The following is a 230,686-nucleotide window of genomic DNA, read 5'->3' on the forward strand; positions in this document are numbered from 1 at the left end:
TAAAAATCGCACCACCAAAAACACTGAGTACAATTGCAAGTGCTACCAGTATTAATACCACCACGACCAACGCCGACATACTAATGGCCTGCAGTGGAGCTAACTGTTCATCATCGACCATCACACTGAGATCAAAAAACTCAAGAAAGCTCATGCCTAGCGCATAAGTCAAAAACATCGTCGCTAGAATGGCCAGTAATAATGATTTGAAAAAAGACATTTTTGACTCCTACGGGTTATCTGTTTGGTATTAAAATCGCTGCGCCAATATAGGCAATCAGCATAGCAACGGGAAACATCAAAAATAAACACACTGCCGCCGCTCTAACAGCGAGTCTTGGTGTATTGTAATGTTTAGCGATACCACCACATACACCCGAAATTTTCTTGTGAACTAAGTCTTTGGTTAAGACACGCTTAATTCGATATGATTTTCGATAATCCATTTTAATCTCCTTAATAGTGGTAGCTCATGTACATCGGTGCTACCACAATAAACTAGGGGTAAGCGCATAGGCTCGTGAATAAATGACGGCTATCTAACAATTAGCCGTTGGCAACTTTAGCTTTTAAGGCTTCAAGCTCGTTGTCAATCTGCTCATCGTTTTCAAGCGCCTGAATTTGGCTTGCTAAGTCGTTGGTCTGAGTTAGGTCATAGGCTTCAACCTGTGCTTCAATGTCATCAATTTTTTGTTGATAACGCTCAAACTTGTTTAGCGCTTCATCTATGTTGTGTACTGTGGCTTTTTCTCTTACTTTTAAACGAACTTGCGCAGATTGCTGGCGCATTAAGAAGCTTTCTTGCTTGCGTTTTGCTTCGGTCAACTTCTCTTGCAAACGCTCTGCATCAGCCTGAATATCAACTAATACCTCATCAATGGTTTGCATTTGATTTTCAAGCGCTTCAAATGTTTGGCTAACCTTTTGTTTCTCAACTAAGGCTTGCTTTGCTAGATCGTCGCGACCTTTTTCTACCGCCAATTGTGCTTTTTGCTGCCAGCTTGTCACTTGACGTTTAGCAAAAGCTAACTCTCTTGCTAGCGATTTTTTTTCAGCGATATTTTTTGCTGCGCTTGCGCGCACTTCAACAAGCGTTTCTTCCATTTCTTGGATAATAAGCTTAAGCATCTTTTCTGGATTTTCGGCTTTATCCAATAAGCTGTTGATATTGGCATTAATGATATCTGCAAATCGTGTAAACATTCCCATGTTCATATCCTCTTGATTGTTTAATTAATTTGATCAAGCTGCATATTGTTGCGCTTGTTGTGTTTACTAATTCAATCGCTGTGCCAACTCACAAAAAAACACGTAAACCACTGAATAGTATAGACTTTATAAAAAACACAAAAACAAAAGCAAACAAAGACATAATATGTCAGACCACTAAAAAGTGTAATACACAAAAATATGGCGAATTTAACCACGCAAATAAATATAGAGAAAAATAAACGGAAAAAACCAAAGCACTATGTTGCTTTGCTTAGTGCTTTGGCTTATTCAACGAGTAGATAAAAAATAATAATTGATGAGTCATTGTGAGTTAGTTTGAGGGCTCGGACTCTTTATCGCGTTGCTCATTATCAACGGGTAACAAGACTTTAATAGACTTAACGGCATCAGAAATATTTCTTGACACTTGCTCGGTTATGTCGAGTTTAACCTGGTCTTTATCTGCGCTGAGATAGTCGTTAACCGTTGATTTTATATCATCGTATGACGGAGCTGCCACGCTCGAAAACGAGAAACTAGCCACACATAAAATAGACAGTATTGATTTCATCATATTTCTCCGAAAAAAATTATCGACATAGATTACGATAGCGATGATGAGACAGATGAGTTATTAAAAGAACAAACAGATGTAGTTAAGATCGAAGCGGAATAATAGGAAGCAATAAAAAAGAAGTAATAAAAAAGCTTGAACAGTGAAAACAGTTCAAGCTTATTTTGAGGTTGGTATGAGTACTTCTTTATCTTCATACCAACTGATTAAAAAAGACAGTGCAATGAGCAAGGCTGAAGGCAATAGTGTGATAATAAAAATACTTGATACACTAATCATACAACCACCTACTCGATATCAGCTTGCTCTGCGACTTCTTCAACGTCGATCTTGTTGTTAGCTAACATATCAACTGATGTTGTTAATAGTGGGACTCTAAAGTTGCTAACAGCAGTTAGAATATCTTTACTAATTTGCATACGCATTGCACTTTGAACATCAACACTATGTTGTTGAACATAAACATCGGTAACATCTTTAACATTGTCTGTTTCAGTTGCCGCAAAAGCAGGTAAAGTCATCATTGCCGATAAAGTGATAGCAGTTAAGGTTTTCATTTTTTACTCTCCAATAATTAAATTTTAATTTACTACACCTTCCCTATTACAAGGCCTGTGCCAACATTCAAAATAAACATAACCCATTGAATTTAAAAAACAAAAATAAAAACCGCAAAAACACCACAATAGCACGACATAATATGTCTTACTATTTATTGTTGATATTCGTTAAAACTTGGTAAATTTAACTAACAAAGATATAACATTTAAAATATTGCCGATTTTTCGTTGATATTAGCTAATGACGAGAATTGTACTAACCGATTGGTTAACGTTTGGGAATAAAGCAAATGAGTACTAGCGGGAATTATAAAGACAAAAAAAAGCCTGATATCAAATCGATTATCAGGCCTTATTGTTGGTGTGGTAAAGACAGTGCTTTATCTTCATACCAACTGATTAAGCAAGAACATATTAACAATATGAACGACGGCAATAGTGTGAGTAGAAATATACTGATAACACTGATCATAGGCCACCTATTCGATATCTACTTGCTCGCTCAACTCATCAAGCGCTTTGCTGTTCTGCGCGACTAACTCAACGCGACTAGCAGCTTGCGGTCGATAAAAGCTACTTAGTGCTTTTTGAATATCTTGTTTGACACTTTTATTCAACGCTTGTTGTACATCATAGCTATGTTGCTGAATATAAGCGTCTGTTACATCTTTAACATCTTCCGTTTTACTGTTTGCAAAGGCAGGCAAGGCCACCATGCTCGTTACCGCTAAAAAAAATAATGTTTTCATTGCGACTCTCCATTTAGGTTCTTTAGTTAAGACGCAATAACAGTTACAAAGGTTGTGCCAATGCCGAAGAAAAATGCTAACACTCTGTTAACAATAAGAATATAGTAATTATTGATAGGTCTGACCGCAGCGTTCACTTTAGTACAGGTAAAAAAATAGTGGTTAAAAAAACCACTATTTAGGAAAAAAGTTAGGCGGTTAATCTCGTTGCAGCTGAACCACCTTATCATAAGCTTGCTTTAATAAGTCACCGTTAGCATTTGCTTGAGAAGAGTTCTCACTCAAAAATCGTCTAAACTGCTTAGCACCTGCTAAGCCGTTACACAATCCGAGCATATGCCGAGCGACGTGCCACATCTTACCACCTTGCGCAACGTGCTGATCGATATAGCTGGCCATTTCATCAATAATTTGCTGACGAGATTTAATGACGGTGTCAATGCCGTATAGTTGTTGATCCGCTTGGGCCAGAATATAAGGATTTTGATACACTTCTCGGCCAATCATTACACCATCAATATGTGCTAAGTGTGCTTGTGCTTGTTCAAATGAGGTTATACCGCCATTAATAGAAATAGCTAACTGACTAAAATCTCGTTTTATTTGATAGACTCGCTGATAATCAAGTGGCGGTATCTCGCGATTTTGCTTAGGACTTAAACCTGACAACCACGCCTTACGAGCATGCACAATGAAGTGTTCACAGCCAGCATCTTTTACGACATCAATAAAGCGATGGAGAAATTCATAACTGTCTTGATCATCAATGCCAATTCGAGATTTAACGGTTACCGGAATATCAACCTGTGCTTTCATCGCATCAACACACTGCGCAACCAACGCTGGCTCAGCCATTAAGCAAGCACCAAACTTACCGTTTTGGACGCGATCTGACGGACAGCCAACATTAATATTAATCTCGTCATAGCCTTTATCTTGCGCAATTTTAGCACATTGGGCCATCGCTTTAGGATCGCTGCCACCGAGCTGCAGGACAACGGGATGCTCTTCTTCGTTATACCCTAGGTAGTCTCCCTTGCCAAAAATAATCGCACCTGTTGTCACCATTTCTGTATAAAGTACGGTTTGCTTACTCATTAAACGGTAAAAATAACGACAGTGTCGATCCGTCCAGTCAAGCATTGGAGCGATTGAGAGTTTGTGAGAAATAGCTTGTTTACTCAATTTCATTCTAACCTTAGTAACTAAATCTACCTTGTGCAATTAGCCAGTTGAACAACACTCATGCACGGTATTAATTACGGAGATTATATCATCATTACAATAACTAAAAAGCGGATAATTACCGCGAGTCAACTAACGCAAGGCTTTGGGTAAGCGACATGACAAACGCTAGATCATTAAAAGAGGTGTGTTAAACTTGCTCTAACTCAATGAATTAAGAATACAAATGAATATTGAACATCAGCTTGCTCAAGCTAAAAAAGTGTGTGATAAACGAGGCGCTCGATTTACCGCCTTACGAGAACAGGTTTTTACGCTACTTGCTAAACACAGTAGCGCCGTTGGTGCTTACGATCTGCTTTCAGAATTGCAAGCCATTGATCCATCGGCCAAACCTGCGACTATTTATCGCGCCTTAGATTTTTTAAACCAGCAGGGCTTTGTCCACAAAATAGAGTCTATTAACGCCTTTGTGATGTGTGATCACTTTAGTGAGTGTAATCACCCTGTTCAGTTACTTATTTGTGATGAATGCGGTAATGTCGAAGAAATTCAATCGGAGAATCTAGATTTAGCCATTCGCTCAATGGCCGATGCCAGTGGTTTTAAAATCAAACATCAAGTCGTGGAGGCACACGGTTCTTGCTCCGCCTGTCATCAAACCGATATATAAATAACAACATCAGATACTTGCACTACAGTAATGCACTGTGTGAAATTGTTTGAATGCAAATCTTTTGTGGTTTTCACATTTACCGATTGCGGGTGAGTTGCTACAATGATTTTTATTGATTTATTAGTTTTTTACACTTTTTGCCGAAAAATAGCGCATAATAAGTAAATAAGCACGACCATCGTAAAGGTTATCGAATTTTCATGAATGTAGAATTTATTAATCCGTTTCTATCTTCCATGTTAAATGTCATGTCGACAATGGCACAAATGGAATTGACACCAGAAAAGCCGAAATTAAAAGATGGTGATATCGCCAAAGGTGACGTTTCTGGTTTGATTGGTATGGTAAGCGATCAAGCCAAAGGCTCTCTGTCTATCACCTTTGAAGCGTCATTAGCCATTGCCACGATGAAAAAAATGGTTGGAGAAGGCCCTGACAAAGTCGATGAAGAAGTCATTGATTTAGTTGGTGAGATCACCAATATGGTAACGGGTGGTGCCAAGCGTATTCTAAGTGAAAAAGGTTTCGAATTTGATATGGCTACCCCAATGGTGGTATCAGGTAAAGATCACACCATTAACCACAAGGCCGATGGGCCAGTGGTTATTATTCCGTTAAAGTCTGAATTTGGCCGTGCTTACATTGAGTTTAGCTTTGATTAACAAATGCAAGTTAAGCTAAATTCGAAAGAAAAAAACCTCCAATAGGAGGTTTTTTTATGACTAAACTAGCAACTTATTAAGTTTTATTAGCGCCACTCTTGATAACGTGCTCATGCAATTCGTTGATCCACGCTTCTAGTTGCATTTTAATATCACCGTTGATGATCACGGCATTAGCATTTTGAAATGACTTACGATGCTCACCTAACAATTTAGTTTCTGCCATTTTGGCTAGTACTTCACCAGTTACACTGTTGTATAACTCAAAGTAAACCGTTGCACTACCCGATTGTTTGATTTGGTTTTTAGCACCTGAGGCGTTGTTTAAGTCAGGTTGGTAAATATCTAAGTTGATCAGCGCCGGCAATAAAACTAGCACGTCAGCGCCACTTTCTTGAACAACGGGCATGCCCATTTTAGCAAATTCAGTTTCCAACACGTTTTGGTATATTTCTTTAACATTCTCTTCAATGCCAGTGACGTCAGCCTCAGACGCCCTGCTTGCTAAGGATTTTTGCGAGCGATTGTAGTCACGACGCCAATTCTTTTTCATCTTTACATGAGGCTCAACAAATTTTACCTTAGTAAACTGACTAAAATCATACCCTTCACGAATATAAGCCAAAGAGAAATTTCCGCTTTTCACTTCTGTTAAACCGTCTTCGGTTTTTTTACCTGCATCTGCTGTGTTCGACATCAGCAACATACTTGTTGATACGGCAACAAGCGCCGCACTCTTTAAAAACTTTAACATGGTAGTACCCTATTTCCTTGTTCTCTTTACAATCGATGTCAACTAGTGATTTGAGAATTAATACACTAGCTACGAATTTTGTAGTAGTTATAGTCCTTATTACGCAGCCAATCTACACTTAGATGTGTCATAATTGTTAATATTTATTACAGGATACATATTTATTTTTATGGGAATAAGCAGTTAGCTATGATGTGGTACCAAAGAGAAATTTTAATACCTCACAAGCCTCGAGGCTTTCATTTGATCACCAATGAGATTATTCACCAAATCCCTGAAATTGGTGAGTTGAACCTTGGTATTTTACAGTTATTTATTCAACATACTTCAGCGTCACTCACCATTAACGAAAATGCCGATCCTACGGTAAGGCAAGATTTAGAAGCTCACTTTAATCACTATGTCCCTGAAAATTCGCCGTATTATCAACATACCTATGAAGGCAGCGATGATATGCCGGCACATATTAAAGCCAGTATTTTAGGTTCGAATGTGACGATTCCTATCAGCCAGGGCAGATTAGCCCTCGGTACATGGCAGGGTATTTATTTGGGTGAACATAGAAATCACGGAGGCAGCCGACGCATTGTGGCAACGCTGTATGGCGAGCGTTAATTACTGCGCAATAAAAGATAAAAAAGCACCAGCTTGATAACACTGGTGCTCGAGTTTTAGTTACATTTGATAGGTTAACCCAAGGTAAAGCGCGCGATCTTGCGTGTTGTAATTAACCGCGGTTTGATATTCCTCATCAAGCACATTCAATAACTTTACTTGCGCCGATAACGTTGAGCTTAACGCGTAATTCGCACTGAGGTTTACTAAGTGATAACTATCGAGTGTCACGGCTCCCTCTTCTCGTTTACCGTTAAACTGATAATCGACAAACAGGTCGATGCCTGCAACTGACGTTTGAAATTGATAACCGATTAATTCCTTAGCACGTCGGGCAAGCTGTTCACCGGTTGCCTTATCTTCGGTATCAATATAACTTGCGTTGAGTTGATGTGAGCCACCAAAACCTTGATAACGAGCGGTAAACTCGACACCATTAATATCAACTTCGTTAACATTGACCGGTTGATAGAAATAATTTTCATCCGGCTGCCAGTCAATGAGGTTATCAATTGTTGAACTAAAAATACTGGCTGATAAATCAAATTGCTTAATGCCAGTAGTGTATATAAGCTCAGCGGTTTGCGAGGTTTCTGGCACTAAATCAGGGTTGCCTGATGAATACGGATCGGCTGGCCAATACAAATCATTAAACGTTGGTGCTTTGAATCCCGTACCTAAATTAAGCGTTACTTTTGAGCTTTGCGTCAGCTGATAAGCCACACCAGCGTTATAGGTTGTTTCACTATCGACATGCTCAATATCGTCATAACGCATGGCTAACTCAAACGTGAGGCTATCTTTTTGATACAACCCTTGAGCAAACACACCGTAGATATCACGTGCTGAAATCGTAAATTCTGTTGTACTAGCGAGTGACTCTTGATAAAAATCAGCCCCAAAATTCACCTGAAAATGAGGCCACACTTGCGCGTTATTAACAATAGATAATTGATCTCTACGAGTTTCAAAGTAATTCCCATCGTTTTTTTCCACACCATTACCAAAATTCTTTGCGTAATCTCGGTTTTGACCAAGCGTCACATTTAGCGTATTTTGCACATGCCCTACTTGCCAGTTATAGCCGCTTTTGACATACCACAAATGTTGCTTAATATCGGTTTGATCTGCCCCCCAAGCATTATCAAATTCATTTTCACCTTGAGTCGCCTGAGCTAACCATTCAAGAGTCAAATCGGTAGTTAACTGCTGCTGCCCGCGATACACTAAAGTGTCGTATTCATAGCCGTCGTTGTCGTCTTGTACGCCCTGAAAAACATCAAAGCCTTCACTTTGTTCATGGTTAAAGCTCAATGAACTATGACCATCACCGTGGCTAAAACCAATGCCCGCTTTAACCTGACGATAACTATCAGCGCCTAAACTGCCACCGACATAACCTTCGCCTTGCTTAAGTTCACGGGTAAAAATATTAACGACACCGCCAATCGCATCTGAGCCCCAAAACGCAGCTCTTGGTCCTTTGATAATTTCTATGCGCTCAATTAGCTCAGGCGCAATCGTTTGAATATCAGTTAACCCCAAACTTGCCGAGTTAACTCGCATGCCGTTGATTAAAAATAAAGTGTGACTAGCGTTTGCTCCACGCAAATACAAAGACGCATTTTGACCTCGTCCACCTTGACTTGAAATATCAATACCGGCAACCGTCGACAATAATTCACTCATTGATTTTGGTTGAATTTTGGCAATATCAGCTTGGCTGATCACCACTTGATTAGCTAACTGCTCAATTAATGGATTGTCACTGCGGCTCGCCGTCACCGTGATAATTTCGTCGTCAGCCATCGCTGGCGTGCTCAGTAGCGTCGTTACAGCGAGTGCTATTGGTGATAATAAAATAGATCTTGATTTGTTATTTTGATAATTCATGTTACCTCTTCCTTGGGCACCCTCCGTACCCTGAAATACATTTGAGTTGATGTTAATAAACACGCAGGCATTCGGACTTATGCATAGCAAATACCGCTGCGGGGGCAGTGTTGAATTCTCATCAACTTCCCCTGCATGTTCAGCGTTTAATGTTAGCGATGATTAGCTAACGATATTGATCAATGTCGTGACACAATTGTGTTACGCCAGCCAATACTCTTTTTGTAAACCGATGCAATAAATCAGCATCGGCGTGGACAAATTGTTGTTGTTTTACGGCAGGAATTTGAGACCACGGCTGCCACATTAATTGAGCTGGTATTTGATGAGTTTGCTGCTCACCTTGCCCTGTTTTGCTATGTTGCCATGGTAAAACAATCACCTCTGGCTGTTTGGCAATAACGTGCTCAATACTAATTTGTGGATAAGCGGCTAGCTGTGTCGCAAACACATTACTCGCACCACATAGCGACAATAACTGATGGGTCCATGTCGATTGATTTATTGTCATTAGCGGCTCAGGCCACATTTGATAAAACACATTAACCGGCGTTTTGTCTTGATATTGCGCCTTTAACTGACGAAACGATAGCTCTATAGTTTGAGCAATGGCATCGCCCTGCGCTGCTCGGTTAAGTTGCTGGCCGATTCGGCGATAATCTTGGGCAACCTCAGTAATATTTTGTGGGCTACTATCAATAATTGCGATACCCAATTGCTCGAGTTTGGCTAAGTCTGCCGCTTTATTACCACCACGCCAAGCGATGACATAGTCAGGGCGCAATGCCAACACTTTCTCGATTGATAAACCATAGGCGCCACCTATGCGAGGAATAGCTTTGGCCTGCTCAGGGTAATCAGCGTGTTCAACTGTGGCAACGATATTATCACCAAGCCCTAAATCATAAAGCATTTCAACAGTGTGTGGTGACAAGGCAACGAGTTTAAACGGTTTTGCTTGCAAAGAGCCGTGTAACAAGCCACAGAGTAACGTTATACATAAAACGCAGTGCTTCATTAGTAATCAAAGCCCAATTGCGCTTTGATCCCTGCATCAAACGCGTGCTTTACATTTCTCACTTCACTGACGGTGTCGGCAATCTCGATAAGTTTTCGATGAGCACCTCGCCCCGTAACAACAACATGCTGCATCGGTGGGCGATTTTGCAATACGCTGATCACCTCATCTACGTCAAGGTAGTCATAACTGAGCATGTAAGTTAACTCATCGAGTAACACCAAATCGAGATCAGGATTAGTTAGCATGGCTTTGGCTTGCTGCCAAGTTTGTTGGGCCGCTAGCGTATCGGCCGCTTTATTTTGAGTCTCCCAGGTAAAACCGGTTTCCATCACCGCAAAAGGCACACCGATGTTACTCAATAGGTTTTTCTCACCGTTATCCCACTGGCCTTTAATAAACTGCACTACACCCGCTTGCATACCATGGCCTAAGCAACGCACTACCATACCAAAGCCCGAGGTAGTTTTGCCTTTACCGTTACCGGTGATCACCTGCAAAATACCTTTCTCTTCTTGCGCTGCGGCAATGCGCTCATCAACCTTTTCTTTGAGCTTTTGCTGACGTTGTTGATGTCTTGCTTGCTGTTGGTTTTGTTCTGTCATCTCACTACCTAAAATAAGCTACTTTAAAAATGCACTGTGGTGGCGGTTATTGCGCACCAATAAAAGTAAAAAGAAGATACTGCCAATCGCCGCAGTAATAATGCCAATCGGCAATTCTTGATTAGCGATAACAACTCTTGAAAGGGTATCAACTAATATCATAAATATACCACCAACCATGGCGACAACTATGGGGTGTAAGCTAGCGCCTTGCGAGAGAAACCTTCTCACGATGTGCGGAATAATTAAGCCAACAAACCCAATACCGCCACAATTCGCGACTAGGACAGCGGTCATTAATGCGCTTAGCGCTAACATCAGCGAGCGAATTTTACTTGGATTAACGCCTAATGTTACTGCGGTTTCATCGCCTAATATCAGGCTATTTAATCGACGATAATAACCTAGCACAATCAAGACCGTGATTAGAAAAACCGCAAAACAAAGCCCAACACTGGCCAAATTTGCCCGAGTAAAACTACCGAGTGTCCAAAACAATATCGCACTGATCGCCTGAGGATCACTAAAGTAAAGTAAAAATGAGGTCAGTGCGCTAAATAGAAACGATAACGCCACCCCAGCAAGCACTAACGTGTGCATATTAGCTTGATACCGAGTGAGTGCTACTAAAATAGCAATGACTGATAAACTCCCGATAAATGCGGCAATAGACATTACACTCAGTTCAACTGTTGCTAATTGACGATACAAATCGATATCAAATATCACCATGGCCAATACCACCGCAAACGAAGCGCCAGATGAAACGCCAAACAAATAAGGGTCAGCTAATGGATTTCGAGTAACGGTTTGTAACACCATACCTGACAGCGCCAGCCCTGCACCGGCAATAAAAGCCATTAACGTGCGCGGTAAGCGCAATTGCCAAATGACTTGTGAATACATACCGGCCTGTGTGTTATCGCTAGTATCCGCAAACAAAATCGCCAATACCTCATCAAGCGGAATGTCAATTGCGCCAATAGATAAGCCTGCCAGTAATGACATCAACGAACAAACAACAAGGCCACTAACGGTGATTTTTGCTGATATACTCATCTACTTAATGCTCTCCATAGTCATAGGTAACTAATGGTCTAGCATTTGCGTTAAGTTCAACATGTGCTTGTGCATCAAAAAATCGGGCAATATTGGCTTTAGTAATCACTTTATTGGGTTCGCCCTGTGCAACCAGTTGGCCTTGATGAAGCAACAACAGCTTATCTGATATTGCCGCCGCCAGATTTAAATCGTGAAACGAAGCGAGTACCGTCATATCTAATGATTTAGCCAAGCGCATAATGTCGATTTGATATTTGATATCCAAATGGCTGGTCGGCTCATCCATAATCAACAGCTTTGGCTGCTGAACAATGGCTTTAGCGATCAGCGCTCGCTGCTTTTCTCCGCCTGATAACGACTCAAAACCTTGATTCGTTTTGTCCGTTAAACCAACCTGCTCAATAGCCTGAGCTATTTGCTGATGCTGTGCTTTAGAGGTGCGAGAAAACGCTGATAAATAAGGCACGACACCTAATGCAACGACATCAAAAACCGTTAAATTAAACTCGTTAGGGGTTTCTTGTACCACCACGGCTACATCTTGGGCAAACGCTTTGGTACAAATGCTGTCAATGGGTTGTTGCTGAAAGCTAATAACACCTGCACAAGGGGTTAAATAGCGATATAAACAGCGAAGTAGAGTTGATTTACCTGCGCCATTGCCGCCAATTAAACCAACGAATTGACCCGGCTCAATAGCAAACGAGATATCGCGTAGAATGTTTTTTTGTTGATAAGCAAACGAGAGGTGTTGGCAACTTAGTATTGCAGTATTTGAAGATGTCGTACTTGAAAGTGCCATTTTTTGCCTGTAATTCGCGGCCATACGACACTCCACAGCTAGCTGTGTAGGTCAGTATAGAGTATTCCCGCTCAACCTGTTTCTATTGCTATAGTAACGCCCTGGTATCCTGACTTACAGCTTCTAGATATAACCCTTCCAAGTCGTTGGTCAGCCAAATGACTCGTGGTTGTGATATCGCTCTGTTTACAGTTGCGGGTACAGTTGCGAATTCTCATCGCATTCCCAGTGTGCAGCGCTACGTTGTTGCCTGTATTATCTTACCTTGGCAAAATAATACAAGCATAGAACTGGCATTATGTCAGAGTTTTTTTATCTAGCTCATAACCTGAGCGTTAACTCGCTTGCTGAACTAAATGCACATCGCGCTGCGGGAAAGGAATGGTAATATTGTGTTGTTCCAGCGCTAAATAAATCGCCTTATTCGCTTTGTACTTAAACGCGAATAACTCAGTGGTGGGTACCCAAACCCTCACTTCGATGTTGATCGCACTATCAGCAAATTCACTGATCCCAACTTGGCATTTACTCTCATCTTCTAGACCTTCAATACCAACAATAGTCGCCTTCACTAAATCAGCCACGGCAACGGGGTTATCATCGTATGAAATACCGACGTTAAGCTCTAGTAAGGACTTCTCTTTTGAATTGTGCAAGATTTCCCCGACAATGTGCTTATTAGGAATAGTGATATCAACATCGTCTTCGTCAGCCAAAACGGTGTAGGCGAGTAACACCTCTTTAACCACACCTTTGACCCCTTGTACTTCAATCGTGTCTCCGACCACAAACGGACGAGTTAAAATAATATTGAAACCAGCCGCGTAGTTTGACAACAAGCCCTGAAACGCCAAACTAGCACCTAGGGAAATTGCACCAATGGCAGCAACAAATGGGGTTACACTGATACCGAGTTTACTCAACGCAACAATCAACACCATTATCACAACGATCATTTTTGCTGTGCTTGCTAAAAATTTACTCAAGGTAATATCTAGCTTTTGGTTTAGACACAGCTTGAGTACGAGCTTAGCGACTTTCCCCGCGATGTAATAACCTAAAAGAAAAATCAGTAATGCACCAACAATCTGAAAACTGTAGTTGGCAAAGAATTCAACAATTAACTGATAAAAATACGTCACTTGATTGAGCTCTTCCTTTAATAACTCTGACGGCGCTAAACTTGTTACCGACGCTGTTTCATTTTGATTTGACTGAAGCATATGAATTCCATCACTTTTTCTTAAATTAAACTCATTATTACTGTTCTGGTTACATTTTTCTACATAGTTAACCATAGATAATTACATGAAAAACAACGATAGTAGAGAGATAAACAACAGGTTAACAACTTGTAAACGGAATAATATAAACTGGAGAGCTATTATGAAGCGACTAATCATTTCACTTACTGCAATTTTTCTTTCAACAACAGCCTTAGCAGCATCGACAGTGCAAGAAGGTGTTATTGAACAATCTAATGCAATTAGTACCAAGGTAGGCAAAGATGGTAAGCCGCTATTAGGCGCTGCAGTTGGTGTCGGCATTGGTTCACAAATTGGTGGCGGCAGTGGCAATGATGCGGCAAAAGTTGTCGGTGGCGTAATGGGCGCAAAACGCGCTGCAGCTAAGCAACAAAAGACAATGTACGGCTGGCGATATATTATCAAAATCAATAATCAGTTACAGGCGGTTGACGTTTGGTGTGATAAGCCGCAGTCTCAATGCCCTGGTTATGCACCCGGCGAAGAGGTTTACCTGATCAATGGCAGTGAAGTGGCTGCCAAAGCAAAATAATGAATCAGGCATAAAAAAAGCGACATAACGTCGCTTTTTCTATTGTTCGATTTTAACCCAACGACTTTCGTCGTATTGGTCCGTTGGCAATATTGTAATGCCGTCCTTGACAACTTTTTGCTGCATATCAACCTCTTTACCCATCGCCCAGCGCGGGATGAAGGTTTGCGACGAAGCGACAACAACATGCGACATCATGCCTATCATTCTTGCATTGACAATATAACCATTGGCTTGCTCAACCATAGTGCCAGTGACAACATAGTCGATAATTTGACGTTGTGATAACTCTTCATAGTTGCGGCTAAACACAAAGTCACCCTCAGGCGTTACCCGAAAGAACCCAGTTGACTTAAAATCAACCACGATCAAACCATTTTGTTGCAAGTGATGCATAAAGCTTTCGGCTAATTGATTACCCAACCAATTCGTTGACTCAAGATCCGATAAATTAACAAATGACGCTACAGCCACAGGTGTACTCGCTGTAACAAAACTACTTTTTTCAAGCATTTGCTCGGTTAAGCCAGCCACAATAGTATTAAGTTGGTGGCTCGGCAACTCATCTTGGTCGATGGTCTGTTCAATAGTTGATGTCGAGTTATCATTGGCTTTCTGGTCAAAATAACTGTAATCGTCTTGATTGCCTTCGAGCGAAGTGCATGAGACCAACCCAGTTAAAACCACTATTGAAATTAAAATTCTCATTCCGCTGCCTTATTTGTATCGTAATGCAAAAAACTAATGCATTTTTTACGCCAACACATGAGATTATTCGATCACCGATCAAGAATAAGCTTGATTAGTCCTTAGCTCGGATCTTTAACAAACCACTTCAGCATATCCAACAATTTAGGCTCTTTACCATACATCGTCATACACATTTTAAATAACCTAGCTGCCGCAGTTCGAATATAAAAGCATGTAAGTAGTGTTAAGCTTAAGGCAATGATGGGCTGCCAAATTGGCACATCAATTAACGACATTTTTACCGGCATTGCGGCAAACGCGGTCAGCGGGAATAAACTTAAAAAGGTAAGCGCCCAACCGGAAGGGCTTTCCAGGGTAATAAACGTCAGCAGTAATGGCAATAACGGCAGTAGCATCATCGCCGACTTGCCACTGTGATTAGGGTCATCAATCGCCGCGGCAATAGCCGCCATAATGCAGGTACAAAAATAGACACCAGTAACAGCAAACACCACCAACCAAGGGAGCAGACGCCAGTCGATAAACGAAAAATCAACGCTCGTATTATTGAGCACAACCGAGGTAAACGCCATCACCAATAAAATAGTAATAACGACTGAAGCCATTGCTTTAATAGCATGCAACACTTGCCCTAGAATCTTGCCATCAACCCATGTTTGAGGGCTAATACAAGAATATAATTGTTCCGTAACTCGTTGCTGTTTTTCACCCGTCACACTAACAAATAATTGACCAAAACAAGTGAACACACCAACGCCGATCATTATTAACATACCTAATGCAATCGTTTCATTTGACGATTCTTGAGTTTTCACACTCTCATCAAGGTATTCGATGTCGATGTCAGCACCTTGGCGAATAGCTTCAAGTTGCTCATTGTTGAGACCGAGTGTTTGACTGTATTGCTCTTTGTAATGCTCGCGTAAAACAGCGTGTAAATCGTTAAGCCAACTGTGTTTATCACGGCTTAAAATCAACAGTTTTGGCATCACTTCTTGCTTGCTTTGCTCAACGACAATCGCATCCCAGCGTTCATCCTTTAGTGCTTGGGTCAACTCTGCCAAGTCACTTTGTAGTGCAGTAAAGCTAAATTTCTCATGAGTTAATGCAAACGAGCTCAAGGGCTTAACCGCAACGCGGTATTCTTCGGTGTAATCATGTTTTACGGTCTGCCATAAAAAAACAACGACACCAACCGCTAGCATGATCAACTTAGAAATAATTTCCTGTTTCCACTTAAAAAAGTGCATAAACTCCCAGCTCGCAACTAACCAAGTTTTTCTCCATTGCTGATTAAGCATATTGTCGCTCCTGTGCCGCTTGTTGGTATTGCGTTTTGTGCTGTGAAATGGCTTTGAGGTAGAGTTGATGTAAATCCAGTGATTGACTTTGAACTGCTGTAATTTCGCCAACTTGCGCTAACATCTCCAATGCTTGATTGATCGATTGTTCGGGCTGCAAATACACTTGTAGTTTGTTGTCTTCAAAAGGCGCTAGTTGCCAAGTTTGTTGAGCTGTTAATAACCCCGCTTGGTCGATAGCACGATAAGTAAGGGTCAATACCTTATTCGACTGCGCTTGTGCTCGAATATCTGCTAAGTTGCCGTAAAAAACCGCTTCACCAAGGTTCATTAGCAACATGCGATCAGCGAGCTTTTCAACCATTGCCATTTGGTGAGCACTGAGAATCACCGTCATCCCCTGTGCTTTAAGCTGAGTTAAAAAATCGACCACTTTTTCTTGATTGACGGGATCTAAGCCAGAAAACGGCTCATCTAAAATCACCCATTTAGGTCGATGAATCACCGCACTAATCAGTTGGACTTTTTGCTGATTACCTTTCGACAAGGACTTAAGTTGCTCGTCTGCGCGATCACTTAAATCGAACTTATCTAGCCAACCAAGGGCTTCCTGCTCGGCAATGGCTTTAGTTAAGCCATGTAAACGCGCAAAATAAACGAGATTTTTAAGCACCGACTTTTCCGGATAAAGGCCGCGATCTTCGGGTAGGTAACCCAGCGCATGAGCAGGTATATGACTAAAAAACTGACCGTCGAGTTTTAACGATATCTGCCCGCTATCAGGTTTGGTAAAGCCCGTGAGCATTCGCACTAAAGACGACTTACCCGCGCCATTAGGACCAAGCAAGGCAAAGATTTCACCCTGCTTAACGTGAAATGATAATTGATTAACCGCGGTCACATTGCCGTAAGACTTTATGACCTCGTTAACACTGAGTTCCATATCAATCCCTTGATTTTTAAATTTACAAATAATTTACATTTATCCATCCTGGATTACTAGTATTAAATCCTCAATTTACAGCTCTATGCCTAACGAAATAAACGTCTTATAGTCGTTTTTCTCTGGGGTATTGTTGGCATCATCGGCCTGAGGATTAGACTGCCTGTCCCAAATAAACGAGAGGTCTAAGTCAATATTTTCAAATAAATCGTATTCAAAGGTTAAAAACAGTTCATGACGCAAGCCACCACTTTCTTTGTCACCATAATTGACATTGTAAGACGCCTTAATATCGAGATCTTTGTTAATTTCATGCTGATAGTGGGTTTCCAAGAAGCCACCAAAAGATTTTTCTTTATTCGACGCCCCTTCCTGAACATTAACATAGTAAGTTGTTCGATAACTCGGACCTATCGAGACATCCCATTCGGTTTTTCGGGTATCAATTAAGTAATAACCAACACCAGCACCAATGGTGTATTCTTTTTTCAGGTTCTTAAATGGATCTTTTACGGCGTTGAGTAAAACGGGCCTAAAAAACAGCTTTTCGGTGTAGAAAATGTCATAGGTAGCTGACAGTGACGTGTTGTTTTCCGTTTCTATTTTATCGGTTTCGGCCCGCGTATTAAAATAATCGAGTATTAAGCGAGAATCGACCGTTCGGCGCTTACCGTTAAGTCGTGCCGTCCATTCTGAGCGATCAATATTACCCGAGCTCAAGCTAAAACCCACATTTACCTTGATATCCCAAATATCTAAACCGGCTTCTTTATCACTGGCGATGGTTAACACTTCATAAAAAGTGAAGGCGTCAGGATTGCCAAATAAACTACCTCGGCGATCGATAATTTCAATTGGCGCTTTGATAACACTGCCATCACGCAACTTTAAACTGTGTACTCTGGCAGAGATAACCGAATGAATATCATCATTATCTAAAGTTAACTTACCAAGCACATCGCTATCAAATGCCATCTCATCTTCATAATAGCCTTCAATTTCGCCCTTAAGCCACTCACCCGATGTCAGCCTAACCCAGTCAAAAATAGGATCGGTTTTGGCAAGTGCAACCAAGGCTCGCTCTTCATCGAGTATTTCACTCGCCCAAACGGGTGTTAACGACGTGGCCAACACGAAACACAATGTAAAATATAAAACGCTTACTTTCTTTAGATAACTCATTACTTTGAAATTAATAGATTCTTTGTTCAAGCCTAAGTGTAGCTAAAATACTATTTCTCTCAATTGATTGCGATCAGAAAATTGCTAAATTTATCAGTTGGTTTATCACCTCAACATAGCGAATACCAACGAGTGACTAACGACATTACTGCAAGATTAGCTAACATGTATGATTTTCGCGCTAAAACGCGACCAAGCGGCTTTACTAATAACCGCTGTACGGGCATTATGTGATGTTAAATTGTTATAGCTTTTTTGTAATTTTGCTGTATTTGTTTTTTATCCTAAAAATAAAGCTCGGCAAGCAAAATTGCTGGAGGTGATAAGAGGGGTAAGCCGCTCTTATGCAAGCGCCTGCATCGTATATAAAAACAAACGTCTCGAGCGAACCATACGATGATAACTACACACAAGCCGTCAGCTACTTTAACACTGAACTGACACGCTAAGATTGATTCTTAAACCCACAACAAAAACTGAAGAAACATGAGAGTAAAAAACTACATTTCATTGGCTTTATTGTTACCGCTTACCTTTGCAAGTGCAGTTAACGCATCGGCAATTAAGCAAACCAAAGGTGACTTTGAAGACAAGTTTCGTCAATTAGACGAAGTATTACCAACGCCAAACGTATATCGCAATGCCGCTGGTGAGCCTGGTGAGAATTACTGGCAGCAAAAAGTCGACTATAAGATCAAAGTCTCATTAGACGAAGAGAAACGCCGCTTAACCGGTAGTGAAAAAATCACCTACCAAAACAATTCACCGTACAAATTAAAGTACCTTTGGGTTCAGCTTGATCAGAATATTTTTAAGCCTGACTCAATCGCTAATATGACCAATAACTTTGGCGGCATTGGCAATCGCGGGCCGGCAGCTTCCGCGGGCGATGCTAACAAACCAGCCAAGTTAAGCTTAGGCACCTTGCGCCGCCATCAGTTTTTAGCTGATAACGAAGTAGGTTACGAAATCAGTGCAGTAAAAGACGGCAAAGGTAAAGCACTCGCGTTTACCGTTGTTGGCACACAAATGCGAATTGACCTACCTAAGCCATTAAAATCAGGCGATAGCGTTAAGTTTTCAATCGACTTTGCATTTAACATTGTTGAAGAAAATGCGGTTTCAGCACGCTCTGGTTACGAAAAATTTGAAGATGGCAACGACATTTTCTTATTAGCACAGTGGTTCCCACGTTTACACGCCTACACTGACTACGAAGGTTGGAACAACAAAGAGTTCTTAGGCCGTGGTGAATTCACCCTAGAATTTGGTGACTACGAAGTAGAAATTGACGTGCCGGCTGACCACATTGTTTCTTCAACGGGTGTTTTAACCAACCCGAAAGACGTACTAACAAAAACACAACGCAAGCGTTTAGAGCAAGCGAAAACAGCTAAGCGCCCGGTGTTTATCGTGACCGAAGAAGAAGCGTTAGAAAACGAAAAAGAAGGTACTGACCAACGCAAAACGTGGAAGTTTAAAGCCGACAACGTGCGCGACTTTGCATGGGCGTCTTCACGCACATTCATGTGGGATGCCAAAGGTTACAAACAAGGTGGCGACGTACAAGATTTCGTAATGGCGATGTCGTTCTACCCAGTAGAAGGTGGCGACTTATGGAAAAAATACTCTACTGAGTCAGTTATCCACACCATGGAAGTATACTCTCGCTACTCATTTGATTACCCATACCCAACAGCGCAGTCAGTTAATGGCCCTGTAGGCGGCATGGAATATCCAATGATCACCTTTAACGGCCCTCGTACCGAATTACGCGATGACGGTTCGCGCACGTACTCACAAGCTGAGAAACGTTTCCTAATTGGTGTGGTTATTCACGAAATTGGCCACATCTACTTCCCAATGATCGTTAACTCTGACGAGCGCCAATGGACGTGGATGGACGAAGGTTTAAACAGTTTCTTAGACGGTGTTGCTGGCCGCGAATGGGATCCAAACATTCCATGGGGTGTAGAACCACGCGATATTACGGGTTACATGAAGTCGCAAAACCAAGTGCCAATTATGACGCAATCAGACAGTGTTTTACGCCTTGGCCCGAACGCATACACCAAGCCGGCAGCGGCACTTAACATTTTACGTGAAGTGATTTTAGGCCGCGATTTGTTCGATTTCGCTTTCAAAGAATACTCTGAGCGTTGGATGTTCAAACGCCCTACACCGTCTGATTTCTTCCGCACCATGGAAGAAGCCTCTGGTGTTGATTTAGATTGGTTCTGGCGCGGTTGGTTCTACTCAACAGATCACGTAGATATTTCAATCGACAAAGTATACAAAATGCGTATGGATACTAAAAATCCAGACATCGATTACGCCCGCCTGCGCGACATTGAAAACGACAAACCATCGTCATTATTCGTTGAGCGCAACAAAGCTGAAGGCAAAGAATTATGGATTGATCGCAACCCAGACGTTCGTGACTTTTACGACGAAAACGACCGTTTTACCGTGACCAACAAAGAGCGTAACGCCTATAACAAATTCCTTAAGAGCTTAAAGCCTTGGGAACGCGAAGTATTCGACCGCGCCGTTGCTGAAGACAAAAACTACTACGTGTTAGAGTTTTCAAACAAAGGCGGCCTAGTGATGCCAATTTTATTACAGCTAACTTATGCCGACGGCTCAACAGAAGATCAGTACATTCCAGCTGAAATTTGGCGTCGTACACCGAAAAACGTACGCAAATTAATTGTTACTGACAAAGAAAAAGAACTGGTTAGCGTAGCTGTTGATCCAGGTTGGGAAACAGCAGACGTAGACGTAGAAAACAACTACTACCCACGTCGTATTATCCCTTCACGTGTTGAAGCTTACAAAGCTAAGAAGAGCACACAAAAAGTTCGCCGTGACATTATGCATGATATCAAAACCGAACTAAAAGAAGACAAAGAAGATAAAGACGACAACGAAGAAGAGAAGAAGGACCAATAATGCCTAAAGGCTTATTTGTTTTATTCACCGCGATAAGTGCAGTAGTAGCCAGTTTATTGGCTACTAATACCGCCTTTGCTCATCAGCAAAAAGCAGCTGAAACCACGGTATTGTTTAACAAACGTTCTGGTCACTTAGAGATCATGCACCGTTTTTACTTACACGATACCGAACACGCGGTGCAAGATTTGTTTAACGACAAACACGCTGATATTTTGGACTCAGAGAAAACCCAGCAGCAATTTGCTGATTATGTTTCGCAGCAGTTTTATGCCAAAACACTCACTGACCAAACAATTACATTAAACACGGTAGGGTTTGAGGTAGACGGTAAGTTTTTTTGGGTATACCAAGACGCGCCCCTACCAAAAACAGAAAAGGGGCTAAAGCTTTATAACGGCGCTTTACGCGACTTATGGCCAACCCAAATCAACATGGTAAATGTTGAAGGCCAAGGCCCAGTGAAAACCCTCTATTTTCAAGATAATAAAGACTGGTTAGCAGTGTACTTTTAGCCAACACTATCCGTTTTTTCACACGCTAAAAACCGAAGTATATGTTTACCTAATAGCGGTAAATGTCACTTCGGTTTTTTATTGCCGATCAGTGTAGTGGCAGAGTATATTCAACACCTTATGAATACACATGCAACATAGCTCTCACATAGCAGATAACCGCAAGATTATTGCCAACCGTAAAAATTACGCTGAATTCTCAGTAATATCCTTAAACACCATCAAGCAAACATTAACACATTAATTTAATTAGTATTTATCAGAAGATTACAGACCAGAATTACTGAGAATTCTCAGTAATATCCTACCTCCGAGTAAAATCGACTGCGAACACAGTGATAAGTTGTTGAATTAAAGGTAAGTTCTGGTAGTTTAGAAAAGAAAGAAGTAGACGAACATTACTAAGACGTCTACATAATATACTGTTAGGTGCACAAGGAGCCTCGTCAAATGGAATCAGACTTATCTTTCGCAATATTCTTAGCTTGGTTACCCGCTCTTCTAGTATTTTTAATTTGGTTAACACCGTTAGTTTTGATTGGTCGTTCAGATAAAGTAGTTCCAAAGGAGAAAGCAGCTTGGATTGTTGCTACTATTTTTATTAGCTGGTTTTCATGGATTCTGTTCATGCTTCTAGCTCCAATCAAAGATAAAGAATAGAGTTCACCTAACAAGAGAATAAATAGTGATTCACAGTAGTTTGTCACTTTTAGTTGCAAACAACGCAATAAAATTGCCAAACTAGGCTCACACATTATTCAGGCGTTAGTTTGAAAGGTTGCCATGAGCGCATTTGTCTTTTTGTATTTATTACTAATAATTTACGCTCTTGTCATTAGGTTTGCGTCGAGAAGTGAAATTGCTTCAGGTCATGTTGGGTGGGCATATAAGTTTCAAGCTCTGACTTGCGTGGTTATTACTGCATTAACAAGCGCATCAATTGCGTTTCTTTTTGCTAAAGATTTAGCTCAATGGCTCTTTCAATTTATACCAGCATTTATTGTCGCCTCGATAGTTGCAGTTAATAAGCCGGTTGATTACAGTAAATTTCAAACTAACAAGTCATTCAAGCGGGACTGCTAAAGCTTGGCTCAGTTCCACTTCGTTACACAGTTTAGCCAAGCATTATCAGCCCCTTAATGGGGCGTTATGCAGATAAGGAAGTTTAGATGTTGTCCGCACTATTGATTGCTATAGTTCTATTTTTCACGATTCAATTGCTCGAGAAAGATAAAGATGCAGTGGATTTTAGCAATGTATTTATTATCGCTTTAGTTCCAATTGTAGTAGTAAGCTTACTTAATTTTGGAATTAGCCTAGCTGATCTAAGCCCTGCTTTTTATCTATTAAATTTTGTTATTGGTGTTGCTTGTATGTTTTTCTTATCTAAGTACTTCTTTGATTGGAAAAATGGTAAAGCAGGTGTTTTAGCTACAGTTTATGTGGTTTCAAGTATCGGTTTAGAAATTGGTATGGCATCAATATCTGCATAACAAGGCAATAAAGCATGGGACTGCGAAAGCTTGGCTCGGTTCCGCTTCGCTTCACAATTTTAGCGAGCTATTTTCAGGCCTTAGTGGGCGTTATATTTTTCCTAGAGCTCGATTCACATCCATACTTTTGTGTAAAATTCTCACTATCAGTATTTGATTCTCTCTGAACTCTTTATAATAAATTATGTGGCTTCCTTGAGGGTGTTTACGGTAACCTTCTCTTATGTAATCGCAGCTAGTCCCTAACATAGGCTCTTCGGCTAGTTGATGAAAAGCATTATCTAACAGTTTTAAATAATCATTTCTTTGTTTGGTTCCCCATGTTAACTGAGTATATTTGGCTATTTTAATTAAGTCACTTTTAGCTTTAACCGATAATTCAAATCTAGACATTAGTGGTTATCTTTGTCCAACTCTGAAATTAACGAGTCATACGAGTAATCAGCAACACCGCTGTTTTCACCTTCAACTAACATACTACGTAAGATCATTAATTGTGTTTCTTGATCTTCTAAAGCTCTTAAGCCTGCTCGCACAACCTCACTTGCCGAACCGTATCTGCCAGAGCTAACCTGTTGATTTATAAATTGATCAAAATGTTCGCCTAATGTTACGCTTGTATTCTTTGCCATAATACAAAAACCTTAATACCAATATATATTGGATTATGGTACATAAAATATAGTAAGGCAACTAAAGCGGAACTGCTAACGCTTGGCTAGGTTCCGCTTCGCTTCACAATTATAGCCAAGCATTATGCGGGCGTTGGTAATTTCGTAAATGGTTAAATCAATAGATCAAGCTCTGAATTTTATTGCAAAGAAAAAACTATCCGTAATTAAAGTAGAGTTAGAGAATATGCCTATTTTTTATAAAGTAGATACTATTAACTATGAGGAATATGATTTCTTTGCATATTCTTTTGAGGATAGCCGTATTTTCGGTGCGTGTAGGTATGTTGCAATCCCTCGAAACTCTAACGATCAAATTATCGACTTAGGTTTTCTAGGAGAGTAATTATCCATACAAGCAGTTAAAGGGTTGAACGGCTAAAGCTTGGCTCAACATCAAGTATTGGCTAATATAAACTCGTTCACCTCTGAGTTTGAAAATCAGTCGCAAAGGAAAATGCATATGAAAAATATCAATGAAAAACTGGCAAGCCCAATCACCTTCTGGGGTTCAATTGGCGTAGCTATTAGCGCGTCGCTAACGGTATCATTGAAACTTAGCGTTCAAAGCACGGTTTTAACGATCCTTGGTGGTTTAGCTATTGGTTGTATTATCGGGTTTCTAACTAAGCGAAATCAGAACAACTGCAACTAACCAAAAAATAAAAACAAAGATAATGGAACACATCATGAAAGGACATAAAATATTTTTTACCACTATACTATCAGCAACGGTTTTGGGCAGTTGCGCAAGTACTCAGAGCCAAATAATTGCTGAAAATAATGGAGTAATTCAATACCAATCTCGCTGCGCAAATCACTCGGCTACCAAAGAAGAAAACTTGGCAAATTCGAGCCATGACATGTTGCTTTCAACAAAAGCGCCAAAATATCCAATTAAAGCGGCGCGCAAAAGAATTGAAGGCTACACTAAACTTGAATACGACATTTCACCTGAAGGAAAACCTATCAATATTAATGTCATCGAAGCTTACCCTTCAGATGTTTTTAACGCCGCTGCTATCGAGTCATTCTCGGGTTGGCGCTATAAACCTCAAGCAAGTAGCTGCCAAAGTATTCAACTCGACTTTAAACTCGAATAATCAGGTTTTAGTGGTTAACTGCAGCATAAAAAACGAACCCACTATACCTTTCAATACGTAACTTGGAGCCGATGTGCCTTGTAAACTTGCTCGTTATTATCTTGTCTTATGCTGGTTTTTCTTGCTCGGTTGCAGCCAAACTCATGTCGTCGAGCAAGCAGAGCAACCGTGCACGCCGGCTTGGTATCAAGCCGTTGAAGCAAAAGTAACAACGGGGGATGGGCTCGGCCATGGGCCCGATGTTGGTTCTGATGAGTGGAAGTCGGTTATCGAGTTCAAATTAGGTATTCGAGGAGATCCGTCCATACCTGAGCGCAATACTCCTCAGTGGTGTGAATATATCGATAACCTAGTTTTAAAATAACTCGGCTAAAGTCATATAGTTAACTTACACTGAGCACTCACTAACCTACCTTAGCTACATTTGTGACTGCAAGTAATTACTTAGGCCAATTTTATCAATTAAGCCAAGTTGTTGCTCGAGCCAAAACGCGTGATCAGACTCCGTATCATTGATTAATGTTTGCAACATATCGCGTGTTACATAGTCTTGCTCTTTTTCACATAGCGTCACACGTCTTTGAGCTTATTATCAACTGCGTATTCTACATTTAAGTCACTTTCGAGCATTTCAGGTACCGTTTGGCCGATTGAAATATCTGCACGTGATGTCATATCAGGTACGCCTTCTAAAAATAAGATACGCTCTATCAGCAATGATGCGTGCCCTTTTTCATCATCAAATTCGTGATCGATTCGCTCGAACAATTTACTCAGCCCCCAATCGTGATACATTCTAGAGTGAATAAAGTATTGATCCATCGCGGCAAGTTCGAAGGCGAGTAGCTCATTTAACGACGCTATAATATGTTGATTACCTTTCATCGCTTATTCCTCTATAGCTGGGCTTGTAGGTATTTTTCAATACCCATTTGTTCAATTTGATACTGCTGCGTTTCTAGCCAATCTATGTGCTCTTCTTCACCTTCTAGTATCTCGGTGAGCATATCTCGGCTAACAAAGTCTTGCTGATTTTCACAAAGCGCAATGGCTTGCTGCAGTGTTGAGCGCTGGGCTAATTCAAACTTGTAGTCACACTCGAGCATTTCAGGGGTTTCTTCACCAATAGAGAGTTGACCAAGTTGTTGAAGATTGGGTAACCCCTCCAGGAACAAGATACGTTCAATTAGCTTATCTGCCTGCTTCATATCCAAAATAGATTTTTTATAGCACTTGTCGTTAAGTTGAGAAAAACCCCAATTTTTATAAATACGGGCATGTAAAAAATATTGATTTATTGAGGTAAGTTCTGAGGTGAGCACTTTATTTAAAGTTGCTATGATCTCAGTGTTTGTTTTCATGATATTGCCTCGGTGAGTGAGTCGACAATATCAGTATAGAAGGGATTGTAAATTTAGCAAAAACACTAATAACTTCAATCAGATATAATGATAATGATTAGTAATTAGGTTTAGTTTAACAAGCTTAACGCTTGATTTTAACCAACATTTTTAAATAGTGTTTCATCAACGATGGTATCGTCGATCACTTGTTGGGTTAGTTTTACGCAAGTGCCGCATTGCGAAGCAATATCAAGCTTTGCTTTCAATTCACGAATAGAGCCTACGCCCTGCTCTACCACTAATTTTTTAATCTGTTTATCTGTAATACCTTTGCAGATACAAACGTACATAACAACCTCACCACTACGTAAACGCAAGTGATAATAATTATTATTTATAAGTAGATCAAGCTTAGATGTTCAAGAAATTGTTAACTATCTAGAATATAAGCACTTAAATTTTAATCGTTACAGGTTCTCGTGTTGACTAGCTCAGCCTTGCGTATCTACCCGCATTTCTGTCGAGACTTGGTACTTTTCCATCGCCGCCGTGTAAAGACCTTTATTCATGCCGAGCTCAATGGCCTGATCGACCAGTTTAAGTATTTGAACACTTTCAGCATTGTCTTTAGCAAAAGCAATATGAAGACTTCTTAACTCCGCTCGATTTGGATCAAAAATTATTGACGGTTTTATCTCTGTAAGTTCACTATCAAGTAAATATTTGCCGTAACCTTTTGCCATAATAAAGCGATCGATGCGTTTGTTATTTAACAGCATGAGCCCATCTTGGGCAGTAGCAACATTGAGCAGCTTTTCAGGGTGTAGGTAAGACAAAATACGATCATTACCACCCAGTCGAACTGCGCCAATAATTTTATCACCGTCGGGGTTATCCTTATGTAGGAAACAGCCAAACACCTCGTAGCCAAGTGGTACCGATAACACCGCCCACTCGTTGCGTTCGGCAAAATTCGCCGCGAGAAATAAACCGTGATGCGTGCCAGATTGCACCATAGCTTTGGCTCGCGCCCATGGCATGGGTTTCGCGACCAATTTAGCACCAAGTAAATCTAGGCTTTTTTCCATAAACTCCCAATTAGCGCGATAAATAGAGTAGTTGTTGTCCATCATTTCTTGGTGATCAGGGCCTACTGCAAAGCGAACCGTTGTTGCACAAACAGGCGCAACAAAACAGCTAATTAATAACGCGACGAGAAAATATTTCATAAAAAACCTATCAACAGATACCTTTACAGTTTATGCCAAAGTAATAAAAGAATCGAATTTAGTCTAGTTGTTCGTCGCCGGTATAAGGCAAAATTAATTTAGGCGTACAGTGCTATGATTACAATATCCGCACCTCTTGATGTTAACAGTTTGTTATTATAAATTACGGAAGGTAAATAAAACCTTAATGGACGAGGAAGTTAGCCATAATATTATAAAAACAAAAGTAGGAATTCGCTTGCCACTACGTACCAATATCTCCATTGTCGCGCTCATTTGCCTGTTGGTTTTTGTTCCTTATACGCATGTTGCATCACTTGCACGTGTAGAGCTATCTGTGATAGCTAGCTTCGCACTTATCGCCTGCCAACTGTGTTGTTTATTGCTGATATTATTTTGTTATACAAAAACAACGTTAAAACCGTTTAAGCTATTTTGGCAATACATGCTACTCGCGCTCGTTACGGCGTTGTTCAGCCACGCCAACCAACTGATTACCAGCGAAATAAACCAGCTACTTTTTGAAGATTTCGCTTACCTATTAACTTACTTTTTTATCATTCTAGCGATAGAAAGTACGCCACACTTAAGCAAAGCAGCAGATAACAAGTACATCAGCGGCCGCATACCTTCGATCTTTTTTACCCTAGCTTGCTTTTGTTACTTCATTCTCTTAACCGCTCAATTTAAGCCGGAAGTGTACCTCACGGGGCAACCATCAAATGTCTTCCATATTTTACTCAGTGGCTTAATCACCTATCGAGTAACACTGAGCGTGCTCGATAGTAAGGTCAGGTTCTGGCGCATTTTCTTTGCAGTGCTGTTAGTGGGCGCGGCTATCTTGTTATTGGCAAATATCAATAATTTTTATCGCGTGTTCACTAACCAAAATGAACAACTTACCTATAGCTGCCAGTTACTCGCGACATTGCCTTATTTGTCGCTCGCGCTCACTTGTTTAGTCGCTTTATCGACTAACACGCAACTTCAAACGAGTAACAAAGAAATCATTGCCGAGCCATATATTCTGCTCTTGATGCTACTGCCGATAAGTTTTCATTTGTTCGGTCAAGAACATCAGCTGTTTTATATTATTCATACCAATTTACAAACCTTTATTGTGCTTGCATGGGCCATTACCTGCGCAATTTTACTAACGACCAATACGTTAGCAAGAAGAGCAAGTGCTCAGGAAAAAGACCACAAAGCCACTAAATTAATGGCAACAAATAACGAGTTGTATCAGCAAAACCACAACTTACAAGAAGCCTTAACAAACAGTGAATTTAAAGCAATAGTCAACGCATCAAACAATGCCATTTTAACCACCACTACTGCGGGTAGCATTTTGTCTGCTAACCCCGCTGCGGTTCAAATGTTTCAAAGCCTTGAGCATGAATTACGCGGTACATCAGTGAGTGAGTTATTTGCCGAAAAAGATGAAATGCATTACTTTTTTGACTTTCAAAGTAATGTTTACTCACTACAGCGCAAGGAACTAGGTATTTCTGTTGAGTGTACCTCGCTGCGCTCCGATGGTACTGAGTTTCCTGCCCAAGCCGAGCTGCAATGGGCAGAGCGCGCCAACACGCCGCTGATCGTTATCACCTTCATCAACCTATCAGCGCGTAAGCACGCTGAAAAGCTTGCACTAGAGTCAAAAGATAAGTTCATTGCCAATATTTCTCATGAATTTAGAACACCATTAACGATTATCAACGGCGTACTCGATCGCTATATTGCCCAATCAAACAGCCAACAAGCCAATGAAGATCTAACAACGGCAAAACGAAACGGCTTGCGCCTTGTTAGAATGGTAGAGCAACTGCTTGAGTTATCGCGTTTAGCTGACAACCCAAGCTTCACCTTTACAACCTACCGGCTTAACACACTTATGGCTATGCCGATTGACTCATTTAGCCAGCTCGCAAGTCAAAGTGGACTGAATTTTAGTAGCTCAATAGACGATGATTTATGGTTAGAGTGTGACGCACAAGCTTTTGAAAAAATTATTTTTAACCTGCTTGCCAACGCCATTAAATACACGCCTAAAGGTGGTAGTGTTCAAGTACTTGCTTATTGTCAAAACGAGACCATTTTCCTCGATATTATTGACTCGGGAATAGGCATAAATAAGAGCTCTCAGGCGACGATTTTCGAGCGATTTCAACGCGCTGAAGATGTTGAAAACCAGGCGACTTTTGGTGTTGGCATTGGCCTATCACTGGTCAGTGAATTAGTTAAGGCACACGACTGGCGCATTGGTTTAACAAGCGAATATGGTCAAGGGAGTAAATTTACCTTGTCGATCCCGTTAGCTCAGCCCGTTGAGAGCGAAACCAACCTCGGCTTTAGCCTATCTGAAAACGAAGTAAGTTCATTATTGACGGAGCAGCGCACAGCCTCAAGTACGCAAGTGAATCACTCACATCAGGTGGTACTAGTTATTGAAGACAACCTTGACATGCAAAGCCACATTAAACAAGTTATCGAGCAACACCACCATTGTATTTTGGCGGGTAGTGGTGAGTTAGGCCTTGAACTCGCGCAGGCCTACATTCCAGATCTGATTGTTTGCGACCTGATGTTAACCGGTATTGATGGCTTTGAAGTGCTTGCCGAGCTAAAAAATAATGACATTACCGCGCATATCCCAGTCATTTTACTCACCGCACGCTCTGATTTAGAAAGCCGCCTGCACGGTTTGAATTTAAACGCCGACGAGTATTTAAGTAAGCCGTTCAATCAACACGAGCTGTTATCGCGCATCCAAAGCCTAATAGACAATCGAATGCGGTTGCAAAAGCGTTATATCGCAAGATACCTTGATGGCCAAAAAGCTGAACGCAAAACAACCAGCCAGCAAAACGCCAACTTACTGACCGAGCAAGACAGCCAAAGTGATAATATTGACGAGAAGTTTTTATTGAAACTAGAGTCGCTCATCGCTAAGCACTATGCAGAGCAAGACTTAGATATCGCATTTTTAGCCGACAATATGGCGATGAGTGAACGCCAACTACAACGCAAAATCAAAGTTATTTTAGGCACAACGCCGAATAATTTTATCAAGGAATTTCGCATCAACAAAGCCAAAACACTGTTGGCCAACGGCTCACAAATTGGCCGTATTGCGCTTGATGTTGGGTTCTCCTCGCAAACTTATTTTGGTCGCTGTTTTAAAGAGAGTACCGGCATGACACCGAAGCAATATCAACAAGATATCAAGCCTTCTGAGAGCTAACCTTGTTTGAGGTTTACAACGTTAGCTAGCTCGGCAATCGACGGCTGTTGGATCACATCTAAATAATTAAATGGCTGTACTTTAGGGCTATATAGGCCAAGCCAGGCACCGTTTTCTTTTTGCGATAACACCAACGCGTGCTCAGTCATCGCACTTACATGATCCCAACTTAACGCCATCGGCTGCTCGAAATTAAACGGATAAAAGGAAAATGCAACATCCGCCTTGAGGTTTTTACCAATGGCTTGCTCACACCGTGTTGTTAATCGCTCAGCAAGTTCACGGGCGTTGTTTTCTTTTTCAAACCCGATAATGACAAAGGCATCTTCAGACCAACGAATCACTAGATCGTCATTATTGCGGCTATAGAGCAAGAAATCAGACAAATTAACCAATTGGCTATTCGATACAGACTCGCCAGACACTTTGACCATTAACAAGTATAAACGGGGTAAGAGGTGACGCTGAACGGGTAATAAGTTTTCGTGTATTTGCGACATTAACTGGGTCGCTTGCTCAATGTAAATATCGAGGTAGCGACGGCTTTTTACCCCAGTGACTTTATCGGTTGTCGCTGCTTCCTCAAGTAACTGATTGGCTTGCTCCAACTCAACATTTTTCGACATAAACTCTTGGGTTTTTTCTTGTACCTGTTGCTTTAAGTACGCTTTTTGTTCTTGTTCAATGAGTAATTTGCGATTTAAAAATCTCGAATACGACAATAAAACTATCGCAACGATCACGGCATACAACAAGTAAGCCCACCAAGTATGCCAAGGTGCCGGTAAAACTTGAATGGCAAGTGATAGCCCTGGGGTGCTCCAAGCGCTTTCATTGACACTAGCAATAATTTCGAGTTGATAATTACCTGCGGGTAAATTGGTGTAAGTTGCCCTTCTCGACTTACCAGCATCAATCCATGCTTCATCAAACCCTTTGAGTCGGTAGCGATAGCGTGTTGACTCGGGTGATGCGTAATTCAGACCAACATATTCGAATGAAACCAGTTGATCGGTGTAATCCAAAACCAGTGATTCGAGCTCAGCTATTGGTACCTCAAGCGTCATCGCTTCATTTAACTTTAAAATATTGGTCAACCTGACCTCTGGCGGGGTGACAAAAGAATCGACATTTTCAGGCTCGATACTATTAAACCCTTTGCCCGAGCCAAAAAACAAAATGTTATTCGCACTTTTAAATGCCGAGCCATGGGTAAACTCTAAGTCGACCAAGCCGTGATTTAAACCGAAGTGTTTGAAGCTTTTATGTTGTTGTGAATACCGCGAAATGCCCTTGCTGGTAGTAAACCAAATATCGCGATTTAAATCTTGCAAAATACCGTAAATCGTCATGCTTTTCATACCATCGCTTGAGTCGAGTTGGTCAAATGAAAAGTCGTTATTTAAACGGCGCTGCTTAGTTAAAATATTTAAACCTGTGGTTTGTGTACCGACCCACAATTTACCTTCGTCGTCGAGCAGCATAATCCACGTAAAGTCATCAGATAAACTGTTGGGCTTAGCGTCGTCATGGCGAAGATGAAGAAACTGTTGGGTCGTTGGCGAGAATCGACTTAACCCGCCACCAAAGGTTGCCGCCCAGATAAAGCCTTGATCATCTTCAAGTAACTGTAAAATATGATTGCTTGACGGCCCAAGCTCTGGCGTTGTTTCATTTTTCGTATAGCGAGTAAATCGACCGTCGTTATTGAGCCTGTTTAAGCCAAAATGAAAGGTCGATACCCAAATACTGCCATTAGCATCTTTGATAATGTCAGTTACGCTGTTTGCCGAGAGTGACTGAGGATCTTTAGCATCGTGCTGATAACTCGTTATTTTACCAGAAGGTAAATCAACGGCGTGTAAACCCGATGCACGGCTGCCAACCCACAAGGTATTGCCATCAACAAATAAGCTCATCACCCGCAAGGCGTCAAAGTAGCCATTAAAGTCGAGTTTTTCGATGCGCTGATCATAAATCGACATTTGATAAATACCACCAGCATAGGTACTAAAGAGCAACGTATTTTGGTCGAGTTGGGCAAAACTGGTGATGTTGTTATTGCTCATAACAGGATTAGTATGAGAGGAAAACTGACTAAAGGTTGCGATATTTGGGTCCCAGCGATTAACCCCTGTAAACGTACCCACCCACATCATTTTATTGTTATCTTCAAAAAACGTTAATATGTAATCATTACTCAAACTATAGGGGTTTTGCGGTGAGTGGCGGTGATGGCTAAAACGTTGCTCGCGATGCTGATATATCGACAAGCCATTATCGGTTGCTATCCAAATATTGCTGTTAGTATCTTGATAAATATGATTAATCGTATTACTCGTTAACTGGCTTTGCTCGTTTTCACTGTACTGATAATGGTCGAATTTGTCGGTACTCACGCTGTAACGCAATAAGCCTTTGTCTTCAGTACCTATCCATACTTGTCCTTGATTGTCGGCATAAAGTGCACTGACAAATTTATTGAGGTATTGGCTTTTGTTGCTGTCGCCATATTTAACCGCTTTAACAAAATTGCCATTTAAATCAAATACAGAGATACCGCCACCATTGGTACCAACCCAAATTTCATTTTCAAAGGTTTGGGTGATGGCATGAATGGTATTGTGAGTTAAGCTGTTGGGGTTACCTAATTGTTGGCGTATTTGCTTTACTTGCCACTGTTCATCGACATAAGTTATCACGTTTAAGCCGTTTGCCGTTCCCACCCAAATATTGCCATTGGTATCTTCAAACAGCGCATTGACGGTATCATTACTCAGGGCTTGTTGCTTTTGTTTCGCAGAGAAGTGAATAAAATCATTACTTGAGGGGCGGTATAAATTTAAGCCACCGCCAAAGGTACCCACCCACATTCGATCTTGTTGATCGATTAACAGTCGACTAATGACATTCGAACTGAGTGAATGAGGGTCGTTTTTGTCGTGATAAAAGCTGACGGTTTGATGACCGTCAAAGCGATCTAGGCCTTCCGACGAGCCAAACCAAATGAAGCCATATTGGTCTTGTGCTATCGCTCTGACAAAGCTGTAAGACATCGGATTATCGACGCCGAAATTTTTAAAATGCTTAACTTCTTGCGCACTCGTTTTTGCTAATACAGATAGCAAAACCAAAAATAAAGTAACAAGATAAGATAAGCGATACATAGGCTTGGTTCCTATTACAACAATGCTTTTACATTAATATAAACGAAAAAAGCCATTGCTTCTCGCAATGGCTTTTAGATCTTATTACTGAGGATCAACCCAATTATTAATACTGATTGGCGCCGCTTCGTGATCATCTAGATTTAGTCGCCAAATTACGGCATCGGTTTCTAAATTGAGTCGCCAGATCACCGCATCGGTTTCAAAGTTTAAGCGCCAAATAACCGCGTTAGTTTCGAAATCTAAACGCCAGATAACAGCATCGGTAGACGCCATGTTTTTCCAATCCATCGGATTATCGTCGTAGTTCAAACGCCAGATAACCGCGTCATTAGATAATTCACTCTCATCAATTTTCCAAACGTACTCGTCACCCAAGCCCTCAACGTAAAAATGACCATTTTCATTGATATTGGCAGGGCCATAAAAATGCTGTTCGCCAGCTAAATCTTTGGCAATGTCGAGTGATTGGTTAGCACAATTTGAGGCACTGCTATTTAACGCATCTTTGGCGTTAACCACACCTGAGCCTTGTTGAAATACGCTATAAGCAAGCTTGCCTTCGTTAGTTAACGCCGTGTGAGCACTATCAATTAAACGACACTTAACATCGTCAGGCGTTAGGCTTGGATCTTGAGCAATCATCAAGGCAGCGACGCCTGAAACTACCGCTGCCGCTTGCGATGTGCCTGACATTTCAAAGTACTTACCACCATCGTGATATTCAGGATGCTCTGCAACAATTTGAGTATTGTAAGCCATTAAACCTGCGACATGACCACCAGGCGCAACCAAATCGGGTTTAACAAAGCCTGCTGGTGTTGGGCCGGCGGCACTAAAGGTGGCAATTTTATCGTCATTGAAATCAAGTTCAGTAAAGTTATCGGTCATTGCACCCACGGTAATGATATAAGGGACATTACCAGGGACACCTATGGTCATAGGATCAGGACCATTGTTACCCGCTGAAGCAACCACAACAATACCTTGCTGCCAGGCTTTCATTACTGCTTGGTTTAATGGGTCTTCCCAATAGTATGAACGCTGATCACCACCAAAAGACATGTTTAAGACACGTAGATTAATTTGGTCTTTGACTTGCAGTGCCCAATCAATCCCGCGAATAACATCAGCATACGTTGCTTTACCGTCAGCATCGAAGGCTTTAATACCAACAATTGCAGCATTAGGTGCAACGCCGTAAATTTTGCCATAAACATCATAATCAGCATTAGCGGCAACACTAGCAACATGGGTACCATGGCCACTTTCTTCATTGCTGTAATTACTCACGGTATTGTTAATGGCATCGTAAGTTCCCCAGAATTTATCACGGCCATATAAATCCGTTGATAAACCTAAACCTGACGACGTACCTGGCAGAGAGTCGATGCCGGTATCAAGAAACCCTATCGTGACGCCCTCGCCAAAATTTCTTGCTGAGTGGGCATAATCTGCATCAATATAACTCGGCACAACCGCTTTAGGTTGCCACTTACGCTTACCCCAAGCGTTACCGCCAGATAGCTCAACTTGGTAATTTTCGGTAATGGTCAAACCATCAGTGACTTTTAATGCAGCAAGTTGCTCTGGTGTTAGGGAAACGGCAACCGCGTCGATAATAGACAAATCATGCGTGGGTGAAAGGCCTAACTCGGCAATAAGTGTTTTCGCATGTTCAGCACTTGTTGACTTTACGATGTAAGAGGTCGATTTTTGCTTATTTGATGGTTTATCAGCACTTGGTGTAAACCACAAGACTGAGGCAATAATTGCAACAAAGGACAATAACCCCGTTTGTTTCAATTTAGCGTTGTTTTTCATATTCACTCCCCTATGCCCAATACTTCATTAAAAATAATCACATATTTTTGATAAACATTAGGGTACTTAGTTTACAGCTCAGTTTGATGGCCATTTTCACGACAAAAGCCACTTGCCCTTGTTAAAAAAATGTAACCACCAAGACAGAAAACATAAACTAATCACCCTGCTAGCTCAATAGTTTTTTCGACCTCTTGGCATTATTTGAGGCTAAAAATAAAACATCCAGCCCACGGTGTGGGCTGGACAAAAAGTACTTTCGGGAACTACTTCAAGTACTTATTAACTTTACCCGTTAAAAGTTAACGGTAACTTCAGGCGAGCAATTATTTGTATCTTGATCACACACTTGATACGTAAAGCTACCAGAGGTTCTGAAGCTATCACGGTATGCGCCATCATTAGCCGTGGTCGTTCTTAATGCGCCATTGCGGTAGATATCAACACTCGACGTTGATGCGCCGGTCCAGCTTAAATCAACATAGTTTTTACCTTTCGCTCGGCCAGTTGCCGTATCTAAGGTAATATCGCCTGATGGTGGTGGTGTAACGCCACCGCCACAACCGTTTTGAGTTAAGTAATCATGTGCCGCTTTGGCTTGAACAATACCATGACCGAAGTAAACGTCGTGACCTTGCGCACCGCTATCTTGTGCCGTCGCTTTTAACGCTTCACGGATTTCAGTACCAGTACAACCATTGTGATTAGACCAAACGAGTGCTGCAACACCTGATACTGCCGGTGTCGCCATTGATGTACCACTCATGTAGCCATAGTCACTGGTACCAATTGTTACCGTTGCTGAATTAGCCGCCATTAATGCATTGCGATCTTCCAGTGCAGCACCAACGGCAGGGATGCTTGTGGCATTAGTATCACCTAGTGTGCCGTATAACATACCCGCTTCATTATTGACGATAATAGCGCCGATACCGCCCGAATTTTCACAGTTTTGCACTTTATCGTGGAACGAGATTGCACCGCGATCAATTAAACAAATATTACCGTTGGCGCCGGCATCGGTTGCTTCTGCGGTGCCCATAAAATAAAGATTACCACTGGCATTGCCTGAGTTTTCCATTGAAGACGATGCATATGCTTGACCATCAGCACTCATTGAAGCGCTTGTTGCCATACCAGCTGGGTACGTTGATAGGGTATCAACGCCACCGGCAGTCACTTCGACACAAACAGTTTCATCTGTAGTCGTTGTTTGGCGTTTACCTCGACCCGTCGTAATGGTACAACTTGGGTGTTGTGAAAAGTCTGCAATCTGGTTGTTATTGTCGTTTGCACCAATCATCATAACTGACGAGTAACCCGCAGGATATGAACGGACTGTATTACCGTCGTTACCTGCCGCAGCTAACACTAAACCACCCGCTTCGGTAAATGATTTAAATGCGTTTTCTTCTGTGCTATTGGCACCACCGCCACCTAAACTCATGCTAATAATATTAGCGCCAGCTTGAGCACATTTATCAGCGGCATAAGCTAAATCAGATGAATAGCCCCAACCACTGGCATTGAATACTTTGATAATGTGCATATCAACGCCTGGTGCCATACCAACAACACCAACATTATTGTCAGCAGCGCCAATTGTACCTGCTACATGGGTACCGTGCGGGCCACCGTGCTCATCCCAGTTACCTGTGCCTGAGTCGTTATCACCGGTAATATTATTCCAATTAAAATCTTGGTTTGAACGGTCTAAACCTGAGTCAATAACACACACTTTCATACCAGCATTGGCAACAAACGACACTTGATTTGCTTGCGATTGATAAACAGCATAAGGCGTTAGCTGCTCAGTCATTGCATTACCTAAATCATCGCTAAAGGCAGCAAATGGCACACGGCGATGATCTTCTTCAATCAGTTGAATATGTGGGTTGTTCATTAACCCCTTAACGTCCTCAAGGCTTTTACCAGCGAACGAAGCAGCAAAGAAACCGTTACCATCTACCTTAAACTCGGCACCTAGCTGTTTGGCAAGCGCTTTGACTACGCCTTTTTTGCTTTCATCTACTTTAATAATAAATCGATCGTCTGCCGCCTGTGCAGAGAATGCTACTGATAAGGCTGCAGCTAAGGCCGTAGTGGTGAATTTAGTCATTTTCATTGGATACCTACCTCTTGTATTTGACGTGCATTTTTGGACTTATCGCGTCTCTTTTAATTGTATTGCACTTTCAAATATTGACATGTTTTTGTTATGTATTTGTTCGATAAACTGATACTTGTTCGCGTATCTTTTGCTGGCTTTTCGCCTTCCTTTCTCTCGATACTAACAAGTAAGCCAAAGCCCTCTAGCAATTTCCCGACAAGTTTTCGTACATTTGCGACAAACCAAGAGCAACACCTTTAAAAACAACAACATAAGATATCAAGGACAAAACAAACTGGTCGTTAATTTGACAATTATTGTCCTAATTTTGCTAGGAAGGGTGGGCGCAAAAACTCAATACTCTTAAGTGTTGTTTTTATCAACGAAAGTCAACATTAGAACAATAAAAAGAGTGACGACACAACATGAATAGTTGAGTCGATAACCTCGATAAACGATGGAGTTACTGTCAAATGAGAAAGAACCAAAAGCTGATGTTAAGCGCATTAGCCACCTCAATAGCCCTTGCAAGTATGTCTGCTCAGTCAGCACCGCAAGCCCAAATCAATAAAGTAAATAAAGACGATAGTGCGGTTCAAAGCTTTGCCGAATGGCGAGCACAACAAAAGCAAAACCGTCAAGACTTCACGGATAGATTAATCATCACCTTTAAGGATAAAAACCAAGGAAAAACTGTGCCTCCTGGATTAGCCAAAAAAATTGGCTTGAACATGAAGCACGTTAAGATTTTAAAAAACAACAGCCATGTTATCGCCTTAGATGAAATGCACTCACTTAAGGATATTGAAAAATTCATTGAGAAGTTGCGCAAGCATCCTGCTGTTGAATCGATTGAGCCTGACTATCAGCGTTACCTCATGGCGCAAAACCAGCCTTGGGGTATCGCAAGGACCCAATCAGATCAGCTATCAGACAACGATGCTGCCAATATGACGGTCTGTATTATTGATTCAGGTTACCAACAGTCTAATCCTGACTTGATCGCTAACAATGCCTCGGGCACTAATAACGCGGGGACGGGTAACTGGTATCAAGCGGGTGGCTCTCATGGCACCCACGTAGCAGGGACAATTGCTGGCGTAAATAACAGTGAAGGGGTTGTCGGTGTGTTACCTAACACCAACGTTAACCTTCACATTATCAAAGTATTCAATGAAAGCGGCTGGGGTTATTCAGGTGACTTAACCGATGCTGTTGATACCTGTGTTAACAATGGCGCTAAAGTGATCAACATGAGCTTAGGTGGCGCAGGCTCATCTAACGCCGAGCGCAATGCTCTGCAGGCGGCTGCCGACTCAGATGTACTATTAATTGCCGCCTCAGGTAATGATGGCAACACCACGCTTTCATACCCTGCCTCTTATGATTCAGTGATGGCGGTAGGCGCATTAGATAGCAATAATCAGCATGCTGAATTTTCACAATATACTAGCCAAGTCGAAATTTCAGCGCCGGGTGAAGCGGTACTTTCAACCGTTGCTGGCGATGGTCGCTTAGGTTATATCTCTGTTGGCTCAACTACTTATGGTAATGATTTTGTGGTTCCGCAAACGCGTTATATTCAAAGTGGTGGCAGTTACTCGGTTAGTAACGTCAATGGCAGTGCTAGTGGTGTGTTAGCAAGTTGTACGATATCTGGCAGCAGTTATAGCTGTAGCAATGTCAACGGCAACATTTGTTTAGCTGAGCGTAACGATAACCAAAAAGGCAGTAATTATCCTGAAATCAACCCTGCCAAAGCTTGTGCTGATGCCGGCGCTTCAGCGGTTATCGTATATGGTAATAACGACCGCCCCGGGCTACAAAATCCATTTTTAGTTGATGCTAATGCTGATGTTGCGGTACCGACAGTGTCGGTTGATCGCGCGTTAGGACAGCAACTTATGGGACAGTTAGGCTCAAGTGCTTCAGTTACCGTTAATAGTGGTCAAGATTATGCCTACTATAATGGCACCTCTATGGCGACACCGCATGTTGCAGGAGTTGCAGCGCTAGTTTGGAGCAATAATATCAATTGTACCGCCGAGCAAGTACGTACTGCACTTAAAAATACCGCGCTAGATATTGATGTTGCGGGTCGCGATGATAAAACAGGCTATGGTTTAGTGCAGGCAAAAGCGGCTTCTGACGCATTAGCTTCGTCTTGCAGTGGAACAACTCCACCACCGCCACCGCCATCTGGTAATGTCCTTGAAAATGGCATAGCGCAAACGAACTTATCATCGAGCAGTGAAATTAGCTTTACAATGGAAGTTCCTGCCGGTGCAACCAACCTCTCATTTGATATGAGCGGTGGTTCAGGTGATGCTGATTTATACGTCAAGTTTGGCTCTGCACCGACATTAAGCAGCTACGATTGTCGTCCATACAAAAATGGCAATAGCGAAAGCTGCCCAATTACTAATGTGCAAGCAGGTACTTACTACGTGAAGGTTGTTGCTTACTCTGCCTTTAGCGGTGTTACGCTAACGGGTTCATATACTGAACCTAGTTCTGGCGGTGGCGTGACGGGTGGTAGTGCATCGGTAACCGACATTAGTGTTTCTCGTCGTCAATGGCAATATTACACCATCGAGATTCCTGCAGGTATGGCAACATTAGACTTTGTCATGAGCGGTGGTAGCGGTGATGCCGACTTATATATTCGACAAGGCGCTCAGCCAACCTCATCTCAATACGACTGTCGCCCATATAAAAGTGGCAACAATGAGACTTGCTCATTTACCAACCCAACGTCTGGTACATGGCACATCGGGATATACGGATATAGTGCAGCCAGTGGTGTTGATTTAAACGTCACTTACAACCCATAAAAAGCCCCGAGTAAATGAGTTTTTGTTAAACTCAAATCTTTCCTGAACCAATAAAAAACGGCCTAAACGGCCGTTTTTTATTGGTCAATTTCGAGTGTCTACCAAATACGGACGCGCTGATCTTCTGGTAAATAAAGCGCATCGCCTGGTTGAACATCAAACGCTTTGTACCAAGCATCGTGGTTGCGCGGTGCTAATGCGCGGAATTGACCCGGCGCGTGAGTACCTGCTCGCAATTGATTGAGCATGCTTTGCTCGGTGCGCTTTTCTTTCCAAACTTGCGCCCAAGCCAAGAAGAAGCGTTGGTCGCCAGTCACACCATCAATTACCGGCGCTTCTTTGCCGTTTAAGCTAAGTTTGTATGCATGATAGGCCATCGCCAAACCACCAACATCACCAATGTTCTCACCTAAACTATTGCGACCATTAACAAAGTTATCTGGGATCGGCTCATATTTGCTGTACTGATCAGCTAACATATCAGCTTTAGCTTCAAACGCTGCGCGGTCTTCATCTGTCCACCAGTTGCGCTGAATACCATTGGCATCAGATTTAGAGCCTTGATCGTCAAAGCCGTGGCCCATTTCATGACCAATAACCGCACCAATAGCGCCGTAATTTACTGCGGCATCAGCATTTGGATCGAAAAACGGTGGTTGTAAAATCGCAGCAGGGAAAACGATCTCGTTAAACGACGAATTGTAGTAGGCGTTTACTCGTTGCGGTGTCATACCCCAGCGGTTGCGATCGGTTTTTTGTAACTCTTTAGCAACGCTATCTGCGCGGAAAAACTCACGCATATTTTTGACGTTACCGACTAAATCACTCTTGTTAATTGTTAAACCATCAAACTCTTGCCAAACATCTGGGTAACCTATTTTAGGGTTAAACGCGGCGAGTTTTGCACGGGCGTTCACTTTCGTTTCTTCACCCATCCAGTCTAAACCGTCAATTCGCTCACCTAACGCTTTGCGCAAGTTCTCAACAAGCTCAGCCATTTGTACCTTTGACGACTCAGGGAAGTAACGTTCAACATACACTTTACCGATTGCAAACCCTAACGATTGTGTACCAGACATTTGTGAAATAGCGCGCTTCCAGCGTGGACGAGGCTCTTGCTGGCCACTTAACTCTGTGCCGTAAAAGGCAAAATTAGTATTGAAGATATCTTCTGAAAGTAAACCGGCATTACCGCTGATAGCGTGATAGGTTAAGTAGTCTTTCCAGACATTGATATCTTCACTGTTAATAAGCGAAATCATCGCTTTGATTGGCTCAGGTTGTGACATGTTTAACTGAGGAACTTGGTAGCCAGTTTGTTCGAAATATAAATCCCAATCAAAGCCAGGATATTGACTCGCTAAATCACTACGTTTGATTTGGTTCAAGGTTAAATCGCGGTCACGACGCTTTTCACGTGGCCAATGGCCTTCGGCAATTTTTGTTTCTAATGCTAAAATAGCTTGTGCTCTGTCGGCACCATTTTCAATACCGGCAAATGCCAACATCTCGGCAATATGAGCTACGTACGCGGCACGTGTTTTTTCAAAGCGCTCACTTTGCTCAAGGTAATATGAACGATCCGGTAAACCTAAGCCACTGGCACCTAACGACATTTCATATTTGTTAGGATCAAGGCGGTTAAACCACATACCCCCGCTTAACGGTGAAGATACACCGGTAAGCCAAGCCTGACCAAAAATTTTAGTTAAATCACTGACTGATTTTGCCGCTGAAATTTCATCTAGGGTTGGTTGAATTGGGCTAATCCCCTTTTTGTTGATAGTTTCTACATCCATATAAGCATGATAGAAATCAGCAACCATTTTCTCTTCAGCGTTTAAATCTTTACGACTAGTAATATCATCAATAATTTCTTTGACTTGCTTTTCACTGCGCTCAGCTAAAGCAGTAAAAGCGCCATAACGCGTTTTGTCGGCAGGCATTTCAAAGTTGTCATACCAAGTACCGCTGGCGTACATAAAAAAATCATCGCCAGGCTTGATGGCTAAATTACGCGCGGCTAGGTCGACGCCGAAGCTACCTAATTCTGCTTTGCCCGCGCTAGATGCTGTCGTTTGTTTTTGCTGTGCAACCTCAGGCGCTTGTGCTTGTTTTTCGCCACAACCTGCTAACAATGCTGTACCCAGTGCCACAGCAATCAATGACTTTTTCATATTTATTATCCTATTTAGGTGTCGTCAAACGAATGTTTAACTCGTTGTTTTATCGAAGCTCAGCCAAAATAGCAATAACTTACTCAGATTAAACTAGTAATAAAGTCCACAAAACTTTACATATAATTAACATTTAACGAGCCTTGATAACTCAGATCGGTGGTAGATGTTGCTGGTATTCTCACGTATAACTAACCTAAACTCTGGATAACAAATTGCTTTCTAGCGGTTATTTTTCCTTATTACGTCGTTAAATTTGTGTGCAATAGCTGGCTATTCCAAACAAATTTGTCTAGTACTAAGAAAAAATCCCTCGCTAGAAGTGTTAACAGTGGTCGTAAGTTGTTACTTTCAATAGATTAGCTAAGTTCTTATCCAGAGTTTAGGTTAACTAGATAAAAACTCGACAATTGAGATTTATGTGTATTTTATTTATCGCGGTAAATTCGCATCCAAACTATCCATTGATCATTGCCGCTAATCGCGATGAGTTTCACACGCGGCCTACGCAAGCGATGAGTTGGTGGCAAGAGCGAGAATTACTCGCCGGTAAAGACTTGCAAGCAGATGGCACTTGGTTGGCCATTAGAGCCAATGGTTTCCTATCTGCACTGACCAACTTTCGCGAACTCCCGCTCAAAACGGGCGAGTTTAAAAGTCGAGGGGAATTACCATTACTCGCACTAGAAAAAACCGAGCAAGAGGTTAAAGCGCATTTAATCAAACATTCAAATGCCTACCAAGGTTTTAACCTGTTATTTGGCAATCATCAAAACCTCATCTGCTTCGACAGCAGCAAAAAACAATTCACTCCTTTAAGCCAAGGATTTCACAGTATTTGTAATGGTTCGTTAGATGATAAATGGCCTAAAATGGCACGTGGTGAACAAGCATTAGAAGCGTATGTCAATCAGCATCAGGAAATAAACCATCAAGCCTTATTCGACCTATTAACAGATCAACAACAAGCCCCTGACGAACTGCTACCAGAAACGGGCATCGGGCTTGAGTGGGAGCGCACGCTCAGTTCTATTATGATCATCGGTAAAGAATATGGAACGCGTTCTTCTTGTGTTTATACTTTGTCTCGTCAAGGCCACATAGCCGTATCTGAAAGAACATTTTCACCAACTGGCGAGTGCCTAAACAGCCTAACGTTTAACTGGCAGATTGACATTAACAATAGCTAAAAGGACAGACGTTAAGTGCTAAAACCTGCTTTACATCAAGTTTTGAATGGATTTTAAATGACAAAAATCATTATCGAGCGTAGTGTAGTTAACTTATTAATATCTTGTAAACTTGGCAACATATGACGCTTTCGTTAAGTCGTTCACTCAAGAATCTTTCAGGTCAACTCGAACGTTTTATTAACGGGCGACTTTGGCTCAAAGTGTTAATTGCATTGGCTCTCGGCGTATTAGCGGGCATTTTGTTAGGGCCGGATTTAGGCTTAGTATCAAGTGAAACCGCTCAGGTGATCACTGCTTGGTTAGCCCTACCTGGGCAAGTATTTCTTGCGGTCATTCAAATGATCGTTGTTCCTTTAGTTATCGCCTCGATTGTGCGCGGTTTAGCCGCTAATAATAACCCCGTTGCTTTGCGACAAAATGGGATTATCGCGGTTGCCTTTATTTTTGTCTCTACTGCAATCGCTGCCGCGATTGGTATTGTGCTAGCCCTTTATATTCAGCCCGGAAACTATGTAGATGCCACCGATTTAGTCGCTTCTGCCTCTGCTACAGCGCCAGTTGCGAATAACATCCAAGGGTTTCCCGGCATTTCAGAGCTGCCCAATAAATTATCGGCATTAATTCCCAAAAATCCACTCGCATCAATGGCATCAGGCGAGATGTTGCAAGTCATATTATTCTCTGCATTGCTCGGCATAGCGATGCTGTCGATTTCAGCGGCCCAAGCAAAGCCGTTGTATGATTTATTGGGCGCATTGCAAGAAATTAGCTTACGCATTGTCTCTTGGGCAATGCAACTAGCTCCTCTGGCTGTTTTTGGCTTGATAACTCGGCTCGTTGCTAACCTTGGTGTCGAAGTATTGATGAGTATGCTGATCTATGTACTTACGGTTATTTTAGGCCTACTGTTAATCTCTGCGCTCTATTTCTTGGTTGCTAAAATGACCTTAAAGATGCCGTTCTATTCGTTCTTCCAACATGTCCGCGAATTGCTTTTGTTAGCTTTTTCAACGAGTAGCTCTGCCGCCATTATGCCAGTGTCGTTACAAGTGGTTGAAGATAAGTTAAAAATAAGGCCAGATATCGCTCGATTTTTAATTCCGCTTGGGGCCACTATTAACATGACAGGGACCGCGCTTTACCAAGGCGTTGCGACGGTATTTTTAGCGCAAGTTTTTAACGTGGATTTGAGTCTAGCTAGCTATGTTTTTATTGTTACTATGGCTGTTGCTGCATCAGTCGGCTCACCTGCTACGCCTGGCGCGGGTATCATAATTTTGAGTATGGTTTTAGAGGGCGTAGGTATACCGGCAGCAGGAATTGCGCTTATCTTAGGCGTGGATCGGATTTTAGATATGTGTCGAACGTCGGTCAACGTGCTTGGTGATGTGGTCACCTGTGGTGTTGTTCAGTATGTGAATAAAGATGCGTTGCCCGAAAATCAAGTAGCCGAAGTCTAATGGATTATTTTCTTGTTACACATTCTTTTATGGTGTAGCTACCAGAGAGCCAAACAAGTGCCATACTTATCATATCAGTTCAGCATAAATACGAGTAAAAAAGCATAGGGATTTAAGTGGAAACATTACAACTCATCGGCACCATTTTGGGTGGCTTAGGGCTCTTCTTATTAGCAATAAGTTTAATGACTGATGGCCTCAAGTTGGCTGCGGGCCCAGCGCTAAGATCAATATTAGCGACATGGAGTAAAACGCCAATGCGCGGGATAATGGCGGGTTACTTGATGACTGCTATCGTCCAATCATCAAGCGCGGTTACCGTAGCCTCGTTGGGTTTCGTTAACGCCGGTTTAATGACGATGCGCCAAGCACTCGGCATTGTTTATGGTGCCAATGTCGGTACAACAATGACGGGCTGGTTAGTTGCAATCGTCGGATTTAAATTCAATATCCAAACATTTGCCCTACCGCTTATTGGTATTGGTATGTTGATAAAAATGGTTAAGCCCAATACCCGTTTAGCCTATGCTGGTATGGCTCTGGTCGGTTTTGGCTTGTTCTTTATCGGTATTGATATCTTAAAACTCGCCTTTGAAGGCGTTGTTGAGACATTCGATATAAGTCAGTTCAAAGCGGAGGGCGTCGGGGGTATTTTGACCTTTGTACTTGTCGGTGCAGTCATGACAATCCTAACCCAATCATCGAGTGCTGCAATAGCCCTGACGATTACCGCAGCGACAAGTGAGATGGTGGGTATGTACGCGGCTGGCGCAATGGTTATTGGCGCCAATATCGGCACAACATCAACCGCGCTACTGGCGACCATTGGTGCAACATCTAACGCTAAACGAGTAGCCGCCGCTCAAACAATCTTCAACTTAGTTACCGCGATTGTGGCGCTAATCCTTTTACCTGTGTTGTTTTGGCTAATCGACGAAATAACCACTTTATTAGAGATCACGGCAAACCCTGCTATTTCATTAGCTATTTTCCATACTTTATTCAATATCTTGGGGGTCTTGATTGTTTATCCACACAACAATCGAATCGCAGGATTTTTAGAAAAACGCTTTCGAACTTGGGAGGAAAAAGCATCGCATCCAAAATATATCGACAATACGGTAGCGCAAACACCAGTGCTCGCTGTTAACGCGATACTGCTTGAGCTGTTGTCAATTTCAGACAAAATCATCGCCCTCTATAACAACGTTATTCCCAAACGGAAAATCCCAGTTAAACAAGCGACTGAACAACTACATGTTATTCAAGCATTGTCTAAAGAGGTATCTAATTTTATTGTTAGGGTTGAGGGCTCAGCCTTGCAAGATAAAACTTCAACGGCACTTGCCACCCTACTACGGATAGAGCATTACTTGATTACCTGTACCAAATCAGTAGAGCATTTGAGCAATAAACTCGACAACCGACAAAACCTGATGAGTGCTCATTTTGAAGATCAATTACTCGAGTTTTTTCACAACACCGACAATTTTATGATACTGGCAAGGGGTGAAAGCGATGAAGAATTACCTGACTTAAACCACCAATTTGAGGGCTTGCAAATTCAACATAACGCCCTTAAAGCTGAGTTGATCAGTGGTGCAACAAAAGCGCAAATTAATGTAGAACAGATGTCGAGCGCAATAGATTGTATCGCAGAAAATTTAATGTTGGCAGAAAATTGGTGTAAAGCGTTTGTTCGTCTTCATTCACTTGAAACGGATATTGAAAAAGAAAATCAAACAGAAGAACAAGAACAAGCAACGATTATTGATGCAGAATAACTTCAACGAGGTGAGGATTAAACATGGCTAGTTTAACGTTTTATGGCGCTATTGAGGGCGTTACCGGCTCTAATTATTTACTTGAGGTTGGCAACAGTAAAATCGTGCTCGATTGCGGCTTATTCCAAGGCCGTCGAGAAGAAGAAGCCAAAAACCACGAGCCATTTCCTTATTCACCTCAAGATATTGATGCCGTCATCGTATCTCACGCCCACCTTGATCATTCAGGTCGTCTGCCGGTCCTGACTAAACAAGGTTATGGTGGCCCAATCTATATGACTTCGCCAACGCTTGAGCTAATTGCGGTATTATTAAAAGATGCAGCGTCATTGCAAGAGCGAGATGTCGAGTGGGAAAATAAGCGCCGTAAGCGTGCTGGTAAAAAGCTACTTGAACCTATTTATACCGAAGATGATGTTGAAGAAACACTCTACCAATGCGAAGGAATTAACTACCACCAAACACTCAAAGTAACACCAGAAGTGTGTGTGAAATTTCTAGAAGCTGGCCATATTCTCGGCTCCTCTATTTTAGAAATCACGATAAGCGAACACGGTAAGCAAAAAACACTCGTTTTTTCAGGTGACCTGGGTAACTCTCAGGCGGCTTTGTTGCGCGACCCCGATATTGTTGAACGCGCCGATATCGTGCTTTTAGAATCGACTTATGGCGATCGAGAGCACAAATCAATCGACGACACCCTCACAGAGTTTGAGCAGGTTATTGAACAAGCCTCAGAAAATGGCGGCAACATTCTCATTCCATCGTTTGCTGTTGGCAGAACTCAAGAAATTATTTTTCGCCTAGGCGAACTTTACCAACAAGGCAAACTCAAACAACAGGCTATTTACCTAGATAGCCCTATGGCAATTGCAGTAACAGAGATATATCACCGCTATCAGGATGTCTTTAACGTTGAAGATAAAAGTGCGATTAACCAAAGTAACTCAACAGCTGCTTGGCACAAAAAGAGCTTGCATACCTTTTTACCAATCCTGCGATATTCAACAACCACTGAAGAATCGATGTTACTCAATAAAATAAAAAGTGGTGCGATTATCATTGCGGGTAGCGGTATGTGTAACGGCGGACGAATCAGACACCACTTGAAACACAACTTATGGCAAAAACAAGCTCATGTTATCTTTGTCGGTTACCAAGCAATTGGCACCCCTGGACGATCAATTGTTGATGGTATTCAAAACATTAAACTCGCTGGTGAAAATATTGCCGTAAAAGCGCAAATTCATACCTTGGGGGGATTTTCTGCCCACGCTAGCCAATCACAGTTACTTGACTGGCTGTCACATTTTAGTGATAAAACAGCCAAGTTATTTTTAGTTCACGGCGAAGAAGCAGCCAAACAAAGCTTACTTGAACAAGTGAAAAGTAGAGGTTGGCAAGCGACAATCCCAACTTTCGATCAAACCATTACCTTTTAGAACGAGATAAATGAATAAAAACAACAATAAGAAGTCAATTTTTCCAAGTGCGCACGACGACTTACAAGAAGCAAAACTCAATCAGCTGACCCATTCGTCTTATTCATTAGCCTACGCCGATGATGACTTTTTACTGCGCGATGAATTAAGAGCAGTCAGGCTACAGCTCGAATGGCTTAAGCCAGATATGATTTTACAAGAGCACGATATTCACTCTACTGTTGTCATCTTCGGGGGCGCACGGTTTTCAGATCCCGAAAAGTGTCATGAATCAGATCCTAGCAAACAAGCAAAGTGCTTAGAAAACTCTCGTTACTACCCAATAGCACGCACGCTCGCTCAGCGTATCACTGAGCTATCACTTGAGCACAAAGGTCAAGAATATGTCATCGTGACCGGTGGTGGCCCGGGGATCATGGAAGCGGCAAATAGAGGGGCAACAGATGTTGGCGGTAAAAGTGTTGGCTTAAATATCGTATTACCGAAAGAGCAACAACCCAACCCCTACATCACACCTGAGTTGTGTTTTCAGTTTCACTACTTTGCCATGAGAAAAATGCATTTTCTTAAACGCGCATGTGGTTTAGTCGCCTTCCCCGGTGGTTTCGGCACGTTAGATGAGTTATTTGAAACCTTGACCCTGATCCAAACCAAAAAAATCAAACCTGTACCGGTAATTTTAATCAATAAAAGCTACTGGCAAAACCTGATAAACTTTGATTTTTTAGTCGAACAAGGCGCTATTTGCCCAGAAGATGCAAAGCTCATTAGTTGGGCTGAAACCGCTGAAGAAGCCTATGGATTACTCGATCAGCACTGGCGGGAGCAGCACTAGCCGCTAGTAAAGTCGCCGTTTGACGAGCCTAAACGACTAAATCACCTAACTATGGGCATGACCTTTAACACCGATATGTTAAACTGGCGACTTATTATCGCCAATTTTAAAATTAATATGAGGCCACTGTGGAAAAATACGAAGAACTTTTAGTATCCATTCGCAAAGTTATTCGCGCTATTGATCTCCACTCAAAACAGCTAAACAAATCCTCTGGCTTAACGGGGCCTCAGCTACTTATTATGCAAGAAATCGCACGTGTTAAAGGTGTAACAGCTAGTCAAATAGCTAAGCAAATTAACTTAAGCGCAGCGACCGTCACCAATATTCTAGATCGGCTAGAAAACAGAGCGCTAATCGCTCGCGTACGAAACGATCAAGACAAGCGCCGAGTCGGTTTATTTCTTACCGAACAGGGGCGCGCTGCATTAATTGATGCTCCACAACCGCTACAAGAGCACTTTATTCAAAACTTTTGTAGTTTAGCGCAGTGGGAACAATCACTCTTACTGTCATCAATGCAACGCATTGCATCAATGATGGATGCTACAGAGCTCGATGCAGCGCCCGTTTTAGAAATAGAGTCGATGCAAAAAAGTACTGAGCACAACGATCAAGGCACAGATTAGCCCAAAAACAAATCAGCAATTCACTTGAGAACACTCTCTCTAGCATATTTATTACTGCCCCTTGATTGCCTCTTCTTTCGTGCCTAGCCGCTACCACCTCCCAAAAACCAACAAAATTAATTACAACTCAACTAGTTTCAACTGTAATTAAAATAAGAAGTAAAGTAGCTACAGCCCCTTAAGAAGCAAGAAAAATAACTCAAAACTTAGCTTTTGATCATTTAAACACCATTTGTTATAGTTAGACCTCTAAGCATTTTACAAAAATATGAAGGAGGATGTTATTTGTAAACAATTAGAGCAACTCAGCAATGAAGTTGGCGCGGTTTTTGTCGAAGATCGCAACACCAAGACACTGAGGTTTGATAGTATGGGCTCAGCGAGTCTGTCCTCTTTTGTCCCGTCGATAAAGCAACTGGCCAAGCAGCAAGGGTTTAAAAAACTCACCGTAAAAGCTCCCGACAGCCAAGCCATTTATTTCTTTCAACACGGCTTTAAAATTGAAGCATCAATACTTGCCTATTACGGTTTACAAGACGCTATATATCTTGCCTATTACTTTGACCCAGCCCCTAATGCGCTGTCAGCGCCACAGGCTGAAATATTAGACAAAGCACTATCGCCACAGACTAATACACACTCGCAAAACAATACCAACGAGCAACCCATTGTTGTTGTCGCTCAAGCAAGTAGCGATCAATCATCGGTATTGAGTACACCTGTAGAAACGTTTTCCGGCCAAATAAAATGCGTTAGCAATGATCAAGTTGACACCTTTAATGGGTTTATTGGTGAACAAGCCATTGCTCGTGTCAATACACTCTTTCATCAACACGACAAAGCAGTAGAGTTATTGGATTTTACGGTTGATCTAAAGACAGATCCTTGTGTTGTACTAAAATCTCTACTGCCGTTTATTGAATTGCACTACAAAGAGCATGGCTGTGAAACTATCTTCACCATAGTTTCAGCCAACAGCTTAGCAGTCAACAAAGGGTTTGCAGATGCCGATTTCGAATTTGGCGGGACGCTAAAAAACGAGTCGACATTTCAGGGCCAGCTCAGTCACTTAAACACATGGTTTAAGAGGCTTTAAAATGACATTACCGCATATTTTAGACACCAAAGCAGTTAAATCGTACATCCAACAATGCGAATATCAGCACAACGATGAGTTTTTTGATACCAAAATTGACGACCTTCAGCGCCAACGAGCTGAGCTATTTAGCCAAATATTAATTGCACTTTGGCAGGCTTTCGATTTAACCAAATACCAAGATTTATCATTAAATGCAGTTGGTGGTTTTGGCCGTCAAACACTCCACCCAAGGTCTGACATCGATATTTGTATTTTATCTGATAAACCGTTGACCATCGAGCAGGAGCACGCACTCTCTAGCTTTTTAACTAAACTATGGGATCTCGGTGTCGATATTGGGTATGCCGTGAGAACAGAGCAAGAGAATATCAAGGCTGCGGCTCAGGATGTCACAATAGCGACTAATCTGCTGGATATCACAACACTTTGTGGCAAGTCATCACATGCGCAAAATATTTTAGAGCGACTCTATGCTAACGACATTTCAACGAGTAAACAGTTTTTTCACGATAAAGTTTCTGAGCAACAAAGTCGTCATAACAAAGCAAAAAATACAGCGCTCTACTTAGAGCCTAATATGAAAAACAACCCCGGTGGTATGCGTGATGTGCAAACCATCATTTGGATTGCTCGCAAGCACTTTCATGTGGACGATGCTAAATCTCTTCGTACACTTGGCTTTTTAACACCAGATGAATATCAAGAATTGATGGAAGCATATCAATTTGTTTGCCGCGTTCGTTGGGCACTGCACGTTGTCGCTAAACGAGCTAGTGAAGACCTATTGTTTGAACATCAAGCCGATGTCGCCAAGTTTATGGGCTTTGGTCACGGCGAAAACGCACAACTTGCCGTTGAAAAAATGATGCGTCAATTGTTCAGAGCGATGACAAGAATTCGCGAACTTAATCAAATGATGCTCAGCATGATCGAACGAACCATTTTTGCCGATACTCAACCAACGATTGAAGAGCAAAACCTAGATGAGCACTTCGTTGTTCGCAACAACATGATACAAGCGAAATACGACGAAGTATTTTTCAACAAAGCCAATGTATTAAAATTATTTAGACTCATTGCCGAACACCAAGAGACCATTCATATTGCCCCAGAAACTTTGCGGTTGTTAAGGCAGACTCGCCGCAGCCTGTTAGGTGAATTACAAGATTATCAAGCTTGTAGAAAAGAGTTCTTAACTATTTTACGTGCTGACAATGGCTTAAAACACGCCTTTAGCTTAATGCATCGCTACGGAGTACTCGCCTCGTACTTTCCTGAATGGAAAGCCATTGAGGGGCAAATGCAGTTTGATATGCACAACGCCTACACTGTTGACGAGCACGCCTTTAAGTTGCTGCAACACCTCGATAGCTTTAGTGATAAAGGCCAAACCAACAAACTCGCTGCCAGTGTATTCAATAAGAATAAATTTAAACATATTCTCGCCATTGCAGGTCTGTGCCACGATTTAAGTGGTAAGCAAACTCACGAAGCTAATGATTTTAGTGCATTACATGCGAAAGAATTTGCCCTACTTCACGGCTTAAAAAACTCAGAAGTAGAGTTGATTTATTGGCTTGTCACCCATCAAAATTTATTAACCAGCACCGCTCAAACACGCGATATTAATGAGCCCGAAGTTATTCAAACAATTGCCAAACGCATCGGCACTGAAACCAAATTAAATGCCCTGTATTGCTTTACCGTCGCCGATTTAATGGCAACAAACGATCAAAGTTGGAACGAGTGGCAAGAAAGCTTACTCAATGAGCTCTATTTTTCATTGCGAGAAGCCCTGAAAAATGGCGTTGAGAATATCTTTGAGCAGCGCGTGGTCATTAGAGAAAACAAAGCCGAAGCAACCAGCCAATTGATCAGTTGTGGTTTTACAGAAAGCGATATTAACGAGCTGTGGTCGAATATTCCTTCAACGTTTTTCAGTTCGAATCAGGTGCAAGAGATTATCGATTTTAGCCATCAAATATTGGTTAATAAGCAACACCAACATATCGTTTCCCTGATGGAAAACCCCAATTTAGAGTGCAACAACTTACTCGTATACTCGCAAGATAGAAACATGTTATTCGTCGATTTATTTAATAATCTATCGGCGCTCAAAATCAGAGTAAAAGAGGCGCAATTATACAAAACCAAAAATGGTAATGTGCTCGAGGTAATCAAAATTCTCGATCACAATAACGAGCCAATCACCGATAATGAGCGAGAGCACCAAGTACTTAATCGCATTGAGCAAGTATTAGAAGATAACAATATTAATCACAAGCCCAAGCAACCTAGGCATGTCGGTAACTTCGATAATACGCCTGATATTAGCTTTTTGCCGAGCCACAAGAAAAACCGCGCCTTACTAAAAGTGAATGCCTTGAATAACCCATTATTCATCGAAAAAATTTGTGAAGTCTTTCGCAAAAAGCAGCTAACGGTTCACTCGGCACGGATCAGTACGTTGGGTGAAAGCGCTGAAAATGTTTTTTCGATATCGACACCAAGTAAAGATGGGATGACCAAACAAGAACAACATGAGTTAGTTGAAATGTTATTAAATAAAATAGCTTAATCACTCCCACAACCTATAAAACTGCAGGCTTTGACAAAAATATCAGGGTCTGCAGCTTACTTCGAGTTCTCAATAACAATGTCTTAATCACCTTGCCGAGTGCATGTAATCACTAGCACATCGCTATCGCGTTATTAATTATTCTCTTTTTACACTTTATTTTAGACGTCTAAACACCTATACTGCCAACCAGCAAAAAGAAATCTGTAAAAGGTGTGACTTTGAATAACGGCTCAGAGCTCAAAGCTCGATATAACGACAACAACCGCGGTGTATATTTTATTGGGACTACGCCTCCAAAAAGCGACACGCCGGTAGATCAAGTAGACACTATAGCCCAGAAGCTACTCGAAAGGGTTAGTGATATCGACGTTGATGGTTTTATCGTTTATGACATTCAAGATGAAGGCTCAAGAACAAATGCGCCAAGACCATTCCCATTCAAAAGTACCCATGATCCTCGATTGTATGCATCTTTACTTAATCAGAAATCAACGCGTCCAGTCATTACCTATAAAAGCGTTGGTCAATCGTCAGTTGAAGATATTCAACAATGGGCTGACGAAGCATGGCGCGACTATAACGTTCGTGACTTAGTACTCGTTGGCAGCCCGTCACACAAAAACCGAGTATCTTTATCATTAGAAGATGCATACAAAGCGGTTAAAGAAAGTAGCCACGAGTTTTTTACAGGCGGTGTGACAATTGCCGAGCGTCATGCGAGCAAAGGCAACGAGCATCAACGATTAATTGAAAAATACCAACAAGGTTGTAATTTTTTCATCTCTCAGGCGATCTACAACCCGCAAGCGACCATAGATCAGCTCACTCGTTACGCGATCGAATGTAAAAACTTAGGCTTAAAACCTCAACGAATCATTTTAACCTTTTCACCTTGCGGTAGTGAAAAAACCTTAGCGTTTATCGAATGGTTAGGCGTTAGTGTGCCCGAGGCTACTAGCTTGCGCATTTTAAACGCCGACAAACCGCTTTACGAATCGATTCGCATCTGCAGCAACAGCTTACAACAAATCTTAGACGCGGTTATCCCCTACAACCTGCCACTGGGTTTAAACATAGAAAGTTTAACCAACCGCAAAGAGGAAATTGATGGCTCGATATTACTCTACAAATTATTGCGCTCGATGATGGATAACTACTTAGCTAAAAACGAATTGCTCACACTGAGCCGAAGTTAACTCTTTGGTTATTATATAAAAAGCCCCGACACTGCGATCAGGGCTTAAGAATGTGTTGAGTTGGTCGATAAGTCACCTCAGCAACTCCAACAACTTTATTTGTTTATCATGAATTTACGAAATTCTTGCTCTTGTCGCATAACATATAAAATAAAGATCGTATCATTTTCTATTTTGTAAAATATTCGACATGGCGGCACCACAACTTCTCTAAACGAAAACCCTTGCAGTTCAGCAGGCACTTTACCCGAGTTAGGGTGCTCACTTAACCTATCAACTTTAGTAAATACTTTTTGAACTAAGGCTTTAGCTGCTTGCTCATTGTGGAGCGCAATATATTCGGCAATGTCATTAACATTGTTTAGCGCAGGCTCTGTCCAAATTATTTCAGCCACTTAGACATCTTCTCTTTCGCTTGGCTATGTGAAAAGACCTTGCCTTCATTTATCGCTTTTTCACCTTTAGCAATCTCCTCAAGAATAGTCATACGCTGCTGCATAAACTCATAATCTTTAACATCAACCAAGTAAGCTGATGGCTGGCCGTGCTCGGTAATTAAAACAGGCTCTTTAGATTCATGTAGCTCTGCTAAAATTTTAGTCGCTTGTCGTTTTAGTGTGGTAACAAGTTCAACTCGCATAATAAAATCCAACAATAGAAAAGTATCACTATAGTAGCACTTGATGTTAAGTTGGTCTAATTTCTTAATCAAGCTCAAGCAACCTACTCGGTTTCAACGCGAGCCACGGGCCAATATGGCAATAACAAACCCTATTGGTCTTGCTCCGAGTGCCAGAGGTTTTAGCACCCTTGCAACCCACTGAGTCTGGTGATCAATTACCTCATCACCAGATGAAAAAAGCCCCGGCAAAAATGCCGAGGCTTTGTGAATGTGTTGAGTTAGTCGATAAGCCGGGTTCTGTACTTTTCCTAAGAAAAGGGACAATCATTCGTCTAGGCCTTAAATCACTCTAAGGCTCAAGCAACCTACCCGGTTTCAACGCGAGCCACGCGCCAATATAGCAATAACAAACCCTATTTGGTCTTGCTCCGAGTGCCTGAGGTTTTCGCACCCTTGCAACCAACTGTTACTCGTGATCAATTACCTCATCACCAGATGAAAAAAGCCCCGGCAAAAATGCCGAGACTTTGTGAATGTGTTGAGTTGGTCGATAAGCCGGGTTCTGTACTTTTCCACTTACCGAAGTAAATAAAAAAGGGACAATCATTCGTCTAGGCCTTAAATCACTCTAAGGCTCAAGCAACCTACCCGGTTTCAACGCGAGCCACGCGCCAATATCGCAATAACAAACCCTATTTGGTCTTGCTCCGAGTGCCTGAGGTTTTCGCACCCTTGCAACCAACTGTTACTCGTGATCAATTACCTCATCACCATATGAAAAAAGCCCCGGCAAAAATGCCGAGGCTTTGTGAATGTGTTGAGTTGGTCGATAAGCCGGGTTCTGTACTTTTCCTAAGAAAAGGGACAATCATTCGTCTAGGCCTTAAATCACTCTAAGGCTCAAGCAACCTACCCGGTTTCAACGCGAGCCACGCGCCAATATCGCAATAACAACCCCTATTTGGTCTTGCTCCGAGTGCCTGAGGTTTTAGCACCCTTGCAACCAACTGTTACTCGTGATCAATTACCTCATCACCAGATGAAAAAAGCCCCAGCAAAAATGCCGAGGCTTTGTGAATGTGTTGAGTTGGTCGATAAGCCGGGTTCTGTACTTTTCCTAAGAAAAGGGACAATCATTCGTCTAGGCCTTAAATCACTCTAAGGCTCAAGCAACCTACCCGGTTTCAACGCGAGCCACGCGCCAATATCGCAATAACAACCCCTATTTGGTCTTGCTCCGAGTGCCTGAGGTTTTAGCACCCTTGCAACCAACTGTTACTCGTGATCAATTACCTCATCACCAGATGAAAAAAGCCCCAGCAAAAATGCCGAGGCTTTGTGAATGTGTTGAGTTGGTCGATAAGCCGGGTTCTGTACTTTTCCTAAGAAAAGGGACAATCATTCGTCTAGGCCTTAAATCACTCTAAGGCTCAAGCAACCTACCCGGTTTCAACGCGAGCCACGCCATACGAAACCCTATTTGGTCTTGCTCCGAGTGGAGTTTACCTTGCAACCAACTGTTACCAGTGGCCCGGTGCGCTCTTACCGCACCCTTTCACCCTTACCGGTACCGAAGTACTTAGGCGGTCTTCTCTCTGCTGCACTTGTCGTAGGCTTTCGCCCCCCAGACGTTATCTGGCACTCTGCTCTATGGAGCCCGGACTTTCCTCCCCTTTACCTGTCTACTTGATTACTCAAATACAACGATAAAGCAGCGATTGTCTGACCAACTCGGCGCTCATTGTAACTGATCGCCGCGCAATACGCTATCGCTTAAACCAACAACCTAGAATAAAGCAATCAAGTCAGGATCCAACAGATGACATTTGTCATATCACATTGATGACATTCGTCTCTCATCAAACCTCGCCGTGTGAGTAACAATGAAATCCGTAAACAACACAACGACAAGGAACTATCCAATGAAAAAGTTATTACTAGTAGGTTTATTGATTACCTCAACTTCAGCATTAGCTAACCAATCACAAATCGACGCGATTGAGCTGGCTTCAATGCAACTTAATACCAAGCAACTCGTTGCTTTAACTGAGCAAAATGAAAGCTACGACCAGGGTTTGGCACTCTATCGCTTAGCGATAGCACAAAATATAACGGCAGATACTGAAAACGCGATAGCCTCACTCGACAAAGCGATGTCTGTTATGGAATCACATGTCGAGCAGCAACCCAATGATGGCGAAGCATGGGCGCTGCTTGCGCAAATTTACGGACTAAAAGTGAGTTATGAGCCAATGAAAGGTGCACTTTATGGGCCTAAATCTGGTCATGCATTAGCAAAAGCCTGTGAGCTTGCCCCAAACAGCCCTCGCACCTACCTCGTAAAAGGCGTCGGTGAATACAATACACCCGCTATGTTTGGTGGTAGTAAAACCGCGGCACTATCATCACTCGATAAAGCAATTAAGCTTTTTTCTTCTGATAGCAGTGAAAATCAGTGGGGTGAAGCCGAAGCGTATGTTTGGCGAGGATTAACCCATCTAGCGCAAAACAATCAGCAGCAGGCGATAAATGACTGGCAACACGCCCTTGAGATAGCACCGAGCTACGGTTGGGCGAAAATGTTGATTAAACAAAACCAATAGAAATTTCGCCATTAAGCTGAAGCCGCACAAGCGGCTTCAGTATCCATAAACGTAAAATACAACCTGACGCTTGCAAATCGCTCAAATCAAAGTAACGTATTAAATACTAAGGAGAAAGCATGAACAATCAATTTAATATTGCACTGGCAGATGATAGAAAGCCATACTGGATTTGGGGACCTTTAGCTTTTTCTATTTTTTATTTTCTGCCACTCATTTTTAATTTTGAGGCCTTTACTCCCTTACGACTGATTGGTGTTTTTATTATCTATGGAATTTTTGTTTATTGTTACAAAACGGCAACTTGCACGCGAGGTGACCAGGCATTAAAACCCATTATCGCAATTGTTCTCCTTTCAACATTTGGTACTTATATCACCCCAGGCACGCAAGCGCTGTTTGGTTATGCCGCTTTTTTTACTGGCTTTTACTACGCCTTCAACAAAGGGATCTTAGGTCTACTCACTATCCTAGCAGCAATATTTTTCGCTGCACAATTGTTCAACTTTACCGACGTTTATTTTCTTGCGCCTGCCATTATTGTTTCAGTAGGCTTATATTTCTTCGGTCAAGCAGAGCGCCGTGATCGCATTCACAATCAAAAGGAACAAAAAAGCCAGCAACAAATCGAACAACTCGCCACTATCGCTGAGCGCGAGCGAATTGCAAGAGATTTGCATGATCTCGTTGGTCATTCGCTCTCGTCAATTGCATTAAAAGCGGAACTAGCAGAAAAATTAATGGCCAAACAAAATACTGAACAGGCTAAAATCCAAATCAATGAAGTTGCCGAGCTTTCAAGAACTACCTTAGCTGAGATTCGCCATGCAGTATCAGGCTTGAAGCAAGTTAATCTCCAAGGCCAAGTAACCAAGCTAAAGAAAGAGCTAGAATCGCAGGGCTTTACCGTTAAAGATGATATCCAAATCAAACAACTTTCACCGCAAATGGAGTCGCAATTAACCCTCATTACAACTGAGTTAATTACGAATATCTTGCGCCACAGCCAAGGTGATGAAGTAGAAATAGTCATCAAGCAAACGGATATCATCACGTTAACGATTTTTGACAATGGTAATAACGTTCACTATCAGGCAGGTAATGGCCTGACCGGCGTGTACGAGCGCTGCCAACAACTTCACACTGAACCCCAAATAACAACAAACGATGGTTTTCGCGTCACTATCGTAATTAAGGAACAATGACATGATCAAAGTACTGGTGGTTGAAGACCAAGCTATGGTTAGAGGCGCAATTTCCGCACTGTTGTCGTTAGAAGATAATATTGATGTGGTGGCGGAAGCAGAGCATGGCCAGCAAGCCAAGAAAATTTTAGCCGCTGAGCCCGTCGATATCGTCCTGACAGATATTGAAATGCCAGAAATGACAGGGATTGAGCTCGCTGAATTTATTGCTCAACATCACCCTAATATTAAAACCGTGATAATGACAACGTTTAGTAAAGTTGGCTATATCAAACGTGCCATGCAAGCTGGGGTTAAAGGCTTTATCTTAAAAGAAGCACCTTCAGATGAGCTTATTCATACCGTCAACCAAGTGTTCAATGGCCGAAAAGTGATCGATCCCGAGCTCGCTATTAGTGCACTTGATGATGCTGATCCACTAAACGACAAAGAGCGCAAAGCTCTGCGCCTTGCCAGTGAAGGGTTAAAAACCGGCGAAATTGCGGCAAAATTGTTTTTATCGGAAGGTACTGTAAGAAACTATTTATCTGAATGTATTGCTAAATTAAATGCAAGTAACCGGGTTGATGCTGCCCGTATTGCTAAGCAAAAGGGCTGGCTCTAAGTGTAGCGCCTGTGAGCCTTCTATTTGCAAACAGCTTATAAAACGCAATTTCCAACCAAAACCAACACGGAAAGACGATTTTCTCTTACCGCCTTACAGCCTTTTAGCCTTATAGTTACAAACAGCTCTTTAAAATGAGATTCCCGACAAAAACACCACGGGAAAGACGATTTTCTATTACCGCCTTACAGCCTTTTAGCCTTATAGCTACAAACAGCTGTTAAAAATGAGATTCCCGACAAAAACACCACGGGAAAGACGATTTTCTCTTACCGCCTTATCGCCATACAGCCTTACTTATCGCCTCACCACCTTACCGCTTTAACGAAAGCGCAAAGTCATACAAGGTATTCTTTTTAACCCCATAAATTTTAGCAGCTACGGCACACGCTTTTTTCGGTGGTAGCTCTTCTAACAAAATTTCTAATGCTTTCGTGATTTCAGGAGAAATACCCGTGGTGTTTTTCGGTTTACCAGCGATCATCAACACCATTTCACCTTTGAGCTGGTTTGGATCTTCACTAAGCCATTGATGCAAGTTTTCGGCACTATCGCTATAAACCGTTTCAAAGGTTTTGGTTAATTCACGAGCCATAACCACATGACGATCGCCACCGAGCACTTCGACAATATCGGCAACGGTATCAATGGCTCGCCTTGGTGCGTCATAAAACACCATAGTGCGGCTTTCATCTGCTAATTCAGCGAGTATTTTTTGGCGAGCGCCAGATTTTGATGGTAAAAAACCTTCAAATGTAAAACGATCGGTAGGTAAACCCGCGACACTTAATGCGCTAATAGCCGCACACGCGCCTGGTACAGGAACAATAACAATATCATGCTCACGCAAAAAGCTAACGATATGAAAACCAGGATCACTGATAAGTGGCGTACCGGCATCCGACACCAAGGCAATTGACTGACCAGAACGCAGTAACTCTAAAAAGTAGTCTTGGCGTTGTCTCTCATTGTGATCATGTAATGAAATCGTTTTGTTGCTTATCGCTAAATGATTGAGTAATCGCTGGGTGTGGCGAGTGTCTTCACAGGCAATCAAATCCACTTGAGATAACACGCCAATTGCGCGCTCTGTAATATCGGCTAAATTACCAATTGGCGTCGCTACAATGTATAACTGACCTGCTTCAACAAAATTTTGTGACATAATACCTTCTTCCTCGCCACAAAAGTTGTGACTACCTGCGTTGGCGTTTATTATAAACCGACTACTGTAAATACGGATATATAACTCGTGCATTTCAATTGCTTTTTTTCAAAAAATCGTCAGCTTATACTCGCCACACTGGTTGCTGTCACTATTGCAAGTTGTTCTTCCGCGCCTAAAAAAGCGCCCGAACAACCCAAAAGCGTACCAAAAGAGGAAGTAAAGCCAAAAGAAATCGTAGAAGATGCGCAATACTATTTAACAATGGCAGAGCAGTCTCTGGCCACCAATCCTGACCAAACAAGTTACTTATTAATTAATGCGGCTCAGAGCTATTTAAGCGAGGAAAAGCCGAATAATGCACTTTGGTTAGCCAAGCAACTTGAGCAAAATAAAACAGAGCTGACAAGTGAACAACAATATCGCGTTACCCTGATCAAAGCTCAAGCTACAGATATACTTGTGCCCGAGACCAACCTTAAACCAATGCTCGATGAAGCCAACGAGATAGTCACTGAAAATAAATTGCCACACGACCTCGCATATTATCAATTATTGGTTATGCACGCAGAAAGAACGAGTCAATTAGTGCTTGGGCTTGACGCCAAACTTCGCGCCTTTACTTATAATCAACAAGCAACTGATCAAGACATTACAGCACTTTGGCAGGACTTTGTTTTACTGACCCAATGGCAACAACAACAATTGCAGCAAAAGCGTGCGCCAATGGTAACGCCTTGGTTAAAACTGGCAAAACTTGCCAATGAATACGGCCATAATAATCAAGTATTTAATAACAAACTGAGCAATTGGCAAAAACAAAATCCAACCCACCCTGCTAACGTGATTGTCAACCAGCTACTTGAAGAAATAACACTTGAGCAGTTAAATCAACAACCGTCGATAGCGCCTGAACAAAAGGTCATCGCGATTATTTTACCGTTGACAGGTAAGCAAGCAAGAGCGGGGCAAGTTGCGCAGCAAGGTATTCTAGCGGCTTACCAAAATAATACCGATTTGGTGCTTAACTTTATCGACGCCAACCAACTCGACTTTACAACCTTAAACGATACGCTAATCAAGATAAACGCATCACGCGTGATAGGCCCGCTACTGAAAGAGCATGTAGAACAGTTTTTAGCACAAAACATCCCCTTGCCGACATTGTTATTGAATCTGCCGACCCAAACGGCCCTCAAAGACAATCAAATCGCAATTTCAATGCGTCCAGAAGATGAAGCGGTTCAAGCCGCCGCTCAGTTAAGTGACAAACATTACCGCAAACCTTTATTGCTAAGTCATAACGACCCTGTCAGTCAGCGCATTGCGCAAACCTTTGCCAATCAATGGTTGTCAATTACTGATTCACCCATTGAAACCATGACCTACAGCCAAGGAAAGGATATGCAAAATCAATTGAAGCAAAGCCTTGGCGTAGATGATAGCGAACGCAGAATAAAAGATTTACGCGTTCGATTAGATCAAATTCTAAAAATAGAAGAGCGCAATCGCCGTGATATCGATATGATTTACATTGTCGGCAATAATCAACAAACGCGCTTGATCAAACCTTATATTGACGTCAATATCGCCACCTTTGCAGATGTTATTCCCGTATATGCAAGCTCTAGAAGCCATAGTTTAAATCACGATGACAGTGCATTAGTTGATTTAAATGGTATGACGTTTACCGAAATGCCTTGGTTACTAAGCTCCGAGCAACAAAATACCCCACTAGCTAAACAAGCTCACAATTTATGGCCGAATAGAAGTGATTCACTCCAACGCATTTTCGCCATGGGTTATGACGCTATCGAGTTGGTCAATAAGTTAGAAGCGTTTAAAGCTCGACCTTATGTGCGTCATTTTGGTCAAACAGGTGTCCTCAAACTCAACGAGTCAAATGTGCTCACTCGCTCACTGTTATGGGGCCAATATAGTCGTAGCCAAGTCAAGCAACTAGCTCAACTCAACTAACACCATGGCAATTAAAAGCGCGTTAAAACACTGGCTAAAAACGAAATCCTCGGCACAAGAGATAAGTCAGACCACGCGCTCAATTGGCCAAGAAATGGAAGCTGTTGCGATAAATCACCTTAAAGCTCATGGTTTAACACTAGTTAAACAAAATTTTAGTAGTAAATTTGGTGAAATAGATTTGATTTTCCAAACTCAAGACACTCTCATTTTTGTCGAGGTTAAGTACAGAAAATCAAATGCTTATGGTGGTGCCATTCATGCTATTCCCACACAAAAACAGCAAAAAATAGTAAAAACAGCACAATTTTACATGCAACAAGCAAAACTAAATGAATATAATACCAGCTGCAGATTTGATGTCGTGGCGATCCAAGGTTCTGCCGCACATCCAGAAATTACATGGCTGAAAAATGCCTTTTAACGGAGTCTTTGATGCAAGACCTTATTAATAGTAACTTTACCGAAAGCATTCAAACGAAAATTGCGGCAAGTGAAGCGATCGCTGGCTCAATTGAGCAAGCAGGTATGATTCTCGTGCAAAGTTTACTTGCCGGTAACAAGATTTTATCTTGCGGTAACGGTGGCAGCGCAGGTGATGCCCAGCACTTTAGTTCAACGCTATTAAACCGGTTTGAAATTGATCGACCAAGCCTACCAGCAATTGCCTTAACCACTGATAACTCAACGTTAACCTCAATTGCCAATGATTACAGCTATGACGAGATCTTTTCAAAACAAGTACGCGCTCTCGGTGCAAAAGGTGATGTACTTTTAGCTATCTCGACCAGCGGTAACTCACGCAATGTTATCAAGGCGATTGAGGCTGCGGTGGCACGAGATATGCCAATTATAGCCTTAACGGGGAACGATGGTGGTGATATCGCCGGGTTATTAGGTGAAAATGATGTAGAAATTCGCGTGCCTTCGTCACGTACTGCCCGTATTCAAGAAGTTCATTTACTGGTGATCCACTGTCTATGCGAAATTATTGATACGACACTTTTTCCTCAAGGTGACAACTAAGCTATGAAATACAACCAACTTATTATTGTATGTACATTATTAACACTACTACAAGGCTGTGTTGCCGCTACGGTGGCAGGTGTAGTGGGCGGTGTCATGGTTGCCAAAGACAACCGAACTGTTGGCCAACAAATTGACGATCAAAATATCGAAATCAAAGCCATGAGCGAGATTTCAAAACAAGACGCGTTAAGTAATGGCAGTCGGATTAAAGTCGTTAGCGTCAATGGCCGTATTTTAGTGGTTGGCCAAGCGAAAAATGAGTACGTACGCGACTTAGCTATTAAAACGATAAATAACATCACTGGCGTCAAGCAAGTATATAATCAGTTGCGTATTGGTAACGAAATTTCCATGACCACACGATCAAACGATGCATGGCTAACGTCCAAAGTAAAAACGAACATATTCTCAGACAAAAATATCGATGCGACAAAAGTGAAAGTCGTTACTGAAAATGGCGAAGTATTTTTAATGGGGCTAATCCATCAAGAACAAGCTGATATTGCCGTCGAGATTGCACGCAATGTCAGCGGTGTGAATCGCGTTTTTAAAGCGTTTGAGTATTTGTAATAATTACCCTGCTTTGCTTAAGCCCTAAGATCAATAAAGCCGCTCATTTTTAGCGGCTTTATTGATCTTAGCTTAGCATTATTGTTGTTTTCTTAAATACGCAATAAACTCTTTACCTGGCATGGGTTTGGCGTAGTAAAAGCCCTGTACTTCATCACAACCGTGTTTGATTAGGTGCTCTTGTTGCTCTAACTCTTCGATACCTTCAGCGATAACTTTTAAATCGAGCTGTTTACCTAAGCTAATAATCGTTTCTGCAATAAATGAGTGCTCTTTTTCACCAATCGATTTTACAAATGAACGATCGACCTTTAAACGGTCTAGTGGCAACTTCTGTAAGTAGCTCATTGATGAGTAACCCGTACCAAAATCGTCAAGTGCGATACTAATGCGCTCTTGTTTGAGTCGAGTGAGACAATCAATCACCACTTGCGGGTCGTCCATCAAGATATTTTCTGTGATTTCAAGCTCTAGCTTACTCGCTTTTACTTGGTGCGTTTTGGTTGCCTCAATAATTGAGTCAACAAAGTCCGTTCGCTTAAACTGAGGAATTGAGACATTAACCGAAATACCGACATCATCGAAACCATTTTTCTCAAGCTCTTTAATTTGCAAGCAGGCTTGGTTAATTACCCAATCGCCTATATCTAAAATGAGCCCTGAGTATTCAGCGAGTGGCACAAACACCGCAGGCGAGATAAATTGCCCATCTTCCGTTTGCCAACGCAATAATGCTTCAGCACCGATCACTCGCCCGGTCGATAAATCTAGTTGCGGCTGGTACCACAACTGTAACCGATTAGCATTAAAGTCATGACGCAACTGACGAATCATGCCCAAGCGCCATAAGGTTTGCTCTTCCATTTCTTTGGCGTAATACATGTAGTGAACATGCCGGTCTTTTTTGGCCAAGTTTAGCGCAATATTTATCTGGTTAAGTACTTCAACACCCCTACCACCAGCGTCTTCTTGCCGACAAAAGCCAAAACAGGCACTGACAGGTAAAAACTGATCACCCGCAGAAAAAGGATTAATAAAAGTTTTCGACAGTTTTTCTGGTGTTAATATTGAGCTCAAACCTATTAACCCGAAAACGTCCGCGCCAACACGCGCGATTTTAACGCCATTGCCATATCCTTTTAGGCGAGTAGCAACCGCTTTCAAGAGCTGGTTACCAATATCTTGACCTAAACCATCATTAATATCACTGAAATGGCTAATATCTATTAACACTGCAACAAAATCGTTTTGATCGTTACGCGTAAAGTACTCAAGTTCATTTACAAAAGCCAAACGGTTGGGCAGATCAGTTAACCAATCTTTATATGCGGCATTGTTGAGTTTTTGAAAGAGATGAACATTTTCATAGCCAGTTACTACGTTAGTCAGAAAAACCTCAAGTAACGGCTTGACCATCTCTGGCATCGGAGAACTAAGCTCCAGGTAAATAACTGTTCTAAAATCGCCTCTCGACAAATACAAGACTACATAACTTTCATCAAAGTAATGCTGTTTCTGAGTGAAGCATCGATTCAATGCCTCAGTAACTGCAGGCTCTAGCACTTGGCTACACTTTTGGTTAACAAATGCGGCCTGCAAACCACATTGCGCTAATACGTATAAACTTAAATCGTCAGCGCCATCGATAACACCTTGTCCTCGAGCACTAAATACACTTGAAGTTACATTATCGAGTAAACTGTGGAATTGCTCTAAAACACCATGAGCATAGTCAGTGAAGTTATGTAACTCCAAAAGCTCAGACGTAGCACCGATAACTTTCTCTAAACCTTGTTGGCTCTGATTAATGGTGTAAATTTGTTGATAGGAGCGAATAGCGGCATAGACAGTTGTCACCAACTTTCGACGGGTTAATTCAGTTTTTGTTTTGTAGTCATTGATATCGTAATCTTTAATTACGCTTTCTTCCGGCGCGTAACCAGGTTGGCCCGTTCTCAAAACAATCCGAATATCTTGACGGTCCAATTCATCTCTGATGTATTTGACCACATTAAGGCCTGCATCATCAGTTTCCATGACGACATCTAACAACACTAAAACAATGTCATCGCGCGATTCAATTAATTGACACGCATCTTGTCCTGAATAAGCATGTAAGTATTCTAGCGAACGTCCTAAAACAATAACATCAGACAAGGCGAGTTGAGTTACTGAATGAATTTCAGGATCATCGTCTACGATTAACACTTTCCATGTATCTTCACTTTTCTCATCTACGACATCATCTTCATAGAAGTCATCAGAAAATAAGAATTCTTCTTCGGCTCGCTCTGTAACTTGCATATGCCCCTCAAAAAACTGAACATGCTATTCAGTTTAGATACAACTAAAAAAAGATAACTAGTTCCCTTCTTTACATTCTAGTACATAATAAAAGTCAGGATCGCATTATTCAATAAATTATAGACGCAATAATTAAACTTATAACAATTGCAATTAAATAATTAACACTACAAACTTATCATACGCAAAAATTATTAGTAGACAATAACATGACAAATAAACACGCTTCCACTGATAATATCATTACGGTTAACGAGTCTGCTAATACGGCAATTGCGTCGAGTGTTGAAGACACTGCTTCTGAGCGCAAAACTAAAACGGGTCATTCTTCTGCCAAACAACTACTCACCTTGGCCAAATCTTTTGCCATCGACGGCAGTTTGCTGCCTCCAGAAAAGCAAATGCCATTGCAAGATAGGGTAGCTAAACGCGCATTAACTAGCGCACAGCGCCAACAACTCAATCTAGAGGGTATTATTGTCAAAGCTGTGAATTATTGCTCAACAAGTAAAATTGTCGAGCAGGTTGATGCCGATTGGTTTGCTCAATTTATGGAACTTGCTCAAGGTGTTAGTAACAAAACAATGCAAGATCTTTGGGCTAAAATATTAGCGAAAGAAATCAGCTACCCAGGCGCCTTTGCGATTAAAACATTAAAAGTATTTAAAGATTTAAGTATTCACGATGCCAAGCTGTTTGCCAAAGCTACTGCGATCGCATTGAGAGATAACGCTGGCAGGCACTATCGTATTTTATCGGGCAGCTACCAAGTACCAAGTTTGTGGAATAGCTTTGATAAGTCACGCACTGCAACCATTGATCTAGCAAAGTTCGGTTTAAGTTATAGTGATTTACTCGCACTCGCCAATAACGGATTGTTATTCGCTCAGGAAACCGAGACGACAACCTTTGACAAACACCAAGAGTTAGCGCTGATTTTCCAAGGCCAGCCTTTAATCTTACAAAGTGTAAAAAAACAAACCGTATTAAAATATTACAAATATAGTGAAGTGGGTTGTGAACTTGCGCGCTTGATCACCGACAAACCAGACGAGTCGATTAAGCAATCGTTAACTCACTATATTGGCCATCACTTTACCTGCAAGTAAGTGCCAACCAACGTTCAGTAAAAACAACCGCTAAAAAGCAATTTGTTATCACTAGCTCAGGTGACTAAATACCGTCACCATCTGTATGCAAGCCACATTCTCTTGCCCGACCATTAAAGCGAGTGTCACTCTCATCCATACCAAAACTCAACGGTGATGAACTATGCGTATCACCAACCGAGACATAACCTTGCTCCCACAAAGGATGATATGGTAGCTTGTGCTTGGTAAGGTATTGGTGCACCTCTTTGTTCGACCAGTCGATAATCGGATGAATTTTAAAGCGCCCGCGTAAAATGGAGACAACCGACAACCCTTGTCGATGCTCCGACTGTTGACGTCGGATCCCTGAAAACCAAGAGCTCGCGTTTAGCTCAGTTAAGCCACGCTCTAACGGCTCTACTTTATTACGGCGATTATAGCGCTTCAACTCATCATCACCTAAACACCACTCTTCACCGTACTTAGCCAATTGCCACGCTGTGCTTTCCTTCGCACTATAAACTTGTAAATTCAAGTTCATTTGCTCAGTTAACTGATCAATAAATTGATAAGTTTCTGGAAACAAGTGCCCGGTATCGGTGAGCAAGACTGGAATATCAGGATAGACCTGAGTCACTAAATGCAACATCACCGCCGACTGAATACCAAAGCTCGATGACAAGACAAACTCACCGGGCAAGTGCTCTAAAGCCCATGCAACTCGCTCTTGCGGTGTCATCTTTTCAAGTGCGCTATTCCACTGCGCTAGCCAAGACTCAGGCAGCGACGCTGGAAAGCGGCTGTCTATGGCTCGACTAGGCATGAAAATCCCTCGCGCTAACGATCACCTCATCAACAACACCCACGCGAATAACGAAATCACCAAAACACTCATTAGCTTGTTTTTCTCTAGCCCAACGGCCAACTAAGGCATCTATTTCAGCTAAAATTGTCGCTTCATCAATGCCGTCTTTGTACAGTTTAGGAATGCGCGTACCTTCAACATTACCACCCAAATACATGTTGTATTTACCTGGTCCTTTACCGACTAAGCCAATTTCGGCGAGCATCGCACGGCCACAACCATTCGGGCAGCCAGTTACGCGTAAAATAATGCTGTCATCTGCTACATTGTGTTTCGCTAAAATCGCATCGACATCATCGATTAAGCCTGGTAAATAGCGCTCAGCTTCGGCCATAGCTAATGGACAGGTTGGAAACGCAACACAAGCCATTGAATCTTTTCGCTGCTGCGAAACGCTGTCGTCAATTAAGCCGTGGCTACGAGCAATATCTTCAATTTTAGCTTTATCAGCTTGCGCTACACCTGCGATAATTAAGTTTTGATTCGCCGTCATACGAAAATCACCTTGGTGAATTTCAGCAATTTTGGCAACACCTGATTTCAATGGTTTACCTGGGTAATCGAGGATCCGACCATTTTCGATAAATACTGTTAAATGGTGCTTACCATCAACACCTTCAACCCAACCAAAGCGGTCGCCACGACCAGTAAACTTATACTCGCGCGAAGGCTCAAAAGTGTGCTCGGCACGCTTTTCAACTTCAGCTTTAAAGGTGTCAATACCCACGCGATCTAGCGTGTATTTAGTTTTCGCGTTTTTACGGTTTACGCGGTTACCCCAGTCACGCTGTGTGGTAACAACTGCGGCAGCAACATCTAGCGTTTTTTCCAGTGGCACGAAACCGAAATCATCAGCGCGGCGCGGATAGGTAGAGGTGTCGCCATGCGTCATCGCTAGGCCGCCACCAACAAGTACGTTAAAGCCGACGAGCTTGCCATTCTCGGCAATAGCGACAAAGTTTAAGTCGTTGGCATGTACATCAACATCATTTTGCGGCGGAATAACCACAGTCGTTTTAAACTTACGCGGTAAGTATTGGCTACCTAAAATTGGCTCCTCGGTTGACTCTACCTTCTCACCATCTAACCAAATCTCGGCGTATGCCTTTGTTTTTGGCAGCAAGTGCTCACTTATTTTTTTCGCCCACTCGTAGGCTTCTTGATGAACTTGTGACTCAACAGGGTTTGAAGTACACAAAACATTGCGGTTAACATCGCCCGCTGTTGCTATCGAATCAATACCAATGCTGTTAAGCGTTTGATGCATCAACTTAATGTTTGGTTTTAGTACACCGTGAAACTGAAAGGTTTGACGCGTCGTTAAGCGAATCGAGCCGTATAGCGTGTGCTCTTCGGCGAATTTGTCGATTGCCAACCACTGCGTTGGCGTAATAATACCACCGGGCATACGAGCACGTAGCATTACGTTATGCATTGGCTCAAGTTTCTGTTTTTGACGCTCAGCGCGAATATCGCGATCGTCTTGCTGATACATACCGTGAAAACGAATCAACTGGAAATTGTCAGCGGTAAAGCCGCCGGTGATACGATCGTTTAAATCGTCAGCAATCGTGCCACGAAGAAAGTTACTTTCGCCTTTAATACGCTCATTGTCAGCCTTTTTACCTTCAACAATAATCGGGCCCTGACCTAAAATTTGCTTGTTTGTTTCTGTATTTGACATTAGTAAACATCTCTTTGATAGCGCTTATCACTGCGTAACGCTTTTAAATAATCTTCTGCTTGCTCAAGGCTTTTACCACCTTGCTCAGCCACAACTTCAATCAAGGCTTGATGAACATCTTTCGCCATGCGATTAGCATCACCGCAAATGTATAGGTGAGCGCCGGCTTCTAGCCACTGATAAACCTCGGCTGCGTTTTCTTTAATGCGATGTTGAACGTAGACTTTTTCCGCTTGATCGCGTGAGAAAGCGACATCCATTTTGGTTAGCAAGCCTGATTTGAGGTAGTTTTGCCATTCCACTTGATATAAAAAGTCTTGCGTAAAAGTTTGATCGCCAAAAAACATCCAGTTACGTCCTTCGGCATCTCTTGCTTCACGCTCTTGCATAAAGGCTCTAAACGGTGCAACACCTGTACCTGGACCAATCATGATGACATCGGTAGAATCGTCTTGCGGTAAACGGAAATTATTGTTCTCTTCAACGAATACTTTAACTTTGCCACCTTCCGCTAAACGGTGAGATAAAAACCCTGAAGCGCCCCCTAAGCGCGCTTCACCAGCTTTATCAAAGGCAACAACACCTAGCGTTAAATGCACTTCTTCGTCGACTTCTGCTTGGCTTGAGGCAATTGAATATAACCTCGGGGTAATTTTGCGTAAGTTATCAACCAAGGTTTGCGCATCAACCGCTGTTGGCGCTAATTTTACAATGTCGATAATTTGATTTTCTAACGCGAACTCACGCAATGCGTTTTTATCGTCGAGTTTATCAATTAACACAGCGTTACCACTGTGATTCGCCCAAAACTCAACAAACTTTGGATTGGATTGGGTTAACTCAAATTGCTCAACTAAGGCTTGTTTTAAAGCTAGCTTTTGCTCGCCCACGGCAACAGTTTCTTCACCTGTTAAGCTTAATAGCGCAAGTAAGCGATCAACTAACACCGGATCATTTTCAAACCAAACCCCTAACGCATCACCTACTTGGTAAGTTAAGCCTGAATCTGATAAATCGATTTCGATATGACGAACGTCTTTATTTGAATCTCGCCCCGTGATCTTTTGATTAACTAACAACTCAGCCTCAAATGGCGATTCTTTTGAGTATTGTTTTTGGCTCGTGGTATCGGCGATTGGCAACGAAACCACATCAGCACCTGTTGAGGCTGTTAACTCATCTTTGAGAGATTCAACAATCGACGTTGACCACTGTGCCGCTTCATCTTGATAATCGACATCACAATCAACACGCGGCGCGACTTGCGTTGCACCCAGCTTAGCGAGTTGTTGGTCGAAGTCTTTACCAGTTTGACAGAAGAACTCATAGCTGCTGTCACCGAGCGATAAGACACTGTATTTTAAGTTGTCTAATTTAGGCGCTTTTTTAGAGAATAAAAACTCGTGGAAAGACAGTGCATCATCTGGCGGCTCGCCTTCACCATTAGTACTGGCAACAATTAACACATGTGTTTCTGACTTCAAAGCTTTCGCTTTGTAATCAGCAACGTTTTTTAAGTTAACTTCAATACCCGCTGCTTTTGCTTGATCGGCAAGCTTGTTGGCCACGCCTTTAGCATTACCGGTTTGAGATGCATACAAAATCGTTAAAGTTGCACTCGCTTGTGCACTTGGCGCGATAGTAGCAACAGTACCCGGCTGTTCGCTTTTAGCAGCCAAATAGCCACTCGCCCAGGCAAGTTGTAGTGCCGAAAAACCACTGGTAGCTTGTTGCAAATTCGCTAATTGGCCAGCATCAAGTGCTGCATTGCCGAGATTATTTGTTTGATCTTGTTGTTTAGACAACATAACGTTCATTTCGCCCATTTCAATAATTAGGCAAATGATAGCGAGGCTTAAACAACATTAAAAAGAATAGAAAACGATTTTTTATTCCAAATATGAATATTGGTTTTGGATATGATTAAAAATGAGTGACTTGGGGTAGTTTTCAGCACCTAACATGCTATCAAATATTGTTGACAGTTAATGTCGTGAGCCAATAGCTTAAAGCCGGTTAGTCGCTCATTGCTAGAGTTTGTCTTAGATTGAGTGATGACAATAAGGTAACTAGCAACGAAGAGCCGTCATCCCCTGATGCTTTTACAGGGGATCTCCAAAAATTTATAGTGGAATAAATACTATGAGCTCACTTTGAATTTATGAGGTTCCCGCCTCCGCGGGAAAGACGGTTAATCGTTTAAAAGTTTAGTTTCACTACTTAAAGCCAATAATCGCTCATCATATCGATGCGCTATTTCAAAGCTCGCTAATCAAGGATAATCGTTTTATTGATTAGCTTTGAGCCATTGCCAAGCGTTATCGAGCTCATTAGGTGAAAAGTGTTTTTCATCTATGTTCATTAAGGCAGCGAAGAAACTATCTATGGTTATGAGCCAATGCCAAGCGGCGCTTGAAGACACTATCGCAACTTTGTCGAAATGGCGCATATGAGCAAAGAGCCACTTAATATCTTGCCACGCGTTATCGACGCCCCAATGAACACCTTCAGATAAGACAATCAATAAACTGACTTTATTGTGGGTTGATATGGCCTGCTCTATCTCTTCGTTCCAAGCCTGCTCTTCAGCTAACCCGGCTTTGCCCGATACGACAAAGCCAAGATATGGCCCCGAGCTTTGTGCTAATTTTTTGATCATAGTTTATCTCACGCATTATCAATCACGCTCTGTTTTAGCTCTTGGAATAAAATCAACAACCTCCCCCTTTGCCGTCAACAATTGCGTACCTATTTCTTGCTCACTCTCGATATTCAACAGACCAATCCCGCTTTGATTTACTAACCTACCATCACTTTTAACCGACGGCTTACGAGCGAGAATTTTCATTCTTCGGCGCTTGGTAAACCAGTTTAGCGGTGAGTAAGCGGCATATAGTACTGTGTTAAGTTTAGCCAAGATTGACAAAGGTCGAGCGGGAAATTCATTTTTAATGCCACTACAAGTGACTTGTAAAATACTCGATTGCGTGCGAATAAAGCGATGCTCTACTTCGTAAACAAATGAATAATGGACATCGCCAGATAAAATAATAAAGTTCGGCGGTGTTTTGTAGTGCCGAAAAATATTGAGCATCACATTAGCCGTGCCTGAATGAGCCATCCAGTTTTCTGCATCAACCATCAGGGGTTTGCCAAAGAAGGTGAAAATGCGCTGGATCGTTTCAATCAGTTTGACGCCATAAATTGGTGCAGCTGACACCAAAATGACACTCGGCTGATCAATCAACTCTTGTTGCATTTCACACAACGATTCCCAGTCCATTAAGCCAGAGGGTTTACCAGCAAAGCTTTCGGATCGCCAACGACTCGTGCGAGTGTCAAGCACCACCATTTTGGGTACGCTATTTAAATGGTAATGCCACTGATCGAAATCAAGGAGCGCATCAATGAGCTCGTCGTGAGTATTAACCCCATCACCGAAGTGTTCGGGGATCTGCTCAATAAGCAACTTAACGTTATCAGGCGCATTACCCCAGCCTTGAAACAACAAATAGCCAAATAAAGCATTGCCAATTATTCGTTTTGAAAACGCGTTTTGATAGGCAGACTCTTCCCAAGCTCTCGTTAAGTTCCAATCGTCGGTAACATCGTGATCATCAAAAATCATGTAGGTTGGAATATGAGCTAGCGCCCGCTGCACTTTGCCTAAGCCACTAATAAAACGCTCTAGAACAGCCTTTTCATCGTGATAAACCGATAAAAACTGTGTTGGTATATGATCGGTTTTATCTAAATCGACGCTTTGCCACAGCGCTGGCGACCAGGTCAGTAAATACTGAGCAAAGACTTCGGCTGCCGTCACTAAGTGGTTCTTTGCGTTAACCGAAGTAAATATTGGTTGTTTTGATGCGCCAAAAAGTTTCGCCCATAAACCGTGATTAACCTGATCTTGTGGTAAGAATAAGTGACGTTGGTAATAGCCCTGCTCACTGGCGAATAGTTGTGAAGAATCTTTGATTGCTTGCTCGGCGTTATTCGTTGTAGATTGGCAAACTTGCCAACTTTCTTGATATAAACCTAGCAAATCAATAACTTGGTGAACAGCATTAAGCATAGGACCACAAACATCATCGCAATATACTTGGTCACCAGACATCATCAACAGTGCAGGACGACTTTCAGGCTCGTCAAGGCTCGCCTTAATTTGCTCATCAACTTGTATTAAGGCGTCTTCACTATCAAAGTGTGGCTTGCGACAAGAACCGTGCAACACCTTATTGAGTCTAGTTTTAACAACAAAACTTAGCGGCTTGTCACCGTAGTGAAGCGTTGTAATATCCGATAACGAAAACTGCTTATCATCACCTAGATAAAAACTCAGTTGATAATTCAAGTTTTGCTCCAAGACAATATACTCAAGCGGTGGTGTCAATAAATGAACAAAGGCTCGTTCACCAATTTGAATCGTTTGCTGACTATCAGGCGTTAAGACTTGGCAAAACTGAAAATCTTGATCGTTATCGCAGGTAATCGTCAGCTCAATTTGGTAATTGCGATCGGTGACCAACCAAAAATTGAGTTGGTCATCAGTGCAGCGCCTTACAATCGGGCCGGCAAGCAGTTTGGCTAACTTTTGTTGAGTCATAATCGCGGATCAGTTTGTGCTACCAGAGGTTGTTGCAGTGCTTTTTGATAGAAAGCCTGCAATGCCCGAAAGTGTTGCCACTTGACCAGATCGCGAAAACTTGCCCAATCTAGCAAGCAGAACAAACAGATACTTGGATAATGCCAACTACCAAATTCACCATGTTGTGCTGCTTGTTCAAGTACCGGAAAAATACTGGCCAAGCGTTGATTTTGCAGATTAAAAAACAACTTATCTGATTGCGTATCAAACCCTGAACGTTGACACAACAAAATAGAGACTAAAGAGTCGTTAGCAGCGTCAATAACCGTGAGTAAATTTTGTTGTGGCCAACTCAATGGCTCGAGTTGCAACTTTTGGCTTAAATAATTAAAGATTATCCTCGAATCGTATATTTGAGTATCGCCATCGACTAACACAGGCACTTTCTTGGCCGGGTTATTTTGGCTGAGGATTTGCGCACCTTGCTCTGAAAAAATATCAATATTGATAAATTCGACGTCGTTATCTTGAGTTAGCAAGCGAATACGACGAACAAAAGGCGAAGTAGTCGAGCCGATTAATTTCATTTTATTCTCTATTTTATCGATGATTAGTTGATCCTTTTTAGCCAGTTTAGCATTGTTTATAAAATCAATTTATCTTATGAAAAGAAAAACTTAAAAAAAGTTAATGGCTTGTAGCAAGATTGTAATTCTTTGGCTATATTGGATCTGCAAGACTTTAAACATAAGGAAGAAAAAATGAGACTTAGCATAGGTTTAGGGCTATTAACCGCAGGGCTATTAGCTTTTTCCGGAGTATCACACGCTACGACTGATAAATCTCGTCCCAATATTCTCGCGATCTGGGGTGATGATATCGGTGTTCATAACATTAGTGCATACAACCACGGTATTATGGGCTATCAAACGCCGAATATTGACCGTATCGCCAATGAAGGCGCGATGTTTACTGACTCATACGCACAAAACAGTTGTACAGCAGGCCGTGCTGCCTTCATGATGGGACAACACCCATTTAGAACGGGTATGTTAACCATCGGTATGCCAGGTTCAGATCACGGTATCCCTGATTGGACACCAACTATCGCCGATTTGTTAAAAAACAAAGGTTACATGACGGCACAGCATGGTAAAAACCACTTTGGTGATCAAGACAAGCACCTGCCAACAGCACATGGTTTTGATCAGTTCTACGGCAACCTTTACCACTTAAATGCGGAAGAAGAGCCAGAAACCTATTACTATCCTAAAGACCCTGAGTTTAAAGCCAAATTTGGTCCTCGTGGGGTTATTAAATCATACTCAGACGGTCGATTAGAAGATACTGGCCCTATGACTCGTAAGCGCATGGAAACTGCCGATGAAGAGTTCCTTGCTGCAACATTACAATTTATTGATAAAGCCCATAAAGAAAAGAAACCTTTCTTTATTTGGCACAACACCACGCGTATGCACATTTGGACGCGTTTAAAACCAGAAGCAGTTGGTCGTACAGGTATTGGTCTATACCCTGATGGTATGGTTGAGCACGACGATCAAGTGGGTATTCTTTTAGATAAGCTTGATGAGTTAAAGATTGCTGACAACACCATTGTACTTTACAGCACAGATAACGGTGCAGAAACTATATCGTGGCCAGATGGCGGTATTACACCATTCCACGGTGAAAAAGGTACAACATGGGAAGGTGGCTTCCGCGTCCCAGCAATAATTCGTTGGCCAGGCAAGATCAAAGCGGGTACGAAATTTAATGGCATGATTTCACACGAAGACTGGATGCCAACATTTTTGTCAGCGGCGGGTATTAAAGATTTACCAGAGAAGCTGAAAAAAGGCTACAAGGCTAATGGTAAAACGTTCAAAGTACATTTAGACGGTTATGACTATGTGCCGTACCTAACAGGTGAAACGGATAAAGTGCCACGAGATGCTATTTACTACTTCTCTTCTGAAGGGCAATTAAATGCTGTACGTTGGAATGATTGGAAAGTCCACTTTGCCAAGCAAGTTGGCGCTATCAACACAGCGTATAGATTCACACCACAGTGGCCGATCGTCGTTAACCTGAAAGCTGACCCATATGAAGTGATGTGGGAAGAGTCTGAAATGTACGTTCGCTGGTATGCCGATAACATGTGGTTATTTGTACCAGTTCAACAAAAAGTACAACAGTTCTTAGCCACTATTCCAGGTTATCCATTCCAGCCTGGTTCAACACTTTCAGCATCAGGTATCGATTATAAGTTCTTCGCTGAGCAGAAAATGAAAGCAAGCATAGAAGCACTTAGTAAAGCAAAGAATCGTTAATTCGTAATTTGTAACCATCAAAAAACGCCCTCAACGGGCGTTTTTTTTATTTTTCTCATTATATAGTTTGAGCGCGCAGCGCTAAATATATTTCACTCGCCGAGTAATGTTACACAGTAGCTCATAGGCAATCGTAGTTGAATGCTTGGCAATTTCTTCCACGGGTAATTCACTGCCCCAAAGCGTAGCGATATCACCGATTTTATCTGTGCTTTTAGGTCCTAAATCAACCGTAATCATATCCATAGAAACGCGGCCAGCTAATGGCACTCGCCGATCGTTTAGCCATACTGGCGTACCATTTTGCGCATGACGAGGGTAGCCATCGCCATAGCCGATCGCAATAACCCCGATATTGGTGTCTTCACTTGCTTGCCAAGCATTGCCATAGCCAACCGTTTCGCCTTTTTTAACGCGTTGAATCGCTATCACGCTCGACTGTAACGTCATCACAGGTTTTAGCCCAAAGCTTGCAGACGATTTATCAATTAATGGTGATACACCATAGAGCATTAAGCCTGGGCGAATCCAGTCACATTGCGTGTTTTGCCAACCACAAATGCCGGCAGAATTAGCAATAGAGCGAGCATTAGGCAATTGCTCGGTTAGCTGATTAAACAGTGAAAATTGAGCTTGTGTCGACGAACTTTGTAGATCATCAGCACAACTAAAATGACTCATTAATACCAAATCAGAATGGACATTTTCAGACTCGGTTAACGCGTAATAAAACGCGTTAAACTGCTCCGGTTCAATACCTAAACGATGCATGCCAGTATCAATTTTCAGCCATACTTTTAATGGTCGATCTAAATCGGCGGTTAAAATCGCGTGCAGTTGCTCTTTGGTATGCACGATGGTTTGCAGATTATTCGCTGCTAATATCGCTAAATCACCCGTATTAAACACCCCTTCTAGCAAGACAATTGGCTTTATCACGCCTGCAGTTCGCAACTCTAACGCTTCTTCAATACGCGCAACGCCAAATGCATCGGCTTGTGGTAGTGCTTTTGCGATAGTCACTAAGCCATGACCATAGCCATTAGCTTTTAGCACCGCTAGTACTTTAGCCTTCGGCGCCATGGTTTTTATTACCTGATAGTTATCAACTAACGCAGGTAAATTAATGTGAACTGTAGCAGTGCGAATCGACATAAACCGCTTAGTCTTCTTCTAATACATGCGGGCCAGCATAATTGTCAAAGCGCGAGAATTGCCCTTGGAAAGTTAATGGCACACGTCCGATTGGACCATTACGCTGCTTACCAATAATAATTTCAGCCATGCCTTTAAACTCTGAGTTATCGTGATAGACCTCATCGCGATAAATAAACATGATCAAATCGGCGTCTTGCTCAATCGAGCCTGATTCACGTAAGTCAGAGTTTACTGGGCGTTTATCAGCACGTTGCTCCAAACTACGGTTTAGCTGAGATAGTGCAACCACAGGTACCTCAAGCTCTTTAGCCAGTGCTTTAAGTGAACGTGAAATTTCCGCTATCTCTAAAGTACGGTTATCAGAAAACTGCGGTGCTCGCATCAGCTGAAGGTAATCGACCATGATCAAACTTAAACCACCGTGATCACGAGCAATTCGGCGTGCTCTTGAGCGCACTTCCGTAGGTGTTAGGCCTGCGGCATCATCGATATACATTTTGCCTTTTTCGATCAATAAGCCCATGGTTGATGACAGGCGCGCCCAATCTTCATCACCTAATTGACCAGTACGAATTTTGGTTTGATCAATGCGCCCTAACGAGGCCAACATCCTCATCATAATTTGTTCTGACGGCATCTCTAATGAGAAGATTAGCGCAGGTTTATCTTCTGTCATTGCAGCGCTTTCAACCAAGTTCATCGCAAAGGTTGTTTTACCCATTGATGGACGCGCAGCGACAATAATAAGATCTGAAGGTTGTAAACCTGCGGTCATTTTATCGAGGTCGGCAAAACCCGTTGTCACCCCTGTAACACCATCATGTGGCTGTTGGTATAGTTTTTCGATTCTATCAACGGTTTTTTCAAGCACTGAGTTAATATTTTCAGGCCCTTCTGATTTATTGGCGCGTGCTTCGGCAATTTGAAAGACTTTAGTCTCGGCAAAATCGAGTAATTCGGCACTTGAACGGCCTTGGGTATCAAAGCCCGCTTCGGCGATTTCGTTAGCAACACTGATCATTTCACGCGTTACAGCGCGCTCACGGACGATTTCTGCATAAGCAACAATATTAGCAGCACTTGGCGTGTTTTTGATGAGTTCAGCTAAATAAGCAAAGCCACCGGCATCTTCTAACTTTTGTGCATTTTCTAACGCTTCGGTGAGGGTAATGAGATCGACTGGCTCACCTTTTTCGATCATCTCACCAATGGTTTCAAAAACGATACGATGAGCACGTGAATAAAAGTCTTGTGCTACAACAGCTTCACCAACGCGGTCAAAGGTCTCATTATCAAGCAATAAACCACCGATAACCGACTGCTCTGCCTCTAATGAATGCGGAGGAACGCGCAATTGCTCGACTTGTCGATCTTTCTCTTTAAACGACTTTTTGTTTGTATTTGAGAATTTTTGCTCTGCCATTAATGACTTCCTACTACACTATACGATTTAATCGCGACCGTGATGGTTTGCGAAAGAAGAGTAATTTAACAGATATTGACCATATACAAAATGAAAAAAGCGCGGTTTACTAAACAAACCACGCTACTTAATTGTTACAGGGTTGCGATATTTATTTTCGTTTCAACACCACATTACCACTTACCGTACTACCATTTACTCGAGCACTGGCGTTACCAGTTTCAAATGCTAAGCGCGAGCTCGGGCCGTATTTATCTTCAATCGCTTTGTCATTGGTTAGCCGATTAATTAAATCGCCGCCAGCACTAGCTCGTAGACGAAATATAGCATCGACATCATTGAGAAAATTTAAGGTAAAATCGCCGCTAACACTCGAAAGCTTTACTTTGCCGTTATCTAGTAAAGTCAAATCGGCATCAACATCACCACTCACGGTAGACATACTTAACTCTTCAACACTGGCAAGTACTAGCTCAATTTCACCGGAGACATTCTTGACCTCAACATGGCTAGCAGTTGATGTTATGTTTAAATCACCGCTTACCGCTTTAGCATATAAATTGCCACTAGCGCCTGAGGTCACAATATTGCCACTGACATTCGAGAGGTGGCTCGATTTACCGAGTTGTTTTGCAGAAATATCACCGCTAACTGAAGTCACTTCAACACGTTGGCTGATATTTTCCAAATTAACGTTACCGCTAACGCTATTGGCATTGACATCTGCGTCGATGTCTTTAATAACCACATCGGTAGACACACCTGAAAAACTAACATTAAGTGCACTTGGTAAGCTAATTTCTAGATTAGTTTCTTTTCTCGACCAACTGCTTTCTAAGTGACGAGGCATTTCAACTTTGATCAAAACAATGCTGCCAGATTGTTTAAAGGTAAAACCCTCAGCTTCTTCATCAAGCTGACCAACCACGCGAATGGCTTTTGTATTTTGACCAATAATTTTTACCTTGCCGCGCAGGTTTTCAATTTCAACACTTTTTACGCCATCTGCCGGCAGTGACTGATCAATGTTCTCACCAGCAAAAACCAAGAAACTTGTTGAAGCTAAAAGTACAAGACAATGTTTTAGAATATTCATCTGCTTTATCCTTAAATAGTTTGCCACTGCGGGCGATATATGTGCTCAAGCAAAGCAAGCTCTTGCTGCTGAGTAAATTTTAATAAATGGATTAAATCGGCATTTGTCGGATCTTTTTCCAATGCGTTAATAATACTGGCTCGCGCCTTGACCAACTCATCTAGCTGCATTTGTAAATCCGCAGGAATTTGTCGTTGAGTTTGCGCCGCACCGTAGCTGACTAACATTGCTTGACGCTCGCTCTCAAAGGCTTGATTGATGGTTGCCACTAAATTGGGATTCGTGGTTTGCTCAGGTAAGCCCTTAACATTTACCAAGGTGATCACTAAAGCACAAACAGAAGCCGCTAGTGCCAAGTTGACACGCCAACTATGACGACTGTGCTGCTCGACTTGCTGAGGTTGTTGTGAAATTGCTTTTTCAATCCCCGGCCACAAGTCACGTGTTGGTGCTATCTCCTGTTCAAGTACCTCAACAGACTGCTCCAATGTTGCTCGGGATAATTTTGACGACTTATTCATTAGCCAAGCTCTCCTGTAATAATTTTCTCGCACGATGGAATTGAGCTTTGCTTGAACCCACAGCCATCTTTAACATACTGGCTATCTCTTCATGGCGATAACCTTCTACAGCGAACAAGATAAAGACCATCCGAGCACGCTCAGGTAATTGCATAATATGCTTATCTAAGGTGCTAATTTCCGGCATGTCGATACTATCTTCTTGTATACCTTGATCTTCAACACTAAAGACCTTTTGCAGCCAAGTTTTATGCTTGCGGATATGGCTAAGCACAATATGAGTTGCAACGCTGTGTAACCAAGTTGAGAACTTGCTTTCACCGCGAAAATTAGTAATTTTTTGCCACACTTGTACGAATACATCTTGGCAAACATCTTCAGCACTCGATACATCGGCAAGCATTCGCAAACACAGCGCAAACACTTTTTTATGATGTAGCAAATAAAGCTGATGAAACGCCTGCTGGTCGCCTTGCTGTGCTTTTGCTATCCATATCGATTCATCATGGCCAAATTTATCTTCAGCCTGAATAACGGGGTTATTCTGCACTTATCCATTCTCACAAAAGTTTTGTTATTAGGTTAGATGCAGTATGTCTGAAAAGGGTTTAAACGAGGAGAAAATTTTTTAATACTTGGGGTCAGAGTCAATTGACTCTGACCCTAAACGAGCGTGTACAAAATATGAATTACACCATCCGTGGCAATTCATTAATAATGTTCATCCATGAACAAAAAAAGCGCCACATAGGCGCTTTTTACAAATAAGCTCAATGGCTTATTTTTTGCCAAGCATACCGAAACGCTTGTTGAATTTGTCAACACGACCACCAGTTTCAGCAGCTTTCTGCTTACCAGTGTAGAATGGGTGACATTCTGAACATACGTCTAAGTGTAAGTCTTTTGCTACAGTTGAACGTGTGTTGATAACATTACCACAAGAACAAGTTGCCTTGATCTCAACGTAATTTGGGTGAATACCTTCTTTCATGGGATAACCTCTGTTAAGGCCGTATCGCCACTTGGTCTTTGCCAAGCACCATACGAGTTAAAATTAATGGTGGCGAATAATACTTGATCGACGCCTTCGATACAACATTTAAACGCATTAATTTGAATATTTTTTCTGCAATCAATATTCATCGATTCAAACTTGATTTATTGAGTAAAAAGACAAATCAAACAAGTAGCCGCTCAAATTCCATGTTCGATGGTAAAATTACTTGGCAGCTTGATTGATAAACGTCACAATATGAAGAAAAAACAAGAGTTCCAACGTGGCCGATTTATATATACAAGTAGCAATTCCAGTCCCTTTGAGGCAATTGTTCACGTATATAGTGCCTGATGCCATGCATCAACACGATGTTTGCCTTGGTGAACGCGTTATCGTGCCGTTTGGATCGCGAAAAGTTGTCGGGATTGTGCTTGCCTTAGTCGAACAAGCAAGTATTGAAACAGACAAATTAAAACCTATTTTATCGCGCTTAGACGACAAATACCGCTTTGATGCTTCTTTACTCAAGCTTCTCAATACCGCGGCTAATTACTACCACCATCCGATTGGTGAAGTCATGCAACAAGCATTGCCATTAGCGCTGCGTGATATTAATCAATCAACCATCACGCCGGAATTAGCGTATCTACCTGAGGCGGATAAGCCATCAGAAGAAACGCAGGTAAAGATGGAAAAGAAGTCGCCCAAGCAAGCCTCGCTGTATCAAATAATAAGTAAAAGTCACGGCATTAGTTGGCCTGAGCTTCGTACGTTAGGTTTTAGTAAAGCGCAGCTAAATGGCTTACTTACCAAGCAACTTATCTACGCTAAACCACGCTCTGATGAGCGCTTTGCTTGGTCTGACGATAAACTTAACCCAGAGAGTAAACTCGCCTTAAACGACCAACAAGCCGTGGTAGTCTCTGCTATAAATCAGCAACAGGGGTTCGCTTGCCACTTAATTGAAGGCATCACAGGCAGTGGTAAAACCGAAGTTTATTTGCAAATAATTGAGCAAGTTCTCAAAAAGCATCAACAAGTGTTAGTACTGGTCCCTGAAATTGGCCTTACACCGCAAACGTTATCGCGATTTGAACAGCGTTTTAATGTGCCGATATACTTGCACCACAGTGCGCTAAATAACACCGAAAAGCTTTCTACTTGGCTAGCGGCACAAAACGGCAGTGCGGCTATTGTTATTGGTACTCGTAGTGCCATATTTACGCCATTAAAGCAACTTGGCTTGATTATTATTGATGAAGAGCATGACAGTTCACTTAAACAGCAAGACAGTTTTAGATATCACGGGCGAGACATTGCTATTTTGCGGGCAAAACAGCTCAACATTCCAATAGTACTGGGCACCGCAACACCGAGTTTGGAAACCCTGCAAAATGCACTGACGGGGAAATATCATCACCACCAATTGACCAAACGCGCTGGTAATAGCCAATTAGCTAAAATTGAGCTTATTGATATCGCACAGCAGCAAGTTGATAAAGGTTTATCTGGTACCTTGGTACATGAAATAAAAGCCACTATTGCTCGAGGTGAACAGGTATTGGTGTTTATCAATCGGCGCGGGTTTGCCCAAGCGCTAACATGTAAAGAGTGTCATTGGGTGGCAACGTGCGAGCGCTGTTTAAAGCCGTTCACCCTGCATAAAAACGACCAACAACTAGTTTGTCACCACTGCGGTAATCAACATTCAACACCGCATCAATGTCATCCATGTGGCAGTGTTAGGCTTGAAGGGATAGGTTTAGGAACAGAGCAAGTTGAGGACAATTTAGCTCAGCTCTTTGATCAAGCGAGTATTATTCGCATCGACCGTGATAGCACTCGCAAAAAAGGTGAACTAACAAAAATGCTCGAAGCAATTAACAATAACGAGCACAATATTTTAGTTGGCACACAAATGCTAGCTAAAGGTCACCACTTTCCCAACGTAACCCTAGTTGCCATTATTGGCGCAGATGGCGCCTTGTTTTCCCATGATTTCAGAGCACCTGAGTATTTAGCTCAACTGCTGGTTCAAGTCGCTGGTCGAGCAGGTCGCGCTAGCAAACCAGGTAAGGTTTTAGTACAGACAAACTTTCCACAGCACCCACTATTACAAGATTTAGTGAACAACGGCTACCATCACTTTGCCAAATATGCTTTAGTTGAACGTCAACAAGCCCTATTGCCACCTTTTACCTTTCAGGCATTAGTGCGGGCTGAAGCTAACTACCCGAGTTACCCGTTACAGTTTCTATCAGACCTATCCACCTTTGCCAGTGCTGATTGTATGCTCGCTGGCCCAATGCCGGCACCAATGGAAAAGCGCGCCGGTAAATTTCGCTTTCACTTAATGATCCAAAGTAAAACCCGTAATGCGCTGCATCGAATGCTACAACAACTCATTGTTAATATTCCAACGATAACGAGTAGCAAAAAAGTGCGTTGGTCGATTGATATCGACCCGCAAGATTTAACTTGGTAATGGTCAATATCAATCTTTGTCCTGTCGCGCTGAAAAGGCTTTTTTTTTATCGCGACTTGGTTAAAATAACTGTTTTCTGATGTAGGTATTCTCGATGGCTCCCCAAGATTACGTTTCCCGCAAACCTAACAATAAAAAAAAATCACCCTATAAAAAAGACGTTGCTCAAGTATCAGCAATGCCGCTAAAAACCAAAGTGATCCTCGCTATTACCGTATTTTTTAGCGCGGCCTTTGGTTATGGCTTGTGGAAGTTAAATCAAACACCAGCCCAGCCACCGATCACGATCGAACCAACCAAGTCGACCTCCAGTAAAGAGGAAGTCACCCTACCCGAGCCACCGAAAGAGAAGTGGGATTATATGAAAGAGCTCGAAACCAAAGAAGTAGAAGTCGGCGAATACGAAGTGACCAATAAAGGCCCTTATCAAATGCAATGTGGCTCGTTTAGAACGCGTGAACAGGCCGAAGTTTTAAAGGCTAAAATAGCCTTTGCGGGTATCACCTCTCAAGTACGAGAGACAACAGGAACAAACGGCACTTGGTATAAAGTTATTCTCGGCCCATATGAACGAAAACGCTTGGCTGAAAAAGACAAACACCTACTAAAAAACAATGACGTTAATCGTTGCCAGATCTGGTTGTGGCGATAATCCAACGCTTGCCCTTGAAAAAATAGAATTACCCCTTATTTAAATCTCATAGCACTTGCCGAGCACACAAGCTCGGCCACAACTTTGAGGTTTAATGTGACTACAATAGTTTCAGTAAGACGTAACGGTAAGGTTGCCATTGGTGGTGACGGCCAAGTTTCATTAGGTAACACCGTAATGAAAGGCAACGCAAAAAAAGTACGCCGTTTATATCACGATAAAGTTCTAGCTGGCTTTGCCGGTGGGACTGCCGATGCCTTCACCTTATTTGAGCGCTTTGAAAGCAAGCTTGAAATGCACCAGGGTCACCTTACCAAAGCCGCTGTTGAGCTAGCTAAGGATTGGCGAAGTGACAGGGCATTGCGTAAATTGGAAGCCTTACTAGCTGTTGCTGATGAAGAAACATCGCTGATCATTACTGGTAATGGCGACGTGGTTCAACCAGAGCATGACTTAATAGCTATTGGTAGTGGCGGTAATTACGCACAAGCCTCTGCCCTTGCCTTACTTGAAAATACCGAGCTTAGCGCCAAAGAAATCGTCGAAAAATCACTAAAAATTGCCGGTGATATTTGTGTTTTCACTAATCAACATCACACCATTGATGAGCTGTAAATCACCGCATTGAAAGATTAAGGATCCTCCATGTCGAACATGACTCCAAGAGAAATTGTCAGTGAGCTTGATCGCCACATTATTGGTCAAGACTCAGCAAAACGCGCCGTTGCTATTGCCCTGCGTAACCGTTGGCGCCGTATGCAACTCAACGAAGAGTTGCGCACCGAAGTAACCCCAAAAAATATCTTAATGATTGGCCCAACCGGTGTCGGTAAAACAGAAATTGCTCGCCGATTAGCTAAATTAGCCAACGCACCATTTATCAAAGTTGAAGCGACTAAGTTCACTGAAGTGGGCTATGTTGGTAAAGAAGTAGAAACGATTATTCGCGATCTTGCAGATATGTCGATCAAAATGACCAAAGAGCAAGAAGTTGAACGAGTTAAACACCTCGCTCAAGAAGCTGCCGAAGAGCGTATCTTAGATATTTTACTTCCGCCACCACGCGATGGCTTTGGCAACGAAGAAAAGCCAGAAAATAGCTCAACGCGCCAAATATTCCGCAAAAAATTACGCGAAGGCCAATTAGATGATAAAGAAATAGAGCTTGATCTATCCGCTCAACCGATGGGCGTTGAAATTATGGCGCCACCAGGTATGGAAGATATGACCTCGCAATTACAGAGCATGTTCCAAAATTTATCGAGTGAGAAAACACAAAAGCGCAAACTAAAAATCAAAGATGCCTTCAAAGCGCTGCAAGAAGAAGAAGCAGCAAAGATGGTTAACCCAGATGAAGTTAAGCAAAAAGCCATCGAAGCGGTTGAGCAAAATGGCATAGTGTTTATCGATGAAATCGATAAAATTTGTAAGCGCGGAGAAAGCTCTGGCCCTGATGTATCACGCGAAGGTGTGCAGCGCGATCTTCTACCACTCGTTGAAGGCTCAACGGTTAGTACCAAGCACGGTATGGTAAAAACCGACCACATTCTCTTTATTGCCTCTGGTGCTTTCCAAATGGCAAAACCGTCAGATTTAATTCCTGAATTGCAAGGTCGTCTGCCGATCCGAGTTGAATTGGAAGCCTTACGCGCTGAAGACTTTGTTCGGATTTTAACTGAACCCAATGCTAGTTTAACGCAGCAATACGAAGCATTAATGGCCACCGAAGGCGTTAGCTTATCGTTTACCGAATGTGGCGTAAAAGCCATTGCTAATGCCGCATGGCAAGTTAACGAAAGTACTGAAAATATTGGTGCTCGCCGTTTACATACGATGATGGAGCGTTTAGTTGAAGATATTTCTTTCCACGCTAACGATAAGTCGGGGCAATCAATAGAGATAGATCAAGCTTACGTCAACCAAACACTCAATGACGTAGTCCAAGACGAAGATTTAAGTCGTTTTATCTTATAAAAACAACATTAACGCTATAGAAAAAAGGCAAGAGATTTTACGCTCTTGCCTTTTTCAATACGTCCAGTTGAGCATATAATACCAAGTGAATTACACGTGGAATCGACTGACCTCAGCGTGCAAGACTTTAGCTTGCTGCGAAAGCTCTTCGCTCATATGCTCATTTTGTTTCGCTGAATGCGCAGCTTGTTCAGTTACATCGCGGATCATCACGACGTGCTCATTGACTTCAGACGCTACCGTGCTTTGCTCTTGAATCGCGGTGGCAATTGCCGTGCTCATGTCCATAATCAGCGACACGTCATTAGTAATTTCTTCGAGCATTTTACCTGCTGAACTTGCTTGTTCTGCACTGTCGTCACCTTGTTTTCGGCAAGTCCCCATATGTTCGACTATTTCTTTAGTACGTGATTGCAATGAACTAATAATACCTTCAATTTCCTGGGTAGAATCTTGGGTTCTCGAGGCAAGTGTTCTTACTTCGTCAGCGACAACGGCAAAGCCACGCCCCTGTTCACCTGCCCTTGCTGCCTCAATCGCCGCATTGAGCGCTAACAAATTAGTTTGTTCTGCAATACCACGGATAACATCCAGCACAGAACCTATGGTATGGCTATCTTTAGCGAGTTCGGTAACAATCTGCTCTGATTCTTCAAGCGCAGCTGACAACATAGATATTTGCTCAATGGTACTACTAACGCCATTTCTACCTCGCTCAGCATTTTCTGTAGTAACTTGGGCTTTGTGTGCTGCTTCGTTTGTGTTTTTAGCAATTTCATCAACTGTGGCGACCATTTCGGTGACAGCGGTTGCCACAAGATCTGTTTGTTGCATTTGCGTGTCAACACCGGCATTGGCAATACTGATATTCTCTGCAAGTGATTGGGTAGCAACGTTGACGGTTTCAACGGATTGATTACATTCAACAATCAAATGGCGGAAGGCGGCAAGCATCTCGTTAAAGACTTTCGACATCTCAGTAATTTCGTCGTTGCCTTGCAGGTTAGCAGAGAGCGTTAAGTCATTAGTTGATGAAACTTTTTGCATAATATCGCGCATTTCACTCACTTTATTAATGATGCTGCGGCTGATGTACAAGCTCAAGAAAACGGCTGCACCGATAATGATCACTAAAATAAACACCGCCAGCTGTTTAAGTGACTGAACACTTTGCTCTACATATTGCTTGGTGTCGACCAATATTACTGCTAAGCGCTTTTGAATATCGTCTGCCACCTTATTCATATCACCTAACATGCCCTGATCATAGGCGTAACCCAAGACTCGTTGAGCGTCGACCAAATTGAGGAAATCGCGTTGATAGGCCGCGAGTAAGTTAACTAAGTCATCTTTTGCGGTAGCACTTTGATCACTTGCTCTTATTTTATCAGAAAGTAGCTGGGTGTTATTTTGTAAACGCGTGACATATTTATCGTCGAGGCGCAGCATAAAGTCTTTTTCGTTTCTGCGCAGCTGTAACATGCCCGCTAGCAACTCGTAATCACTCGAGCCGAGCATTTCTTCTACCGAGTGAACACTTGCTCTTAAGCTACCGTACAGGCCATCTTTAGGATTTAGCCCAATCAACTTTTGCTGTGTCACAACGTTGTTAAAAAGTAGCTCGTAATCTTTGAGTTGACCTTCGATACCACCAATGGCTGATGTTTCAACATCAAAGCTTGCAATATCGGCCTTCAATACCGCAAGCGTTTGCTTAACTTTTTTAATCGTTTGTAAGAACTGTTCGGCATAGGCTTCATCTTTCAATGCCAAAAAGTTTTTCTGCTGAAGCTCTAGCTGAGACATCTCATTCTCAACCAAAGCGAGTTGGCGAGTAACTTTTACCTCTAATGACGTTTTGTATAAGGCGTAAAACAATATGCCTAACATTATCACTAACGCACAGATAAAAGTGGCAATATTTAATAATAGTTTTTGCTTTATGGTCATTAAAAAACCTCAGAAAATGGATTAGCTCTCTACTCAGTATAGACACTATTTAGAAAACACACTTTTTCTAGGTTAAATAATTTTATCAACAACTTGCTCGTTGGTTAAATCAGTCCCTTCGGCTCAAAAATTTCGTTAATTCTTCTTCTGGCAATGGCTTAGCAATGTAGTAGCCTTGAACGGCATCACAACCGAGCTTTCTCAGTAATTGAAGCTGGTTAGCATCTTCAACACCTTCAGCAAGTACTCGCTTGCCCAAACCATGTGAAAGTTTGATCATCGACTTAACAATTGTCACATCAGAATCATTGTTGGCAACTTCTTGAATGAAACTGCGATCTATTTTTATTTTGTCAATGGGCAGTTTTCTCAAGTAGGCTAGTGAAGAATAGCCTGTACCAAAATCATCAATTGACACGCGAATACCTAAATTTTGCAGTTTTATGATGGTATCCATCACACTCTCAATATCGTTGATCACAACATTTTCGGTAATTTCAAGCTCGATACTGCTCGGTGGAATTTGATATTGATACAGCAATGATTGAATGTAGCCAACAAATTGCGGATCTTGGAATTCTACCGACGTCACGTTCACAGCAATCGTTACACGGCGTTTAAACTCTTTTAACCAGTGCTGGATTTTTTGGGCGGAAAGCTCAAGCACATAGTGATCAAGTTCGCGGTTCATCGACAACTGTTCAATTTTATCTAAGAATTGTCCCGGTGCTAATAGCCCTTTTTCAGGGTGTTGCCATCGCACGAGTGCCTCAACCCCTTCAAGCTTATTTGAATAAAGATTCAACTGAGGCTGAAAATACAAAATAAACTCATTGTTTTCAAAAGCGTGATTGAGCTCTTTTTCAATCGCCATCAACTCTCTGCCTTTGGCTTGCATACCCTCGATATATTGAACGCTAGCAATACTTTCAGTTTCAGCGTGGAATAGTGCTAGATTGGCTTTTTTTAACAAATCCTCTTCGTCATCGCCGTGATCAGGATACAAGCTATAGCCAACACTCGCCTTGAGCTCAATGTTATGCTCTTGATACTCATATGGCGCTGAGATGATGTCGTGAATGTGATCGGCCGCTTTTGACAGTTGTGATAATTCGTGTATTTCAATCGCAAAAACAAATGAGTCGCCACTTAGACGGCCAACGACATCCGGCAACAAAACACTTTGCGATAAACGAATAGCTACTTGAGCTAAAATATAATCACCAGCGCTCAAGCCATAGGTGTCATTGATAAATTTAAACCTTTTTATATCGATCAGGTAAATAGCTAATCTAGCACCACTTTGTTGACTTTTTTCCATAGCAAAAGGCAGTTTTTCAAGTACTTGCTCACGGTTTAATGCACCGGTTAACTGGTCGTGCTTACCTAAATATTGCGCACGATTTATCGCTGTTATCGCAATATTGCGCTCTGCGCCCTGCATCCAAATAAGCATTGCATAACCAAGTACCGCATAAGCGCCACTATCAAAAACCAATATCGCACGCACAATATCGCCAAAATAATCAGTGCCTAATAGCATTACTGATGCCAAAGAGTAAGAAACAAAACGGAAGCCAAGTGCCAAAAATAGCCACATAAATATTCGGCTAGCAAAAAACGATTTGGGTTGATTAAACAACCAGAAACTCGACGCTAAAAAGCCACAGCCAACGATAAATGCATTCAAGCTTTCTCTTAAATATAATCGATTAAAAGTGGCGTAATCATCAAAGGCAAACAAGATCACCGAAAAGAAAGTAAACAAAGTTACCAGGAAAATAGTCCCCCAGAGGCGCCTGGGAATAATGTCGCTACCGCTCACCGCTTTGTATATTGCCCAAAACAGCATAAGCGTAGATAAGTTAAAACTCAGCTTATTTAGAAAAGTTAAACCGATTAGTATTGGATCAGTTGCCTTGGTGATATCAAGGAAAATCATCAGCAGAAGGACCAATCGGTTTACCACCAACCACCCTAAAGCGATTACCCATAACTTAACGTAAGTACGACCGAAGCCTCGATAAAACATGAACAGAAAAAAAGCCAAAATCATCAACACCATGGTTTCGACGAAATACAAAAGTGGGCTGGTAAAAAACTGTTCTGCCATTAAATCGATTCTTATAGTAGTTATACAAGACTAGAATATCTTATTGTTATTGTAATACAAATTGTATAACTGCGGAATCAATTGCTATCAATTAGCTTATTTGATAACCAATCACACGTAATAGCCTAACCGCACAACCACTCAATAACCAATGAGGTTAAATTCTCTCGAGATAACTATTGTAGAAGCCCACTAACTCGTTATACTGATAGCGACTATTCTAGCCTCAAAGAGCATATTTTATGGAATATAATACTTCTGAACTTTGCGACATTTATGCCGATTTAATTGATGTTGTTGATCCGATATTTAGTAACTACGGTGGCCGATTTTCGTTTGGCGGTAAAGTCGTGACGCTCAAGTGTTTTGAAAACAATGGTCTGATCAAAGAAGTATTATCTCAAGATGGCACGGGGCAAGTATTGGTTATCGATGGCGGCGGCTCAACGCGTCGAGCACTATTAGATGCCGCGATTGTTGCTGTTGCTCAAGAAAATCAGTGGGAAGGGATCATCTGCTTCGGTAGTGTTCGCGATGTTGATGCTTTAGAAGATTTTGATATTGGCATCCAAGCGTTAGTGTCTATTCCTGTTGGTGCAAACGATGACGACACAGGAGAAGCTGATGTTGCCATTAACTTCGGCGGTGTTACGTTCTTACCGGATGACCATGTTTATGCTGATAATACCGGCATCATTTTATCGCCAGATCCACTCGACATCGAATAATTAATCTGCCTGCTGCTCTTGGTAAGCTATCCACTTAGCTAACCATTGTGGTGCCTCGGTTGATAACACCGCAGGGGCAATAATTTCTCCTTGTGCATTTTCACCATCGAGTTCCCTAAATAACAATTCAACCGCAGCACTGTTCACATGAGTACCAACTAGCGGTAAATTGATCACATTAGCAAGGTGAATTAACGCTTGCACAATGGCTTTTTCAGGCTCTCTATCATCTTTAAACGTTAATGTCGCACAACTAATTCTCACTTGATCAACCGCTAAACGGCGAACATATCTCAGTGCCTCATAGCTCCCCGAGAACTCGTTAATTGAAATTCTAACACCGACTTGTCGCAGTTGATCAAAAGCCAGCTTCACTCTATCTCCAGCAGAAAGCAATAAATGTTCAGAAATAGAAATCATCAAGTTCCTCGGCGACAATTGTGCAGCCTTTAATTCAACTTCTATGTACTCTACCGTGACTTCATCAAGTAGTTCTAAGCTTTCGAGATTAATCGACACCGGCTTTGCGAGGCCTTTATCATCAAGCTCAGCAAGCCAAGTAAGTGCTCGCTTAAACAATAATTGAAAAACCGTAAAAGCATCGCCGCTTTGCGCCGCTAACGACTGGACTTCATTTTGCTCGAGTACTAGATCCTTGTCGTAAGACCAACGAATTAACACTTCATAACCAATGACGTCCTTGGTTTTTAAGTTGATTTGTGGCTGAATAAAATAGGTAAAGTCGTCGACTTCTATCGAAGACTTTAATCGTTCCATTCTGACGAGTTGGGCTTGAGATATTTGGCTTAGTGATTGGTCAAAAAAGTAAATTGGCTGATGCAATTGTTCAGCTTTAAGCAGGGCATCTTCTGCTAGTGCTATCGCTTGTTTGACTGAGCTATCCCCTTTACTGAGCATCGAAATGCCAAAAGCCAATTCGAAATTCATCGTATAACTCTTAAACGTCATAGCTTGCGGTAATGCACCAATAAGCTGCTGGCAAACATGTTCAACAACCTGGCGATCTTCGTGTTTGTTGTTTGTCAGATCTAAGACAATTAGAAAGTGCAAACTATGTAAACGAGCAACATAAAAAGGGATATTAGCAAAAGATAGATTAATCAATCCATCAATCGTCAGTGACTGTTTTTGCATACTAAAGGCAAGTTGTAATAACAGTGCGTCTGAGTTCTCATAGCCGAGTATTTTATTAGCCTGAGCAAAGTTAACCGGTTTAAACGCTATGGCGGCAACCCTATTGTAGTCGCCGGATAACAGTGAATATTCTAGTTTTTTGATCGCTTGACCTTGCAGTGGAAAGTTAGTGACGGCATCGCGAGCATAAAGTTGCCAGTCTTCATGATCCAAAGTATGCGAAGAGTGCTTACCACTACTTGGTTGGTACTTCACTAGCGCCCAGCTAAAGTGTAAGAGAACAATAAGGTAACCTAGACCAATGACTTGATAGATATGTTGCTCATCAACGAGCTCATTGAGCCAGAGCCAGAAAGTGGCACCGCTAATTAAGGTTACGAGAAATGCTACTAATAACCAGAAAAAGCTGCTTTGTTGCTCTCTAATAACCAAGTAGCCTCGCCAGTATGCCAAAATACCGGCGATTAAAAACCATACCAACCACGTCACTTTGTGATCTAACTCAGGAAAAACGAACAAGCTAAGTTCAAATAGCACAAAAAACGCCAACAATAATAAGGTTAGCCAGCGCAACTTAGGCATGGTTAATTCTTCAAACCAATCCGCTTTGTTAGGCACTAATAAGAGCAGTCCTAAGTATGCATTTGCTGCTGAACAGAGCCAAATATGATTATCTTTTAAGGAAGACAGATGGATGTTTTGACCGACACAGCCAATGAAAAATAACAAAGCAATAAACAACAAACTCGGGAAAACAAAAATCGTAGGCTTTTCGACGGAACGAGCAATGGATAACGCTAATACAGGTAACGAGAGGCCAATAATAAAGCCATATGACAGCTGAGTCAGCGTATAGCCAGCGGTTTGAGCACTAGCGGAAAAAGAAACAGTGAAGGTGAGTAGCAATAAAATTCGAATATATGACATGCAGTACGACTAATCCTTGGTTAAGCATTAATTCAATGCTCGATACCAAATAGCCTTTCTACCCTATTCCCTAGCTATTTGGTATCTCATTTAGCCTATGCAATAAAACAATTTTTGTACAGTTTTTTGAAGAAAACGTACGAAAATATTATTACTTAGAAAACTCGACGGGCGCATTCTCAATCACTCGCTCGCCATCTTTAAACAACATCGTTAAGGGATTTACGCCAAACTGGTAGCATAATTCCGCTGGTTGGGTGATATCCCAAAGCGCAAGGTCAGCATCCATACCTATTTTTATTTGACCTTTATCCTCTGACAACCCTAGTGCTTTAGCTGCATGACAAGTAACGCCCGCTAATGCTTCACTCGGTGTTAATCGAAATAATGTACATGCCATATTGAGCATCAACTGAAGCGAGTTAATCGGTGATGAACCGGGGTTGGCATCACTGGCAATAGCCATAGCGACACCGTGTTTGCGCAACAAGTCAATTGGCGGTAATTGAGTTTCTCTCAAAAAATAAAAAGCGCCAGGTAAGATTACCGCTGTCATATCTGATTTCGCCATCGCTTGCACACCCGCTTCGTCTAGGTACTCAATATGATCTGACGACAGTGCCTGATATTGCGCGGCTAATGCTGTACCGCCAATATTCGATAACTGTTCGGCGTGAACCTTGACTCGAATCCCTAGCGCTTTTGCAGCTTCAAATACTTGCTTAGTTTGCTTGGCATCAAATGCGATCCCCTCACAAAAAACATCGACAGCGTCAACCAGTTGCGCTGACGCCACTTGGGGTAGCATCTCTTGGCAGACCAGATCGATATAGCCTTGGCTATTGCCTTTATATTCCGGCGGCAAAGCGTGTGCCCCTAAAAATGTTCGTCGAATGGTTAATGGCAGGTATTGGGCTACTTGCGTCGCAACCTTAAGCATTTTGAGTTCATTTTCACTGTTCAAACCGTAACCAGATTTAATTTCAAGCGTCGTTACGCCTTGTTGATGCATGGCATGAGCGCGCTTTAATGCACCATCTAATAGCTCTTGCTCTGTTGCTGCTCGTGTTGCATTAACCGTTGAAACAATACCACCGCCAGCCTTTGCGATTTCTTCATAACTTTTGCCTTGCAAGCGCATTTCAAATTCATTGGCTCGATTACCACCAAAGACAATATGCGTGTGACAGTCGATAAGGCCAGGCGTTAACCATTGTCCTTGGCCGTCAATGACTTTTTCAACCTGATGTGTGGGTAACTGAGAATATTCGCCAAGCCAAGCAATTTTGCCGTTGGCTATCGCAACAGCACCATCGATAAGTTCGCCATAGCTGTCGCCTCCTTGTGTCATAGTTGCAATATTGACGCGAGTAATTAACGTTTGCCATTGATGGCAAGAGGAGGCTTGAACATTCATAAAGTGACTTCTCGGAACATAGAAACAAAGTAATAGAATCAGCCGATTATAAGCCAAAAACACTTCGAGTTAAGGTATTTTGTTCAAAACACCACGTTGAAATACCTAAATATCACCATAAGTGTCACCTTATCCTTACAATTATTCAATTCATAAAAACTTTTACATTGACATATTATGTCATCAGATATATGGTTAAAGAATCGTCATAAAAAGGAGCGTGGATGATGAACAGAGTTTTGCGTTATATATTTATTTTATCGCTACTCGTAGCCGCTGTTGTAATGTACAGCTTAGGTAGTATTCACGAATTGTTTATTCTTCTGGTGTTAGGTTTCGGCTTTGAGATCGCCTTTTGGTTATTCGCCTTCAAAGATCACAAAAAAGCCAAACAAAAAGCAAGTATGAAACAGCAAGACGCTAATTGTTAAGGAGTAACGATGGAATTATTATTGTCATTTGAAACTTGGATCGTACTGGCCATTTTGTTAGCGAGTGCTGAAATATTTGTCCCCGGTGGTATTCTGCTCAACTTAGGCATTGCCTCGTTGATAGTCGCCATTGGTATCAAAACAGCCCTACTAACCAATGGTGTCGCAATATTTACCACTTGGTTTATTAGCGCGACCATTTTGTTGTTCGTGGGCTATTTTGTCACCAACAAGTTTTTTCCATCGAAACAGCGCGTTGACAACACCGATGAGGAGCTCGATGTCTTTGGCCAAGAAGTCTTGGTAACTCACACCATTGGCCCTGGCCACAATAAAGGCAGAGTTGACTTCCAGGGCACTTCTTGGACGGCACTCGGCGATGGTTCAACGATTGAGCAAGGCAGCAAAGCCACCATTATTTGCAAAGAAAACATTTCATTAGTTGTTGAACCTAAAAACAACTAATCCACAAAACATAGCAAAGGAGTTAACTATGTTAGTAACCTTGACCTTTGGTCTATTATTTGTCCTGTTTATTTTACTTAAACTTATCCTAATCGTTGAAATGCGCGAAGTGTGTATTATTGAGCGATTAGGCAAATTTAGAGCAGTAATGCAGCCAGGTGTTCACTTTTTGATCCCGTTTATCGACAGGGTCGCCTACCGCCATGAAACGCGCGAGCAAGTGCTAGATATTCCAGCACAAAGCTGCATTTCAAAAGACAACATTCAAATTAATGTTGACGGCTTAGTGTATATCAAAGTGATGGACGGCATGAAAGCAAGTTACGGTATTGAAGATTACCGCAACGCCAGCGTTAACTTAGCACAAACTACGATGCGAAGTGAGATCGGTAAACTCAACTTGAGTGAAACCTTTTCTGAGCGCGATAAATTAAATGAAACGATCGTCACCGAAATCGACAAAGCCTCTGATCCGTGGGGCATCAAAGTGCTTCGTTACGAGGTAAAAAACATCACGCCATCGCCTAATGTCATTCACACCCTCGAAAAACAAATGGAAGCAGAACGAGAAAAACGCGCCGAAATTACACTCGCCGAAGCCGAGCGTGAATCGACAATTAACCTATCGGAAGGTCAGCGACAAGAAGCTATAAACCTTTCAGAAGGCGACAAACAACGCCAAATCAACGAAGCCGAAGGACGCGCTAGAGAAATTGAAATTCTCACCCAAGCCTCTGCTGAAGGCGTAAATATGATCGCTAAAGCTGCGTTAAAAGAAGGCGGAGATAAAGCGATTAAAATGCGCCTGCTAGAGCAATATATCCAGCAAACGGGTGACATTCTCGCAACGGCGGATGTATCAGTACTCCCTGCTGAAATCGCTAAGTTAGAAGGTTTTTTCGATGGCATGGAAAAAGTTACTGCCACAACTCAAGGAGGGCAAGCCTAATGCCATTTTCACAAGAACAGCTCGATATTTTTGTCCTAGCCGTGTGGGGCGCTATCTTTTTCTACGTCGCTTTCAAGTTCGTTAAATCAATTTGTCTAGTGCCAACCAAAAAAGCTTATGTGGTAGAGCGCCTGGGTAAATATCGCTCAACTTTAGAAGCGGGTTTTCACCTGTTACTGCCATTTATTGATCGCGTTGCCTATATTCACGATTTAAAAGAAGAAACCATCAATGTACCACCGCAAGAGTGTTTCTCTCGCGATGAAGTTAACGTTGAAGTTGATGGCGTAATATACATACAAGTCGTTGATCCGATAAAAGCGAGCTACGGCATTACCGATTATCGCTTCGCCGCGATGCAACTAGCCCAGACAACAACACGTTCAGTTATTGGGACATTAGATCTTGACCGAACCTTTGAAGAACGTGATGTGATCAGTGCCAAAGTTGTTGAAGTACTCGATAAGGCCGGTGAAAGTTGGGGAATTCGGGTACATAGGTATGAAATAAAGAATATTGCGCCACCACTGACAGTAAAAAACGCAATGGAATTACAAGTGAATGCCGAGCGTGAGCGCCGCGCTATTTTGGCTAAATCACTTGGCGATAAAACCAGTAGGATTAATCGTTCAGAAGGTTTAATGCGTGAAATGGTCAATATATCAGAAGGTGAAAAGCAGCGCCGTATAAACTCAGCTGAGGGTAAAGCAGCAGAAATTTCTGCGATAGCCAAAGCCACTAGCCAAGCAATAGAAAAAATGGCGAGTGTTATATCACAAGAAGGTGGACAACAAGCGATTGAAATGCAGCTTTCAGAGCAGTATTTACAAAAAATGAAAGGGTTAAGTCAAGAAAATAGAAAAGTTATCTTGCCTGCCAACCTGTTAAATTTTGAACAATGGCTCGCCACGGTCGGGCTAAATAACAGTAAATGATATGACGAGTAACACTCTCGGGTTAGCTATCTACCCCAGAGAGTGTTGCACTGTTACATCAACGTTAATTACCGAGTAACGGTAAAAACTATCGAAAAAGCCAACGCCACTGAACAAATAATTAATACCTTATCAGATAAGAACAATCGCCCTTTACTGACATCTAATCGTATATAAGCAAATAGTTTATAGCTCAATGTTGCTAATAAAACGCAAAAAAGGTGCACTAATACTGTTCTTACTTGCAAATTTTCGTCCCACAAAAACACGGGACCAGAATAACTAACATAGAATAAATCCATGATAGAAAGATGGGCGAACAAGGCAACGAATAAAAAAATTAAGGGGTATTTTGAGCGCAACGACATAAAGAGAAACAGGAACCAGTTATGAAGACATCTTACCTTAAGATAGAATTAACAAGCAAAAAAATGATTGTTTTCTATCAATATCGAAATATCTTAGCTTTACCGTTATAATCTTTATCTATTAAATTGGCACACCTTGTGATGTGAACGTGCGATCAGCAAGGCTCAAATAAGTGGTAATGTGAATGGGTTATAGACATATTTCAGTGTTCTTTGTTCTATTGTGCTTGAGTATGAGCTCATCGGCTAAAGAGCTGATCTATTTGTACACCTACCACAACAAGCCGCCTTTTATCGTCAGTATAGAAAAACAGCAAGGTTTCTACTTTGATCTGGCAAGCGAGCTATCAAAACAAAGCGCTGATTATCAGTTCCAAACCCTTTACATACCAAGAAAACGCCTCAATCATATTATTTCTGAAGCGCAATTAGACGGTATCGTCTTGGGCGTAACGCCCAAATGGTTCAAAGATCCTGAAGAAACCAAATATTTGTGGAGTGACAGTTTTTATCGCGATCGAGATGAATTTGTCTCGCTCAAATCAAGCCCCTTCAACTATTTAACGCCAGACTCATTCAACGATAAAACGGTCGCCGCAGTTGCCGGGTTTTACTATTTTGGGGTTAATGAGGCCGTTGCTCAATCGAGTATGTCGCGAATAGATACCGTTGGTGAGCTACAAGTTTTGAAGCTTATAGAAAAGCGCAGAGTAGACTTTGGTATCGTCAGTTACTCGGTATTTAAGTACCTGTTAAAACATGGCGATGTAGTTGACAATTTTTACACTTCGCCAATACCACATGATGAATTTAAACGCCGAGCGTTTACTAGTTTGGCCTTGTCAAAAGAAATGGGCGCTTTCAACCAGTTGCTTGACAAACTAAAGCGCCAAGGCCAGTTACAACAATTACTTACGCCTTATCAATAAATATTAACCGTTAGCGCTTCGTTTAAGCCACAATACTAAGTCCGGCTCTTGAAACTCGTAATCAAGCCGTTGGCAGGTATTGCGACCTACTATTCGTTTTTGCCGTTGATCACGCTCAGTAACGATAAAACTGGGTGTTGGTTGACCCAGTGCGATAGCAGCCTGTGCGTAAAACTCGGCCTTAGTTACGTCAGTTTCGCTAACGCCGTGATAAATCCCTGAGATTACTTCAACGTTAACTAACGCTTTGAGCAAACCCACAGCATCGCATTGGTGGATCAAGTTAACAGGCGCTTTGCCTTGTGAGTAGCTTTTTCCAGCGCGAAAAAATCGCCCGGGATGTCGATCTTCGCCCACCAAACCTGCCAATCTTAATACCGCCGTTTGCATCTGCTGATTATTTTGCGTTAAGACGAGTTGTTCAGCCTCCGATAATATCGCAACTTTAGGGGCCGACTCATCAATGACAGCTTGTTCATCAACCGCCCCCGTTAAGCCATTGAGTACTGCTGTAGAACTTACTAGAATTAAGCGCCTTATTTGACACTTGACGGCAAGCTCGACAAGTTGCGCAATTTTTTCAGGGTAATCAACGCGGCCTTTTCGCAGTTGCGGCGTTATCGCTATTATCCACGTAGAATGCTTTGTTAATTTAGCTAAATGAGGTCCTGTTAACGGTGCAACTAAAGGCAGTGATAACGGCATCGCCGATATTGATAACTCAGTTAACGCTTTGGTTGACGCCTCACTTTGACAAGTGCCCAATACATCAATACCGTCTGCTTGTAGCGTTTTAGCTAATGCTTTGCCCAACCAACCACAACCGATAATTGCAACAGACATTATTCACCCTCTTGGCTTAGCTGATGTTGGCGAATTTGTTGTACCAAATCAGCTGCTAAATCGTTTGGCATTGGAATCGATAAATTGTACTGATTCAATAGCCACTTACCACCAACATTAACTAAAACCCCTGAACCTCGACACTGACCATATTTTTTGTGTTCGAGTAATTCATCAAAAAACAATACATGTTCGGAGATCTGAGTGATATTTTGCTGTGTCGGCGTATAACGCCAGCCAATGCCTTTGGAAAAATAAGGTTTCACAAAGGCTGCGAACTCCGATTTAGTCCAACGCTCAGTGGCGTCCGTCCCCAAAAAGATGAAGTCGTGGTGCATTAAGTTAAAATAATTCTCAGTATCGGCTTGAGCCGCCGCTAGGTGAAAACTTGCCAACGTATCTTTTGCTTGTTGATGATAATTTTGACCAAACGCAACGCTATGTATCAGTAGCGCAGTCATAAAAATGAATAGTCTCATTGTTTTTATCCTTTTTGGGGTACTACAACATAAACACCATGGAAGCTTGCAGCAATTTTGCTGCCACTATAAACGTGACAAGTGATCTCGGCTTTAGCTTTGCGCCCATCTTTTAATCGTTGATAGCTTTCGATGGTATCAGCTTTTTCGACCACAGCGTGACTATAATGCGGTATTGGTGCAAGGTAGTTAATATTCCCCTGAGCTAAAACAATATCACCTTCAAACCCTAGCTGCCTTAGTTGCAGGTGAACCCAGCCCCATCCTGTTAAGGTTGCCAGCGTATTGATACTACCTGCGAACATCGTATTGTGAAGGTTTTTATTAAACATGAGATCACATCGAGTCACTAATTTTTGTCGATCGTAACTAGTCACCTCAATAGCCATGGCTTTACTCGCTGGAATGGTTGCGTGCCATGTTTCAACCAACTGAGTTACTGACCTATCAAGGCTTGGCAACTCAAGAGACTTTCGCATACTAAAATGCTGAATTTCACCATAGAGCAAATGTGATTGACCTAAATTTTGATAGCCAAGCGCCAAATAAAAGTTCAGTGCCACTTCGCGAGCGTTGAGTTCAATTTCCGACAGACCTAGCGCTTTGGCCTGCTGCTCACATGCCGCCATTAATCGCCGACCAAGCCCTTGTCCTTGCGCATTGGGGTCAACCGCAACATAGCGCACTTGCCCTACCTGCAGATTAACTTGATGTAATCTGGCGATGCCAATGATATGGTTATTATCATCGGTCAACATAAAGTGAAAACTTGACGCTTCAAATTCATCGAGTTCACTGCCCTTAGGCTGTGACCATGGCGCCCTTAATTGTTGATAACGAAACTCGTAATAGCGTGCAAATTCATCTTTGCTAGACGGTGAAGCTAACTGTGTCATGGCTAAAAATATCAAGGAAATCTATCGAAAAACATGCGCTTATTAAATCACATAACGAGAGGAAAAGTTATCCGATTAGTCAATCAACCGAAACAACGGTTGGCGGTCATCGAAGATCCTCATCACTTGTGGCTTACTTTTGACAATATCATTCAAAGTGTGATGTTAAAGCGTCAACCGCATCGCTTGCTAATGCCACACCAGCAAGCATTGCTGGTACCGCTGTTGTTTCATACACCCAAAAGCGTTATTGAGTTAGGTCTAGGCGGTGGTAATTTTACCCGAGCGATCAAGCACCTGTTACCTGAAGTAAAACTGACAACCGCCGAAAATGATCAAGACGTTATCACACTGTTTCACGAGTTTTTTAACCCTCAAGCATTATCTTTAACCATTGAGCACATCACCGGTGAAGCATTACTACAACAACACCATAGTGCGATTGATTGGGTTGTGTGTGATATTTACGACCAGCAAAACCACAACTTTTTAGAACAGGTTAAACGCAGTATAACTGAGCAACAGTCACCCACTTACTGGACAATCAATTTACCAAACATGCCAGAAAAATCGATTAATCGATTACTCGCTGAACTCAAGCAGTTAACCTCATCATTGATTCGGCAAAACGGGCAAAGCTACCAAATTAGTTATTTAGAAATTCCGCGCTTTAAAAACATTGTCATTTATTTATTACCTGAGCCAGTCACTGTTTTGGCTGATCAGCACTGCTGTTTACCTAATCACCTTCGACAACGTCTGAAAAACGCATGGCGTTTTCGGCAAAAAGTTACCCCTTGAGGTAGATGGTTACTGGACCATCGTTAGTTAAAGCGACCTTCATATCTGCGCCAAACTCACCCGTTGGCACTTTAAAGCCAAGTTCGCGTAAGCAAAGACAAAAATATTGATAAAGCTGCTCACCCAATTCTGGAGACGCAGCTGACGTGAAACTTGGCCGTAAGCCACGAGAGGTATCAGCAGCAAGGGTAAATTGAGATACTGCTAAAATATCGCCTCCTGCCTGAGCGACATTTAAATTCATCTTGCCATTTTCGTCAGCAAATATTCGATACTTGGCTACTTTATTCGCTAAGCGCTTGACACTTTCTTCAGTATCTTGAGGCTCTACTGCCACTAAAACCAGTAGCCCCTTACCAATTTCGCCGATAATTTTCTGATTAACGGTTACGCTAGCATCTGACACTCGTTGCAATAATGCGATCACTTAATACCCCTCTAGTGATTACCAATAAACTCCGCCATTTTATCGGCTGCTTGACAAAAAGCATCAATTGTTTGTCGCTCAAAGCCACTGTGTCCGGCAACGGGCAGAATTTGCAACTGCGCTGTCGGCCAAGCATTTGCAAGTTGATAAGCGATATCAAGCTGGCAAATCATGTCATAGCGACCATGTAAAATAAACGCAGGTAAATGATTAATACGATGGATATTATCGAGCAGTTGCCCCTCAGCCATGAAACTGTTGTGGTAAAAGAAGTGAGCCGATTGCATTGCAAGGCAATGTGCTATGTGTGGATCATCTACCTCTTGTTTACTATCGGCTTGGTGCTCAATCGACGACATTCTATCTTCGTACAAATACCATGCCTTACAAGCCGCTATGGCAGCTACTTCATTGTCGCTAGTGACAAGTTGGTAATAAGCTGACAATGGATCACGCTTTTGTTGCTCATTAAGTGGCAAGAGAAAATCTTGATAATACTCAGGAAAAAACTTCGCGACTCCGTTGGCGCGATATAGCCAGTCATACTCTACTTGGGTTGCCAAAAAGACACCGCGTAAAATAAAACCCAAACAGTGTTGAGGATAGCTTTGACCATAAGCTAGGGATAAGGTTGTTCCCCATGACCCCCCTGTGACTAACCACTTATCGACAGTAAAAAACTGTCGAATCTTCTCCATATCAGCAATCATCGAGACCATATCGACGCCTTCTACACTTGGCGACGGTAAACTGCGACCACAGCCTCGCTGATCAAATAAAATAATGTGATAAATTTCAGGGTTAAAATAACGCCGAAAGTCACTACTTGCGCCAGCACCCGGCCCACCGTGACAGTAAATAACAGGAATGCCGGCAGGATTTCCTGAGCTTTCGACATAAATTTGGTGCTGCTCACTCACCTCGATGAAGTGGGTCGCATTGGGTAAAATTTTCGGATATAGCGGTTTCAATAGCATACCTTGGTAATTTCCGTAGGCTAAGTTTAGTCAATTATTCATCTGACGCTATTTTCATAGCCGAGCGTTGCTCAATGGTAACAGTAAATAGCGCCCCTAACAGAACAATTAGCCAAGATAAATACACCCAAGCAAACAAAATAGGGATCGTAGCAAGCGCCCCGTAAATCGCCTCATAAGACGGTAATAAAGTGATGTAGAGGGCAAAGCCTTTTTTAGCAAGCTCAAAAAATAGTGCGCCAAATATTGCTCCTTTTATCGCATGCTTGAATCGAACTTCTTTGTTGGGAACCACCATATACAAAAACAAAAATGCTAAAGTTGATGCTAATAATGGTAATGACCGAACAAGTAGATGCTGTGCTCCAGACAAGGCGGTATCACTAAAGTTAACTAGGGAAATAATATAAGAGGTAGCGGCTAAACTTGCACCAACGAGCAAAGGCCCTAACGTTAACACCATCCAATAGGTAGAAAACGCTGTGATCACCCGTCTTTTCTTGGTGACGCCCCAAATCTTATTCAACGTATGATCAATCGCAGAGATGAGTAATAAGGCAAATAAAAACAAAAATCCCAATGTGATTGCTGACATCTTTGAAGCGTTCGCGACAAAGCCAGACAAATGCTTGTGAACAACATCGCCGGCTGTTGGAACTAAGTTTTGATAAACAAAGTCCTCAATGGCAACTTGTATATCACCAAAAATAGGAAATGCCGTCATCATTGAAAACATCACTAAAATCAATGGCACTAACGACATCAAAGTGACATAAGCTAGGTAACTTGCGTTGACGTGCGCCTCAGCTTTAACAATGTTAGCAACAAACATTTTGCTAAAAATAAGCAATTGTTGCCATCTTGCTTTTAGATTAATTTCCATGAATCGCCTAATATTTACTTAATTTTTACAATAATCACTTGTATATTAAGATACTTATAGCAATCTGTATAATAATATGCAGGTTGAAATTACCTATAAAGCAGAAAAATTTAAGGGGTATTTATGGCAGGACAAGGTTCTGGCGGTAATGTTTTAGCGGCAATTTGTAGTTTCTTTATCGCAGGTTTAGGCCAATTAGTTCAAGGTAGAGTTTTAGCAGCAATTGTATTCTTTTTACTGACATGGGTGAATTACGCGCTAGCTGCAACCGGCGTATTGTTTTTTATGGCGTTATTAGGTTTTATCTTCCACGTTTGGTCTATTATTGATGCAGCAAAATACAAAGGCTCGGGGGAGTGATGAAAGGCAAGCAACTCACCTTAATATTCGCTCTTGCGTTTAGTTCACTGGCAATCACTGGCTGTGAATCAACCTATTACGCGGCGATGGAAAAGGTTGGTACTCACAAGCGTGATATCTTAGTGAGTCGTGTTGAAGATGCTAATGAATCACAACTTGACGCCCAAGAGCAATTTCAAGATGCATTAACCCATTTAACGAGCTTAATTAACTTCGATGGTGCTGAACTTGCTGAGCAGTATGAAGTCAGTAAAGCGCATTTTGAATCCAGTCAGGCTGCGGCTGATGATGTGACTAATCGCATTGAATCTATTGAAAGTGTAGCTGATGCATTGTTTGAAGAATGGCAGGAAGAAATCGAGTTGTATTCTAACGCTTCGTTAAAACGCCAAAGTCAGCAACAATTGCGCGATACGCAACGACAATACAACGGAGTTATTCGCGCAATGCGCAAAGCTGAATCAAGAATGTTTCCAGTATTAGAAAAGCTACAAGACAATGTGTTGTTTTTAAAACACAACTTAAATGCTAAAGCCATCGGTGCACTGCAGGGTGAATATCAAACCATTCAACGAGATGTACAAGCCTTGATTGATGATATGAATGCGGCTATCGCGCAATCGAATCAGTTTATCGAGCAAATCAAATAGAGATTTATTAAAGAATAAGCTAATAAACAAGAGCGAATTTAGCACAGTGAGACTGTTGCTAGTTCTCGCTCTTTTCTTCGACTACCAGTAAACTGAGCAACTCCTCAAGTTCGTTCAGTTGTTGTTTATCGCCCTTACCTTGCTCAAAGTTTTCAGTTAAAGCTCGTAACAGTGCAAGCTTCTCTTGGCTCAGGTTATACGGGTAGATAATCATTATTCATCCTTGTTTCTTTTTTGTTGTTATTCGTTAGTGCTGTGTATAACAATGATGCTTAGGTTGTTGTTCGTTTCGGATCGACTGACCATCGCGGCCAAAATTTATATATTGTCGATACAGTTGCTTTAATTCCATTTGTTCTTCATTCGATGCAAGGCCTGAAAGCACCTTTTCAAATAACGAATTCATTCGGGAGAGTCGTTGCTGATTCATTCCTTATCCCTTCAACGCAAAAATCTTACTACAAGTGTACTCTATTCACCAATAAATGCGCTTACTCAAGGGCTACATTTGCGCAATAAACAATAAAACAAAAATAAAAACATTAAAACAAATCAGGTAGTTAAAAAGAGCATTGTAAATAAAAGTACTTATTTCTCACGAATTTTTGAGATATGTCTTACAAACCCTATTCAGATTTTACCTATACGCCCACTTTTTAAAGTAAGCGCCAGATTTTTACCAACATAAAAAAAGCGCTCAACTGAGCGCTTTTAAATCAACAACCTTGGTTATTGTTATTTCTTCGCATTACGGCTTTCGCGTTTGCGATCAGATTCTTTTAAGAACTTCTTGCGAATACGGATGTTCTCAGGCGTTACTTCAACTAACTCATCGTCGTCAATAAACTCTAACGCTTGCTCTAACGTCATTTTAATTGGTGGCGTTAGTACTTGGGCATCGTCGGTTCCAGCGGCACGAACGTTAGTTAACTGCTTACCTTTAAGTGCATTAACCGTTAAGTCGTTATCGCGGCTGTGAATACCAATAACCATGCCTTCGTATACTTCAACACCGTGGCCAATCATCAAACGGCCGCGATCTTGTAAGTTAAATAATGCATTTGTTAGCGCTTTACCTTGTGCGTTTGCAATTAACACACCGTTTAAGCGTTGACCAATCTCACCACCTTTGTGCGGGCCGTACTGCAAGAATGTGTGATAGATCAAACCAGAGCCAGAAGTTAATGTCATAAACTCGGTTTGGAAACCAATTAAACCACGGCTTGGCATAATAAAGTCCATGCGGATGCGGCCTTTGCCATCGGGTGCCATGTCGGTTAATTCTGCTTTGCGAAGACCCATTTTCTCCATAATAGAACCTTGATGCTCTTCTTCAACATCAACCGTTACTGTCTCATATGGCTCTTCAATTTCACCGTTAACTTCACGCATAATGACTTCAGGGCGAGAAACCGCAAGCTCAAAGCCTTCACGACGCATATTTTCGATTAAAATACCCAAGTGAAGCTCACCACGACCAGATACGCGGAACTTGTCCGGATCTTCAGTCTCTTCAACGCGAAGCGCTACGTTGTGAACCAATTCTTTTTCTAAACGCTCAAGAATGTTGCGAGAAGTAACGAATTTACCTTCCTGGCCTGCAAATGGAGAGGTATTAACTTGGAATGTCATAGTTACTGTTGGTTCATCAACTGATAGCGCCGGAAGAGGCTCAACTTCAGTTGGGCAACAGATTGTGTCAGAGATTTTCAACTCGCCCAAACCTGTGATCGCGATGATATCACCGGCAGTAGCTTCTTCTACTTCGTGACGTTCAAGACCAAGGTAACCAAAAACCTTACCTACTTTACCGTTGTGAACTGGGCCCGCTGCGGTTTGAACAGTAACTTGCTGATTAGGTTTTACACTGCCGCGAGTAACACGACCAACACCAATAACGCCTAAGTACGAGCTGTAATCGAGCTGCGAGATTTGCATTTGGAATGCGCCTTCAGGATCGGCATCAGGACATGGCACTTGATCAATAATTGTTTGGAAAAGTGGTGTCATATCTGTGCCAATTTCACCTTCTTCCATTGACGCCCAACCGTTAATTGCTGATGCGTAAACAACTTGGAAATCTAGTTGGTCGTCAGTTGCGCCTAAATTATCAAATAAATCGAATACTTGATCCATAACCCATTCTGGACGGGCGCCTGGTTTGTCAATTTTGTTAATAACGACGATAGGCTTTAAACCTTGGGCAAAGGCTTTTTGAGTTACGAAGCGGGTTTGAGGCATTGGGCCTTCTTGGGCATCAACGATCAGCAATACCGAATCAACCATCGACATAACGCGCTCTACTTCACCACCGAAGTCGGCGTGACCAGGAGTATCAACGATATTGACTCGGTAATCGTTCCAAGTAATGGCAGTGTTTTTAGCTAAAATAGTAATACCGCGCTCTTTTTCAATATCGTTAGAGTCCATTACGCGATCTTCAAGTTCGGTGCGTGAGTCTAACGTGCCTGATTGCTCAAGCAACTTATCTACTAAAGTGGTTTTACCGTGGTCAACGTGCGCAATAATGGCTACGTTACGTAAGTTATTGATATTACTCATATTAATCTCAACAAAAGAGTTTTAGCTGCCTTTGTGGCACTAAAATGTGCACAGCTGCCTTTGCTCATAGGGCTACAATTGGGCGCGAATTATACAGCAGTAATATAAACAAATAAAACAGTTAGTGATTTTATTGATCTTGCACTAGTATAATGCAAGTAAAGTAAAACCAAACGAATGCACCAAGAAAGTGCCACGCACGCACCAAAAAAGTGCAAGGCTTTATTGGTTAAAGAGCAATACACTTGATAAATAAGGCTTTTATCTTTGGCACACTTTTGGCTAATGGTAGAACAAGCAAAAATGTCTAACATTTCAAAATTACATAACTTCACTGGAGACTGAGAATGTCACAAGCTGTTTTAGACCTAATCAAAGAAAACGACGTTAAGTTCGTTGATTTACGTTTCACTGACTCTAAAGGTAAAGAGCAACACGTATCACTTCCTTACCATCAAATAGATGAAGACTTTTTCGAAGAAGGTAAAATGTTCGATGGTTCTTCAATCGCTGGTTGGAAAGGCATTAACGAGTCAGACATGGTATTAATGCCTGATGCTTCAACGGCAGTGCTAGACCCATTCACAGAAGAAGTTACACTAAACGTACGTTGTGACATCGTAGAACCTTCAACGATGCAAGGTTACAGCCGTGACCCTCGTTCAGTTGCTAAGCGCGCTGAAGAGTACATGCGTTCTACAGGTATCGCTGATACCGTATTATTTGGTCCAGAGCCAGAGTTCTTCGTGTTCGATGATATTAAATTCCATACAGATATGTCTGGTTCAATGTACAAAATTGACGACAAAGAAGCTGCATGGAACGGCGCAACACATTACGAAGATGGCAACCACGGTCACCGTCCAGGTGTTAAAGGCGGTTACTTCCCAGTAGCACCAGTAGATTCATCACAAGATTTGCGCTCTGCAATGTGTTTAGTAATGGAAGAAATGGGTTTAGTTGTTGAAGCTCATCACCATGAAGTAGCAACATGTGGTCAAAACGAAATCGCATGTCGCTTCAACACTATGGTAAGCAAAGCTGATGAAGTTCAAATCTACAAGTATGTTGTGCACAACGTAGCGCATGCATACGGTAAAACAGCGACTTTCATGCCTAAGCCATTAGTTGGTGACAACGGTACAGGTATGCACTGTCACCAGTCTTTAGCAAAAGACGGTGTTAACTTATTCGCCGGTGACAAGTACGGCGGATTATCAGAAACAGCTTTATACTACATCGGTGGTATTATCAAGCACGCTAAAGCGTTAAACGCGTTCACTAACGCTTCAACTAACTCATACAAGCGTTTAGTACCTGGTTTCGAAGCACCAGTTATGCTTGCTTACTCAGCACGTAACCGCAGTGCTTCAATCCGTATCCCAGTAGTACCTTCGCCGAAGGCACGTCGTATCGAAGTTCGCTTCCCTGATCCAACAGCTAACCCTTACTTAGCTTTCTCAGCAATGTTAATGGCTGGTCTTGACGGTATCAAAAACAAGATCCACCCAGGTGATGCAATGGATAAAGACCTATACGACTTACCAGCTGAAGAAGCCGCAGCGATCCCACAAGTTGCTTCATCATTAGAAGAGGCGCTTAACGCACTTGAAGCAGATCGTGAATTCTTAACCGCCGGTGGCGTAATGGATGACGACATGATCGATGCATACATTGGCCTCAAGCGTGAAGAAGTAGAAACGTTAAACATGACAACTCACCCAGTTGAGTTCCAAATGTACTACAGCGTTTAATCATTGATTAGCTTGCTAATTTAATAAAAAAGCTCACTTCGGTGAGCTTTTTTTGTAGCTAATTTTTAATAATTTGGATAAATTAGTATTACATCTTAAGGATCGGGATTTATACATGAGATTGGCGACATATGGGTTACTACTAGCAAGCACTTTGTTAATAGGTGATGCCTACGCTCAATCAAAATCTGCAAAAATCTACGTTTGGACTGATGAATCGGGTACCTTAGTGTTTTCCGATAGCCCAAGACCAGGTGCAGAAGAAGTCAAAGTTTCAGAGAATGCTAACGTGCTTCCCTCTGTCGATACCAAGATTCTCGACATTAAGCCACAAGCGCTTACTGATGAATTTTCAATCGATGTAACCCAACCAGAGAATCACGCGACAGTAAGAGACAATACCGGCTCCGTACATGTCATTGGCCGTATCAAGCCCGTCTTTAAACAAGGTTATAAAATTCAGCTTTTGCTCGATGAAAAACCTTATGAAAAACCCCAAAGCCACTCGATGTTTGTCTTAAGAAATGTCGACCGTGGCGAGCATCAAATTCAGTTACAGTTGCTTAACCAGAAAGGCAAGGTAATTGCATTATCACAACCAGTGACGTTCTATATGCACCGCGCGTCGATAAAGACCGCTAAATAACCTCTTTTTAGTGCATATTTAACAATTTTTCATTACACTAAAATTTTACGCGCACCAACTTGGTGCACTGGTGATTTATGCATACTAATTCGGATTCGATGCGCGAATTAAAACAGATCTATCAGCAACAGCTCGGTGGCCAATTAGCAACCGCTGTTATTGTCCTCGATCGCTCATTTATCATTCAGTACGTCAATTTGTCAGCAGAGTCTATTTTAGTGAAAAGCTTTGATAAGCTTGTTGGTAAGTCGTTTAACGATATATTTTTTACCACCTCAATTAACAAGGTTCAGCTGCAACAGTTACTTGATTCTGGCCAAGAATTCACAGACAGCGATGTCACACTTGAGTTCATCGATAATCATAAAATAACGGTCGAGTTAACCGCATCTTCGGTTGAGTTTAATCAAACGCCACACATATTAATCGAATTCAACCAGATTGATAAACAAAAGCAAATTAGTGAAGAGGCGTTTCAGCACCAACAATGGGAATCTGCTCGAGATTTAATCAAAGGCCTAGCCCATGAAATAAAAAACCCCCTCGGCGGCCTTAGAGGAGCAGCTCAGCTATTAAGCCTAGAGTTAGACGACGATAAAAAAGAATACACCGAAATGATTATCGAACAGGCAGATCGGTTAACCAACCTTGTTGACCGCTTACTAGGGCCGAATCAATTACCAAAAATGTCTAAACAAAATATCCACTTGGTACTAGAAAAAGTATTTAAACTGGTAAGTTTTGATAGCAACACAAAAATTAAATTAGTGCGTGATTACGATCCTTCAATTCCCGAAGTCACTTTTGATGAAGAAAAGCTCCAACAAGCCGTATTGAACATAGTAAACAATGCGATTCAAGTGCTCGATGAGAGCGGTACTATTAAATTAAAAACTCGAATTGCTAGTAACCAAACGATTAACGGTAAGCGCATTAAGTTGGGCGTACGTATTTCAATTATTGATAATGGCCCAGGCATACCGGAGCAAATTCAAGATACCCTTTTTTATCCAATGGTCTCTGGCCGCGCTAACGGTACTGGCATTGGTTTATCAATATCACAAACACTTATACACCAACATCATGGCAAACTTTCGTGTAAGTCACGACCTGGCCATACCGAGTTTAATATTTTATTACCGTTAGAGGATGAAGGCTAATATGATCACAGAACAAGTATGGATTGTTGACGACGACAGCTCGATCAGATGGGTATTAGAAAAAGCCTTTAGCAACGCCAATATTTCAACAGCATCTTTTGACAGTGCAAATAACCTCTTAATTGCACTAGATCACGCTCAACCCGAGGTCATCATCTCTGATATTAGAATGCCTGATATCGATGGCATGGAGCTATTAGGTAAAATCAACAGTCAATATCCTGATTTACCTGTGATCATTATGACCGCCCACTCCGATCTAGATAGTGCTGTAAACGCATATCAAGGCGGTGCGTTTGAATATCTGCCAAAGCCATTCGATATTGATGATGCCCTAACCTTAACCAAACGCGCATTGACCCATGCTAAAGAGCAACGAGCGCAGAGCAAACAGCAAAGCGATACCAATACCAACGTAGGAATAATTGGTGCCGCTCCAGCGATGCAAGAGGTGTTTAGAGCTATAGGCCGGTTATCTCGCTCAAGTATTAGTGTATTAATTAATGGCGAATCAGGCACAGGTAAAGAGCTAGTTGCCCACGCACTTCACTCACATAGCCCAAGAACGAAAGAGCCATTTATCCCCCTGAATATGGCAGCTATCCCTAAAGATTTAATCGAGTCTGAGTTATTTGGTCATGAAAAAGGCGCTTTTACCGGAGCAAATTCAGTCAGGCAAGGACGATTCGAACAAGCTCATAATGGTACCTTGTTCTTAGATGAAATTGGCGATATGCCGCTTGATATTCAAACGCGTTTATTACGCGTTTTAGCTGATGGCCAATTCTATCGTGTAGGCGGTCATTCGCCGATAAAAGTAGACGTTAGAATTATCGCAGCGACCCACCAAAACCTTGAAGAGCTTGTTGAACAAGGTGAATTTCGCGAAGATTTGTTCCACCGCCTAAATGTGATAAAAATCCATTTACCTAGTCTAAAAGAGCGCAAAGAGGATATCGAACAGCTAGCGAATCACTTCTTGAAAAATGCCGCGGAAGAACTGAATGTAGAAAGTAAAACACTACACGAATCAGCACTGAGCTTCCTTGAAAACTATCAATGGCCAGGAAACGTTAGGCAACTGGAAAATACATGTCGTTTTTTAACGGTTATGGCATCAGGCCAAGAAATCTTTATTGAAGATTTACCACCTGAGTTAAAAGAAAGCCCCAAAGTAATTCAAGCGCAAGGTTCATGGCAATCCTCATTAGAGACATGGGTCGATCAGCAATTACAAAGTGGCACAGAGGATATTTTAGCGACCACGATTCCCGATATTGAACGCCTAATGTTAAAAAGAGCATTGCACTTTACGCAGGGCCATAAACAAGAAGCCGCGAAAAAATTGGGTTGGGGAAGAAATACGCTAACCAGAAAACTCAAAGAATTAGATATACAATAATATTACGGCGTGTTGCACTGTTTGAAGTTATTACACAAGCGCAAATTAATTACGTGTGAAGCGACAATTAAGCCTGCGCCAATGATAATAAAGAAAGGCTCAGCGGTTTCGCTAAAATCGTGTTTAATCCAGTAAACGCTAACACCTAAAAATAGTAAAACAAAGGGAAACAGCTTTTTGTGGTAACGCTTGTAACCTGAATAAAGCGCGATAGTCCCTAAAACTGCGGTAGCAGCTAAAAATCCGTGCTCCCACGCGTGGTCGGCAAGAAATGTAAGCCCTAAAAGTGGCAATGCTGGAATTAATAATGGCAATAAGATGCAGTGCAATGCGCAAAGCGATGTCGCTGCGATACCAATACGATCTAACATTTCCGCCCTTAAATAAAATCATAAACACCCAATAATGATACTATATCACAAAAGATATAATATCACATTAAAAATGCATTAAGCGTTTTCGATTGTAAAGGTAACCACGTCACGAATCTGTGTTTTATTTAGGGCTAGCATTAGTAATCTATCGATGCCAAGAGCGACACCAGAACAACTCGGCAGGCCACTGCTTAGTGCATCAATGAATAAATTATCAATAGGTCGTGGTGCTAAATTAAGCTGTTCGCGTTTAGCATTGTCTTCGTTAAAGCGTTGTCTTTGTATATTTACATCAGTTAGCTCATTAAAGCCATTCGCAAGCTCGATACCGCGATAATAACACTCAAATCGATGAGCAACACGCGAGTCAATTTCTGATCTTTTTGCTAACGATGCCTGTGAGACAGGGAAATCATAGACAAAACAAGGACGCTCTTTGCCGATATTAACTTCGACAAATTCACAAAAGATAAATTGTAATAAGGTATCAAAATCTGGCACTTTGATTAACCAATCCGCTGCTTTGTTATTTTTAACAAGAAAACTTACTAAGTGCTCTGTTGTACAACTTAACGGATCAATCCCTGTATGCTTTAAAAAAGCCTCCTGATAGCTTATTTGATTTGCAGCCTGTGTCGATAAGATTAACTGTAGTAACGCATCCACTTCAGCCATTAAAGCAAAGTGATCAAAGTTGATGCGATACCATTCTAACATGGTAAATTCTGGATTGTGATGACGTCCACTTGGCTCATCGCGAAATGCTTTACAAACTTGATAAATAGAGTGATAACCAGATGCTAGTAAACGCTTCATGGCAAATTCTGGTGAAGTTTGCAAATATAGAGGCTTTTTACCAACGGGAAATTGATAGTCTGTCGAAAATGCATCTAAATATACATCCGTGACAGTTCCTGCACTTAAAAGAGGGGTTTCAACTTCAATAACACCTTTGTCATGGAAAAAACCTCTAACGCGCATAATAATATCAGCGCGCTTTTGCGCATCTTCCCAAGACATTGTTGCTTGCCACATAATTTAAAGCTCTTTGGTTTAAAGGTTATATGGTTTTAAGCATACCTTACAACCTGCATTCTTTTAAACGTTCAAACGAAAAGAGCCCGCTCATTGAGCGGGCTCTTGGGATAGATAACTGGCAATGACCTACTCTCACATGGGACCTCCCACACTACCATCGGCACGGTTGCATTTCACTTCTGCATCTCTTGGTATTAGCGCATGGGATCAGTATTCTATTCAGCTCGCCCAAACCATAAATAAAAAAGCCCCAGCATTAGCTAGGGCATATAATAGGTAACTGGCAATGACCTACTCTCACATGGGACCTCCCACACTACCATCGGCGCGGTTGCATTTCACTTCTGAGTTCGGCATGGGATCAGGTGGTACTACAACGCTATTGTTGCCAGTCAAAACTACGTTCATAGAAACACTAATGGCGACAAGCGTCAGGGATGACGGTTGTTTGTCGACGTAAATCCACAAATCTTAAACTGTAATTGGTTAAAGCATTTTAATATACGTTAAACAATTATAGCTCGATGAAACGAATATGGGGTCAGAGTCGTTTGACTCTGACCCCAATTCTAAATTAGGTGTCTAGCAATGACCTACTCTCACATGGGACCTCCCACACTACCATCGGCGCAGTTGCGTTTCACTTCTGAGTTCGGCATGGGATCAGGTGGTACCACAACGCTATTGTCGCTAGACAAAATTGTTGGGAACAATTTTGAACGCACTTTAGTGCGGCCCTTTAGGGTCAACTACAGGGAGGTAGATGTTACAAAACTATTCCGATTAATCTGGAAAGCTTTTATATATCGTAATTCAATCTATTTCGTACGTGACTTGTCTTCATACAACATGGTGTAAAACCACTTGGGTGTTGTATGGTTAAGCCTCACGGGCAATTAGTACTGGTTAGCTCAACGCCTCGCAGCGCTTCCACACCCAGCCTATCAACGTTGTAGTCTCCAACGACCCTTTAGGGAGATTAAATCTCCAGTGAGAACTCATCTTAAAGCCTGCTTCCCGCTTAGATGCTTTCAGCGGTTATCAGTTCCGAACGTAGCTACCCGGCAATGCTATTGGCATAACAACCGGAACACCAGAGGTTCGTCCACTCCGGTCCTCTCGTACTAGGAGCAGCCCTCTTCAATTCTCAAACGCCCACGGCAGATAGGGACCGAACTGTCTCACGACGTTCTAAACCCAGCTCGCGTACCACTTTAAATGGCGAACAGCCATACCCTTGGGACCGACTTCAGCCCCAGGATGTGATGAGCCGACATCGAGGTGCCAAACACCGCCGTCGATATGAACTCTTGGGCGGTATCAGCCTGTTATCCCCGGAGTACCTTTTATCCGTTGAGCGATGGCCCTTCCATACAGAACCACCGGATCACTATGACCTGCTTTCGCACCTGCTCGACGTGTCTGTCTCGCAGTTAAGCTGGCTTATGCCATTGCACTAACCGTACGATGTCCGACCGTACTTAGCCAACCTTCGTGCTCCTCCGTTACGCTTTGGGAGGAGACCGCCCCAGTCAAACTACCCACCAGACAGTGTCCCCAAGCCCGCTAAGGGCCCTAGGTTAGAACATCACGCATACAAGGGTGGTATTTCAAGGATGGCTCCACACACACTGGCGTGCATGCTTCAAAGCCTCCCACCTATCCTACACATGTAGGAGCAATGTTCACTGTCAAGCTATAGTAAAGGTTCACGGGGTCTTTCCGTCTAGCCGCGGGTATACGGCATCTTAACCGCAATTTCAATTTCACTGAGTCTCGGGTGGAGACAGTGTGGCCATGATTACGCCATTCGTGCAGGTCGGAACTTACCCGACAAGGAATTTCGCTACCTTAGGACCGTTATAGTTACGGCCGCCGTTTACCGGGGCTTCGATCATGAGCTTCGCAAATGCTAACCCAATCAATTAACCTTCCGGCACCGGGCAGGCGTCACACCGTATACGTCATCTTTCGATTTTGCACAGTGCTGTGTTTTTAATAAACAGTTCCAGCCACCTGGTTACTTCGACTCTCCTATGCTTACTGAGCAAGTCATTCACATTAGAGAGCGTACCTTCTCCCGAAGTTACGGTACTATTTTGCCTAGTTCCTTCACCCGAGTTCTCTCAAGCGCCTTAGTATTCTCTACCTAACCACCTGTGTCGGTTTGGGGTACGGTTCCTATATAACTGAAGCTTAGAAGATTTTCCTGGAAGTATGGCATCAACAACTTCTGCTCCGTAGAGCATCGTCTCGATTCTCAGTCTTAAGCGTCCGGATTTGCCTAAACGCTCAACCTACAATCTTTCACATGGACAACCAACGCCATGCTTGCCTAGCCTGCTCCGTCCCTCCATCGCATTATATAGAAGTACAGAAATATTAATCTGTTTCCCATCGACTACACCTTTCGGTCTCGCCTTAGGGGCCGACTTACCCTGCCCTGATTAACATGGGACAGGAAACCTTGGTCTTTCGGCGAGGGGGTTTTTCACCCCCTTTATCGTTACTCATGTCAGCATTCGCACTTCTGATACCTCCAGCATGCTTTACAACACACCTTCAACGGCTTACAGAACGCTCCCCTACCACTCATCATAAGATGAATCCGCAGCTTCGGTGACTAGTTTAGCCCCGTTACATCTTCCGCGCAGGCCGACTCGACTAGTGAGCTATTACGCTTTCTTTAAAGGGTGGCTGCTTCTAAGCCAACCTCCTAGCTGTCTAAGCCTTCCCACATCGTTTCCCACTTAACTAGTACTTTGGGACCTTAGCTGGCGGTCTGGGTTGTTTCCCTCTTCACTACGGACGTTAGCACCCATAGTGTGTCTCCCGGATATCACTCACTGGTATTCGGAGTTTGCAAAGGGTTGGTAAGTCGGGATGACCCCCTAGCCTTAACAGTGCTCTACCCCCAGTGGTGTTCGTCCGAGGCTCTACCTAAATAGATTTCGGGGAGAACCAGCTATCTCCCGGCTTGATTAGCCTTTCACTCCGACCCACAAGTCATCACCGCATTTTTCAACATACGTGTGTTCGGTCCTCCAGTTGATGTTACTCAACCTTCAACCTGCCCATGGGTAGATCGCCGGGTTTCGGGTCTATACCTAGCAACTGAACGCGCAGTTAACACTCGCTTTCGCTACGGCTCCCCTAATCGGTTAACCTTGCTACTAAATATAAGTCGCTGACCCATTATACAAAAGGTACGCAGTCACCCGAAGGCTTCCACTGCTTGTACGTATGCGGTTTCAGGTTCTATTTCACTCCCCTCACAGGGGTTCTTTTCGCCTTTCCCTCACGGTACTGGTTCACTATCGGTCAGTTAGGAGTATTTAGCCTTGGAGGATGGTCCCCCCATATTCAGTCAACATTTCACGTGTGCCGACCTACTCGATTTCACTTGTGTTTGTCTTCGTGTACGGGACTATCACCCTGTATCGTTGTCCTTTCCAGAACATTCCACTAACGCCCACAAGCTTAAGGGCTAATTCGCGTTCGCTCGCCGCTACTAACGAAATCTCGGTTGATTTCTTTTCCTCGGGGTACTTAGATGTTTCAGTTCTCCCGGTTCGCCTCTTTACCCTATGTATTCAGGTAAAGATAGTACCTTATGGCACTGGGTTTCCCCATTCAGACATTCTAGGCTATAACGGTTTTTATCACCTTACCTAGACTTATCGCAGATTAACACGTCTTTCATCGCCTCTAACTGCCAAGGCATCCACCACATACGCTTAGTCACTTAACCATACAACCCCAAGAAGTCTTAAGCGTTAAGGCCATAAGGCGTTAACGTAAAACACTTAACTACACCGCGTGACAAACTTGATGTAGCGTTATCGCTTTAAAGCCTTACAGCTTTTAAGCAACAACTTAAGTTGTATCTGACATTTTCACGTACTCAATAGAGTATCTTGAATTAGAATTCTTAATTAAGCGCGACACTTAATTAAGAGGTTTTAAACAATTTCTTGTTTAAGGATATATATCAGCTTTCCAAATTGTTAAAGAGCAGTGTTTTTCTCCCTTAGCAGGGAATAAAAAACCAAATTGAAATTATCTATCTAAGCATAATTTGAATTTGGCTTCTTCCATGGACGAAGTTGTCAATTCCTATAAGAATTGGTAGGTCTGGGCAGACTTGAACTGCCGACCTCACCCTTATCAGGGGTGCGCTCTAACCAGCTGAGCTACAGACCTATTATACACACTAGTTATCAATCCTGTCGGCGCCGACCTCACCCTACTTTTTATAAGGGATGTGGGTGCTAACCAGCTGATACAGACTAGTATTTTGCGAGCAAAGCAAAATTGGTGGAGCTAAGCAGGATCGAACTGCTGACCTCCTGCGTGCAAGGCAGGCGCTCTCCCAGCTGAGCTATAGCCCCAAAGGCTTCGTCTTAAACACTTTCGTTATCAATGCAATTTGTGTGGACACTTACAAAATAAATTCTTCAAGATAAGGAGGTGATCCAACCCCAGGTTCCCCTAGGGTTACCTTGTTACGACTTCACCCCAGTCATGAATCACAAAGTGGTGACCGTCCTCCCGAAGGTTAAACTAGCCACTTCTTTTGCAACCCACTCCCATGGTGTGACGGGCGGTGTGTACAAGGCCCGGGAACGTATTCACCGTGACATTCTGATTCACGATTACTAGCGATTCCGACTTCATGGAGTCGAGTTGCAGACTCCAATCCGGACTACGACGTACTTTCTGGGATTCGCTCCACCTCGCGGTCTCGCTGCCCTCTGTATACGCCATTGTAGCACGTGTGTAGCCCATCCCGTAAGGGCCATGATGACTTGACGTCGTCCCCACCTTCCTCCGGTTTATCACCGGCAGTCTCCTTAAAGTTCCCGGCATCATCCGCTGGCAAGTAAGGATAGGGGTTGCGCTCGTTGCGGGACTTAACCCAACATTTCACAACACGAGCTGACGACAGCCATGCAGCACCTGTCTCAGAGTTCCCGAAGGCACTATTCTATCTCTAGAAAATTCTCTGGATGTCAAGGGATGGTAAGGTTCTTCGCGTTGCATCGAATTAAACCACATGCTCCACCGCTTGTGCGGGCCCCCGTCAATTCATTTGAGTTTTAACCTTGCGGCCGTACTCCCCAGGCGGTCAACTTAGCGCGTTAGCTACGCTACCCACGAATCAAGTTCACAGACAGCTAGTTGACATCGTTTACGGCGTGGACTACCAGGGTATCTAATCCTGTTCGCTCCCCACGCTTTCGTGCCTCAGCGTCAGTATTTGTCCAGGTGACCGCCTTCGCCACTGATGTTCCTTCCAATCTCTACGCATTTCACCGCTACACTGGAAATTCCACCACCCTCTACAATACTCTAGACTGCCAGTTCGAAATGCAGTTCCGAGGTTGAGCCCCGGGATTTCACATCTCGCTTAACAATCCGCCTACGCACGCTTTACGCCCAGTAATTCCGATTAACGCTCGCACCCTCCGTATTACCGCGGCTGCTGGCACGGAGTTAGCCGGTGCTTCTTCTGTCGCTAACGTCACAGATAGCCGATATTAGCGACTACCCTTTCCTCACGACTGAAAGTGCTTTACAACCCGAAGGCCTTCTTCACACACGCGGCATGGCTGCATCAGGGTTTCCCCCATTGTGCAATATTCCCCACTGCTGCCTCCCGTAGGAGTCTGGGCCGTGTCTCAGTCCCAGTGTGGCTGATCATCCTCTCAAACCAGCTAGAGATCGTCGCCATGGTAGGCCTTTACCCCACCATCTAGCTAATCTCACTTGGGCTAATCTCTAGGCGAAAGGTCCGAAGATCCCCTCCTTTGGTCCGTAGACATTATGCGGTATTAGCAGTCGTTTCCAACTGTTGTCCCCCACCTAAAGGCATATTCCCAAGCATTACTCACCCGTCCGCCGCTCGACGCCGAAGTGCAAGCACTTCTCGTTTCCGCTCGACTTGCATGTGTTAAGCCTGCCGCCAGCGTTCAATCTGAGCCATGATCAAACTCTTCAATTAAAATCGTTTGTGTATCTGTCGATACGGCTCAATGAATTCTGTTGTACATTGCTCTTGCATCGCTTTTTAATAAAAGCAAAACAAAAACATAAAAACTTTATATGTAAGTTTTTTATGTGAACATCAACATTGATAAATTTGCCTAACGAAACGTCAGGTCTTTATATGAATTTACTAATGTGAGTGCCCACACAAATTGCATGATAACTATTTGTTAAAGAACAAACATGGATGTTTGTTTGCCGTTCGTGCATGGATGCACATTGAAACGGTAACTCCATGTTTTAACACTAAGCACATTCGTTAGTGTTGCTTGCTTCAGGCCTTGCCCGAAGCGAGATGCGAATTCTACGCGTCTCAGTTTTGATGTCAACAACTTTTTCGAAAAAACTTTAATATATTTTTCTAAGTTGTTTGACCTGTTTGTTATTCATATCGACTAACTAAACTTATCAAAACACTCCTTTGGGTTGCCCCGAAGAAGTGGAAGCGCATTTTAGGGATTTTTTATCACGCGTCAACCCTTATTTTAAATTAATTTACTGTTCGGTTGTTTTATATACAAACCGTGTAAAATAAGCGCTGTAAGTCGTTGTTTTGCTGTTGCGGAGGTAGCCAATCTAGGTTCGAACTCATTTATCGATAATTACTTTAGTTGCCATATTGGTGATCCTATAGCAAGTATATTTATATGTTTATGCTTCGTTTTAAGGGTTTTCTTAATTTAACAATACTTATTAGCTATCTTTCGTCAATTTGTTAATCCCACATAAAAATTGGCATTATATTTGTTGCACTATAGTAAAAGGTGGGTAACATAGAAATTGCTATTTTTATTTTAAAAACAATAATTAGGTAGATATTTATGAATTTCCCATTCTTTTTAAAGGCCGTTGGTGTCTCGCTTATCGTAGCTGTCATCATGTTTTTTATCTCGGGTGTATTATCGTTTGATTCAAATGGTGCTGCAATAGGTGCATTCATTGGTACATTGATCGGTTTCTTTATCTCAACTCAATCAACTGAGGTTAGTGGTGACCCTGGTACAACGGATGACATCAAAACACTTTATGTTGGTAACTTGCCGTATAGAGCAAATGAAGCAGCTGTTCGTCATTTATTTGCAGAGCATGGTTATGTGCATTCAGTACGATTAATGAAAGATAAGAATACCGGTAAACGCAGAGGCTTTGGCTTTGTTGAAATTTCGGCTAAAGACAGCGACAAAGCAATCAGTGCTTTAAATGATACTGAATTTCAACAACGCACGTTAAAAGTGCGCGAAGCAAAAGAGCGACCCGAAAAATCAGATGACTAAGCAATCGTTCGTTCCAATCAAAACCCGCTGTTAGCGGGTTTTTTATTGTCTTTATTTTATTTCATTAACTAACTTTAACTAGACATTCATTTATTGAACGCTAGAATTCGCACGTTATTTACTTACAGGTACTTTTTATGTTCAGTCATGTCACGCCAGAGAATTATGAGCCCCAGCTTGAAGAAAAGCGCACTGCAATGGAGGCACTATTTGCTGAATTTAAGTTACCTGAAACTGAAGTTTTTCGGTCAGCACCACAGTATTATCGCTTACGTGCCGAATTTAGGTTATGGCACGAAGGAGATGATCTCTTCTTTATCATGTTTAATCAGGCAACTAAGGAAAAGTTTAAAGTTGAACACTTCCCCGTTGCCAGCACACTGATTAACCAAGCGATGACAGCGCTACTAGACGATATTCGTTGTCGTAAAATTTTACGTGAGCGTTTATTCCAAGTGGATTTTCTATCAACGCAAAGTGGTGAGCTATTAATTAGCATGCTTTATCACAAACAGCTTGATGATGAATGGCAAACAGAAACTATCGCGCTACGAGATCGGTTAAATACACTACTTGGTAAAGTAGACATTGTTGGTCGCGCAAGGAAGCAAAAAATTATTTTACACCGTGACTTTGTTGACGAAGTGCTCCATGTCGATGGGCAAGCACTGAAGTACCAGCAAGTTGAAAACAGTTTCACGCAGCCAAATGGTGGCGTTAATGAGCACATGCTATCGTGGGCTAAAAAGGTAACTAAAAATCTTGGTGGCGACTTAATTGAGCTTTATTGTGGCAATGGTAATTTTAGTATCGCATTAGCTGATAACTTTAATCGCGTGTTAGGTACTGAGATATCAAAAACATCGGTAAACTCCGCTCAGTTAAATATTAGCGCCAACCAAAAAGACAATATTAAGATCGTGAGAATTTCGAGTGAGGAGTTTAGCCAAGCGATGAATGGTGAGCGCACGTTCCGCCGTTTAGCCGATATCGATTTAACCGACTACAACTACGAAACCGTGTTAGTTGATCCGCCGCGCGCTGGTCTTGATGATGACAGTTTAGAGTTAGTCAGTCGATTTGAGCGTATCGTTTATATTTCATGTAACCCACATACATTAAAAGACAACTTAAAAACACTGTCGAAAACTCATACTGTGGAAAACTTTGCCTTATTCGATCAGTTCCCATTTACCGACCATATCGAAACAGGTGTTTACTTAACAAAAAAAAGCTAATTAGCTTTTTGCCGATTGGTAATACGAGCACTAAAGTCAGCTGCGCCTCGTGCGATAAAACGCAGTTGACTAATCGTGCGCTGCGATAATAAATCGCGCTCTGATGGGTTCATGTCTAACGCATCTGCACCCGCTGAAAACACAACAGTTACGGCGGCATCTGCCTGCAATAAAGCAATTTCTCTATCTAATTGATTTGCAGCCTGCAAGTAATCAGCAAGCTCTAAGGTAAAATAGCGAATTTCGCGGCTCACCGCGGCTCTAAATTCAGCTGAGGTGCCTGAGCGTTCTCGCAATAACAAACGAAAAATATTGGCATTATCTTCAATAAACTCCATAAATGTTTTTACTGAAATATTGATCACTGAACCACCTTTTTCAATGCGTTGTCTGGCTTGACGCATTAACTGACGCAAAGTAAGACCTGCTTCATCGACTAAGGTTAAACCCAGTTCGTCCATATCAGCAAAATGGCGATAAAAAGAGGTTGGTGCTAAGCCTGCTTCTTTGGCGACTTCACGCAAACTCAAACTTGAAAAGCTACGTTCCGCGCTCAGTTGATTTAAGGCAGCATCAATTAGTTGGCGGCGTGTTTTTTCTTTTTGCTGTGCTCTAACTCCGGTCATCGGCATCACTTCTATCGAAAATGGTGGCGCTTATCATACTCAAAGCAATAACCAATGTCATGAACTGGAGACTTTTCTGAATAAATTCATCTTACATTTTTAACCATTTAACGTTCTCCCTAGCATATTCAGTAGCGTAAAAATAAATTTTAGCGTACACTTGTTCGCTGAAGTTTTAAGTCACACTTTTTGGAAAAGTTTATGAATAAGCCTAAGATCATTTGGCTAAACGTTATCGTTTTCTTAACTACCTTTTTATTTGCCGCTATAGCCGTGCCATATCGCGCCATAACTCATGGTTTCGACATGGCAGAAATCGTGATGGCAATCATCTGTTTTATTTATTGTGGTATGTCAATTACCGCAGGTTATCACCGTCTATGGTCTCATAAGACCTATCAAGCTCATTGGAGTTTGCGCTTTCTATTTGCACTAGGTGGCGCATTTGCTCTGCAAAATAGTGCCTTACATTGGTCGTCTGATCACCGCGTTCACCACAAGCACGTTGACAACAATGATAAAGATCCTTACTCGGCAAAGAAGGGTTTTTGGTATTCACACATCGGTTGGATGTTGCGCGAATATCAAGCGAGTCGCTATCACAATTACGATAATGTTCGAGACCTACAAAAAGATAAAATTGTCATGTGGCAACACAAGCACTACTTGTTACTCACTATTTTGATGAATGTCGGGGTACCTTTACTGTTTGGTCTGATCCACGGCGATGTCATTAGTGCATTATTACTGATCGGTGTTTTACGTTTAGTATTGAGCCATCACACAACCTTCTTTATCAACTCGTTAGCGCATATCTGGGGTAAGCAAACTTATACGGATAGAAACACAGCACGTGATAATGGCGTATTGGCTTTCTTCACCTTTGGTGAGGGCTATCACAACTTCCACCATATCTTTGAAAATGACTACCGCAACGGTATTCGCTGGTGGCAGTTTGATCCAACTAAATGGCTAATTAAAGGTTGCGCTTACCTGAATTTAACCTCTAAGTTACGCACTAGCCCAGAAGATAAGATTGAAAAAGCTAAATTATCGATGACCTTAAAACGCACGCAACAGCGAATTGCGAATAACCCTAACGCTGAGTTGATGATGGCAAAGCTACAGCAAGAATATGATTTAGTCGTTGCTAAATTGAATGCATTCTACGACGCTAAAAAACAATTACTCGCCAACAAAAAAGCCGAGTTAATCAGCGATGTTGAAAACTCTGAGCTACACAAACAGTACCGCGAATTAAAAGCGCGCTTTCAAGAACAAAAGAAAAGCTTCGTTAACATGAGTGCATCTATCGCTTAAAAAAATCAAATAAACTTAAGTATTAGTTAATTTAAATCCAATTCCTGTTAAACTTTTCAATAAGATATGCAGGAGTTGGATTTTTTATTGTGGCTAAGAAAAGTGTAAAAAAAGACATTGAACAAAATGCAGTGCAATATGATTTTGATGCCATCATCATAGGTAGTGGCCCAGGCGGTGAAGGTACTTCTATGGAGCTAGCGAAAAAGAATAAACGCGTTGCGATTATTGAGCGCTATAAAGATGTTGGTGGTGGTTGCACTCACTGGGGAACAATTCCCTCAAAAGCATTGCGTCAAAGTGTCAGCCGATTAATTGAATACAACTCAAATCCGCTTTTTAGAAAACACGAAAAAGCAAAACATTTAACTTTTTCTGATATTTTAAAGCACGCAGAAGCGGTTATTCGCAAGCAAGTTCAGCTGCGCAGTGGTTTTTATGACAGAAACCGCGTAGAGCACATTGTTGGTGAGGCATCGTTTGTCGATAACCACACATTAAAAATTGTTAAGCCTGATGGCTCGGTTGAGCAACTGACTGCCGAACAAATTGTTATTGCAACCGGCTCACACCCTTATCGCCCTGACGATATCGATTTTACGCATCCACGAGTTTACGACTCAGATACCATATTATCATTAGCCCATGATCCGCGCTCAATCATTATCTATGGTGCAGGGGTTATCGGTAGTGAATACGCGTCTATCTTCCGTGGCTTAGGTGTTAAAGTCGACTTAATTAATACACGTGATCGCTTGTTATCATTTTTAGATGATGAAATTTCGGACTCACTTAGCTACCACTTGTGGAATAACGGTGTAGTGATCCGTCACGGCGAACAAATAGAACGTGTCGAAGCAACTGATGACGCCGTCATAGTCCATTTAGAGTCAGGCAAGAAAATGAAAGCAGACTGTTTATTATGGGCTAATGGTCGAACAGGGAATACCGCTGATTTACAGTTAGCAAACGCTAATCTAGAAGCAGACGGCCGCGGCCAGTTACGTGTTAATGATCAATACCAAACGGCCGTTGATAATATCTATGCCGTAGGTGATGTTATTGGTTATCCTAGCCTAGCTAGCGCTGCTTATGACCAAGGAAGGCTAGCGGCTTCTGCGATGATAGATCACCGCAGTACTGCCAAGTTAATTTCTGATATACCGACGGGCATTTACACCATTCCCGAAATTAGTTCTGTTGGTCGAACAGAGCAAGAATTAACTGAAGCCAAAGTGCCTTATGAGGTTGGCCGTTCGCAATTTAAACATTTAGCGCGCGCACAAATTGCCAATAGCTTAGTCGGTTCGCTTAAAATTTTATTCCATCGTGATACTAAAGAAATCTTAGGGATCCACTGTTTTGGTGAAAATGCAGCAGAAATAATCCACATTGGTCAAGCGATAATGCAGCAAAAAAATGGTGGCAATACCATAGAGTATTTTGTTGAAACTACTTTCAACTATCCAACGATGGCTGAGGCATTTCGAGTTGCAGCACTCAATGGCTTAAACAGGTTGTTCTAACAATGCTCAGGATTTCGTTTCTGCTATTAACTATTTTGGTCCTCATTGTGCCAACACTCTCGGCACAAGAGTTCACCTTGTATTTAACTCGCCACGCAGAAAAGCAAAAAGACACTGAGAATCCTAGTTTAACGCGATGCGGATTAGCCAGAGCGCAACAGTTAGCGGAACTACTAGCACTTGCTAATATCGAGGCAGTATATAGCACGGCTTACAATCGAACGTTGGAAACTGCGACACCTAGCGCGAATAAACACGGGTTGGCGATAAAGTACTACTCGCCTAAAGCGCTTGATAATCTTGCGATTGATTTACTCAATGCCAAACAAAACGCCTTGATTGTTGGTCACAGTAATACAACGCCAGCCTTGGCAAGCTTTCTAACGGGTGAGGAATTAGAAAAAATTGATGAAAGCCAATTTAGGTTGTTATTTCAAATCCGAATAAACGGAGAAAGTCGCAGTATTACGCTGCTACAGCAACCGCTTACCTGCCCTCAACAATAAAAAAGCGCTGATGCGCTTTTTTATATATTACTGTTATTTCTGCTGTTGTCTCCGAGTTTAATAAGCTCAACCTCGGTAATGTTAAACGGCGTGCCCCATTGTTGAGTCGTCATAACATCAGTCAACTCTTGCCCCTTTACCTTTAGTACAGTTCCCGGTTTTTTGTATTCAGGCGCTAAGTTCATCGGTAGTAATTTTTTACCGCTGTCAGTCACTAAGCCGTAAAAGCCCCCTTCAATTTCAAGGTATTTAACATTAACGGTGATAAGAGTAGAGTTGTTCATTGTTGGTGCTGATTTCACTGTGGGCTTACTAGTTTGGCCTAGATCAGTAGACGACTTAGCCGTCGATTCTTGTTGTTGGCAAGCACTCAATAATGCAATGCTCATTAGTATAGCCACATATTTCATCTGATATTCCTAGTTAATTAAAATTCATTACCTTGGGTACTTGTTCGACAGACATTGGCTTAGCAAAATAATATCCTTGGCCATAATTACATTCCATTCGTTGAAGTAATTTTGCATCCCTTTCATGTTCTATCCCTTCGCCAACAGTAGCCATTTGTAAATTGGTCGCTAAATCAATGATGGTTTTAATAATTGCACGGTTATTTTCGTGTTCTTGCACATTATTGATAAATGAACGATCTATTTTTAGTACATCAATTGGAAAGCGGTGCAAATAACTCAAACTTGAATAACCGGTACCGAAATCATCGAGTAATATCTTGAAACCTAAGCGTTGAAGCTCATTCATATTCGCTAAAACAACATTGTTATTTTCTAATAAAGCGCGTTCAGTTATTTCCAAGCGAATCTGCTGAGGCTCAATTTGATTAGCTTGGGTAATTTTCAATATTTCATCTGGCAGGGTCGGATTGAAAAAGTGATTACAAAATAAGTTACAGCTGACATACACATCGCAAATTCCATGCTCCATCTGCCAATTTTTTAACGCCTTGCAACTCTTTTCTAAGATCTGCAAATCAATTTGCATGATTAACCCTGTTTCTTCTGCCAGAGAAATAAACTCATTGGGAAAAACAAATCCTCGTTTAGCACTTTGCCACCTTGCAAGCGCTTCAAAGCCAACAATCTCTTCGTTATCTAGATTTACAATAGGTTGGAAGTAAGGCACAAATTCAGAAAGCTCAATTGCCTCACGCATATCAGCTTCAAGTGTTAAGGCATTCTGAACTTTTTGATGCATTGATGCATCAAACACCTCAAAACGGCCCTTGCCCTTGTCCTTAGCATGATACATCGCTGTATCGGCATCACGTAACATGATATCTGCACTGGCATAACGGTCATCACTAAATAAAACACCAATACTAGCGCCGATAAATACGGGTTGCTTTTCGATTTCAAATGGCCTTTCAAGCATTTCTGTAATTCGCTGGGCTATTTCATAGGCTTCGTCATGACTCTCTAAATCTTCGATTAAAATAACAAACTCATCACCACCTAAACGCGCTACGGTGTCTTTTTCTCGGATAATATATTTAAGCTCTTTAGCAATAATCTTTAACAGTAAATCACCTGCGTGATGCCCTAAACTATCATTGACCACTTTAAATCTGTCTAAGTCTAAAAACAGTACGGCGAACTGCATGTCTTCGCGACGTTTTTGGCAAGCGATTGCATGGTCAACCAGATCAATAAAGACAGTGCGATTTGGCAGACCGGTTAATGCGTCGTGGGCAGCAGAGTGTTTGAGCAATGACTCCATCTGCTTCCTTTGCTTGATCTCTTCCTCAAGCGCGTGGGTACGAATTTTAACTTGCTCTTCGAGTAGTTCATGGGTGCGTCTTTCATAATCCATTGATTCACGGCGCTTGATGGCATTGGCGACATGCTGTGCAACAAAGTTAAGTAGCTCAGCGTCTGATTCACTATAAAGCACATCGGCTTGATAACTTTGAATAACCATGGCACCAATAATTTGGTCATCAATCTTAAGTGGTACACCGAGCCATGAAGTTGAGTTATCTTGTGGCTTAGAAATAACACCTTCAGCATAGAGCGTTAGCATTTTTTCTCGGTCTAATAACACTTCCTTACCTGTTCGAATCACTAATTCAGTATAGTGATTTGACATCTTACGCGGTTGAAAGTCTTGGGCATTATTTTCCGATAACTGATCGACAAAATAGAGAAAGTTTAAGGTGTCACTTTCTTTTTGATATTTAGCGACAAAGAAGTTAGACGCATTGATTAACTGACCCACTATATTGTGAACTTGAGAGTAGAAGTGATCGAGATCTAACGTTCCCTCTGAAGCAAGCTCTGATATGCGAAAGAGCGACTCTTGTAGAAGTTCAGACTTTTCTCGTTCGCGTATTTGCTCCATTAATTCACGTGTTCGAGCTGATACTGCTTGATGTAGCCTGTCGGTATCTTGAACATGGGTTAGCGCTGAAACGATATGTTGCGCAGCAAAACTGAGCATTTCAAGATCATCGTTTTGGTAACGCATGCTTTCCGAATAGCTTTGGACTGCAATAACCCCAACAACATAGCCATCATCAATTAATGGGACGCCAAGCCAATCGACACTATCCGAGCCTAAATGCGAAATCAAGCCCTGCTCAGTTAATTGGGCGAGTAATTCCGGTGTTGCTAACAGTGACTTACCCGACCTGATAACATAATTAGTCAGCGAGCCATTAAACTGCTCAAAAGGTATTTTACCTTCAGGTGCCGTGTCATATTCATCTACGTGATAGACAAACTCTATTTCTTCGAATGTTTGGTCGTACAACACGATATAAAAGTTATGTGCCACCATCATAGAGGCAACAACTTTGTGAACTTGAAAATAAAAATCTTGAATGTCTTTACATTCACTCAACAAGGAGTTGAGTTTAAACAACGCATCATGACGATCAGCCAAGTATTGATACTCTTTTTTGAGGGCATCAAGTTCTTGCTGAAGTGCTACGCAGTTTTGCGCCGACTGTTGATTAATTTGAGGCTTAGCCATACAACCAAAATGAAAATGTAGTACTTTAAAGTTAGCACATAATGGACTTTTTTATCGTAAATATCTACCGCTCGTTACATCATGTAACGCGGTATTAACAAACAATAATTAACGTGTTAACACCTTTGTGTAAACGCTATTTTTCAGCCTTTTTACACACCTTATCTTCGTAGTTATCTCGATAATAACGCGACTCAACACAATCTGTTTGAAAACGGCGTTCAAGCTCTTGCAAGCGCATCGGCTGACCTTTTGCTTCCTGCATTTGTTTACGCAGTAAATTACACTGTTGTACTTGCTTTTCGACTTCCTGTGGATCTTCACAGCGCTCTGGTGTTGTGCTACATCCCGCTAAAAATGCTGTTGTTAAACATAAAGCGATAATACGATTCATACTTATCCTTAAAGTTAATTTTTATTAACGATCTCATATTAAAGTGTAAATGTGTAGTGAAAATAAAAAGATGACCATTTGGTTAAAAAAATTTGTAATTTCTATAGTATTCACTATAGTTGCCGTTAAAATATCCATGTTACCCCTGAGGATAAAAGCATATGCAAGTACAAGTTGTCGATTATCTCGCGGAAGATGCACCGCAAAAATTCGTTAAAAGCTTAAGAGAAACTGGTTTTGGCGTACTGATCAACCATCCCATTAAAAAAGAAATGGTCGAGTCCATTTATAAAAATTGGTATGCATTTTTCTGTTCTGAAGAAAAACACGACTTTGCGTTTGATCCTGAAAAGCAAGATGGTTTCTTTTCATCAGAGGTGTCTGAAACAGCGAAAGGTCACACTAAAAAAGATATCAAGGAGTACTACCACGTGTACCCATGGGGCAGAATTCCAAGCCAACTAGCAGAAGAAATTCTTAATTACTATAAAACTGCCTCTGATCTAGCCGCAGAATTACTCGATTGGGTTGAAGCCCATAGCCCCGCTGATGTTTCTGCACACTACAGCGAAAAGTTATCTAATATGATCAAAGATACACCAAACACATTATTGCGCGTATTGCATTATCCACCACTGCAAGGGGATGAGGAGCCAGGTGCTATTCGTGCAGCGGCTCATGAAGACATCAATTTATTGACCATTCTACCGGCAGCTAATGAGCCGGGTTTACAAGTTCAACGCCAAGATGGAAGTTGGATGGATGTGCCATCAGACTTTGGTAATTTAATTATTAACATTGGTGACATGTTGCAAGAGGCATCACAAGGTTACTTTCCGTCAACGAGCCACCGCGTAATTAACCCAACAGGCAAGGCTAGTGATAAATCACGTATTTCATTGCCATTGTTTTTACATCCGCGCAGTGAGGTTAAATTATCGGAGCGTCATACCCAAGCAAGTTACTTGCTTGAGCGCTTAAAAGAGTTAGGTGTTAAGTAACTTGGAATAACTCAAGCATAAACTTGAATTTTTGATATAAAAAAACGGAGCGTTCGCTCCGTTTTTACTTTAAGAACTTTGCTATGAGATAGTTTTAGTGGCTATCTGCGGTGATTCCATCGAAACATCTTTGACCTGTTCTTTTTTCTTCCGACGGTTAATCAAGTTTTTAATATCTTCAATGATAAGATAAAGTGATGGGATCATCACTAATGTCACAACAGTCGCAAACAACACACCGAAACCAAGTGATACAGCCATAGGAATCACCATCTTAGCTTGCATACTTGTTTCCAACATAATTGGCACCAAGCCAATAAACGTTGTGAACGAGGTTAGCATAATTGCGCGAAAACGCTTACAACCAGACCAAACAACAGCGTCATAAAGTGACGTGCCTTGTGCTCTAGTCTTATTGACGTAGTCCACCATAACTAGCGAGTCATTAATAACAACACCTGCTGCCGCTATAATGCCGAACATTGATAATACGTTTAGATCTAAGCCCAAAATCATATGACCAATCATCGCGCCAACAATACCAAATGGGATCACCGTCATAATCATTAATGGTTGCGAATATGATTTCAATGGGATTGCCAACAAGGTAAAAATAACCAGTAAGGACAAAACAAAGTCACGTAATTGTTTTGCTTGGCCTTCCATCTCTTCCTGAATACGACCAGAGACTTCGCTTTTTACGAGTGGATACTTGCGCAATAATTCTGGTACAAAGTTTTCGCGAATATCCTGAGCTACTTTGTATGGCTCAACCTGTTCAGCATCAACCTTAGCCCAAACATTAATCGTGCGATTACCGTTTTCACGACGAATACTGGTAACACCGTCCGTTAACACGATATCAGCAAGTTGTGACAGCGGCAGCTCTGCACCGTTCGGCGCTTGGATCATTACGTCTTCAACATGGCCAACCGCACTGCGTTGTGCTAGCGGGTAACGGATCATCACTTTAACTTCTTCACTATCGCGTAAGATACGTTGAGCTTCAAGCCCGTAAAAGCTATAGCTAACTTGCGATGCGATATCAGACAACGTTAACCCCATTGAGTATGCTAAAGGTTTTAAGGTGAACTGTACTTCTTTAGCACTGGTTTGGCGGCTATCGTTAACATCACCAACACCTTTTAGGCTATTTAACTTAGCTTTTAACTCTTTAGCAGCAGCAAGTAATTGCGCGTCGTTTTGACTTTCCAGTCTAAAGCCAATGTCGCCATCTTCACGATCACCACCAAACAAATTATCATCAATTCTAAATTCTTTAACACCGGGTAAAGTCGGGATCGCATTGCGCCATTTATCAGCTAATTCAAAGGTATTTAGCGGACGTAATTCAGGTTCAACTAACTTAACCATAATTCTACCGCGCGTACGACTTCTCAAACTAACATCCATATCAGAAATCATGCTTTGGCCATATTCGGCTTTAATGTCTGCATCTACTTGATATAACGTACGTTCAATCGTTAATAACGTATCTAGTGTTGCCTGCTCAGACGTATCGGTGTTCATTTGAATTTCCACTCGAGGAAAGTCATGAGGCACCTTAGGCTGACCAATAAAGCGAACAATCCCACCTTCAAACAATCCCGCAGCGATAATTAAGATACTAATAAAGAACATCATTACGCCATAACGGTACTTTAAAAATACTTTAAGCGATGGGCGGTAAACATTTTCAATCACGTGTTTCATGCCGTTATCAACGGCCTGGCGCGCTCTATCTAACGGGTTTTTCGGGTTGAACGGCTTAACTTTCATGGAAATTAAGTGAGCCGGTAGAATAAGTTTTGATTCTACTAATGAAAACAACAAACAGAAAATAACAACAAAGCCAATAGACTGGCTCCAAGCAGAGCCAGGACCATCACCTAAGACCAACGGCACAAAAGCGGCAATTGTCGTTAACACACCGAAGGTAGCCGGCATAGCAACGCGTTGAACACCACGAATAACACTTTCAGCACTGTGCCCAGATTCTTCAATTTCTGCGTGAGCACTCTCACCCATAACGATCGCGTCATCAACAACAATACCTAACACCAAGATAAAGGCGAACAAACTGGTGATGTTAATGGTCACATTGACAAACTCAAGCGGCATAACCAGTAGCGTACCCAAGAAACATACAGGCAAGCCCATCATGACCCAAAACGCCAAGCGAATACGCAAGAACAAAGCAAGCATCAAGAAAACCAATACCGCGCCACTTTTCATGTTGTCTAACATCATGTTAAGACGACCTTCAAGGTAGTAGGTAAGGTCTACCCATGGTTCAATACTGACGCCTTCAGGTAAGACTTTTTGTTTCTCTTCAACAAACTTTTTAATGACATTAGCAACCGCTGTTATATCTTGATCTTCAGCTGCACCAATAAAGAAAGTAACCGCGTTTTTACCGTTGAATTTTTGGTAGTGTAACCCCTCTTGGAAGCCATCATTTACCTTAGCCACTTCACCCAGTAGCACCTTAGTGCCGTCTTGCAGGGTAATGAGTGGGATTTGCTCAAACTCATGGCCGCGATACGCTTGGTTTTCAACGCGCAGGCTAATATAACCATTAGCACTGCGAATTTGCCCTGCAGACATATTGCGTGAGTAGCCTCGAACAGCACGGGCAACGTCTGGGAAGGTTAAATTATATTCACGTAGTTTATCTTTGCTGACCTCAATCGAGATTTCATAACCTAGTCCTGAATAAAACTCCGACACATTGATCAGTGGTAATTGTTGAATTTCATCGTGAATTTTTTTACCCAAGACTTTTAATTCGCGTGGTGATAAATCACCATACAAACTCAACCACATAACTTCTTGACGATACTTAATTCGTTCAACCGTTGGACGCTCCATACCATCTGGAAACGAAGAGATTGAATCGATTTGAGATTTTACTTCTTCCAATACAATTTGTGGGTCGTAATTGTCGTCGACACGGAAGTAACCACTTGAAAAATTGCGGTTTGAGTAAGTAATTACTCGCTCCAAACCTTGCACTGTTTCGAGTGCCTCTTCAATTTTTATCGTAATACCTTCTTCAACTTCTTGTGGTGCAGCACCAGGATATACCGCATTAAATTGAAGCCAGTTAATCTTAAATTGAGGAAACATTTGTTTGCTAATGGTATTGGCAGTGAGTAAACCGCCAATCAAGATAAATACCATTAATAAGTTTGCCGCGACACTATTGCGGGCAAACCATGCGATTAAGCCTTTTTTAGTCGGATCCATGGTTTACTCCTTGATACTCGCAATTTGGGTATCACCTGCAGACTCACTTTCTTCATCAAGTAAGTGCTTAGGAAGCGCAAGCTGCATACCATCAACCGGGTAATCAAGAGCAGAGGTAATTAACTGATCGCCTTGATGCAAGCCACCGGAGATAATGACATCTGGACCTTCTTGTCGAACAATATCAACCGGTACATATCGCAACTTCATTTCGGCATCCAAAATAGCGACTTTGTTATCAACCACTAAATAACGAGGAATTGCGGTAGCGGCGGCGACTTCCATACCTAAAATATCTGCTGTTACATAAGCGCCAAACCGAATCGGCTTATCATTGTGTGCTAAACCATAGGGATCTTTAATTTGAGCGACTAAATAACTCATGCGAGAGTTGGCATCAATAACGCCTTCACTACGAGCAATTGTTGCTTGCCAAGTACGTTTTTTACCCGCGTAATTACCTGATAAAATGACCTTTGCTTGTTCACCGCCGTCAATTAAAAACTCTAGTTGGCTGTCAGCAACAGGTAAACGCACTTCAGCAATATCGGTACCGAGTAATTTACCTATCTTGCGGCCCGTCGAAACATAAGCCCCTAAGCCAATTTCACGGCTTTCGATCATCGCATCGTATGGTGCTTTTATTTCTGTGCGCTCTAAATTGCGTTGTGCTCTGAGTACGCTAGCTTGTGCTGCTTTTACTCGCGCTAACTCCTTGGCTAATTGCGGTTTACGCAAGCTTAGTTCAGTTGGCATGGTGTCGGTAATACGCTTCCATTCTTGTTCAGCAACCTTACCTTGAGCGACTTCTTGCTCCAATGCTGCTTTAGCATTGGCTAAATTAGCATCTGCTTCAATTAAGGCTGCTTGGTAATCACTGGCGTCAATTTTTGCAAGGACCTGATCTTTGCGAACAAAGCCACCTTTCACAAAGACATCAGATAACTCAACAATTTGTCCAGAAACTTGAGCAACGAGTTCGGTTTCATATTTAGGCATGACGACACCATAAGAGTCTACGCTGAGCTGCTTAGGTTCAACGTTGATTGGTGTTACAGAAACGATTGGCGTGTTGTCTACTTTAGGTTTTTCTTCCGGTGGCTTCTTCATACTAGCAAAAGCGCCGAATAGCCCGATGCCCGTCAAGAGCACAACAATGGGTACTATGATTTGTTTTTTCCGTGTCACGATGAATTCCTCAATTTCCAAACGATAGTGACTTATGGTTACCAGTTTACGTTAATCTTCGTAACCAAGTGTCAATAATATGTAAACAACTATTACAATAGGTATGCCGAATTGACCAAAAAGTTTAAAGCACGGTTAAAAAAAATTTAAACCTATAAATATCAAAAACTTATTTACCAACCTGGAAGGTAAGTGACGTGCAAAACAATCTGACTGGTATTTTTCGTAAAATTTTATGTTGGTTATTTTTACCAATAGTTAGTGATAAGAATTATTTATTGAGAAAAACAAAAACTAGTCGAATGGTCAAAAACAGGTTATAGATAAAGGCGAGTAGTAATAAGAGAAATACCTATGCTAGCTAAAATCAAATCGTTTTTTGAACAACTCAATACGGTAGCACAAGATACCGAGACAACATCGATATCATTAGAGCTCGCATGCGCAGTATTACTGTGTGAAGTGATGCGCGCAGACCATCAAGTTGATACCACAGAAGAGCAAGCGATTAAACAAATGCTTCAGCAACATTTTCACTTGAATATTGAACAAGTTGATGACGTGATGTGCCAAGCATTAAGCCACAGTGACGAAGCCAATGATCTCTACTTCTTCACTTCTAAAATTAATAAACAGTGTGACATCAATCAAAAAATTCACATCGTAGAATTACTTTGGCAGCTCGCCTATGCTGACGGAGAAGTCGCCAGTATCGAACACCATATCATTCGTAAGATCGCTGACTTATTGCATTTGCGCCACCACGAATACATCAGTGCAAAAACCAACGCATTAACCACCAAATAAACTGAGCTGAGGTTAAATAATTCAACGAGTAGCCTTATTTTGAGGTAAAATACGCTTTTTACTAAAGCAGAGCTTTTTATATGGCACAGATTGGCACATTTAATCAACTAGAGGTCATCGACTTAATCGCCCACGGCGCTATTTTAAATGGTGACGACAAAGGAGAGATCCTGCTACCCAATCGTTATGTACCAAAAGATTGTGCCATCGGTGATACGCTCGATGTCTTTATTTACGCTGATTCACAAGATAGGCTTGTTGCTACAACCCAAAAGCCAAAAGCTCAAAGTGGTGAATTTGCTAGTTTAAAAGTTGTCCAGACGAATAAAATTGGCGCCTTTCTAGATTGGGGGCTGCCAAAAGATCTGTTAGTGCCGTTTAACAATCAACAGCGTCCGATGGAAGTAGGTAAAAATTATTTAGTTCGCGTCTTTAATGATGAGCGCACTGAGCGAATTGTCGCTTCAAGTAAACTCGATAAGTTTCTCGACATATGGCCGGCCGAATATCAAAGTGGTGAGCAAGTCGATTTAATTATTGCTGGCAAAACCGATCTAGGCTTTAAAGCAATAATCAATCACCAACACTGGGGGTTAATTTTCCACAGTGATATTTTCAAACCATTGCGCACGGGGCAAAAATTAACAGGTTATATTAAACAAGTCAGAGATGATGGTCGTATTGATCTCGCCTTGTCTCGTGCCGGTAAAGGTAAGGTTATCGATTTTCAACAGCAGTTATTAGCATATTTAATTGAACACGATGGCTTTTGTGATATCCACGATAAGAGTTCGCCAGCGTTAATTCAAAAGACATTTGGCGTAAGTAAAAAAGCTTTCAAGGCCACCGTAGGTCATTTGTTAAAACAAGGAAAAATAACTATTGAGCCAAATGGCATTCGGTTAAAATCGTAGTTTTGACTAAAAACAGTAAAAAGGCGCCAAATTGGCGCCTTTGTTATATTTAGGGGTCTCTAGCTAGAAACTACCGCGAACACCTAATACAAAGTTACGACCAGGCAGTGGTGCAACTTCTTTCAAGAATGACGAGTGAACTCGCGCTTCTTCATCGAGTAAGTTTTCACCTTTGGCAAACAGCACTAAATCATTACCATAACCTTCGAGATAGTAATTTACATTAAGATCAACTAACGTGTAACCGCTTGTTGTCGTCTCAAATTCACCAACATTATCTTGATCAAAATAGCGTGTTATCGACAGTCGGCTGTCGAATCGGTCTTGTTGATAATCAAACACTAAACCTGTCCGCATTGGTGGAATACGAGGTAAGTATTTACCTTGAACGTTATCGTCAAATGTCGCGTGGATATAATCGGCAAATACGCTTGTTTTTAACGCGTCATTTACTTTATAAATAAACTCCGACTCAAATCCCTTCAACGTGACATCAGCTTGGCGATATGCATAAATCGGTAACCCTTCACCATGCTCTTCATCTTGAATAGCTCCTTCTTCGTGATGATCATGGCCACCATCAGCATATAAGCCAGTATTTTCTAAGTAATAATAGTTATCTATTTGGTTGTAAAAGCCTGAAATAACAAAGCCGAAGTCGCCTTCAAATTTACGCCATGTCAGATCGATATTTTTGGCTGTTTCAACTTTAGGCTTAACACCATTTAGCTCAATATCAACATGATCGCCGTGCATTTCAACATCGTAAATTGCGCCCACTTCATAAGTACTTGTCCCGATATGAGGACCGTTTGCATACAACTCACCCGCTGATGGTGCACGTTGTGAGAGCGACATCGATAAACCCAAATTATAGCCTTGCTGATAATCCCAAACGAAGCCAACAGATGCGCTTAACGGTGTAAAATCGAAGTTTGGAATATCAGATAAATCCGTCGATTTAATATCAACACTTTCAACACGGGCACCTAATTGTAGTAAGACATCATCGCGCAAATGCTTTTCTTCTAGCCAAGCCAATGCTAATGAAGTCGTCTTTGACGGGGCGGTAAACGCCTCTTCACCAATCGCTTCAAAGTCTGATGATTTGTAATGTAGGGTCCATGCCCCCTTAAAGCCATTAATTTCATGGTGATGAAGATCAACACGTGCTTCATAAGCTTCGTTTTTGAAGGTAGTTCCTACTTCACCATCTTCTATCTCAACGTGTTGATAGTCGGTGTAGGCAAACTTTGCTGCCATGCGATTAATAAAGCTTTCATCAAAAGTCAACTCAGACAATACTTGAAAACGCGTTTGCTTCATATCAGCAAAAACAGATTCTTCTTCGTGTTCGTCGTGACCATCATCATGATCGTCATCGTGATCATCGCTGTGATCATCGTGATCATCATCGCCATGACCATGACCAGGAATACCATAGGTATTGTTCATTTTACCGTAAGAAAAACCAACAAAACCATTATCTAATAAATAACTAGAGCCAATAGTAAAGCCATCGGCTTTTGAAGAACTGCCTTCAAGTACGCCCTCTTCGGTTGGAATCTCGTAATCATCAGTATCGCGAATATAACCATCGGCGTGGAATGCAAAGTTGCCTGTGCCAGTATTGAAGTTAAATGACCCTTCATTACCATCAGACACACTGTTATAGGCATAGCGATAATCAAATTGCGTATCGGTTGAGGTTGGTACACGGGTATCAACAACGTTTACCACACCACCGATAGCACCACTACCATAGAATAAAGTAGCAGGGCCTCGCAATACTTCTACCTGTGTCGCTGTTGCTGTTTCGGTAGAGACAACATGATCTGGACCAACACGCGACACATCGCCAACGTCGAGACCATTTTGGGTAATTAACACACGAGGGCCGTCTAACCCGCGAATAATTGGACTACTAGAATTAGGGCCGAAGTAAGTCGAATGAATACCCACTTCGTGTTTAAGTGTTTCACCTAATGTCGCGGCCTGCTTCAATGCTAACTCATCACCAGCTAAGACATTGATAGGTAAGGCAGATTCAATTGTTGAACCGTGTAGTGGTGTGGCATACACATCGATAACCTCCATTACAGAAGGTGATAATGTCACATTTAAATCGGTAATACCTTGCTCACCAACGGTAACTTTTTGTGTCACGTGACTATATGAATCTGCTGATACATGGATTTCAGATTGACCAAGCTTTACTGCATCAAATGTAAACACACCTGATTGATCAGAGACAACAACGGTAGATTTGTTGAGCTTGATCGTGGCATCTGCCACAGGTTTACCTTTGTTATCAACAACTTTGCCAGAAATTGTGTTTGCCAATGTCGGCATTGCTAATGTTGATAAAATTGCAGCTGATAGTACTGAGCGTGACCACTGTGGGCACGAAGAAAATACAGAGCGCATAGCCCTTCTCCTATAAAATAAAATTAAAAAAACGCGTTGATGATTGGTCTTTTTATTTTATGGGTGGAGCTCTTAGCGGGGCGTGCAGATAAAACTGCTGCGCAAAGGTTTCGATGAATAGATACGGCGTTACTCGATAAGCAGCAGCAAAACTTACGCTAGGTATTTGTAGTGATTTTTCGGGAACATCGCCATAAACATGACAAACATTACAGTCTATCTCAACGAGTGGACCGTCGATCTTGCTAAGATGCATGCTGTGAGTAACATTAGCCCACAGCAACGCGAAAACAACACACAAGAGTATGCTGTATACATTTTTCGGTTGACGAGTATTTGTATGAGCTAGATGAGAGCGCATAAACCTACTTTAAAAATGGGACTAACTAACAGCGTGATAATATATCAAAAGTTACCATTAGAAAATACTCGCTTCACAATTTGTTACAACAACCTTTACACTAATTCAAAATACTTGCTGAACACTTTATACAACTCTGTACCTTGATTAACGCTCGCTGACGCGAAATGTAAAATAGGAATCACATCGTGATCTAGACTGATATAATGCAGTGCATCACCGTCGCCGTAATTATCCATTCGCAATATGCGTGCAAGTGGTTGGCCTGCCCTAAGCACCTGACCAAAATCAGCTAAATAGTCGACCATCCCGCCCATTGGTGAGTAAAACGCTTTGTAATCTTTCAAATAACAACCATAACGCGTGATATTCGATGGCACAAACTCGCTCGTATCAATAACTTTTTTGTACTGCAAGTAACTCAAAATACTGCGTGCATCTTGCTCTGCGACATCTAAATCGATCAGCTCTTGTGAACCAAGCTCAACGGTAAAGCTCTCTCGTTCAAGTTGATAAGCTATGCCTTTAGTTGCAAGCTGTTTCGACAACGACCACCAAGGGCAAAAAGTAGCTTCATCCATAGCACCATCAAAGCCATCTGGAATTAAAATCGTATGCTCAATGTCAAAATAACTAGCACTTGCTTTAGCGTATTCAGGACAATACAAATGCTTAGATGAGATGGGCCCGGTGTGCAAATCAAGTACGAGATCGGCTTGATGAGCCATTTTTTGCAGTTGATAGGCAATGCGCTGACCGGTTGTTAAACCGTATTGGTTGTGTTCGAGTTTTTGTTCAATATTACCAACCAATAACTGTTGAAATTGTTGATCGATCTCAGCTTGTGGTTGATTTGTTAAGTGATCAACAAAGTCAGTAATTTGCGCTTGGTTGTAATGATACATCCGATTCCAGTTAACGCCGGTTATTGGATCAAAACGCCCTAACGTGTACTCCCCATTTTTGTGATTTGCACCTACTGGGTTGGCATATGGAACTAGAGTAATATCACCTAAAACCGGCAACGTTTTTAATAGCTCTAATAATTGATAAATAACAGCATTACCTTGTACTTCGGCGCCGTGCATATTCGCCTGAATATAAACACTTGGTCCCTCACCTCGCCCCTTAATGCTATAAACAGGCACAGTCAATTTTGCACCAGAGGCCATTTCACCCATTGAAAGTACTGTTTTATTGATTGTTGTCATTAATTTACCTCAAATACCAAGTTGGCGACTGCGGCTCGCGAACTAATTCAAATGTTAAATTTTCAAAGACATATTCAGCGGCTATGTCATGGCATAAAAAGAACGGCATACTTTCGGTAAAACCGTAAGCACCACATAAACCGAAGAGCAATGCATCGCCAACCGCTACGTCATTTGGCAAGGCAAATATGCCCAGCTTATCCATACTCGTACACAACGGACCATGCACGTGATAGTTTTCACTTACTTGATTGGACGTTCGCAACATTCGCGCAGGAAACGGCTGACTAGTGATCGCAGGACGCAATAAATGGTTGATACCACCGGCAAGGATTAATTGCTGCTCACCAGCATTGAGCTTTTTATCAACGATTGGTGCGACGTAGTAACCAGCTTGAGCAACGGCATAACGACCGAGCTCTAGCCAAATTTCTTTTACCTGCGCTTTGGCTTTGATTTCAGCTAGATCTCGCATCGCCATTGACCAATCAATTGCTTGGCCGGTTTGCAGGTAATCAATGCCCAAACCGCCACCTAAATCGAGAATCTCGAGTTCGAAGCCCAAATCCTCAGCTAAACCAACCAAAGGTTCAATCATTTGTGACCACAAACTAAACATTTTGGCATTACTGAGCATATTGCCCCATTGGAAAATATGGATGCCACAAATGTTAAGTGCAGGAAAATCACTAAGCTTGATCGTTTGCCATTGTTCAAGGTTTAGACCAAAAGGGGTTAGCTCATTACCACCTAACGGGTTTTTCTCACCTTCTGGCCACTGTAATTGGACCCTCAGCAAGACTGTTGGAGTAATTTTATTGTCCTGTGCAAGCTCATTAAGCCAGGCTAATTGATTGATGCTTTCGACGACAAAAGTATTTACCCCTTTATCGATAAATCGCTGCAACTGGCGTTTAGATTTAGCTGGCCCAGTATTTAAAATATTTTTCGCACTAACCCCTTGCGCTAACACTTGCTCAAGCTCGCCGTCACTTGCCACATCAAAACAAAACCCTTGTTGAGCAATCGTTTGAATCACCCTAGATAATGGGTTTGCTTTTACCGCAAACCACAATTTGACAACATCTTGTTGCTGCAAGTTTGCTAAGTGCAGCCTGAGCTTATCGAGGTGATAGATAAAATAACCGTGTTCACTCGAAAAATGGTTGTGATGATCTTCAATCGCTCGAATAAATTCTGGGGCAATAATATGGGGTAACTGGCTCACTTGATTCATCGTCTTACCTCAACAGAGATTCAAGCTCTAGTGCTGCATCACTTTGCTCATCGCGATACTTAACAATCAAAGCACAACTCATTTGTAAGCCTTGCGCTTGTCCCCATGCACTTGATACCGGTCGAGAACCTTGGACAACAATCGCATTTTCAGGAATAGGTGCGCCGCGCTCAAGCTGATATTCATGAACACAATCATATACTGGCATAGAGGCGGTTAGGTTTACGCCTGGCGCTAATACCGCACCTTGCTTAACAACACGTCCTTCAACAACCACGACACCGGCCCCTAAAAACGCGTTATCTTCAATGATCACTGGGTTAGCGCCAATTGGCTCAAGGACACCACCGATTTGAACTGCGGCACTCAAATGCACGTTTTTACCAATTTGTGCACACGAGCCAACAAGTGCGTGACTATCAACCATAGTGCCAGAATCGACAAATGCACCAATATTAATATAAGCAGGAGGCATAATAATCACGCCACTGGCAACGTATGCCCCCGCCCTAACTGAACTACCACCCGGCACCATTCTGACACCTCGTTCGGGCGTAAAAGCTTGGGTAGGTAAATTGTGCTTATCGACAAAACCTTGGTAAGGTGATGAAAAACTTGTGTTTTCGCCCGCTTTAAAGACTTCTAATATAGCTTGCTTAACTTGCGTATTAGCATGCCATTGACCTTGTTCATCTTGATATGCGGCACGCACAGTGCCTTGTTCTAATTGTGATAGCGTTTCTTGCCAATTCATTGGATAACCTTATGTTTAAAAACTGATACAGCAAAACAAGAAGGTTTTAAGCCGCCTTGAACTTACTGCAAATTAAAGCTCAAGGCATGTGATATGACAGGTGCGATATAGCCCCTGAAGATATGACATAAACCAGAAGCTCTCCACCAGATACGGTGACAATTGTCAGGATTCAACCTAAACAACCGACAACATGCTCATCAAATAGCAGGTCGTCTCGGCATTAATCCCCCTCACTACCCGTCGTTGGAGTTTGATCTCCTCGAAGTAGCTACCTGGTTAATGCTCCTCTTCTGACTTTGTTTTCACTAGGCTAATATGCGTTATGCTAGCCTAGCGAACAAAAGACGCGGTATTTAAGCACGTTTAACCTCGCTTTGGCAAGCTATAGCTTGTTCAATCAGCCTCGACCAACGTGAGACTAACCGCGAATGCGCTACCAAGCTTCCACCCGTCTGCAACCACAGGTCTTGATAACACATATTTCTGACTTCGCGTTAGCCAATATTTAAGTGACTATGGCATAATAGTGCTTTGTCACTATTGCCGATGTGCGGATAATCATGTCTGTTGCGAATACCAGTCAACTATTACTCAAGAACCTCTCGTTACTCAAAGCGACTAAGCCGCTATTTATCAATCTTCCGGCAGATGCTTTTATTGATGAATACAAGCGTGAATATCCACATGCTCAATTGAGTTTTTTCAACAGCCATTACGGCGAATATCTAGCCCATCAAGCCAAACAACACCCGTGTCAATTTTCTCATTACTACCAAGCTAATGAGATCCACGACCTGATTATTATCGCGTTCCCGAAAAGTAAAGCTGAGCTTGGTTACACACTCGCCATGCTAAATGAGGTCACCGACCAAAATACGATAATTTATTTTGTTGGCGAGAAAAACTCGGGCGTAAAATCGGTAGAGAAGCTCGCTAAAAACTACCTTCACGGCTGTCAGAAAGATGATGCAGCCCGTCACTGCTTATTATTTAGTGGTTGCTACAAAGCGCAGGCCAAGCCATTTGATGTTGACGAATGGTTTGTTCAATATCCGCTTGATATCAAAGGTAAAACTATCCAAATATATGCGCTACCAGGGGTTTTTAGCCAAGAGCGTCTCGATGTTGGCACTAAACTATTACTCGAGTACTTGCCGGATTACACCGGGAAAAAAGTCTTAGATTTTGGCTGCGGTGCTGGTGTTATCGGCGCTTATATAGCATCGAGTTACCCATCAAGTACACTTGCGCTAGCTGATGTAAGTGCACTAGCCTTAGCCTCTGCCAAACAGACTTTTGCTGCCAATCAACTAAAAGGGAAGTTTATTGCCACTGATAGCATGTCAAATATCACTGATTTATTTGATGCTGTCATTTCAAATCCACCATTTCATCAAGGGCTGAAAACCCATTACCAAGCAACCGAGCGTTTCTTGAGTGAAATAGCCAAGCACATCAAAGTCAAAGGCTCCTTAACCATAGTCGCTAACAGCTTTCTAAAGTACCAACCGATCATCGCCAGTAAATTTATTAGCGTTGAACAAGCGGTTAAGGCCAATGGTTTTACGGTTTATCACGCAATTCGTTAAAAAAACATGATAAATATCAAACGATCGTATAAGTTTAATAGGTTGGATATATAAAAACGAATAGTGACAAATGACGAAAAATAATATTTCAATCTCGCGACAGATTTTTTGGTCTACCACTGGCCTCGTCTTCGTTTTACTCATGAGCACACTAGCTTTTGCGAGTTATTGGTATATCAATCATCACAAATTCCAACTTGCCAAATCTTTTGAGTCTATCGCCAATATCATTGGCGAGCGCAGTGTAGACTTTTTAGTCGCTAATCAAGGGGAAGAACTCACTCAAGACTTAAAGCGACTGGATAGCCTTGCAACTGTTGATCAGATATTCATTTTCAAAGTAAACGCTCAAACGAATACTGACACCATATTCAGCCGTTACAAAAAATTTAAAGACGCGCCTACTTTCAAAGTGAATTTAGAAGAAATCAAAAAACTCACCAAAACGACATTTCAAGGCGACACGATTGAATACGCCAAACCTATTTATTTAAATGAAAACTTGCTTGGCTACGTCTATCTCCATGGCAATATTAGCGATGTAACAATCACAAACCGCAATATCATGTTGATGCTGGCTGTGTTAGTTTTTTTATCAGTTGTTACCAGCCTCATTGTCGGCTTTTTATTATTGAAAAAAATTCGCCGCCCGTTATCAGTAATTTCAGACTCGATAATCGACGTTACTCAGAAAAAAGATTACAGCCAAAAATGCCCCACACAACCATTTGCCGAAGCACAAATACTGACTAACAACCTCAATTTATTATATGAGCGCACCGATAAACTGATTAAAAAACACATTGGTAACGCCAAACAACTAAAAGAGCAAAACCAAGAATTAGAAAACAAAGTGGTCAGCCGAACCGATGCGCTAAAAGAGTCGAACAGCGAACTACTCTCTACCTTAGAACAGCTTCACCAATATCAAGAGCAACTGGTTGAAAATGAGAAAATGGCCTCGCTCGGCGATTTAGTTGCAGGGGTTGCTCATGAGGTAAACACCCCGATCGGATTAGGTGTAACGGCTTCAACCTTAATGATCGACAAGCTAGAAGGCTTGAAGGCTGAATTTAAGAATAAAACCTTAAAGCCAAGTCAGCTAGATAAATACATCGAAGAAAGTGAAGAAAATTTACAAATCATCATTCGCAACTTAGACAGAGCAGCTAACTTGATTTCAAGTTTCAAACAAGTCGCAGTAGACCAAAGTGTTGAAGATGAGCGCGATTTTAACATGAAGCAATTAATCGACGATGTCTTTCTAACACTGACGCCAAAAATCAAGAACTATCAATATCAATTAGCTGTTACCTGTGACGAAAACTTGATGATCAGAAGTAAGCCAAGCCCGATTACCCAGGTCCTCATCAACTTGATCATTAATAGTTTTATTCATGGCTTTGAAAACATCGATAACGGCCAAATCACGATAATTGTCCGAGCAAGCGATGACCGTTTAACCATTACCTATAGCGACGACGGCAATGGCGTAAAGCCAGAAATGCAAGATAAAATATTTGAACCATTTTCAACCACTAAACGAGGTGAAGGGGGCTCTGGTTTGGGTATGCATTTGGTTTACAATCTTGTTACACAGGCACTTAAAGGAACCATTCAACTCGACACGACCCAAGAAAAAGGTGCAACATTTATTATTGACTTCCCTATCGAATTATTAACAAAAACCGAATAGAATAGCGACCAATAGTTAATAGCACGCTAAATACTGTCGTTAAATTTTTCCTATTATTTACAATTGAATTCAAAAGATTACATAAACAAACATAATAAAAAATTTACATAGTTTATAATTTAGTCAAATTTTAGATAGTCTCGCTATCATTACCTGTACATAAAGGGAAGCACTGATATGCAAAACAACCACATTTTAATTGTTGAAGACGAAGACGTAACTCGCTTCAACTTGCGTAATCTTTTTGAAGCTGAAGGCTATAGTGTATCTGAAGCCATTGACGGTGACACCATGGAACAAGCGCTAAAAGCGAATCCAGTAAGCTTAGTGATCATGGATATTAATTTGCCCGGTAAGAATGGTTTATTACTAGCTCGCGAGCTCACTAACAATCCAGATTTAGGTTTAATTTTCTTAACGGGTCGCGATTCAGATATCGACAAGATTTTAGGCTTAGAAATTGGCGCTGACGATTACCTAACTAAACCATTTAATCCTCGTGAATTAACAATTCGCGCACGTAATATCTTAAACCGTATTACACAATCTAAGAAAGAACCAGACAACGCGATAATTACTTTTAATGGTTGGCACTTAGATGGCAACTCACGCAAGATGACATCACCACAAGGCGACGTTATTTCAGTACCACGTGGCGAATACCGCGCGTTGCGTTTGTTAATCGCTAACGCAGGTCAAATTGTTACTCGCGCAGAGCTTATTAAAGAAATGACAGGCCGCGAATTGCGCTCCAATGATAGAACGGTTGATGTCACCATTCGTCGTTTGCGTAAGCATTTTGAAGCCGATACTGATGCACCTGAGTTGATCAATACTATTCACGGTGAAGGTTATCGATTTGTCGGACAAGTAGGCGAGTAGTCCTAACCGATATAAGGACAACAGTTAATGGCTCCTCACACTAATGTGTGTCGAGCCATTTTTTAAATGTTTCAATTGATGCTTCATTTAGCGCCAGCATTTCTTTAACGAAGGCTTGCTTTTCATCACTTGGTGCTTGTGAGTGCTCTATTTCTACCATGTAAGCATGCATTTGCAATAAGCCGACACTACTTGCAGCCCCTTTAAACTTGTGGCATCTCTCATGCCAATCTTGCTGAGACCCATCGGGTAAGGTTGCCGCTATTTCATTGATATAAATAACTGACTGCTCTTTATAGAGACCAAACATCTGCTCAACGATGTTTTTCCCCAAGCTTTCGATATAACCACTCAATAAAGTTTCATCAATTAAAGGTTTATTTGCCACAATTTATACTCTTTACAACTATTAATGATATTTTGTTGAAGCATTATGCCATAAATAGATGAAATAACACCTAATGATGTGAAGATAAGTTCACATCATTTAGTACTCTACTTATAACAGGTAATACAAACGTTATTATACAAGTAATAACGAAGAAAGTTATCAGCAACTAACATCAAGGTAAGTGTCTTTAGTTAGGACTGTATACTTCTGTCTACAATAAAAACAGTATCTATTTGCCGATACGCCCTATCATGATTGCATTTCGCTGTTTTTTCATTCAGAATAGCCGACCTTTTTAGTCAAGTTTTCCAACTAGCGGACAGTTTCGCCATGAAATAGTTGAAATAGTACTAAAGAAATCTCGTGTTTTCGGGTAAAATATGCGCCCTTAAATAAACACTGTGAATATTTCGCGCTTGTATTTTTTATTGGAGAAGTAATGCCAACATCAATGCCTGATATTGCTAATCAATCTAAAGCTCAAACTGAAGGGACTTTAGACTGGGTAGGTATGAGCAATATTGAAATGCCGATCATGATCGCATCTAAAGGTGAAACGCAACGTATGTGTTCAGCACACGTTGACGCATTTGTGAATCTAAAAGATCCGAAAGCCAAAGGCATTCATATGTCGCGCTTATATTTACTTCTCGATCAGCTATCGAGCGAAAATGTCCTCAATTACCAAACATTAGTTACCTTACTTGATGGCTTTATTTCAAGCCACCAAGATCTTAGCGACAATGCAAAAGTACAATTTGCCTTTGATTATCATTTACGCCGAAAATCACTAATGAGCGGTAAACTGGGTTGGAAAGCCTACCCAACGACGATTACCGGCCGCTTAAACCAAGGTAAACTCGATATCGAGCTGGCGATTGATGTTCGTTATTCTTCTACTTGCCCATGTTCAGCAGCCTTAGCTCGTCAACTGATACAGCAAGCATTCAAAGAAAACTTTACCGGTGATCAAGTTAACTTAGAAGCCGTGCACGAGTGGTTGGGCACGACTGAAGGTGTTGTGGCAACACCGCACAGCCAGCGCTCAGTCGCCGAAGTCAAAGTTAAGTTGAATCCATCAGTAAGTGAATTTCCAATCACTGATTTAGTTAACTTAATTGAAGATGCACTTCAAACCCCAGTACAAGCCGCAGTAAAACGTGAAGACGAACAAGAGTTCGCTCGCTTAAACGGTCAAAACTTGATGTTTTGTGAAGACGCTGCTCGTCGATTACAGCACGCGATGTTACAAGCTAATGAATATGACGATTTCTGGTTAAAAATAAACCACTTAGAGTCACTTCACGCACATGACGCGGTCAGTGTTACCACAAAAGGCATAGCAGGCGGCTACCAACCGTAAGTTTTCATCTCGAAAAAAAAAGGCCTATTTTGTCATAACAAAATAGGCCTTTTTTTTCGTTCGATAACGAGTAACGCCAACTCAGCCAACTTTAAATTAATACTTTCTCGCCATTAAAAAAGACACCAATCGGGTTTGAGCACGCACCACGCCTCAAGCATAAATATACAAAATACCGAGAATAAATTAACATAATTCCTTTCCTATCAACACTGAAAGTAAATTACACATAATTAACTCACACACAGAAAAAAGTGAAAAAATCTCACTATAGCTCGCTACATTCGCAATTTATTTATATTTCAGACCGTTTTACTCTAATAAAACTGTAATAAAACTACGAGCAAATACTCTATTTTAATTGACGAATGTTGAATAACTCGTTAATGTTAAAAGTTCCTCTAGCGTAAAAGCAGGGTAAATATGCATAATTATCATAAAAATATTCTTCAATATGCATCCTGCTTGGCTATGGTGATTTTTTAGGAGAGAAGAGATGATGCTTTATGATCCACAAATGCAAAAAGATAATTGTGGTTTTGGTTTAATTGCCCACCTTGAAGGTGAGGCGAGCCATAAGCTCATAAAAACTGCCATTACTGGCCTTGATAGAATGCAACATCGCGGCGGTATTGCTGCTGATGGTAAAACAGGTGATGGTTGTGGTCTTCTGATCCAAAAACCTGATAGTTTTTTCCAGTCTATTGCCGCTGAGAACAACTGGAATTTAGGCAAAAAATACGGTGTAGGGATGATCTTCTTAAACCCAGATCCCGTCGTTGCTGAACAAACCAAAGCGATATTAGAAGAAGAGCTGACCAGAGAAACCTTATCATTAGTCGGGTGGCGAGAAGTACCGACCGATAGTGATTGCTTAGGGGAAATCGCCGCATCTAACCAACCGCGCATTGAGCAAGTATTTGTTAACGCGCCACCGGGTTGGCGCAACAAAGATCTTGAACGCCGTTTATATATGGCACGTCGTCGTGCCGAAAAACGCATTGAAGATAACGTATTTTATATTGCCAGCTTAAGTTGCTTAGTCACCGTCTATAAAGGCTTAATGATGCCGGCTGACTTGCCTAATTTTTATTTAGACTTGGCCGACATCCGCATGCAGAGCGCGATTTGCGTTTTCCACCAACGTTTTTCAACCAACACTTCTCCACAATGGCAACTCGCTCAGCCATTTAGATATTTAGCTCATAATGGTGAGATCAATACCATTCGCGGTAACCGTCAATGGAGTCGCGCTCGAACATATCGCTTCCAATCGCCATTATTACCCGATTTACGTGACGCAGCACCCTTTGTTAATGAATCCGGCTCTGATTCATCATCACTCGATAACATGCTAGAGCTATTCTTAGCCGGTGGTATGGATTTGTTCCGCGCCATGCGTTTATTAATGCCGCCGGCATGGCAAAACAATCCGTGCATGGATGACGATCTTAAAGCATTCTACGAGTTTAACTCTATGCATATGGAGCCTTGGGATGGTCCTGCTGGTGTGGTAATGACAAACGGCCGCCACGTTGCTTGTAACCTTGACCGAAACGGCTTGCGCCCAGCTCGTTATGTGATTACGAGAAACGGTTTCATTACGTTAGCTTCAGAAGTTGGGATTTGGGATTACGGCGAAGATGAAGTATTGAAAAAAGGTCGTGTAGGACCGGGAGAAATGCTTGCTGTCGACACCTATACTGGCAAAATTTTTGATTCACACAGTATCGATAACGACTTAAAAGTTCGCCACCCCTATCGCGAATGGCTTGATAAAAACATCCGTCGACTGGTGCCATTCCATCAAATGGAAGCCTCACTTATTGGCCAACGCATTTTCTCAGATGAGCAAATAGCCCAATATCACAAGCTATTCAATTACAGTTACGAAGAAATTCAACAAGTGGTTAAAACCCTTGCTGAAAATGGCCAAGAAGCCACCGGTTCGATGGGTGACGACACGCCTATGGCTGTTTTGTCGTCAAAGCCGCGTTCGCTCTACGACTATTTCCGACAACAGTTTGCACAAGTAACCAACCCGCCAATCGATCCACTTAGAGAGCGCTATGTGATGTCATTGGCAACCTGTGTTGGTCGCGAGCACAACGTATTTAACGAAACGACTGGCCATGCCGATCGCATTATTTTCGACACCCCCATTTTAATGTATACCGGCTTAAAGCAATTACGAGAACTTGATCCTAAGCATTATCGCTCAGATACGCTAACGCTTAACTACGATCCTGAAGAAGGCTTAGAAAATGCAATTCGCCGCTTGTGTGATGAAGCAGAAGAACTCGTCAGAGATAAAAATACCGTTATTCTTGTGTTATCAGATCGCCAAGTGCACCAAGGTTTATTACCGATCCCTGCGGCAATGGCTGTTGGCGCGGTGCAAAAACGCTTAGTCGATGCCCAACTTCGTTGTGACTCGAACATTATTGTGGAAACAGCTTCCGCTCGTGATTCACACCAATTTGCGGTGTTACTTGGCCTAGGTGCAACAGCGGTCTATCCGTTTTTAGCCTATGAAACCATTGAACAGATGTGTGAGAAAGGCCATATCGACCTGCCTGCGCGCGACGCATTAATTAATTATCGCAACGGTATCAACAAAGGTCTGTTGAAAATATTATCTAAGATGGGGATTTCAACCATTGCCAGTTACCGTTGTGCTGGCTTATTTGAAATCATTGGCTTACATGAAAACGTGATGAAGCTGTGCTTCCCTGATTTGCCAAGTCGTATTCAAGGCGCTGACTTTAGTGATATCGAGCAAGACAACTTTAACTTAGCGCGCAAAGCGTTTTTACCACACCAAAAAATTAATCACGGCGGGCTATTAAAATATGTTCACGGTGGTGAGTACCACGCCTACAACCCAAATGTCGTAAGTTACTTACAAGAAGCCGTGCGTTCAGGTGATTATGCGAAATATCAACAATTCGCTAAAGAGGTTAACGAACGCCCAGTCGCTATGTTGCGTGATTTATTGGCCTTCAAACAAAATACTCAGGCTATTGATATCGACAAGGTAGAAGCTGACACTGAACTATACAAACGCTTTGACTCTGCAGCCATGTCAATTGGCGCTCTGAGTCCAGAAGCCCATGAAGCATTAGCGATTGCCATGAACCGCTTAGGTGGTTTTTCTAATTCAGGTGAAGGTGGTGAAGACGAACGCCGCTTTGGCACCGTTAAAAATTCACGAATCAAGCAGATCGCTTCTGGCCGCTTTGGTGTTACGCCGCATTACTTAGTCAATGCCGATGTCTTACAAATTAAAGTCGCTCAAGGTGCTAAGCCGGGTGAAGGTGGTCAGTTACCAGGCGACAAAGTTACCCCGTTAATTGCCAAATTGCGTTTTTCGGTGCCGGGCGTGACGTTAATTTCGCCACCGCCGCACCACGACATCTACTCAATTGAGGACTTAGCTCAATTGATTTTCGATTTAAAACAAGTGAATCCGAAAGCAGTTATTTCGGTCAAACTTGTTTCGGGTCCTGGCGTTGGCACAATCGCCTCAGGTGTAGCGAAAGCTTACGCCGATTTTATCACTATTTCAGGTTACGACGGTGGTACTGGCGCAAGTCCGTTAACCTCAGTTAAGTACGCCGGTTGTCCTTGGGAATTAGGCCTAGCCGAAGCTCATCAGTCATTGGTTGAAAATGGCTTACGCCACAAAGTGCGCTTGCAAGTTGATGGCGGTCTTAAAACCGGAGCGGATATTGTTAAAGCAGCCATTTTAGGTGCTGAAAGCTTTGGTTTCGGTACTGCGCCTATGGTTACGCTAGGTTGTAAGTTTCTGCGTATTTGTCATCTAAATAACTGTGCAACCGGTGTAGCAACACAAGATGAAGTGCTTCGCGAGCAATTTTTCAAAGGCCTACCAGAACAAGTGATGAACTACTTCAAGTTTGTCGCCCAAGATGTCCGAGAAATTCTTGCTCAGCTTGGTGTTGAGAGCTTGACGGCAATTATAGGTCGCGTCGATTTACTTGAGCCATTAAAAGGTATTAGTGCCAAACAACAAAAGCTCGACTTATCACCGATTATTGCACCGGTTGTTGCCGGTAGTCACACTGCCTTGCATCAAACTGAAGTTAATACGCCATTCGATGAAGGGAAGCTTAACCAACAATTAGTCGAATTAACTCGTGATGCTGTCGCCCATAGTACAGGTGGCGAATATCGCTTGAATATCGCCAACACCGATCGCTCGGTAGGCGCAGCTCTCTCAGGTGAAATTGCTCGTCAACACGGCGATCAAGGCATGGCAGCAAGTCCAATAAAAATTCATTTACAAGGCACAGCAGGCCAAAGTTTTGGTGTCTGGAATGCCGGTGGATTGCACATGACCCTAACCGGAGATGCTAACGATTATGTTGGTAAAGGTATGACGGGTGGCCAGTTAGTGATCAAGCCACCCAAAGGCGTGGAATATCAGTCTAATCAAGCCATGATCATGGGTAATACCTGTTTATACGGTGCAACCGGCGGCAAGTTATTCGCTTGTGGCCGCGCTGGTGAGCGCTTCGCTGTTCGCAACTCAGGTGCTCAAGCAGTCGTTGAAGGTGCAGGCGATCACGCTTGTGAATATATGACCGGTGGTATCGTGACGGTTTTAGGTAAGGTCGGTCTTAACTTCGGTGCAGGTATGACCGGCGGTTTTGCCTATATTCTCGATCAAGATGATGATTTAGCTATTCGCTTAAATACTGAGTCAATCGAAATGGTCGATATGAGTGATTTAGTGATCCATCAAGAGCATTTACGCGGCATTATCAACCAACACGTTGAAGAAACGGGTAGTCTGCACGCACAAGAAATATTAGCCAACTTTGATGAGTATGCGAGTAAGTTTAAGTTAATTAAACCAACCTCTGCAGATATCAAGTCACTCCTTGGTCATCGCAGTCGCAGCTCTGCAGAGCTTCGTGTTCAAGCGCAATAACAATTGGTAAGGAATAAATAATGAGTAAGAACGTTTATCAATTTATCGATGTTAAACGCATTGATCCGCCAAAAAAGCCAATTGAGCAGCGAAAAATTGATTTTGTTGAGATTTATCAAGGCTTAAGCTCAGAACAAAGTAAAGGCCAAGCCGATCGTTGTCTAGACTGCGGTAACCCTTATTGCGAGTGGAAATGCCCTGTCCATAATTACATCCCACAGTGGCTTGAACTCGTTACCGAAGGGAAAATTTTTGAAGCGGCCGAGCTGTGTCATCAAACGAACAGTTTGCCTGAAATGTGCGGTCGAGTATGCCCGCAAGACAGATTGTGCGAATCCGCTTGTACTTTAAACGATGAGTTTGGCGCAGTAACTATCGGCAATATCGAAAAATACATCACCGATACTGCATTTGAACAAGGTTGGACGCCTGATTTATCTCAAGTTGTTAAGCTCAATAAGCGAGTCGCAATAATTGGTGCCGGCCCGGCTGGTTTAGCTTGTGCCGACGTATTAACCCGCAACGGCGTTGACTGCGTTGTTTACGACAAACACTCAGAGATAGGCGGCCTGCTGACCTTCGGTATTCCGTCGTTTAAATTAGAAAAAGACATTATTGTTCGCCGCCGTAAAATCTTCGAAGGCATGGGCATTGAGTTTCGCCTTAACACTCATGTTGGCGTCGATATTGAATTTAGCGCGATCAGTGATGAGTTTGATGCCGTATTTCTAGCGCTTGGTACATATACCAGTATGCAAGCTGGCTTTGCCAACGAAAGTGCCCCAGGTGTATACAAAGCATTAGACTTTTTAATTGCCAACACGCAGAAAGTCATGAATATCACACAAGGTGCACTGCCTTACGTCGATATGGCAAACAAAAAAGTGGTCGTTTTAGGTGGCGGTGACACGGCGATGGACTGTGTAAGAACGTCAATTCGACAAGGTGCTAGCAGTGTAACTTGTGCCTATCGACGCGACGAAGCTAATATGCCGGGTTCGCCGCGCGAAGTACAGAACGCTAAAGAAGAAGGCGTGATATTTGAATTTAATATTCAACCACTCGATATCGAAATCGATGATAGCGGTAATGTTACTGGCGTGAAGTTTGTCAAAACAGAGCTTGGCGCACCAGATGCCAACGGCCGACGCTCGCCACAAGCGATAGAAGGCTCAGAGTTTGTTATGCCAGCTGACGCAGTAATCATTGCTTTTGGTTTCTTACCAAGCCCACCTGCATGGATGACAGAAGCCGGTGTAAGCATCGATGAAAAAGGTCGGGTGATCGCCACCGAACATTCTGATTTTGCCATGCAAACCAGTAAGCAAAATGTTTTTGCTGGTGGTGATATGGTACTTGGCTCGGATTTAGTTGTAACAGCCATTGATCAGGGTCGAAAAGCGGCATTGGGCATTTTAGATTTCGTCCTTGAGTGTGAGGTCACCCAAGCATCTTAAACTTATAAATCCTACCCAATATAAACGCCATGAAGCCACGCTTTATGGCGTTTTTTTTCATTTTTTTACTCAGCCTATTTGATATTTTTCGATCGACAATGTTCATCCTTTTGTCTGTTTCAGTCATTGGCACCTTTTGCAAAATTATTAGTATAAAAGACAACACTCCCCCCTTTACTGAAGTAACAGATAGGAAACAATATGAGTCAAATTACATTTAACGATCGCGTAGTTATTGTGACTGGCGCCGGTAACGGATTAGGTAAAGCATACGCCTTAGAATTTGCCAAACGCGGTGCCAAAGTAGTCGTGAATGACTTAGGTGGTTCATTTGACGGTGAAGGTTCAAGTAGTGCTGCAGCTGATATCGTAGTTAATGAAATTAAAGCCGCAGGTGGCGAAGCTGTCGCAAACTATGACTCGGTTGAGTATGGCGACAAGATCGTCAAAACCGCTATCGACAGCTTTGGCCGTGTCGATATTGTTATCAATAATGCGGGTTTCTTGCGTGACTCAAGCTTTAGCAAATTAACTGATGACAACTGGCAGGCGATTCAAAACGTTCATGTAAATGGCGCCTATTCAGTAACCAAAGCAGCTTGGCCATACATGGTTGAACAAAACTTTGGTCGAGTGATTTTCACCACATCAGCGGCAGGTATTTACGGTAATTTTGGCCAAGCAAACTACAGCGCGGCAAAATCAGCACTACTTGGTTTAGGTAAAACACTCGCTTTAGAAGGCGCTCGTAAAAATATTCATGTTAACGTTATTGCGCCAATTGCCGGTTCACGCTTAACGGAAACGATTTGGCCCGATGAAGTTCTTCGTGCGACGTCACCAGACTACGTTGTACCTTTAGTCATCAAATTAAGCAGTGATGACAACAGTGAAACAGGTGGTGTTTTTGAAGTGGGCGCAAGTTGGTTTGCTAAGATTAGAATAGAACGAACCAGAGGCTATGCCTTTGGTGTAGAGCACAATATTAGCGCGGAAGATGTTGCCAGTAAATGGGAGCAGATTTGCGATTTTACTGATGCACAACCGGCTGAAAGTATTATTAGTACCTTCCACGCGGTTGGCGACATGGTCGGTTTAGATTTGCTTAACGCAAAGAAATAAGGAGCATAGTATGAATGCAAGAATAGCCGGCGTAGGCATGACAAAATTTTGTAAGCCAGGCCAACAAGAACCCTACAGAGTAATGGCAAGTAAAGCGATCATTGAAGCGCTTAAAGACGCAGGTATTAGCTACCAACACGTTCAACAAGCTTATGCGAGCTATATCTATGGTGACAGTACCTGTGGTCAACACGCCCTTTACGACGTTGGTATGACAGGTATTCCCGTGATTAACGTCAACAACAACTGCTCTTCAGGTTCAACAGCGCTATACTTAGCGCGCCAAGCGGTTAAATCTGGTGCTGTTGAATGTGCTCTAGCCTTTGGTTTTGAAGAAATGCAGCCAGGTGCCTTAGGCTCTCATTGGGATGATCGCGAATCACCATTTGCCAATATGCTCGATACCTTGGCTAAAGTATCTAATGCACCAGAAGGACCACTAGCTCTGCGCATGTTTGGTCAAGCAGGCACTGCCTATATCGAAAAGTACGGTGCTAACCCTGATATTTTCGGGAAAGTGTCAGTGAAAACACGCAGCCATGCAGTAAATAACCCGTATTCATTATTTACCAACGAGTTAACGTTAGAAGAAGTGATGAACTCACCGACTATCTTCCCACCGTATTTAACGCGTTTTATGGCTTGTCCACCAACCTGTGGCGCCGCCGCTGTTGTTGTTTGTTCTGAAGCATTTGCTAAGAAGCACAGCATCAATGCCAACGTTGAAATTGTTGGTCAAGCAATGGCAACCGACTTAGAGGGCTCATGGACAGATCCAATGAAGCTTATCGGTAGCGAAATGACGGCGCACGCAGCGCGTCAAGTATACGAGCAAGCTGGCATGGGCCCAGAAGCAGTACAAGTGGTTGAATTACACGACTGTTTCACAACCAATGAAGTGATCACCTATGAAGGTTTAGGCTTGTGTGGCGAAGGTCAAGCTGAGCAGTTTATCAATGACAAGCAAAACACTTATGGCGGCCAGTTTGTCGTTAACCCATCAGGCGGTTTGATGTCTAAAGGTCATCCAATTGGTGCTACTGGTTTAGCTCAGTGTACTGAACTTGTTTGGCATTTACGCGGCGCAGCAGGCAAACGCCAAGTAGAAGGTGCTAACGTAGCACTGCAACACAATCTAGGTTTAGGTGGCGCAGCCGTTGTTACCATGTACCAAAAAGTTAACTAAAACCAAGCTTAAACGCTCGATGCTATAAGGCGGTAATGAATTAACGTTCAAGCGTTAAAGCATTATCGCCTTTGTCTTTGATAGGCTTGTATCTTAATCCTTCCTTAGGCACACTATCAGCAATAAAAATTGCAGTTGAGAAAACAATGACAAACTTAGAAACCGCTAAAGTACAAATCGGTCAAATGCTACAAATGCAAGATGCGATGAATTCTCGTGTCAGCGAAACATGGCGCGAAAACAACTACGAATGGTACCGCGCCATTTGGGTTGAGTGTGCAGAAATGCTTGATCATCACGGCTGGAAGTGGTGGAAGCATCAAGAAATCGACGTTGCACAAGTACAATTAGAATTAGTGGATATTTTCCACTTCGGTTTAAGTTTGCGCTTGATGGCACAAAACGATGTTGAAAAAGTCGCTGAGCAACTCACTCAAGATTTATCGTTAACCAGTAACGAAGGTGACTTTAAGATTGCATTAGAGTCATTAGCTTCTGATGCTGTTACCAATAAAGCGTTTAACGGTTTAGCCTTCGCTGATTGTATGCGTTTAATGGACATGGATTTAACGGAGCTATTTCGTCAGTACGTAGGTAAAAACACCCTCAATTTTTTCCGCCAAGACCACGGCTACAAAGATGGCACTTACATCAAAGTGTGGCACGGTAAAGAAGACAACGAAGTATTAGCCGAAGTGGTTAATGAATTAGACGTAACTCACCCTGATTTTCAAAGCCAAGTCTACAACGCGTTAAAAGCGCACTACCCAAGCTAAAATCAAAGTCCTCGAATCATAGCGAATAGCCCACTACCTACTAGCTATTCGCTTGTTCACTCCCCCACTATGGTACTAAGGTAGCAAATCAATTTTCTACCGACTTCCTTACACTCTATCTCTGTTTTAAATGAGTTTAATAAGAGTGTGTTATGTTAAAAGGAAAAGTTGCTTTAATTACCGGTTCAACCAGTGGTATTGGCCTCGCAACCGCCCATGTACTTGCCGAACACGGCGTTAATATTGTCTTACATGGTTTACTTGACGATGAGGCTGGCAGGCAACTTGCTGAGCAATTCAACCAACAATATCAAATAAACACCTTATTTAACAACGCTGACATTCGCCAACCATCGGCTATCGCTAACCTAATTGAACAAACGCAACAAACCTTAGGTGACATCGATATTTTGGTGAACAATGCTGGAATTCAACACACTGAACGGGTTGAGCATTTCCCACCGAATAAATGGGATGACATTATCGCCATAAACCTCAGCTCGGCGTTCCACTTAATTCAACAAACCTTACCTATGATGAGTAAAAATAATTGGGGTAGGATCATCAATATTGCCTCAGTTCACGGCTTAGTCGCCTCAAAAAATAAAGCCGCCTACTGCGCCGCAAAACACGGATTAATCGGGTTAACCAAAGTCGTCGCCCTTGAAAATGCCGAACTCGGTATTACCGCTAATTCGATATGTCCGGGCTGGGTTGATACACCGTTAATTAATCATCAAATCAAGGAAATCGCCGAACAAAAACAACTGACGATTGAGCAAGCAAAATATGATTTGATCACCGCCAAACAGCCACTACCTGAAATGATGGATCCGAGGCAAATTGGCGAATTCATTGTCTTTTTATGTAGTGATGCCGCTCGTTCTATCACCGGTGCCTCACTGCCAATGGACGGCGCTTGGACCGCGCAATAGCATTACAACATGTTTGATCATTATCATGTTGTAATGCATCCTCTAGCACGGCGAAATCATCGCTAAAGTAAACAGTAAACGACGCTATAGCACTAAAGTGCCATGGTTTTATTGACGATATCTCGCCAAGATTACATAACCCAATAACTCACAGGAAAGGTGATGAGCAAAATTATCAAGCTTTGCACACTGCTTCTCATCAGCGTCAGCATGACAAGTCATGCAAGTTTCAAAACGCTGGAAAACTTTGGCGCCAATCCCGGCGAACTTACGGCAAGTTACCTTCAGCCGAAAAAAGCTAAGCCGATTGCTGTAGTGTTGTTACACGGCTGTGTCCAAAATGGCCAGCAGTTTGCTAGCGACAGCGGTTTTGTCGCCCTTGCCAACGAGCGAGCGTTTAACCTTTTAGTGCCGCAACAATCACCGAGTAATAATATTCAATCGTGTTTTAATTGGTTTTCAAGCCAAGATATCGAGCGCGATCAAGGTGAGCTGTTATCACTAAAAAACATGATTAGCGCTTTTGCCAAACAAACGCAAAGTAGCCAGGTTTATATCGCTGGGCTGTCTGCTGGAGGCGCTATGACAAGTGCCCTGATGTATCACTATCCTAACCTTTTTAACGGCGTAGCAATCGTTGGAGGCATTCCCTATCCATGTGCCGACAACTTAACCAAAGCGATTTCTTGTATGCGCTTGGGGCCGAGCCAAACGCCAGAACAACTTGCCAATCAGATCACAAGTAACGCCAGCACAGCACTCAACACTTTACCTAGATTATCGATCTGGACCGGTAGCGCAGATGCTGTGGTCAATCCTAAAAACGCCAATTACCTTGCGATGCAATGGCTTGGCATCAATAAGCAAGCATTAACGAGTACTACAGCTAAACAGTCTGGCTATCAAAAGACCAGTTGGAAAAACGACAAAGATCAGGTGCTGTTAGAGCTCGTTGAGCTTGATGAGATTGGTCACGGCATGATGATCAACCGCGAGCAAAATCGCGCTGAAAAAGCGGGGGATTATCTAATACCGTCACCGCTTAGCGCATCAAAAAACATCGTAGAATTTTGGTTTAACAATCAATAAAAACAACCTAAAACAATAAATATCAAAAGCTTAGATGGCATACTACTATAGTACAAATTATTTTTTAGACATCTTGATATAGAGTTTTATGCAGCTAAGAAAACAGGCTTAACAAGCCAAGATAAAAAGATATAAAAAATATAAATCGGGGAAAACTATGAACAAACGTGTCACGCAAAAAAGCTGCCTTGCCCTTGCAATCGCAACGGCATTGACCAGCAACATCACCTTGGCTCAAGACTCAGCGAGTGAAGCTGCCGAGCAAAAAGGTTTAGAGCGCATTGAAGTCACAGCGCGAAGAACCGTAGAGAGCTTACAAGAAGTACCAGTTGCCGTTACCTCAATTAGTGCTGACGAATTAGCCGAAAATGGCATAGAAGTGATCACCGAAGTTCAGCAGTTTTCGCCAAACACCACCTTGCAACGCAGCCGTGGTACCAACTCTACAATCACGGCATTTATTCGCGGCGTTGGTCAGCAAGATCCACTTTGGGGCTATGAGCCGGGTGTAGGTATTTACATCGATGATATCTACATGGCAAGACCACAAGGCGCTGTACTCGATTTACTCGATGTTGAGCGTGTTGAAGTGTTACGCGGCCCGCAAGGTACGTTATACGGCAAAAACACCATAGGTGGTGCGATTAAATACGTCACCAAAGAAATGTCTGGCGATATGGAGCTTAAGGTACAAGGCACCATAGGTAGCTACGATCAGCGCGATCTTAAAGTTACCGGTCAAATTCCATTGATTGAAGACAAACTTTATTTTGGTTTTGGCGCGGCGAGTTTAAACCGCGACGGCTTCGGTGAATTCTTAGAATCAGACTTACCTGATCAAGATACTCAAAACTACAACAAAGATGTTGTCGCGAGTCGCTTTACCTTAGAATTTCGCCCAAGCGACGAGCTATTTTTCCGCTTAAACTACGATAAAACCACCGATGATTCGAATGCTAAAGGTGGTTACCGCTTACTGCCGAGTATCTTGACCGATGCGCCTGTTCCTGACAGTGTTTTTGACTCATACACGAGCTTGCCAACGTGGAATAAAGTTGAACTTGAAGGTTTGAGCTTGACTGCCCAATGGCAATTATCAGATGCAACTAACTTAAAATATGTTGCCGCTAAGCGCGAAAGTTATTCACCAACTAATATTGATTTCGACAACACGCCACTACGCATTTTTGACGTACCGGCTATTTACGATGATGAGCAAACGTCACATGAATTACAGCTCAATCATTACGGCGATAACTACAAGTTTGTCTCGGGCTTATATTATTACGATGGCGAGTCGTGTGGTCAGTTCGAAGCCATTCTAGAAGTACTCGGCAATGCACTAGGCGCACCGGGGCTTACCCGTGAGGTTACCGGTTGTAATAACTCAACCAGTACCGCTGCCTACGCCCAAGTATCTTATGATTTCACAGATAAGTGGTCAGCAACCCTCGGTGCTCGCTACACCAAAGATAAAAAAGAGGCTTATGTTAATAACGGGCTTATTTTTGCCACGGTTTACCCAGAATCAGGTTGGTTACCTGGCTATATTCGCCCCGAAGGCGAGCTCGTGCCAGAAGTGTTAAACGATTCCGAAGATTGGTCAAAATTCACGCCGCGCATCGGTGTTGAATATCAAGCCAATCGCGACTTAATGTTTTTTGCCAGCTTTGCCCAAGGCTTTAAATCAGGGACATTCAACCCTCGAGCAACGACCGCCGAACCAGCTGCCGATCCTGAAGATGTTGATTCATTTGAGCTCGGTATGAAAAGCGAATGGTTAGACAATCGCCTTCGCGCCAACGTCACGCTATTTGCCTTAGATCACAAAAACCGCCAATACATTTCTGTACTACCGGGCGAAAGCGCTGCTGACTTAAACCAACGCTTAGGTAATATCGGTACGTCAGAGGCAAGTGGTATTGAAGCAGAATTTACCTATTTAGCAACTGAAAACCTATTGCTTACTGCGAGTATTGGTACTATCGACTCAGAGTTTAAAGAAGTTATTGATTATGATACCGATGGCAACCCATTTGATAAATCTGAAAACTTCAGTATTTCAAATACGCCTGACTACACCTACAACCTAGGGGCAAGTTACACCTTAGAGTCAAACCTAGGTGACTTCATTTTTAACGCGAATTATTACTACCGCGATGATTATGTCTTGTTTGAAGAAAACAGCTTATTAACACAAGAAGGTTACGGATTGCTTAACTTAGGCATTAATTGGTATAGCACTGATGGCAACTGGAGCGCGGGTTTACACGCGAAAAACGTCACTGATGAAGAATACATGATCGGTGGCTACCAGTTTGTCACGCCAACACCAGATGGTGACTATTTACCGGGGCTAGGTGGCGATAACACCTTAATCGGTTACTACGGTGATCCGCAAACCATTAGCCTCACCGTGAGTTATCAGTTTTAATCAAAGACATTAAGAGCTGGCAATCGTCAGCTCTTTTTTTCATAATCAAATTAGACTCAACTTCAGGAGCCAAATATGTCGAGTGCAAAAATTGCCATTGCCGATGACCACCCTTTATTTCGCGCAGCGCTCAAGCAGGCGATTGGAGAATGCTTGGCTGGCGAAACGACCTTAGAAGCAGACAGCTTTGGTGAATTACTCACGCTAGTTGAAAATAACCCGACCATAGAAATCGTATTTCTCGATTTACACATGCCGGGCAATGATGGTTTTACTGGTCTAGCACAACTGCAAAACCACTATCCAGATTTGGTTGTGATTATGGTCTCATCAGAAGACAATCCACAAACCATGCAAAAGGCGATTAACTTTGGCGCTGCCGCTTTTATTCCAAAATCAGCTAACTTAACCACCATTAGCCAAGCCATAGGCTGTGTTCTTGAAGGTGAAATTTGGCTACCCGAAAATATAACCCTAACGACGGACCAACAAGCCGATAATGCCCATCAGACATTAGCAAAACAGCTTGGCCAGTTGACCCCGCAACAGTATGTTGTGTTAACCATGATCGCTGATGGTCAACTCAACAAACAAATCGCCTATGATTTAGCGATCAAAGAAACCACCGTCAAAAAACACGTATCAGCGATACTAACCAAACTTGAAGTCAGCAACCGAACACTGGCTGGCCTTAAATACCAGCAATTAATGTTAAGCGGTGCTACTCAAGAGCTCGCCTCATAAATTAGCGGTTTAATTGGGTATTAACTGTTTGATTAAACGCTTTAACGCCAGTGGTTTAATTGGCTTGCGCAAAAATTGAAAGTTGGCATTGCTGGTGTGTTGGCGCACCGATTCAGAAGGATCCGCCGAACAAATCACACACGGTACTTGCCAGTTGTGTTTTGCTAATAATGATTCAATCACATCAACGCCATTTTGCTGATCATCTAAGTGATAATCAGCAATAATCAACTCAGGCTCAGCCGACAACTGATCAACACATTGAACTAAGCTCGCTTCATCTTTTGCGATTACAACATCGCATCCCCATTCAGTTAACTGTGAAGAGAGCGCGGTTAGCATTAACGGATCGTTATCCAGTAACACCACTGACAAGTTCATCTGTGAGCTTGCCTTTGCATCTGAACCATTTGCGTTGGTTTGCTCACTTGTGGCTAAGGATTGATAACTACGCGGCACATCAATCATAAAACACGTGCCCTTGCCCACAGTGGAGCAAACACCAATTTGTAAGCCAAGAAGGCTGGCGATTCGCTCTGAAATCGCTAAACCTAACCCTAAACCTGGGATTTCACGATTTTGCTCTAGGCGCTCAAACTCTTGGAAGATTGTTTTTTGTTTATCTTCGGGAATACCCGGGCCGTTATCCCACACTTGAATGCGAATGTTGTTTTGGTGTCGGCGCACGCCTAAAAGTATTTTTGCATCACGCGCAACTTGATTCGTTGGTGCTTGGCAATAGTGAACGGCATTCGACAAGAAGTTTTGCAAGATGCGCCTTAGCAAGCGTTTATCTGTTGCTATGACAACGGCGCTGTCAACAAAGCAAAACTCAATGTCGGCTTGTTGAGCTAAAGCGGTAAATTCATTATTCAGTGGCGTTAACAATTCACTTAGCGCAAATGTTGACGGCTCAGTTTTCTCTGAGCCACCATCAAGGCGAGAGATTTCCACTAAATCTGATAACAGCGCCTCCACCACAGTCAAAGAATCATCAATATGATTAGCAAGTTCGGTTAATTCTTGCCCCTGTACTTTTTTCTTCAACATTGAAGTAAACAGGCTCAAGGCATTAAACGGTTGCATTAAGTCATGACTTGCAGCAGCGAGAAATCGCGTCTTACTACTATTTGCCGCTTCGGCTTGCGCTTTGGCTTTTTGCAATTCTTCAGTGCGAATTGCAACGCGTTTTTCAAGGAGTTCATTGGCTTGTTGTAAAGCTTTTTCCGCTTCAATATGAGCACTTATATCGCTAAAGGTACTGACAAACCCACCACCTGGCATCGGTTGGCCTCTAATTTCTAATACCGTACCGTTTGGCATTGTTCGCTGAAAATAATGGCGGGTCCCCAAACGCATATGCTCCACCCGCTTGGCAACCAAGGCATCGGCTTCATCGCCAGAGATAATACCGCGCTCAACATTAAAGCGGATCAGTACCTCAATCGGCATGCCCGCAACCACTAATTCTGCAGGGTAATCAAGTAATTCAATGTAGCGATTATTCCACGCAACCAAGCGCATTTGAGAGTCAATCACACTAATACCTTGTTCAATATTCTCAACACCTGATTGCAGTAACTCGCGATTAAACTGAAACATTTTACTGGCTTCATCAACAATACTCACGACATCAGCCAGTGGTACTTCTTCAATGTTAGCCGCCGCATTCATCACCATACTCGTTGAGGCACTGCCTAGTACCCCTGATAACTGAAGCTGAGTGTATTCAATTAACTCATCGCTGGTTTTACTCGGGTGAATACCCTGCGCTTTGGCATAGACTAATAAGTCATCGGCAGCTTGTTTACTGATAAAGCGCTGTAACAAACTGTATAAATCTTTGGTGGTTAATTGACGTTGATTCGGGGATTTTTTCTTATTAACAAAGACTTCAGCTTGCAGCTGCTCACCGATACTGCGACGACTAAACAGTGAGACCAAAATAAAACACAGTAAATTAAGAGCAAGAGAGAAAAACACACCATGAGAAATACTATCGAGTGAATTAACGCCGAATAATGCCTGAGGTTTGAGCCAAGCAATATTTAACGGCCCATGCTCAACCCAACTCGCAGTTGTGAAAATAAGCGGTAATAACAAGGTGTATAGCCACACCATGCTGCCGATCAAAACACTTGATAATGCCGCGCTAGTCGTCGCTTTTCGCCAATACAAGGCGCCAAACACCGCTGGCGCAAATTGCGATAATAAAACGAATGACAGTAACCCGATACTGGCTAAATGACTTTGCTGACCGACTAAACGCTCAAAGGTGAAAGCCATCAATAAAATCACCGCGATGGTAATACGACGTAAGTTAAGTAGTAAACCCGACAGTTGCGGCGCCGCTTTTGAACTATACAGTTTAAATTTTAAGATCACTGGCGTAAGGATTTCTGTCGAGATCATGGTGCTCAAAACAATCGCAGCAATCACCACCATACTCGTTGCTGCCGCTAACCCGCCAACATAGGCGAGCACACCTAACCACGCTTGCTGATGAAATAGCGGTAAACTCAAAACAAATGAATCAGGATTAACACTGCCGCCAGGGAAGCTCAACAAACCGGCTATTGCGATTGGTAAAACAAACACATTAATCGCAATCAGGTAGACGGGATATAACCATCTTGCGGTACGCAACTCACTTTCACGATGGTTTTCTATCATCGTCATGTGAAATTGTTGCGGTAAAATAAAGATGGTAATTGCACCTAACACTGCCTGTGCTAACCCCAAATACCAACTGCTTGATTCAACAGGCGCTTCTATTAGCGCTTGTTTATCCCGCAAATCGGCAAAGCCATCAAACAAAAAGAAGGTCGCAAAAATGCCAATAGCAGTGAGAGCCAATAATTTAACAATCGAGCTAAACGCGATAGCTAACACCAGCCCGGGGTTTTGCTTACTGGCAGAGAGTTGCTGGGTACCAAACAAAATACTAAAGGCAATTAATACTAGGGTAACGATAAACGCGGTACTCACACCGATTTGAAAGGTGCCGGTGAGTAAATCAAAACTGGCGCTAATCGCCCGTAATTGCAAGGCGATATATGGCACCAAGCCAGCAAGTGCGACGAGGGCTACCACGGCGGCGACTTTGGGGGATTTGTCATAACGGCAAGCAATGAAATCAGCAAGCGAGGTCAAGTTTTGCTGCTTGATGATCCGCAATGTTTTGAGCAACATCGGCCACGCGAAAATAAAAAATAAGATAGTGCCAATGTAAATCGGTGCTAACCACTCACGAGTTTGCGCCGCTTGCCCGACGGTGCCGTAAAACGCCCATGAGGTACAACTAACACCTAACGAGAGGCTGTAAACCCAAGGCTTATTGGTCCATGTTTTACTGTGTTGTCCCCAATAGGCAACCACAAACAAAAACGACAAGTAAGCAATTGATATAAATGTCACCAACCACGTATCAAGCGACTGCCAAGCTAACAAACAAAATCCTTATTTAAGATGTTGTATACCTATTGATTTGATTGAGCATATCACGAATCACATATCGCGATAGTGCACTAAGGTAGTACTTATTTTTATAAAAGCTTGCGATAACCTAACAATCTGTATTCTAGATCGTCAAATTATCTTTATGAAAATAACCAATAAGTACTTCGTTGAAGCACTCGTTTTTTTTAGTTACGTTTTATTTGCCATGGCATGGGTTGGCGGCACCGCAAGTATGAGCCAAATCATGCAGTCGATGGGCATAGATAGCTTGGCCGACGCGAGTTTTATTAGTGGTGCGGTGACCTTGGCAAAAATAGTCGGGACATTTGGCGCCGCGTGGTTATCGGTAAAATACGGCGTAAAAATGGCCTTTTTTATCGCCAGTTTGCTGATCACCATCGGCATATCTACGCCCTATTCGCCTAATTACGAAGTCTTATTAGTCAGCCGTTTTTTAATGGGGTTAGGCGGCGCTTTTATGATTGTCTATTTTAACCCTATTGTTTTGCAGTGGTTCTCGGTTGACGAGCGCCCGATCGTTAACGGTTTAAATGCTGTCGCATTTAACGTAGGTACTGGCGTGGTGCTATGGCTGATGGATGATATCAATCAGGTAACCGGCAGTTGGCAACTCAGCCTGACCCTATTTTCCCTCGCCAGTTTAGTACTCGCATTGGCTTGGCTATTTGTCGATTTTAAGCAGCCAACGACAACAAACAACCAAATAGATCAAGATAATGGCTACAGCTACAGCCAAGGCTTTAAAGATAAATTCAACTGGATTTATGCCTTTACCTACTCAGGTTTACTCGCTTTCTATATTTGTTTATTCACCTTTTACCCGAAAGCGGGTATCAGCCAAAGTAAGTGGGTCATTGGCTTTGGTATTATAGGCACCATCGCCGGCATTTTATACAGTAAAAAAGTCAAGCAACGCCTCCCCGTGATCCGTTGGTCAGGCCTTATTATGACGATCAGTTTAGTTGGGCTATCGTTTGGCCAAAGCCCGTGGTTGGTATTACTATCCGCCGTCGTATTGGGCTTTTTTATCTTTTTTCCAATTACCGCTTTGGTGTCGATTCCCCACGAATTGCCGAACATGACGCCTGCTCGTGTCACTGTAATTTTCAGCCTGTTTTATTCGATTAGTTACTTGATCGCGACCGCAATTTTATGGCTATTTGGCAAATTAGTTGATATCAACCAAGGCGACTATCACATGTCGCTCATCTTAATTTGCTTGTTGAGCTTAACCTTTTTTATCGGCAGTTTCTTTTTACCTGAAACTCACCCTAAAACATCCGCATCACAACACAAGGAATAAGCTAATGCGTGGAACTGTTTCGCAAAAACTCGCCGCATTTCTTGAACAGGTTAATCAAGCAATAGCAGATAACCAAGGCGTGCCCTTTGAGGTGGAAACCACCCGTAACAACTTAAACAACCTAGCGAATTTGATGCCGCAAGGGCCAGCTATCGCCGAAATCAAAAATATTTGCTTAAAACGCGATGGTGCTTTGATCCCAATTCGAATATATCACCCTGAGCCGACACGTGCCTTGCCTGTGATAGTCCATTTTCACGGCGGTGGTCATATGTGCGGCAGTGTTGATTTATACGATCCGATTAGTCGTCAACTTGCTGATAACTGTCAATGTATTGTCATCGCTGTCGATTACCGATTAGCGCCTGAGTCCCCCTATCCCACTGGCCTTAACGATTGCGAATTTGCGCTAAGACATATTGACACCATACTCAAAGGCATGCACCACCAAAACACCACGATTCTTGTTGGCGATAGCGCAGGCGGGGCAATTTGCTCATCGCTAGCAATGAAAGCGCAAGATGATGATAGCCTCAATATCGACAAGCAAGTGCTCATTTACCCGAGCGTCGACTACACCATGAGCTCAACGTCTTTTGTAGAAAACGGCAATGGTTTTTTATTAGAAAAAGAAAAAGTGATTTGGTATTTCGAGCAATATTTTCAGACTAACGATACGCTCGAAACAAGAGTTAAGGCATCACCACTGATGGCGACATTCTCAGATAGATTACCAGAAACCTTAGTGATTACCGCAGGCTGCGATCCACTTAGAGATGAAGGACTCGGTTATGTTGAAGCGCTAAAAAATGCCGGAGCAAACTGCCAATATATTCAATTTGACGGCATGATCCACGCTTACATGTTATTGCAAAATTTGGTAGAGCAAGAATGCCAACACACATACCAACTGATCAATCAATTTATCCACGGTGAATAAAGCCAAAGCGGTAAATAAAGCTAATGATAAAACAAAGAATAAAAACGAGGATCTAAAACGATCTGGCACATTCCCTGCTTATCCATAGATAAAACAAAACATCGTCAAAATTTTGTAGGAGTTATCTATGGAACTCATTTTATTTGCCATGATCAGCTTAATTGTTGTTGTAGCGTTATTAGCAAGCAAGCTTAATGACAATAGCTTTCCATTTCCTTTCGACAAAAAACAAGCAGTGTTCACGCCTGCCGAAAAACACTTCCACCTGTTACTTGAAAAAGCCGTTGGTGAAGATTTTCGGGTGATTAATCGAGTTAAATTGAGCGATATTGTCACCGTGCGCAATGGTGTTTCAGCAAAAGCAAGTCAAGCGGCAGCAAACAATGCTCGCGGTAAGTATTTAGACTTTGTCATTTGCGATAAAGAGACCATGGCGCTATTAGGCACTATTGATTTAGTTGACACTCAAGGCAAGGGTTACAAAGTCAAAAAAGATTGGTTTGTTTCTGGCGCGTTAGAAGCAGCATCAATTCCGCACATTCGCATCAAGGTAAAAGGCAATTACACCTTAGATGAGATCCGCGCTTGTGTTAACTCGAAAATTTTAGGTAACAAAGCACCTAAGCCTCGCTTCAAAGGTCGTGTCATTCCTGCGCCACTGGTAAAAGCACGCCCTAAAAATACCGGAGTGGTGTCACAAGCTGCTGCCAACATAGCGGCAGAGCCACAAGTGTCAGGCCAGCTTAGTGCGCCGCCTAGAGCTGCACTACCACACTAAGACCAATTGCAATAATGAATTATCTCGGTGTTTAGCGGACTCAGGTCCGCTTTTTTATTGGCCGAGTTTTACTATAACTAGTTACAGCTTTGCAGTGTCAGGCTATAATTTGCTGATTATTATCTAGTTATACGAGAATTAGCATGAAAGCAGGCATTATTGGCGCAATGGAGCCAGAAGTTGCGATTTTAAAATCACAATTAACTAACATGACAACACAATCACACGCGGGTTTTACCTTTTATCAAGGTTTGTTAAACGGTCACGATGTTGTGATTGTGCAATCGGGTATTGGTAAAGTGGCCGCGGCACTTGCCACTTGTATCTTAATTGATAAATTTAGCCCAGATTATGTGGTGAATACTGGCTCTGCGGGTGGCTTCGATCAAAGCCTAAAAGTTGGCGATATCGTTGTCAGCTCAGAAGTGCGCTACCACGATGTTGACGTCACCGCGTTTGGTTATGAAATGGGTCAACTACCGGCTAATCCGCCAGCTTACATTCCACATCCAACCCTGGTTGAAGCGGCGACCAAGGGTATTAGTAAATTAGAGAATATCAATGCACTAGTTGGTTTGATCACAACAGGTGACACCTTTATGACTGCCGATGACGATATCGCCAAGGCACGTAAAAACTTTCCAACCATGGCAGCGGTTGAAATGGAAGGTGCAGCGATTGCCCAAACCTGCTTACAGTTTGATACGCCGTTTGTTGTTATTCGCTCAATGTCAGATATCGCGGGTAAAGAATCACCAAGCTCATTTGAAGCTTATTTAGAAACAGCGTCAGTAAATTCATCGCAAATGGTTAACAATATGCTTGATGAACTGACTGGAAAAAGCCTCGCTTAGCGCTTAAGGATCAAGATGCAGTGGTTTGAACAATTACCTTATTTAGTCGGGCAAATCTGCCTGCTGTTCGCAGTGATTGCAACGAAAGCGATTGTTACTAGATTATCCGAGGTTGAGCCACTGCAAGCGTTTGCATTTTTTTGCCAACAGCTGGCAAAAAAAGTCAATAAACCAGCGCAAAATTCACCTAATCAACAGGTGATTTCTGGTTTTGTTGCAATTTTGATCACCATATGCCCAATTGTCATTATTTTGTGGTTATTTGCCGATTTCATTCTGATCCCTGAGCTTTGGCAAGCCATGTTGTTATTCTTTGCCCTAGGCGGATTTGGCGTGAAGCGTCAATCACTAAAAATGGCGCAGGCAATAAAAGGGCAAAATACTTACCAAGCGAAACAAGATGCTCAACGCTTGTTATTGCGCAAAACCGACAATCTATCATCACTAGGCTTAACCAAAGCCAATATCGAAGCGCAAATCCTACACTTTTTACAGCAACAGTTTGTTGTCGCCTTGCTGTTTTTAAGTTTTGGGGCGCTAAGTGCGTTGAGCTATCGCTTGCTATTGGTTATGCATCAACAGTGGAATATAAAACAACCAGATTTTAATGATTTCGGCCAACCTATCCACCGATTAATTAATCTCATTACTTGGCTGCCATCAAGGTTACTTGGCATCATGATGCTACTCACCAGTATCGGCCAAAACTTTTTACTCAAATGGCGGTTAGCTCGCGGCCACTTCTTTAAGCTCAACAATGATTTTGTTATTCATTTATTCGCGCTTAATCTCGGTGTTTGTTTAGGTGGTGTCGCCATGTATCAAGACACCAAACTTAGACGAGTATCGTTTAACGAATCGGCAAAGCCATCTGAAATAAGTGATGTTATCAATGCGAGTAAGCAAGTACTTACCCTGCAATTATTTAGCATGGTTATTATCGGTTTTATCTGCGCATTAGCTATTGTCAGCTAATACTTGTATACGTTAATGTGGAAAAAATATTCGCCAAGGAGAATGTATGACTGCTTTTACTAAAGTACTATTAATTACTGCTACTTTGCTATTTAGCCATTTGGCTCAGGCAAGCGAGACACCACAAATAAGCCAAACTCAATTGCTAAGCATGCAAAATGCTGCCAAAGCTGAAAAATTTGTCGTCTTAGACGTCCGTTCACAAGAAGAATATAACCAAGGTCACATTGAAGGCGCGATTAACTTTAGTCACGACCAAATCGCCGATCAGTTAGCGGCGCTGCAAGCAAAATTAAACGGCGATAAAGATACTCTGATTATTGTTCACTGCCGCTCAGGTCGACGCGCAGCAATGGCGGAAGAAATACTCAAAGCCAATGATTTTACGCAAGTACGCCACCTAACGGGTGATATCAAGCTATGGCAAGAAAACAACCTCCCCTTAACCACTAACCGATAATAGTTAATGACCTTAGTTTATTGGCTCGACTTATTTGGTGTCGCAGTGTTCGCACTCTCAGGTGCGCTAATGGCAGGACGATACCAGCTCGACCCGTTTGGCGTCATTGTACTGGCCGCCGTAACAGCTGTCGGCGGCGGCACCATTCGCGATATTATTTTAGGTGCACCGGTGTTTTGGCTTAATGACGTCAACTATTTATATATTATTGTCACCACGGCGTTGCTGACTATCTTGATCATTCGTCAGCCGAGCAGAATTCCTCGGCGCTTTTTACTGATAGCCGATGCTTTTGGTTTGGCACTTTTCGCAGTTTTAGGTACGCAAAAAGCACTGAGTTTTGGCACGCCAATGTCAATAGCTATGGTGATGGGTATTCTTACTGGGTGTGCAGGCGGTATGATTCGCGATGTTTTGTGTAATGTTATTCCGATGATCTTACGTCAGGAAATTTACGCGACCGCGGCATTAGTTGGGGGTGCTTTGTTCTGTGGCTTACTCGTTGTCGGACTCAACCAACAACTCGCTACGGTTATTGCCATCGTTGGTGCCCTGAGTTTGCGCTTAGCCGCAATTTATTGGCAGTTGTCACTGCCAGCATTCGAGATTGTCGATGATAGCGAGCGGCTGAAATAACCGCTCTAAGCTGTAGCACTTAAGCCTCTATGCCCCAACCATCGTTGTAACCGTTAAACTGTCCGGCTATTTGCTCAAACAGCTTTTCTTGATCAACGATATTTTGATAACTTGGCACCATGTTAACCGTCACATTGACATCCCAAACATTCGGGATTTCATCAGGTAAAAGTTCAGCTCTCACTTCAGGTAATTCGTCTTGCAAGTATACGAGCATTTGCTTCGCTTGCTCTTGCTTTTCAAATAACTGAAAAAACACCACATCATGGGCAACACTCAGGTCAACACCTGCTTGTGCCATTTCATTTAACACTTGTGTAGTTTCGTCAATCGCCGTCATATTTTACCTTTACCTAAAAGCTCGCAGGATTAAAGCCCAGTGCTATGTCGCGAGCGTTGGCAATTATAGCTCGCTTGTCGATAATTTCCTATCGCGCAATGACAACTTGTTGCTCGCGATTATTTTTCGGGTATTTGGCGACTATCTCATTAATTGCTTTATCAATTTCACGGTTAAACTCAACACTATTTTCGTCGCCTTTTAGCGAAAGAGGGTAACTCGCGCGCCAAACTGACAACTGGCTTTTACCCGATTGAACATCGAGCATAATCGAACTGATCGCTTGCTGATTCTGGCGTGCTTTATTCAGCTCCTTTTTCGAAGGTCGACAATCTCGGCAAATCTCTTCCTTGCGGCCATTAAAAATCGTGCCATTGACACCGTATAAGCGATACCCAATGATGATATCAGGTTGCTCTTTGGCATAGCGAAAACCCAGCTTATCAAATTGTCGTTCAATGGCGAGCTCAATGCTGTTGCGCATCGCATGGCTCATATTCTGTTGTTGGCTATATCGGCTATTTAATTCGTGAAAGCCGTAAGTTTTAGCGCTGTCAAAATCAAAAGGCACTAAGTATTTTGTTTCAGCTTTATTTGGGCTCGAACAACCAAGCGCTGTTAACACTAATAAAAATATCGCTAAATATCGCATACCTACCCTTGCTACATGTTGAAACTAATACGTTAAAATTCAAACATAAAAAAAGCCAGCACAAGTGCTGACTTTATTAACCTAACACGCTAAAACGCGTTTGTTAAGCAATGGTTACTTTGGCAAACTTGCGCTTACCTACCTGATAGACTTGAGTGGTACCGGCTTCAATAACCAATTTATTATCACTGATTTTTTCGCCTTCTATTTTCGCGGCGCCTTGTTTGATCATTCGCATCGCTTCAGACGTACTCGCTACCAAGCCAGCGTCCTTTAACAGGTTTGCGATTGCAATTTGGCCACCTTCAGGCGTTAGCGTTAACTCTGGCATATCATCTGGCACCGCTTTCTTTTGAAAACGATTAATAAACTCTTGATGTGCCGCTTGCGCAGCTTCATCATCATGGAAACGGGCAATCAGCTCTTTCGCTAAGTCAATTTTGATATCACGTGGGTTGGCACCATCGGCAACACGTTGTTTAAATTGCTCAATTTCACTTAACGGACGGAAGCTTAACAAGTCGTAGTAGCGCCACATTAAATCATCAGAAATTGACATCACCTTACCAAACATATCATTTGGCGTATCGGTAATGCCGATATAGTTGCCTAATGATTTCGACATTTTTTGGACACCGTCTAAGCCTTCTAACAGCGGCATCATCAACACAGTTTGAGGACGTTGGCCTTCTGCCTTTTGCAGCTCGCGCCCCATTAATAAGTTGAACTTTTGATCGGTGCCACCAAGCTCAACATCAGCTTCTAGCGCAACAGAATCCCAACCTTGCACTAATGGATACATAAACTCGTGGATCGCAATGGCTTGACCATTGTTGTAACGCTTTTTGAAGTCATCACGCTCCATCATACGTGCAACGGTTTGACGAGAAGCTAACTTTAACATGCCAGCAGCACCGAGCTTTTCCATCCAAGTTGAGTTGAACGCAACGGTGGTTTTTTCCGGATCTAAAATCTTAAACACTTGCTCTTTGTAGGTTTGCGCATTAGCCAAAACATCTTCTTTCGTCAGTGGCTTACGTGTCACGTTTTTACCCGTTGGATCACCAATCATGCCAGTAAAATCACCAATTAAGAAAATGACTTCGTGGCCTAATTGCTGAAACTGACGCAATTTGTTGATAAGAACGGTATGACCTAAATGTAAATCTGGAGCTGTTGGATCGAAGCCCGCTTTAATTTTCAGCGGCTTACCTTCTTTCAACTTTTCTAATAATTCATCTTCTAACAGAATTTCTTCTGCACCGCGTTTTAACTCAGCAAACGCTTGGCTGACTTCAGTCATGAATTTCGCTCCAGTAGCAATAACAATTTAATTTCGAATGCCGAATTCTACTTCAAAAATCGCTAGGGTTACAGCCTGTAGCTGATTCATTTGTTTTTTTTTTGCTATAGTGCAGGCATATATGATTTTTGTTTTTTAGATTTTAAGTAGTAATATTTTGAAAAATATAAAGAATTTATATTTATCCTTACCCAAATTACACCGTTGGTCACTCAAGGCTGGCGTCTTTATTTTGATCTCTTTAACCTTACTACCCAGCGAAAATCAGCAAACAGCCAATCAAAGTAAGCAAAATAATTTAGAAGTGGGTAAACGCTACGAGTTAGCCATTCCCTTTACCGATGAACCTAGCGGTGCTGCAATTGCTCCTATATCACCTGCGCCAGTGACGAGCACAGAAACAGCAAACCAAGACGAAGATGCGCAAACAACAGCAGAAGTACTTATTGACGAACCAACGATTAGTTGGCAAACAGCCACGGTAAAAAGTGGTGATTCGTTAGCAAAGATTTTAAATCGCCACGGCTTTAGCGCACAAACGACTTATAACATTACTAAAACCAAACACGACGATATTAACCTACTGAAAAAGTTACAAGTCGGTGACACGTTGAACATTGGTACCGATGACACTAATACACTAGTGGCACTTGATTACCCTATTTCTCGCGTGAAAACCTTGCGCATTGTCGGTGATGGTAAAGATTACCAAGCCGATATTGAAGAAAAAGTGATTGAAACGCGTCAAGCCATTGCCCATGGAGTTATTAAAACCAGCTTTTGGCACGCTGGCGTCAACGCAGGCTTAACGGATAATCAAATCATCAATTTAGCCAATGTATTTAGCTGGGACATAGACTTCGCCCTAGATATCCGCAAGAACGATGAGTTTCATGTGATATACGAAAACCAATATGTTGACGGTGAATTTATCGGTCACGGCGCGATTTTGGCGGCTGAGTTTGTCAATCAAAATGAAGAGTTTAGAGCAATTCGCTTTACCGATGGTGAGTATTACACGCCAGAGGGTAGAAGCATGCGCAAAGCGTTTTTGCGTGCACCGGTTAACTTCAAATACATTAGCTCAAACTTTAAGCCGAAACGCTTCCACCCCATTCAAAAGCGCTGGAAAGCTCACAACGGGACAGATTACCGGGCAGCAAAAGGCACGCCTGTAGTTGCCGCTGGTAATGGTAAAGTGACCCACTCTACCTACAATAAATACAATGGTAACTATGTTTTTATCCAACATGGTTCAGGCATAGTTACTAAGTACTTACATTTTTCAAAACGCGCCGTTAAGAAAGGCCAAAGAGTTAAGCAAGGTCAAGTAATAGGCTATGTTGGCTCAACGGGTATGTCAGAAGCACCACATCTTCACTACGAGTTTTTGGTCAATGGTGTTCACCGCAATCCTCGCACGGTTAAGCTGCCAGATGCCGAGCCTATCGCAAAACAGCACAAGCAAGCATTTAACTTGCTAGCCCAACAACGTATTCAAGAACTTTCAGGCTCAAAACAAGCACTTTTAGCGATGCAAGTTGCTGATGAAGACTAACTATTACATAGGCTTGATGTCTGGTACCAGTGCTGATGGCATTGATTTAGCACTGGTTGATTTTAAGGGTGATAAACCGGTATTAGTAGCGAGTTTTTATCAAGCCTACAGCTCAACCACGCAAGCAAAAATTACCCAACTTTATCAATCGTCTATTAACGAAATTGATATGATGGGCGAGCTTGATATAGCACTAGCCAAGCATTTTGCTGATGCCATCAATCAATTTTTAGCCGAGCAATCACTAACGCCTGATGACATCTGCGCGATTGGCAATCATGGCCAAACCATTCGCCATCGTCCACCGAGCACATCGCAACAACACGCTTTTACCTTACAAATTGGCTGTAATGACACCCTAGCGGCATTAACCGGCATTCGCGTTATTGGCCAATTTCGCCGCAAAGATATTGCTTATGGTGGTCAAGGTGCACCACTAGTACCGGCCTTTCATCGTGTTTTATTAAGTGATGACCAACCGCTGTTTATTGTCAATATTGGTGGTATTGCCAATATCACCTACCTACCCACTAGCGAGCAACAGGACGTGATCGGTTTTGATACTGGCCCCGGCAACGCATTGTTAGATGAATGGTACCAACAACATCACAGTGACAAAGCCTATGATGAAAATGGCCAGTGGGCACAACAAGGTGAGATAAACACAGCCTTACTTACTCATTTTCACGCTGATCCCTATTTCCAACTACCTGCACCGAAAAGCACAGGCAGAGAATATTTTCATTCAGCCTGGTTAAGTGAAAAACTCAATCAATTTAATGGTAAAAACCCCCTAAATCCCAAGGACATACAAGCAACATTAAGCGCACTAACGAGCACTACAATTGCTGAGCAAATCAAGGCATTAAGCGCTACTGGCAAGGTTTATTTATGCGGTGGCGGCGCACACAACGACCACCTAAAAAGCATTCTAAAACAACAGCTTAAAAAGCATACAGTTACACCAATGAGTAGCATCAATATCAATGGCGATGCCTTAGAAGCCATGGCGTTTGCCTGGTTTGCCTACGCCTTTGATAAAAAAATTTGCAGCAACATCCCAAGTGTTACGGGGGCTAACAAAGCATTGGTACTTGGCAGCGAATATCTTGCATAAAAAATCACTGGCGTTGTATAAAAATCCCTCTATAATCGATCAGCAACCGTTTAAAAATTGTGCAAACCGATTGTCAACTTGTACACGCCAAAAACGATAATAATGAACTTATAAAACTTCTGGCAATCTAAGTCCCTGCACCAATTCAACTTGATGAGGAGGAGCGATGAATTTCAACGATCTACATATAGGTATGAAATGCGGTAGTAAGAAAGGCAGCGGTACAGTAACTTGGATTGATGGCTCGACCAAAACCGTTTATATGTCAAACATGGAAAATAACCATAGTTTCGAAGTACCTTTTGAGGACCTCATTGAAGATCCTCAAGCACACAACAAAGAAGATACCTATTACTAATTTTTCAAAGCTGTAATGTAATATATATCCGCAAAAATGGGGCAGATAACGCCCCATTTTTATTTTCCCAAATAAAAATTTCATCACACCACGCCAAGCGTACAAATTTTCACAAACATCGAACAACAATCAACAATATCTATACCTTCAATGCGCTATCTTTCGCCATAGTAATTAACAACTCTCTAACAATGGTATTTACACGATGAACAGCACAACTACTGTATCGCAATCAAACAACGGACAATCGTATAACCAAACATTGATTTGCACCAAAAATGCAATGGACCGCAATAACTTCAAGCGCCGCCAACAACACCAAGCCAAACGCTTCACCTCCGTAGAGCGCGATCAAGAGAAAGATTTTATCCTCGGCTACAACTAAACCGTAAACTCGCTTACATAGCTTAATGCTCTGATAATCTACATTAAACTTCAACGCACGACTCACAGGTGCAATAGATTTTTAATACCGAGGTTTACTCATAAAACTAAAAAAGCCGCTTAGTAGCGGCTTTTAAAATTCTTTTTCAACATTTTTAAATTTGTCTTGAATTAGAACGGAATGTCGTCATCAAAATCAATTGTTGGCTCTTGAGGATTTACCTTAGGTGCATTTTGTTGCGCAGGCGCTTGATTTGATTGGTTATAACCGCCTTGGCTTTGTTGTGTTGGTGCTTGATAACCGCCACCTTGCTGACCTTGATTTGGTTGGTAACCACCTTGGTTTTGCTGTGCTGGTTGGTAACCACCGCTTTGTTGACCTTGGCTTTGTTGGTATCCGCCTTGGCTTTGTTGCGCCGGCTGATAACCACCACTTTGCTGGCCCGCTGGCTTGTTGTAGCCGCCTTGATTTTGTTGATAAGAAGCACCTGATTGGCCTTGATTTTGTTGAAAACCACCTTGACCTTGACCACGAGAATCTAACATTTGCATGTCATTAACAACGATTTCAGTTGTGTACTGATCTTGACCTTGTTGGTTTTGCCATTTACGCGTTTGCAGGCGACCTTCTAAATATACTTTTGAACCTTTTTTAAGATATTCGCCAGCAATTTCAGCTAGGCGTTGATAAATCACAATACGGTGCCATTCGGTTTTTTCTTTTTGCTCACCGGTTTGCTTATCTTTCCACGTTTCTGACGTAGCAACTGTAAAATTGGCAACTGCACCACCGTTTGGCATAAAGCGAACTTCAGGATCTTGCCCTAAGTTACCGACGATGATGACTTTGTTGATTCCACGACTGGCCATGTATTTATCCTATGGGGTTGGCAATGTTTTCAACATTGACTGATCTTCGTTTGAGATCTTCTTATCTAAAATATTTGAGCAGAATATTCTATCACTACAAGTGAGTTTTACCTATAACTAAGGTCAAAAAATTTATCGAATATGCGCTGTTAACATCTGCTTAATTTGTTCTGGAATGACTGTTGGTTTTTGCGCTTGATAATCGAAATGAACCATAGTTGCAGTACCTGTTGCACAGCACTTTTCTTGTTGCCATAACTCTTGATAGACCTTAAATGAGCTATTGCCAATATGGCTGATAAAGGTTTTCACCTCCATATCAAAGCCAAAATACATTTGTGCTTTAAAAGCCACTTCAATATTGGCCAAAATCAAATTCCATTTGTTCGGGTCGAGATCTGGTACAAATAATTCAAATACCGGTTTACGGGCGCCCTCAAACCAAATCGGCACTAAGGTATTATTGATATGCCCAAGCGCATCGGTATCACTAAAACGCGGACTAAATTTTTCACTAAACAAAACAAACAATTCCTATCTCGTGATTAACTTAAATTCAAACACCAGTGTAGAACTGGTTAATTTTTTGTCGTCTATCGTACTAACAACCAGTTCAAACGCAAAGTAATTGTTTGCTAATTTGTTCGAGCTATACTGATTGAAAACAATAAAGACAAACAATAAACACTGGAACTGTCGACCTTATGAAAAAACTGATGACGCTTTCGCTATTGTTAATCACGACAATGTTACATGCCGCACCCGGCGAAAAAGCACCAAATAGAACAACCGGCGATGGCCCATACGAACGCTTGATTTTGCGCGGAGGCACTATCGTCAACGGTGAGGGCGCACCAGCACAAGGGCCAATGGATATTATCATTGAAAATGATCGCATTGTTCGCATCGTTAATGTCGGCAACCCCGGAGTGCCAATTAAGCCGAATAAACGGCCAAAAGCGGGGCCGAACGACAAGGAAATTGATGTAAGTGGCCAATACATTTTACCCGGTTTTATCGACATGCATGGCCATATAGGCGGTAGCGCTGATGACATTCCAGCTGAATATGTCTTTAAACTATGGCTAGCACACGGGATCACCACAGTACGTGAGCCGGGTAGCTTTAACGGGATTGACTGGGTGATGGATCACGTGAAACGCAGTGAAGCTAATACTATCGCCGCGCCACGGATTGTTCCTTACGTTGGGTTTGGTATGGGTAGTAAGGAGCCAATTACCACACCTAAACAAGCGACCAAATGGGTAAAATACATTGCTAAACAAGGCGCAAAAGGCATTAAGTTTTTTGGTGCGCCACCGCAAATCATGGAGGCAGCATTAACCGAAGCGAAAAAACAAGGACTGGGTTCGATGATGCATCACGCTCAATTAGAAGTAACCGCGATGAACGTTATCGACTCAGCTCGTTTAGGCTTAACAACGATGGAGCATTGGTATGGCTTGCCTGAAGCCTTGTTTGAACATCAAACCATTCAAAATTACTCGCCAGAATATAATTACAACAACGAGCAGCACAGATTTGCTGAAGCGGGCCGATTGTGGGAACAAGCCGCCAAGCCAGATACTGAGCAGTGGCAAATGGTACGCGATGAGTTAATCAAGCTCGATTTCACGATTAATCCAACCATGACCATTTACGAAGCTAGCCGAGATTTAATGCGTGAAATGAATGCCGATTGGCATGAAGAATACACGCTACCAACGCTGTGGGAATTCTTCCAACCCAGCCGCTATGCCCATGGCTCGTATTGGTTTGACTGGACAACCGATGATGAAATCGCCTGGAAGAAAAACTTTCAGCAGTGGATGGTCTTTTTAAACGACTACAAGAATCACGGCGGCCGTGTCACAACGGGCTCTGATTCAGGCTATATCTTTAAAATATACGGCTTTGGCTATATCCGTGAGCTTGAGCTTTTGCGCGAAGCCGGCTTTAACGCGCTAGAAGTGATTAAGTCGGCAACGTTTAACGGTGCACAAGCCTTGGGGCTTGACGGCGACATAGGCTCAATTCGCGTAGGTAAAAAAGCTGATTTAGTGATAGTTAAAAACAATCCGCTGAGAAACTTCAAAGAGCTTTATGGCACGGGGCATTTTAAGTTAGATGAAAACAACAAGCCCGTTCGTGAAGGCGGCGTAAATTACACGATTAAAGACGGTATTGTGTATCACGCGCCGACGCTGTTAAAAGAAGTTAGAGAAATCGTAGAGCAGGCTAAGGCACAAACGCCATAAAAGTCGAACCACTTGGTTTCACTTTTTGTAGTATTGTGTCAATACTTACCTTATTGAAGTTAATCGTGCAAAATGACTCAGATGTTTAGGTTAATATTATTATTGTGTTTATGCTTATCCTCTTTACCAAGTAAAGCCGATCATCCGGTGCTACATGTGGTTGCTGAAGAGTGGCAAGGTTCAACCAACAAAGACTTAACCGGCAAATACTGGGATATTTTGCGCGCGATTTATCAACAAGATTACGACATCAAATACGAGCTTGCCGACTGGAGCACAGCAATAAGTTTAGTCGCAAGACAACGAGCCGACATCGTAATAGGTGTTTATCAAGGACAAGATGAGAATATTATCACGCCTAATTTTCATCTTGATATGGACTCGTCATTTTACCTGCTGTACGACAAAAAGCGCCACAATATAAAAACGCTGCAAGATATCGATAACTTAACCATCGCTGGAAGGCGTAACTATGTGTTAAAAAGCAGCTTGCCAGATCATGTCAATTTTTATTCCATGGACTCACTGGCTAATGTCGATAAGCTCATTATAAATCAACGAATTGACGGCGCGTTGATGTATGCCAAAGAGCTTACCAATGCCGACCCTGATCAGCGCTTAGATCACCTTGAATTGTTACCTAAACAAAAAATGTATTTTGGCTTCGCCAACACGGTAAAAGGTAGAGCACTAGCTAAAATCTTTGATCAAAAAATGCCGATATTAGTTAAGCAAGGCGTGATAAAAAAGTATTTTGCTAATGATCTGATATATCAGTTTGCTGACTACGCTGAAAAAGGAGAAAAGCCAACGGTAGATTGGTATTTAATCCCTAAAATGTTTCAAGAAAACGCATCATTAAAAGCCGTTTTTCTCGATCATCAATTTAGTAACTATGTCGCCAATCGATTCGACGATATTCACTTTGATTTAAAAATTGGCAGTACCCGAGTAGCGGACACAGCCATTAAAAAGAGTGATAAATCCGCTAATAGCTGTGTGATTAATGTTTTCAAAAACTCGCGTAGAGAATCTTATGCGCTGTTCTCACAACCAGTAAACAGTTATATAAAACCGAGATTACTCACCCTAAAAGAATCCTTATTTGAATTTTCAAAGCCACTATCTCACGACGTGGTAATCGATCTGAATCAATTACTCATTGACAACCCTAAAGTTCGAATCGGTATCGTTAACAAAGGTTTTGCCCACAATACCTTAGCCAAGGCACTTGACGAGCAAAGTTTCAACCAACTAATTATTTTTGAAGATTATTCATATGCAACCATTATGTCGATGTTAAAAACACACCGACTTGATGCAGTGATTATCTGGCCAACGATTTTGCCTGACATTACCGAAGGCGATTTTGACGCTTCACTAATTGAAAGCTTCACTTTACCTGAAAAAGTTGGTCAAAGCTTTCAAACCTATTTGATGTGCAATGACACGCCGCTAAACCAAGACTTGATAAAGCGTTTTAACCAAGCCTTAGCTGACCCAGTTGAACAAGTGAAAATATACTCAAAACTACTAAGTAAATTCGATCAGCAAACCGCTGAGCTTTATAAAAAAGCGTTAGGGTTAAGCATAAAATAGTGCTATTCGCGCAATAAAACAGGGGGCGATAACGCCCCCCCTTTTTAAACCAAACTTATCACACTTAGAGTTTAGCGGCTAACTCAGCACCTTGACGAATAGCACGCTTAGCATCAAGCTCAGCGGCAACATCGGCGCCACCAATTAGGTGAACGCGTTGGCCTTTTTCCGTTAAGGCGTCGGCTAAATCGCGATTTGGCTCTTGGCCAGCACAAATAATCACGTTATCCACTTCGAGTAACTGCTGCTCGCCGTTAACTTCAATCACTAAACCTTGGTCGTTGATCTCTTGGTAACTAACGCCAGGGATCATATTCACGCCTTTTTTCTGCAAGAACGCTCGGTGAATCCAGCCGGTGGTTTTACCTAAATGTTTACCCACTTTTGACGTTTTTCGCTGTAATAAGAAAATCTCTCGCTCCGCTTTTTCAGATTCAGCTTGAGTTAACGCACCTTCGTGTTGGTAAGCTTTGTCAACACCCCACTCTTTCATCCAAGCTTCCGGGTTAGTTGTTAACGACTCCTCTTCAGCTAGATAACTCGCAGTATCAAAACCGATGCCACCGGCACCAATTATCGCAACTTTTTGCCCGACAGGCTCTTTGTCTTTTAATACTTGTAAATAGCTTTTCACTTTCGGGTGATCTATCCCTTTAATATCAAGCTGACGAGGCTTAATACCGGTCGCAACTACAACATCGTCAAAGCCTTCACTCGCCAATTCATCTGCTGTTTTGAAGGTATTTAGGTGGACTTGAACATTACATAACTCAAGCTGCTTTTTGAAATAGCGCAGTGTTTCATAGAACTCTTCTTTACCCGGAATTTGTTTAGCGACGTTAAACTGACCACCTATCTCAGTACCGGCATCAAATAAGGTAACCTGATGACCGCGCTGGCTAGCATAAACACTAAATGCCAGACCTGCAGGGCCTGCACCAATAACCGCGACTTTTTTCGGTGTTGACGTTGAACTAAACGTTAATTCTGTCTCATAACAAGCTCTAGGGTTAACCAAACAAGATGCGCGTTTTTGCTCAAAAACGTGATCCAAACAGGCTTGGTTACAGCCAATACAAGTGTTTATTTCATCGCTTTTACCAGCAGCAGCTTTATTAACAAACTCAGCATCCGCTAAAAACGGACGCGCCATCGACACCATATCGGCGTGACCATTTGCCAATACCTCTTCAGCAACCTCTGGTGTGTTGATACGGTTAGTTGTAACTAGCGGCAATGAGACTTCTTTTTTCATGCGCTCGGTGATCCAGGTAAACGCGGCACGAGGTACTGAAGTTGCAATCGTTGGTACGCGAGCTTCATGCCAGCCTATACCGGTATTAATAATAGTCGCGCCGGCTTCTTCAATCGCTTTGGCCATTAATACGACTTCTTCCCAGCTATTACCACCTTCGACTAAATCGAGCATAGATAAACGGAAGATAATAATAAAATGCTCGCCACACTTTTCACGTGTTGCACGTACCGTTTCAACTGCAAAACGCATGCGATTTTCAATACTACCACCCCATTCATCGGTTCGATGGTTTGTACGCTTACAGCTAAATTGGTTGAGTAGGTAACCCTCGGAACCCATAATTTCAACACCGTCGTAGCCCGCTTTTTGCGCTAGGCGAGACGCTTTCGCGTAGTCTTTAATCGTGCCCCAGATTTGTCGACTCGACATCGCTTTAGGCTTAAATGGATTGATCGGCGCTTTAATTGCACTCGCTGAAACACTAAACGGGTGATAGGCATAACGACCCGTGTGAAGTAATTGCAAACAAATTTTGGTATCGTATTTGTGAACCGCATCGGTTACTTCTCTGTGCTTTTTCGGGTGCCACGGCATTGTCATATCGCCGCCAAAAGGCGCAACGCGACCGCGAATATTAGGACTAACACCACCAGTAACAATTAAACCAACACCGCCTTTAGCGCGCTCTTCGTAAAATGCAGCTAACTTTGCCCAACCATTTTTTTCTTCTTCTAACCCCGTATGCATTGACCCCATTAACACGCGGTTTGCCAGTTTCGTAAAACCTAAATCTAATGGCTCAAGTAAATGAGGATACAGCGATGATGTTGTCATAATAAATTCCCAAGCAAAATTTCTAATAACAGGCATCAACATTTTTACACTTCAATAACAATGTTGACACCTGTCAGATTGATATCTAATTTATCTTATTCGTTGGCATTGTCAAGCTTTTACATTATGGTGTAAGAATGGAAAAAACACCTCTTTTGATGCAGATCATTGAACAGCTCGAAGCCGAACTAGCCAATGCTAAGCAAGCCGCAGAACAAGCAAGGCTCGCCGCAATTGACGATCAATCAGTTGCTGAAACTCAGTATGATACGCTTGCAATAGAGGCGGGATTTTTAGCACATGGCCAATCTCAGCGAGTTGAGCAATTAAGCCAATCGATTACTTTGATCAATGAATTAATCAAGCAAAATAGCCTACATCAGCACGTCGCTATAGGTAGTTTAGTCGTTTTAATTGATGAGCAAGAAACGCTACATTATTTTTTTATTGCACCTGTCGGTGGCGGTATCAATTGCCAACATCAAGGTAAAGTCATTACCGTGATCACACCACAAGCACCACTTGGGCGACTACTGATGGGCAAAAGTAGAGACGATGAAGTGGTACTTCAAACCAGTACCACTAAATCCTATATTATCGAAGAGATTTATTGAGGTTTAAGCGCCGCTTTAACTTGCTCTATTGAGGTTTTCTTAACGTCGAGTTTGACGTAGGCAACGCATTCTTCGTAGACCAATGTTGCTTCAACGACACCAGGTAATTCGATCAGCTTTTGCAAGACTTGCTCACCCTGCTCTTCATCCATTTTATCGGTGCTAAAGCTAAAACTTTTAGACGCTTGGTATTGCTTCATCGTCAGCGATAAAACAAACCACAAACCTGCAAATAGCGCCATCACTTGAAAAATAGTTTGCTCGCCAAAGTTTTGCGCAACATAGCCGCCGAGCGCACCACCAACAAACGCCCCCATAAACTGGCTAGAGGTAAATATGCCCATTGCACTGCCTTTTACACCCGCTGGGGCGATGCGAGATAATTGAGATGGCATGGTTGCCTCTAAGTAATTGAACGCGGTGAAAAATGCCACCATTGCGACAATCAGTGCCACCAGTGAACTCGCATCAAGCGCCAATGCGACTAACGTGAGTGTTAATAACATCACTGCAGCGCTAAACATGGCTTTTTCTCTACCTGATTTAATCGCGTAAATCATAAAAGGCACCATTAAGAAGAATGAGCCAAAGAGAGTTGGTAAGTACAGTGCCCAGTGTTTTTCTAGCGGTAAACCTGCAGCGACAAATAATTTAGGCAGCGTAATAAAGCACGCAGTTAACACCATATGGAGAATAAATACACCTGCGTTTAAACGAAATAGCTGAGGATGAACAATCAACCGACTGACCTGCTGAGGAATAGCAACATTATCGCCTTTGGGCGCTTTATTTTGTGAGCTTGGGACAATAAATTGCACCATAAAAATCGCCATCAACGTGAGCACACCGGTAAACAAGAACACGCCAGATAGGCCATAACTTTGCGCGACAACTGGGCCAAGTACCATAGAAACAGTAAACGACAAACCAATAAACATGCCTATGGTCGCCATCACTTTCGGGCGTTGCTCTTCACGCGATAAGTCAGCAGCTAAGGCTAATACAGCACTGGCAATAGCGCCCATACCTTGGAGCGCACGACCAAAAACAACGCCATGAATCGTTTCCGAATGCGCCGCGACTAAACTCCCGATTAAAAACACGATTAAGCCAATAATAATAATAGGCTTGCGGCCAAACTTATCAGACAAAATCCCCATAGGAATTTGTAATAGCGCCTGCGTTAAACCATAAGCACCAATGGCGATGCCGAGCCAAAATGGTGTGTAACCTTCTAGCTCTGTGCCGTAAATTGCGAAAATAGGCAGGATCATAAACAACCCTAACATGCGCAAGCCGAACACTGTCGCTAAAGAAAACGCCGCTTTCTTCTCAATACTGTTTAATCCATCTGATTTCATTGGCTGTCTTTCATTGGCTCTATAAGTAACTGTGGTTATGCAAAAAGTAATACCCGCATAAACCTAAAAAATATCAAAAAACACGCCATTTTAACACGACTTATTAACAATTATCACCATTGAAAATGCTTTGCTAATTTGATCAACATCGCTGAGATTTTATGCGATACTAGTGGGTTCTTTCAGTAAGCGGATTGGTTATGAATACAATTGAAGTTAGGGGTGCAAGAACCCATAACCTGAAAAATATCGATTTAGAATTACCTCGTGACAAACTCATTGTGATCACGGGCTTATCTGGCTCAGGCAAATCATCATTAGCCTTCGATACGTTATACGCCGAAGGTCAGCGCCGTTATGTCGAATCGCTGTCAGCCTATGCTCGCCAGTTTTTATCACTGATGGAAAAACCTGACGTCGATCACATTGAAGGCTTGTCACCAGCCATTTCTATTGAGCAAAAATCAACGTCTCACAACCCGCGTTCAACCGTCGGTACAATCACAGAAATCTACGATTACTTGCGTTTGCTCTACGCTCGTGTTGGTGAGCCGCGCTGCCCTGAACATCACCAACCGCTAGCTGCCCAAACCATTTCACAAATGGTCGACAAAGTATTAGCACTTGAAGAGGGTACCAAGGTGATGATCTTGGCGCCGGTACTGCAAGATCGAAAAGGTGAGCACATTAAGTTATTAGAAAATTTAAGTGCTCAAGGTTTTATTCGCGCCCGCATTGATGGCGAAGTATGTGATTTATCTGATCCTCCTACGTTAGAGCTTCACAAAAAACACACGATTGAAGTAGTGGTTGACCGATTAAAAGTTCGCGAAGACATTCAACTGCGACTATCTGAATCATTTGAAACTGCACTCGGCTTAACCCACGGTACTGCCAAGGTTGCCTTTATGGACGAGCCAAACAAAGAAGAGCTGTTATTTTCAGCAAACTTTGCTTGTCCGCTATGTGGTTATTCTATGCAAGAGCTTGAGCCTCGTTTGTTTTCTTTCAACAACCCTGCAGGTGCATGTCAAACCTGTGATGGTTTAGGCAATCAACAGTTCTTTGACCCAAATCGCGTGATTACCAACCCTGAGCTGAGTTTATCAGGTGGTGCCATTCGCGGCTGGGATAAGCGCAATTTCTATTATTTTCAGATGTTACAGGCACTGGGAGAGCATTACGGCTTTGAGCTTGATACCCCGTTTAAAGAACTACCAGAAAACATTCAAAAAATTGTCTTATCCGGCAGTGGTAAACAAGATATTGAATTCAAATACATGAATGATCGAGGCGATATCGTTGTTAGAAAGCACCCATTTGAGGGTATTTTAAACAACATGAACCGCCGCTATAAAGAAACGGAATCGAATGCGGTTCGCGAAGAGTTGTCGAAGTACTTAAACAGTCAACCGTGTAACGATTGCGGAGGTTCGCGATTGCGCCTAGAAGCCCGCAACGTCTTTATTGAAAATGTCACCTTACCGACGATTGCTCAGCTATCGATTGCCGAAGCACTGGCCTTTTTCGAAGGGTTGGAGTTAACCGGTCAGCGCGGCAAAATTGCTGAGAAAATATTAAAAGAGATCAATGATCGCTTAGGCTTCTTAGTGAATGTCGGCTTGAATTATTTAAACATGTCGCGCAGTGCCGATACGTTATCAGGTGGCGAAGCTCAGCGAATTCGCCTAGCTAGCCAAATTGGCGCCGGCCTTGTCGGGGTGATGTATGTATTAGACGAACCTTCCATTGGTTTACACCAACGCGACAACGAACGCCTACTTAATACCTTAATTCACCTGCGCGATTTAGGTAATACCGTGATCGTTGTAGAGCATGATGAAGATGCTATTCGCGAAGCTGATCACATTATCGATATTGGCCCCGGTGCCGGTGTCCACGGTGGTAATGTCATAGCTCAAGGTAGCTTAGAAAACATTTTAGCAAGTGAAGACTCACTCACCGGAAAATACCTTTCTGGCAAAGAGGGTATTGAAGTCCCTAAAAAGCGTACGCCGTATGATGCCAAGCGGTTAATTGAATTAAAAGGTGCTAGTGGTAACAATCTTAAAGACGTCAATTTAACGGTACCGGTTGGTTTGATGACTTGTATCACAGGAGTGTCAGGCTCAGGTAAATCGACCTTAATTAACAATACATTATACCCACTTGCCCAAACCGAGCTAAATGGCGCGACAACCAATGATCCAGCACCATACAAAGAAATTACTGGCCTAGAGCATTTAGATAAAGTTATCGATATCGATCAGAGCCCAATTGGTCGTACACCTCGCTCAAACCCCGCCACCTACACTGGCATTTTCACTGCCGTACGCGATATATTTTCAGCGACTCAAGAAGCACGCTCACGAGGCTATAAACCAGGCCGCTTTAGTTTTAATGTTAAAGGTGGTCGCTGCGAGGCTTGCCAAGGCGACGGTGTTATTAAAGTTGAAATGCACTTTTTGCCCGATGTTTACGTGCCGTGTGATGTTTGTAAGGGTAAACGCTACAACCGCGAAACCTTAGAAGTGCGTTACAAAGGTAAAAACATTCACGAAGTGCTGGATATGACTATCGAAGATGCGCTTGAGTTCTTCGCACCTATCCCTGCCGTTAAACGCAAACTTCAAACTTTAATGGACGTTGGTTTAAGTTACATCAAGCTTGGCCAATCGGCGACTACCTTGTCAGGTGGTGAAGCTCAACGGGTTAAGCTGGCTAAAGAATTATCGAAGCGCGATACCGGTAAAACCTTATACATTCTCGATGAGCCGACGACAGGTTTACACTTTCACGATATTAAACAGCTACTGCAAGTTATTCATCGTCTGCGTGATCACGGCAATACCATTGTGGTTATCGAGCATAATTTAGATGTGATAAAAACTGCCGACTGGATCGTTGATTTAGGCCCAGAAGGTGGCTCAGGTGGTGGTGAAATTCTCGTGACAGGAACACCAGAGGATATTTCGAAAGACAAGCGCTCGCACACCGCAAGGTTTTTAAAGCCGATGCTCGGCTAAATAGAACCGTCATAGCAACAAAGATACCTGAGCAATCGGGTATCTCATTCCAACACCGTCATACTCGAGCAGTCGGGTATCTTTCAACTACTTGCCATAGTGGCATTTACATGAGATTACCGTCTTCACGGTAATGACGCCTTAGTGTCACACCCTAAATAGTGTCATGCCCGAGTAGTCGGGCATCTCGTTCCAACACCGTCATGCCCGAGTAGTCGGGCATCTTTCAACTACTTGCCATAGTGGCATTTACATGAGATTACCGTCTTCACGGTAATGACGCCTTAGTGTCACGCCCAGCATAGTGTCATACTCAGCGTAGTGTCGTTAATAATGACTAGCACATCATTAGCTAAGCAAAAACAACCAAAGCATGTACTGTGTAAATTTGGCTTGTTTATCAACCACAACAAGTTAATATGATGAAAACCCTAACGAATTATTATGGTATGTGGCAAAACTCATTCGTATATTTATTAGCATTTTGTAGTGGCTTTGCCATTATGGGCATCGAATTACTCGGCGGGCGGATCCTCGCTCCCTATTTTGGCTCAAGCGTACATATTTGGGGCAGTATTATTACCGTATTCTTACTGAGTTTATCCCTTGGTTACTTACTCGGTGGTAAGCTTTCAATGCATCAGCCCAACTTAAAAAAATACGGCTTACTATTCCTCTTTTCAGGCATAACTGTGACTCCAGTTGCTCTGTTCGCGACACCTATTTTAGAAATGATTTTCATCCAAATTGAGGACGCGAGATATGGCTCTTTAGTTGCCTCTATTGCTTTATTCTTCATCCCTACCGTTATCTTAGGGATGATTTCACCCTACTCGATTCGACTGTTAATCGACGATAAAGAGAAAAGTGGCCAAGTTGCTGGTATTTTGTATTTTGTTTCCACCATTGGCAGTGCCTTAGGCACACTAATGACTTCCTTCTATTTGGTGCTGTGGTTTGAAGTTAATACCATTATTTTATTCTACTGCAGCTTACTGGCTGTTTTAGGCTTGTGTTCGATTGCTTTAGCGCATTATCCCGCAGTAGCCAATAAGACAGGTGACTCATAATGAAGTATTTAATCGCCGTGATGATATCAATATTAGGCGTTAACTCAGCAGCTTACGCAGAAGTTATTCATCAAGAAAAATCTTTGTATCGCAACATTTTTGTTGAAGATAGCGGCGATTTACGCTGCTTAAAATTTAGTGTTAAACGCGCCACCAGTAACCAAAGCTGTATTTACAAATCTGACCCAAACAAAATGGTGTTTAGTTATACCAAACTCATTTTTTCAGGTTTACTACTTAACCCCAAGCCAAGCAAAATCTTAATCGTTGGATTAGGTGGTGGCACCTTATCAAATACCTTCAATCAGCTATTACCTACAGCCAAAATCGATAATGTTGAAATCGATCCCGCCGTGGTAAAAGTGGCGAAAGATTATTTTGGCTTTAAGGAAAATAGTCAGGTCAGCAATACTGAACAAGATGCGCGCATTTTTATTAAACGCGCTGGACTGAAGAAACAACAATACGATTGGATTATTTTAGATGCTTATAATGGTGATTACATTCCAGAGCATTTAATGACCCAAGAGTTTTTACAGGAAGTCAAAAATCTATTGTCGGCCGATGGTGTGTTGTCTGCTAACACGTTTTCATTAAGCAAGCTCTACAATGCGGAATCGGCGACTTACCAATCGGTGTTTGGTGATTTTTATAACGTACGGTTTAACACTACCGGTAACCGCATCATCTTATATTCCAACGCTGGCAAACCGAGTAAACAGGTGTTAAGTGAGCGCGCCGACCAACTAGCGCCAGTGCTGATTGATTACGGCGTTGATATTTACCGCGTATTGCGCCATATGAAAATAGAGCAAGACTGGCCGAGCAACACCCGATTACTGACCGATCAATATTCACCAGCTAACCTATTGAAATAGCTTTCTCGATATTTATACTAAGCAAAAAACCAAGAGAAGTCTGTTATGCCGATTATTTTTCAACGTGTCACCAAGTCAATGAATTACTACACGATTGACGACCACGGGGTAAAAAACTACAAAACGCGCTATGTTTTTTTACTCGCGCTACTGGCGATGATTTTGCTGGTATGCTTTTTTGGCTACATCACCTTGCAGTTTGAACAAGGGCATCCTGAAGCAACCGTAAAAACCTATGCTGATGCGATATGGTTAATGTTAATGAGTTCAACCACCATTGGTTTTGGCCGCATTAGCCCTGTTACTGTCGGCGGGCAGGCTACCGTCATGGTGATGTTTGTTTTTGGTGTCGGTATTATGGGAGGCCTTGGCGCATTAGCGGCATCGAAAATCCTTGGCTTTTCTGATACCAATGTCAAAAACCGTGAGTTGCGCAGCCAAAACGCTCAAATCATAGCTAGGCTCATTGAATTAGAAAAGAAAATTGCCCACCAAGATCAAACCGTTAAAAGTGCCCAGCAAACCATAGAACGAGCGATGGACGATAGCTCGAACAGTAAATCGGGTTAACTTTATTGCTTAGCCTGTTGGATAATATGCTATCGACAGGCTATTCCCATTCACCGATGTTAGTACCTCTTCAAACACGAATAGTTATCTTAATTACCTAGCTGATAAATATTTTTTGTCGTAAAGCCAAGTATAATTAGTTTTTCAACGCTTAAACTACTTCCTAGAATAGCGACTAAATTATAACCCTACCTTCTCGATACGTGCAGCCACCAACCAATTTTTGTACTGTCGTTATCGAGCACAACACCAGTGATAACTCATGAATATCCCCTGTAATGCGACAATTGCTAATGATCTCGACGTGTTTGGTAAGATCAGTAATGATTTACAGACACAAGGGTTTAGTATTAACCCACTCGGCATACCTCGTGATATAGCCGACGCCCTGCACTTTCACTTAACTCATATGCCTAATGAAAAATTTAATCACGCAGGCATTGGCAGAGAACAAGATTTTGACAAAGACGACACGATTCGCGGTGATGAAATTTGCTGGGTCTTGGGTGATTCAATTGCCGGTCAGCAATGGCTACGTTGGTGTGATGATTTAAAGCAACACCTCAATCGCCGTTTGTTTCTCGGTTTGTTTTCGTTTGAGAGCCATTTTGCCCATTACCCACCACAAGCCTTTTATCAACGCCACGTTGATGCCTTTCACGGCGACAAAAACCGCGTGCTTTCGGTTGTGTTGTATCTTAATAAGGATTGGCAAGCCCAAGATGGCGGCGAGCTGGTTTTATATAAAAATGAACAAGATGTTGATGGCATAAAAGTGATACCTGAATTAGGTACACTGGTGGTCTTTTTGAGTGAAGAGTTTCCGCATGAAGTGCTGCCAGCTACTAAAAACCGACTATCTATCGCGGGTTGGTATCGGGTTAACGGCTCACACGAACACAAAGTAGATCCGCCAAACTAATATCAAGTCAATTGGTATTGATCATAAAAAAGGGCTTACAACACTTGGTTATAAGCCCTTTATTTTTCACCTTAACTCACGATTATTTTTCGAAGTAAAACTTCTCGCGTTTGTTATCGTAGTTACCAATTTCATTCATGGTATCGGCATCATATAAACGACCGTTGATCATGGTGTGAGTTACCTTGTCACTGATGCGAATATCTTGAGTGATATCACCATCAACAACAATTAAGTCAGCCAATTTACCTTGCGTTACTGAGCCTAATTGTTTATCTAAACCGAGTGTTAGCGCTGGGTTCATCGTTGCGGTACGCAGTGATTCAAGCGGCGTCATGCCACCTTGGGCCATCATCCACATTTCCCAATGCATTGCTAAGCCTTCACGCTGACCGTGACCACCTGAGTTAACTAATACCCCCAAATCACTCATTTCTTTGGCGACCTTAGCAACGTTAATGTGATTGTAATGGTGGTGCGGCGCTTTAGTGCGGCGCATTGAACGCGGATCTAAAATTTCGCTCGGTACATATTTACTCAACCGCGGATGCTGCCATACGTCAGTTGTGTCGTACCAGAAATGCTCACCTGAAATACCACCATAGGCAACCCCCATTGTTGGCGTATAGGCCATTTCTGACGCAGACCAAAGTTGCTTGATATCGTCATAGATTTTTTCAGTTGGAATTGAGTGCTCTAACGTGGTGTGACCATCAACTAACATCGTTAGGTTGTGCTGTAATAATGAACCGCCCTCTGGCACCACTAATACCCCCGCTTCACGCGCCGCTTGAATAAATTGCTGACGCTGATTCCGGCGTGGTTGGTTGTAGCTTTTCACACTGTAAGCACCGGCTTTTTGCAAGCGTTCAACATGGAATTTAGCATCGTCTAGGCTGTCAACATGTGAGGTATAACCGGCAACTGTTGCGCCATATAAAATTGTCCCGGTTGAGTGTAAGCGCGCAGCGACAATATCACCCGCTTTTTGCATTTCACTCGCAGCAAAAAACTCCGTAGTATCATTTGACGGATCGTGAATAGTTGTAACACCTAGTGCTAAACCAGCGTAGTTTTTCCAGTTCTGCTGTGGAATGATTTCGTCACTACCTTGTGGGCCATGCGCGTGAGCATCAATTAACCCAGGCATGATTGACTTACCGCTAATATCGATTTGCTGAGCATTTGCTGGAATGTCAACACTGCCTTGAGGACCAACGGCTGTGATCACGTTACCTTCAACGACCACTACGCCGTTTTCGATCACTTTATCGCCTTCCATAGTCACTACTTTACCACCGATAAACGCAATTGCGCCCGACGGCTTATCGACTTTGTGTTTAAAGCTTAAGTTAGTTACGGTTGGCTCAGTTTTCTCAGCGTTGTCTGCTTCGCCTTTAATATCGAATAAACCAGCAACTGACGCTTGGTATAATTCAGGCCCTAAACTCCAGTAAAGGCTGTTAGACGCACCATTCCAGCTAATACTTTCACCCGCGCGAACAGAAAGCTGCTTCACTGGGAAGTTACCGCCTTTCGGGCCGATAGTAATAACATCACCACGCTCAACAAATGGCGTAACAAAGACTTTAAAGCGCTCAGCAAAAGCTAAGTACTCACCATTAGGTGATACGCGATATTCTGTGGCAAATTTGCCTTGATATAAGGTCGTGTCGTTTTGACCATCAATATCGACTCGCGCAATATTTGGCATTTCACCACTGCGAATGACGTAAACGCGATCATTTGCTGCGCCAAAATGCGGTTGAACACCATAGCGAGTGACTAATGTTGGTTCACCGCCTTTCGCTGGCATTGCGTAAATACCAGGGTTTAAACCCCATTTAGGTTGAGTAATATAACCGCCGGCAATTTTGCGATAAACCACGGTTTTTCCATCAGGTGAAAAGCTCGGCTCTACGTATTTACCCGGCTCTTTTGAAATGGTTTTACCCTTACCGCCGCGAGCAGAAACCACTTTGATTTCGGCTAGGTTTTCATCGTCCCATGCGATATAAACAATTTTCTTACCATCGCGAGAAAAGCTTGGGAAAAACTCAAATTTATCTTTTTCTTTAGTCAAGCGCTTTGGCTTTCCGTCAGGTAACGCTCGGGTGTAAATACTACCCATAGCTTCAAACACAACTTGCTTGCCATTTGGCGAAATTTGCACATTGCGGAGCATTTTTACGTCAAAGTCATCTTGCTCTAAGGTTTGTTCAAATTTCAACGCGGTTTGAATTTTCTTCTGCGTTTTTACATGAAACTCAATCGTGCTCGCTTTCTTTGATTTGATATTGAGTTTTTTGATCTTGCCGTCAGCCCAAAAAACGATATTTTCGCTATCAGGTGTCCAGGCCATGTTTGAGTAAACACCATGGATCGCCCAGGTTTCTTGCATATCACGCTCTAAATTTTCGTGAATAAGCATTTCTTCACCACTTTTTAGATCGTAAAGGTAAAGATTTGACTGGAAATCGTCACGGCTGATAAAGGCTAAGTATTTACCATCTGGCGATGGCGTTGGGCGAATCGCACCACCTTTACCTGAAATAATCGTGTCGATTTTGCCAGTCTCTAGCTCGTAACGCTTAATTTTATAAATACCCTTTTCAGAGTCTTTCGAGTAGTGGAACGTTTTACCTGGGGTTGCATCTTGTGAGAAATAAACATACTTGCCATCGTGAGAGTATGCTGGCTCACCTAAATCTTTTTGCTGATTCGGACGCTTAGTTAGCATCACGCCACTGCCACCAGTTTTGTGGTATAGCCACACCTCACCAGCACCCAGTGAGCGCGAGCCAGTGTAATGCTTACGACCCACTAAATAGTTGCCATCTGGAGACCACGCAGGGCTGTTTAATAAACGGAACGTTTCATTCGTTACGGGTTTAGCATTTGAGCCATCGGCATTCATGATCCACAAGTTATCGCCACCGTCCTGATCAGACGTAAAGGCAATATACTTGCCATCAGGGCTAAATTTCGGCTGCATTTGCCAAGCAATATCCGTCATCAAAGCCGTGGCTTCGCCACCTGTTATAGGCATAGTGTAGATGTCGCCAAGTAAGTCAAACACGATAGTTTTGCCGTCTGGGCTAATATCGACATTCATCCAAGTACCTTGTTGAACATCAATATCTACGGTTTTAAAGATACCTTGTGGCTCGTTTACAGACCAAGCTTTTTCTTCTGATTTTGATTCCGCAAATGCGGCTGACGGTAAAGCGACTGCTACAGCCAAGGCCAAAGCAGATACTTTTGGAAATTTAATCGCCATGAAATAAACCCTTTGTTGTAATGAATTGCACAATGAACAAAGTCATCGCACGAAATATTTTTCTGTTATAAATAAAACATAACTGCCGTCAAAATTTAACAACAATGCGCTCACTTGTCTGCAATTAACGATAAGTGTAAATGGTAACTAACCTGAATTTGGGATAACAAATTGCTTTATAGCGGAATTATCAAAAGTGATTATAAGATTTTACTTGCAACAGTTTAGCTAACTTCTTATCCCAAGTTCAGGTTAACTAAGTTGATAACCCCACTTCGGCATAATGGTTTGTTCAATACCCAAGTGGTCAAGTACTCTGCCCACCATAAAATCGATTAAGTCATTGATCTCGGTTGGCTGGTGATAAAAGCCCGGTGCAAGTGGCATAATGGTTACGCCCATTTGCGAAAGGGTTAGCATGTTTTGCAAATGAATCGTTGAGAAAGGGGTTTCTCTTGGCAAAATTAATAACTGGCCACGCTCTTTGATCACAACATCGGCAGCGCGCTCTATCAAATTATCACTCATGCCTTGGCTAATCGCCGCTAAAGTACCCGTTGAGCATGGGCAAACAACCATTTTTTTCGGCGCAGCAGAGCCGGAAGCCACCGGTGAAAACCACTGCTCTTTGCCAAAGACTTTGATCTGCTCAGGCTTAGCATTATATTTCTCGATAAGAATGGCGCTAGCCGCATCTGGCGAGGCAGGTAATTTCAAGCCAACTTCGGTATCAAAGACCACGCGAGCCGCAGACGAAAATAAAAAATACACTTGGTAATTTGCGGCAACTAAGCACTCTAACAAACGCAACGCGTAAAGTGAGCCTGATGCGCCCGTGACAGCGAGCGTGATTTTTTCTTGAAATTCTTGTTGTGACACAATGAGTCCTTACACTATTGGCTTAATGCCTGAAGTAATTTTTGATGAAAATTGCCAAAACCGCCATTGCTCATGACCAGAATATGATCAGTTGGCTTGGCTTCACTACGCACCATGTCGACTAATTGTTCAATATTGTTACTGACGCGGCAAGGTTGAACACAGGCGTCAATTAGCTCATCAACCGACCACTTCACTTGCTCACCTTGAAAAACAAATACTTGATTCGCCAAGGTCAACGATTTAGGTAGTGAAGCTTTGTGAACACCTGATTTCATGGTATTTGAGCGCGGCTCTAAGACCGCCAAAATGCGACTTTCACCAACGTGCTTGCGCAAACCATCTAAGGTTTTTGCAATAGCGGTTGGGTGATGAGCGAAATCATCATAAACCTTAATTTGGTTTACTTCACCGCGCAGTTCTAAGCGCCTTTTGGTATTGACGAATTCCGCTAACGCTTCAATAGCTACCGCACTTGGTACACCAGCATGACGCGCCGCGCCAATCGCCATTAAGCCATTTTCAATATTAAAGTCGCCAATCAGTTGCCAATTCACCACACCTTGTAACTCGCCATTAAAGTAGACTTCAAAGGCACTGCCATCGGCTGCAAGTTTATTGACCGACCAACCGATTTGTTCCGTCAGTGACATGTTTTCTCTTGGTGTCCAACAGCCCATCGCTAACGTTTGCTCAATAGTAGGCGTATCGTATGGTGATAAAATTAACCCGTTACTCGGCACCATTCGCACCAAATGATGAAATTGGCGCTGAATATCGCTGATATCATTAAAAATATCACCGTGATCAAACTCCATATTATTGATCACTAATGTCCGCGGACGATAATGGACAAACTTAGAGCGCTTATCGAAAAACGCGGTGTCGTATTCGTCTGCTTCAATCACAAAAAACGGGCTGTTGCCCAAACGAGCTGAGCTATCAAAATTTTGTGGCACGCCACCAATTAAATAGCCAGGGGTAAGTTTTGCGTATTCTAAGATCCACGCCAGCATACTTGATGTTGTGGTTTTTCCATGCGTACCTGAAACCGCCAATACCCAACGATCTTTAAGGACATTTTCAAGTAACCATTGCGGGCCTGAGATATAAGGAATGTTGCGATCTAACACATACTCTACCATCGGGTTACCACGTGCCATGGCATTGCCGACAATCACGAGATCGGGCTCATCGGCAAGGTGGTCAATGGTGTAGCCTTGCATTAACTCGATACCTAATGCTTCAAGTTGGGTGCTCATCGGAGGATAAACATTGGCATCGCACCCTGATACGCGAAAGCCCATTTCTTTGGCGATCGCGGCGATACCGCCCATAAAAGTGCCACAAATCCCTAAAATATGTATATGCATTAATGTTCTCAACGAAGGTTAGCTTATTATCTATTTGCCGTTAATATAACATTTGTCTTAATTATTTGGCGATGCAAAAATAGCTTATACACTTTAGGAATAATTCACACAGGAACGTAAACATGGCAAAAGTCAGTGAAATAAATGTCTATCCAATAAAGTCTGCCAGTGGCATTAGCCTCTCCGATACTTGGGTCGACGAACTGGGCTTAAGCTTTGATCGCCGCTTTGTTGTTACCACGCCAGAGGGTAATTTCATCACAGCTCGCACTCATCACCACTTGTGTTTAATTAAGTGCTTACTTACTGCCAACGGCCTAAAACTTATTGCACCTGATATGCCGGTACTGACCATCAATTACCGCGATTTTGATCAAAATTACCACCCGGTGACTGTATGGAACGATACCATCAACGCACAGCATTGCCATGCAAGATACGATGCGTGGTTTTCACAATATCTCAATCAACCGTGCCAATTAATGTACTTTGGTGAACGTTCGACCAGAAGTGTGAAAAACTCGACTAATCAAGTGTCATTTGCCGATGGCTACCCATTACTTATTACCTCAGAAGCATCACTAATAGACCTCAATGGCCGAAGCTATCACAAAACCTCAATGAACCAATTTAGAGCCAATATTGTGGTTGAAGATTGTGAAGCCTTCGCAGAAGATACTTGGTCGAGAATTCGCATCGGCGAAGTGGAATTTGACGTTGTCAAACCCTGTACCCGTTGTATTTTTACAACCATTAATCCGCAAACTGGGGAAAAGCATCACAAACAAGAACCACTTCACAGCTTGAAAAAATATCGCCAACTCGACAATGGTGATGTTTGTTTTGGTCAAAACATAGTACCTTTAAACCAAGGGAAAATTAGCTTATCTGATCCCGTAGAAATCATCAGTAAGCAATCACCACCGGTATTCGTCACTAAAAAGCCAAACAATAGCAATAGTGAACAAAACAAAACAGTCGCCAAAAAAGGTAGTAATAACGTGGATATTTTATTTGATAGCTGGGATAAATTCGTTAAAGGTAACAGTAAAGAAACGCTACTAGAACAAGGTGAAACAGCGGGACTGATAATGCCATACTCATGCCGAGGCGGTATGTGTGGTCGTTGTAAAGTTAAACTGCAATCAGGCGAAGTGAGGCAGCTAGCTACTGATGGCTTGTCGCCGCAAGAGCAAGAGCAAGGCTATGTCTTGGCATGTAGCTCAGTACCACTAACCGATGTTGTGATCACCAAAGATTAAGGTTAAGCCGCGCGATGTTAATTAACTGTGATTTAGGCGAGAGTTTTGGCCAATGGCAAATGGGTCAAGATGACAAAATTATGCCACTGATTGATATGGCGAATATCGCCTGCGGTTTTCATGCTTCTGATCCCTTAACCCTGCAAAAAACTTTAGCACTGGCTAAACAACACGGCGTTGCGATTGGTGCTCATCCTAGTTACCCTGATCTCGTTGGTTTTGGCCGCCGCTCTATGGCACTCGAGAGCCAAGAGCTAAAAGCTGTTGTTCAATATCAAATTGCGGCGATTCAAGGTATGGCAAAACTTCAAGGGCTAAGCGTAAGTTACGTAAAACCTCATGGCGCGCTATACAACGACATGATGAATAACCCACATATTTTTGAAAGCTTATGCCAAGCTATTGAACAGTTTCCAGAACCGCTCAAACTCGTTATTCAAGCGCTATCAAACGTATCAGCCTTTGTCGAGATTGCCGAAAAGTATCAAATTCCTTTGCTGTTTGAAGCCTTTGCCGATCGTCATTATCAAGACAATGGCCTATTAGTGCCACGCACTCAACCCAACGCTGTAATAAATGAGCTAGACTTGATAAAACAACGATGCCAACAACTCAAATCAACAGGACGCATATACTCAGTGAATAACCAACCACTTAATATGAACATTGACACCTTATGTATTCATGGCGATAACCCAAGCGCAGTGCAAATGGCGCAACTTATCAGGCAACAACTACATGGCTGACTTAACTCAGTTTGAAATAACGCCCTATAGCGAAAACGCGATTTTGGTAAAATGGCCAAGTGTAATAAGCGCGGTTTTGCATCAAAGATTGATTGCGATAAGCTCACAAGTCGCTGAGCTCAAGCCTTGGTTTATTGAACAAGTATGCTCATATCACAGCCTGTTAATTTATTACCGCTTTGAGGCGATTAGCGCTGCCGAGTTTAGCGCAAAAGTGGCAAACATCATTGAGCACCATTCAAACCAAGAGTTTTCAGCCGATTTAACCGGTAAAACCATCACCATCGACGTACTTTACAATCATCAAAGCGGTTGGGATAACGCGTTACTTTGCCAAGAAAAAAATTGCACATTAGAGGATATTATCAAGTGGCACACAGGTAGAAGTTACCGCGCATATGCCTTGGGTTTTACCCCTGGATTTTGTTACCTAGCCAGCGTTGATGAAAAACTGTCGATACCGAGAAAAACGGTGCCGCGAAAACGCGTGCCCGCAGGCGCGGTCGCGATAGCGCACAAACAAACCGCAATTTACCCTGATTCAAGCCCGGGGGGTTGGCATATTATTGGCCAAACCGCTCAGCCAATGTATCAAATGACCAATAATGAGTTCACGCCATTGATCAATGTTGGTGATATCGTTACTTTTAAGGCTGTTAGCCAAGAAGATTTTATCGCCCAAGGCGGTAAATTGATCAAGGAGTACTAACGTGTCAGCGCTTACAATTACCGAGCTTAATAGCATCGCCTTAATTCAAGATTTTGGCCGGTTTAATCATCAAAACCAAGGGATAAGTGTCAATGGTGCGGCGGACGAATACGCATTTTTAAAGGCCAACCAATTAGTCGGCAACCCGTTATTTAATGCTGACAACAATAAACAAAACAGCCAATGCGCAAGTATCGAAGTATTTTATGGTCAACTAACCTTTTTCACTGATGTCGATTGTACCATCGCAATTACTGGGGCAAATTGCACGCCAGTTAAGGTGACTATAAGCGGTGAGCATAAGCCTTTAACGATGTGGCAAAGTCATTTACTCAGGGCCGGCGAGTCAGTTGAGTTACTTCGACCAACATCAGGGGTGATTAGTTACGTAGCAGTCAATGGCGGCATACAAACTGAGTGTTTTTTAAACTCTCGTTCGCAAAATATTGTTCCCAACGCAAATTTACCTTCACTCGCACCATTAACAAAGGGGACGGAACTAGCATTAAGCGCGACTTGTCAACAGCAGTCAACATCAACACGCTTAGATTTAACCAAGTACAAGCCTGAAAATTTTTACCCGAACGCCCCTCTGACACTACGGTTTATACCGCATCAACAATGGTTTGATGCACCGAAACACCAACAACAAAGCTTCCAACAGTTGATGTTTACTATCAACAGCCAAAGTAATCGCATGGCTTATCAATTTGATGTCACAGAGGAGCAAACCACAGGCTGTTTTGAGCAATTAAGCCAAGCATTATCGAGTGCCGTCAATTTTGGCACCATTCAGCTGTTGCCTTCAGGTTTGCCCGTGGTATTAATGAAAGACCGACAAACCATGGGCGGATATCCAACATTAGGTAGCGTTTTTCAAGTCGACTTATTTCGATTAAGCCAACTGCCTCCTGGCGAGAAAGTCAGATTTAAGCCGGCTGATATCACTCAAGCACAAAGCCAACTAAATGCATTTTATCAAAAATTTATGCAACAATAGTAAGCGCTTAACATCAAAAAACAAAATAGAATGCAATTAGTTAACTGCCAATTTAAACAACACGGCGAAAAAGTTCAGGCGCTATTTAACCATGCTATCCGTCACTCGACGGCCTTGTACGAATATCGAGAACGCAGCAAACAAGATATCGAGCAATGGTTCAACACCAAGCATGAGCAAGGCTTTCCGATCATCGCAATGGAAGACGACAACGGTCAGTTAATGGGATTTGCTAGTTACGGATTTTTTCGCCCCTACCCAGCTAATAAATTTACTGGCGTGCTTGCTATCTACGTTGAACAAGCTCACCAAGGCAAAGGCGTAGCGAGTAAATTATTGCAGGCATTAATTGAAAAAGCCAAACTTCAAGGCCTTCACACACTGATTGCGGCGATCGATGAAAACAACCACGCCAGCATCGCCTTACATCAAAAGTTTGGTTTTGAACACGTTGGCACCCTAAAAGAAGTTGGCTATAAATTTGACCAATGGTTAAACCTTTGCTTGTATCAACTCATGGTAAGCTGATTAGAGTTGCATTACACTATGCGCCGTTTAAAGAAGTTCTGGTAATAAAACATGCTGTTGATGATCGATAACTACGATTCATTTACTTACAATCTCGTACATTATTTTCAAGCAATAGGCCAAGAAGTTGCCGTGTTCCGCAACGATGAAATAACCCTGGCCGAGATTGAACAGCTCGCACCTAAATACATTGTTATATCGCCAGGCCCTTGTGATCCTGACCATGCAGGAATATCACTCAGTGTTATTAATCACTTTGCTGGTAAAGTACCACTGCTCGGTGTGTGCTTAGGCCACCAAGCCATTGCTCAACACTTCGGTGCTAAAGTGATTAGGGCTAAACAAGTTATGCATGGCAAAACGAGTATGATAAGCCATGATAATAAAGGATTATTTGAGTGTTTAGATAACCCTTTACAAGTTACTCGTTACCACTCGCTCATCGTTGACCAATCAACCTTACCGAGTGAGCTTATCATCACCGCTTGGTTGAGTGATGAGCACAATCAAATTAGTGAAATCATGGCGCTACAACACCAGCATTTGCCGATCGCCAGTGTTCAATTTCACCCTGAATCGATATTGACAAGCCAAGGTCATGAATTACTTAAAAACTTTATTCAGATGTATACTTAAATTCAATTAATGAACTAAACATCATTGCCGATATAAAAGCTGTTAACAAATAAAAAGCCTATTATGAAAATTTTTGAGCAAAACGAATTAGTTGCACCTATTTACCAGCGAGCCTTAAGCCTTTGCATCAGTAATGAATTCGCAAAACAAAGCCTCGGGGAGCACGTATTTGTTGAGTATCAAGACAGTGAGCAAGCTAATAGACGACGTGAACTATTGGCAGTAGAAGCTCAAGCAAACAAAAATAAAATCATTGAAGAGTACGGCAAAAACCATTTTAAACAGCAAGTGATGAACGAGCTCTACAGCAAAGTTCGCGACGGCTTTAACGATGAATTTGACAATAAAGAACACCTGTTCAACTCTACGTTAAATATCCAAATGTCGACAGCCGACATTCTCGAGTTACTGTCATTGCGGGCGGCATCGATTAAACGTATCACCCCATTAGTTACCTCGCTACCATGGTTAGGTGATGACTTGGTCAACTTGGTAAATAAGCCCCAATATCGTAAGAATGCCGATGTGAAAGTCAATAACCCTGCTTTGGCACTAAGTTACATTGGTTTAGACAACTTAAAGCTAGTCGCTCCCACGTTTATCCTAAAACATTGGTTACCGCCTAGTACACAACCCTTTGGCTTGATGAAACGCAAATTATGGAACCAAAGTTTATCCATAGGTATTGCCTCTAGAGTACTGGCAAAAACTTATGGACTAGATGAATACTTCGCTTTTTGTGCAGGCATGTTGATTAATATCGGTAACTTAGCGGTAACGCGTTGTTTTTTGCGTACCTATAATGAGATCCACCAACAAGAACTCAGACAAGCCTACGAAGACAAAGATAAAAAATTACACAATACGCTAGTAGAGTTAGAGACAGCACCAGAATTTTTGCTGGAGCAACTATCAAATAGAAGTTTTAGTATCAGTGCAGATATGGTCGAGCTAATGAATTTTGAGCGTTTGAGAATAACTGATGCCATTTTCGATCTAGCTCACACACCTAAAGTATCGCAAATGTGTCAACTAGCCCAAGTAGTATTAAAAGCCATCGGTTATGTTGCTTTTCGAACGCTAGCGAAAGAATCGTTAATCGATAACGACGAGAGTAAAATACTACTGACGGCAGCTGGACTGACTACTCAAGATATCGCCTTATTACGCCGCAGTGATATTGATCACTTAAAACTCAATTTTAACTAAGCAGTGATGCAAAATTATTTCTGCTTAGTTATGAATCCCCCCTCTGATAGCGGATCTCACCGCGCTTGCCCTGAAGTATATGATGTCCTATAAAGCAACGAAATTGCTTATAAAAAATAGTTATGCAAGATAACTGAATAAAACGCTGAAAACCTTGTTTTTACTAGGGTTCAGCGCGATTAACACAAGACAACCGGTTAATTTTTTGCCATAATAGCCGCCTATTTTTGCTCAGTGCCCTAGAATTCATAGCACGCAAGCAACTAAAAAAATTATTATCCGATTTGCAACATGAGGAGAGAGAGATGTCTAACAAGTTTCCTGTAAACCGCGCATTATTTGACGAAGTAATGGTGCCTAACTATGCCCCTTCAGCGGTTATTCCGGTTCGCGGTAAAGGTTCTCGTGTTTGGGATCAGAATGACAACGAATTAATCGACTTTGCTGGCGGTATTGCCGTTAACTGCTTAGGTCACTGCCACCCAGCTTTAGTGAGCGCGTTAAAAGAGCAAGGTGAAAAAATTTGGCATTTATCAAATGTCATGACCAACGAGCCAGCATTGCGTTTAGCGAAAAAATTAGTAGATAACACATTCGCAGAAAAAGTTTACTTCGCTAACTCTGGCGCTGAATCAAATGAAGCTGCATTAAAACTAGCGCGTCGTTGGGCTTTAGATGTTCACGGTGAAGACAAGACACAAATCATTTCATTTAAGCAAGGTTTCCACGGCCGTACATTTTTCACGGTAACTGTCGGTGGTCAAGCAGCATATTCAGACGGTTTTGGTCCTAAGCCAGGCGATGTAGTTCACGCTGAATACAACAACTTAGAAAGTGTTAAAGCGTTAATTTCAGACAAAACTTGTGCAGTGATGATGGAACCACTCCAAGGTGAAGGTGGTATCGTATCGCCAACTGCAGAGTTTGTTGAAGGTGTTCGCGCATTATGTGACGAGCACAATGCTTTATTAATTTTTGATGAAGTACAAACAGGTGTTGGTCGTTTAGGTACGTTGTACGCATACCAAGGCTTAGGCGTAACGCCTGATATCTTAACAAGTGCTAAAGCATTAGGTGGCGGTTTCCCTATCGGCGCAATGTTAACTACCACTGAACTTGCTAAACACTTAAAAATCGGTACACACGGTTCAACCTATGGTGGTAACCCACTAGCTTGTGCTGTTGGTGAAGCTGCATTTGATACCGTTAATACACCAGAAGTATTAAACGGCGTAACAGAAAAAGCTAAACTTTACGTTGATGGTTTAAATGCGATCAACGCAAAATACAACGTATTTAAAGAAATTCGTGGTAAAGGTTTATTGATTGGCGCTGTATTAACAGACGATTATCAAGGCCGTGCGAAAGACTTCTTAGTTGCAGCAATGGATGAGGGTGTAATGACCCTAGTTGCTGGTGCAAACATTGTTCGTTTTGCTCCGTCTTTAGTTATCCCTAATGAAGATATTGCTGAAGGTTTAGCGCGCTTTGAAAAAGCCGTCGCTAAAATCGCTCAGTAAGACCCCCTAAATGCTCGTAAGTGCAATGACTTACGAGCAGTTCTTTCAAGAAACAGGATAATTTTTATGATTATTATACGCCCTATTCGTCATAGTGATTACGATTCACTTTATCGCATCGCTATTGAATCAGGACACGGTTTTACATCACTGCCTGTCAATGAAGCGCTATTAAAAAGCCGCATCGAGCGAGCCGAAGAGTCGTTTGCTAAGCAAGTGACACAACCTGGCTTGGAAGGCTACTTATTTGTCATGGAAGATACCGAGACAGGCCAAGTTGTCGGTACTAGTGGTATTGAAGCAGCAGTAGGTTTAGATGATGCCTTTTATCACTACCACTTAGGTAAGGTTGTCCATCACTCTCGTGAACTTAATGTTTACAATACGGTTGAAACCTTATCCTTGTGTAATGACTACACGGGCGCATCAGAAATCTGCACATTATTCTTATCTGAAAATTTCCGTAAAAATAACAATGGCCGATTTTTGTCACGCTTCAGATTTATGTTTATGGCCGAGCACACAGAGCGTTTTTCTGACACAGTCATAGCAGAAATGCGCGGCGTGTCAGATGAAGATGGACGTTCTCCGTTTTGGGATTGGTTAGAAGCTCACTTCTTCTCTATGGACTTCCCAACGGCTGACTATTTAACTGGGATTGGTAAAAAAGTATTTATCGCCGAATTAATGACTAAATACCCTATTTACGTCAATTTTCTCAGCAAAGCAGCCCAACAAGTGATCAACAAAGTTCACGATAAAACGGTACCTGCGTTACGCCTGCTAGAAGCAGAAGGGTTTGCTCGCAGAGGTTATGTCGATATTTTTGATGGCGGGCCAACCGTTGAAGCAAATTTAAACGACATCAAAACGGTTCGTCAAAGCAATAAATACCAAGTCATTATTGGTCAACCAACTGAACAAGCAACTTACATTGTATGTAACACTAAGGTTGCTGAATTTAGAGCAACACAAAGCCAAGTTTCACTAAGAGAAACGGCTAACCAAGTTGTTATTTCGCAAGCCGTTGCGGACGCCCTAATGGTCACTGAAGGTGACTGGGTGCGCATCGCTAGTAACTAACTAGAGGATTAATACATGTCTCAAGCGATTCAATTTATCAATGGTACTTGGCTAGCCGGTCAAGGCCACGACATGCAGTCGTTAAACCCTGCAAAAAACGAAGTTATCTGGCAAGGTAAAACGGCAACAGCGACACAAGTAAACTCAGCAGTAGATGCAGCCCGAGAAGCGTTCAATACATGGGCTCTTACCTCATTAGCAGAGCGTATTACCCTTGTTGAAAAGTTTGCAGAACAACTAACGGCAAACAAAGAAGCCCTTGCCGTTAGCATTGCTCAAGAAACGGGTAAACCTTTGTGGGAAACACGTACAGAGGTGGGCGCTATGATCGGTAAAGTAGCGATCTCTTTAAAAGCGTACCACGAACGCACGGGCACAGTTGAAAATCCAATGCCAGGTGCAAAAGCGTTTATCCGTCACAAGCCACATGGTGTGGTAGCAGTATTTGGCCCATATAACTTCCCTGGCCACTTACCTAACGGTCATATTGTACCGGCAATAATTGCAGGTAATACCGTAGTATTCAAACCAAGTGAGCTAACACCAATGGTTGCTCAAGAAACGTTAAAGCTCTGGGAAAAAGCAGGCCTACCCGCAGGTGTTATTAACCTTGTTCAAGGTGAAGTTGACACAGGTAAAGCATTAGCCAGCCACGATGATATTGACGGCTTGTTCTTTACGGGTAGCTCAACAACCGGTAAATTATTGCACGAACAATATGCAGGAAAGCCAGGTAAAATTTTAGCCTTGGAAATGGGTGGTAATAATCCATTAATCATCAAAGATGTTGAAAATACCGATGCTGTTGTTCACGACATCATCCAGTCAGCATTCATTACCACTGGCCAACGTTGTACTTGTGCACGCCGTCTATTCATTCAAGATGGCGTTGAAGGTGACGCGCTGATTGAAAAATTAATCGCGGCAACCAAGGCGATCAAAATTGGCTACTACGATGACGAAGAGCAGCCATTTATTGGTTCAATGATCTCTGAACGCGCAGCGCTTGGTTTAGTCGATGCACAAGCGCAACTCGTCGAGCTAGGCGCTAATGCATTATTACCGTTAACACACAAAGAAGCAGGTACCGGTTTTGTTACACCAGGTATCCTAGACGTAACTAACATCAAGATGCCTGATGAAGAGCACTTTGGTCCGTTGTTAAAAATCTATCGTTACAGTGACTTTGATAAAGCGATTAACGAAGCGAATAACACCCGCTTTGGTTTATCAGCAGGTTTGTTGGCCGATAATCAAGCCGATTACGACCACTTCTTTGTTCGCATTCGCGCGGGTATTGTCAACTGGAACAAACCTATTACAGGTGCAAGCTCGGCCGCGCCATTTGGTGGTATTGGCGATAGTGGTAACCACAGAGCAAGTGCGTACTACGCTGCTGATTACTGTGCTTTCCCTGTTGCATCGGTTGAAGCAGAAAAAGTACAATTGCCTGAAACATTAAGTCCAGGTTTAAGCATTTAAGATGTTAAGATTTGCTTATCAATTGAACGTTGCAGGGTTCAAACCCTGCTTCTTCACAAGCATCGACAACCTATAATTGAATTTGGGGTACCGACCTTTTATACCTCAAAGGTCGCCCCTTCTCTTGCGAATGGTAAGCGACTACCTTCGTCTTGAGTTCTCTCCCGAAGTCAAAATAATCGCTTAACATTCATAAAAACACCATGGGACAAATCTGTTTTTCCTTTGGAATTGAGTTTTAGTCAAAGAATATAAGGCAGTATTATGACTACACAAGTAAAAGCGTTATTTGACAACATTTGGGATAACTACCTAGCAGTTACACCATCAGCAAAAAAAGTGCACCAATTACTGGGCTCTGGCAATGACTTGATCAACGATCACGTTGCTTACCGCACGTTTAACATAGATAAAGTCAGTATTGACAAGCTTTCTGCACATCTACTAGCGCTTGGCTATGTAGAGAAAGGTGAATATCACTTCGAAGCAAAAAAACTATATGCCAAGCATTTTGAGCATGCCGATAACACCTTACCCAAAGTGTTTATTAGCCAATTATTAGTTGAAGAATTTTCAGAAAAAGCACAAGCTATTATTCACAATATGGTTGCCCAGATCGATGAAGCAGCTGTTGCTGATGCTAGCTTTTTATACTCAGGCACACACTGGCAAGTTAGCTATGAAGATTACCAAGCCCTGCTTGAAGAAAGTGAATACGCTGCATGGATGGCTGCTTGGGGCTACCGTGCAAACCACTTCACCGTAAGTATTAATCACCTGCAAAATTACAATGACATTGAAGCCGTTAATCAAGCACTTAAAGATGCTGGTTTTGTCTTGAATGCTTCAGGTGGTGAAATCAAAGGTGATCCGATCGTGAAACTTGAACAATCATCAACAATGGCTGACACTCATAAAGTTGCCTTTAGCGATCAAACGGTTGAAATTCCAAGTTGCTTCTATGAATTTGCTAAGCGTTACCCATTAGAAGACGGTACCTTGTATTCAGGTTTTGTTGCTGCATCAGCAGACAAAATCTTTGAAAGTACTAACGCTGCGTAATTTACTGATCAATTTATTGTCACACCGATAAAGACCCTCGCAGCGAGGGTCTTTTTTTTGTGCTCAATATCACCGCTTGAGCAAGTTGTTATTTTTCAGTAAAGTAACCAAAAAGCTCAAGAATTATTTTTTATGGTTACTGATACTGACGGTTACGTCCACATTATTGAATACCTCACTGAACACCTTTCACTGTTTGAGAAAACAGCCGAACCATCAGCTAATGGCAAAACAGTCATGGCGGTAATTGAAAATGAGCTCAGTGAGCAAATCATCAGTGTCTGTAGTCAAAACGAAGCCCTTTCTTTCAACCAACGCAATACCGTTATTCGTGAAGTCGACTCGATAGTTTACGACTTACAAGAAATACTGTCAGGCGTTGTCAATAACCCCGTTACGCCAGAGCAACACGCTTTTATTAAAGAATTTGCGTTGCTTATTAAAAACTTATTTGATACCGAAATCCACACTCACTTATTGTCTTAACACATCAATTAAAAGGTAAAATTTCACTACTGTTTTTCACCTTGCTAATGGTAATATACGCGCAAATTATCGATTAGGAATAGCAAGATGAAAGCAACAGTGAAATGGGTAGGTGATGAAACGTTTATGGGCACTTCAGAGAGTGGTCATATCATCAATATGGATGCTAATGGCGGTAATTTGGCACCAAGCCCAATGGAAAATGTATTAATGAGCTTGGGTGGCTGCTCTTCTGTTGATGTTGTTAGTATTTTACAAAAATCTCGTCAAGATATTCGCGATGTTAAAGTCGAGATCACTGGCGAGCGCGTTGAGACGATTCCTAGAGTTTTTTCAGATATCCATCTACATTTTATTGTAACGGGCACTGATGTTAGCGAAAAGCAAGTTGAACGCGCGATTAATCTCTCTGCAGACAAATACTGCTCAGTCGCTTTTATGCTCAATAAATCGGTAAAGATTACTCACGATTTCGAGATTATTAACGTTTAACTTTTAGGATTGAGGATCCCCTATTGATCAAGCCGTTACCAAAATTAAAACTCCATGGTTTTAACAACTTAACGAAGAGCTTAAGTTTTTGTATTTATGACATTAACTACGCAAAAACCACACAGCATCAAGACGAGTATATCGAGTACATTGATGAGCAATACAACGCTGATCGGCTAACAGATATTCTCAAAGAGGTGTGTAATATTATTGGTGCTAATGTGTTAAACATCGCACGCCAGGATTACGACCCACAAGGTGCGAGTGTCACCATTCTTGTTTCTGAAGAAGAAATGGCCAGTGGTGATGAGTTTGAAAATAGTGAAAAGCCTGGCCCACTGCCAGAATCGGTTGTTTCGCATTTAGATAAAAGTCATATCTGTGTGCACACCTATCCTGAAAGTCATCCTGTTAATGGGATCTCTACTTTTAGAGCCGATATCGAAGTCTCTACTTGCGGTGTTATTTCACCACTTAAAGCATTGAATTATTTAATTCACAGTTTTGACTCTGATATCGTTACGCTCGATTATCGCGTCAGGGGCTTTACCCGCGATGTTAACGGTGAGAAGCACTACATAGACCACCAGATTAATTCAATTCAAAATTTCCTTGCACAGGAAACTTGTGATGCTTATCAAATGGTTGATGTAAACGTATACCAAGAAAATCTTTTCCATACAAAAATGATGCTTAAAGATTTTGACCTAAGTACATATATCTTTGGCTCAGGTCTAGATGATTTTACGGAAGAAGAACAAGCAGTTATCAGTAAGCAGTTACAGCGTGAAATGCAAGAAATCTTTTACGGTAGAAACATGCCGAAAATGAACTAACATAGATAAATCAGAAAGCGTACCCTGTGTCAGGGTTAATTAGAGGTCAGCCATCCAATCAAGCTGTTGGTTGGCCTGCGCTTTCTTATTCATTAAATCACGAATCAACGGTGTTAAGATTAACTCCATCGCCAAGCCCATCTTGCCACCAGGCACAACTAAAGTATTCACCCGTGACATAAAAGCCCCATCAATCATGCTTAAATAGAATGGAAAGTCGATATTTTCCGACTCTCTAAAACGAATAACGACAAAACTCTCGTCCAATGAAGGAATCGCCTTTGCGCTAAATGGGTTCGACGTGTCAACCGTTGGCACACGCTGAAAATTGACATGCGTACGAGAAAACTGTGGTGTAATAAAGTTAATGTAGTCGTCCATTGAACGGACGATACTGTGAGTCACTGCCTCTCGACTATGCCCCCTTTGGTTAGTGTCGCGGATAATCTTTTGGATCCATTCCAAGTTAACGATTGGCACCATGCCAATCAGTAAATCGACATACTGGGCAACATCGTTTTTCTCTGTTTTAACACCGCCATGGAGGCCTTCGTAAAACAGTACATCAGTGCCCTCACCTAACTCCTCCCAAGGCGTGAACGTCCCAGGCATTTGGTTATAAGGCACCGCCTCATCAAAGGTGTGTAGATAACGCCTCATCCGCCCTTTTCCAGTCTCAGAGTAATCTTTAAATAGACGTTCGAGGGAATCAAAGTCGTTGGCTTTATCGCCAAAGTAACTAATATTAGTGCCATCTTCCCTTGCTTTACGCTTTTGCAAATCCATTTCTTGGCGAGAAAAACGATGAAAGCTATCACCTTCAACATTAACCGATGTAATGCCTAACGTGCGGAAAATATGCTCAAAGGCATCAGTAGTTGTTGATGTACCAGCACCTGATGAGCCGGTAACCGCGATGATTGGGTTTCTTGATGACATCTTAAACTTTACGACCTAAATAAATATGCTCTAATACCAAGTGAAAAAATGATTTGCTCTCTCAGCGAGAATTAAAAGGCTTAGAGGCAAGGCGCTGAATGAAAAGAATGGTTATTCCCTTGTTGAGTTCAGCAACGCAGCATATAAGCCTTTTAAACTCGCCCTTCGGGAGTTTGTCAGAGGCACGATAACTGCGGCAGATTTACTCAATGTAGAATAACTATATTGTCACAAATCTTACTTGTTCTCTCACCTCTGACATAGCTCTGAGATGACTAAAGCATTCTTTCAATTGGTATAAGTTTATACGTAGAAACGCAAATAATAGCAAGTGCAGATCACTTCCAATTGAAATATCGATTAATTAAAGGCATAAAAAAACGGAGCATAGTGCTCCGTTTTTTCGTGAATTGTTGTGAAGATTAAGCTTCTGCTACTTCTTCAGTCTCAGTTGCTTCAACAACTGGACGGTCAACTAATTCTACGTAAGCCATAGGCGCTTTATCACCAGTACGGTAACCGCATTTTAAGATGCGAGTGTAACCACCTGGACGCTCTTGGTAACGAGGACCAAGTTCGCTGAATAATAAACCTACTACTTCTTTGTCACGTGTACGAGCGAAAGCTAAACGACGGTTAGCTACGCTGTCTTCTTTAGCCAATGTAATTAATGGCTCAACAACGCGACGTAATTCTTTAGCTTTTGCTACAGTCGTTTTGATAACGCCGTGCTTAACTAAAGAGCTTGCCATATTGCGGAACATCGCTTGGCGATGACTGCTATTACGGTTTAACTGGCGACCGCTTTTACGATGGCGCATAAGTTAATCCTTCTCTACTAATAAAACGATGATCGACTTAGTCGTTGTCAGCAATGCTCTCAGGTGGCCAGTTCTCTAGGCGCATACCTAAAGATAAACCACGAGACGCTAAAACGTCTTTGATTTCAGTTAAAGACTTCTTACCTAAGTTAGGTGTTTTAAGAAGCTCAACTTCTGCACGCTGTACTAAGTCACCAATATACTGAATTGCTTCTGCTTTCAAACAGTTAGCTGAACGAACTGTAAGTTCTAAATCATCAACTGGACGAAGAAGAATCGGATCAAATTGAGGTTTCTCTTCTTTTTGCTCCGGCTCGCTAACATCGCGTAATTCAACAAACGCATCTAGCTGTTCAGCTAAGATGGTTGATGCACGACGAATAGCTTCTTCTGGATCTAACGTACCGTTAGTTTCCATGTCGATGACTAACTTGTCTAAGTCAGTACGTTGCTCTACACGAGCAGCGTCAACATCGTAAGCAATTCTTTCTACAGGACTGAACGACGCGTCAACAAGTAAGCGACCGATTGCACGCTCGTCTTCTTCCGCGTCACGACGCGTAGAAGCTGGAACGTAGCCACGACCAAGCTCAATCTTGATACGCATGCTGATTGAACCGTCACCAGTTAAGTGACAGATAACATGTTCTGGATTTGCAATAGTTACATCACCGTCATGTTGAATATCAGCTGCCGTTACAGGGCCTTCACCTGATTTAGTAAGTGTTAAAACAGCTTCGTTTTTACCTTCTAAACCTACAGCTAAACCTTTTAGGTTTAACAAGATTTCGATGATGTCCTCTTGAACACCTTCTTTACTGCTGTACTCGTGTAATACACCGTCGATTTCAACTTCAGTTACCGCACAACCTGGCATTGAAGATAATAAAATGCGACGTAACGCATTACCTAAAGTGTGGCCAAAACCACGCTCTAAAGGCTCTAAAGTTACTTTAGCGCGAGTTGAACTTAGTGTTTCAATGTCCACTAAACGTGGTTTTAAGAATTCGGTTACAGAACCCTGCATTATGTCCTCTCTTAAAGTTTAAGCGTTACTACTTAGAGTAAAGCTCGACAATCAACTGTTCATTAATTTCCGCAGATAAGTCCGAACGATCAGGAACGCGTTTGAAAACACCTTCTAATTTCTTGTTATCTACTTCAACCCAGACTGGCTTTTCACGTTGCTCAGCTAATTCCATAGCAGCGATAATACGCGCTTGAGACTTAGACTTTTCGCGAACAGAAACCACATCTTCAGCTTTAACAGTGAAAGATGGAATATTAACTACTTTTCCATTTACTACGATAGCTTTGTGGCTAACTAACTGACGTGCTTCAGCACGTGTGCTAGCGTAACCCATGCGGTAAACTACGTTATCTAAACGAGTTTCTAAAAGCTGTAACAAGTTTTCACCTGTGTTGCCTTTAATACGCGCAGCTTGCTTGTAGTAGTTGCGGAATTGCTTCTCTAGTACACCGTAAATACGACGAACTTTTTGTTTTTCACGAAGCTGTACACCGTAGTCAGATAAACGACCGCGACGCGCGCCGTGCTGACCAGGGATAGTTTCGATTTTACATTTAGTGTCGATCGCGCGAACACCAGACTTAAGGAATAAGTCGGTACCTTCACGACGGCTAAGCTTTAACTTAGGGCCTAAATATCTTGCCATGTTCTTTCTCCAACTATCCTAATTAAACGCGACGTTTCTTAGGAGGACGACAACCATTGTGAGGAATAGGAGTAACGTCAGTAATGTTGGTGATTTTAAAACCAGCAGCATTTAAAGCGCGGATCGCAGACTCACGTCCTGGACCTGGGCCTTTAACGAATACTTCAATATTCTTCAAACCGAATTCTTGTGCAACTTTACCTGCACGATCTGCAGCTACCTGAGCAGCAAATGGCGTTGATTTACGTGAACCACGGAAACCTGAACCACCAGCAGTTGCCCAAGATAATGCATTACCTTGACGGTCTGTTAATGTCACAATTGTGTTGTTGAAAGAAGCATGGATGTGAGCCATACCATCGACAACTTGTTTTTTTACGCGCTTACGCGTACGAACTGGAGTTTTTGCCATTGTCTAATCTCCTACTTCTTAATAGGCTTACGAGGCCCTTTACGTGTACGCGCATTTGTCTTAGTGCGTTGACCACGTAGAGGTAGACTGCGACGATGACGCAAACCACGGTAACAACCAAGGTCCATAAGACGCTTGATGTTCATTGAAACTTCACGACGTAAATCACCTTCAACGGTGTATTTACCTACTTCAGTACGAAGCACGTCGATTTGAGCTTCGTCTAATTCACTGATCTTAGTTGATTCAGCAATACCAGCTGCCACACAGATTGCTTTCGCACGTGTTGCACCGATACCATAAATCGCAGTAAGGGCAATTACTGCATGCTTACGATCAGGGATGTTAATGCCAGCGATACGGGCCACTAACACATCTCCTATATTTAAATTAATAACAACAGGTTGAAAAGCCCGTTAGGATACTCAACCTGACTCTTTTTTGCAAAGCGAAGCGGCATTATACAGAAAAATCTGCATAATGCTACTTCTAAAAGATTTCGCTTGCTCGAGTAAGCAAATTAACCTTGACGTTGTTTGTGCTTTGGATCGCTGTTACAGATAACGCGAACAACACCAGCACGTTTCACAACTTTACAGTTACGACAAATCTTCTTTACGGATGCACGAACTTTCATCTTACTACTCCGTTAAACCTATCGGCCATAGCCTTTAAGGTTAGCTTTCTTAAGTACACTGTCATATTGATGAGACATCAAATGCGTTTGTACTTGTGCCATAAAGTCCATAATAACAACTACGATGATCAATAATGATGTTCCACCGAAGTAGAACTGAACATCCCAGGCTATCATCATAAACTCAGGAACTAAACAAACAAAGGTAATATACAACGCACCCGCTAGGGTTAAGCGTGTCATCACTTTGTCAATGTAACGAGAAGTCTGCTCACCTGGGCGAATACCCGGGATAAAAGCACCTGACTTCTTCAGGTTGTCTGCTGTTTCACGCGGGTTAAATACTAACGCCGTGTAGAAGAAACAGAAGAAAATAATTGCTGCTGCTAACAACATTACATATAGCGGCTGTCCAGGCGATAACGCCATAGAAAGCTCTTGTAAGAAATCGGCAACGACACCTTCACCTTGCCCGAACCAACTCGCAATTGAGCTAGGGAACAATAAAATACTTGAAGCGAAGATTGGTGGAATAACACCAGCCATATTCACCTTAAGTGGTAAGTGTGTACTTTGCGCTGCGAAAACCTTACGACCTTGTTGGCGTTTTGCGTAGTTAACAACGATACGACGCTGACCACGTTCAACAAACACAACAAAGTAAGTTACTGCAAATGCAACAACTGCGATTAGCAACAAGCCTAATAAGTGCAATTCACCTTGACGCGCCATTTCTGCGGTTTGACCAACTGCAGATGGCAAGCCAGCAACAATACCTGCAAAGATAAGGATAGAAATACCATTACCAATGCCGCGCTCTGTAATTTGTTCACCTAACCACATTAAGAACATGGTACCAGTGACTAAACTTACAACCGCAACAAAATAGAATGCAGGACCTTCGTGGATAACGAGACCCGGCATCATTGCAGGTAAACCTCTTGCAATAGCAAAAGCTTGAACCGTTGCTAGCACTAAAGTGCCGTAGCGTGTGTATTGGCTGATCTTACGACGTCCAGCTTCACCTTCTTTCTTAAGCTCCATCATTGGCGGATGAATTACCGTCAACAATTGCATAATAATTGAAGCCGAAATGTACGGCATAATACCTAGGGCCATTACTGAGGCGCGCTCAAGTGCACCACCGGAGAACATGTTGAACATTTCTACGATGGTACCCTTTTGTTGATCGAACAACTGAGCTAATACAGCGGCGTCAATACCAGGGATTGGCACAAATGATCCTAAACGAAACACGATTAGTGCGCCGAACACGAACCATAATCTTTGCTTTAACTCAGACAAACCGCCTTGAGCGTTGTTATCCATTCCTGGTTTAGCCATAACCTGTATTATTCCTCGATTTTACCGCCAGCAGCTTCGATAGCTGCGCGAGCACCTTTAGTAACACCTAAGCCACGAACAGTGATTGGGCGAGTGATCTCACCAGACAACATGATTTTTGCTGTCTCAATGTTACGCGTGATTAGGTTAGCGTTTTTAAGCGCATGGATGTCTACAACATCACCTTCGATTTTGTTTAACTCGTGTAAACGAACTTCAGCGTGAACTAAAGACTTACGAGAAGTAAAACCGAATTTAGGTAAACGTTGTTTTAAAGGCATTTGACCACCTTCAAAACCTGGACGTACACCACCACCAGAACGAGACTTCTGGCCTTTGTGACCGCGACCACCAGTTTTACCTAAACCAGAACCAATACCACGACCTACGCGTTTCTTGGCCTTTTTAGCGCCTGGTGCAGGAGATAAAGTATTTAAATGCATTATTAATCCTCCACCTTAATCATGTAAGATACCTGATTAATCATACCACGTACAGAAGGAGTATCTTCTAACTCAACTGTATGATTGATACGACGTAAACCAAGACCTTTTAAAGTCGCACGGTGCTTAGGTAAGCGACCGATTGAGCTTTTAACTTGAGTTACTTTAACTGTTTTAGCCATGCTTAATTACCCCAAGATATCTGCAACGTCTTTGCCACGCTTAGCAGCAACAGCTTCTGGCGATTTCATGTTCGCTAGAGCGCCGATTGTTGCACGGACAACGTTGATTGGGTTAGTAGAACCGTACGCTTTAGAAAGTACGTTCTGTACGCCAGCAACTTCAAGTACTGCACGCATCGCACCACCGGCGATGATACCTGTACCTTCAGAAGCAGGTTGCATGTAAACTTTAGAACCTGAGTGACGACCCTTAATTGGGTGTTGAAGAGTAGTACCCTTCAAGTCAACAGTTACTAAGTTACGACGAGCCTTTTCCATTGCTTTTTGGATAGCAGCAGGAACTTCACGTGCCTTACCGTAACCAAAACCAACACGGCCGTTACCGTCACCAACTACTGTTAGTGCTGTGAAACTGAAAATACGACCACCTTTAACCACTTTTGAAACGCGGTTAACGGCAACTAGTTTTTCAACGAATTCACTTTGTTGTGTGTTTTCTACATTAGCCATTATCAACTCCTAGAACTGAAGGCCAGCTTCACGAGCTGCTTCTGCTAACGCTTTAACGCGACCGTGATAACGGAAACCTGAACGGTCAAACGCTACTGACTCAACCCCTTTAGCTTTTGCGCGTTCTGCAATAGCTTTACCTACTGCTTGAGCTGCTTCGATGTTACCTGTTTTCTCAACTGATGCTTTTACTTCTTTGTCTAAAGTAGATGCAGATGCAATTACTTCTGAACCAGAGGCAGCAATTAATTGAGCGTAAATGTGGCGAGGAGTACGGTGTACGACTAAACGATTCGCACCCAACTCGCTGATTTTAGCGCGTGCACGCTTTGCACGGCGTAAACGAGATGTTTTCTTATCCATCGTATTACCCTACTTCTTCTTAGCTTCTTTACGGCGAACGTTTTCGTCGCTGTAACGGATACCTTTACCTTTGTAAGGTTCAGGCTTACGGTAAGCGCGAATGTTTGCTGCTACCTGACCAACTAACTGCTTGTCTGCACTCTTAAGTACAACTTCAGTTTGGCTCGGAGTTTCAACAGTAACGCCAGCAGGAATAGCGTGGTCAACCGGGTGTGAAAAACCTAAAGATAAATTTAAGTTTTGACCAGCAGCTTTCGCACGGTAACCAACACCGTTTAAAATTAATTTCTTTTCAAAACCAGCACTAACGCCAACAACCATATTATTGATTAATGCGCGCGCAGTACCAGCTTGAGCCCAAGCGCCTTTACCTTCGTGAGCGATTTTAGTAACGATTGTGTTTTCTTCTTGAGAAACAACAACGTCGCTGTGAATCGTACGAGATAATTCGCCAACAGGACCTTTAACTGTGATGTCTTGACCAGATAACGTAACAGTAACGCCAGCAGGAATTGACACAGGTGCTTTTGCAACACGAGACATATTCTAACTCCTTACGCTACGAAACCTAAGATCTCACCGCCTAAACCAGCTTTGCGAGCTGCGCGGTCAGTCATCAAACCTTTAGAAGTAGAAACAATCGCAATACCCATGCCTGCTAATACTTGTGGTAACTCGTTGCTACCTTTGTATACGCGAAGACCAGGACGTGAAACACGTTTGATTGTCTCAATAACTTCTTTACCTTCGTGATATTTCAGTTCAACTGATAATTCAGGCTTAGGGCCTTCAATTACAGTAACACCAGAAATATAACCTTCTTCTTTAAGTAAGTTAGCAATCGCTACTTTTAGCTTTGAAGAAGGCATAGTTACAGCAGTTTTTGCCGCTGCTTGACCGTTGCGGATGCGTGTAAACATGTCCGCGATAGGATCAGTCATCATAATTGCTTTCTCCTTTGATTACCAACTAGCTTTCTTAAGACCAGGAACTTCACCACGCATAGTTGCTTCACGTAACTTGATGCGGCTTAAACCGAACTTACGTAAGTAACCGTGTGGACGACCAGTCACGTTACAACGGTTACGTTGACGTGTTTTAGCTGAGTCACGAGGTAAAGATTGAAGTTTTAATACTGCATCCCAACGCTCTTCTTCAGAAGAGTTTACGTTAGAGATAATTGCTTTTAACGCTGCACGTTTTTCAGCATATTTCGCCACTAATTTAGTGCGTTTTGCTTCACGTGCTTTCATAGATGATTTAGCCATAACTCTACACCTTATTTCTTAAACGGGAAGTTAAAGGCAGTCAGCAAAGCGTGACCTTCCTCGTTAGTCTTCGCAGTTGTTGTGATAGTGATATCTAAACCACGAATCTTATCAACTTTGTCGTAGTCGATTTCAGGAAATATGATTTGCTCACGTACACCCATGCTGTAGTTACCACGGCCATCGAAAGATTTCGGGTTTAAGCCACGGAAGTCACGGATACGAGGAACTGAAATAGAGATTAAACGCTCTAAGAATTCCCACATACGCTCGCCGCGTAAAGTTACTTTTGCGCCAATAGGGTAGCCTTCACGAATCTTGAAGCCAGCAACTGATTTGCGTGCTTTCGTGATCATAGGCTTTTGACCTGAGATTGCAGTAAGATCATTTGTGGCGTGCTCTAATACTTTTTTATCAGTAATCGCTTCACCAACACCCATGTTTAGGGTGATCTTTTCAATCCGAGGGACTTGCATGACACTTTTGTATTCAAACTTCTTTTGAAGTTCTGCAACAACTGTATCTTTGTAAAAATCATGCAGTTTCGCCATCGTTTACTCCAATAATTAAACTAATTCGTTGTCAGACTTAAAGAAACGTACTTTCTTACCGTCTTCAACTCTAAATCCAACGCGGTCCGCTTTACCTGTTTTAGGGTTTACGATCGCTACGTTAGATACGTGGATTGGTGCTTCTTTTTCAATGATGCCACCAGGTTGCTGTAACTGAGGTACAGGCTTCTGATGCTTCTTAACTAAGTTAACACCTTCTACAAATACTTTGCTGTCTTCAACAAGAACTTTAGTAACTTTACCAGTTTTGCCCTTGTCTTTACCCGCTAGTACGATGATTTCGTCGTTTTGACGAATTTTAGAGGCCATTGTTGTGACTCCTTATAGTACTTCTGGTGCTAATGAAACGATCTTCATGAACTTTTCAGTTCTTAATTCACGTGTCACTGGCCCGAATATACGAGTACCAATTGGCTGTAAGTTTGCATTCAAAATTACAGCCGCGTTGCCGTCAAAGCGAATGGCTGAGCCATCCTGGCGACGAACGCCCTTTTTAGTGCGCACCACTACTGCGTTAACAACATCACCTTTTTTAACTTTACCGCGAGGAATAGCTTCCTTCACAGCAACTTTGATGATGTCACCAATGCGTGCGTAGCGACGGTGCGAGCCACCAAGGACCTTAATACATTGCACGCGTCGAGCGCCACTGTTATCAGCAACGTCTAGCTGTGTTTGCATTTGGATCATTTTATGTGCTCCGCTGTTATATAAATTCAAGGTCGATAAAACCGACCCTTCACTGCCTTTTATACCCATCTAGAAATGATGGGCGCGAGATTATAACACCACTATTTGTAAATTGGTACTCAAATAAACAAAAAATAAACAATAGCTAAAGCCGCAAAAGTTAGGCTTATAGAAGAATTCAATCAATCCTGATGAACTCCTCCTGAATTGATAAGTTTTACGTCTTTATAATAGGTGTAATATAAAGTTATCTATGAGGTAATTTTGGAACTTAATTAAGTGCTTTTAAAATGAGTAATATTGAAACTACAGTGCTGTCACAGATACCTTTGCTAAGGTATACATTCGCTTTATGTCAGGTAATAAAAAACCCGACACTAGGTCGGGTTTTTAAACATATCTCTTTTACAAAAGATTAAGCTTTTTCAACGATGTCTACTAATGTCCAAGACTTAGTCTTAGAAATCGGTGCACATTCGCGGATAGTCACTACGTCACCAGCAGCACACTGGTTAGTTTCATCATGAGCTTTCAACTTAGTTGAACGGATCATGAATTTACCGTAGATAGGGTGCTTAACACGACGCTCAATTAGGACAGTGATAGACTTATCCATCTTGTCGCTAACTACGCGACCTTGTAATGTACGAATTTTATCAGTCATTACTTACCTGCCTTTTCAGTTAAGATAGTTTTAACGCGCGCAATGTTGCGGCGAACTTGTCTTAATAAGTGAGTTTGTGCTAACTGACCAGTGCTTGCTTGCATGCGGTAGTTAAACTGCTCACGTAATAAGCCTAATAATTCAGCATTAAGCTCTTCTACGCTTTTTTCTCTAAGTTCGTTAGCTTTCATTACATCACCGTTCTAGTTACGAAGGTTGTTTTGAACGGAAGTTTAGCTGCTGCTAAAGCGAATGCTTCGCGAGCTAAAGCTTCTGGAACACCTTCCATTTCATAAAGAACACGACCTGGTAGGATTTGACAAACCCAATACTCCACGCCACCTTTACCTTTACCCATACGAACCTCTAAAGGCTTCTTGGTAATTGGCTTATCAGGGAATACGCGAATCCAGATTTTACCTTGACGCTTAACGTGACGAGTCATCGCACGACGAGCGGCTTCGATTTGACGAGCTGTCATGCGACCACGCTCAACAGATTTCAAACCGTAAGTACCGAAGCTAACTGTGCTACCTGTGTGTGCAAGACCACGGTTACGCAGTTTAAATTGCTTACGGAATTTAGTACGTTTTGGTTGTAACATAACTTAACTCCTACTTGCTCTTGCGGTTGTTGCGCTTCTTAGGCTTAGCAGCTGGTTTTTCTGCCTCTAATGGCATGTTACCAATAACTTCACCTTTGAAGATCCATACTTTGATACCGATAGTACCGTAAGTAGTTTCACCACGCGCAGTTGCGTAATCGATGTCAGCACGTAAAGTGTGTAATGGTACACGACCTTCACGGTACCACTCAGAACGAGCGATATCTGCGCCGCCTAAACGACCGCTAACTTCAACTTTGATACCTTTAGCACCTAAACGCATAGCGTTTTGTACTGCACGCTTCATAGCGCGACGGAACATAACACGACGCTCTAATTGGCTTGCGATGCTGTCAGCAACTAACTGTGCATCCATCTCTGGCTTACGTACTTCAGCAATGTTGATTTGCGCAGGTACACCAGCGATTTGAGATACTTTTAAACGTAACTTTTCTACGTCTTCACCTTTCTTACCGATAACAACACCAGGACGAGCTGTGTGAATAGTTACACGGATAGATTTAGCTGGACGCTCAATCACGATTTTAGATAAAGAAGCACGCTTTAATTGCTCAGACAAGTATGCACGAACCAAGTGGTCACCGTGGATATTTGCTGCGTAATCTTTTGTGCTTGCGAACCATGTAGACGCATAAGGCTTAGTGATACCTAGGCGAATACCGGTAGGATGTACTTTTTGACCCATACTAATATACTCCTAGCTATCAGCTACAATCACAGTGATGTGACTTGTACGCTTAAGGATACGATCCGCGCGACCTTTCGCACGAGGCTTAATACGTTTCATCGTAGGACCATCGTCAACCATAATAGTTTTAACGAATAATTCATCGATGTCTGCACCTTCATTGTGCTCTGCGTTAGCAATCGCTGAGTTTAGAACTTTCTTAACTAAAACAGCAGCTGATTTGTTGCTGTATTCCAAGATTTCTAAAGCTTTCTCAACGTGTAAACCACGGATTTGGTCTACAACTAAACGTGCTTTTTGAGCAGAACCACGGGCAAATTTATGTTTAGCAATAGCTTCCATTATATTTCCCCTTATCGTTTCGCTTTCTTATCAGCGACGTGGCCGCGATAAGTACGAGTTGGTGCAAATTCACCTAATTTGTGACCGATCATTTCATCAGTTACAAATACAGGTACGTGTTGACGGCCATTATGGACAGCAATGGTCAATCCGATCATGTTAGGGATGATCATTGAACGACGAGACCAAGTTTTGATAGGTTTCTTGTTCCCGCTTTCCAGAGCTTTCTCTACCTTCGTCAACAAGTGTAGGTCAATAAATGGACCTTTCTTGAGAGAACGTGGCATGGTAATTCCTCTTTAAATTAATTAACTAGTACTATTACTTAGTACGACGACGTACGATGAACTTGTCAGTACGCTTGTTCTTACGAGTCTTGTAACCCTTAGTAGGTACACCCCAAGGTGATACTGGGTGACGACCACCTGAAGTACGACCTTCACCACCACCGTGCGGGTGATCAACCGGGTTCATCGCCACACCACGTACGGTAGGACGAACACCACGCCAGCGCGAAGCACCAGCTTTACCAAGAGAACGTAACATATGTTCTGCGTTACCGATTTCACCTAAAGTTGCACGACATTCCGCTTCAACTTTACGCATCTCGCCACTGCGAAGACGTAAAGTAACGTAAGCGCCGTCTTTAGCAACTAATTGTGCATAAGTACCAGCAGCACGCGCGATTTGAGCACCTTTACCAGGCTTCAATTCGATTGCGTGAATAACACTACCTAAAGGAGTGTTACGTAAAGGTAATGTGTTACCTGTTTTGATCGGCGCGTCTACACCAGACTGGATCGTATCACCAGCTTGTAAGCCCTTAGGAGCTAAGATGTAACGACGTTCACCGTCTGCGTATAATACTAACGCGATGTTAGCACTACGGTTTGGATCGTATTCTAAACGCTCAACTTTAGCCGGAATACCGTCTTTAGTGCGTTTGAAGTCGATTACACGGTAGTGGTGCTTGTGACCACCGCCAATGTGACGAACTGTGATACGACCGTTGTTGTTACGACCACCAGACTTAGAGTTTTTCTCTAATAATGGAGCGTAAGGCTTACCTTTGTATAAATCCGAGTTAACCACTTTAACAACGTGGCGACGACCCGGAGAAGTAGGTTTACATTTTACAATAGCCATTTGAAACTTCTCCTATTACTCAGCGCCAACGAAGTCGATGTCGCTACCTTCAGCAAGAGTAACGTACGCTTTTTTCCAGTCTGAACGACGACCGAAACGAGCACCTGTACGCTTTGTTTTACCCTTAACGTTTAAAGTACGAACACCTTCAACAGAAACTTCGAAAAGTTTCTCAACAGCAGCTTTGATTTCCGCTTTAGTAGCATCTTTAGCAACTTTGAACACGATAGTGTTGTTCGCTTCAGCAGCGATAGTTGCTTTCTCAGAAATGTTTGGTGCTAATAACACCTTTAACAAACGTTCTTCGTTTATCATGCGAACATCTCCTCAACTTGCTTAACTGCGTCAGCAGTCATCAATACTTTTTCGAAACCTACTAAAGAAACAGGATCAAGTGCTTGAACGTCACGAACGTCAACTTTGTATAAGTTGCGCGCAGATAAGAATAAGTTCTCATCAACTTCTTTCGTTACGATTAACACGTCTTTTAATTCTAAGCCTTTTAACTTAGCAACTAATTCTTTAGTTTTTGGTGTTTCAACTGCGAAATCGTTAACCACTACTAAACGTTCTTGACGAACTAATTCAGAAAGGATGCTTTTGATCGCACCACGGTACATTTTACGGTTAACTTTTTGGCTGTGATCTTGTGGACGAGCAGCGAATGTTACGCCACCTGTACGCCAGATTGGACCACGAGTTGTACCAGCACGAGCACGGCCAGTACCTTTTTGACGCCATGGCTTTTTACCACCGCCGCTAACTTCAGAACGGTTCTTTTGCTTAACAGTACCTTGACGAGCACCTGCTGCGTACGCAACAACTACTTGGTGTACTAAAGCTTCGTTGAACTCACGACCAAACGTTGCTTCTGAAACTTCAACAGCGCCTGACGCGTCTTTTAATGCTAATTCCATCAAAATTCTCCTCAGACGATTAAGCTTTAACAGCTGGCTTGATGATTACGTTAGCGTTAACGTGACCCGGAACTGCACCTTTGATAAGAAGCAAGTTACGTTCAGCATCTACGCGAACTAATTCAAGGTTTTGAGTAGTAACTTTCTCAGCACCCATGTGACCAGACATTTTTTTGCCTTTGAATACACGGCCTGGTGTTTGACACTGACCGATTGAACCGTTTGAACGGTGAGAAATAGAGTTACCGTGTGTAGCATCTTGCATACGGAAGTTCCAACGCTTGATACCGCCTTGGAAACCTTTACCTTTTGAAGTGCCGGTTACGTCTACTAATTTTGTTTCGTTGAATAACTCAACAGTGATTTCACTGCCAGCTGCTAATTCAGCGCCTTCACCTTCCGCTAAACGGAATTCCCATAAACCACGACCTGCTTCGATACCTGCTTTCGCAAAGTGACCAGCTGCTGGCTTGTTTACACGGTTAGCTTTCTTAGTACCAGTAGTAACTTGAATTGCTGAGTAACCATCGTTGTCTACAGTTTTAACCTGAGCAACGCGGTTCGCTTCAACTTCTAGGACTGTAACAGGAGTAGAAACGCCATCTTCAGAGAAGATACGAGTCATACCAACTTTACGTCCAACTAGACCGATAGTCATGTTAAAACCCCCTATTAACCCAAGCTAATTTGAACGTCAACACCAGCTGCTAAGTCTAAACGCATTAACGCGTCAACAGTCTTATCAGTAGGTTCAACGATATCAATTAAACGCTTGTGAGTACGAATTTCGTACTGGTCACGCGCATCTTTGTTAACGTGTGGAGAAATCAATACTGTGAAACGCTCTTTGCGAGTAGGAAGTGGGATAGGACCACGAACCTGTGCACCAGTACGCTTAGCAGTGTCAACGATTTCTGCTGTAGATTGATCAATCAAACGATGATCGAACGCTTTCAAACGAATGCGAATTCTTTGATTTGACATGAAGACAAATCCCCAATTTAAAGAACGAACAAAGTACAGCCCATCTCCTTTCATTTGTAAGAAAGGGGGGAGTACCGACTAAAACATTCAACCTCCAATCGAGGTTGCTGTATGAACCAAATGAGCCTCTTTTATAAAAGACATTTGATTCCAATCTCACGTAACTCAATCGTGAGTGGTGGCGTATTATACAGAGTTTTGTCGATTGAGCAAGTAAAGTTTAGGATAAAAAGCGAACAATTTTTGTCGGGTGTAGTCGGTTAGCGCAGAGGCCAGAAATAAATGTATATGCTTTGGTAAAGATAAGGGCAAATCTCGAGATTTTCATCGCCGATATTCAGCCACTTATATTGGATTGACCGTTGGAACTAATGGTCCAGCGTCGTCTGTTTAGGCGCTTTAAAACCATTGACACTTGGCCAACAAAATTTAACTTTTGCCCCGCCCAGCTGATCAGATTGATGAAAAGTAATAGTACCTTTATGCCAAGCTGCGATCATTTCAGCAATCGACAACCCTAGACCATAGCCATCACCTTTAGCTGTCTCTCGGTAATATGGCTGAGCCACACGCTCAATATCGACAAAGCCGTCACCGTCATCTTCTACCACAATAACGTTATCGTTTCCGTCTTTCGCGTAAGTAACGATAATTTTCGACTTGCCGTATTTCATTGCATTAACAATGAGGTTTTGCATCATTCGCGTGAAAGACAAAGGTTCAAGCAAAGCAGGCGCAGTATTTTCGCATTGTAACTCAATATCACAACTACTCGTCCTTTCGAGTTTAGCGATTAAATTGCTAATTAAATGACACGGCTCGGCCAATGACACAGGTAACTCATCATTATAATGTTGGCACCGCGTTAAGTTTAAAAACTCCTCAGTCAATGAATAAACTTCCGTGACATCCTCTTCCATTGACGTTAACTCCTCAAGGAGTTCAGGATCTTTAGTTGTCGCCTTGATAATGTCAAGCGATAGCTGAATCCGGCTTAATGGCGTTCTGATTTCGTGGCCAACCATGCCAGAAATACTTTTTTGCA

At 42.3% G+C, this 230,686-nt stretch carries 214 protein-coding genes, 2 tRNA genes, 4 rRNA genes, 1 other RNA gene, 1 pseudogene and 3 riboswitches (2 of these 225 cut by a window edge); of the genes and pseudogenes, 103 read left to right on the forward strand and 119 right to left on the reverse strand.

Annotation, left to right across the window (positions count from 1 at the left end; translation table 11 throughout):
* From LP316_RS00990 to dusA, 7 genes are all read right to left on the reverse strand, one after another.
* Positions 1-220, reverse strand: the 5' portion of a protein-coding gene (locus LP316_RS00990) for a hypothetical protein (protein ID WP_193022256.1). It extends 131 nt beyond the left edge of the window; the window shows 220 of its 351 coding nt (coding positions 1-220); its start codon is at positions 218-220; its stop codon lies off the left edge, out of view.
* A gap of 16 nt (positions 221-236) precedes the next feature.
* Positions 237-446: a PspC domain-containing protein gene (locus LP316_RS00995; protein WP_193022257.1), complete on the reverse strand. Its 210-nt coding sequence runs from the start codon at positions 444-446 to the stop codon at positions 237-239.
* A 100-nt stretch (positions 447-546) separates the two neighbouring features.
* Complete coding sequence (gene pspA / locus LP316_RS01000; protein ID WP_193022258.1) at positions 547-1,209, reverse strand: phage shock protein PspA; 663 nt, start codon at positions 1,207-1,209, stop codon at positions 547-549.
* Between the two features lie 334 nt (positions 1,210-1,543).
* Entirely contained in the window at positions 1,544-1,783 is a 240-nt protein-coding gene (locus LP316_RS01005; RefSeq protein WP_193022259.1) for a hypothetical protein, read from the reverse strand.
* A 290-nt stretch (positions 1,784-2,073) separates the two neighbouring features.
* Entirely contained in the window at positions 2,074-2,343 is a 270-nt protein-coding gene (locus LP316_RS01010) for a hypothetical protein (protein ID WP_193022260.1), read from the reverse strand.
* Positions 2,344-2,825: 482 nt separating this feature from the next.
* On the reverse strand, positions 2,826-3,095 hold the full coding sequence (locus tag LP316_RS01015) for a hypothetical protein (protein WP_193022261.1): 270 nt from the start codon (positions 3,093-3,095) through the stop codon (positions 2,826-2,828).
* A 198-nt stretch (positions 3,096-3,293) separates the two neighbouring features.
* Positions 3,294-4,286 carry a tRNA dihydrouridine(20/20a) synthase DusA gene (gene dusA, locus LP316_RS01020; protein WP_193022262.1) on the reverse strand — a complete coding sequence of 331 codons (993 nt, stop codon included), beginning with the start codon at positions 4,284-4,286 and terminating at the stop codon, positions 3,294-3,296.
* Positions 4,287-4,506: 220 nt separating this feature from the next.
* Here dusA and zur point away from each other — a divergent pair, with 220 nt between their 5' ends.
* Together zur and LP316_RS01030 are read left to right on the forward strand one after the other, a co-directional pair.
* Positions 4,507-4,953, forward strand: a complete 447-nt coding sequence (gene zur / locus LP316_RS01025; RefSeq protein WP_193022263.1) for a zinc uptake transcriptional repressor Zur — start codon at positions 4,507-4,509, stop codon at positions 4,951-4,953.
* A 203-nt stretch (positions 4,954-5,156) separates the two neighbouring features.
* A complete protein-coding gene (locus tag LP316_RS01030) occupies positions 5,157-5,618 on the forward strand; it encodes a chemotaxis protein CheX (protein ID WP_193022264.1) in 462 nt (153 codons plus the stop codon).
* 76 nt (positions 5,619-5,694) lie between these two features.
* On the opposite strand, the gene LP316_RS01035 is transcribed toward LP316_RS01030, so the two are convergent.
* On the reverse strand, positions 5,695-6,372 hold the full coding sequence (locus LP316_RS01035) for a DUF3313 family protein (protein ID WP_193022265.1): 678 nt from the start codon (positions 6,370-6,372) through the stop codon (positions 5,695-5,697).
* 189 nt (positions 6,373-6,561) lie between these two features.
* On the opposite strand from LP316_RS01035, the gene LP316_RS01040 reads away from it, so the two are divergent.
* Positions 6,562-6,987, forward strand: coding sequence for a secondary thiamine-phosphate synthase enzyme YjbQ (locus LP316_RS01040; RefSeq protein ID WP_226960773.1), 426 nt, complete (start codon positions 6,562-6,564; stop codon positions 6,985-6,987).
* Between the two features lie 60 nt (positions 6,988-7,047).
* On the opposite strand, the gene LP316_RS01045 is transcribed toward LP316_RS01040, so the two are convergent.
* The 6 genes from LP316_RS01045 to LP316_RS01070 all read right to left on the reverse strand — a co-directional run bounded on the left by LP316_RS01045 (position 7,048) and on the right by LP316_RS01070 (position 13,590).
* Positions 7,048-8,880, reverse strand: a complete 1,833-nt coding sequence (locus LP316_RS01045; RefSeq protein WP_193022266.1) for a TonB-dependent receptor domain-containing protein — start codon at positions 8,878-8,880, stop codon at positions 7,048-7,050.
* A 44-nt stretch (positions 8,881-8,924) separates the two neighbouring features.
* A riboswitch (cobalamin riboswitch) is annotated at positions 8,925-9,043 on the reverse strand.
* Positions 9,044-9,046: 3 nt separating this feature from the next.
* A complete protein-coding gene (locus LP316_RS01050; RefSeq protein ID WP_193022267.1) occupies positions 9,047-9,898 on the reverse strand; it encodes a cobalamin-binding protein in 852 nt (283 codons plus the stop codon).
* Positions 9,898-10,503, reverse strand: a complete 606-nt coding sequence (gene cobO / locus LP316_RS01055; RefSeq protein ID WP_193022268.1) for a cob(I)yrinic acid a,c-diamide adenosyltransferase — start codon at positions 10,501-10,503, stop codon at positions 9,898-9,900. Before cobO ends, LP316_RS01050 begins: the two co-directional genes overlap by 1 nt.
* An 18-nt stretch (positions 10,504-10,521) precedes the next feature.
* Positions 10,522-11,562 carry a FecCD family ABC transporter permease gene (locus LP316_RS01060; protein WP_193022269.1) on the reverse strand — a complete coding sequence of 347 codons (1,041 nt, stop codon included), beginning with the start codon at positions 11,560-11,562 and terminating at the stop codon, positions 10,522-10,524.
* 4 nt (positions 11,563-11,566) lie between these two features.
* Complete coding sequence (locus LP316_RS01065) at positions 11,567-12,391, reverse strand: ABC transporter ATP-binding protein (RefSeq protein ID WP_226960774.1); 825 nt, start codon at positions 12,389-12,391, stop codon at positions 11,567-11,569.
* 55 nt (positions 12,392-12,446) lie between these two features.
* Positions 12,447-12,628: riboswitch (cobalamin riboswitch) on the reverse strand.
* Positions 12,629-12,702: 74 nt separating this feature from the next.
* Positions 12,703-13,590, reverse strand: coding sequence for a mechanosensitive ion channel family protein (locus tag LP316_RS01070; RefSeq protein WP_193022270.1), 888 nt, complete (start codon positions 13,588-13,590; stop codon positions 12,703-12,705).
* 163 nt (positions 13,591-13,753) lie between these two features.
* On the opposite strand from LP316_RS01070, the gene LP316_RS01075 reads away from it, so the two are divergent.
* A complete protein-coding gene (locus tag LP316_RS01075) occupies positions 13,754-14,164 on the forward strand; it encodes a hypothetical protein (protein ID WP_193022271.1) in 411 nt (136 codons plus the stop codon).
* A gap of 39 nt (positions 14,165-14,203) precedes the next feature.
* Here LP316_RS01075 and LP316_RS01080 read toward each other — a convergent pair whose 3' ends face one another.
* The 4 genes from LP316_RS01080 to LP316_RS01095 form a co-directional block, all read right to left on the reverse strand.
* Complete coding sequence (locus LP316_RS01080; protein WP_193022272.1) at positions 14,204-14,872, reverse strand: FlgO family outer membrane protein; 669 nt, start codon at positions 14,870-14,872, stop codon at positions 14,204-14,206.
* A 101-nt stretch (positions 14,873-14,973) separates the two neighbouring features.
* On the reverse strand, positions 14,974-16,176 hold the full coding sequence (locus tag LP316_RS01085) for an ABC transporter permease (RefSeq protein ID WP_193022273.1): 1,203 nt from the start codon (positions 16,174-16,176) through the stop codon (positions 14,974-14,976).
* On the reverse strand, positions 16,169-17,119 hold the full coding sequence (locus LP316_RS01090; RefSeq protein WP_193022274.1) for an ABC transporter ATP-binding protein: 951 nt from the start codon (positions 17,117-17,119) through the stop codon (positions 16,169-16,171). The genes LP316_RS01085 and LP316_RS01090 overlap by 8 nt, the downstream gene beginning before the upstream one ends.
* Before the next feature lie 75 nt (positions 17,120-17,194).
* Positions 17,195-18,250: a YdiY family protein gene (locus LP316_RS01095; protein ID WP_193022275.1), complete on the reverse strand. Its 1,056-nt coding sequence runs from the start codon at positions 18,248-18,250 to the stop codon at positions 17,195-17,197.
* A gap of 537 nt (positions 18,251-18,787) precedes the next feature.
* On the opposite strand from LP316_RS01095, the gene LP316_RS01100 reads away from it, so the two are divergent.
* From LP316_RS01100 to LP316_RS01115, 4 genes are all read left to right on the forward strand, one after another.
* Entirely contained in the window at positions 18,788-21,253 is a 2,466-nt protein-coding gene (locus tag LP316_RS01100; protein ID WP_193022276.1) for a M1 family metallopeptidase, read from the forward strand.
* Positions 21,253-21,768 carry a DUF6702 family protein gene (locus tag LP316_RS01105; protein WP_226960775.1) on the forward strand — a complete coding sequence of 172 codons (516 nt, stop codon included), beginning with the start codon at positions 21,253-21,255 and terminating at the stop codon, positions 21,766-21,768. The genes LP316_RS01100 and LP316_RS01105 overlap by 1 nt, the downstream gene beginning before the upstream one ends.
* Before the next feature lie 450 nt (positions 21,769-22,218).
* The gene (locus tag LP316_RS01110) at positions 22,219-22,428 is read left to right on the forward strand and encodes a hypothetical protein (protein ID WP_193021345.1); all 210 of its coding nucleotides are present in this window, start codon (positions 22,219-22,221) and stop codon (positions 22,426-22,428) included.
* 509 nt (positions 22,429-22,937) lie between these two features.
* A complete protein-coding gene (locus LP316_RS01115; protein WP_193022277.1) occupies positions 22,938-23,261 on the forward strand; it encodes a hypothetical protein in 324 nt (107 codons plus the stop codon).
* A 90-nt stretch (positions 23,262-23,351) separates the two neighbouring features.
* Here the strand turns inward: LP316_RS01115 and LP316_RS01120 are convergent, their stop codons facing one another.
* Both LP316_RS01120 and LP316_RS01125 read right to left on the reverse strand, forming a co-directional pair.
* On the reverse strand, positions 23,352-23,654 hold the full coding sequence (locus LP316_RS01120; RefSeq protein ID WP_193022278.1) for a type II toxin-antitoxin system RelE/ParE family toxin: 303 nt from the start codon (positions 23,652-23,654) through the stop codon (positions 23,352-23,354).
* Positions 23,654-23,893 (reverse strand): type II toxin-antitoxin system ParD family antitoxin, encoded by a 240-nt coding sequence (locus LP316_RS01125; RefSeq protein WP_193022279.1) that lies wholly within the window; start codon positions 23,891-23,893, stop codon positions 23,654-23,656. The genes LP316_RS01120 and LP316_RS01125 overlap by 1 nt, the downstream gene beginning before the upstream one ends.
* A 148-nt stretch (positions 23,894-24,041) precedes the next feature.
* Here LP316_RS01125 and LP316_RS01130 point away from each other — a divergent pair, with 148 nt between their 5' ends.
* The 4 genes from LP316_RS01130 to LP316_RS01145 all read left to right on the forward strand — a co-directional run bounded on the left by LP316_RS01130 (position 24,042) and on the right by LP316_RS01145 (position 25,399).
* Positions 24,042-24,278: a hypothetical protein gene (locus LP316_RS01130; protein ID WP_193022280.1), complete on the forward strand. Its 237-nt coding sequence runs from the start codon at positions 24,042-24,044 to the stop codon at positions 24,276-24,278.
* A gap of 117 nt (positions 24,279-24,395) precedes the next feature.
* The gene (locus LP316_RS01135; RefSeq protein ID WP_193022281.1) at positions 24,396-24,587 is read left to right on the forward strand and encodes a hypothetical protein; all 192 of its coding nucleotides are present in this window, start codon (positions 24,396-24,398) and stop codon (positions 24,585-24,587) included.
* Positions 24,588-24,621: 34 nt separating this feature from the next.
* Positions 24,622-25,035 carry an energy transducer TonB gene (locus LP316_RS01140; RefSeq protein ID WP_193022282.1) on the forward strand — a complete coding sequence of 138 codons (414 nt, stop codon included), beginning with the start codon at positions 24,622-24,624 and terminating at the stop codon, positions 25,033-25,035.
* A gap of 73 nt (positions 25,036-25,108) precedes the next feature.
* Positions 25,109-25,399: a hypothetical protein gene (locus LP316_RS01145; protein WP_193022283.1), complete on the forward strand. Its 291-nt coding sequence runs from the start codon at positions 25,109-25,111 to the stop codon at positions 25,397-25,399.
* 54 nt (positions 25,400-25,453) lie between these two features.
* Here the strand turns inward: LP316_RS01145 and bfr (LP316_RS01150) are convergent.
* The 4 genes and pseudogenes from bfr (LP316_RS01150) to LP316_RS01165 all read right to left on the reverse strand — a co-directional run bounded on the left by bfr (LP316_RS01150) (position 25,454) and on the right by LP316_RS01165 (position 27,607).
* A pseudogene (gene bfr / locus LP316_RS01150) lies at positions 25,454-25,920 on the reverse strand (bacterioferritin).
* 11 nt (positions 25,921-25,931) lie between these two features.
* On the reverse strand, positions 25,932-26,396 hold the full coding sequence (gene bfr, locus LP316_RS01155; RefSeq protein ID WP_193022284.1) for a bacterioferritin: 465 nt from the start codon (positions 26,394-26,396) through the stop codon (positions 25,932-25,934).
* 137 nt (positions 26,397-26,533) lie between these two features.
* Positions 26,534-26,728: a (2Fe-2S)-binding protein gene (locus tag LP316_RS01160; RefSeq protein ID WP_193022285.1), complete on the reverse strand. Its 195-nt coding sequence runs from the start codon at positions 26,726-26,728 to the stop codon at positions 26,534-26,536.
* A gap of 141 nt (positions 26,729-26,869) precedes the next feature.
* Positions 26,870-27,607, reverse strand: coding sequence for a substrate-binding periplasmic protein (locus LP316_RS01165; protein WP_193022286.1), 738 nt, complete (start codon positions 27,605-27,607; stop codon positions 26,870-26,872).
* Positions 27,608-27,845: 238 nt separating this feature from the next.
* On the opposite strand from LP316_RS01165, the gene LP316_RS01170 reads away from it, so the two are divergent.
* The gene (locus LP316_RS01170; protein ID WP_226960776.1) at positions 27,846-30,851 is read left to right on the forward strand and encodes an ATP-binding protein; all 3,006 of its coding nucleotides are present in this window, start codon (positions 27,846-27,848) and stop codon (positions 30,849-30,851) included.
* Here the strand turns inward: LP316_RS01170 and LP316_RS01175 are convergent.
* The 3 genes from LP316_RS01175 to LP316_RS01185 all read right to left on the reverse strand — a co-directional run bounded on the left by LP316_RS01175 (position 30,848) and on the right by LP316_RS01185 (position 37,967).
* Complete coding sequence (locus LP316_RS01175; RefSeq protein WP_193022287.1) at positions 30,848-34,018, reverse strand: two-component regulator propeller domain-containing protein; 3,171 nt, start codon at positions 34,016-34,018, stop codon at positions 30,848-30,850. The genes LP316_RS01170 and LP316_RS01175 overlap by 4 nt on opposite strands.
* A gap of 84 nt (positions 34,019-34,102) precedes the next feature.
* A complete protein-coding gene (locus LP316_RS01180; protein ID WP_193022288.1) occupies positions 34,103-35,842 on the reverse strand; it encodes a S8 family peptidase in 1,740 nt (579 codons plus the stop codon).
* A 295-nt stretch (positions 35,843-36,137) separates the two neighbouring features.
* Entirely contained in the window at positions 36,138-37,967 is a 1,830-nt protein-coding gene (locus tag LP316_RS01185) for a S8 family serine peptidase (protein ID WP_193022289.1), read from the reverse strand.
* 458 nt (positions 37,968-38,425) lie between these two features.
* Between LP316_RS01185 and LP316_RS01190 the strand changes: the two genes are divergently transcribed.
* A complete protein-coding gene (locus tag LP316_RS01190; protein ID WP_193022290.1) occupies positions 38,426-40,786 on the forward strand; it encodes a S8 family serine peptidase in 2,361 nt (786 codons plus the stop codon).
* 98 nt (positions 40,787-40,884) lie between these two features.
* Here the strand turns inward: LP316_RS01190 and LP316_RS01195 are convergent, their stop codons facing one another.
* Complete coding sequence (locus LP316_RS01195; protein ID WP_193022291.1) at positions 40,885-42,963, reverse strand: M13 family metallopeptidase; 2,079 nt, start codon at positions 42,961-42,963, stop codon at positions 40,885-40,887.
* Positions 42,964-43,382: 419 nt separating this feature from the next.
* Between LP316_RS01195 and LP316_RS01200 the strand changes: the two genes are divergently transcribed.
* The 9 genes from LP316_RS01200 to LP316_RS01240 all read left to right on the forward strand — a co-directional run bounded on the left by LP316_RS01200 (position 43,383) and on the right by LP316_RS01240 (position 55,182).
* On the forward strand, positions 43,383-44,153 hold the full coding sequence (locus tag LP316_RS01200) for an NRDE family protein (RefSeq protein ID WP_193022292.1): 771 nt from the start codon (positions 43,383-43,385) through the stop codon (positions 44,151-44,153).
* Between the two features lie 122 nt (positions 44,154-44,275).
* Positions 44,276-45,616 carry a dicarboxylate/amino acid:cation symporter gene (locus tag LP316_RS01205; protein WP_193022293.1) on the forward strand — a complete coding sequence of 447 codons (1,341 nt, stop codon included), beginning with the start codon at positions 44,276-44,278 and terminating at the stop codon, positions 45,614-45,616.
* A 116-nt stretch (positions 45,617-45,732) separates the two neighbouring features.
* Positions 45,733-47,400, forward strand: a complete 1,668-nt coding sequence (locus LP316_RS01210; protein ID WP_193022294.1) for a Na/Pi cotransporter family protein — start codon at positions 45,733-45,735, stop codon at positions 47,398-47,400.
* A gap of 23 nt (positions 47,401-47,423) precedes the next feature.
* Complete coding sequence (locus tag LP316_RS01215) at positions 47,424-48,842, forward strand: MBL fold metallo-hydrolase RNA specificity domain-containing protein (protein WP_193022295.1); 1,419 nt, start codon at positions 47,424-47,426, stop codon at positions 48,840-48,842.
* Between the two features lie 10 nt (positions 48,843-48,852).
* A complete protein-coding gene (locus LP316_RS01220; protein ID WP_193022296.1) occupies positions 48,853-49,677 on the forward strand; it encodes a TIGR00730 family Rossman fold protein in 825 nt (274 codons plus the stop codon).
* A 128-nt stretch (positions 49,678-49,805) separates the two neighbouring features.
* Positions 49,806-50,306: a MarR family winged helix-turn-helix transcriptional regulator gene (locus LP316_RS01225; protein ID WP_193022297.1), complete on the forward strand. Its 501-nt coding sequence runs from the start codon at positions 49,806-49,808 to the stop codon at positions 50,304-50,306.
* A 268-nt stretch (positions 50,307-50,574) separates the two neighbouring features.
* Complete coding sequence (locus LP316_RS01230; protein ID WP_193022298.1) at positions 50,575-51,402, forward strand: hypothetical protein; 828 nt, start codon at positions 50,575-50,577, stop codon at positions 51,400-51,402.
* Between the two features lies 1 nt (position 51,403).
* Positions 51,404-53,983, forward strand: coding sequence for a [protein-PII] uridylyltransferase (gene glnD / locus LP316_RS01235; RefSeq protein ID WP_193022299.1), 2,580 nt, complete (start codon positions 51,404-51,406; stop codon positions 53,981-53,983).
* 221 nt (positions 53,984-54,204) lie between these two features.
* Positions 54,205-55,182 carry a methylenetetrahydrofolate reductase gene (locus LP316_RS01240; protein ID WP_193022300.1) on the forward strand — a complete coding sequence of 326 codons (978 nt, stop codon included), beginning with the start codon at positions 54,205-54,207 and terminating at the stop codon, positions 55,180-55,182.
* A gap of 95 nt (positions 55,183-55,277) precedes the next feature.
* On the opposite strand, the gene LP316_RS01245 is transcribed toward LP316_RS01240, so the two are convergent.
* From LP316_RS01245 to rnpB, 3 genes are all read right to left on the reverse strand, one after another.
* Positions 55,278-55,577, reverse strand: a complete 300-nt coding sequence (locus LP316_RS01245; RefSeq protein ID WP_193022301.1) for a type II toxin-antitoxin system RelE/ParE family toxin — start codon at positions 55,575-55,577, stop codon at positions 55,278-55,280.
* The gene (locus LP316_RS01250; RefSeq protein ID WP_193022302.1) at positions 55,565-55,822 is read right to left on the reverse strand and encodes a type II toxin-antitoxin system Phd/YefM family antitoxin; all 258 of its coding nucleotides are present in this window, start codon (positions 55,820-55,822) and stop codon (positions 55,565-55,567) included. Before LP316_RS01250 ends, LP316_RS01245 begins: the two co-directional genes overlap by 13 nt.
* A 1,326-nt stretch (positions 55,823-57,148) precedes the next feature.
* Positions 57,149-57,538, reverse strand: an RNA gene (gene rnpB, locus LP316_RS01255) — RNase P RNA component class A.
* Between the two features lie 188 nt (positions 57,539-57,726).
* Here rnpB and LP316_RS01260 point away from each other — a divergent pair.
* The 3 genes from LP316_RS01260 to LP316_RS01270 all read left to right on the forward strand — a co-directional run bounded on the left by LP316_RS01260 (position 57,727) and on the right by LP316_RS01270 (position 60,216).
* Positions 57,727-58,407 carry a tetratricopeptide repeat protein gene (locus LP316_RS01260; RefSeq protein WP_193022303.1) on the forward strand — a complete coding sequence of 227 codons (681 nt, stop codon included), beginning with the start codon at positions 57,727-57,729 and terminating at the stop codon, positions 58,405-58,407.
* A 119-nt stretch (positions 58,408-58,526) separates the two neighbouring features.
* Positions 58,527-59,612 carry a sensor histidine kinase gene (locus LP316_RS01265; RefSeq protein WP_193022304.1) on the forward strand — a complete coding sequence of 362 codons (1,086 nt, stop codon included), beginning with the start codon at positions 58,527-58,529 and terminating at the stop codon, positions 59,610-59,612.
* 1 nt (position 59,613) lies between these two features.
* A complete protein-coding gene (locus tag LP316_RS01270; protein WP_193022305.1) occupies positions 59,614-60,216 on the forward strand; it encodes a DNA-binding response regulator in 603 nt (200 codons plus the stop codon).
* Positions 60,217-60,529: 313 nt separating this feature from the next.
* Here LP316_RS01270 and rsmI read toward each other — a convergent pair whose 3' ends face one another.
* Positions 60,530-61,381, reverse strand: a complete 852-nt coding sequence (gene rsmI, locus LP316_RS01275) for a 16S rRNA (cytidine(1402)-2'-O)-methyltransferase (RefSeq protein ID WP_193022306.1) — start codon at positions 61,379-61,381, stop codon at positions 60,530-60,532.
* 87 nt (positions 61,382-61,468) lie between these two features.
* Between rsmI and LP316_RS01280 the strand changes: the two genes are divergently transcribed.
* From LP316_RS01280 to dolP, 4 genes are read left to right on the forward strand one after another with little or no spacing between them, the layout of a single operon-like run.
* Positions 61,469-63,358, forward strand: a complete 1,890-nt coding sequence (locus LP316_RS01280; protein ID WP_193022307.1) for a penicillin-binding protein activator — start codon at positions 61,469-61,471, stop codon at positions 63,356-63,358.
* Between the two features lie 4 nt (positions 63,359-63,362).
* Positions 63,363-63,782 carry a YraN family protein gene (locus LP316_RS01285; RefSeq protein WP_193022308.1) on the forward strand — a complete coding sequence of 140 codons (420 nt, stop codon included), beginning with the start codon at positions 63,363-63,365 and terminating at the stop codon, positions 63,780-63,782.
* Positions 63,783-63,793: 11 nt separating this feature from the next.
* Entirely contained in the window at positions 63,794-64,384 is a 591-nt protein-coding gene (locus tag LP316_RS01290) for a phosphoheptose isomerase (RefSeq protein ID WP_193022309.1), read from the forward strand.
* 3 nt (positions 64,385-64,387) lie between these two features.
* Positions 64,388-64,957: a division/outer membrane stress-associated lipid-binding lipoprotein gene (dolP, locus tag LP316_RS01295; RefSeq protein ID WP_193022310.1), complete on the forward strand. Its 570-nt coding sequence runs from the start codon at positions 64,388-64,390 to the stop codon at positions 64,955-64,957.
* Between the two features lie 78 nt (positions 64,958-65,035).
* On the opposite strand, the gene LP316_RS01300 is transcribed toward dolP, so the two are convergent.
* Positions 65,036-67,261, reverse strand: coding sequence for an EAL domain-containing protein (locus LP316_RS01300; protein WP_193022311.1), 2,226 nt, complete (start codon positions 67,259-67,261; stop codon positions 65,036-65,038).
* Positions 67,262-67,470: 209 nt separating this feature from the next.
* Here LP316_RS01300 and LP316_RS01305 point away from each other — a divergent pair, with 209 nt between their 5' ends.
* Positions 67,471-68,370 carry a TIGR03899 family protein gene (locus tag LP316_RS01305; RefSeq protein WP_193022312.1) on the forward strand — a complete coding sequence of 300 codons (900 nt, stop codon included), beginning with the start codon at positions 67,471-67,473 and terminating at the stop codon, positions 68,368-68,370.
* A gap of 64 nt (positions 68,371-68,434) precedes the next feature.
* Here the strand turns inward: LP316_RS01305 and cysH are convergent, their stop codons facing one another.
* From cysH to LP316_RS01335, 6 genes are all read right to left on the reverse strand, one after another.
* Entirely contained in the window at positions 68,435-69,175 is a 741-nt protein-coding gene (cysH, locus tag LP316_RS01310) for a phosphoadenosine phosphosulfate reductase (protein ID WP_193022313.1), read from the reverse strand.
* Positions 69,168-70,901: an assimilatory sulfite reductase (NADPH) hemoprotein subunit gene (gene cysI / locus LP316_RS01315; protein WP_226960777.1), complete on the reverse strand. Its 1,734-nt coding sequence runs from the start codon at positions 70,899-70,901 to the stop codon at positions 69,168-69,170. The genes cysH and cysI overlap by 8 nt, the downstream gene beginning before the upstream one ends.
* Positions 70,901-72,709, reverse strand: coding sequence for an assimilatory sulfite reductase (NADPH) flavoprotein subunit (locus LP316_RS01320; protein ID WP_193023778.1), 1,809 nt, complete (start codon positions 72,707-72,709; stop codon positions 70,901-70,903). Before LP316_RS01320 ends, cysI begins: the two co-directional genes overlap by 1 nt.
* 479 nt (positions 72,710-73,188) lie before the next feature.
* On the reverse strand, positions 73,189-73,560 hold the full coding sequence (locus tag LP316_RS01325) for an STAS/SEC14 domain-containing protein (RefSeq protein ID WP_193022314.1): 372 nt from the start codon (positions 73,558-73,560) through the stop codon (positions 73,189-73,191).
* A gap of 18 nt (positions 73,561-73,578) precedes the next feature.
* Complete coding sequence (locus tag LP316_RS01330; protein ID WP_193022315.1) at positions 73,579-75,507, reverse strand: alkaline phosphatase D family protein; 1,929 nt, start codon at positions 75,505-75,507, stop codon at positions 73,579-73,581.
* Positions 75,504-76,076 carry a glutathione S-transferase family protein gene (locus LP316_RS01335; RefSeq protein ID WP_193022316.1) on the reverse strand — a complete coding sequence of 191 codons (573 nt, stop codon included), beginning with the start codon at positions 76,074-76,076 and terminating at the stop codon, positions 75,504-75,506. The genes LP316_RS01330 and LP316_RS01335 overlap by 4 nt, the downstream gene beginning before the upstream one ends.
* Positions 76,077-76,250: 174 nt before the next feature.
* Here LP316_RS01335 and LP316_RS01340 point away from each other — a divergent pair, with 174 nt between their 5' ends.
* Entirely contained in the window at positions 76,251-77,819 is a 1,569-nt protein-coding gene (locus LP316_RS01340; RefSeq protein WP_193022317.1) for an arylsulfatase, read from the forward strand.
* An 81-nt stretch (positions 77,820-77,900) separates the two neighbouring features.
* Here LP316_RS01340 and alr read toward each other — a convergent pair whose 3' ends face one another.
* The 7 genes from alr to LP316_RS01375 form a co-directional block, all read right to left on the reverse strand.
* A complete protein-coding gene (gene alr / locus LP316_RS01345; RefSeq protein ID WP_413470669.1) occupies positions 77,901-78,968 on the reverse strand; it encodes an alanine racemase in 1,068 nt (355 codons plus the stop codon).
* 13 nt (positions 78,969-78,981) lie between these two features.
* Positions 78,982-80,400, reverse strand: coding sequence for a replicative DNA helicase (dnaB, locus tag LP316_RS01350; protein ID WP_193022319.1), 1,419 nt, complete (start codon positions 80,398-80,400; stop codon positions 78,982-78,984).
* A gap of 151 nt (positions 80,401-80,551) precedes the next feature.
* Positions 80,552-81,496, reverse strand: a complete 945-nt coding sequence (locus tag LP316_RS01355) for a DUF4097 family beta strand repeat-containing protein (protein ID WP_193022320.1) — start codon at positions 81,494-81,496, stop codon at positions 80,552-80,554.
* 11 nt (positions 81,497-81,507) lie between these two features.
* Complete coding sequence (locus LP316_RS01360; protein WP_193022321.1) at positions 81,508-82,017, reverse strand: hypothetical protein; 510 nt, start codon at positions 82,015-82,017, stop codon at positions 81,508-81,510.
* The gene (locus LP316_RS01365; RefSeq protein ID WP_226960778.1) at positions 82,010-82,567 is read right to left on the reverse strand and encodes an RNA polymerase sigma factor; all 558 of its coding nucleotides are present in this window, start codon (positions 82,565-82,567) and stop codon (positions 82,010-82,012) included. Before LP316_RS01365 ends, LP316_RS01360 begins: the two co-directional genes overlap by 8 nt.
* 228 nt (positions 82,568-82,795) lie before the next feature.
* Positions 82,796-83,008 (reverse strand): 50S ribosomal protein L31, encoded by a 213-nt coding sequence (gene rpmE, locus LP316_RS01370; protein WP_193022322.1) that lies wholly within the window; start codon positions 83,006-83,008, stop codon positions 82,796-82,798.
* Positions 83,005-83,160, reverse strand: a complete 156-nt coding sequence (locus LP316_RS01375; protein WP_193022323.1) for a hypothetical protein — start codon at positions 83,158-83,160, stop codon at positions 83,005-83,007. Before LP316_RS01375 ends, rpmE begins: the two co-directional genes overlap by 4 nt.
* A 134-nt stretch (positions 83,161-83,294) precedes the next feature.
* On the opposite strand from LP316_RS01375, the gene priA reads away from it, so the two are divergent.
* From priA to hslU, 4 genes are all read left to right on the forward strand, one after another.
* Complete coding sequence (gene priA, locus LP316_RS01380; RefSeq protein ID WP_193022324.1) at positions 83,295-85,499, forward strand: primosomal protein N'; 2,205 nt, start codon at positions 83,295-83,297, stop codon at positions 85,497-85,499.
* 94 nt (positions 85,500-85,593) lie between these two features.
* A complete protein-coding gene (locus tag LP316_RS01385) occupies positions 85,594-86,151 on the forward strand; it encodes an SPOR domain-containing protein (protein ID WP_193022325.1) in 558 nt (185 codons plus the stop codon).
* A gap of 96 nt (positions 86,152-86,247) precedes the next feature.
* Positions 86,248-86,766 (forward strand): ATP-dependent protease subunit HslV, encoded by a 519-nt coding sequence (gene hslV / locus LP316_RS01390; RefSeq protein ID WP_193022326.1) that lies wholly within the window; start codon positions 86,248-86,250, stop codon positions 86,764-86,766.
* Between the two features lie 30 nt (positions 86,767-86,796).
* Positions 86,797-88,125 carry an HslU--HslV peptidase ATPase subunit gene (gene hslU, locus LP316_RS01395; protein ID WP_193022327.1) on the forward strand — a complete coding sequence of 443 codons (1,329 nt, stop codon included), beginning with the start codon at positions 86,797-86,799 and terminating at the stop codon, positions 88,123-88,125.
* Positions 88,126-88,215: 90 nt separating this feature from the next.
* Here the strand turns inward: hslU and LP316_RS01400 are convergent, their stop codons facing one another.
* Together LP316_RS01400 and LP316_RS01405 are read right to left on the reverse strand one after the other, a co-directional pair.
* Positions 88,216-90,075: a methyl-accepting chemotaxis protein gene (locus LP316_RS01400; RefSeq protein WP_193022328.1), complete on the reverse strand. Its 1,860-nt coding sequence runs from the start codon at positions 90,073-90,075 to the stop codon at positions 88,216-88,218.
* A gap of 109 nt (positions 90,076-90,184) precedes the next feature.
* The gene (locus LP316_RS01405) at positions 90,185-92,188 is read right to left on the reverse strand and encodes a putative bifunctional diguanylate cyclase/phosphodiesterase (RefSeq protein ID WP_193022329.1); all 2,004 of its coding nucleotides are present in this window, start codon (positions 92,186-92,188) and stop codon (positions 90,185-90,187) included.
* A gap of 242 nt (positions 92,189-92,430) precedes the next feature.
* Here LP316_RS01405 and rraA point away from each other — a divergent pair, with 242 nt between their 5' ends.
* Entirely contained in the window at positions 92,431-92,916 is a 486-nt protein-coding gene (gene rraA, locus LP316_RS01410; RefSeq protein WP_193022330.1) for a ribonuclease E activity regulator RraA, read from the forward strand.
* On the opposite strand, the gene LP316_RS01415 is transcribed toward rraA, so the two are convergent.
* Together LP316_RS01415 and hutI are read right to left on the reverse strand one after the other, a co-directional pair.
* Positions 92,917-94,998, reverse strand: coding sequence for an EAL domain-containing protein (locus LP316_RS01415; protein WP_193022331.1), 2,082 nt, complete (start codon positions 94,996-94,998; stop codon positions 92,917-92,919).
* Between the two features lie 151 nt (positions 94,999-95,149).
* Positions 95,150-96,415 carry an imidazolonepropionase gene (gene hutI / locus LP316_RS01420; RefSeq protein WP_193022332.1) on the reverse strand — a complete coding sequence of 422 codons (1,266 nt, stop codon included), beginning with the start codon at positions 96,413-96,415 and terminating at the stop codon, positions 95,150-95,152.
* A 224-nt stretch (positions 96,416-96,639) separates the two neighbouring features.
* On the opposite strand from hutI, the gene LP316_RS01425 reads away from it, so the two are divergent.
* From LP316_RS01425 to LP316_RS01445, 5 genes are all read left to right on the forward strand, one after another.
* Entirely contained in the window at positions 96,640-96,846 is a 207-nt protein-coding gene (locus LP316_RS01425) for a hypothetical protein (RefSeq protein ID WP_193022333.1), read from the forward strand.
* Positions 96,847-96,855: 9 nt separating this feature from the next.
* Positions 96,856-97,311: an NfeD family protein gene (locus tag LP316_RS01430; RefSeq protein ID WP_193022334.1), complete on the forward strand. Its 456-nt coding sequence runs from the start codon at positions 96,856-96,858 to the stop codon at positions 97,309-97,311.
* A gap of 28 nt (positions 97,312-97,339) precedes the next feature.
* Positions 97,340-98,260, forward strand: a complete 921-nt coding sequence (locus tag LP316_RS01435) for an SPFH domain-containing protein (protein ID WP_193022335.1) — start codon at positions 97,340-97,342, stop codon at positions 98,258-98,260.
* Entirely contained in the window at positions 98,260-99,195 is a 936-nt protein-coding gene (locus LP316_RS01440) for an SPFH domain-containing protein (protein ID WP_193022336.1), read from the forward strand. Before LP316_RS01435 ends, LP316_RS01440 begins: the two co-directional genes overlap by 1 nt.
* A gap of 553 nt (positions 99,196-99,748) precedes the next feature.
* Positions 99,749-100,492 carry a substrate-binding periplasmic protein gene (locus tag LP316_RS01445; protein ID WP_193022337.1) on the forward strand — a complete coding sequence of 248 codons (744 nt, stop codon included), beginning with the start codon at positions 99,749-99,751 and terminating at the stop codon, positions 100,490-100,492.
* Between the two features lie 3 nt (positions 100,493-100,495).
* Here the strand turns inward: LP316_RS01445 and LP316_RS01450 are convergent, their stop codons facing one another.
* From LP316_RS01450 to LP316_RS01460, 3 genes are read right to left on the reverse strand one after another with little or no spacing between them, the layout of a single operon-like run.
* Positions 100,496-101,335 (reverse strand): SDR family NAD(P)-dependent oxidoreductase, encoded by an 840-nt coding sequence (locus LP316_RS01450; RefSeq protein ID WP_193022338.1) that lies wholly within the window; start codon positions 101,333-101,335, stop codon positions 100,496-100,498.
* On the reverse strand, positions 101,335-101,814 hold the full coding sequence (locus LP316_RS01455) for a nuclear transport factor 2 family protein (RefSeq protein WP_193022339.1): 480 nt from the start codon (positions 101,812-101,814) through the stop codon (positions 101,335-101,337). The genes LP316_RS01450 and LP316_RS01455 overlap by 1 nt, the downstream gene beginning before the upstream one ends.
* 5 nt (positions 101,815-101,819) lie before the next feature.
* Positions 101,820-102,710, reverse strand: coding sequence for a bifunctional GNAT family N-acetyltransferase/hotdog fold thioesterase (locus LP316_RS01460; protein ID WP_193022340.1), 891 nt, complete (start codon positions 102,708-102,710; stop codon positions 101,820-101,822).
* A 33-nt stretch (positions 102,711-102,743) separates the two neighbouring features.
* On the opposite strand from LP316_RS01460, the gene LP316_RS01465 reads away from it, so the two are divergent.
* Positions 102,744-103,511 (forward strand): spermidine synthase, encoded by a 768-nt coding sequence (locus tag LP316_RS01465; protein WP_193022341.1) that lies wholly within the window; start codon positions 102,744-102,746, stop codon positions 103,509-103,511.
* On the opposite strand, the gene dtd is transcribed toward LP316_RS01465, so the two are convergent.
* The 3 genes from dtd to LP316_RS01480 are packed head-to-tail and all read right to left on the reverse strand — an operon-like array spanning position 103,501 to position 105,798.
* A complete protein-coding gene (gene dtd / locus LP316_RS01470) occupies positions 103,501-103,938 on the reverse strand; it encodes a D-aminoacyl-tRNA deacylase (protein WP_193022342.1) in 438 nt (145 codons plus the stop codon). The genes LP316_RS01465 and dtd overlap by 11 nt on opposite strands.
* Before the next feature lie 11 nt (positions 103,939-103,949).
* The gene (gene pip / locus LP316_RS01475; protein WP_193022343.1) at positions 103,950-104,909 is read right to left on the reverse strand and encodes a prolyl aminopeptidase; all 960 of its coding nucleotides are present in this window, start codon (positions 104,907-104,909) and stop codon (positions 103,950-103,952) included.
* Positions 104,910-104,949: 40 nt separating this feature from the next.
* On the reverse strand, positions 104,950-105,798 hold the full coding sequence (locus LP316_RS01480) for a virulence factor BrkB family protein (RefSeq protein WP_193022344.1): 849 nt from the start codon (positions 105,796-105,798) through the stop codon (positions 104,950-104,952).
* A 123-nt stretch (positions 105,799-105,921) separates the two neighbouring features.
* On the opposite strand from LP316_RS01480, the gene LP316_RS01485 reads away from it, so the two are divergent.
* Together LP316_RS01485 and LP316_RS01490 are read left to right on the forward strand one after the other, a co-directional pair.
* Positions 105,922-106,158 (forward strand): hypothetical protein, encoded by a 237-nt coding sequence (locus LP316_RS01485; RefSeq protein WP_193022345.1) that lies wholly within the window; start codon positions 105,922-105,924, stop codon positions 106,156-106,158.
* Entirely contained in the window at positions 106,158-106,808 is a 651-nt protein-coding gene (locus LP316_RS01490) for a DUF2959 domain-containing protein (protein ID WP_193022346.1), read from the forward strand. The genes LP316_RS01485 and LP316_RS01490 overlap by 1 nt, the downstream gene beginning before the upstream one ends.
* Before the next feature lie 58 nt (positions 106,809-106,866).
* Here the strand turns inward: LP316_RS01490 and LP316_RS01495 are convergent, their stop codons facing one another.
* The 3 genes from LP316_RS01495 to typA form a co-directional block, all read right to left on the reverse strand.
* Complete coding sequence (locus LP316_RS01495) at positions 106,867-107,022, reverse strand: hypothetical protein (RefSeq protein ID WP_193022347.1); 156 nt, start codon at positions 107,020-107,022, stop codon at positions 106,867-106,869.
* A 33-nt stretch (positions 107,023-107,055) separates the two neighbouring features.
* Complete coding sequence (locus tag LP316_RS01500) at positions 107,056-107,238, reverse strand: hypothetical protein (protein WP_193022348.1); 183 nt, start codon at positions 107,236-107,238, stop codon at positions 107,056-107,058.
* 305 nt (positions 107,239-107,543) lie between these two features.
* Entirely contained in the window at positions 107,544-109,370 is a 1,827-nt protein-coding gene (typA, locus tag LP316_RS01505) for a translational GTPase TypA (protein WP_193022349.1), read from the reverse strand.
* 347 nt (positions 109,371-109,717) lie between these two features.
* On the opposite strand from typA, the gene glnA reads away from it, so the two are divergent.
* The 4 genes from glnA to glnG all read left to right on the forward strand — a co-directional run bounded on the left by glnA (position 109,718) and on the right by glnG (position 114,332).
* Positions 109,718-111,124, forward strand: a complete 1,407-nt coding sequence (gene glnA / locus LP316_RS01510) for a glutamate--ammonia ligase (protein ID WP_193022350.1) — start codon at positions 109,718-109,720, stop codon at positions 111,122-111,124.
* A gap of 115 nt (positions 111,125-111,239) precedes the next feature.
* Positions 111,240-111,770 carry a DUF4124 domain-containing protein gene (locus LP316_RS01515; protein ID WP_193022351.1) on the forward strand — a complete coding sequence of 177 codons (531 nt, stop codon included), beginning with the start codon at positions 111,240-111,242 and terminating at the stop codon, positions 111,768-111,770.
* A 77-nt stretch (positions 111,771-111,847) separates the two neighbouring features.
* A complete protein-coding gene (gene glnL / locus LP316_RS01520) occupies positions 111,848-112,930 on the forward strand; it encodes a nitrogen regulation protein NR(II) (RefSeq protein WP_193022352.1) in 1,083 nt (360 codons plus the stop codon).
* 1 nt (position 112,931) lies between these two features.
* Complete coding sequence (gene glnG, locus LP316_RS01525; protein ID WP_193022353.1) at positions 112,932-114,332, forward strand: nitrogen regulation protein NR(I); 1,401 nt, start codon at positions 112,932-112,934, stop codon at positions 114,330-114,332.
* A 2-nt stretch (positions 114,333-114,334) separates the two neighbouring features.
* On the opposite strand, the gene LP316_RS01530 is transcribed toward glnG, so the two are convergent.
* From LP316_RS01530 to LP316_RS01565, 8 genes are all read right to left on the reverse strand, one after another.
* Positions 114,335-114,703, reverse strand: coding sequence for a MerC domain-containing protein (locus tag LP316_RS01530; protein ID WP_193022354.1), 369 nt, complete (start codon positions 114,701-114,703; stop codon positions 114,335-114,337).
* A gap of 78 nt (positions 114,704-114,781) precedes the next feature.
* Positions 114,782-115,741 (reverse strand): elongation factor P--(R)-beta-lysine ligase, encoded by a 960-nt coding sequence (epmA, locus tag LP316_RS01535; protein ID WP_193022355.1) that lies wholly within the window; start codon positions 115,739-115,741, stop codon positions 114,782-114,784.
* A 281-nt stretch (positions 115,742-116,022) separates the two neighbouring features.
* Positions 116,023-116,137 (reverse strand): 5S ribosomal RNA (gene rrf / locus LP316_RS01540).
* A 187-nt stretch (positions 116,138-116,324) separates the two neighbouring features.
* A 5S ribosomal RNA gene (gene rrf / locus LP316_RS01545) occupies positions 116,325-116,439 on the reverse strand.
* A 180-nt stretch (positions 116,440-116,619) separates the two neighbouring features.
* Positions 116,620-119,495: ribosomal RNA gene (locus tag LP316_RS01550) — 23S ribosomal RNA — on the reverse strand.
* 375 nt (positions 119,496-119,870) lie between these two features.
* Positions 119,871-119,947 (reverse strand) — tRNA-Ile (locus LP316_RS01555).
* Positions 119,948-120,059: 112 nt separating this feature from the next.
* Positions 120,060-120,135 (reverse strand) — tRNA-Ala (locus tag LP316_RS01560).
* 72 nt (positions 120,136-120,207) lie between these two features.
* Positions 120,208-121,748: ribosomal RNA gene (locus LP316_RS01565) — 16S ribosomal RNA — on the reverse strand.
* The 16S, 23S and 5S rRNA genes sit together here with 2 tRNA genes alongside, the layout of an rRNA operon.
* Positions 121,749-122,613: 865 nt before the next feature.
* Between LP316_RS01565 and LP316_RS01570 the strand changes: the two genes are divergently transcribed.
* Positions 122,614-123,066: an RNA recognition motif domain-containing protein gene (locus LP316_RS01570; protein ID WP_193022356.1), complete on the forward strand. Its 453-nt coding sequence runs from the start codon at positions 122,614-122,616 to the stop codon at positions 123,064-123,066.
* A 137-nt stretch (positions 123,067-123,203) separates the two neighbouring features.
* Positions 123,204-124,304 carry a tRNA (uridine(54)-C5)-methyltransferase TrmA gene (gene trmA / locus LP316_RS01575; protein WP_193022357.1) on the forward strand — a complete coding sequence of 367 codons (1,101 nt, stop codon included), beginning with the start codon at positions 123,204-123,206 and terminating at the stop codon, positions 124,302-124,304.
* Here trmA and fabR read toward each other — a convergent pair.
* Entirely contained in the window at positions 124,301-124,930 is a 630-nt protein-coding gene (gene fabR, locus LP316_RS01580; RefSeq protein WP_193022358.1) for an HTH-type transcriptional repressor FabR, read from the reverse strand. The genes trmA and fabR overlap by 4 nt on opposite strands.
* A gap of 201 nt (positions 124,931-125,131) precedes the next feature.
* On the opposite strand from fabR, the gene LP316_RS01585 reads away from it, so the two are divergent.
* The 3 genes from LP316_RS01585 to LP316_RS01595 all read left to right on the forward strand — a co-directional run bounded on the left by LP316_RS01585 (position 125,132) and on the right by LP316_RS01595 (position 128,282).
* Positions 125,132-126,250, forward strand: coding sequence for an acyl-CoA desaturase (locus tag LP316_RS01585; protein ID WP_193022359.1), 1,119 nt, complete (start codon positions 125,132-125,134; stop codon positions 126,248-126,250).
* 89 nt (positions 126,251-126,339) lie between these two features.
* Positions 126,340-127,776, forward strand: a complete 1,437-nt coding sequence (gene sthA / locus LP316_RS01590; protein ID WP_226960779.1) for a Si-specific NAD(P)(+) transhydrogenase — start codon at positions 126,340-126,342, stop codon at positions 127,774-127,776.
* Between the two features lie 47 nt (positions 127,777-127,823).
* On the forward strand, positions 127,824-128,282 hold the full coding sequence (locus LP316_RS01595) for a SixA phosphatase family protein (protein WP_193022360.1): 459 nt from the start codon (positions 127,824-127,826) through the stop codon (positions 128,280-128,282).
* Positions 128,283-128,302: 20 nt separating this feature from the next.
* Here LP316_RS01595 and LP316_RS01600 read toward each other — a convergent pair whose 3' ends face one another.
* From LP316_RS01600 to LP316_RS01610, 3 genes are all read right to left on the reverse strand, one after another.
* The gene (locus LP316_RS01600) at positions 128,303-128,671 is read right to left on the reverse strand and encodes a hypothetical protein (RefSeq protein WP_193022361.1); all 369 of its coding nucleotides are present in this window, start codon (positions 128,669-128,671) and stop codon (positions 128,303-128,305) included.
* Positions 128,672-128,705: 34 nt separating this feature from the next.
* A complete protein-coding gene (locus tag LP316_RS01605; protein ID WP_226960780.1) occupies positions 128,706-131,270 on the reverse strand; it encodes an EAL domain-containing protein in 2,565 nt (854 codons plus the stop codon).
* A gap of 136 nt (positions 131,271-131,406) precedes the next feature.
* The gene (locus LP316_RS01610; protein ID WP_193022362.1) at positions 131,407-131,664 is read right to left on the reverse strand and encodes a hypothetical protein; all 258 of its coding nucleotides are present in this window, start codon (positions 131,662-131,664) and stop codon (positions 131,407-131,409) included.
* A gap of 161 nt (positions 131,665-131,825) precedes the next feature.
* Between LP316_RS01610 and LP316_RS01615 the strand changes: the two genes are divergently transcribed.
* Complete coding sequence (locus LP316_RS01615; RefSeq protein WP_193022363.1) at positions 131,826-132,665, forward strand: isopenicillin N synthase family oxygenase; 840 nt, start codon at positions 131,826-131,828, stop codon at positions 132,663-132,665.
* A gap of 81 nt (positions 132,666-132,746) precedes the next feature.
* Here LP316_RS01615 and LP316_RS01620 read toward each other — a convergent pair whose 3' ends face one another.
* Both LP316_RS01620 and LP316_RS01625 read right to left on the reverse strand, forming a co-directional pair.
* Positions 132,747-135,914: an efflux RND transporter permease subunit gene (locus LP316_RS01620; RefSeq protein ID WP_193022364.1), complete on the reverse strand. Its 3,168-nt coding sequence runs from the start codon at positions 135,912-135,914 to the stop codon at positions 132,747-132,749.
* Positions 135,915-135,917: 3 nt separating this feature from the next.
* Positions 135,918-137,102 carry an efflux RND transporter periplasmic adaptor subunit gene (locus tag LP316_RS01625; RefSeq protein WP_193022365.1) on the reverse strand — a complete coding sequence of 395 codons (1,185 nt, stop codon included), beginning with the start codon at positions 137,100-137,102 and terminating at the stop codon, positions 135,918-135,920.
* Positions 137,103-137,456: 354 nt separating this feature from the next.
* On the opposite strand from LP316_RS01625, the gene LP316_RS01630 reads away from it, so the two are divergent.
* The gene (locus tag LP316_RS01630) at positions 137,457-137,909 is read left to right on the forward strand and encodes a TerB family tellurite resistance protein (protein ID WP_193022366.1); all 453 of its coding nucleotides are present in this window, start codon (positions 137,457-137,459) and stop codon (positions 137,907-137,909) included.
* Between the two features lie 80 nt (positions 137,910-137,989).
* Positions 137,990-138,823 carry a S1 RNA-binding domain-containing protein gene (locus tag LP316_RS01635; protein ID WP_193022367.1) on the forward strand — a complete coding sequence of 278 codons (834 nt, stop codon included), beginning with the start codon at positions 137,990-137,992 and terminating at the stop codon, positions 138,821-138,823.
* A gap of 63 nt (positions 138,824-138,886) precedes the next feature.
* On the opposite strand, the gene LP316_RS01640 is transcribed toward LP316_RS01635, so the two are convergent.
* From LP316_RS01640 to LP316_RS01655, 4 genes are all read right to left on the reverse strand, one after another.
* Positions 138,887-141,250 carry a TonB-dependent receptor gene (locus tag LP316_RS01640; RefSeq protein WP_226960781.1) on the reverse strand — a complete coding sequence of 788 codons (2,364 nt, stop codon included), beginning with the start codon at positions 141,248-141,250 and terminating at the stop codon, positions 138,887-138,889.
* Positions 141,251-141,706: 456 nt separating this feature from the next.
* Positions 141,707-142,822, reverse strand: coding sequence for a succinylglutamate desuccinylase/aspartoacylase family protein (locus tag LP316_RS01645; RefSeq protein WP_193022368.1), 1,116 nt, complete (start codon positions 142,820-142,822; stop codon positions 141,707-141,709).
* Positions 142,823-142,826: 4 nt separating this feature from the next.
* Positions 142,827-144,059, reverse strand: coding sequence for a PLP-dependent decarboxylase (locus LP316_RS01650; protein ID WP_193022369.1), 1,233 nt, complete (start codon positions 144,057-144,059; stop codon positions 142,827-142,829).
* 4 nt (positions 144,060-144,063) lie between these two features.
* Entirely contained in the window at positions 144,064-144,813 is a 750-nt protein-coding gene (locus tag LP316_RS01655) for a 2,3,4,5-tetrahydropyridine-2,6-dicarboxylate N-succinyltransferase (RefSeq protein ID WP_193022370.1), read from the reverse strand.
* 128 nt (positions 144,814-144,941) lie between these two features.
* Positions 144,942-145,114: riboswitch (Lysine riboswitch) on the reverse strand.
* 262 nt (positions 145,115-145,376) lie between these two features.
* On the opposite strand from LP316_RS01655, the gene LP316_RS01660 reads away from it, so the two are divergent.
* The 3 genes from LP316_RS01660 (at position 145,377) to arcA (ending at position 148,983) form a co-directional block, all read left to right on the forward strand.
* Complete coding sequence (locus LP316_RS01660; RefSeq protein ID WP_193022371.1) at positions 145,377-146,405, forward strand: class I SAM-dependent methyltransferase; 1,029 nt, start codon at positions 145,377-145,379, stop codon at positions 146,403-146,405.
* Positions 146,406-146,547: 142 nt separating this feature from the next.
* The gene (locus LP316_RS01665; RefSeq protein WP_193022372.1) at positions 146,548-148,101 is read left to right on the forward strand and encodes a sensor histidine kinase; all 1,554 of its coding nucleotides are present in this window, start codon (positions 146,548-146,550) and stop codon (positions 148,099-148,101) included.
* A 177-nt stretch (positions 148,102-148,278) separates the two neighbouring features.
* On the forward strand, positions 148,279-148,983 hold the full coding sequence (gene arcA / locus LP316_RS01670; RefSeq protein WP_193022373.1) for a two-component system response regulator ArcA: 705 nt from the start codon (positions 148,279-148,281) through the stop codon (positions 148,981-148,983).
* Between the two features lie 40 nt (positions 148,984-149,023).
* On the opposite strand, the gene LP316_RS01675 is transcribed toward arcA, so the two are convergent.
* A complete protein-coding gene (locus LP316_RS01675; protein ID WP_193022374.1) occupies positions 149,024-149,371 on the reverse strand; it encodes an Hpt domain-containing protein in 348 nt (115 codons plus the stop codon).
* A 442-nt stretch (positions 149,372-149,813) separates the two neighbouring features.
* On the opposite strand from LP316_RS01675, the gene folE2 reads away from it, so the two are divergent.
* The 10 genes from folE2 to LP316_RS01725 all read left to right on the forward strand — a co-directional run bounded on the left by folE2 (position 149,814) and on the right by LP316_RS01725 (position 165,437).
* Complete coding sequence (gene folE2, locus LP316_RS01680; protein ID WP_193022375.1) at positions 149,814-150,737, forward strand: GTP cyclohydrolase FolE2; 924 nt, start codon at positions 149,814-149,816, stop codon at positions 150,735-150,737.
* Positions 150,738-151,233: 496 nt separating this feature from the next.
* On the forward strand, positions 151,234-155,694 hold the full coding sequence (gene gltB, locus LP316_RS01685; protein ID WP_193022376.1) for a glutamate synthase large subunit: 4,461 nt from the start codon (positions 151,234-151,236) through the stop codon (positions 155,692-155,694).
* Between the two features lie 20 nt (positions 155,695-155,714).
* A complete protein-coding gene (locus LP316_RS01690; RefSeq protein ID WP_193022377.1) occupies positions 155,715-157,151 on the forward strand; it encodes an FAD-dependent oxidoreductase in 1,437 nt (478 codons plus the stop codon).
* 201 nt (positions 157,152-157,352) lie between these two features.
* Positions 157,353-158,273 carry an SDR family oxidoreductase gene (locus LP316_RS01695; RefSeq protein ID WP_193022378.1) on the forward strand — a complete coding sequence of 307 codons (921 nt, stop codon included), beginning with the start codon at positions 157,353-157,355 and terminating at the stop codon, positions 158,271-158,273.
* A gap of 10 nt (positions 158,274-158,283) precedes the next feature.
* Positions 158,284-159,459, forward strand: a complete 1,176-nt coding sequence (locus LP316_RS01700) for a lipid-transfer protein (RefSeq protein WP_193022379.1) — start codon at positions 158,284-158,286, stop codon at positions 159,457-159,459.
* Positions 159,460-159,605: 146 nt separating this feature from the next.
* Positions 159,606-160,235, forward strand: coding sequence for a dUTP diphosphatase (locus tag LP316_RS01705; protein WP_193022380.1), 630 nt, complete (start codon positions 159,606-159,608; stop codon positions 160,233-160,235).
* A 152-nt stretch (positions 160,236-160,387) separates the two neighbouring features.
* Positions 160,388-161,170, forward strand: a complete 783-nt coding sequence (locus tag LP316_RS01710) for a 3-hydroxybutyrate dehydrogenase (protein ID WP_193022381.1) — start codon at positions 160,388-160,390, stop codon at positions 161,168-161,170.
* 162 nt (positions 161,171-161,332) lie between these two features.
* Complete coding sequence (locus LP316_RS01715) at positions 161,333-162,259, forward strand: alpha/beta hydrolase family esterase (protein ID WP_193022382.1); 927 nt, start codon at positions 161,333-161,335, stop codon at positions 162,257-162,259.
* Positions 162,260-162,416: 157 nt separating this feature from the next.
* The gene (locus LP316_RS01720) at positions 162,417-164,693 is read left to right on the forward strand and encodes a TonB-dependent receptor (RefSeq protein WP_193022383.1); all 2,277 of its coding nucleotides are present in this window, start codon (positions 162,417-162,419) and stop codon (positions 164,691-164,693) included.
* A gap of 75 nt (positions 164,694-164,768) precedes the next feature.
* Complete coding sequence (locus LP316_RS01725) at positions 164,769-165,437, forward strand: response regulator transcription factor (protein WP_193022384.1); 669 nt, start codon at positions 164,769-164,771, stop codon at positions 165,435-165,437.
* 9 nt (positions 165,438-165,446) lie between these two features.
* On the opposite strand, the gene LP316_RS01730 is transcribed toward LP316_RS01725, so the two are convergent.
* The gene (locus tag LP316_RS01730; protein ID WP_193022385.1) at positions 165,447-168,887 is read right to left on the reverse strand and encodes a PAS domain-containing hybrid sensor histidine kinase/response regulator; all 3,441 of its coding nucleotides are present in this window, start codon (positions 168,885-168,887) and stop codon (positions 165,447-165,449) included.
* Between the two features lie 151 nt (positions 168,888-169,038).
* Between LP316_RS01730 and LP316_RS01735 the strand changes: the two genes are divergently transcribed.
* The 7 genes from LP316_RS01735 to LP316_RS01765 all read left to right on the forward strand — a co-directional run bounded on the left by LP316_RS01735 (position 169,039) and on the right by LP316_RS01765 (position 174,863).
* Entirely contained in the window at positions 169,039-170,220 is a 1,182-nt protein-coding gene (locus tag LP316_RS01735) for a CynX/NimT family MFS transporter (protein WP_193022386.1), read from the forward strand.
* 4 nt (positions 170,221-170,224) lie between these two features.
* A complete protein-coding gene (locus LP316_RS01740) occupies positions 170,225-171,160 on the forward strand; it encodes an alpha/beta hydrolase (protein ID WP_193022387.1) in 936 nt (311 codons plus the stop codon).
* Between the two features lie 127 nt (positions 171,161-171,287).
* Positions 171,288-171,938: a DUF2726 domain-containing protein gene (locus LP316_RS01745; protein WP_193022388.1), complete on the forward strand. Its 651-nt coding sequence runs from the start codon at positions 171,288-171,290 to the stop codon at positions 171,936-171,938.
* 143 nt (positions 171,939-172,081) lie between these two features.
* Entirely contained in the window at positions 172,082-172,792 is a 711-nt protein-coding gene (mtnN, locus tag LP316_RS01750) for a 5'-methylthioadenosine/S-adenosylhomocysteine nucleosidase (RefSeq protein WP_193022389.1), read from the forward strand.
* A gap of 15 nt (positions 172,793-172,807) precedes the next feature.
* The gene (locus tag LP316_RS01755) at positions 172,808-173,767 is read left to right on the forward strand and encodes a cobalamin biosynthesis protein (protein WP_193022390.1); all 960 of its coding nucleotides are present in this window, start codon (positions 172,808-172,810) and stop codon (positions 173,765-173,767) included.
* Positions 173,768-173,813: 46 nt separating this feature from the next.
* Entirely contained in the window at positions 173,814-174,227 is a 414-nt protein-coding gene (locus LP316_RS01760; RefSeq protein WP_193022391.1) for a rhodanese-like domain-containing protein, read from the forward strand.
* A 6-nt stretch (positions 174,228-174,233) separates the two neighbouring features.
* Entirely contained in the window at positions 174,234-174,863 is a 630-nt protein-coding gene (locus LP316_RS01765) for a trimeric intracellular cation channel family protein (protein WP_193022392.1), read from the forward strand.
* A gap of 19 nt (positions 174,864-174,882) precedes the next feature.
* On the opposite strand, the gene LP316_RS01770 is transcribed toward LP316_RS01765, so the two are convergent.
* From LP316_RS01770 to tyrS, 3 genes are all read right to left on the reverse strand, one after another.
* Positions 174,883-175,203: a ribonuclease E inhibitor RraB gene (locus tag LP316_RS01770; RefSeq protein WP_193022393.1), complete on the reverse strand. Its 321-nt coding sequence runs from the start codon at positions 175,201-175,203 to the stop codon at positions 174,883-174,885.
* A gap of 88 nt (positions 175,204-175,291) precedes the next feature.
* On the reverse strand, positions 175,292-175,855 hold the full coding sequence (locus LP316_RS01775) for a DUF4136 domain-containing protein (protein WP_193022394.1): 564 nt from the start codon (positions 175,853-175,855) through the stop codon (positions 175,292-175,294).
* 103 nt (positions 175,856-175,958) lie between these two features.
* The gene (gene tyrS / locus LP316_RS01780; protein WP_193022395.1) at positions 175,959-177,158 is read right to left on the reverse strand and encodes a tyrosine--tRNA ligase; all 1,200 of its coding nucleotides are present in this window, start codon (positions 177,156-177,158) and stop codon (positions 175,959-175,961) included.
* Between the two features lie 157 nt (positions 177,159-177,315).
* On the opposite strand from tyrS, the gene LP316_RS01785 reads away from it, so the two are divergent.
* The 4 genes from LP316_RS01785 to LP316_RS01800 all read left to right on the forward strand — a co-directional run bounded on the left by LP316_RS01785 (position 177,316) and on the right by LP316_RS01800 (position 180,576).
* Positions 177,316-178,716: a peptidoglycan DD-metalloendopeptidase family protein gene (locus LP316_RS01785; RefSeq protein WP_226960782.1), complete on the forward strand. Its 1,401-nt coding sequence runs from the start codon at positions 177,316-177,318 to the stop codon at positions 178,714-178,716.
* Positions 178,706-179,833 (forward strand): anhydro-N-acetylmuramic acid kinase, encoded by a 1,128-nt coding sequence (locus LP316_RS01790; protein ID WP_193022396.1) that lies wholly within the window; start codon positions 178,706-178,708, stop codon positions 179,831-179,833. Before LP316_RS01785 ends, LP316_RS01790 begins: the two co-directional genes overlap by 11 nt.
* A 166-nt stretch (positions 179,834-179,999) precedes the next feature.
* Positions 180,000-180,191, forward strand: a complete 192-nt coding sequence (locus tag LP316_RS01795) for a hypothetical protein (RefSeq protein ID WP_193022397.1) — start codon at positions 180,000-180,002, stop codon at positions 180,189-180,191.
* Between the two features lie 205 nt (positions 180,192-180,396).
* Entirely contained in the window at positions 180,397-180,576 is a 180-nt protein-coding gene (locus LP316_RS01800; RefSeq protein ID WP_193022398.1) for a hypothetical protein, read from the forward strand.
* Positions 180,577-180,746: 170 nt separating this feature from the next.
* Here LP316_RS01800 and ssb read toward each other — a convergent pair whose 3' ends face one another.
* Both ssb and LP316_RS01810 read right to left on the reverse strand, forming a co-directional pair.
* Positions 180,747-181,445: a single-stranded DNA-binding protein gene (gene ssb, locus LP316_RS01805; protein WP_193022399.1), complete on the reverse strand. Its 699-nt coding sequence runs from the start codon at positions 181,443-181,445 to the stop codon at positions 180,747-180,749.
* Positions 181,446-181,577: 132 nt separating this feature from the next.
* Positions 181,578-181,967, reverse strand: coding sequence for an acyl-CoA thioesterase (locus tag LP316_RS01810; protein WP_193022400.1), 390 nt, complete (start codon positions 181,965-181,967; stop codon positions 181,578-181,580).
* Positions 181,968-182,149: 182 nt separating this feature from the next.
* Between LP316_RS01810 and LP316_RS01815 the strand changes: the two genes are divergently transcribed.
* Both LP316_RS01815 and LP316_RS01820 read left to right on the forward strand, forming a co-directional pair.
* Positions 182,150-183,703: an amidohydrolase family protein gene (locus tag LP316_RS01815; protein ID WP_193022401.1), complete on the forward strand. Its 1,554-nt coding sequence runs from the start codon at positions 182,150-182,152 to the stop codon at positions 183,701-183,703.
* A gap of 81 nt (positions 183,704-183,784) precedes the next feature.
* Positions 183,785-185,302, forward strand: coding sequence for a transporter substrate-binding domain-containing protein (locus LP316_RS01820; protein WP_193022402.1), 1,518 nt, complete (start codon positions 183,785-183,787; stop codon positions 185,300-185,302).
* Positions 185,303-185,366: 64 nt separating this feature from the next.
* Here the strand turns inward: LP316_RS01820 and LP316_RS01825 are convergent, their stop codons facing one another.
* Positions 185,367-187,394 (reverse strand): NADPH-dependent 2,4-dienoyl-CoA reductase, encoded by a 2,028-nt coding sequence (locus tag LP316_RS01825; protein ID WP_193022403.1) that lies wholly within the window; start codon positions 187,392-187,394, stop codon positions 185,367-185,369.
* Positions 187,395-187,531: 137 nt separating this feature from the next.
* Between LP316_RS01825 and LP316_RS01830 the strand changes: the two genes are divergently transcribed.
* Complete coding sequence (locus LP316_RS01830) at positions 187,532-188,008, forward strand: GreA/GreB family elongation factor (RefSeq protein WP_193022404.1); 477 nt, start codon at positions 187,532-187,534, stop codon at positions 188,006-188,008.
* Here LP316_RS01830 and LP316_RS01835 read toward each other — a convergent pair.
* Entirely contained in the window at positions 188,002-189,369 is a 1,368-nt protein-coding gene (locus LP316_RS01835) for an MFS transporter (RefSeq protein ID WP_193022405.1), read from the reverse strand. The two genes, LP316_RS01830 and LP316_RS01835, sit on opposite strands and share 7 nt — an antisense overlap.
* 200 nt (positions 189,370-189,569) lie before the next feature.
* On the opposite strand from LP316_RS01835, the gene uvrA reads away from it, so the two are divergent.
* The 5 genes from uvrA to LP316_RS01860 all read left to right on the forward strand — a co-directional run bounded on the left by uvrA (position 189,570) and on the right by LP316_RS01860 (position 195,835).
* Complete coding sequence (uvrA, locus tag LP316_RS01840; protein WP_193022406.1) at positions 189,570-192,395, forward strand: excinuclease ABC subunit UvrA; 2,826 nt, start codon at positions 189,570-189,572, stop codon at positions 192,393-192,395.
* Positions 192,396-192,814: 419 nt separating this feature from the next.
* Positions 192,815-193,465, forward strand: coding sequence for a fused MFS/spermidine synthase (locus tag LP316_RS01845; RefSeq protein WP_226960783.1), 651 nt, complete (start codon positions 192,815-192,817; stop codon positions 193,463-193,465).
* Entirely contained in the window at positions 193,462-194,343 is an 882-nt protein-coding gene (locus LP316_RS01850; RefSeq protein ID WP_193023785.1) for a spermidine synthase, read from the forward strand. The genes LP316_RS01845 and LP316_RS01850 overlap by 4 nt, the downstream gene beginning before the upstream one ends.
* Positions 194,344-194,388: 45 nt before the next feature.
* Positions 194,389-194,913 carry an ion channel gene (locus LP316_RS01855; protein WP_193022407.1) on the forward strand — a complete coding sequence of 175 codons (525 nt, stop codon included), beginning with the start codon at positions 194,389-194,391 and terminating at the stop codon, positions 194,911-194,913.
* Positions 194,914-195,175: 262 nt separating this feature from the next.
* Complete coding sequence (locus LP316_RS01860) at positions 195,176-195,835, forward strand: 2OG-Fe(II) oxygenase (protein ID WP_193022408.1); 660 nt, start codon at positions 195,176-195,178, stop codon at positions 195,833-195,835.
* Positions 195,836-195,917: 82 nt separating this feature from the next.
* Here the strand turns inward: LP316_RS01860 and LP316_RS01865 are convergent, their stop codons facing one another.
* The 3 genes from LP316_RS01865 to mpl all read right to left on the reverse strand — a co-directional run bounded on the left by LP316_RS01865 (position 195,918) and on the right by mpl (position 201,367).
* Positions 195,918-199,115 carry an amidohydrolase family protein gene (locus tag LP316_RS01865; RefSeq protein ID WP_193022409.1) on the reverse strand — a complete coding sequence of 1,066 codons (3,198 nt, stop codon included), beginning with the start codon at positions 199,113-199,115 and terminating at the stop codon, positions 195,918-195,920.
* A gap of 252 nt (positions 199,116-199,367) precedes the next feature.
* The gene (locus LP316_RS01870) at positions 199,368-199,994 is read right to left on the reverse strand and encodes a flavin prenyltransferase UbiX (RefSeq protein WP_193022410.1); all 627 of its coding nucleotides are present in this window, start codon (positions 199,992-199,994) and stop codon (positions 199,368-199,370) included.
* A gap of 14 nt (positions 199,995-200,008) precedes the next feature.
* The gene (gene mpl / locus LP316_RS01875; protein ID WP_193022411.1) at positions 200,009-201,367 is read right to left on the reverse strand and encodes a UDP-N-acetylmuramate:L-alanyl-gamma-D-glutamyl-meso-diaminopimelate ligase; all 1,359 of its coding nucleotides are present in this window, start codon (positions 201,365-201,367) and stop codon (positions 200,009-200,011) included.
* Positions 201,368-201,489: 122 nt separating this feature from the next.
* On the opposite strand from mpl, the gene LP316_RS01880 reads away from it, so the two are divergent.
* The 14 genes from LP316_RS01880 to speD all read left to right on the forward strand — a co-directional run bounded on the left by LP316_RS01880 (position 201,490) and on the right by speD (position 214,418).
* The gene (locus tag LP316_RS01880) at positions 201,490-202,629 is read left to right on the forward strand and encodes a YcbX family protein (RefSeq protein WP_193022412.1); all 1,140 of its coding nucleotides are present in this window, start codon (positions 201,490-201,492) and stop codon (positions 202,627-202,629) included.
* Between the two features lie 14 nt (positions 202,630-202,643).
* Entirely contained in the window at positions 202,644-203,375 is a 732-nt protein-coding gene (locus tag LP316_RS01885; protein WP_193022413.1) for a 5-oxoprolinase subunit PxpA, read from the forward strand.
* Entirely contained in the window at positions 203,368-204,084 is a 717-nt protein-coding gene (locus LP316_RS01890) for a 5-oxoprolinase subunit B family protein (RefSeq protein ID WP_193022414.1), read from the forward strand. The genes LP316_RS01885 and LP316_RS01890 overlap by 8 nt, the downstream gene beginning before the upstream one ends.
* A 1-nt stretch (position 204,085) precedes the next feature.
* Complete coding sequence (locus LP316_RS01895) at positions 204,086-205,084, forward strand: biotin-dependent carboxyltransferase family protein (RefSeq protein WP_193022415.1); 999 nt, start codon at positions 204,086-204,088, stop codon at positions 205,082-205,084.
* A gap of 30 nt (positions 205,085-205,114) precedes the next feature.
* Positions 205,115-205,612 (forward strand): GNAT family N-acetyltransferase, encoded by a 498-nt coding sequence (locus tag LP316_RS01900; protein ID WP_193022416.1) that lies wholly within the window; start codon positions 205,115-205,117, stop codon positions 205,610-205,612.
* A 51-nt stretch (positions 205,613-205,663) separates the two neighbouring features.
* On the forward strand, positions 205,664-206,248 hold the full coding sequence (locus LP316_RS01905; protein ID WP_193022417.1) for an anthranilate synthase component II: 585 nt from the start codon (positions 205,664-205,666) through the stop codon (positions 206,246-206,248).
* A gap of 63 nt (positions 206,249-206,311) precedes the next feature.
* Positions 206,312-207,457 carry an HDOD domain-containing protein gene (locus LP316_RS01910; protein ID WP_193022418.1) on the forward strand — a complete coding sequence of 382 codons (1,146 nt, stop codon included), beginning with the start codon at positions 206,312-206,314 and terminating at the stop codon, positions 207,455-207,457.
* A gap of 305 nt (positions 207,458-207,762) precedes the next feature.
* A complete protein-coding gene (locus tag LP316_RS01915) occupies positions 207,763-208,977 on the forward strand; it encodes an aspartate aminotransferase family protein (RefSeq protein WP_193022419.1) in 1,215 nt (404 codons plus the stop codon).
* Between the two features lie 66 nt (positions 208,978-209,043).
* Positions 209,044-210,060: an arginine N-succinyltransferase gene (gene astA / locus LP316_RS01920; RefSeq protein ID WP_193022420.1), complete on the forward strand. Its 1,017-nt coding sequence runs from the start codon at positions 209,044-209,046 to the stop codon at positions 210,058-210,060.
* 15 nt (positions 210,061-210,075) lie between these two features.
* Positions 210,076-211,542, forward strand: coding sequence for a succinylglutamate-semialdehyde dehydrogenase (gene astD / locus LP316_RS01925; protein ID WP_193022421.1), 1,467 nt, complete (start codon positions 210,076-210,078; stop codon positions 211,540-211,542).
* A gap of 264 nt (positions 211,543-211,806) precedes the next feature.
* Positions 211,807-212,604 carry a DUF1338 domain-containing protein gene (locus LP316_RS01930; protein ID WP_193022422.1) on the forward strand — a complete coding sequence of 266 codons (798 nt, stop codon included), beginning with the start codon at positions 211,807-211,809 and terminating at the stop codon, positions 212,602-212,604.
* Positions 212,605-212,736: 132 nt separating this feature from the next.
* Complete coding sequence (locus LP316_RS01935; RefSeq protein ID WP_193022423.1) at positions 212,737-213,090, forward strand: DUF3802 family protein; 354 nt, start codon at positions 212,737-212,739, stop codon at positions 213,088-213,090.
* Positions 213,091-213,177: 87 nt separating this feature from the next.
* Positions 213,178-213,582: an OsmC family protein gene (locus LP316_RS01940; protein WP_193022424.1), complete on the forward strand. Its 405-nt coding sequence runs from the start codon at positions 213,178-213,180 to the stop codon at positions 213,580-213,582.
* Between the two features lie 23 nt (positions 213,583-213,605).
* Positions 213,606-214,418 (forward strand): adenosylmethionine decarboxylase, encoded by an 813-nt coding sequence (gene speD / locus LP316_RS01945; RefSeq protein WP_193022425.1) that lies wholly within the window; start codon positions 213,606-213,608, stop codon positions 214,416-214,418.
* Positions 214,419-214,457: 39 nt separating this feature from the next.
* Here the strand turns inward: speD and LP316_RS01950 are convergent, their stop codons facing one another.
* The 30 genes from LP316_RS01950 to LP316_RS02095 form a co-directional block, all read right to left on the reverse strand.
* Positions 214,458-215,357 (reverse strand): phosphoribulokinase, encoded by a 900-nt coding sequence (locus LP316_RS01950; RefSeq protein ID WP_193022426.1) that lies wholly within the window; start codon positions 215,355-215,357, stop codon positions 214,458-214,460.
* A gap of 422 nt (positions 215,358-215,779) precedes the next feature.
* Positions 215,780-216,178 carry a 50S ribosomal protein L17 gene (rplQ, locus tag LP316_RS01955; protein ID WP_193022427.1) on the reverse strand — a complete coding sequence of 133 codons (399 nt, stop codon included), beginning with the start codon at positions 216,176-216,178 and terminating at the stop codon, positions 215,780-215,782.
* 37 nt (positions 216,179-216,215) lie between these two features.
* The gene (locus tag LP316_RS01960; RefSeq protein WP_193022428.1) at positions 216,216-217,205 is read right to left on the reverse strand and encodes a DNA-directed RNA polymerase subunit alpha; all 990 of its coding nucleotides are present in this window, start codon (positions 217,203-217,205) and stop codon (positions 216,216-216,218) included.
* Between the two features lie 28 nt (positions 217,206-217,233).
* The gene (rpsD, locus tag LP316_RS01965) at positions 217,234-217,854 is read right to left on the reverse strand and encodes a 30S ribosomal protein S4 (protein WP_193022429.1); all 621 of its coding nucleotides are present in this window, start codon (positions 217,852-217,854) and stop codon (positions 217,234-217,236) included.
* Between the two features lie 22 nt (positions 217,855-217,876).
* Positions 217,877-218,266 carry a 30S ribosomal protein S11 gene (gene rpsK, locus LP316_RS01970; RefSeq protein ID WP_193022430.1) on the reverse strand — a complete coding sequence of 130 codons (390 nt, stop codon included), beginning with the start codon at positions 218,264-218,266 and terminating at the stop codon, positions 217,877-217,879.
* A gap of 11 nt (positions 218,267-218,277) precedes the next feature.
* Positions 218,278-218,634: a 30S ribosomal protein S13 gene (gene rpsM, locus LP316_RS01975; RefSeq protein WP_193022431.1), complete on the reverse strand. Its 357-nt coding sequence runs from the start codon at positions 218,632-218,634 to the stop codon at positions 218,278-218,280.
* Between the two features lie 152 nt (positions 218,635-218,786).
* Complete coding sequence (rpmJ, locus tag LP316_RS01980; protein WP_193022432.1) at positions 218,787-218,903, reverse strand: 50S ribosomal protein L36; 117 nt, start codon at positions 218,901-218,903, stop codon at positions 218,787-218,789.
* A gap of 18 nt (positions 218,904-218,921) precedes the next feature.
* Positions 218,922-220,247 (reverse strand): preprotein translocase subunit SecY, encoded by a 1,326-nt coding sequence (gene secY, locus LP316_RS01985; RefSeq protein WP_193022433.1) that lies wholly within the window; start codon positions 220,245-220,247, stop codon positions 218,922-218,924.
* Between the two features lie 8 nt (positions 220,248-220,255).
* Entirely contained in the window at positions 220,256-220,690 is a 435-nt protein-coding gene (gene rplO / locus LP316_RS01990) for a 50S ribosomal protein L15 (RefSeq protein ID WP_193022434.1), read from the reverse strand.
* A gap of 2 nt (positions 220,691-220,692) precedes the next feature.
* Entirely contained in the window at positions 220,693-220,872 is a 180-nt protein-coding gene (gene rpmD / locus LP316_RS01995) for a 50S ribosomal protein L30 (RefSeq protein WP_189378502.1), read from the reverse strand.
* A 6-nt stretch (positions 220,873-220,878) separates the two neighbouring features.
* Positions 220,879-221,382: a 30S ribosomal protein S5 gene (rpsE, locus tag LP316_RS02000; protein WP_193022435.1), complete on the reverse strand. Its 504-nt coding sequence runs from the start codon at positions 221,380-221,382 to the stop codon at positions 220,879-220,881.
* Positions 221,383-221,391: 9 nt separating this feature from the next.
* Positions 221,392-221,745 carry a 50S ribosomal protein L18 gene (gene rplR / locus LP316_RS02005; protein WP_193022436.1) on the reverse strand — a complete coding sequence of 118 codons (354 nt, stop codon included), beginning with the start codon at positions 221,743-221,745 and terminating at the stop codon, positions 221,392-221,394.
* A gap of 9 nt (positions 221,746-221,754) precedes the next feature.
* Positions 221,755-222,288 carry a 50S ribosomal protein L6 gene (gene rplF / locus LP316_RS02010; protein ID WP_193022437.1) on the reverse strand — a complete coding sequence of 178 codons (534 nt, stop codon included), beginning with the start codon at positions 222,286-222,288 and terminating at the stop codon, positions 221,755-221,757.
* A gap of 11 nt (positions 222,289-222,299) precedes the next feature.
* The gene (gene rpsH, locus LP316_RS02015; RefSeq protein ID WP_193023786.1) at positions 222,300-222,692 is read right to left on the reverse strand and encodes a 30S ribosomal protein S8; all 393 of its coding nucleotides are present in this window, start codon (positions 222,690-222,692) and stop codon (positions 222,300-222,302) included.
* 15 nt (positions 222,693-222,707) lie between these two features.
* Positions 222,708-223,013: a 30S ribosomal protein S14 gene (gene rpsN / locus LP316_RS02020; protein ID WP_193022438.1), complete on the reverse strand. Its 306-nt coding sequence runs from the start codon at positions 223,011-223,013 to the stop codon at positions 222,708-222,710.
* Between the two features lie 11 nt (positions 223,014-223,024).
* On the reverse strand, positions 223,025-223,564 hold the full coding sequence (gene rplE, locus LP316_RS02025) for a 50S ribosomal protein L5 (protein ID WP_193022439.1): 540 nt from the start codon (positions 223,562-223,564) through the stop codon (positions 223,025-223,027).
* Between the two features lie 15 nt (positions 223,565-223,579).
* The gene (gene rplX, locus LP316_RS02030) at positions 223,580-223,894 is read right to left on the reverse strand and encodes a 50S ribosomal protein L24 (protein WP_193022440.1); all 315 of its coding nucleotides are present in this window, start codon (positions 223,892-223,894) and stop codon (positions 223,580-223,582) included.
* A 12-nt stretch (positions 223,895-223,906) separates the two neighbouring features.
* Positions 223,907-224,275 (reverse strand): 50S ribosomal protein L14, encoded by a 369-nt coding sequence (gene rplN / locus LP316_RS02035; protein ID WP_193022441.1) that lies wholly within the window; start codon positions 224,273-224,275, stop codon positions 223,907-223,909.
* Positions 224,276-224,690: 415 nt separating this feature from the next.
* Positions 224,691-224,939 carry a 30S ribosomal protein S17 gene (gene rpsQ, locus LP316_RS02040; protein WP_193022442.1) on the reverse strand — a complete coding sequence of 83 codons (249 nt, stop codon included), beginning with the start codon at positions 224,937-224,939 and terminating at the stop codon, positions 224,691-224,693.
* Positions 224,939-225,130 (reverse strand): 50S ribosomal protein L29, encoded by a 192-nt coding sequence (gene rpmC / locus LP316_RS02045; protein WP_193022443.1) that lies wholly within the window; start codon positions 225,128-225,130, stop codon positions 224,939-224,941. Before rpmC ends, rpsQ begins: the two co-directional genes overlap by 1 nt.
* A complete protein-coding gene (rplP, locus tag LP316_RS02050) occupies positions 225,130-225,543 on the reverse strand; it encodes a 50S ribosomal protein L16 (RefSeq protein ID WP_193022444.1) in 414 nt (137 codons plus the stop codon). The genes rpmC and rplP overlap by 1 nt, the downstream gene beginning before the upstream one ends.
* A gap of 10 nt (positions 225,544-225,553) precedes the next feature.
* Positions 225,554-226,249 carry a 30S ribosomal protein S3 gene (gene rpsC / locus LP316_RS02055; RefSeq protein WP_193022445.1) on the reverse strand — a complete coding sequence of 232 codons (696 nt, stop codon included), beginning with the start codon at positions 226,247-226,249 and terminating at the stop codon, positions 225,554-225,556.
* A gap of 12 nt (positions 226,250-226,261) precedes the next feature.
* Positions 226,262-226,594 carry a 50S ribosomal protein L22 gene (gene rplV, locus LP316_RS02060; RefSeq protein ID WP_115998805.1) on the reverse strand — a complete coding sequence of 111 codons (333 nt, stop codon included), beginning with the start codon at positions 226,592-226,594 and terminating at the stop codon, positions 226,262-226,264.
* Between the two features lie 11 nt (positions 226,595-226,605).
* Positions 226,606-226,881, reverse strand: a complete 276-nt coding sequence (rpsS, locus tag LP316_RS02065; RefSeq protein ID WP_076420823.1) for a 30S ribosomal protein S19 — start codon at positions 226,879-226,881, stop codon at positions 226,606-226,608.
* A gap of 34 nt (positions 226,882-226,915) precedes the next feature.
* Entirely contained in the window at positions 226,916-227,740 is an 825-nt protein-coding gene (rplB, locus tag LP316_RS02070; RefSeq protein ID WP_193022446.1) for a 50S ribosomal protein L2, read from the reverse strand.
* Positions 227,741-227,755: 15 nt separating this feature from the next.
* Positions 227,756-228,055 (reverse strand): 50S ribosomal protein L23, encoded by a 300-nt coding sequence (gene rplW / locus LP316_RS02075; RefSeq protein WP_193022447.1) that lies wholly within the window; start codon positions 228,053-228,055, stop codon positions 227,756-227,758.
* Positions 228,052-228,657: a 50S ribosomal protein L4 gene (gene rplD / locus LP316_RS02080; protein ID WP_193022448.1), complete on the reverse strand. Its 606-nt coding sequence runs from the start codon at positions 228,655-228,657 to the stop codon at positions 228,052-228,054. Before rplD ends, rplW begins: the two co-directional genes overlap by 4 nt.
* 19 nt (positions 228,658-228,676) lie before the next feature.
* Complete coding sequence (gene rplC / locus LP316_RS02085; RefSeq protein WP_193022449.1) at positions 228,677-229,315, reverse strand: 50S ribosomal protein L3; 639 nt, start codon at positions 229,313-229,315, stop codon at positions 228,677-228,679.
* 14 nt (positions 229,316-229,329) lie between these two features.
* Positions 229,330-229,641, reverse strand: a complete 312-nt coding sequence (rpsJ, locus tag LP316_RS02090; protein WP_093332363.1) for a 30S ribosomal protein S10 — start codon at positions 229,639-229,641, stop codon at positions 229,330-229,332.
* 368 nt (positions 229,642-230,009) lie between these two features.
* A protein-coding gene (locus LP316_RS02095; protein WP_193022450.1) for an ATP-binding protein crosses the window boundary here: on the reverse strand, positions 230,010-230,686 show its 3' portion. It continues 553 nt past the right edge of the window; the window shows 677 of its 1,230 coding nt (coding positions 554-1,230); the start codon falls outside the window, past its right edge — the gene reads right to left on this strand; it ends in the stop codon at positions 230,010-230,012.

The organism is Thalassotalea sp. LPB0316, assembly GCF_014898095.1.
Lineage (GTDB): Bacteria > Pseudomonadota > Gammaproteobacteria > Enterobacterales > Alteromonadaceae > Thalassotalea_G.

Coding starts and splice junctions, on each gene's coding strand:
- LP316_RS01400 (WP_193022328.1), bottom strand. CDS start 90,075: ATGACCATAAAGCAAAAACTATTATTAAATATTGCCACTTTTATCTGT.
- LP316_RS01050 (WP_193022267.1), bottom strand. CDS start 9,898: ATGAAGCACTGCGTTTTATGTATAACGTTACTCTGTGGCTTGTTACAC.
- LP316_RS01880 (WP_193022412.1), top strand. CDS start 201,490: ATGGCAAAAGTCAGTGAAATAAATGTCTATCCAATAAAGTCTGCCAGT.
- rplN (WP_193022441.1), bottom strand. CDS start 224,275: ATGATCCAAATGCAAACACAGCTAGACGTTGCTGATAACAGTGGCGCT.
- glnL (WP_193022352.1), top strand. CDS start 111,848: ATGCATACTAATTCGGATTCGATGCGCGAATTAAAACAGATCTATCAG.
- rsmI (WP_193022306.1), bottom strand. CDS start 61,381: ATGTCACAAAATTTTGTTGAAGCAGGTCAGTTATACATTGTAGCGACG.
- LP316_RS01300 (WP_193022311.1), bottom strand. CDS start 67,261: ATGCAAGTTACAGAGCGAGCCGAAGAAGAATTCTTATTTTCTGATGAC.
- LP316_RS01820 (WP_193022402.1), top strand. CDS start 183,785: ATGTTTAGGTTAATATTATTATTGTGTTTATGCTTATCCTCTTTACCA.
- LP316_RS01960 (WP_193022428.1), bottom strand. CDS start 217,205: ATGCAGGGTTCTGTAACCGAATTCTTAAAACCACGTTTAGTGGACATT.
- LP316_RS01755 (WP_193022390.1), top strand. CDS start 172,808: ATGCAGTGGTTTGAACAATTACCTTATTTAGTCGGGCAAATCTGCCTG.
- LP316_RS01740 (WP_193022387.1), top strand. CDS start 170,225: ATGCGTGGAACTGTTTCGCAAAAACTCGCCGCATTTCTTGAACAGGTT.
- rpsE (WP_193022435.1), bottom strand. CDS start 221,382: ATGGCTAATGTAGAAAACACACAACAAAGTGAATTCGTTGAAAAACTA.
- LP316_RS01060 (WP_193022269.1), bottom strand. CDS start 11,562: ATGAGTATATCAGCAAAAATCACCGTTAGTGGCCTTGTTGTTTGTTCG.
- hslU (WP_193022327.1), top strand. CDS start 86,797: ATGTCGAACATGACTCCAAGAGAAATTGTCAGTGAGCTTGATCGCCAC.
- LP316_RS01455 (WP_193022339.1), bottom strand. CDS start 101,814: ATGAGACTATTCATTTTTATGACTGCGCTACTGATACATAGCGTTGCG.
- LP316_RS01845 (WP_226960783.1), top strand. CDS start 192,815: ATGATGAAAACCCTAACGAATTATTATGGTATGTGGCAAAACTCATTC.
- LP316_RS01230 (WP_193022298.1), top strand. CDS start 50,575: ATGAAGGAGGATGTTATTTGTAAACAATTAGAGCAACTCAGCAATGAA.
- rpsD (WP_193022429.1), bottom strand. CDS start 217,854: ATGGCAAGATATTTAGGCCCTAAGTTAAAGCTTAGCCGTCGTGAAGGT.
- LP316_RS01735 (WP_193022386.1), top strand. CDS start 169,039: ATGAAAATAACCAATAAGTACTTCGTTGAAGCACTCGTTTTTTTTAGT.
- LP316_RS01130 (WP_193022280.1), top strand. CDS start 24,042: ATGGTTAAATCAATAGATCAAGCTCTGAATTTTATTGCAAAGAAAAAA.
- LP316_RS01435 (WP_193022335.1), top strand. CDS start 97,340: ATGTTAGTAACCTTGACCTTTGGTCTATTATTTGTCCTGTTTATTTTA.
- fabR (WP_193022358.1), bottom strand. CDS start 124,930: ATGACCGGAGTTAGAGCACAGCAAAAAGAAAAAACACGCCGCCAACTA.
- LP316_RS01515 (WP_193022351.1), top strand. CDS start 111,240: ATGAGATTGGCGACATATGGGTTACTACTAGCAAGCACTTTGTTAATA.
- LP316_RS01200 (WP_193022292.1), top strand. CDS start 43,383: ATGTGTATTTTATTTATCGCGGTAAATTCGCATCCAAACTATCCATTG.
- LP316_RS01115 (WP_193022277.1), top strand. CDS start 22,938: ATGTTGTCCGCACTATTGATTGCTATAGTTCTATTTTTCACGATTCAA.
- LP316_RS01340 (WP_193022317.1), top strand. CDS start 76,251: ATGAGACTTAGCATAGGTTTAGGGCTATTAACCGCAGGGCTATTAGCT.
- LP316_RS01325 (WP_193022314.1), bottom strand. CDS start 73,560: ATGATCAAAAAATTAGCACAAAGCTCGGGGCCATATCTTGGCTTTGTC.
- LP316_RS01645 (WP_193022368.1), bottom strand. CDS start 142,822: ATGACAACAATCAATAAAACAGTACTTTCAATGGGTGAAATGGCCTCT.
- LP316_RS01070 (WP_193022270.1), bottom strand. CDS start 13,590: ATGCTTCAGTCAAATCAAAATGAAACAGCGTCGGTAACAAGTTTAGCG.
- dolP (WP_193022310.1), top strand. CDS start 64,388: ATGAAATACAACCAACTTATTATTGTATGTACATTATTAACACTACTA.
- LP316_RS01940 (WP_193022424.1), top strand. CDS start 213,178: ATGAAAGCAACAGTGAAATGGGTAGGTGATGAAACGTTTATGGGCACT.
- LP316_RS01195 (WP_193022291.1), bottom strand. CDS start 42,963: ATGAAAAAGTCATTGATTGCTGTGGCACTGGGTACAGCATTGTTAGCA.
- LP316_RS01665 (WP_193022372.1), top strand. CDS start 146,548: ATGAGCACACTAGCTTTTGCGAGTTATTGGTATATCAATCATCACAAA.
- LP316_RS01160 (WP_193022285.1), bottom strand. CDS start 26,728: ATGTACGTTTGTATCTGCAAAGGTATTACAGATAAACAGATTAAAAAA.
- LP316_RS01915 (WP_193022419.1), top strand. CDS start 207,763: ATGTCTAACAAGTTTCCTGTAAACCGCGCATTATTTGACGAAGTAATG.
- LP316_RS01110 (WP_193021345.1), top strand. CDS start 22,219: ATGGAATCAGACTTATCTTTCGCAATATTCTTAGCTTGGTTACCCGCT.
- LP316_RS01335 (WP_193022316.1), bottom strand. CDS start 76,076: ATGAAATTAATCGGCTCGACTACTTCGCCTTTTGTTCGTCGTATTCGC.
- LP316_RS01010 (WP_193022260.1), bottom strand. CDS start 2,343: ATGAAAACCTTAACTGCTATCACTTTATCGGCAATGATGACTTTACCT.
- trmA (WP_193022357.1), top strand. CDS start 123,204: ATGTTCAGTCATGTCACGCCAGAGAATTATGAGCCCCAGCTTGAAGAA.
- LP316_RS01190 (WP_193022290.1), top strand. CDS start 38,426: ATGAGAAAGAACCAAAAGCTGATGTTAAGCGCATTAGCCACCTCAATA.
- rpsN (WP_193022438.1), bottom strand. CDS start 223,013: ATGGCTAAATCATCTATGAAAGCACGTGAAGCAAAACGCACTAAATTA.
- LP316_RS01045 (WP_193022266.1), bottom strand. CDS start 8,880: ATGAATTATCAAAATAACAAATCAAGATCTATTTTATTATCACCAATA.
- ssb (WP_193022399.1), bottom strand. CDS start 181,445: ATGGCCAGTCGTGGAATCAACAAAGTCATCATCGTCGGTAACTTAGGG.
- LP316_RS01530 (WP_193022354.1), bottom strand. CDS start 114,703: ATGTTAGATCGTATTGGTATCGCAGCGACATCGCTTTGCGCATTGCAC.
- LP316_RS01120 (WP_193022278.1), bottom strand. CDS start 23,654: ATGTCTAGATTTGAATTATCGGTTAAAGCTAAAAGTGACTTAATTAAA.
- LP316_RS01415 (WP_193022331.1), bottom strand. CDS start 94,998: ATGTCATATATTCGAATTTTATTGCTACTCACCTTCACTGTTTCTTTT.
- LP316_RS01825 (WP_193022403.1), bottom strand. CDS start 187,394: ATGACAACATCATCGCTGTATCCTCATTTACTTGAGCCATTAGATTTA.
- LP316_RS01640 (WP_226960781.1), bottom strand. CDS start 141,250: ATGCGCTCTGTATTTTCTTCGTGCCCACAGTGGTCACGCTCAGTACTA.
- astA (WP_193022420.1), top strand. CDS start 209,044: ATGATTATTATACGCCCTATTCGTCATAGTGATTACGATTCACTTTAT.
- LP316_RS01620 (WP_193022364.1), bottom strand. CDS start 135,914: ATGGATCCGACTAAAAAAGGCTTAATCGCATGGTTTGCCCGCAATAGT.
- rplB (WP_193022446.1), bottom strand. CDS start 227,740: ATGGCTATTGTAAAATGTAAACCTACTTCTCCGGGTCGTCGCCACGTT.
- LP316_RS01260 (WP_193022303.1), top strand. CDS start 57,727: ATGAAAAAGTTATTACTAGTAGGTTTATTGATTACCTCAACTTCAGCA.
- LP316_RS01885 (WP_193022413.1), top strand. CDS start 202,644: ATGTTAATTAACTGTGATTTAGGCGAGAGTTTTGGCCAATGGCAAATG.
- LP316_RS01695 (WP_193022378.1), top strand. CDS start 157,353: ATGAGTCAAATTACATTTAACGATCGCGTAGTTATTGTGACTGGCGCC.
- rpmC (WP_193022443.1), bottom strand. CDS start 225,130: ATGAAAGCTAACGAACTTAGAGAAAAAAGCGTAGAAGAGCTTAATGCT.
- astD (WP_193022421.1), top strand. CDS start 210,076: ATGTCTCAAGCGATTCAATTTATCAATGGTACTTGGCTAGCCGGTCAA.
- LP316_RS01715 (WP_193022382.1), top strand. CDS start 161,333: ATGAGCAAAATTATCAAGCTTTGCACACTGCTTCTCATCAGCGTCAGC.
- LP316_RS01605 (WP_226960780.1), bottom strand. CDS start 131,270: ATGGCTAAGCCTCAAATTAATCAACAGTCGGCGCAAAACTGCGTAGCA.
- LP316_RS01790 (WP_193022396.1), top strand. CDS start 178,706: ATGAAGACTAACTATTACATAGGCTTGATGTCTGGTACCAGTGCTGAT.
- LP316_RS01360 (WP_193022321.1), bottom strand. CDS start 82,017: ATGAATAAGTCGTCAAAATTATCCCGAGCAACATTGGAGCAGTCTGTT.
- LP316_RS01030 (WP_193022264.1), top strand. CDS start 5,157: ATGAATGTAGAATTTATTAATCCGTTTCTATCTTCCATGTTAAATGTC.
- LP316_RS01205 (WP_193022293.1), top strand. CDS start 44,276: ATGACGCTTTCGTTAAGTCGTTCACTCAAGAATCTTTCAGGTCAACTC.
- LP316_RS01140 (WP_193022282.1), top strand. CDS start 24,622: ATGAAAGGACATAAAATATTTTTTACCACTATACTATCAGCAACGGTT.
- glnD (WP_193022299.1), top strand. CDS start 51,404: ATGACATTACCGCATATTTTAGACACCAAAGCAGTTAAATCGTACATC.
- LP316_RS01600 (WP_193022361.1), bottom strand. CDS start 128,671: ATGAGCATTGCATTATTGAGTGCTTGCCAACAACAAGAATCGACGGCT.
- LP316_RS01655 (WP_193022370.1), bottom strand. CDS start 144,813: ATGAATTGGCAAGAAACGCTATCACAATTAGAACAAGGCACTGTGCGT.
- LP316_RS01375 (WP_193022323.1), bottom strand. CDS start 83,160: ATGAATATTGATTGCAGAAAAAATATTCAAATTAATGCGTTTAAATGT.
- rpsC (WP_193022445.1), bottom strand. CDS start 226,249: ATGGGTCAAAAAGTACATCCTACCGGTATTCGCCTAGGTATCACTAAG.
- LP316_RS01105 (WP_226960775.1), top strand. CDS start 21,253: ATGCCTAAAGGCTTATTTGTTTTATTCACCGCGATAAGTGCAGTAGTA.
- LP316_RS01450 (WP_193022338.1), bottom strand. CDS start 101,335: ATGTCTGTTGCAATTATCGGTTGTGGTTGGTTGGGCAAAGCATTAGCT.
- LP316_RS01075 (WP_193022271.1), top strand. CDS start 13,754: ATGAAGCGACTAATCATTTCACTTACTGCAATTTTTCTTTCAACAACA.
- LP316_RS01615 (WP_193022363.1), top strand. CDS start 131,826: ATGCAAGTACAAGTTGTCGATTATCTCGCGGAAGATGCACCGCAAAAA.
- dusA (WP_193022262.1), bottom strand. CDS start 4,286: ATGAAATTGAGTAAACAAGCTATTTCTCACAAACTCTCAATCGCTCCA.
- LP316_RS01800 (WP_193022398.1), top strand. CDS start 180,397: ATGAACAGCACAACTACTGTATCGCAATCAAACAACGGACAATCGTAT.
- LP316_RS01285 (WP_193022308.1), top strand. CDS start 63,363: ATGGCAATTAAAAGCGCGTTAAAACACTGGCTAAAAACGAAATCCTCG.
- rraA (WP_193022330.1), top strand. CDS start 92,431: ATGGAATATAATACTTCTGAACTTTGCGACATTTATGCCGATTTAATT.
- LP316_RS01855 (WP_193022407.1), top strand. CDS start 194,389: ATGCCGATTATTTTTCAACGTGTCACCAAGTCAATGAATTACTACACG.
- LP316_RS01910 (WP_193022418.1), top strand. CDS start 206,312: ATGAAAATTTTTGAGCAAAACGAATTAGTTGCACCTATTTACCAGCGA.
- rplQ (WP_193022427.1), bottom strand. CDS start 216,178: ATGCGCCATCGTAAAAGCGGTCGCCAGTTAAACCGTAATAGCAGTCAT.
- glnG (WP_193022353.1), top strand. CDS start 112,932: ATGATCACAGAACAAGTATGGATTGTTGACGACGACAGCTCGATCAGA.
- rpmJ (WP_193022432.1), bottom strand. CDS start 218,903: ATGAAAGTTCGTGCATCCGTAAAGAAGATTTGTCGTAACTGTAAAGTT.
- LP316_RS01125 (WP_193022279.1), bottom strand. CDS start 23,893: ATGGCAAAGAATACAAGCGTAACATTAGGCGAACATTTTGATCAATTT.
- LP316_RS01330 (WP_193022315.1), bottom strand. CDS start 75,507: ATGACTCAACAAAAGTTAGCCAAACTGCTTGCCGGCCCGATTGTAAGG.
- LP316_RS01745 (WP_193022388.1), top strand. CDS start 171,288: ATGGAACTCATTTTATTTGCCATGATCAGCTTAATTGTTGTTGTAGCG.
- LP316_RS01635 (WP_193022367.1), top strand. CDS start 137,990: ATGGCACAGATTGGCACATTTAATCAACTAGAGGTCATCGACTTAATC.
- LP316_RS01465 (WP_193022341.1), top strand. CDS start 102,744: ATGCGCTTATTAAATCACATAACGAGAGGAAAAGTTATCCGATTAGTC.
- rplP (WP_193022444.1), bottom strand. CDS start 225,543: ATGTTACAACCAAAACGTACTAAATTCCGTAAGCAATTTAAACTGCGT.
- rpsJ (WP_093332363.1), bottom strand. CDS start 229,641: ATGTCAAATCAAAGAATTCGCATTCGTTTGAAAGCGTTCGATCATCGT.
- LP316_RS01220 (WP_193022296.1), top strand. CDS start 48,853: ATGAATAAAAACAACAATAAGAAGTCAATTTTTCCAAGTGCGCACGAC.
- LP316_RS01135 (WP_193022281.1), top strand. CDS start 24,396: ATGAAAAATATCAATGAAAAACTGGCAAGCCCAATCACCTTCTGGGGT.
- LP316_RS01215 (WP_193022295.1), top strand. CDS start 47,424: ATGGCTAGTTTAACGTTTTATGGCGCTATTGAGGGCGTTACCGGCTCT.
- rpmD (WP_189378502.1), bottom strand. CDS start 220,872: ATGGCTAAAACAGTTAAAGTAACTCAAGTTAAAAGCTCAATCGGTCGC.
- LP316_RS01495 (WP_193022347.1), bottom strand. CDS start 107,022: ATGATTATCTACCCGTATAACCTGAGCCAAGAGAAGCTTGCACTGTTA.
- LP316_RS01385 (WP_193022325.1), top strand. CDS start 85,594: ATGGCTCCCCAAGATTACGTTTCCCGCAAACCTAACAATAAAAAAAAA.
- rplO (WP_193022434.1), bottom strand. CDS start 220,690: ATGCATTTAAATACTTTATCTCCTGCACCAGGCGCTAAAAAGGCCAAG.
- LP316_RS01775 (WP_193022394.1), bottom strand. CDS start 175,855: ATGCGATATTTAGCGATATTTTTATTAGTGTTAACAGCGCTTGGTTGT.
- LP316_RS01725 (WP_193022384.1), top strand. CDS start 164,769: ATGTCGAGTGCAAAAATTGCCATTGCCGATGACCACCCTTTATTTCGC.
- rplE (WP_193022439.1), bottom strand. CDS start 223,564: ATGGCGAAACTGCATGATTTTTACAAAGATACAGTTGTTGCAGAACTT.
- dnaB (WP_193022319.1), bottom strand. CDS start 80,400: ATGGCAGAGCAAAAATTCTCAAATACAAACAAAAAGTCGTTTAAAGAG.
- LP316_RS01320 (WP_193023778.1), bottom strand. CDS start 72,709: ATGTTGTCTAAACAACAAGATCAAACAAATAATCTCGGCAATGCAGCA.
- typA (WP_193022349.1), bottom strand. CDS start 109,370: ATGAGTAATATCAATAACTTACGTAACGTAGCCATTATTGCGCACGTT.
- rplC (WP_193022449.1), bottom strand. CDS start 229,315: ATGACTATCGGTCTAGTTGGACGTAAAGTTGGTATGACTCGTATCTTC.
- rplV (WP_115998805.1), bottom strand. CDS start 226,594: ATGGAAGCTATTGCTAAACATAAATTTGCCCGTGGTTCTGCTCAAAAA.
- LP316_RS01430 (WP_193022334.1), top strand. CDS start 96,856: ATGGAATTATTATTGTCATTTGAAACTTGGATCGTACTGGCCATTTTG.
- LP316_RS01185 (WP_193022289.1), bottom strand. CDS start 37,967: ATGAAAATGACTAAATTCACCACTACGGCCTTAGCTGCAGCCTTATCA.
- LP316_RS01760 (WP_193022391.1), top strand. CDS start 173,814: ATGACTGCTTTTACTAAAGTACTATTAATTACTGCTACTTTGCTATTT.
- LP316_RS01660 (WP_193022371.1), top strand. CDS start 145,377: ATGTCTGTTGCGAATACCAGTCAACTATTACTCAAGAACCTCTCGTTA.
- LP316_RS01710 (WP_193022381.1), top strand. CDS start 160,388: ATGTTAAAAGGAAAAGTTGCTTTAATTACCGGTTCAACCAGTGGTATT.
- mpl (WP_193022411.1), bottom strand. CDS start 201,367: ATGCATATACATATTTTAGGGATTTGTGGCACTTTTATGGGCGGTATC.
- rpsQ (WP_193022442.1), bottom strand. CDS start 224,939: ATGACTGATAAAATTCGTACATTACAAGGTCGCGTAGTTAGCGACAAG.
- cobO (WP_193022268.1), bottom strand. CDS start 10,503: ATGACAGAACAAAACCAACAGCAAGCAAGACATCAACAACGTCAGCAA.
- LP316_RS01445 (WP_193022337.1), top strand. CDS start 99,749: ATGGGTTATAGACATATTTCAGTGTTCTTTGTTCTATTGTGCTTGAGT.
- LP316_RS01815 (WP_193022401.1), top strand. CDS start 182,150: ATGAAAAAACTGATGACGCTTTCGCTATTGTTAATCACGACAATGTTA.
- cysI (WP_226960777.1), bottom strand. CDS start 70,901: ATGTCAAATACAGAAACAAACAAGCAAATTTTAGGTCAGGGCCCGATT.
- LP316_RS01090 (WP_193022274.1), bottom strand. CDS start 17,119: ATGGAACTCAGTGTTAACGAGGTCATAAAGTCTTACGGCAATGTGACC.
- LP316_RS01005 (WP_193022259.1), bottom strand. CDS start 1,783: ATGAAATCAATACTGTCTATTTTATGTGTGGCTAGTTTCTCGTTTTCG.
- LP316_RS01765 (WP_193022392.1), top strand. CDS start 174,234: ATGACCTTAGTTTATTGGCTCGACTTATTTGGTGTCGCAGTGTTCGCA.
- LP316_RS01705 (WP_193022380.1), top strand. CDS start 159,606: ATGACAAACTTAGAAACCGCTAAAGTACAAATCGGTCAAATGCTACAA.
- LP316_RS01770 (WP_193022393.1), bottom strand. CDS start 175,203: ATGACGGCGATTGACGAAACTACACAAGTGTTAAATGAAATGGCACAA.
- LP316_RS01485 (WP_193022345.1), top strand. CDS start 105,922: ATGGCAGGACAAGGTTCTGGCGGTAATGTTTTAGCGGCAATTTGTAGT.
- glnA (WP_193022350.1), top strand. CDS start 109,718: ATGTCACAAGCTGTTTTAGACCTAATCAAAGAAAACGACGTTAAGTTC.
- LP316_RS01290 (WP_193022309.1), top strand. CDS start 63,794: ATGCAAGACCTTATTAATAGTAACTTTACCGAAAGCATTCAAACGAAA.
- rplW (WP_193022447.1), bottom strand. CDS start 228,055: ATGATAAACGAAGAACGTTTGTTAAAGGTGTTATTAGCACCAAACATT.
- LP316_RS01690 (WP_193022377.1), top strand. CDS start 155,715: ATGAGTAAGAACGTTTATCAATTTATCGATGTTAAACGCATTGATCCG.
- bfr (WP_193022284.1), bottom strand. CDS start 26,396: ATGAAAACAAACACTGAGATCATAGCAACTTTAAATAAAGTGCTCACC.
- LP316_RS01015 (WP_193022261.1), bottom strand. CDS start 3,095: ATGAAAACATTATTTTTTTTAGCGGTAACGAGCATGGTGGCCTTGCCT.
- zur (WP_193022263.1), top strand. CDS start 4,507: ATGAATATTGAACATCAGCTTGCTCAAGCTAAAAAAGTGTGTGATAAA.
- LP316_RS01250 (WP_193022302.1), bottom strand. CDS start 55,822: ATGCGAGTTGAACTTGTTACCACACTAAAACGACAAGCGACTAAAATT.
- LP316_RS01355 (WP_193022320.1), bottom strand. CDS start 81,496: ATGAATATTCTAAAACATTGTCTTGTACTTTTAGCTTCAACAAGTTTC.
- LP316_RS01630 (WP_193022366.1), top strand. CDS start 137,457: ATGCTAGCTAAAATCAAATCGTTTTTTGAACAACTCAATACGGTAGCA.
- LP316_RS01700 (WP_193022379.1), top strand. CDS start 158,284: ATGAATGCAAGAATAGCCGGCGTAGGCATGACAAAATTTTGTAAGCCA.
- LP316_RS01610 (WP_193022362.1), bottom strand. CDS start 131,664: ATGAATCGTATTATCGCTTTATGTTTAACAACAGCATTTTTAGCGGGA.
- LP316_RS01500 (WP_193022348.1), bottom strand. CDS start 107,238: ATGAATCAGCAACGACTCTCCCGAATGAATTCGTTATTTGAAAAGGTG.
- LP316_RS01440 (WP_193022336.1), top strand. CDS start 98,260: ATGCCATTTTCACAAGAACAGCTCGATATTTTTGTCCTAGCCGTGTGG.
- LP316_RS00995 (WP_193022257.1), bottom strand. CDS start 446: ATGGATTATCGAAAATCATATCGAATTAAGCGTGTCTTAACCAAAGAC.
- rpsK (WP_193022430.1), bottom strand. CDS start 218,266: ATGGCAAAAACTCCAGTTCGTACGCGTAAGCGCGTAAAAAAACAAGTT.
- LP316_RS01585 (WP_193022359.1), top strand. CDS start 125,132: ATGAATAAGCCTAAGATCATTTGGCTAAACGTTATCGTTTTCTTAACT.
- LP316_RS01860 (WP_193022408.1), top strand. CDS start 195,176: ATGAATATCCCCTGTAATGCGACAATTGCTAATGATCTCGACGTGTTT.
- rplF (WP_193022437.1), bottom strand. CDS start 222,288: ATGTCTCGTGTTGCAAAAGCACCTGTGTCAATTCCTGCTGGCGTTACT.
- LP316_RS01935 (WP_193022423.1), top strand. CDS start 212,737: ATGGTTACTGATACTGACGGTTACGTCCACATTATTGAATACCTCACT.
- LP316_RS01460 (WP_193022340.1), bottom strand. CDS start 102,710: ATGACACAGTTAGCTTCACCGTCTAGCAAAGATGAATTTGCACGCTAT.
- uvrA (WP_193022406.1), top strand. CDS start 189,570: ATGAATACAATTGAAGTTAGGGGTGCAAGAACCCATAACCTGAAAAAT.
- tyrS (WP_193022395.1), bottom strand. CDS start 177,158: ATGACTGAAGTCAGCCAAGCGTTTGCTGAGTTAAAACGCGGTGCAGAA.
- LP316_RS01570 (WP_193022356.1), top strand. CDS start 122,614: ATGAATTTCCCATTCTTTTTAAAGGCCGTTGGTGTCTCGCTTATCGTA.
- rplD (WP_193022448.1), bottom strand. CDS start 228,657: ATGGAATTAGCATTAAAAGACGCGTCAGGCGCTGTTGAAGTTTCAGAA.
- LP316_RS01490 (WP_193022346.1), top strand. CDS start 106,158: ATGAAAGGCAAGCAACTCACCTTAATATTCGCTCTTGCGTTTAGTTCA.
- cysH (WP_193022313.1), bottom strand. CDS start 69,175: ATGCCTAGTCGAGCCATAGACAGCCGCTTTCCAGCGTCGCTGCCTGAG.
- LP316_RS01100 (WP_193022276.1), top strand. CDS start 18,788: ATGAGAGTAAAAAACTACATTTCATTGGCTTTATTGTTACCGCTTACC.
- hutI (WP_193022332.1), bottom strand. CDS start 96,415: ATGAATGTTCAAGCCTCCTCTTGCCATCAATGGCAAACGTTAATTACT.
- LP316_RS01930 (WP_193022422.1), top strand. CDS start 211,807: ATGACTACACAAGTAAAAGCGTTATTTGACAACATTTGGGATAACTAC.
- LP316_RS01830 (WP_193022404.1), top strand. CDS start 187,532: ATGGAAAAAACACCTCTTTTGATGCAGATCATTGAACAGCTCGAAGCC.
- LP316_RS01795 (WP_193022397.1), top strand. CDS start 180,000: ATGAATTTCAACGATCTACATATAGGTATGAAATGCGGTAGTAAGAAA.
- arcA (WP_193022373.1), top strand. CDS start 148,279: ATGCAAAACAACCACATTTTAATTGTTGAAGACGAAGACGTAACTCGC.
- LP316_RS01650 (WP_193022369.1), bottom strand. CDS start 144,059: ATGAATCAAGTGAGCCAGTTACCCCATATTATTGCCCCAGAATTTATT.
- rplX (WP_193022440.1), bottom strand. CDS start 223,894: ATGGCCTCTAAAATTCGTCAAAACGACGAAATCATCGTACTAGCGGGT.
- LP316_RS01305 (WP_193022312.1), top strand. CDS start 67,471: ATGACAAATAAACACGCTTCCACTGATAATATCATTACGGTTAACGAG.
- LP316_RS01065 (WP_226960774.1), bottom strand. CDS start 12,391: ATGGCCGCGAATTACAGGCAAAAAATGGCACTTTCAAGTACGACATCT.
- folE2 (WP_193022375.1), top strand. CDS start 149,814: ATGCCAACATCAATGCCTGATATTGCTAATCAATCTAAAGCTCAAACT.
- LP316_RS01425 (WP_193022333.1), top strand. CDS start 96,640: ATGATGAACAGAGTTTTGCGTTATATATTTATTTTATCGCTACTCGTA.
- mtnN (WP_193022389.1), top strand. CDS start 172,082: ATGAAAGCAGGCATTATTGGCGCAATGGAGCCAGAAGTTGCGATTTTA.
- LP316_RS01165 (WP_193022286.1), bottom strand. CDS start 27,607: ATGAAATATTTTCTCGTCGCGTTATTAATTAGCTGTTTTGTTGCGCCT.
- LP316_RS01950 (WP_193022426.1), bottom strand. CDS start 215,357: ATGTCATCAAGAAACCCAATCATCGCGGTTACCGGCTCATCAGGTGCT.
- epmA (WP_193022355.1), bottom strand. CDS start 115,741: ATGTGGCAAGCAACAATGTCTTGGGAAGATGCGCAAAAGCGCGCTGAT.
- LP316_RS01405 (WP_193022329.1), bottom strand. CDS start 92,188: ATGGCAGAACAGTTTTTTACCAGCCCACTTTTGTATTTCGTCGAAACC.
- LP316_RS01270 (WP_193022305.1), top strand. CDS start 59,614: ATGATCAAAGTACTGGTGGTTGAAGACCAAGCTATGGTTAGAGGCGCA.
- LP316_RS01905 (WP_193022417.1), top strand. CDS start 205,664: ATGCTGTTGATGATCGATAACTACGATTCATTTACTTACAATCTCGTA.
- LP316_RS01180 (WP_193022288.1), bottom strand. CDS start 35,842: ATGAAAAACAACGCTAAATTGAAACAAACGGGGTTATTGTCCTTTGTT.
- secY (WP_193022433.1), bottom strand. CDS start 220,247: ATGGCTAAACCAGGAATGGATAACAACGCTCAAGGCGGTTTGTCTGAG.
- LP316_RS01040 (WP_226960773.1), top strand. CDS start 6,562: ATGATGTGGTACCAAAGAGAAATTTTAATACCTCACAAGCCTCGAGGC.
- rpsS (WP_076420823.1), bottom strand. CDS start 226,881: ATGCCACGTTCTCTCAAGAAAGGTCCATTTATTGACCTACACTTGTTG.
- LP316_RS01900 (WP_193022416.1), top strand. CDS start 205,115: ATGCAATTAGTTAACTGCCAATTTAAACAACACGGCGAAAAAGTTCAG.
- LP316_RS01890 (WP_193022414.1), top strand. CDS start 203,368: ATGGCTGACTTAACTCAGTTTGAAATAACGCCCTATAGCGAAAACGCG.
- LP316_RS01865 (WP_193022409.1), bottom strand. CDS start 199,115: ATGGCGATTAAATTTCCAAAAGTATCTGCTTTGGCCTTGGCTGTAGCA.
- LP316_RS01835 (WP_193022405.1), bottom strand. CDS start 189,369: ATGAAATCAGATGGATTAAACAGTATTGAGAAGAAAGCGGCGTTTTCT.
- LP316_RS01720 (WP_193022383.1), top strand. CDS start 162,417: ATGAACAAACGTGTCACGCAAAAAAGCTGCCTTGCCCTTGCAATCGCA.
- rpmE (WP_193022322.1), bottom strand. CDS start 83,008: ATGAAAGAAGGTATTCACCCAAATTACGTTGAGATCAAGGCAACTTGT.
- LP316_RS01265 (WP_193022304.1), top strand. CDS start 58,527: ATGAACAATCAATTTAATATTGCACTGGCAGATGATAGAAAGCCATAC.
- rplR (WP_193022436.1), bottom strand. CDS start 221,745: ATGGATAAGAAAACATCTCGTTTACGCCGTGCAAAGCGTGCACGCGCT.
- LP316_RS01080 (WP_193022272.1), bottom strand. CDS start 14,872: ATGAGAATTTTAATTTCAATAGTGGTTTTAACTGGGTTGGTCTCATGC.
- LP316_RS01085 (WP_193022273.1), bottom strand. CDS start 16,176: ATGCTTAATCAGCAATGGAGAAAAACTTGGTTAGTTGCGAGCTGGGAG.
- LP316_RS01175 (WP_193022287.1), bottom strand. CDS start 34,018: ATGTATCGCTTATCTTATCTTGTTACTTTATTTTTGGTTTTGCTATCT.
- gltB (WP_193022376.1), top strand. CDS start 151,234: ATGATGCTTTATGATCCACAAATGCAAAAAGATAATTGTGGTTTTGGT.
- LP316_RS01035 (WP_193022265.1), bottom strand. CDS start 6,372: ATGTTAAAGTTTTTAAAGAGTGCGGCGCTTGTTGCCGTATCAACAAGT.
- LP316_RS01480 (WP_193022344.1), bottom strand. CDS start 105,798: ATGGAAATTAATCTAAAAGCAAGATGGCAACAATTGCTTATTTTTAGC.
- pspA (WP_193022258.1), bottom strand. CDS start 1,209: ATGGGAATGTTTACACGATTTGCAGATATCATTAATGCCAATATCAAC.